Source organism: Domibacillus sp. 8LH, from assembly GCF_038806185.1.
Classification (GTDB): Bacteria; Bacillota; Bacilli; order Bacillales; family Domibacillaceae; genus Domibacillus; species Domibacillus indicus_A.
Genome location: NZ_JAVJNG010000001.1, coordinates 399,085 through 629,770, shown reverse-complemented (window position 1 = coordinate 629,770; position 230,686 = coordinate 399,085). Strand labels below are relative to the sequence as shown.

228 protein-coding genes, 1 tRNA gene, 1 other RNA gene, 1 pseudogene and 8 other annotated features (2 of these 239 running past the window's edge) are annotated in these 230,686 nt (G+C 45.5%); of the genes and pseudogenes, 201 read left to right on the top strand and 30 right to left on the bottom strand.

What is annotated here, in order from left to right:
* The 4 genes from RG959_RS03265 to murC form a co-directional block, all read left to right on the top strand.
* On the top strand, positions 1 to 841 hold the 3' portion of the coding sequence (locus RG959_RS03265) for a M42 family metallopeptidase (protein ID WP_342795922.1). It extends 230 nt beyond the left edge of the window; only the last 841 of its 1,071 coding nucleotides appear in the window; its start codon lies off the left edge, out of view; its stop codon occupies positions 839 to 841.
* 18 nt (positions 842 to 859) lie between these two features.
* Positions 860 to 1,660 carry a DUF1444 domain-containing protein gene (locus RG959_RS03260; protein ID WP_342795921.1) on the top strand — a complete coding sequence of 267 codons (801 nt, stop codon included), beginning with the start codon at positions 860 to 862 and terminating at the stop codon, positions 1,658 to 1,660.
* 121 nt (positions 1,661 to 1,781) lie between these two features.
* On the top strand, positions 1,782 to 4,061 hold the full coding sequence (locus RG959_RS03255; protein ID WP_342795920.1) for a DNA translocase FtsK: 2,280 nt from the start codon (positions 1,782 to 1,784) through the stop codon (positions 4,059 to 4,061).
* Positions 4,062 to 4,217: 156 nt separating this feature from the next.
* Positions 4,218 to 5,516 (top strand): UDP-N-acetylmuramate--L-alanine ligase, encoded by a 1,299-nt coding sequence (murC, locus tag RG959_RS03250; RefSeq protein WP_342795919.1) that lies wholly within the window; start codon positions 4,218 to 4,220, stop codon positions 5,514 to 5,516.
* A 62-nt stretch (positions 5,517 to 5,578) separates the two neighbouring features.
* Here the strand turns inward: murC and RG959_RS03245 are convergent, their stop codons facing one another.
* Positions 5,579 to 6,694, bottom strand: coding sequence for an aminopeptidase (locus tag RG959_RS03245; RefSeq protein ID WP_342795918.1), 1,116 nt, complete (start codon positions 6,692 to 6,694; stop codon positions 5,579 to 5,581).
* A gap of 158 nt (positions 6,695 to 6,852) precedes the next feature.
* On the opposite strand from RG959_RS03245, the gene RG959_RS03240 reads away from it, so the two are divergent.
* The 5 genes from RG959_RS03240 (at position 6,853) to ccpA (ending at position 11,095) form a co-directional block, all read left to right on the top strand.
* Positions 6,853 to 7,341 (top strand): DUF948 domain-containing protein, encoded by a 489-nt coding sequence (locus RG959_RS03240; RefSeq protein ID WP_251269681.1) that lies wholly within the window; start codon positions 6,853 to 6,855, stop codon positions 7,339 to 7,341.
* A gap of 51 nt (positions 7,342 to 7,392) precedes the next feature.
* Complete coding sequence (locus tag RG959_RS03235) at positions 7,393 to 8,196, top strand: YtxH domain-containing protein (protein ID WP_342795917.1); 804 nt, start codon at positions 7,393 to 7,395, stop codon at positions 8,194 to 8,196.
* A 221-nt stretch (positions 8,197 to 8,417) separates the two neighbouring features.
* On the top strand, positions 8,418 to 8,738 hold the full coding sequence (ytxJ, locus tag RG959_RS03230) for a bacillithiol system redox-active protein YtxJ (protein ID WP_342795916.1): 321 nt from the start codon (positions 8,418 to 8,420) through the stop codon (positions 8,736 to 8,738).
* A gap of 203 nt (positions 8,739 to 8,941) precedes the next feature.
* On the top strand, positions 8,942 to 10,018 hold the full coding sequence (locus RG959_RS03225) for a bifunctional 3-deoxy-7-phosphoheptulonate synthase/chorismate mutase (protein WP_342795915.1): 1,077 nt from the start codon (positions 8,942 to 8,944) through the stop codon (positions 10,016 to 10,018).
* A gap of 78 nt (positions 10,019 to 10,096) precedes the next feature.
* The gene (gene ccpA, locus RG959_RS03220) at positions 10,097 to 11,095 is read left to right on the top strand and encodes a catabolite control protein A (RefSeq protein WP_342795914.1); all 999 of its coding nucleotides are present in this window, start codon (positions 10,097 to 10,099) and stop codon (positions 11,093 to 11,095) included.
* Between the two features lie 62 nt (positions 11,096 to 11,157).
* Here the strand turns inward: ccpA and RG959_RS03215 are convergent, their stop codons facing one another.
* From RG959_RS03215 to RG959_RS03205, 3 genes are read right to left on the bottom strand one after another with little or no spacing between them, the layout of a single operon-like run.
* Positions 11,158 to 12,318, bottom strand: a complete 1,161-nt coding sequence (locus tag RG959_RS03215; RefSeq protein ID WP_342795913.1) for an acetoin utilization protein AcuC — start codon at positions 12,316 to 12,318, stop codon at positions 11,158 to 11,160.
* Complete coding sequence (locus RG959_RS03210) at positions 12,315 to 12,962, bottom strand: acetoin utilization AcuB family protein (protein WP_342795912.1); 648 nt, start codon at positions 12,960 to 12,962, stop codon at positions 12,315 to 12,317. The genes RG959_RS03215 and RG959_RS03210 overlap by 4 nt, the downstream gene beginning before the upstream one ends.
* Positions 12,963 to 12,979: 17 nt before the next feature.
* Positions 12,980 to 13,612, bottom strand: a complete 633-nt coding sequence (locus RG959_RS03205; protein ID WP_342795911.1) for a GNAT family N-acetyltransferase — start codon at positions 13,610 to 13,612, stop codon at positions 12,980 to 12,982.
* A gap of 186 nt (positions 13,613 to 13,798) precedes the next feature.
* On the opposite strand from RG959_RS03205, the gene acsA reads away from it, so the two are divergent.
* The 3 genes from acsA (at position 13,799) to RG959_RS03190 (ending at position 18,542) form a co-directional block, all read left to right on the top strand.
* Positions 13,799 to 15,517, top strand: coding sequence for an acetate--CoA ligase (gene acsA / locus RG959_RS03200; RefSeq protein WP_342795910.1), 1,719 nt, complete (start codon positions 13,799 to 13,801; stop codon positions 15,515 to 15,517).
* 131 nt (positions 15,518 to 15,648) lie between these two features.
* Positions 15,649 to 15,862 (top strand) — a binding site (T-box leader).
* Positions 15,863 to 15,905: 43 nt separating this feature from the next.
* Entirely contained in the window at positions 15,906 to 17,165 is a 1,260-nt protein-coding gene (tyrS, locus tag RG959_RS03195) for a tyrosine--tRNA ligase (protein ID WP_342795909.1), read from the top strand.
* 162 nt (positions 17,166 to 17,327) lie between these two features.
* Complete coding sequence (locus RG959_RS03190) at positions 17,328 to 18,542, top strand: ATP-binding protein (RefSeq protein ID WP_342795908.1); 1,215 nt, start codon at positions 17,328 to 17,330, stop codon at positions 18,540 to 18,542.
* Positions 18,543 to 18,620: 78 nt separating this feature from the next.
* Here the strand turns inward: RG959_RS03190 and rpsD are convergent, their stop codons facing one another.
* The 3 genes from rpsD to hisJ form a co-directional block, all read right to left on the bottom strand.
* Positions 18,621 to 19,223, bottom strand: a complete 603-nt coding sequence (rpsD, locus tag RG959_RS03185) for a 30S ribosomal protein S4 (protein WP_342795907.1) — start codon at positions 19,221 to 19,223, stop codon at positions 18,621 to 18,623.
* Positions 19,224 to 19,462: 239 nt separating this feature from the next.
* Complete coding sequence (locus RG959_RS03180) at positions 19,463 to 19,948, bottom strand: GAF domain-containing protein (protein ID WP_342795906.1); 486 nt, start codon at positions 19,946 to 19,948, stop codon at positions 19,463 to 19,465.
* A gap of 2 nt (positions 19,949 to 19,950) precedes the next feature.
* Positions 19,951 to 20,766, bottom strand: a complete 816-nt coding sequence (hisJ, locus tag RG959_RS03175; RefSeq protein WP_342795905.1) for a histidinol-phosphatase HisJ — start codon at positions 20,764 to 20,766, stop codon at positions 19,951 to 19,953.
* A gap of 207 nt (positions 20,767 to 20,973) precedes the next feature.
* On the opposite strand from hisJ, the gene ezrA reads away from it, so the two are divergent.
* The 7 genes from ezrA to RG959_RS03140 all read left to right on the top strand — a co-directional run bounded on the left by ezrA (position 20,974) and on the right by RG959_RS03140 (position 28,549).
* Positions 20,974 to 22,668 carry a septation ring formation regulator EzrA gene (gene ezrA / locus RG959_RS03170; RefSeq protein WP_342795904.1) on the top strand — a complete coding sequence of 565 codons (1,695 nt, stop codon included), beginning with the start codon at positions 20,974 to 20,976 and terminating at the stop codon, positions 22,666 to 22,668.
* Positions 22,669 to 22,757: 89 nt separating this feature from the next.
* The gene (locus RG959_RS03165; protein WP_342795903.1) at positions 22,758 to 23,900 is read left to right on the top strand and encodes a cysteine desulfurase family protein; all 1,143 of its coding nucleotides are present in this window, start codon (positions 22,758 to 22,760) and stop codon (positions 23,898 to 23,900) included.
* Complete coding sequence (thiI, locus tag RG959_RS03160) at positions 23,897 to 25,093, top strand: tRNA uracil 4-sulfurtransferase ThiI (RefSeq protein ID WP_342795902.1); 1,197 nt, start codon at positions 23,897 to 23,899, stop codon at positions 25,091 to 25,093. Before RG959_RS03165 ends, thiI begins: the two co-directional genes overlap by 4 nt.
* A 69-nt stretch (positions 25,094 to 25,162) precedes the next feature.
* Complete coding sequence (gene rarD / locus RG959_RS03155) at positions 25,163 to 26,068, top strand: EamA family transporter RarD (protein ID WP_342795901.1); 906 nt, start codon at positions 25,163 to 25,165, stop codon at positions 26,066 to 26,068.
* 74 nt (positions 26,069 to 26,142) lie between these two features.
* Positions 26,143 to 26,643 carry a thiol peroxidase gene (tpx, locus tag RG959_RS03150; RefSeq protein ID WP_342795900.1) on the top strand — a complete coding sequence of 167 codons (501 nt, stop codon included), beginning with the start codon at positions 26,143 to 26,145 and terminating at the stop codon, positions 26,641 to 26,643.
* Positions 26,644 to 26,726: 83 nt separating this feature from the next.
* Positions 26,727 to 27,719 carry a class I SAM-dependent methyltransferase gene (locus RG959_RS03145; protein WP_342795899.1) on the top strand — a complete coding sequence of 331 codons (993 nt, stop codon included), beginning with the start codon at positions 26,727 to 26,729 and terminating at the stop codon, positions 27,717 to 27,719.
* A 5-nt stretch (positions 27,720 to 27,724) separates the two neighbouring features.
* A complete protein-coding gene (locus RG959_RS03140; protein WP_342795898.1) occupies positions 27,725 to 28,549 on the top strand; it encodes an EcsC family protein in 825 nt (274 codons plus the stop codon).
* Here the strand turns inward: RG959_RS03140 and RG959_RS03135 are convergent.
* Positions 28,546 to 28,875, bottom strand: a complete 330-nt coding sequence (locus RG959_RS03135) for a hypothetical protein (RefSeq protein ID WP_342795897.1) — start codon at positions 28,873 to 28,875, stop codon at positions 28,546 to 28,548. The genes RG959_RS03140 and RG959_RS03135 overlap by 4 nt on opposite strands.
* Positions 28,876 to 29,108: 233 nt before the next feature.
* Here RG959_RS03135 and RG959_RS03130 point away from each other — a divergent pair, with 233 nt between their 5' ends.
* Positions 29,109 to 30,311 carry an argininosuccinate synthase gene (locus RG959_RS03130; protein ID WP_342795896.1) on the top strand — a complete coding sequence of 401 codons (1,203 nt, stop codon included), beginning with the start codon at positions 29,109 to 29,111 and terminating at the stop codon, positions 30,309 to 30,311.
* Positions 30,312 to 30,313: 2 nt separating this feature from the next.
* A complete protein-coding gene (argH, locus tag RG959_RS03125; protein ID WP_342795895.1) occupies positions 30,314 to 31,690 on the top strand; it encodes an argininosuccinate lyase in 1,377 nt (458 codons plus the stop codon).
* Between the two features lie 207 nt (positions 31,691 to 31,897).
* Here the strand turns inward: argH and RG959_RS03120 are convergent, their stop codons facing one another.
* Positions 31,898 to 32,347, bottom strand: a complete 450-nt coding sequence (locus RG959_RS03120; protein WP_483298840.1) for a universal stress protein — start codon at positions 32,345 to 32,347, stop codon at positions 31,898 to 31,900.
* Between the two features lie 156 nt (positions 32,348 to 32,503).
* Between RG959_RS03120 and RG959_RS03115 the strand changes: the two genes are divergently transcribed.
* Entirely contained in the window at positions 32,504 to 33,184 is a 681-nt protein-coding gene (locus RG959_RS03115) for a metal-dependent hydrolase (protein ID WP_342795894.1), read from the top strand.
* A gap of 98 nt (positions 33,185 to 33,282) precedes the next feature.
* Positions 33,283 to 34,596, top strand: a complete 1,314-nt coding sequence (locus RG959_RS03110; RefSeq protein WP_342795893.1) for a DRTGG domain-containing protein — start codon at positions 33,283 to 33,285, stop codon at positions 34,594 to 34,596.
* Between the two features lie 29 nt (positions 34,597 to 34,625).
* Here the strand turns inward: RG959_RS03110 and RG959_RS03105 are convergent, their stop codons facing one another.
* Positions 34,626 to 34,937 carry a YtpI family protein gene (locus tag RG959_RS03105; protein ID WP_342795892.1) on the bottom strand — a complete coding sequence of 104 codons (312 nt, stop codon included), beginning with the start codon at positions 34,935 to 34,937 and terminating at the stop codon, positions 34,626 to 34,628.
* Positions 34,938 to 35,033: 96 nt separating this feature from the next.
* Between RG959_RS03105 and RG959_RS03100 the strand changes: the two genes are divergently transcribed.
* The 8 genes from RG959_RS03100 (at position 35,034) to pyk (ending at position 45,928) form a co-directional block, all read left to right on the top strand.
* On the top strand, positions 35,034 to 35,969 hold the full coding sequence (locus tag RG959_RS03100) for a DHH family phosphoesterase (protein ID WP_342795891.1): 936 nt from the start codon (positions 35,034 to 35,036) through the stop codon (positions 35,967 to 35,969).
* Between the two features lie 74 nt (positions 35,970 to 36,043).
* Positions 36,044 to 39,310 (top strand): DNA polymerase III subunit alpha, encoded by a 3,267-nt coding sequence (gene dnaE / locus RG959_RS03095; protein WP_342795890.1) that lies wholly within the window; start codon positions 36,044 to 36,046, stop codon positions 39,308 to 39,310.
* Positions 39,311 to 39,397: 87 nt separating this feature from the next.
* Positions 39,398 to 40,636, top strand: a complete 1,239-nt coding sequence (gene ystJ / locus RG959_RS03090; RefSeq protein ID WP_342795889.1) for an NADP-dependent malic enzyme — start codon at positions 39,398 to 39,400, stop codon at positions 40,634 to 40,636.
* Positions 40,637 to 41,170, top strand: a complete 534-nt coding sequence (locus RG959_RS03085) for a FadR/GntR family transcriptional regulator (RefSeq protein ID WP_342795888.1) — start codon at positions 40,637 to 40,639, stop codon at positions 41,168 to 41,170.
* Between the two features lie 12 nt (positions 41,171 to 41,182).
* Positions 41,183 to 42,058, top strand: a complete 876-nt coding sequence (gene accD / locus RG959_RS03080; RefSeq protein ID WP_342795887.1) for an acetyl-CoA carboxylase, carboxyltransferase subunit beta — start codon at positions 41,183 to 41,185, stop codon at positions 42,056 to 42,058.
* Entirely contained in the window at positions 42,055 to 43,026 is a 972-nt protein-coding gene (gene accA, locus RG959_RS03075; protein WP_342795886.1) for an acetyl-CoA carboxylase carboxyl transferase subunit alpha, read from the top strand. Before accD ends, accA begins: the two co-directional genes overlap by 4 nt.
* Before the next feature lie 155 nt (positions 43,027 to 43,181).
* Complete coding sequence (gene pfkA / locus RG959_RS03070) at positions 43,182 to 44,141, top strand: 6-phosphofructokinase (protein ID WP_342795885.1); 960 nt, start codon at positions 43,182 to 43,184, stop codon at positions 44,139 to 44,141.
* A gap of 23 nt (positions 44,142 to 44,164) precedes the next feature.
* Complete coding sequence (pyk, locus tag RG959_RS03065; RefSeq protein WP_342795884.1) at positions 44,165 to 45,928, top strand: pyruvate kinase; 1,764 nt, start codon at positions 44,165 to 44,167, stop codon at positions 45,926 to 45,928.
* Here the strand turns inward: pyk and RG959_RS03060 are convergent.
* The gene (locus RG959_RS03060; RefSeq protein ID WP_342795883.1) at positions 45,915 to 46,934 is read right to left on the bottom strand and encodes an AI-2E family transporter; all 1,020 of its coding nucleotides are present in this window, start codon (positions 46,932 to 46,934) and stop codon (positions 45,915 to 45,917) included. The genes pyk and RG959_RS03060 overlap by 14 nt on opposite strands.
* A gap of 76 nt (positions 46,935 to 47,010) precedes the next feature.
* Here RG959_RS03060 and RG959_RS03055 point away from each other — a divergent pair, with 76 nt between their 5' ends.
* The 22 genes from RG959_RS03055 (at position 47,011) to RG959_RS02950 (ending at position 69,106) form a co-directional block, all read left to right on the top strand.
* Positions 47,011 to 47,463: a DUF441 domain-containing protein gene (locus RG959_RS03055; RefSeq protein ID WP_251269646.1), complete on the top strand. Its 453-nt coding sequence runs from the start codon at positions 47,011 to 47,013 to the stop codon at positions 47,461 to 47,463.
* 70 nt (positions 47,464 to 47,533) lie between these two features.
* Positions 47,534 to 47,767 (top strand): hypothetical protein, encoded by a 234-nt coding sequence (locus RG959_RS03050; RefSeq protein WP_242233265.1) that lies wholly within the window; start codon positions 47,534 to 47,536, stop codon positions 47,765 to 47,767.
* A gap of 295 nt (positions 47,768 to 48,062) precedes the next feature.
* Positions 48,063 to 49,181 carry a citrate synthase gene (gene citZ, locus RG959_RS03045; RefSeq protein ID WP_342795882.1) on the top strand — a complete coding sequence of 373 codons (1,119 nt, stop codon included), beginning with the start codon at positions 48,063 to 48,065 and terminating at the stop codon, positions 49,179 to 49,181.
* Positions 49,182 to 49,293: 112 nt separating this feature from the next.
* The gene (icd, locus tag RG959_RS03040) at positions 49,294 to 50,562 is read left to right on the top strand and encodes an NADP-dependent isocitrate dehydrogenase (RefSeq protein WP_342795881.1); all 1,269 of its coding nucleotides are present in this window, start codon (positions 49,294 to 49,296) and stop codon (positions 50,560 to 50,562) included.
* Positions 50,563 to 50,641: 79 nt separating this feature from the next.
* Positions 50,642 to 51,583, top strand: coding sequence for a malate dehydrogenase (gene mdh, locus RG959_RS03035; RefSeq protein ID WP_342795880.1), 942 nt, complete (start codon positions 50,642 to 50,644; stop codon positions 51,581 to 51,583).
* A 120-nt stretch (positions 51,584 to 51,703) separates the two neighbouring features.
* Positions 51,704 to 52,420, top strand: coding sequence for a response regulator transcription factor (locus RG959_RS03030; protein ID WP_342795879.1), 717 nt, complete (start codon positions 51,704 to 51,706; stop codon positions 52,418 to 52,420).
* Positions 52,417 to 54,192, top strand: a complete 1,776-nt coding sequence (gene pnpS, locus RG959_RS03025; RefSeq protein WP_342795878.1) for a two-component system histidine kinase PnpS — start codon at positions 52,417 to 52,419, stop codon at positions 54,190 to 54,192. Before RG959_RS03030 ends, pnpS begins: the two co-directional genes overlap by 4 nt.
* Positions 54,193 to 54,548: 356 nt before the next feature.
* Positions 54,549 to 57,173 (top strand): DNA polymerase I, encoded by a 2,625-nt coding sequence (polA, locus tag RG959_RS03020; RefSeq protein ID WP_342795877.1) that lies wholly within the window; start codon positions 54,549 to 54,551, stop codon positions 57,171 to 57,173.
* A 12-nt stretch (positions 57,174 to 57,185) separates the two neighbouring features.
* Positions 57,186 to 58,022 carry a DNA-formamidopyrimidine glycosylase gene (mutM, locus tag RG959_RS03015; RefSeq protein ID WP_309089566.1) on the top strand — a complete coding sequence of 279 codons (837 nt, stop codon included), beginning with the start codon at positions 57,186 to 57,188 and terminating at the stop codon, positions 58,020 to 58,022.
* Positions 58,019 to 58,615 carry a dephospho-CoA kinase gene (gene coaE, locus RG959_RS03010; protein ID WP_342795876.1) on the top strand — a complete coding sequence of 199 codons (597 nt, stop codon included), beginning with the start codon at positions 58,019 to 58,021 and terminating at the stop codon, positions 58,613 to 58,615. The genes mutM and coaE overlap by 4 nt, the downstream gene beginning before the upstream one ends.
* A gap of 136 nt (positions 58,616 to 58,751) precedes the next feature.
* Positions 58,752 to 59,783, top strand: a complete 1,032-nt coding sequence (locus RG959_RS03005; protein ID WP_342795875.1) for a glyceraldehyde-3-phosphate dehydrogenase — start codon at positions 58,752 to 58,754, stop codon at positions 59,781 to 59,783.
* Positions 59,784 to 59,993: 210 nt separating this feature from the next.
* Positions 59,994 to 60,374, top strand: a complete 381-nt coding sequence (gene speD, locus RG959_RS03000; protein ID WP_242233275.1) for an adenosylmethionine decarboxylase — start codon at positions 59,994 to 59,996, stop codon at positions 60,372 to 60,374.
* A gap of 131 nt (positions 60,375 to 60,505) precedes the next feature.
* Complete coding sequence (gene nrdR, locus RG959_RS02995; RefSeq protein ID WP_242233276.1) at positions 60,506 to 60,964, top strand: transcriptional regulator NrdR; 459 nt, start codon at positions 60,506 to 60,508, stop codon at positions 60,962 to 60,964.
* Positions 60,965 to 61,029: 65 nt separating this feature from the next.
* Complete coding sequence (locus RG959_RS02990) at positions 61,030 to 62,433, top strand: replication initiation and membrane attachment family protein (protein ID WP_309089572.1); 1,404 nt, start codon at positions 61,030 to 61,032, stop codon at positions 62,431 to 62,433.
* Positions 62,420 to 63,346: a primosomal protein DnaI gene (gene dnaI / locus RG959_RS02985; protein ID WP_342795874.1), complete on the top strand. Its 927-nt coding sequence runs from the start codon at positions 62,420 to 62,422 to the stop codon at positions 63,344 to 63,346. The genes RG959_RS02990 and dnaI overlap by 14 nt, the downstream gene beginning before the upstream one ends.
* A 47-nt stretch (positions 63,347 to 63,393) precedes the next feature.
* Positions 63,394 to 63,613, top strand: a binding site (T-box leader).
* Positions 63,614 to 63,664: 51 nt separating this feature from the next.
* Positions 63,665 to 65,596, top strand: coding sequence for a threonine--tRNA ligase (gene thrS, locus RG959_RS02980; protein ID WP_342795873.1), 1,932 nt, complete (start codon positions 63,665 to 63,667; stop codon positions 65,594 to 65,596).
* A gap of 124 nt (positions 65,597 to 65,720) precedes the next feature.
* Positions 65,721 to 65,859, top strand: a sequence feature (ribosomal protein L20 leader region).
* Between the two features lie 34 nt (positions 65,860 to 65,893).
* Positions 65,894 to 66,430 carry a translation initiation factor IF-3 gene (infC, locus tag RG959_RS02975; protein WP_342795872.1) on the top strand — a complete coding sequence of 179 codons (537 nt, stop codon included), beginning with the start codon at positions 65,894 to 65,896 and terminating at the stop codon, positions 66,428 to 66,430.
* A 23-nt stretch (positions 66,431 to 66,453) separates the two neighbouring features.
* The gene (gene rpmI / locus RG959_RS02970) at positions 66,454 to 66,651 is read left to right on the top strand and encodes a 50S ribosomal protein L35 (protein ID WP_242233281.1); all 198 of its coding nucleotides are present in this window, start codon (positions 66,454 to 66,456) and stop codon (positions 66,649 to 66,651) included.
* Between the two features lie 35 nt (positions 66,652 to 66,686).
* Entirely contained in the window at positions 66,687 to 67,043 is a 357-nt protein-coding gene (gene rplT / locus RG959_RS02965) for a 50S ribosomal protein L20 (RefSeq protein WP_242233282.1), read from the top strand.
* Between the two features lie 211 nt (positions 67,044 to 67,254).
* A complete protein-coding gene (locus tag RG959_RS02960) occupies positions 67,255 to 67,518 on the top strand; it encodes a DUF1294 domain-containing protein (RefSeq protein ID WP_342795970.1) in 264 nt (87 codons plus the stop codon).
* Positions 67,515 to 68,000, top strand: a complete 486-nt coding sequence (locus RG959_RS02955) for a dUTP diphosphatase (RefSeq protein ID WP_342795871.1) — start codon at positions 67,515 to 67,517, stop codon at positions 67,998 to 68,000. Before RG959_RS02960 ends, RG959_RS02955 begins: the two co-directional genes overlap by 4 nt.
* A gap of 20 nt (positions 68,001 to 68,020) precedes the next feature.
* Positions 68,021 to 69,106, top strand: coding sequence for a M42 family metallopeptidase (locus RG959_RS02950; protein ID WP_342795870.1), 1,086 nt, complete (start codon positions 68,021 to 68,023; stop codon positions 69,104 to 69,106).
* Between the two features lie 40 nt (positions 69,107 to 69,146).
* On the opposite strand, the gene sspI is transcribed toward RG959_RS02950, so the two are convergent.
* Positions 69,147 to 69,347 (bottom strand): small acid-soluble spore protein SspI, encoded by a 201-nt coding sequence (gene sspI, locus RG959_RS02945; protein WP_251269632.1) that lies wholly within the window; start codon positions 69,345 to 69,347, stop codon positions 69,147 to 69,149.
* 91 nt (positions 69,348 to 69,438) lie between these two features.
* On the opposite strand from sspI, the gene RG959_RS02940 reads away from it, so the two are divergent.
* The 3 genes from RG959_RS02940 to pheT all read left to right on the top strand — a co-directional run bounded on the left by RG959_RS02940 (position 69,439) and on the right by pheT (position 73,980).
* Positions 69,439 to 70,194, top strand: coding sequence for a TrmH family RNA methyltransferase (locus RG959_RS02940; protein ID WP_251269631.1), 756 nt, complete (start codon positions 69,439 to 69,441; stop codon positions 70,192 to 70,194).
* A gap of 48 nt (positions 70,195 to 70,242) precedes the next feature.
* Positions 70,243 to 70,474, top strand: a binding site (T-box leader).
* 42 nt (positions 70,475 to 70,516) lie between these two features.
* The gene (pheS, locus tag RG959_RS02935) at positions 70,517 to 71,551 is read left to right on the top strand and encodes a phenylalanine--tRNA ligase subunit alpha (protein WP_342795869.1); all 1,035 of its coding nucleotides are present in this window, start codon (positions 70,517 to 70,519) and stop codon (positions 71,549 to 71,551) included.
* Between the two features lie 14 nt (positions 71,552 to 71,565).
* A complete protein-coding gene (gene pheT, locus RG959_RS02930) occupies positions 71,566 to 73,980 on the top strand; it encodes a phenylalanine--tRNA ligase subunit beta (RefSeq protein ID WP_342795868.1) in 2,415 nt (804 codons plus the stop codon).
* A 164-nt stretch (positions 73,981 to 74,144) separates the two neighbouring features.
* Here the strand turns inward: pheT and rnhC are convergent, their stop codons facing one another.
* On the bottom strand, positions 74,145 to 75,068 hold the full coding sequence (gene rnhC, locus RG959_RS02925; RefSeq protein WP_342795867.1) for a ribonuclease HIII: 924 nt from the start codon (positions 75,066 to 75,068) through the stop codon (positions 74,145 to 74,147).
* A 92-nt stretch (positions 75,069 to 75,160) separates the two neighbouring features.
* On the opposite strand from rnhC, the gene zapA reads away from it, so the two are divergent.
* From zapA to uvrC, 10 genes are all read left to right on the top strand, one after another.
* Positions 75,161 to 75,439 carry a cell division protein ZapA gene (zapA, locus tag RG959_RS02920; protein WP_242233290.1) on the top strand — a complete coding sequence of 93 codons (279 nt, stop codon included), beginning with the start codon at positions 75,161 to 75,163 and terminating at the stop codon, positions 75,437 to 75,439.
* A gap of 67 nt (positions 75,440 to 75,506) precedes the next feature.
* Positions 75,507 to 77,213 (top strand): DNA polymerase/3'-5' exonuclease PolX, encoded by a 1,707-nt coding sequence (gene polX / locus RG959_RS02915; protein WP_342795866.1) that lies wholly within the window; start codon positions 75,507 to 75,509, stop codon positions 77,211 to 77,213.
* Positions 77,214 to 77,235: 22 nt separating this feature from the next.
* Positions 77,236 to 79,590 (top strand): endonuclease MutS2, encoded by a 2,355-nt coding sequence (locus tag RG959_RS02910; RefSeq protein ID WP_342795969.1) that lies wholly within the window; start codon positions 77,236 to 77,238, stop codon positions 79,588 to 79,590.
* Between the two features lie 14 nt (positions 79,591 to 79,604).
* On the top strand, positions 79,605 to 80,012 hold the full coding sequence (locus RG959_RS02905) for a DUF350 domain-containing protein (protein ID WP_251269626.1): 408 nt from the start codon (positions 79,605 to 79,607) through the stop codon (positions 80,010 to 80,012).
* Between the two features lie 239 nt (positions 80,013 to 80,251).
* Positions 80,252 to 81,931, top strand: coding sequence for a long-chain-fatty-acid--CoA ligase (locus RG959_RS02900; RefSeq protein ID WP_342795865.1), 1,680 nt, complete (start codon positions 80,252 to 80,254; stop codon positions 81,929 to 81,931).
* Positions 81,932 to 82,037: 106 nt separating this feature from the next.
* Positions 82,038 to 82,622, top strand: coding sequence for a fatty acid metabolism transcriptional regulator FadR (locus RG959_RS02895; RefSeq protein WP_251269624.1), 585 nt, complete (start codon positions 82,038 to 82,040; stop codon positions 82,620 to 82,622).
* Between the two features lie 26 nt (positions 82,623 to 82,648).
* Positions 82,649 to 83,422 carry an electron transfer flavoprotein subunit beta/FixA family protein gene (locus tag RG959_RS02890; RefSeq protein ID WP_342795864.1) on the top strand — a complete coding sequence of 258 codons (774 nt, stop codon included), beginning with the start codon at positions 82,649 to 82,651 and terminating at the stop codon, positions 83,420 to 83,422.
* 20 nt (positions 83,423 to 83,442) lie between these two features.
* Positions 83,443 to 84,423: an electron transfer flavoprotein subunit alpha/FixB family protein gene (locus tag RG959_RS02885; protein ID WP_342795863.1), complete on the top strand. Its 981-nt coding sequence runs from the start codon at positions 83,443 to 83,445 to the stop codon at positions 84,421 to 84,423.
* Positions 84,424 to 84,519: 96 nt separating this feature from the next.
* Positions 84,520 to 84,834, top strand: a complete 315-nt coding sequence (gene trxA, locus RG959_RS02880) for a thioredoxin (RefSeq protein WP_242233297.1) — start codon at positions 84,520 to 84,522, stop codon at positions 84,832 to 84,834.
* 152 nt (positions 84,835 to 84,986) lie between these two features.
* Entirely contained in the window at positions 84,987 to 86,762 is a 1,776-nt protein-coding gene (gene uvrC, locus RG959_RS02875) for an excinuclease ABC subunit UvrC (RefSeq protein ID WP_342795862.1), read from the top strand.
* A gap of 17 nt (positions 86,763 to 86,779) precedes the next feature.
* On the opposite strand, the gene RG959_RS02870 is transcribed toward uvrC, so the two are convergent.
* Positions 86,780 to 87,214, bottom strand: coding sequence for a YslB family protein (locus RG959_RS02870; protein WP_342795861.1), 435 nt, complete (start codon positions 87,212 to 87,214; stop codon positions 86,780 to 86,782).
* 220 nt (positions 87,215 to 87,434) lie between these two features.
* Here RG959_RS02870 and RG959_RS02865 point away from each other — a divergent pair, with 220 nt between their 5' ends.
* The 11 genes from RG959_RS02865 to RG959_RS02815 all read left to right on the top strand — a co-directional run bounded on the left by RG959_RS02865 (position 87,435) and on the right by RG959_RS02815 (position 95,920).
* Positions 87,435 to 88,043 (top strand): succinate dehydrogenase cytochrome b558 subunit, encoded by a 609-nt coding sequence (locus RG959_RS02865; RefSeq protein WP_309089606.1) that lies wholly within the window; start codon positions 87,435 to 87,437, stop codon positions 88,041 to 88,043.
* 68 nt (positions 88,044 to 88,111) lie between these two features.
* Complete coding sequence (gene sdhA, locus RG959_RS02860; protein WP_342795860.1) at positions 88,112 to 89,875, top strand: succinate dehydrogenase flavoprotein subunit; 1,764 nt, start codon at positions 88,112 to 88,114, stop codon at positions 89,873 to 89,875.
* Positions 89,875 to 90,642: a succinate dehydrogenase iron-sulfur subunit gene (gene sdhB / locus RG959_RS02855; RefSeq protein ID WP_251269617.1), complete on the top strand. Its 768-nt coding sequence runs from the start codon at positions 89,875 to 89,877 to the stop codon at positions 90,640 to 90,642. The genes sdhA and sdhB overlap by 1 nt, the downstream gene beginning before the upstream one ends.
* Before the next feature lie 488 nt (positions 90,643 to 91,130).
* On the top strand, positions 91,131 to 91,337 hold the full coding sequence (locus RG959_RS02850) for a helix-turn-helix domain-containing protein (protein ID WP_094031938.1): 207 nt from the start codon (positions 91,131 to 91,133) through the stop codon (positions 91,335 to 91,337).
* A gap of 115 nt (positions 91,338 to 91,452) precedes the next feature.
* Positions 91,453 to 91,902, top strand: a complete 450-nt coding sequence (locus RG959_RS02845) for a MarR family winged helix-turn-helix transcriptional regulator (RefSeq protein ID WP_342795859.1) — start codon at positions 91,453 to 91,455, stop codon at positions 91,900 to 91,902.
* A gap of 10 nt (positions 91,903 to 91,912) precedes the next feature.
* Entirely contained in the window at positions 91,913 to 92,707 is a 795-nt protein-coding gene (racE, locus tag RG959_RS02840) for a glutamate racemase (RefSeq protein WP_342795858.1), read from the top strand.
* Positions 92,708 to 92,771: 64 nt separating this feature from the next.
* On the top strand, positions 92,772 to 93,767 hold the full coding sequence (locus RG959_RS02835) for a GerMN domain-containing protein (protein ID WP_342795857.1): 996 nt from the start codon (positions 92,772 to 92,774) through the stop codon (positions 93,765 to 93,767).
* 68 nt (positions 93,768 to 93,835) lie between these two features.
* Positions 93,836 to 94,594, top strand: coding sequence for a ribonuclease PH (gene rph, locus RG959_RS02830; RefSeq protein ID WP_342795856.1), 759 nt, complete (start codon positions 93,836 to 93,838; stop codon positions 94,592 to 94,594).
* A complete protein-coding gene (locus RG959_RS02825) occupies positions 94,587 to 95,195 on the top strand; it encodes an XTP/dITP diphosphatase (RefSeq protein ID WP_342795855.1) in 609 nt (202 codons plus the stop codon). Before rph ends, RG959_RS02825 begins: the two co-directional genes overlap by 8 nt.
* Positions 95,192 to 95,701, top strand: a complete 510-nt coding sequence (locus RG959_RS02820) for a metallophosphoesterase (RefSeq protein ID WP_342795854.1) — start codon at positions 95,192 to 95,194, stop codon at positions 95,699 to 95,701. The genes RG959_RS02825 and RG959_RS02820 overlap by 4 nt, the downstream gene beginning before the upstream one ends.
* Positions 95,702 to 95,846: 145 nt before the next feature.
* A tRNA-Arg gene (locus RG959_RS02815) sits at positions 95,847 to 95,920 on the top strand.
* A 272-nt stretch (positions 95,921 to 96,192) separates the two neighbouring features.
* Here the strand turns inward: RG959_RS02815 and RG959_RS02810 are convergent.
* A complete protein-coding gene (locus RG959_RS02810; protein WP_242233308.1) occupies positions 96,193 to 96,582 on the bottom strand; it encodes an SET domain-containing protein in 390 nt (129 codons plus the stop codon).
* 133 nt (positions 96,583 to 96,715) lie between these two features.
* On the opposite strand from RG959_RS02810, the gene RG959_RS02805 reads away from it, so the two are divergent.
* From RG959_RS02805 to yihA, 5 genes are all read left to right on the top strand, one after another.
* A complete protein-coding gene (locus RG959_RS02805) occupies positions 96,716 to 97,663 on the top strand; it encodes a tetratricopeptide repeat protein (RefSeq protein ID WP_342795853.1) in 948 nt (315 codons plus the stop codon).
* A 120-nt stretch (positions 97,664 to 97,783) separates the two neighbouring features.
* Complete coding sequence (gene tig / locus RG959_RS02800) at positions 97,784 to 99,070, top strand: trigger factor (protein WP_342795852.1); 1,287 nt, start codon at positions 97,784 to 97,786, stop codon at positions 99,068 to 99,070.
* A 199-nt stretch (positions 99,071 to 99,269) separates the two neighbouring features.
* Positions 99,270 to 100,535 carry an ATP-dependent protease ATP-binding subunit ClpX gene (clpX, locus tag RG959_RS02795; RefSeq protein ID WP_342795851.1) on the top strand — a complete coding sequence of 422 codons (1,266 nt, stop codon included), beginning with the start codon at positions 99,270 to 99,272 and terminating at the stop codon, positions 100,533 to 100,535.
* A gap of 252 nt (positions 100,536 to 100,787) precedes the next feature.
* Positions 100,788 to 103,112 carry an endopeptidase La gene (gene lon, locus RG959_RS02790; RefSeq protein WP_342795850.1) on the top strand — a complete coding sequence of 775 codons (2,325 nt, stop codon included), beginning with the start codon at positions 100,788 to 100,790 and terminating at the stop codon, positions 103,110 to 103,112.
* Positions 103,109 to 103,747 (top strand): ribosome biogenesis GTP-binding protein YihA/YsxC, encoded by a 639-nt coding sequence (gene yihA / locus RG959_RS02785; RefSeq protein WP_342795849.1) that lies wholly within the window; start codon positions 103,109 to 103,111, stop codon positions 103,745 to 103,747. Before lon ends, yihA begins: the two co-directional genes overlap by 4 nt.
* A gap of 31 nt (positions 103,748 to 103,778) precedes the next feature.
* On the opposite strand, the gene RG959_RS02780 is transcribed toward yihA, so the two are convergent.
* A complete protein-coding gene (locus RG959_RS02780; protein ID WP_251269580.1) occupies positions 103,779 to 104,273 on the bottom strand; it encodes a hypothetical protein in 495 nt (164 codons plus the stop codon).
* A 438-nt stretch (positions 104,274 to 104,711) separates the two neighbouring features.
* On the opposite strand from RG959_RS02780, the gene hemA reads away from it, so the two are divergent.
* The 7 genes from hemA (at position 104,712) to RG959_RS02745 (ending at position 111,695) form a co-directional block, all read left to right on the top strand.
* Positions 104,712 to 106,055, top strand: coding sequence for a glutamyl-tRNA reductase (hemA, locus tag RG959_RS02775; RefSeq protein WP_342795848.1), 1,344 nt, complete (start codon positions 104,712 to 104,714; stop codon positions 106,053 to 106,055).
* Positions 106,056 to 106,068: 13 nt separating this feature from the next.
* On the top strand, positions 106,069 to 106,902 hold the full coding sequence (locus RG959_RS02770) for a cytochrome C assembly family protein (protein ID WP_251269578.1): 834 nt from the start codon (positions 106,069 to 106,071) through the stop codon (positions 106,900 to 106,902).
* Between the two features lie 34 nt (positions 106,903 to 106,936).
* Positions 106,937 to 107,863 (top strand): hydroxymethylbilane synthase, encoded by a 927-nt coding sequence (gene hemC / locus RG959_RS02765; RefSeq protein ID WP_342795847.1) that lies wholly within the window; start codon positions 106,937 to 106,939, stop codon positions 107,861 to 107,863.
* Positions 107,860 to 108,615 (top strand): uroporphyrinogen-III synthase, encoded by a 756-nt coding sequence (locus RG959_RS02760; RefSeq protein ID WP_342795846.1) that lies wholly within the window; start codon positions 107,860 to 107,862, stop codon positions 108,613 to 108,615. The genes hemC and RG959_RS02760 overlap by 4 nt, the downstream gene beginning before the upstream one ends.
* A gap of 5 nt (positions 108,616 to 108,620) precedes the next feature.
* Complete coding sequence (hemB, locus tag RG959_RS02755; RefSeq protein ID WP_342795845.1) at positions 108,621 to 109,598, top strand: porphobilinogen synthase; 978 nt, start codon at positions 108,621 to 108,623, stop codon at positions 109,596 to 109,598.
* 14 nt (positions 109,599 to 109,612) lie between these two features.
* Positions 109,613 to 110,902, top strand: coding sequence for a glutamate-1-semialdehyde 2,1-aminomutase (gene hemL, locus RG959_RS02750; RefSeq protein ID WP_342795844.1), 1,290 nt, complete (start codon positions 109,613 to 109,615; stop codon positions 110,900 to 110,902).
* Positions 110,903 to 111,008: 106 nt separating this feature from the next.
* Positions 111,009 to 111,695, top strand: a complete 687-nt coding sequence (locus RG959_RS02745) for a hypothetical protein (RefSeq protein WP_342795843.1) — start codon at positions 111,009 to 111,011, stop codon at positions 111,693 to 111,695.
* Here the strand turns inward: RG959_RS02745 and RG959_RS02740 are convergent.
* Entirely contained in the window at positions 111,637 to 111,822 is a 186-nt protein-coding gene (locus RG959_RS02740; protein WP_245629860.1) for a hypothetical protein, read from the bottom strand. The two genes, RG959_RS02745 and RG959_RS02740, sit on opposite strands and share 59 nt — an antisense overlap.
* A gap of 491 nt (positions 111,823 to 112,313) precedes the next feature.
* Between RG959_RS02740 and RG959_RS02735 the strand changes: the two genes are divergently transcribed.
* From RG959_RS02735 to pheA, 20 genes are all read left to right on the top strand, one after another.
* Positions 112,314 to 114,956, top strand: coding sequence for a valine--tRNA ligase (locus RG959_RS02735; protein WP_342795842.1), 2,643 nt, complete (start codon positions 112,314 to 112,316; stop codon positions 114,954 to 114,956).
* A gap of 62 nt (positions 114,957 to 115,018) precedes the next feature.
* Positions 115,019 to 116,308 carry a bifunctional folylpolyglutamate synthase/dihydrofolate synthase gene (locus RG959_RS02730; RefSeq protein WP_342795841.1) on the top strand — a complete coding sequence of 430 codons (1,290 nt, stop codon included), beginning with the start codon at positions 115,019 to 115,021 and terminating at the stop codon, positions 116,306 to 116,308.
* Positions 116,309 to 116,696: 388 nt separating this feature from the next.
* Positions 116,697 to 117,443 (top strand): prepilin peptidase, encoded by a 747-nt coding sequence (locus RG959_RS02725; RefSeq protein WP_342795840.1) that lies wholly within the window; start codon positions 116,697 to 116,699, stop codon positions 117,441 to 117,443.
* A 125-nt stretch (positions 117,444 to 117,568) separates the two neighbouring features.
* A complete protein-coding gene (locus tag RG959_RS02720; RefSeq protein WP_342795839.1) occupies positions 117,569 to 118,162 on the top strand; it encodes a hypothetical protein in 594 nt (197 codons plus the stop codon).
* A gap of 110 nt (positions 118,163 to 118,272) precedes the next feature.
* Positions 118,273 to 118,857, top strand: coding sequence for a Maf family protein (locus tag RG959_RS02715; RefSeq protein WP_342795838.1), 585 nt, complete (start codon positions 118,273 to 118,275; stop codon positions 118,855 to 118,857).
* An 18-nt stretch (positions 118,858 to 118,875) separates the two neighbouring features.
* Complete coding sequence (gene radC / locus RG959_RS02710) at positions 118,876 to 119,583, top strand: RadC family protein (RefSeq protein ID WP_342795837.1); 708 nt, start codon at positions 118,876 to 118,878, stop codon at positions 119,581 to 119,583.
* Between the two features lie 136 nt (positions 119,584 to 119,719).
* Positions 119,720 to 120,730, top strand: coding sequence for a rod shape-determining protein (locus RG959_RS02705; protein ID WP_315694900.1), 1,011 nt, complete (start codon positions 119,720 to 119,722; stop codon positions 120,728 to 120,730).
* 103 nt (positions 120,731 to 120,833) lie between these two features.
* Positions 120,834 to 121,727: a rod shape-determining protein MreC gene (gene mreC / locus RG959_RS02700; protein WP_342795836.1), complete on the top strand. Its 894-nt coding sequence runs from the start codon at positions 120,834 to 120,836 to the stop codon at positions 121,725 to 121,727.
* Positions 121,724 to 122,236 carry a rod shape-determining protein MreD gene (gene mreD / locus RG959_RS02695; RefSeq protein WP_251269564.1) on the top strand — a complete coding sequence of 171 codons (513 nt, stop codon included), beginning with the start codon at positions 121,724 to 121,726 and terminating at the stop codon, positions 122,234 to 122,236. The genes mreC and mreD overlap by 4 nt, the downstream gene beginning before the upstream one ends.
* Before the next feature lie 66 nt (positions 122,237 to 122,302).
* Complete coding sequence (minC, locus tag RG959_RS02690) at positions 122,303 to 122,980, top strand: septum site-determining protein MinC (RefSeq protein ID WP_315694906.1); 678 nt, start codon at positions 122,303 to 122,305, stop codon at positions 122,978 to 122,980.
* A complete protein-coding gene (gene minD, locus RG959_RS02685; protein ID WP_309089662.1) occupies positions 122,981 to 123,787 on the top strand; it encodes a septum site-determining protein MinD in 807 nt (268 codons plus the stop codon).
* A gap of 70 nt (positions 123,788 to 123,857) precedes the next feature.
* Entirely contained in the window at positions 123,858 to 124,295 is a 438-nt protein-coding gene (locus RG959_RS02680; RefSeq protein ID WP_342795835.1) for a hypothetical protein, read from the top strand.
* Complete coding sequence (locus RG959_RS02675) at positions 124,288 to 125,109, top strand: site-2 protease family protein (protein WP_342795834.1); 822 nt, start codon at positions 124,288 to 124,290, stop codon at positions 125,107 to 125,109. Before RG959_RS02680 ends, RG959_RS02675 begins: the two co-directional genes overlap by 8 nt.
* 47 nt (positions 125,110 to 125,156) lie before the next feature.
* Positions 125,157 to 125,231: a sequence feature (ribosomal protein L21 leader region), on the top strand.
* Between the two features lie 12 nt (positions 125,232 to 125,243).
* Complete coding sequence (rplU, locus tag RG959_RS02670) at positions 125,244 to 125,552, top strand: 50S ribosomal protein L21 (protein ID WP_251269559.1); 309 nt, start codon at positions 125,244 to 125,246, stop codon at positions 125,550 to 125,552.
* A gap of 12 nt (positions 125,553 to 125,564) precedes the next feature.
* The gene (locus RG959_RS02665; protein WP_342795833.1) at positions 125,565 to 125,897 is read left to right on the top strand and encodes a ribosomal-processing cysteine protease Prp; all 333 of its coding nucleotides are present in this window, start codon (positions 125,565 to 125,567) and stop codon (positions 125,895 to 125,897) included.
* Between the two features lie 16 nt (positions 125,898 to 125,913).
* On the top strand, positions 125,914 to 126,198 hold the full coding sequence (rpmA, locus tag RG959_RS02660) for a 50S ribosomal protein L27 (RefSeq protein ID WP_309089865.1): 285 nt from the start codon (positions 125,914 to 125,916) through the stop codon (positions 126,196 to 126,198).
* Between the two features lie 131 nt (positions 126,199 to 126,329).
* The gene (locus RG959_RS02655) at positions 126,330 to 126,896 is read left to right on the top strand and encodes a Spo0B C-terminal domain-containing protein (RefSeq protein WP_342795832.1); all 567 of its coding nucleotides are present in this window, start codon (positions 126,330 to 126,332) and stop codon (positions 126,894 to 126,896) included.
* A gap of 14 nt (positions 126,897 to 126,910) precedes the next feature.
* Positions 126,911 to 128,200 carry a GTPase ObgE gene (gene obgE, locus RG959_RS02650; protein ID WP_342795831.1) on the top strand — a complete coding sequence of 430 codons (1,290 nt, stop codon included), beginning with the start codon at positions 126,911 to 126,913 and terminating at the stop codon, positions 128,198 to 128,200.
* 33 nt (positions 128,201 to 128,233) lie between these two features.
* Positions 128,234 to 128,689 (top strand): ACT domain-containing protein, encoded by a 456-nt coding sequence (locus RG959_RS02645; protein WP_050181236.1) that lies wholly within the window; start codon positions 128,234 to 128,236, stop codon positions 128,687 to 128,689.
* Positions 128,690 to 128,721: 32 nt separating this feature from the next.
* Entirely contained in the window at positions 128,722 to 129,591 is an 870-nt protein-coding gene (pheA, locus tag RG959_RS02640) for a prephenate dehydratase (protein WP_342795830.1), read from the top strand.
* A 36-nt stretch (positions 129,592 to 129,627) separates the two neighbouring features.
* On the opposite strand, the gene RG959_RS02635 is transcribed toward pheA, so the two are convergent.
* Both RG959_RS02635 and RG959_RS02630 read right to left on the bottom strand, forming a co-directional pair.
* A complete protein-coding gene (locus RG959_RS02635) occupies positions 129,628 to 130,161 on the bottom strand; it encodes a transcription repressor NadR (protein WP_342795829.1) in 534 nt (177 codons plus the stop codon).
* 22 nt (positions 130,162 to 130,183) lie between these two features.
* Positions 130,184 to 131,287, bottom strand: coding sequence for an IscS subfamily cysteine desulfurase (locus RG959_RS02630; RefSeq protein ID WP_342795828.1), 1,104 nt, complete (start codon positions 131,285 to 131,287; stop codon positions 130,184 to 130,186).
* A 96-nt stretch (positions 131,288 to 131,383) separates the two neighbouring features.
* Between RG959_RS02630 and nadB the strand changes: the two genes are divergently transcribed.
* From nadB to yajC, 14 genes and pseudogenes are all read left to right on the top strand, one after another.
* Positions 131,384 to 132,970, top strand: a complete 1,587-nt coding sequence (gene nadB, locus RG959_RS02625; protein WP_342795827.1) for an L-aspartate oxidase — start codon at positions 131,384 to 131,386, stop codon at positions 132,968 to 132,970.
* On the top strand, positions 132,924 to 133,784 hold the full coding sequence (nadC, locus tag RG959_RS02620) for a carboxylating nicotinate-nucleotide diphosphorylase (RefSeq protein ID WP_342795826.1): 861 nt from the start codon (positions 132,924 to 132,926) through the stop codon (positions 133,782 to 133,784). The genes nadB and nadC overlap by 47 nt, the downstream gene beginning before the upstream one ends.
* Positions 133,771 to 134,871 carry a quinolinate synthase NadA gene (gene nadA, locus RG959_RS02615; protein ID WP_342795825.1) on the top strand — a complete coding sequence of 367 codons (1,101 nt, stop codon included), beginning with the start codon at positions 133,771 to 133,773 and terminating at the stop codon, positions 134,869 to 134,871. The genes nadC and nadA overlap by 14 nt, the downstream gene beginning before the upstream one ends.
* A 65-nt stretch (positions 134,872 to 134,936) precedes the next feature.
* Positions 134,937 to 135,074 (top strand): annotated as a pseudogene (locus tag RG959_RS25570) (LysM peptidoglycan-binding domain-containing protein); the annotation flags it as partial.
* A gap of 766 nt (positions 135,075 to 135,840) precedes the next feature.
* Positions 135,841 to 136,593, top strand: a complete 753-nt coding sequence (locus tag RG959_RS02605) for a DeoR/GlpR family DNA-binding transcription regulator (protein ID WP_342795823.1) — start codon at positions 135,841 to 135,843, stop codon at positions 136,591 to 136,593.
* Positions 136,590 to 137,519, top strand: coding sequence for a 1-phosphofructokinase (gene pfkB, locus RG959_RS02600; RefSeq protein ID WP_342795822.1), 930 nt, complete (start codon positions 136,590 to 136,592; stop codon positions 137,517 to 137,519). The genes RG959_RS02605 and pfkB overlap by 4 nt, the downstream gene beginning before the upstream one ends.
* Positions 137,516 to 139,390 carry a PTS fructose transporter subunit IIABC gene (locus RG959_RS02595; protein ID WP_342795821.1) on the top strand — a complete coding sequence of 625 codons (1,875 nt, stop codon included), beginning with the start codon at positions 137,516 to 137,518 and terminating at the stop codon, positions 139,388 to 139,390. The genes pfkB and RG959_RS02595 overlap by 4 nt, the downstream gene beginning before the upstream one ends.
* A gap of 99 nt (positions 139,391 to 139,489) precedes the next feature.
* A complete protein-coding gene (locus RG959_RS02590) occupies positions 139,490 to 140,296 on the top strand; it encodes a uroporphyrinogen-III synthase (RefSeq protein ID WP_342795820.1) in 807 nt (268 codons plus the stop codon).
* A gap of 80 nt (positions 140,297 to 140,376) precedes the next feature.
* Entirely contained in the window at positions 140,377 to 140,988 is a 612-nt protein-coding gene (gene ruvA / locus RG959_RS02585) for a Holliday junction branch migration protein RuvA (protein ID WP_251269545.1), read from the top strand.
* A 15-nt stretch (positions 140,989 to 141,003) separates the two neighbouring features.
* A complete protein-coding gene (gene ruvB / locus RG959_RS02580; RefSeq protein ID WP_342795819.1) occupies positions 141,004 to 142,008 on the top strand; it encodes a Holliday junction branch migration DNA helicase RuvB in 1,005 nt (334 codons plus the stop codon).
* Positions 142,005 to 142,211: a DUF2905 domain-containing protein gene (locus tag RG959_RS02575; protein WP_342795818.1), complete on the top strand. Its 207-nt coding sequence runs from the start codon at positions 142,005 to 142,007 to the stop codon at positions 142,209 to 142,211. Before ruvB ends, RG959_RS02575 begins: the two co-directional genes overlap by 4 nt.
* 16 nt (positions 142,212 to 142,227) lie before the next feature.
* Positions 142,228 to 143,286, top strand: a complete 1,059-nt coding sequence (queA, locus tag RG959_RS02570) for a tRNA preQ1(34) S-adenosylmethionine ribosyltransferase-isomerase QueA (protein WP_342795817.1) — start codon at positions 142,228 to 142,230, stop codon at positions 143,284 to 143,286.
* Positions 143,273 to 144,412 carry a tRNA guanosine(34) transglycosylase Tgt gene (gene tgt, locus RG959_RS02565; RefSeq protein ID WP_242233354.1) on the top strand — a complete coding sequence of 380 codons (1,140 nt, stop codon included), beginning with the start codon at positions 143,273 to 143,275 and terminating at the stop codon, positions 144,410 to 144,412. Before queA ends, tgt begins: the two co-directional genes overlap by 14 nt.
* A 35-nt stretch (positions 144,413 to 144,447) precedes the next feature.
* A complete protein-coding gene (yajC, locus tag RG959_RS02560) occupies positions 144,448 to 144,717 on the top strand; it encodes a preprotein translocase subunit YajC (protein WP_251269541.1) in 270 nt (89 codons plus the stop codon).
* Positions 144,718 to 144,749: 32 nt separating this feature from the next.
* Here yajC and spoVB read toward each other — a convergent pair whose 3' ends face one another.
* The gene (spoVB, locus tag RG959_RS02555; RefSeq protein WP_483298844.1) at positions 144,750 to 146,240 is read right to left on the bottom strand and encodes a stage V sporulation protein B; all 1,491 of its coding nucleotides are present in this window, start codon (positions 146,238 to 146,240) and stop codon (positions 144,750 to 144,752) included.
* A 121-nt stretch (positions 146,241 to 146,361) separates the two neighbouring features.
* On the opposite strand from spoVB, the gene RG959_RS02550 reads away from it, so the two are divergent.
* Together RG959_RS02550 and secDF are read left to right on the top strand one after the other, a co-directional pair.
* A complete protein-coding gene (locus RG959_RS02550; RefSeq protein WP_342795815.1) occupies positions 146,362 to 146,676 on the top strand; it encodes a post-transcriptional regulator in 315 nt (104 codons plus the stop codon).
* 116 nt (positions 146,677 to 146,792) lie between these two features.
* Positions 146,793 to 149,054 (top strand): protein translocase subunit SecDF, encoded by a 2,262-nt coding sequence (gene secDF, locus RG959_RS02545; protein WP_342795814.1) that lies wholly within the window; start codon positions 146,793 to 146,795, stop codon positions 149,052 to 149,054.
* Positions 149,055 to 149,097: 43 nt separating this feature from the next.
* On the opposite strand, the gene RG959_RS02540 is transcribed toward secDF, so the two are convergent.
* Both RG959_RS02540 and RG959_RS02535 read right to left on the bottom strand, forming a co-directional pair.
* Complete coding sequence (locus RG959_RS02540) at positions 149,098 to 150,030, bottom strand: response regulator (protein ID WP_342795813.1); 933 nt, start codon at positions 150,028 to 150,030, stop codon at positions 149,098 to 149,100.
* A gap of 6 nt (positions 150,031 to 150,036) precedes the next feature.
* Entirely contained in the window at positions 150,037 to 151,266 is a 1,230-nt protein-coding gene (locus RG959_RS02535) for an ATP-binding protein (RefSeq protein ID WP_342795812.1), read from the bottom strand.
* Between the two features lie 332 nt (positions 151,267 to 151,598).
* Here RG959_RS02535 and gltP point away from each other — a divergent pair, with 332 nt between their 5' ends.
* Entirely contained in the window at positions 151,599 to 152,879 is a 1,281-nt protein-coding gene (gltP, locus tag RG959_RS02530) for a glutamate/aspartate:proton symporter GltP (RefSeq protein ID WP_309089868.1), read from the top strand.
* A gap of 45 nt (positions 152,880 to 152,924) precedes the next feature.
* On the opposite strand, the gene RG959_RS02525 is transcribed toward gltP, so the two are convergent.
* Positions 152,925 to 153,968 carry a C45 family autoproteolytic acyltransferase/hydrolase gene (locus tag RG959_RS02525; protein ID WP_342795811.1) on the bottom strand — a complete coding sequence of 348 codons (1,044 nt, stop codon included), beginning with the start codon at positions 153,966 to 153,968 and terminating at the stop codon, positions 152,925 to 152,927.
* Positions 153,969 to 154,096: 128 nt separating this feature from the next.
* Here RG959_RS02525 and RG959_RS02520 point away from each other — a divergent pair, with 128 nt between their 5' ends.
* From RG959_RS02520 to RG959_RS02475, 10 genes are all read left to right on the top strand, one after another.
* Positions 154,097 to 154,432, top strand: a complete 336-nt coding sequence (locus RG959_RS02520) for a LapA family protein (protein ID WP_342795810.1) — start codon at positions 154,097 to 154,099, stop codon at positions 154,430 to 154,432.
* A 104-nt stretch (positions 154,433 to 154,536) separates the two neighbouring features.
* Positions 154,537 to 156,873 (top strand): single-stranded-DNA-specific exonuclease RecJ, encoded by a 2,337-nt coding sequence (gene recJ, locus RG959_RS02515; protein ID WP_342795809.1) that lies wholly within the window; start codon positions 154,537 to 154,539, stop codon positions 156,871 to 156,873.
* Positions 156,870 to 157,385 (top strand): adenine phosphoribosyltransferase, encoded by a 516-nt coding sequence (locus RG959_RS02510; protein WP_309089718.1) that lies wholly within the window; start codon positions 156,870 to 156,872, stop codon positions 157,383 to 157,385. Before recJ ends, RG959_RS02510 begins: the two co-directional genes overlap by 4 nt.
* A 118-nt stretch (positions 157,386 to 157,503) precedes the next feature.
* A complete protein-coding gene (locus RG959_RS02505) occupies positions 157,504 to 159,702 on the top strand; it encodes a RelA/SpoT family protein (protein ID WP_251269532.1) in 2,199 nt (732 codons plus the stop codon).
* 19 nt (positions 159,703 to 159,721) lie between these two features.
* Positions 159,722 to 160,165, top strand: coding sequence for a D-aminoacyl-tRNA deacylase (dtd, locus tag RG959_RS02500; protein WP_342795808.1), 444 nt, complete (start codon positions 159,722 to 159,724; stop codon positions 160,163 to 160,165).
* Between the two features lie 74 nt (positions 160,166 to 160,239).
* Positions 160,240 to 160,450, top strand: a binding site (T-box leader).
* Between the two features lie 57 nt (positions 160,451 to 160,507).
* The gene (gene hisS, locus RG959_RS02495) at positions 160,508 to 161,785 is read left to right on the top strand and encodes a histidine--tRNA ligase (RefSeq protein ID WP_342795807.1); all 1,278 of its coding nucleotides are present in this window, start codon (positions 160,508 to 160,510) and stop codon (positions 161,783 to 161,785) included.
* Positions 161,786 to 163,558 (top strand): aspartate--tRNA ligase, encoded by a 1,773-nt coding sequence (aspS, locus tag RG959_RS02490; protein ID WP_342795806.1) that lies wholly within the window; start codon positions 161,786 to 161,788, stop codon positions 163,556 to 163,558.
* 91 nt (positions 163,559 to 163,649) lie between these two features.
* A non-coding RNA gene (ssrS, locus tag RG959_RS02485) (6S RNA) lies at positions 163,650 to 163,836 on the top strand.
* Between the two features lie 39 nt (positions 163,837 to 163,875).
* Positions 163,876 to 164,637, top strand: coding sequence for a tRNA threonylcarbamoyladenosine dehydratase (locus tag RG959_RS02480; protein WP_342795805.1), 762 nt, complete (start codon positions 163,876 to 163,878; stop codon positions 164,635 to 164,637).
* Between the two features lie 103 nt (positions 164,638 to 164,740).
* Complete coding sequence (locus RG959_RS02475; protein WP_342795804.1) at positions 164,741 to 165,991, top strand: EAL and HDOD domain-containing protein; 1,251 nt, start codon at positions 164,741 to 164,743, stop codon at positions 165,989 to 165,991.
* Positions 165,992 to 166,059: 68 nt separating this feature from the next.
* On the opposite strand, the gene RG959_RS02470 is transcribed toward RG959_RS02475, so the two are convergent.
* Positions 166,060 to 167,334 (bottom strand): replication-associated recombination protein A, encoded by a 1,275-nt coding sequence (locus RG959_RS02470; RefSeq protein WP_342795968.1) that lies wholly within the window; start codon positions 167,332 to 167,334, stop codon positions 166,060 to 166,062.
* 122 nt (positions 167,335 to 167,456) lie between these two features.
* Here RG959_RS02470 and cymR point away from each other — a divergent pair, with 122 nt between their 5' ends.
* From cymR to mtnN, 18 genes are all read left to right on the top strand, one after another.
* Positions 167,457 to 167,876, top strand: a complete 420-nt coding sequence (gene cymR / locus RG959_RS02465) for a cysteine metabolism transcriptional regulator CymR (RefSeq protein WP_242233371.1) — start codon at positions 167,457 to 167,459, stop codon at positions 167,874 to 167,876.
* Positions 167,877 to 167,888: 12 nt separating this feature from the next.
* Positions 167,889 to 169,022, top strand: coding sequence for a cysteine desulfurase family protein (locus RG959_RS02460; RefSeq protein WP_342795803.1), 1,134 nt, complete (start codon positions 167,889 to 167,891; stop codon positions 169,020 to 169,022).
* 15 nt (positions 169,023 to 169,037) lie between these two features.
* Positions 169,038 to 170,150 carry a tRNA 2-thiouridine(34) synthase MnmA gene (gene mnmA / locus RG959_RS02455; protein ID WP_242233373.1) on the top strand — a complete coding sequence of 371 codons (1,113 nt, stop codon included), beginning with the start codon at positions 169,038 to 169,040 and terminating at the stop codon, positions 170,148 to 170,150.
* Between the two features lie 69 nt (positions 170,151 to 170,219).
* Positions 170,220 to 170,876 carry a tetratricopeptide repeat protein gene (locus RG959_RS02450; protein WP_342795802.1) on the top strand — a complete coding sequence of 219 codons (657 nt, stop codon included), beginning with the start codon at positions 170,220 to 170,222 and terminating at the stop codon, positions 170,874 to 170,876.
* An 18-nt stretch (positions 170,877 to 170,894) separates the two neighbouring features.
* Positions 170,895 to 173,261, top strand: coding sequence for an SF1B family DNA helicase RecD2 (gene recD2 / locus RG959_RS02445; protein WP_342795801.1), 2,367 nt, complete (start codon positions 170,895 to 170,897; stop codon positions 173,259 to 173,261).
* Positions 173,262 to 173,309: 48 nt separating this feature from the next.
* Positions 173,310 to 173,474 carry a hypothetical protein gene (locus tag RG959_RS02440; RefSeq protein WP_242233376.1) on the top strand — a complete coding sequence of 55 codons (165 nt, stop codon included), beginning with the start codon at positions 173,310 to 173,312 and terminating at the stop codon, positions 173,472 to 173,474.
* Between the two features lie 50 nt (positions 173,475 to 173,524).
* Positions 173,525 to 173,733, top strand: a binding site (T-box leader).
* 65 nt (positions 173,734 to 173,798) lie between these two features.
* The gene (alaS, locus tag RG959_RS02435) at positions 173,799 to 176,429 is read left to right on the top strand and encodes an alanine--tRNA ligase (RefSeq protein WP_342795800.1); all 2,631 of its coding nucleotides are present in this window, start codon (positions 173,799 to 173,801) and stop codon (positions 176,427 to 176,429) included.
* A gap of 80 nt (positions 176,430 to 176,509) precedes the next feature.
* Complete coding sequence (locus RG959_RS02430) at positions 176,510 to 176,785, top strand: IreB family regulatory phosphoprotein (RefSeq protein ID WP_342795799.1); 276 nt, start codon at positions 176,510 to 176,512, stop codon at positions 176,783 to 176,785.
* A complete protein-coding gene (ruvX, locus tag RG959_RS02425) occupies positions 176,782 to 177,198 on the top strand; it encodes a Holliday junction resolvase RuvX (protein ID WP_251271100.1) in 417 nt (138 codons plus the stop codon). The genes RG959_RS02430 and ruvX overlap by 4 nt, the downstream gene beginning before the upstream one ends.
* A 14-nt stretch (positions 177,199 to 177,212) precedes the next feature.
* A complete protein-coding gene (locus tag RG959_RS02420) occupies positions 177,213 to 177,500 on the top strand; it encodes a DUF1292 domain-containing protein (RefSeq protein WP_242233380.1) in 288 nt (95 codons plus the stop codon).
* Between the two features lie 98 nt (positions 177,501 to 177,598).
* Positions 177,599 to 178,696 carry an endolytic transglycosylase MltG gene (mltG, locus tag RG959_RS02415; RefSeq protein WP_342795798.1) on the top strand — a complete coding sequence of 366 codons (1,098 nt, stop codon included), beginning with the start codon at positions 177,599 to 177,601 and terminating at the stop codon, positions 178,694 to 178,696.
* 113 nt (positions 178,697 to 178,809) lie between these two features.
* Positions 178,810 to 179,457: an O-methyltransferase gene (locus RG959_RS02410; RefSeq protein WP_342795797.1), complete on the top strand. Its 648-nt coding sequence runs from the start codon at positions 178,810 to 178,812 to the stop codon at positions 179,455 to 179,457.
* The gene (locus tag RG959_RS02405) at positions 179,454 to 180,383 is read left to right on the top strand and encodes a peptidase U32 family protein (protein WP_342795796.1); all 930 of its coding nucleotides are present in this window, start codon (positions 179,454 to 179,456) and stop codon (positions 180,381 to 180,383) included. The genes RG959_RS02410 and RG959_RS02405 overlap by 4 nt, the downstream gene beginning before the upstream one ends.
* A 17-nt stretch (positions 180,384 to 180,400) precedes the next feature.
* Positions 180,401 to 181,672 carry a peptidase U32 family protein gene (locus RG959_RS02400; protein WP_242233384.1) on the top strand — a complete coding sequence of 424 codons (1,272 nt, stop codon included), beginning with the start codon at positions 180,401 to 180,403 and terminating at the stop codon, positions 181,670 to 181,672.
* 5 nt (positions 181,673 to 181,677) lie between these two features.
* Positions 181,678 to 182,313, top strand: coding sequence for a uridine kinase (gene udk, locus RG959_RS02395; protein WP_342795795.1), 636 nt, complete (start codon positions 181,678 to 181,680; stop codon positions 182,311 to 182,313).
* A gap of 114 nt (positions 182,314 to 182,427) precedes the next feature.
* The gene (gene greA, locus RG959_RS02390; protein WP_342795794.1) at positions 182,428 to 182,904 is read left to right on the top strand and encodes a transcription elongation factor GreA; all 477 of its coding nucleotides are present in this window, start codon (positions 182,428 to 182,430) and stop codon (positions 182,902 to 182,904) included.
* 107 nt (positions 182,905 to 183,011) lie between these two features.
* The gene (locus RG959_RS02385; RefSeq protein WP_342795793.1) at positions 183,012 to 183,686 is read left to right on the top strand and encodes a YrrS family protein; all 675 of its coding nucleotides are present in this window, start codon (positions 183,012 to 183,014) and stop codon (positions 183,684 to 183,686) included.
* Positions 183,687 to 183,739: 53 nt separating this feature from the next.
* Positions 183,740 to 184,444 carry a 5'-methylthioadenosine/S-adenosylhomocysteine nucleosidase gene (gene mtnN / locus RG959_RS02380; protein WP_309089756.1) on the top strand — a complete coding sequence of 235 codons (705 nt, stop codon included), beginning with the start codon at positions 183,740 to 183,742 and terminating at the stop codon, positions 184,442 to 184,444.
* A 136-nt stretch (positions 184,445 to 184,580) separates the two neighbouring features.
* On the opposite strand, the gene sigK is transcribed toward mtnN, so the two are convergent.
* On the bottom strand, positions 184,581 to 185,339 hold the full coding sequence (sigK, locus tag RG959_RS02375) for an RNA polymerase sporulation sigma factor SigK (RefSeq protein ID WP_309089758.1): 759 nt from the start codon (positions 185,337 to 185,339) through the stop codon (positions 184,581 to 184,583).
* A gap of 44 nt (positions 185,340 to 185,383) precedes the next feature.
* Positions 185,384 to 185,527 (bottom strand): sporulation histidine kinase inhibitor Sda, encoded by a 144-nt coding sequence (gene sda, locus RG959_RS02370; RefSeq protein ID WP_342795792.1) that lies wholly within the window; start codon positions 185,525 to 185,527, stop codon positions 185,384 to 185,386.
* 288 nt (positions 185,528 to 185,815) lie between these two features.
* Here sda and RG959_RS02365 point away from each other — a divergent pair, with 288 nt between their 5' ends.
* Genes RG959_RS02365 through RG959_RS02330 form a run of 8 tightly spaced genes read left to right on the top strand, consistent with a single transcriptional unit; the run spans position 185,816 to position 190,785 of the window.
* A complete protein-coding gene (locus RG959_RS02365; protein ID WP_315695011.1) occupies positions 185,816 to 186,340 on the top strand; it encodes a YqeG family HAD IIIA-type phosphatase in 525 nt (174 codons plus the stop codon).
* Positions 186,337 to 187,434 (top strand): ribosome biogenesis GTPase YqeH, encoded by a 1,098-nt coding sequence (gene yqeH / locus RG959_RS02360; protein WP_342795791.1) that lies wholly within the window; start codon positions 186,337 to 186,339, stop codon positions 187,432 to 187,434. The genes RG959_RS02365 and yqeH overlap by 4 nt, the downstream gene beginning before the upstream one ends.
* Before the next feature lie 17 nt (positions 187,435 to 187,451).
* Entirely contained in the window at positions 187,452 to 188,294 is an 843-nt protein-coding gene (aroE, locus tag RG959_RS02355) for a shikimate dehydrogenase (RefSeq protein ID WP_342795790.1), read from the top strand.
* Complete coding sequence (yhbY, locus tag RG959_RS02350) at positions 188,288 to 188,581, top strand: ribosome assembly RNA-binding protein YhbY (protein WP_242233394.1); 294 nt, start codon at positions 188,288 to 188,290, stop codon at positions 188,579 to 188,581. The genes aroE and yhbY overlap by 7 nt, the downstream gene beginning before the upstream one ends.
* Positions 188,578 to 189,147 (top strand): nicotinate-nucleotide adenylyltransferase, encoded by a 570-nt coding sequence (locus RG959_RS02345; protein WP_342795789.1) that lies wholly within the window; start codon positions 188,578 to 188,580, stop codon positions 189,145 to 189,147. Before yhbY ends, RG959_RS02345 begins: the two co-directional genes overlap by 4 nt.
* Entirely contained in the window at positions 189,137 to 189,706 is a 570-nt protein-coding gene (gene yqeK, locus RG959_RS02340) for a bis(5'-nucleosyl)-tetraphosphatase (symmetrical) YqeK (RefSeq protein WP_342795788.1), read from the top strand. The genes RG959_RS02345 and yqeK overlap by 11 nt, the downstream gene beginning before the upstream one ends.
* Positions 189,707 to 190,057 carry a ribosome silencing factor gene (gene rsfS, locus RG959_RS02335; protein WP_242233397.1) on the top strand — a complete coding sequence of 117 codons (351 nt, stop codon included), beginning with the start codon at positions 189,707 to 189,709 and terminating at the stop codon, positions 190,055 to 190,057.
* Positions 190,054 to 190,785, top strand: coding sequence for a class I SAM-dependent DNA methyltransferase (locus tag RG959_RS02330; protein WP_342795787.1), 732 nt, complete (start codon positions 190,054 to 190,056; stop codon positions 190,783 to 190,785). The genes rsfS and RG959_RS02330 overlap by 4 nt, the downstream gene beginning before the upstream one ends.
* 64 nt (positions 190,786 to 190,849) lie before the next feature.
* Here RG959_RS02330 and comER read toward each other — a convergent pair whose 3' ends face one another.
* The gene (gene comER / locus RG959_RS02325; RefSeq protein ID WP_342795786.1) at positions 190,850 to 191,677 is read right to left on the bottom strand and encodes a late competence protein ComER; all 828 of its coding nucleotides are present in this window, start codon (positions 191,675 to 191,677) and stop codon (positions 190,850 to 190,852) included.
* 86 nt (positions 191,678 to 191,763) lie between these two features.
* Between comER and RG959_RS02320 the strand changes: the two genes are divergently transcribed.
* The 3 genes from RG959_RS02320 (at position 191,764) to RG959_RS02310 (ending at position 195,202) form a co-directional block, all read left to right on the top strand.
* Positions 191,764 to 192,405, top strand: coding sequence for a helix-hairpin-helix domain-containing protein (locus tag RG959_RS02320; RefSeq protein WP_342795785.1), 642 nt, complete (start codon positions 191,764 to 191,766; stop codon positions 192,403 to 192,405).
* Positions 192,406 to 192,492: 87 nt separating this feature from the next.
* Positions 192,493 to 192,909: a deoxycytidylate deaminase gene (locus RG959_RS02315; RefSeq protein ID WP_242233401.1), complete on the top strand. Its 417-nt coding sequence runs from the start codon at positions 192,493 to 192,495 to the stop codon at positions 192,907 to 192,909.
* Positions 192,910 to 192,922: 13 nt separating this feature from the next.
* Positions 192,923 to 195,202, top strand: a complete 2,280-nt coding sequence (locus tag RG959_RS02310; protein WP_342795784.1) for a DNA internalization-related competence protein ComEC/Rec2 — start codon at positions 192,923 to 192,925, stop codon at positions 195,200 to 195,202.
* A gap of 37 nt (positions 195,203 to 195,239) precedes the next feature.
* On the opposite strand, the gene RG959_RS02305 is transcribed toward RG959_RS02310, so the two are convergent.
* Positions 195,240 to 195,371 (bottom strand): YqzM family protein, encoded by a 132-nt coding sequence (locus RG959_RS02305; protein ID WP_342795783.1) that lies wholly within the window; start codon positions 195,369 to 195,371, stop codon positions 195,240 to 195,242.
* Positions 195,372 to 195,546: 175 nt separating this feature from the next.
* On the opposite strand from RG959_RS02305, the gene holA reads away from it, so the two are divergent.
* Positions 195,547 to 196,566 carry a DNA polymerase III subunit delta gene (gene holA, locus RG959_RS02300; protein WP_342795782.1) on the top strand — a complete coding sequence of 340 codons (1,020 nt, stop codon included), beginning with the start codon at positions 195,547 to 195,549 and terminating at the stop codon, positions 196,564 to 196,566.
* Positions 196,567 to 196,596: 30 nt separating this feature from the next.
* Here holA and rpsT read toward each other — a convergent pair whose 3' ends face one another.
* Complete coding sequence (gene rpsT / locus RG959_RS02295) at positions 196,597 to 196,851, bottom strand: 30S ribosomal protein S20 (RefSeq protein ID WP_045851032.1); 255 nt, start codon at positions 196,849 to 196,851, stop codon at positions 196,597 to 196,599.
* Positions 196,852 to 197,031: 180 nt separating this feature from the next.
* On the opposite strand from rpsT, the gene gpr reads away from it, so the two are divergent.
* The 35 genes from gpr (at position 197,032) to RG959_RS02120 (ending at position 230,642) form a co-directional block, all read left to right on the top strand.
* On the top strand, positions 197,032 to 198,033 hold the full coding sequence (gene gpr, locus RG959_RS02290; protein WP_242233405.1) for a GPR endopeptidase: 1,002 nt from the start codon (positions 197,032 to 197,034) through the stop codon (positions 198,031 to 198,033).
* 59 nt (positions 198,034 to 198,092) lie between these two features.
* Complete coding sequence (spoIIP, locus tag RG959_RS02285) at positions 198,093 to 199,175, top strand: stage II sporulation protein P (protein ID WP_342795781.1); 1,083 nt, start codon at positions 198,093 to 198,095, stop codon at positions 199,173 to 199,175.
* Between the two features lie 91 nt (positions 199,176 to 199,266).
* Positions 199,267 to 201,096, top strand: a complete 1,830-nt coding sequence (gene lepA / locus RG959_RS02280; RefSeq protein ID WP_342795780.1) for a translation elongation factor 4 — start codon at positions 199,267 to 199,269, stop codon at positions 201,094 to 201,096.
* A 229-nt stretch (positions 201,097 to 201,325) separates the two neighbouring features.
* Positions 201,326 to 202,462, top strand: coding sequence for a radical SAM family heme chaperone HemW (gene hemW, locus RG959_RS02275; RefSeq protein ID WP_342795779.1), 1,137 nt, complete (start codon positions 201,326 to 201,328; stop codon positions 202,460 to 202,462).
* A gap of 89 nt (positions 202,463 to 202,551) precedes the next feature.
* Positions 202,552 to 203,586 (top strand): heat-inducible transcriptional repressor HrcA, encoded by a 1,035-nt coding sequence (gene hrcA / locus RG959_RS02270; RefSeq protein ID WP_342795778.1) that lies wholly within the window; start codon positions 202,552 to 202,554, stop codon positions 203,584 to 203,586.
* Positions 203,587 to 203,597: 11 nt separating this feature from the next.
* Entirely contained in the window at positions 203,598 to 204,188 is a 591-nt protein-coding gene (gene grpE / locus RG959_RS02265) for a nucleotide exchange factor GrpE (protein WP_396120260.1), read from the top strand.
* A 42-nt stretch (positions 204,189 to 204,230) separates the two neighbouring features.
* Positions 204,231 to 206,063: a molecular chaperone DnaK gene (dnaK, locus tag RG959_RS02260; protein ID WP_342795777.1), complete on the top strand. Its 1,833-nt coding sequence runs from the start codon at positions 204,231 to 204,233 to the stop codon at positions 206,061 to 206,063.
* Positions 206,064 to 206,196: 133 nt separating this feature from the next.
* Complete coding sequence (gene dnaJ / locus RG959_RS02255; protein ID WP_342795776.1) at positions 206,197 to 207,315, top strand: molecular chaperone DnaJ; 1,119 nt, start codon at positions 206,197 to 206,199, stop codon at positions 207,313 to 207,315.
* Positions 207,316 to 207,339: 24 nt separating this feature from the next.
* Positions 207,340 to 208,284 carry a 50S ribosomal protein L11 methyltransferase gene (gene prmA / locus RG959_RS02250; protein ID WP_342795775.1) on the top strand — a complete coding sequence of 315 codons (945 nt, stop codon included), beginning with the start codon at positions 207,340 to 207,342 and terminating at the stop codon, positions 208,282 to 208,284.
* A gap of 13 nt (positions 208,285 to 208,297) precedes the next feature.
* On the top strand, positions 208,298 to 209,047 hold the full coding sequence (locus RG959_RS02245; RefSeq protein ID WP_342795774.1) for a 16S rRNA (uracil(1498)-N(3))-methyltransferase: 750 nt from the start codon (positions 208,298 to 208,300) through the stop codon (positions 209,045 to 209,047).
* Positions 209,048 to 209,052: 5 nt separating this feature from the next.
* Positions 209,053 to 210,384 carry a tRNA (N(6)-L-threonylcarbamoyladenosine(37)-C(2))-methylthiotransferase MtaB gene (gene mtaB / locus RG959_RS02240; protein ID WP_342795773.1) on the top strand — a complete coding sequence of 444 codons (1,332 nt, stop codon included), beginning with the start codon at positions 209,053 to 209,055 and terminating at the stop codon, positions 210,382 to 210,384.
* Positions 210,385 to 210,494: 110 nt separating this feature from the next.
* Positions 210,495 to 211,178: a deoxyribose-phosphate aldolase gene (gene deoC / locus RG959_RS02235; RefSeq protein ID WP_242233416.1), complete on the top strand. Its 684-nt coding sequence runs from the start codon at positions 210,495 to 210,497 to the stop codon at positions 211,176 to 211,178.
* Positions 211,179 to 211,287: 109 nt separating this feature from the next.
* Positions 211,288 to 211,461, top strand: coding sequence for a 30S ribosomal protein S21 (gene rpsU, locus RG959_RS02230; RefSeq protein ID WP_018393973.1), 174 nt, complete (start codon positions 211,288 to 211,290; stop codon positions 211,459 to 211,461).
* Between the two features lie 13 nt (positions 211,462 to 211,474).
* Complete coding sequence (locus RG959_RS02225) at positions 211,475 to 211,921, top strand: GatB/YqeY domain-containing protein (RefSeq protein WP_242233417.1); 447 nt, start codon at positions 211,475 to 211,477, stop codon at positions 211,919 to 211,921.
* Positions 211,922 to 212,038: 117 nt separating this feature from the next.
* Complete coding sequence (locus RG959_RS02220; protein WP_342795772.1) at positions 212,039 to 212,743, top strand: NfeD family protein; 705 nt, start codon at positions 212,039 to 212,041, stop codon at positions 212,741 to 212,743.
* 15 nt (positions 212,744 to 212,758) lie between these two features.
* Positions 212,759 to 213,754 (top strand): flotillin-like protein FloA, encoded by a 996-nt coding sequence (gene floA / locus RG959_RS02215; protein WP_251271066.1) that lies wholly within the window; start codon positions 212,759 to 212,761, stop codon positions 213,752 to 213,754.
* A 67-nt stretch (positions 213,755 to 213,821) separates the two neighbouring features.
* On the top strand, positions 213,822 to 214,139 hold the full coding sequence (locus tag RG959_RS02210) for a hypothetical protein (RefSeq protein ID WP_342795771.1): 318 nt from the start codon (positions 213,822 to 213,824) through the stop codon (positions 214,137 to 214,139).
* A 51-nt stretch (positions 214,140 to 214,190) separates the two neighbouring features.
* Complete coding sequence (locus RG959_RS02205; RefSeq protein WP_251271064.1) at positions 214,191 to 214,457, top strand: YabP/YqfC family sporulation protein; 267 nt, start codon at positions 214,191 to 214,193, stop codon at positions 214,455 to 214,457.
* Positions 214,450 to 215,577 (top strand): sporulation protein YqfD, encoded by a 1,128-nt coding sequence (locus RG959_RS02200; RefSeq protein ID WP_342795770.1) that lies wholly within the window; start codon positions 214,450 to 214,452, stop codon positions 215,575 to 215,577. Before RG959_RS02205 ends, RG959_RS02200 begins: the two co-directional genes overlap by 8 nt.
* Before the next feature lie 25 nt (positions 215,578 to 215,602).
* Entirely contained in the window at positions 215,603 to 216,592 is a 990-nt protein-coding gene (locus tag RG959_RS02195) for a PhoH family protein (RefSeq protein WP_342795769.1), read from the top strand.
* Positions 216,576 to 217,046 carry an rRNA maturation RNase YbeY gene (gene ybeY, locus RG959_RS02190; protein ID WP_342795768.1) on the top strand — a complete coding sequence of 157 codons (471 nt, stop codon included), beginning with the start codon at positions 216,576 to 216,578 and terminating at the stop codon, positions 217,044 to 217,046. Before RG959_RS02195 ends, ybeY begins: the two co-directional genes overlap by 17 nt.
* Positions 217,030 to 217,401 carry a diacylglycerol kinase family protein gene (locus RG959_RS02185; RefSeq protein ID WP_342795967.1) on the top strand — a complete coding sequence of 124 codons (372 nt, stop codon included), beginning with the start codon at positions 217,030 to 217,032 and terminating at the stop codon, positions 217,399 to 217,401. Before ybeY ends, RG959_RS02185 begins: the two co-directional genes overlap by 17 nt.
* 14 nt (positions 217,402 to 217,415) lie before the next feature.
* Positions 217,416 to 217,817, top strand: a complete 402-nt coding sequence (locus RG959_RS02180; RefSeq protein ID WP_342795767.1) for a cytidine deaminase — start codon at positions 217,416 to 217,418, stop codon at positions 217,815 to 217,817.
* Positions 217,807 to 218,715 (top strand): GTPase Era, encoded by a 909-nt coding sequence (gene era / locus RG959_RS02175; RefSeq protein WP_342795766.1) that lies wholly within the window; start codon positions 217,807 to 217,809, stop codon positions 218,713 to 218,715. The genes RG959_RS02180 and era overlap by 11 nt, the downstream gene beginning before the upstream one ends.
* Positions 218,716 to 218,738: 23 nt before the next feature.
* On the top strand, positions 218,739 to 219,512 hold the full coding sequence (gene recO / locus RG959_RS02170; RefSeq protein ID WP_251271059.1) for a DNA repair protein RecO: 774 nt from the start codon (positions 218,739 to 218,741) through the stop codon (positions 219,510 to 219,512).
* Between the two features lie 46 nt (positions 219,513 to 219,558).
* Positions 219,559 to 219,726, top strand: a binding site (T-box leader).
* 134 nt (positions 219,727 to 219,860) lie between these two features.
* Positions 219,861 to 220,751 (top strand): glycine--tRNA ligase subunit alpha, encoded by an 891-nt coding sequence (glyQ, locus tag RG959_RS02165; protein WP_242233427.1) that lies wholly within the window; start codon positions 219,861 to 219,863, stop codon positions 220,749 to 220,751.
* Complete coding sequence (glyS, locus tag RG959_RS02160) at positions 220,744 to 222,810, top strand: glycine--tRNA ligase subunit beta (RefSeq protein WP_342795765.1); 2,067 nt, start codon at positions 220,744 to 220,746, stop codon at positions 222,808 to 222,810. Before glyQ ends, glyS begins: the two co-directional genes overlap by 8 nt.
* Before the next feature lie 91 nt (positions 222,811 to 222,901).
* Entirely contained in the window at positions 222,902 to 223,537 is a 636-nt protein-coding gene (ccpN, locus tag RG959_RS02155; protein ID WP_285879657.1) for a transcriptional regulator CcpN, read from the top strand.
* A gap of 20 nt (positions 223,538 to 223,557) precedes the next feature.
* Positions 223,558 to 224,370: a pyruvate, water dikinase regulatory protein gene (locus tag RG959_RS02150; RefSeq protein ID WP_251271057.1), complete on the top strand. Its 813-nt coding sequence runs from the start codon at positions 223,558 to 223,560 to the stop codon at positions 224,368 to 224,370.
* Between the two features lie 238 nt (positions 224,371 to 224,608).
* Positions 224,609 to 226,426: a DNA primase gene (gene dnaG / locus RG959_RS02145; protein WP_342795764.1), complete on the top strand. Its 1,818-nt coding sequence runs from the start codon at positions 224,609 to 224,611 to the stop codon at positions 226,424 to 226,426.
* A 32-nt stretch (positions 226,427 to 226,458) separates the two neighbouring features.
* Positions 226,459 to 227,586, top strand: coding sequence for an RNA polymerase sigma factor RpoD (gene rpoD / locus RG959_RS02140; RefSeq protein ID WP_242233431.1), 1,128 nt, complete (start codon positions 226,459 to 226,461; stop codon positions 227,584 to 227,586).
* A 100-nt stretch (positions 227,587 to 227,686) separates the two neighbouring features.
* On the top strand, positions 227,687 to 228,220 hold the full coding sequence (locus tag RG959_RS02135) for a hypothetical protein (RefSeq protein ID WP_342795763.1): 534 nt from the start codon (positions 227,687 to 227,689) through the stop codon (positions 228,218 to 228,220).
* 135 nt (positions 228,221 to 228,355) lie between these two features.
* A complete protein-coding gene (gene cccA, locus RG959_RS02130; RefSeq protein WP_342795762.1) occupies positions 228,356 to 228,730 on the top strand; it encodes a cytochrome c550 in 375 nt (124 codons plus the stop codon).
* A 96-nt stretch (positions 228,731 to 228,826) separates the two neighbouring features.
* Complete coding sequence (locus tag RG959_RS02125) at positions 228,827 to 229,534, top strand: tRNA (adenine(22)-N(1))-methyltransferase (protein ID WP_342795761.1); 708 nt, start codon at positions 228,827 to 228,829, stop codon at positions 229,532 to 229,534.
* Entirely contained in the window at positions 229,521 to 230,642 is a 1,122-nt protein-coding gene (locus RG959_RS02120) for a Nif3-like dinuclear metal center hexameric protein (protein WP_342795760.1), read from the top strand. The genes RG959_RS02125 and RG959_RS02120 overlap by 14 nt, the downstream gene beginning before the upstream one ends.
* Before the next feature lie 34 nt (positions 230,643 to 230,676).
* On the opposite strand, the gene RG959_RS02115 is transcribed toward RG959_RS02120, so the two are convergent.
* Positions 230,677 to 230,686, bottom strand: partial view of a 4-hydroxy-3-methylbut-2-enyl diphosphate reductase gene (locus RG959_RS02115; protein ID WP_342795759.1) — the 3' end only. The gene runs 947 nt beyond the window's last position; only the last 10 of its 957 coding nucleotides appear in the window; the start codon falls outside the window, past its right edge; the stop codon is at positions 230,677 to 230,679.

Here is a 230,686-nt window from a genome sequence, read left to right as displayed (position 1 = left end):
TACCGATAATGGAATGATTCGCTTTCAAACGCTTGGCGGCTGGTGGAATCAAACCATGCTGGCCCAGAGAGTCCGTATCTACACAAGGAATGGTCCGATAGAAGGAGTGATTTCTTCCACGCCGCCGCACCTGTTAACGGAAGATCAACGCAGTAAACCGATGCAGATTAAGCACATGCAGATCGATGTAGGAGCAGACGACAGAGCAGACGCGGAAGCGATTGGCATTAAGCCGGGTCAATCTATTTTGCCTGTCTCCCCATTCACACCAATGGCAAACCCGAAAAAAATCATGGCGAAAGCCTGGGATAATCGATATGGATGCGGATTGGCGCTTGAGCTGCTCAAAGAGCTTCATGGAAAAACAGTCCCGAACATGCTGTATTCAGGCGCAACCGTTCAAGAAGAAGTAGGTCTTCGCGGGGCACAAACCGCTGCCCATTTAATCAACCCGGATATCTTTTTTGCGCTGGATGCAAGCCCGGCCAACGACGCAACAGGGGATAAAAAGGAGTTCGGACAGCTTGGCAAGGGAGTTCTTTTGCGTATCTTTGACCGCTCTATGGTGACGCATGGCGGTATGCGTGAGTTTATACTTGATACGGCAGAATCAAACAGCATCCCTTATCAATATTTCGTATCGCCCGGTGGTACAGATGCGGGCCGTGTTCATACGACAGGAAGCGGCGTGCCAAGTGCCGTGATCGGTATTTGTTCCCGGTACATTCATACACATTCATCTATTATTCATACGGACGATTATGATGCGGCCAAAGAACTGCTCGTTCGATTGGTCACCAGTATGGATAAAGCGACGGTTGATACGATCAAGCAATACTAAAGATGGGGGGAGACGGATATGTCTACCATGAAATTAAAAAGAGAACTTGAACAAACGCTTAAACAGCCGAATCGAACCATCGTATACGACCGTGAAAAAGAAGAAATGCGGATTGAAAACAGTGAAACGAAAAAAGGCGTTACAGTGGCACTGGGCGGCATTTTGGCTAAATTTGAAGGCAATGTTCAAAAAGCAGCTGAGGAAACGATTTATTATGTAAATGAAGCGTTAAATGCATTCGATGGAGCCGGGCAAAAAGAAGAAAAAGAAAAGCAGATTTTTCCGGTAATCCGGGCCGCCTCCTTTCCAACAGAGGCGGAGGAAGGTGTGCCGCTTTTTTGGGATGAACATACAGCAGAAACCCGTATATACTACGCGGTTGATCTTGGTACCACTTACCGGCTGATCGATGAGAAGCTCATGAAAAAAGAAGGATGGACAGCAGAGCAAATACGGGAAATAGCCCGTTTTAACCTGCGCTCTCTGCCGCTTGAGATGAAACAGGATACAGTAGCGGGAAATATCTTTTATTTCTTGAATTCAAATGATGGCTATGATGCCACCCGTATTTTAAATGACCGGTTTTTAAAGGAAATGAGTGAGAAAATAGAAGGAGCGATGACGGTTTCTATTCCACATGGGGATGTACTCATTATTGGGGACATTCGGAATGAAACAGGCTATGACATATTGGCACAGATGGCGATGAGCTTTTTCGCGGCCGGCCGTGTTCCGATCACCGCTCTTTCTTTTGTGTATGAAGAAGGACACCTTGAACCAATCTTTATTTTAGCTAAAAACCGTCCGCGTAAAGAGTAACGTCTTTAGCGGACGGTTCTTTTTCATCCCCATCTATTTTCCCAAAATTTCGTTTTTCTGTTAACAAATCGTGTATAGTTGGTACAATGAAAAAGACTTTAAGGAGAAAGAGTGATTACAAATGAGTCTGTTTAAAAAAATTCTCTCCTATTTCAGAGAAGAAATTGAAATCATTGAAGTAGATGAAACGAAACCAGTCGATGCTGATACAGTTGAAGAGCCAAAACCAGAGCCGATGGAAGAGCCGCCGCCGCGCCAGGCTCCAGCCCCTGCTTCTTTTGAGCAGAAGCGCGCCATTCCTTCGCTTCCATCCGTGCAGCAGCTTTCTACGCGTGTAGCATACCGGTATCCGACTGTAAAGCGGAGCGGGCATGAGGAAAATCCACGCCGCTCACCGCGCCTCACCCGGCACGAGCCTGCTTCCGCTGCGCCGGTTGAATCATCGTGGAATGAGCAGGGACACAAGCCAGCGTATACTTCTGCATCAGGAGCATCACGTATTGCACCGCGTCCGTTTAAGCCGACAGAGATTCCGTCACCTATTTATGGATTTCGGTCCCGGCCGGTGAAAGAAGATATACGCAGTGTACGCAGCGAAGAGCGGGAAAAAAGGAATGAGCCGCTTCTGCTGTTTTCAAAAGAGCAAGCGAAGCGTCCGCTTGAACGGCAGAAGGAAGCACCTATACAAGAGGTGCCAAGACGGGAAGTACCAAAGCCGAAGGAGGAAGAGGAGGCGCCGGCACAAAAGCCGGCCGTTCTTTATCCAGAGAAAAGCATACCTTCCGAGCAAAAAGAAAAGCCGAGAGAACGGCGCCATTCCCCTTTTAATGTTGTCATGCTGAAGAAAGATCGCGAGAAAATTGCAAAGCCTAAGCCGGCATTGAAGCAGCAGCCCCAGTCCGCTTCTGCGCCATCCAACATGCCTGCCGCCAAAGCCAAAGAGGACAAGCCGCCTGTACAGGAACCGACGGTGATCCCTGAGAAAATAAATCGTCCGCCGCTCTCGTTTTTAACACCGCCGGCACAGGAATCAGCTAACGATACTTGGGTACAGGAGAAGTCAGCTCTGCTGAATGAAACATTGAAAAGCTTTAATATCAATGCACATGTGACTGGAGTAACCACTGGCCCGTCTATTACGCGCTTTGAAGTAACACCGGCGATCGGGGTTAAAGTGAGCAAGATTGTTAGTTTAACAGACGATATTAAACGCAGTCTTGCCGCGCGGACGATTCGAATTGAAGCACCAATTCCAGGCACCCAGGTGGTCGGCATTGAGCTCCCTAATGAAAAAAGCCGCCCGGTCTATATCAGTGAAATTATCGGCCACAGCCGTTTTCAATCACATTCCTCGCCGCTGGCTTCTGCGCTGGGCCTTGATATTGCCGGAAATCCGGTTGTGCTGGATTTGCAAAAAATGCCGCACGGGCTCATTGCCGGTGCGACTGGCTCAGGGAAAAGCGTCTGTATTAATTCCATTTTAGTTAGTCTTTTGTACAAAGCAGCGCCTCATGAACTCAAACTGCTTCTCATTGACCCGAAAATGGTTGAGTTAACGCCGTATAATGGCATTCCGCATTTAGCGAGCCCGGTGATCACGGATGTAAAGGCAGCGACTGCGGCATTGAAATGGGCTGTAGAAGAGATGGAACGGCGGTATCAGCTTTTTGTCCATGCAGGTGTAAGGGACATGGCTTCTTACAATGCAAAAGTGAAAGCATCGGAATTTAATGAACCGCATCTACCGTATTTGGTCATAGTGATTGATGAATTGGCAGATTTAATGATGATGGCTCCAGGGGATGTAGAGGAGTCGATTTGCCGGATTGCCCAAAAAGCCCGCGCCTGCGGTATTCATTTGATTGTGGCAACCCAGCGCCCGTCCGTAGATGTTATTACAGGGTTGATTAAAGCGAACATTCCAACGCGGATTGCCTTTTCGGTTTCTTCACAAATTGACTCGCGCACGATTTTAGATAAAGTAGGAGCGGAAAAACTGCTTGGAAAAGGGGACATGCTGTTCCTAAATAACGGCGCGAGCGAATCTGTCCGTCTGCAGGGAACGTTTGTAACCAATGAGGAAATTGATGAAGTGGTTCAATTTGCAAAAGCCCAGCAGCAGCCTGATTATTTGTTTAAGCAGGAAGAGCTGCTGCAAAAAGCAGCCGTTCATGATGAAGAAGATGAACTGTTTCAAGAAGCCTGTGAGCTGGTAGTCCGCCAGGGAGGCGCTTCGACTTCTATGCTGCAGCGGAATTTAAAGGTAGGCTATAATCGTGCTGCCCGCTTGATTGAAATAATGGAAGAAAAAGGTCTTGTTTCTGGCCAGCGGGCGGGACGGCCGCGGGAAGTGTTGATTTCGGAAGAAGAGCTGCTGACTTATTTCGAAGAATCAAATTAACCGGCCGGTGCATATGCACCGGTTTTTTGAAGAATAGTCACACTCTGAAAAAAATGCTATAATGGACAAATGCAATGATTGACTGCCTTCCGTTTCAAATGAGGCGGGAATACATATACTACATGTAAAAGGCTAGAGAATGCTGGAGGTTTAATGATGACAACCTATCATTTTGTTGGAATAAAAGGCTCTGGAATGAGCGCCCTCGCCCATATTCTTCACGATAAAGGGTATACCGTGCAGGGATCTGACGTAGAAAAAACATTTTTTACACAAAAAGCGCTTGAAGAAGCAGGCATTTTAATTTTGCCATTTAACGAAGATAATATTCAAGAAGGCATGACAGTTATTGCGGGAAATGCTTTCGGAGATGATCACGAAGAAATCAAACGCGCTCATGAAATGAACGTGCCGGTGATCCGCTATCATAAGTTTTTAGGAGATTTTATTCAAAACTTTACGAGCGTGGCGATTACAGGATCACATGGGAAGACGTCTACAACCGGCTTGATGGCACACGTTGTAAGCGGCTCGGCGCCAACGTCTTATTTGATTGGAGATGGAACAGGCCGCGGAGCAAAAGATGCAGCTTATTTCGTATTTGAGGCATGTGAATACCGCCGTCATTTCCTATCTTATTCGCCTGATTACGCCGTTATGACGAATATCGACTTCGATCATCCGGATTATTTTGCTGATGTGCAGGATGTTATTTCTGCTTTTCAACAAATGGCCATGCAGGTAAAAAAAGGTATTTTCGCATGCGGTGATGACGAGTATTTGCAGGGCATTCAAGCGAACGTACCGGTTGTTTTTTATGGCTTTGGCGATGAAAATGATTTCCAGGCACGCAATACGTCTTTTGACGAAAAAGGAACCACTTTTGATGTGTTTGTCCGGAATGAATTTTATGCGACGTTCCGAATTCCTGGATACGGCGATCATAACGTTTTAAATGCTCTGTCAGTCATTGGTTTATGCCACTATGAGGATATTGATACAGATATCGTAAAAGAGCGGCTGCTGACATTCTCGGGTGTAAAACGCCGATTTTCTGAGAAGCAGGCAGGCGGACAGGTGCTGATTGACGATTATGCGCACCATCCAACTGAAATTCGTGCAACGATTAATGCAGCACGCCAAAAATATCCAAACCGTGAAATTGTAGCTGTATTCCAGCCGCATACATTTTCTCGTACACAGGCTTTCCTCGATGCATTTGCAGACAGCTTAAATGGAGCAGATGCGGTTTACTTGTGTGATATTTTCGGATCAGCTCGTGAGAACCATGGCAAATTGACGATTGAAGATCTTCAGGAAAAAATTCCAGGTGCGCAGCTTATAAAAGAAGACGGCACGCCGGTTTTAAGAAAGCATGAAAACAGCGTTTTAATTTTTATGGGCGCTGGTGACATTCAAAAATTCCAGGCTGCTTATGAAGAACAGCTTGCTTAACGAAAAATGCCTGCTGCCGTTACCCGGCAGCAGGCATTTTTTTTGTGGAGCAAATTCACTTTTTACTTTAAGTTTTCTGGATTCAAGCCTTCAAGCTCCAGCAGAACAAACCGGCCATCCTTTCGGATCAATACATCATCAAACCATATTTCACCGCCGCCGTATTCCGGACGCTGAATATTGACCATATCCCAGTGAATATTCGACTGATTGCCGTTATAAGCATCTTCGTAACATTCACCGGGCGTGAAATGAAAGCTGCCGTCAATTTTTTCATCGAATAAAATATCCTGCATCGGATGAAGAATATAAGGATTGACACCGATGGCAAATTCACCAATAAACCGAGCCCCCTCATCAGTATCAAAAATGTCATTAATTCGTTTAACGTCGTTGGCATGTGCATCAATAATTTTCCCATTTTCAAACCGCAGTTTTATGTTTTCAAACGTAAAGCCATTATAAGGAGAAGGCGTATTAAAAGAAATAACGCCGTTCACAGAATCACGCACAGGCGCTGTGTATACTTCACCATCTGGAATATTCAGCTGGCCCGCGCATTTAACAGCAGGAATATCTTTAATGGAAAAAGTTAAATCTGTTCCAGGTCCTTTAAGCTGTACGCGGTCTGTGCGGTTCATGAGCGCTACAAGCGGCTCCATCGCTGCATCCATTTTGCTGTAGTCCAGGTTGCATACATCGAAATAAAAGTCTTCAAACGCCTCTGTGCTCATTTTGGCAAGCTGCGCCATAGAAGATGTCGGATAGCGAAGAACAACCCATTTTGTTTTCGGTACCCGAATGTCACGGTGTACCTTTTTGCCGATCGTATTGCCGTGGATTTTCATTTTTTCTGCCGGCACATCAGCATGCTCATTTATATTATCACCGGCCCGCAGACCAATATAAGCGTCCATTTCCCTCATTACATTCGCTTCGAAATCGGCCATAAGGTCAAACTGGCCTTCCTGCGCACCCATCAGAAGCGAGCGGTCTACTCTGTGGTCCTTTAACAGCACGTAGGGCCATCCTCCAGCTTTATATGCTTCTTCTACCAGCGCAGTGACCAATTCGCGCTGCAGGCCAAAGTTTTCAATCAATACTTTTTCACCGGGTTGTATTTGGCAAGAGTAGTTGATCAAATTGGCAGCTAATGTTTGAATGCGTGAATCTTTCATAAAATCATCCTCCTAATCCTTTTTATTGTACGATTTCCCGAAACTTTGTGCAAAAAGCAGGAAATTTAATTGTAAAAAAAGAAATAATAAAATTAGTGTTTATAATCATAGGCACAGGGTAATTTTATTACATAAACATACGTTGGAGGTGTCCCGGAGTGGAAATTATTCTTTATTTGAGTGCGGCAGTTGCGGCTATCGCGTTTTTAATTCTGGTCCTTAATTTGTCCAGAACATTAAAATCCGTCGATAACACGCTTGATACGCTGTCCCGTACAGTTGACCGCCTAGAAGGGCAATTAAAAAATGTGACAGCGGAAACGGCTGAACTGTTACATAAAACGAATGCGCTGGCTGAGGATGTTCAGCATAAAACGGAGCAGCTTAATACAGTTGTTTATGCTGTAAAGGATGTTGGTTCATCTGTTCATAACTTGAACCATTCATTGAAAAAGGTGACAACAACCGTTGCATCCCAAGTAGAAAAAAATCAATACAAAATTTCTCAAGCTGTGCAATGGGGAAATGTTATAAAGCAGCTGGTTGACAAATTTAAACAGGACGAAAAAACCACAGCAGGTTCCCCGTCCCCAGCAGGGCGCACGGAAGCTTTACCAGCCCCAGCTTACAAAAACAACGACATATAAATGACTAAAAAGTAAAGCATAACGACTAAATTTGAAGAGGAGCGTTTACCCATGAGAACTAAAAACACATATGATCAGTTTAATATTAAAAAGAATGGGGTTAATTCACCTCAATATCCAATTCAGGCTCAGCCTCAATATGACAGCTTTGATTTGAGTACAGACCGTTATGATTATGAAGAGTCAATGAATACGAAAGACTTTGTTACAGGCGCTATCTTTGGTGCAGTTGTTGGTGCTGCGGCCGCTTTGGTGCTTGCACCTAAATCAGGTACAGAACTGCGCAGCAGCTTAAATTCGCAGGCCGGCTCTTTAAAAGAGCGTGCCAGCGGCTTAACGGATACGGCAAAAGATAAAACATCTTCTTTAACAAGCGCAGTGCAGGAAAAATCTTCTGCTTTAATGGATAAAGTAAAGTCCATGAAGTCATCTGACAATGCTGACTCAGGAACTGGAACAATGAATTTGGATTCGGCATCGCTGGATGAGAAAAAAGAAGATGCAAAATCGGTTGTAGACAGCGTAGCAGAAGCGGTAAAAGATAAAGTAGATACAACAGCTGATACAGCTAAAACAAAGCTTGATGAAACAAAAAAGGCGTTTGACGAAGCAGAAAAAGCAAAAAATAATTCAAATCAAACAAGTAGCAATACATCAAGCAATACATCAACCTCAACAGCAACGGTTTCGAGCACAACAGCATCAACGAATGCTACTTCTGCCGGATGGGTGGACCCAGCTGACAAAGGTATTAATGAAAAAAAGAAAAACGGCGGTTTAAATAACAACAATAACAACAATAACAACAGCAACAGAAATAACAACAACTCAAATAAAAAGTTTAACAACAAATAAGAACAGGCCGGACTTGTTCCGGTTTGAGAGTGTAGACAAAGTAAGAAAGCAGGCTGATTGAAAACGTCTGGCTTTCCTGGAACGCTGTCGGCTGAGAAGAGGAGTGACCTTTCGGGATCATGAGCATTCACAGCTGGCAAGTGACGCCGAAAGCGGGCGTTTGTCAACAGCTTAAAGCCGGACTGGTTCCGGCTTTTCATTTTGAAAAAGGAGCTGTCAGGATGCAGAAGATTATGTATATTGCGGAGTTTGAAGAACTTTTGGAAAGAAACGAGCCTTTCTTTTTACTAAAGCATAGTACCACATGTCCCATCAGTGCTTCCGCATACGAAGCATACGAATCATTTATAAAAGACCCTGCTTCTGGTCAGCAGGGGGTCTACCTGGCGGTCCAGGAAGCGCGGGAATTATCCAATCATATTGCTCAGGTGACGGATATTCGACATGAATCTCCTCAGGTGATTTATTTTAAAAATGGAAAACCGGAGTGGAATGAATCTCATTGGAAAATCACAAAAGACCAGCTTGCTTCCGTTCTATAAGTCAAACCCAAACGAATTTCGTTTGGGTTTTTTTTTAGTTCTTTTACTTTAATGCTTAAAAGCGTTTTAGTGATAAAGTAAAATTATCGTGACTTTTCCAAACGGTTGATTTATAATAAATGTAATTAAGAATTGAATACGGCACTTGTTTGCTTTGAATTGAGGAAATATTTCGATTATATCAGTGTGGAAGGATGAGACATGTGAGCAATCAGGAACTAGAACAGTTAAGAAGCAGAGTGGATGAAATGAATGTCCAGCTGCTAAAGTTAATTAACGAACGGGCAGAACTTGTTCAAGAAATCGGGCGCATCAAAGAAAAACAAGGTGTTAACCGTTATGATCCAGTTCGTGAACGCTCGATGCTTAATAATTTACTAGATAAAAACGATGGACCGTTTGAACGTTCCACTATTGAACATATTTTCAAAGAAATTTTCAAAGCAGGTCTTGAACTTCAAGAAGATGATCACCGAAAAGCGCTTCTTGTTTCAAGAAAGAAAAAGCAGGAAGATACTGTTGTGACGGTGCGGGGCCATAAAGTAGGCGATGGCAATGTTACGTTTGTTTTTGGACCTTGCGCGGTTGAATCATACGAGCAGGTAGCAGAAGTGGCAAAATCGATCAAAGGCAAAGGATTGAAAATGATCCGTGGCGGTGCCTACAAGCCGCGTACGTCTCCATATGATTTCCAGGGACTTGGCTTAGAGGGGCTGAAAATTCTAAAGCGCGTAGCAGATGAATTTGACCTTGCTGTTGTCAGCGAAATTGTCAATCCGGCTGATATTGAAACAGCCTGTGAATATATCGATGTCATTCAGATCGGTGCCCGTAATATGCAGAATTTTGAGCTTTTAAAAGCAGCAGGGGCTGTGAAAAAGCCTATCTTGTTGAAACGCGGTTTAGCGGCTACCATTGATGAATTTATTAATGCAGCAGAATATATTCTTGCCCAAGGAAACGATCAAGTCATTCTTTGCGAGCGGGGCATTCGTACTTATGAACGTGCTACGCGAAACACGCTTGACATTACCGCGGTGCCAATTTTAAAACAAGAAACGCATCTTCCTGTTTTCGTAGATGTTACGCATTCAACTGGACGCCGTGATCTTCTTCTTCCAGCGGCAAAAGCAGGTATCGCAATCGGGGCAGACGGAATTATGGCAGAAGTGCATCCGGACCCGGCCGTTGCCCTGTCTGATGCAGCTCAGCAGATGAATTTGCAACAATTTGATGAATTTTATGATGAGATTTTAAAATCTGTAACAGTAAAAGCATAAAATTAGAGCTCCTGTGTTTGCACAGGAGCCTTTTTTCGTTAATATAGAGAGAAAGAAACGAAAAGGAGCTATTACCCGATGAATATTACGATTTATGATGTAGCAAGAGAGGCAAACGTGTCGATGGCAACAGTATCGCGCGTAGTAAATGGAAACCCGAATGTGAAACCGGCAACAAGAAAGAAAGTAAATGATGTAATCGAGCGTTTAGGCTATCGTCCGAATGCGGTTGCACGTGGGCTGGCGAGCAAAAAAACAACAACTGTCGGGTTAATCATTCCTGACATTTCAAATATTTTCTATGCAGAGCTTGCACGCGGAATTGAAGATATTGCGACTATGTATAAGTACAACATTATTTTAAGCAACTCGGATCAAAACGAAGAAAAAGAAATGCATTTAATTCAAACGATGCTTGGCAAACAAGTAGACGGCCTTATTTTTATGGGCAATCACATTACAGAAGAGCATGTAAAAGAATTTGACCGTTCACCAGTACCGATTGTGCTGGCGGGATCTGTTGAAACATCCGGAAAAACAGCTTCTGTTAATATCGATTACAAAGAGGCCGCTCGTGAGGTGATGCAGTCTTTAATTGAAAACGGTCATAAGCGTATTGCTTACGTAGCCAGCCCGTTCCATGATGTGATCAACACAGAGTATGCGCTTGCGGTATACAAAGAGGTGCTTGAAGAAGCGGGTCTTTACGATGAATCCCTTGTTGTAGAAGGCGATTACACATATGATTCTGGAATTGAAGCATGGGAGAAGCTAAGCGAAGCAGATGAAAAGCCAACGGCTGTATTTGTTTACAATGACGAGATGGCTCTTGGTGTTGTTCACACAGCTCAAGAAGCAGGTCTGTCTATTCCAGATGATCTTGAAGTAGTCAGCTTCGATTCAACAAAGCTGTCTTTAATGGTGCGTCCTCAACTGACAGCGGTTGCGCAGCCGCTATATGATATTGGTGCCGTTGCAATGCGTTTGTTAACAAAGCTGATGAACAAGGAAGAAGTAGAAAACCCAGTCGTGGTACTGCCGCACCGCATTGAAAAGCGCGGCTCAACGAAAGCATAAGAAAAACAGCATAAACAATAAAAACCGGGCAGGCACAGTGTAAAAAAACTGTGCCTGTCCGGTTATTTTTTTTGATCACGGAGCGGATAAAGAAGCTTGTCCACCGTCAGCTGGTTCTTTTCTGTAATTTCGCTTTTTCGTGGGATAGCAGGGTACATATCAGGCGGATCTGTCCAGGACGAGGGAAGGGGATGCGGTGCTTTCGGCTGCCACTTTGCCGTCCAGCCCTCTGGAAATGTTGCGGCAAGATGCTGCTGTCCGCTCATCTCGAGCCATAGTAGAGACCAAGCGCGCGGAACAACACGCCATATATCATAGCCGCCCCCGCCAACCGCAATCCAGCGGCCATCACAGTATTCGTGAGCGAGCTCATGGGCCAGTGCTGGAATATGCTTGTAAATGTTAATCGTAGCGGACAAGTGCGTTAGCGGGTCATAATAATGGGCGTCCGCACCGTTTTGCGTTAAAATCACATCCGGCTTGAAAAAGTGCGTCACTTCACGCAGCGTCGTTTCATAGGAAGCGAGCCAGGACTCATCTTCTGTAAATGCATCGAGCGGTACATTAAAAGAATAACCATAGCCTTGTCCATGTCCTCGCTCTGTTACACTGCCTGTTCCGGGGAAAAGGTAACGCCCTGTTTCATGAATCGAATACGTTGCCACATCCGGATCGTCATAAAAAGCCCACTGCACACCATCGCCGTGGTGGGCATCTGTATCTACATATAAAACCCGTGCTTTGTACTTTTTTTGCAAATACTTGATTGCAACGGCACTGTCGTTATAAATGCAAAACCCCGACGCTTTTCCGCGAAATCCATGATGAAGGCCGCCCCCTAGATGAATGGCATGATTGGCCCGGCCGGTCATCACCTGGTCAGCCGCGGTCAAAGCGCCGCCGACCAGAAAAGTACTTGCTTCGTGCATGTCTTTAAACATCGGTGTATCTTCTGTGCCAAGTCCGAATCCTTCACCGATTGATTCAGGCAATTCACCGCGTCCCGCTTTTTTTACTGCTTCTACATACTCACGGTCATGAATAAGCGTCAACTCTTCATCATCTGCCATACGAGGTTCAATGATCTGGCTGACGTCCAATGCATTCAGGTGACGAAGCAAATCAAGGGTCAGCGTAAGGCGAAACTGATTAAAGGGGTGATGTTCTGAAAACCGATATCGCAGTAATTGATCGGAATAAATAAAAACGGCATCATGGTTCATGAACGAATCCCCGGCATGTTTGGCCAAAGCACCTCATGGCCTTCTTTTTTCAAATCGTCGATGACGCCGACCGGATTCATCGTTCGAATATGTAAAACAATCACTTTATGTGTTGCAGCTGTGCGGTCCGGATAAACAAGAACACTTTGTACATTTACCCTCCGATGATGCATCACATGTAAAATCTCATATAAAACTCCTGCCCTATTCTCCACACGAACTTCGACGCGTGAACCAGGCTGGTTAACACCTGTGAGCTCTACAAAGGTATGAAGAACGTCGGTTTCTGTCACCAGCCCGATCACTTTGCCGTTTTGAACAACGGGCAGGCAGCTGATATGATGCTCATAAAAGGTTGCAGCGGCATCTTCAACAAAATCGAGCGGGTGTCCTGTAATCACATTTGTTTTCATAATAAGGCTGAGCGGCTTGTTTAATTGTTCAGAGCCGTTTTCTTGTTTTAAAATGGAGGGTGTCGCGTCTTTTATGTCTCGATCAGTCACCAGTCCGGCCAATGTATGATCTGCATCCAAAATAGGGATATGGCGGATTTTATGGTCACGGCAAAGCTGAAGAGCGGCCCCGATCGTATCGTCAGGGGTAAGTGTATGTATATGGACTTTCATAATTTCTTCAAGGACCACTGGTCAGCCCTCCTTTCTTAATACATAAAGCGGTTCATAAAACGTACCTGGTCAAATTTTCGAATTGATTCCTGATCTACTCTTGAACCAATTCGGACCATTAAACAATTCGCAGGATGAGAGCTGATTTCTGGATCGTCGGTTGCGTACCATACAAGTCCGCCGGCACCCATCATTTTCTCCATGATTTTACGATATTCCCACACATTTAAACCGGTTCCTTTTAAATCCCAATGCCAATAATATTCGGTTGTAATGGTAATATAGTCCTCCATTTGGTCATCCATCATAGCAACGTGCAGCAGCGTTTGGCCGACCCGTGCTCCCCGGTAATCCGGCGCTACTTCAATCGCGCCAAGCTCTATAAGATTATCAAGTTTTGCTTCTGACCACCGCTCTAGAGGGTCGGGATACAAAAAAGTAACATACCCAACGATCGTTTGATCATTTCTTGCAATAATAATCCGCCCTTCGGGGAGACCCGCAATTTCAATAAGAGCTTCAAGCTGCTGGTCAGGCTGGCGAAATGCTACCAGTCCTTCATGGAACTTGTACTCTGCAAGCTGTTCCGGCTCAATAGGACCTTCTACAATCAGTGTCCCGCTGGGTGTTTGTAATTCTTTTGAGTAATAGGTTTTGATATGTTCCATTAGGTCACCGCCTTCATAAATCTTCTATCCTAACCATATACATAAATAAACAATAAATAAAGCGTTTTCACTAAATTTTCATAGAATCCTTACAATCTTCATAATTTTAATTTTGTATAAATTGTGAAAAATATGGATGTGTTATATAATAAGGGAGCATTCATCATACAAAGGGGGAATCGGTTTATGAAATTGGAAGCGCTATCAGCTGTACAGGGAAATTATAATTTAGCAGATTATGATCAAACATATGCCTCTTTTGATTGGAAAGAAGCAGAGAAAGCTTTTTCCTGGTCCCAGACAGGTAAAGTAAATGCGGCATATGAAGCGATTGACCGTCATGCCGAGTCTGGCAAAGGGGAAAAAGTGGCGCTTTATTACCGGGATGCCAGCCGCAGTGAGCAATACACGTTCGCAGAGATGAAAGCAAATACAAACAAAGCAGCCAATGTACTAAAGCAATACGGAGATCTTCAAAAAGGAGATCGTGTCTTTATTTTTATGCCGCGTTCACCGGAGCTTTATTTCGCAGCATTAGGGGCAATTAAAGCAGGAGCTATTGTGGGGCCGTTGTTTGAAGCATTTATGGAAGGGGCTGTGCGGGACCGTCTGGAAGACAGCGAGGCACGCATGATTATTACGACGCCGGAGCTTGCAAGCCGTGTTCCAGTGGATGAGCTGCCGAAGCTGGAAAAAGTATTTATCGTGTCCGACAGCGTAGAAGAGGACGAAAAGCAAATAGATTTTATGCAAAAGTGGAAAGAAGCATCAGACCAGTTTGAGATTGAATGGGTAGATCGTCAAGATGGGATGCTGCTTCATTACACATCTGGTTCGACTGGAAAACCTAAAGGGGTTTTGCACGTACATAATGCAATGATTCAGCAATATCAGACAGCCAAGTGGGTGCTTGACCTGCAGGAAAGTGACGTTTACTGGTGTACAGCGGACCCGGGCTGGGTAACAGGTACAGCTTATGGCATTTTCGGCCCATGGCTGACAGGCTCTACAAACGTCATTGTTGGGGGACGCTTCAGTCCGGAGGCATGGTATGGAACGATTGAAGAGTATAAAGTAAGCGTTTGGTACAGTGCGCCAACAGCTTTCCGCATGCTGATGGGCGCTGGTGACGAAGTTGTGAAAAAATTTGATCTGTCGTCCCTGCGCCATATTTTAAGTGTTGGAGAGCCATTAAATCCGGAAGTTGTACGCTGGGGTAAAAAAGTTTTTGACCTTCGCATTCACGATACATGGTGGATGACAGAAACAGGGGCTCAAGTGATTTGTAACTATCCGTCAATGGATATTCGCCCGGGATCTATGGGTAAACCAATTCCTGGATTGAAAGCAGCGATTGTAGATGACCAGGGCAATGAGCTGCCGCCAAACCGAATGGGCAATCTGGCGATTAAAAAAGGCTGGCCGTCTATGATGGCGGCGATTTGGAACAATGAAGCCAAATACGAATCTTATTTTATGCCGGGTGACTGGTATGTATCCGGAGATTCCGCATACATGGACGAAGACGGTTATTTTTGGTTCCAAGGCCGCGTAGATGACGTCATTATGACAGCTGGTGAGCGTGTCGGCCCATTTGAAGTAGAGAGCAAGCTTGTCGAGCATCCAGCTATTGCCGAAGCAGGCGTGATTGGAAAACCAGACCCGGTCCGGGGCGAAGTGATCAAAGCATTTATTGCGCTTCGTGACGGATATGAACAATCGGACGACTTAAAAGAAGAAATCCGCCAATTTGTTAAAACAGGCCTTGCTGCTCACGCTGCTCCACGTGAAATTGAGTTTCGTGACAAGCTTCCGAAAACACGCTCGGGCAAAATTATGCGCCGTGTCTTGAAAGCATGGGAGCTTGATCTGCCAACGGGTGACTTATCGACGATGGAAGACTAACAAGTTTGAACGGCTGCTCCGCAAAAAAAGCGAAGCAGCTTTTTTAGTGAAGCAGGAGCATCACGTAACAATAGACAATTTCCGTTTGACAAACAAAGTGGTGCAGGCTACAATGTGTGTTATATTCAATAAACAAAGCGATGAACGGAATAAGTAGTCTGCTGTCCCTGTTACAAAGAGAGCTTTCGGCTGGTGGAAGAAAGCACAAACAGTGAGATGAATTACCTCCCGGAGCTTTCGCCGTGAACAATAAGTAGCGGCTGACGTCTGCCGTCGTTACCGGTATAGAGTGGAGAATGATTTTCTCAAGCCTGGGTGGTACCGCGCGTAAACAGCGTCCCTGCATTGATTGCAGGGGCGTTTTTTTGTTGAAAAAGGAGAGGATAATATGGAATTGTTAGAAGACTTAAAATGGCGGGGCATCGTCTACCAGCAGACAGACGAAGAAGGCATTGAAAAAATGCTGAAAGATGAAAAAATTGCTTTGTACTGTGGTGTCGATCCTACAGCAGACAGTATGCATATCGGTCATTTGCTGCCATTTTTAACACTGCGCCGCTTTCAGCAGCACGGCCATAAGCCTATTGTGCTGGTGGGTGGAGCAACGGGAACAATTGGCGACCCGAGCGGTAAAAAAGAAGAGCGTACGCTGCAGACGATGGAGCAGGTGCAAAAAAATGTGAACGGCCTTCGTGCTCAGCTGGAAAAAATCTTCTCAGTAGAAGGTGAAAATGGCGCTGTTCTTGTCAATAACTACGACTGGATCGGGTCTATGGATGTAGTGACATTCCTGCGTGACTTCGGAAAAAATATTGGTGTGAACTACATGCTGGCCAAGGATACAGTCGCATCACGGCTTGAGAGCGGCATTTCGTTCACAGAGTTTGCTTATACGATTTTACAGGCGATGGATTTCTACTATCTTCATAAAAATCACGGCTGCCGTATGCAAATTGGGGGCAGTGATCAATGGGGCAATATTACAACCGGCCTTGAAATGATCCGTAAACTAAACCCAGAAGGCGAGCAGGCATACGGCTTTACCATCCCGCTTGTAACGAAATCAGACGGAACAAAATTCGGAAAAACGGAAAGCGGCGCAGTATGGCTTGATCCGAAGAAAACATCTCCTTACGAGTTTTACCAGTTTTGGATTAACACAGCGGACGCTGATACAATCCGCTACTTGAAAATTTTCACGTTTCTTTCAAAAGAAGAAATCGAAGCACTTGAAGCATCAATGAAAGAAGAAGCGCACCTTCGTAAAGCACAAAAAGCGCTTGCAGAAGAAATGACGCGTCTCATTCATGGAGAAGAAGCGTTGGCTCAAGCGATCAATATTACAAAAGCGCTGTTCAGCGGGGACATTAAGTCATTATCTGCTGATGAAATCGAGCAGGGGCTTAAAGACGTTCCAAGCTACACGGCAGAAGGAGAGCTTCCAAACATTGTTGACCTGCTTGTCGACGCTAAAATTTCTCCATCAAAACGCCAGGCGCGTGAAGATGTGCAAAACGGCGCTGTATCGATCAACGGTGAAAAAATGACAGACACGGCTTATGTTTTATCGGAAGAAGACAAAATGGACGGCCGATTCACTGTCATCCGCCGCGGGAAAAAGAAGTACTTTTTAATTCAGTACAAGTAATTAATAAAGTGCATATGCATTCAAAAAACCGTCACGCAAAGGGGACGGTTTTTTTGCTTTTTCGATCGATAAATAGAGATTGCTGTTTTATGGTAAAATAAAGAGCAGAGAAAAACAGGAGTCAATCCATTTTGTGATGAAGTCAGGGAGTAATTATATCAGATGAACACATATTTTAATTTAAAAAGAATCTATTATATTGGAATGGGATTTGTGATAGCAGCCATGATTACAGGGTTGTTATGGGGAAATCCTCATTTTCATCAAATGGATTCAATCTTTATGATGCATGCACTTCTTGTAGCCGTGGTTTCTTTGTGCCTTTTCATGTATCCTGCTTTTCAAAACCGGATGATGAAAACTGTGCTTATTTTGGCAGCCATCGCGTATTTTTATACGATTTTCTTCCTTTATCCAGATACGTGGTCTACGTTTATTTACATTTGTTTGATTCCGGCTATCTCCATTTTATTCTTTGATCCAAAGCTTTTTTATTTAACGCTGTTTATGAATACGGCCGCTATTACAAGTATTATGAGTTATGTCATGATCACTCAAAAAGGCGGGCTGTATGTTTTAATGAAGCAGGATCTAATCGGAAATATGATTAACTTTTTCGGCAGCCAGATTATCTTGTGCCTTCTTTTTTATCTGACCTACTTACGAATTAAAAAACAGCGTCTTTATTATGAACAAATTCAGCAGGCGGAGCGAATTAAAACAGCCGGACAATTAGCGGCTGCGGTTGCACATGAAATAAGAAATCCGCTAACGGTTGTAAAAGGATTTTTGCAGCTGTATGAACAAGACTCTTCATACAATGAAGAAGCAAAAAAGCACTTTGCTTTAATGATAGATGAGCTCAATACCGCGGAGGAAGTAATTTCTCAATTTTTAACGCTTTCTGCGCCAAGCAAAGAAGTGAGTATGGAAAAAATAAAGATAAAAGAAAGTCTCTGCAGTGTAGTGGGCCTGCTCCATTCATATGGCCTGCTGCATGCAAACCGGATTGAGTTAGAAGCGGAGGAAGAGTGTACTATTGCGGCCAATCAAATGGAATTCAAGCAATTATGTATTAATCTCATTAAAAACGCGATAGAAGCGTCTGAAGATGGCCATTCTGTACTTGTTCGGGCAAAACGGGTTAAACAGAACGTGGAAATTAGCATTATCGATCATGGAAAGGGCATGTCAGAAACGGAAATTCAATCACTGGGCACTCCTTTTTATTCATTAAAAAGCAAAGGAACCGGTCTTGGTTTAATGGTTTGCTTCAATATCGTAAAAAAATATAAAGGAACCATACGTTTTCAAAGTGTAAAAGAAAAGGGAACAACGGTAACACTTCAATTTCCTTTGTATGAAGAGATGATGTAAATCTATTGAGCATAAAAAAACACCAGCTGTTATATACATAACAGCTGGTGTTTTGCGTAAATCCATAAAGCGATAAAATTAACGAGAGTAGAACTCTACGATAAGCGCTTCGTTGATTTCTGCTGGAAGTTCAGAACGCTCTGGAAGACGAGTGAACGTACCTTCAAGTTTATCAGCATCAAACGTCAAGTAGTCAGGTACGAAGTTGTTTACTTCTACTGCTTCTTTGATGATAGCAAAGTTGTTTGATTTTTCGCGAACGCCGATTGTTTGGCCGATTTTCACTTGGTATGATGGAATGTCAAGGCGTTTTCCATCAACTGTGATGTGACCATGGTTAACAAGCTGACGAGCTTGACGACGAGTGCGGGCAAGACCTAAACGGTATACAAGGTTATCAAGACGTGATTCAAGAAGAATCATGAAGTTTTCACCGTATACGCCTTTTAGTTTACCAGCGCGGTCAAACAAGTTACGGAATTGACGCTCAGTCACGCCGTACATGTGACGAAGTTTTTGTTTTTCTTGAAGTTGTTGTCCGTATTCAGACATCTTTTTACGCTGGTTCGGGCCGTGTGGACCTGGAGCGTAAGGGCGTTTTTCGATTTCTTTACCTGTACCGCTAAGAGAAATGCCTAGACGGCGGGAGATTTTCCAGCTTGGACCTGTGTAACGAGCCATTGAATGACTCCTCCTTCTGTGTTTTTATTTTGTTGTAAAATAAAAACCGGTGTGAATAACTGCCAGCACATTTTGTTTTCATGCACCATCGCCCTGCAGCAACGGGTTACACGATGCCCCTTTTCCAGATTGATACCGGATAAAGAAACAAAATGACATCTAAACAGCGAACACATAGGCTGCATTTATTTTACACAAAGAATAGTATATAACGTGCCTGTTATAGTGTCAACCTTTTCTTATAAAAAGCGGACGAGTGTTTCGGCAAACTGAACGAGTCCTTTTTCATCCTCTTCGTCAAAGCGGTTTGTTTCCGGGCTGTCAATATCGAGCACACCCAGCAGCTCGCCATCTTTAATAAGGGGAACGACAATTTCAGACCGTGATGCGGCGTCACAGGCGATGTGTCCCGGAAATGCATGTACATCTTCAATACGAAGTGTTTTTCGCTCAGCAGCAGCAGTTCCGCATACACCTTTGCCGAACGGAATACGGACGCAGGCAGGAAGTCCCTGGAAAGGCCCAAGTACGAGTCCGTTTTTGTTTTCATCAAGTACGTAAAACCCAACCCAGTTAATTCGGGGAAGAAATTGGCCAAGAAGAGCCGACGCATTGGCTAAATTGGCAATCGTATTCGTTTCTCCTGTCAGCAGTGCTTCTAACTGCTTATTTACAAGTGAATATTGTTCTGGTTTTGTTCCAGAGTAAGCGGCGGTTTGAAACATGTTTAAACACTTCCTTCTATTATAATAGTACGGTCAATTTGCTCTAAACCCTGACCAATACCGGCAGCCGCGTGAGCATCGGATCCGTAAACGAGCGGAATACCGAGCGAATGAGCGGTACGGGCAATATCAAGAGGAGGATATGTTTCACCGCAAAGCGGTTTAACAAAACCGGCCCCGTTATAATCAAGCGAATAATTGGCCTGTTTAATGGCCTGCAGCAAGCGGTTTATATGCGGCTCGAACGATGTTGTGCACGGATACAGGAGCTGAAATTTACGCGCAAGCGTAATATGTCCAATTCGGGTTGGCTTAAAAGGCCCGAGATTTGCTTGTACAGACTTCAATACGGTATCATAGTATAATTCATAGACAAATTCAATCGATCCGGCTTCTTTTATGATTCGTCCAAATTCTTCTTCACTGAAGTCGACGCAGACAAATCGTTCGTTCAACGGAAGAAAATGAACGGATAAAATCGCATCATCTAAAAAGGGACCGTATTCTGTTAGAAATTGAGTGGTTTCTTCTTCGAAACCTGTGATGAAATCTACTTCCAGACCGGTATGGATGGTAAGAGAAGAGGCATATTGCTTTTTCGCGTTTTCCACTTCTTTTAAATACTGTTCAAGGTCGCTTTTTCGCATAGAACTGTCCCGGTTTGGTGCAGGGTCTATAAAGTGGTCCGGCAGCGGTGCGTGTTCTGTAAACGTAATTTCTGAAAAGCCAAGCTCAAGTGCACGCTCAATATACTGATCTAATGAATCGGTTGAGCCGTGCGGGCAGTATCGTGTATGAATATGTCCATCTCTAAGCATGCGAAAAAACTCCTTTTTCTTTTAAAAAGCACTTATTTTGACATTTTTTTGTGAAAACCCGCTTAAAAAAACGTAAGTTCCCATTAAAAATGTGGACAATCATGCTATTATTAATGATAGTGAAATTATACGCAATTGACTGAAAGGACGCAATGAGGCGTTTTCTTTCTATACATACTATTTATCGTGGTTACGAGGGGGCTTATGATGGTGGAATTTGTCATTGGAGCGATCATTGTCGTACTTGTTTTTTTCATCTATACAATGATGAATAAGAAAAAAAACAGGGCTGAAATCGATCGGCTGGATATGAAGAAAACAGAACTGCTTCACCGGCCGGTTCATGAAGAGCTGGCTAAAGTAAAAAGACTTAATATGACAGGGCAGACAGAGGCTCTGTTTGATAGATGGCGCACCGAATGGGATGAGGTCGTAACCATCGATCTTCCAGCTGTGGATGAAAAGCTTTTTCTTTCAGAAGAGCAGACGGATAAATTTCGATTTGGCGCCGCCAAAAAAACAAATAATGAGATTGAAAACCGCCTCCATCAAATTGAAAAAAAAGTAAATAATATTTTATCGGAACTCGATCAGCTGGTTGGAAGTGAGGAAAAAAACCGGTCCGAAGGTGAAGACATGCACACACGCCAGCGTGAAGCGAAAAAAAGGCTGCTTGCTCATCGTCACACTTTTGGCAAAGCGGCATCCGTGCTTGAGGTGCAGCTTGAGGTGCTTGCAGGCCGTTTTGAAAAGTTCGCCGATTTAACAGAAGAAGGCAACTATCTTGAAGCGCGGGAGCTGTTAATGGAAATTCAAGCGGAAATGGATGCGATGGAGCATAAGATGTCGCGCATTCCTGTTTTAATGACAGAGGTAAACCATACGCTTCCGGCTCAATTATCGGAAATCGAGCATGGCTATAAGGAAATGAAGCAGGACGGCTATCTGCTCGATCATTTACAGATTGAAAAAGAAACAGCTGCTTTAAAAGAAGAGCTGAGCCGCGGACGCGATCTTCTTTTGAAAACAGAAGTAGGAGAAACAGAGCTTATTGTGTCCGATGCCAGAGACAGTATCGAATTTTTCTATGATCTGCTTGAGAAAGAAGTTATGGCGAAGCATCAAGTGTTAAAAGATGAAGGTGAAACGGGCACGGCTATTGCCGGGATCAGTGACCAGAACGAGGAGCTGCTCGAAGAAACCGATCTCGTGAAACAAAGCTATCAGCTCAGCGGAGAAGAATCCGATGTGCCGAAACGGCTAAAAGAGGAAATTTACCATCTTGAGAAACAATATGAAATTTTACACGGGCGTATTCAAGAAGAAAAAACGGCTTATTCGTTCCTTCATGATGAATTAAAAGAAATCCAGGCCCGTATCGCCGAAATGAAAAAAGAGCAGCAGGGCTTTGCTGCTTTCCTTCAAACGCTTCGAAAAGACGAGGTAGAGGCGGCAGAGGAACTGCACGGACTCAGAAACCAGCTTCAGCAGATTATGCGGAAAGTAAAGCAAAGCAATCTACCGGATATCCCAGATTATTACCGGGAAATGAGTGAAGATGCGCGTGTGCGTATTCAGCAGACGAATACACACTTGAATGAAAAACCGTTAAATATGAAAGCAGTGCGGGAACAGCTGGATACAGCAAGTGCCTCGATTGATCATCTTGCTAATAAAACAGACGAGCTGATTGACCAAGTGGCACTGGCAGAACGAATGATTCAGTTTGGCAACCGGTACCGCCGCACGCATCCTGCTGTGGGACCTAAACTGAATGAAGCCGAGCTCGCTTTTCGCCAGGCAGATTACAGTAAAGCATTGGAACTGTGCGCGACAGCGATTGACAAAGTGGATTCCAAAGGGCTCAAAAAGTTTGATGCCCAGTACAAACAAGAACAATGATAATGCAGAGCCGCCTCGAGAAAAAGAGGCGGCTTTTTTTGACTCAATATGCTAACATGGATAGGTAAAAAAAATGAGGAGCAGCGCCTATGATCTATTTTGACAACAGTGCGACAACGATGCCCGATGATTCGGTGCTCGAGACATTTATAAAAGCAAGCAAGCGTTTCTTCGCCAATCCGTCTTCCCTTCATCATGCAGGCATGGAGGCAGAACGATTTCTTCAAAAAGCGCGTACTCAAGTGGCTTCGCTATGTGGAGTGTCAGCGTCCGAAATTATTTTTACATCGGGCGGTACAGAATCCAATAACCTGGCGATCAAAGGTACGGCACAGTTCTACAAGGGCAGGGGACGGCACATCGTCACGACTCAAATTGAGCATCCTTCTGTTTTTGAGGCATGCCGCGATCTTGAACAGGATGGATTTCGAGTGACGTACGTAAAGCCGTCAGCAAACGGGGTTGTGACGCCGGCGGATATTGAGCAGGCGATAACAGATGAAACGATTTTGGTTTCTGTTATGCACGTGAACAATGAAACGGGTGCAGTGCAGCTCATCCAAGAGATCGGCCGTATCATCCAGCAGCATCCGCAAACACTATTTCATGTAGATGCTGTTCAGGGATTTGGCAAAGTGCCGCTTAATCTGGAGGATTGGGGTGTTCACCTGATGTCTGTATCCGGTCATAAGCTGCATGGATTAAATGGCACAGGCTTTTTATTTAAAAAGCACGGTATTCACCTTGCTCCTTTGCTTTCGGGCGGCGGGCAGGAAAGTGGCTTCCGAAGCGGCACAGAGCATACGGCTGGAGCGGCTTCACTGGCAAAAGCCGTTCGTATGGCGTTTGAGTCGGATATGGAACCGGTGCGGCACATCACCGAATGGCTGTATCATGAACTGGGAAAACGTCCATGGGTAAACATTCATACTCCGATTGCTCAGTCTGCTCCACATGTTTTAAGTTTATCTTTTCCTGATTTAAAGGGGGAAGTTCTTGTACATGCACTTGAACAGGAAGAAGTGATTGTTTCAACGACCAGCGCCTGTTCTTCGAAGCTCGCAAAGCCAAGCCGGGTGCTTCAGGCGATGGGCATCAGCAGCGAACTTGCGGCTTCGGCAATTCGCATCAGCTTGTCATCCCGCAATACGATGAAGGAAGCTGAACAATTTATCGAAGCGTTGGACCGGGTCGTTCCAACGCTCGCAAAAAAAAGGAATGAACGAACATGAATTATGACCGCGTATTGATCCGGTACGGTGAAATGTCCACAAAAGGGCGGAACCGGAGTAAATTTACAAATAAAATGAAAACCAACATTAAACGTTTGTTAAAAGATGATCGAATTGGTGTAGAAGCGCAGCGGGATCGGATGTTTCTTTATTTAAATGGAGCATCTTTTGACAAAGTAAAGGATGCGCTTGTCCATGTGTCGGGCATTCAATCCTTCAGCCCGGTAATGAAAACAGCGCAGAATATTGATGACATAAAAGAAGCAGCACTGGCGCTGGTTGAAAAAGCAATGGATGGCAAACCGGCTTCATTCAAAGTCAATACACGCCGGGCAGACAAACAGTTTCCGCTTGATACGCATGAGCTGAATCATGAAATTGGCAGCTTTGTTCTACGAAAAACGGAACAATTAACGGTAGATGTACGAAATCCGGATTTCATCTTAACGATCGAAGTAAGAGAAGAAGGGGTTTATTTATCTTCAGAAACGATTCCTGGAGCAGGCGGCATGCCAGCGGGCGCTTCAGGTAAAGCGGTTCTTCTTTTATCCGGCGGAATTGACAGTCCGGTTGCCGGTTACATGATGATGAAGCGCGGCGTCGAAATCGAAGCAGTTCATTTTTTCAGCCCTCCCTATACAAGCGACCGGGCTAAACAAAAAGTGATTGATTTGGCAAACGTACTGACAACATATGGCGGCAATGTCCGTCTGCATATCGTGCCGTTCACGAAGATTCAGGAAACGATTCACAAGCAGGTGCCGGAAAACTACACAATGACCTCAACACGGCGGATTATGATGCGCATTGCTGACCGCATTCGTGAACAGACCGGCGCCCTGGCCATTGTCACAGGAGAGAGCCTTGGACAGGTAGCCAGCCAGACGATGGAAAGCATGGCTGCGATCAATGATGTAACCAACACACCAGTTCTTCGGCCGCTCATTGCAGTAGACAAACTCGAAATCATGAATATTGCCCGCAAAATCGGTACGCATGACATTTCGATTCTTCCGTTTGAAGACTGCTGCACGATTTTTACGCCGGCTGCACCAAAAACAAAGCCGAAAACGGAAAAAGTCCAGTTTTTTGAAAGCTTTTTAGACTTTGAACCGCTGATTGAAGAAGCGATTCAATCAACCGAGACAATGTTGCTTCCAAACATTGAAGAAGAAATGGACGATCTTTTGTAAAACACCGCGCCTGTGAGCGCGGCTTCTTTTAACAAATATTTCGTGTGTAGAAATAAATGAGGTGAAAAAATGCAGGACGAACGAAAAGCCGGCATGATCTATACAGCCGGTTCGTATGTAATATGGGGCTTGATTCCGATTTACTGGAAGCTGGTCAGCGGTGTATCCGCTTATGAAATACTTGCTAACCGCGTGATATGGTCATTTATTTTTATGATTTTGCTGCTTGTTCTGATGAGAAAGCTTGCTCCGCTGGGACAAGTGTTAAAAGAAATTACCGCTCACCCTAAGAAAGCGGCGGCACTTGCAACGGCTTCTGTTTTAGTCAGCATTAACTGGTTTGTGTTTATTTGGGCAGTTAACAACAACCATATTATTGAAACAAGCATGGGCTATTATATCAATCCGCTTATGAGTGTGCTGCTTGGTATTCTTGTATTGAAAGAAGCTCTTTCAAAAGCACAAATCCTTTCTTTTATTCTGGCGGCATGCGGTGTGCTCATTATGACTTTTTCCTATGGCTCTTTTCCGTGGGTATCGATATCACTGGCGGTTTCGTTTGCGCTTTACGGACTGGCTAAGAAAATGATCAGAATGGATGCTGCAGTGGGATTGACGATCGAGACAGCTGTTGTGACGCCGATCGCTGTTTTATATTTGGTTTTTCTTTCATCGAACGGAACCCTTCAATTGTTTTCCGGCAGTGTACAAACGGATCTTCTGCTTATCGGAGGAGGCGTACTGACGGCCGTTCCCCTTCTTTTATTTGGTCACGGCGCCCAAAAAATACCGCTTTATTTAATTGGTTTTTTACAGTATATTGCTCCGACAATGACGCTGCTGCTCGGTGTGTTTTTATACCATGAGCCTTTTACACCATCCCAGCTGCTGTCGTTTTCTTTTATTTGGAGTGCGCTCGTTGTTTTTACATTTGCTCAATTAAAAACGGTTCAAAAGAAAAAAGCCGTTATTTAACTCTTTTTCATTGCATTGGCATTGGTCGATTCAGTATGATGTATGTATAATGCAGAATGTGGAGGGAATTATAGATGGCAAACGTAACATTTAAAGGCAATCCAATGACATTGATTGGCGATGAAGTAAAAGTAGGAGACAAAGCGCCGGACTTTACTGTTTTGGCGAATGACTTATCTCCAGTCACGCTTGCAGACACAGCAGGCAAAGTGCGTTTAATCAGTGTAGTGCCTTCGATCGATACAGGTGTTTGCGATGCGCAGACACGCCGTTTTAACGAAGAAGCAGCTAAATTGGACAACGTTGAAGTATTAACCATTTCAGCTGACCTTCCATTTGCTCAAAAACGCTGGTGTGCAGCAGCCGGTCTTGAAAATGTGAAAACATTATCAGATCACCGTGATTTTTCATTTGCACAAGCGTACGGTGTTGGAATGCAGGAACTTCGCCTTCTGGCTCGTTCTGTTTTTGTAATCGATTCAAGCGACACTGTTACATACGTGGAGTATGTTGGAGAAGGAACAGATCATCCAGACTACGCCGCAGCAATTGAAGCTGCAAAAGCAGCAAACTAATTTAGTACAGGCTCGGTTTGCAGCCGGCTTTGACATTTTGTCGGAGCCGGCTGTTTTTTTCGACAGGAAAGTGAGGTTTTTTTATGACACAGGAATTAACAGTAGAAAATTTATTTGGGGTATTCGATGAATCGGCCGCTCTTCTAAGCCGTCTTTTGTCTATTCCCTATTTAGAAGCGCTCGGTGAAACGGCAGAAAATCTTTTTCACGGGGATGTTATCCAGGAAGAATTAAATGAGATGGATGAAAAACGCCTGCAAAAGCTTTACAGCAGCGCACAGCTCGACCGCTATTCAAAAGAAGCGATCCGCAAAGCGTTTCAGCTCGCTATTTTAAAAGGCATGAAAGAGCATGTGCAGCCCAATCATCAAATGACACCGGACTCGATCGGTTTGTTTATCGCTTATTTATTAAGAAAAAGCATGGGAAAAAACACTTCTTTTACCCTTCTTGACCCAACTATTGGAACGGGAAACCTCGTGGCCACTGTGTTAAATGAGTTTGACGGCAAGGTGGAAGCGTACGGAGTTGACCTTGATGATGTGCTGCTTAAGCTGGCATATGCGGTAGCCAACCTCCTGCACCACCCTATTACGCTGTATAACCAGGACGCGCTGGAGCCGCTTTTAATCGATCCAGTTGATGTTGTTGTATGCGACCTGCCGGTTGGTTATTATCCAAATGATGCTCGGGCGTCTTCTTACAAGCTAAAAGCGGACAGCGGCCATTCATATGCACATCATTTGTTTATTGAACAGAGCTTACATCACACCAAGCCGGGCGGCCAGCTTTTCTTTATTATTCCAAATGGTCTTTTCGAATCGCCGGAAGCGAAAAAGCTGCAGGCTTTTTTAACGGAAGAAGCGTATATCGAAGGTGTGATCCAGCTGCCGCAAACCCTTTTTAAAAACAAAAATGCAGCAAAAAGTATTTTGATGATCCGGAAAAAAGCACCGGGTGTGAAAAAGCCGAAGGAAGTATTGCTCGCAGCAATGCCGTCTTTAACGGATAAAAGGGCAACAGCGTCTATTGTACAAAAAATTGATCGGTGGTTTGCAGATTATCAGAAGGGATGACCAATATGTGGACAAAACGGGATCAGGCTTACTGGGATGAGTTAATGGCGTGGGAACAGCAGCTTGCAGCTGATCAAAACAGCACAGTAGAAGAAGCGAATTCTTTTACGAGCCAGGCCGCAGCTGTCCTGCCGGAAGAGACGCAGACGTTCCTCGCTGAAAAAGCGGATGAAGGTTTAAAGAATATTTATGCGGTTATGCACAAAACACAGCTTCAAAACGAAGTACGCAGTCGAGTGCTGGCTGTAGCACGGGTTTTTGATGATGAAATCGAAACGCTAGCACATATGCGCCGCCTGCCCATTGATCAGCTTCATTACATAAGCAGCCAGCAAACAGCCCGCAGCCGCCTGCTTGCAGCTGCACAGGGGGCTCTTACGGGAACGGGAAAACTTTTGCCGCTGGCAGCCGATGTGGTTTCACTGCCCCTTATTCAGCTGCATGTTATTGAAGCAACTGCGATGTCCTATGGTTTTGATTTGAACGAATCGTTTGAGAAAGAAACTATCCTTCACGTACTGTATACAGCCATGCTCCCGAAGCATTTAAAAGTAGATGGATGGGCGCAGCTGATTACGGAGGTGGAAGAAGGAACATCTTATATAGACGGCCGCTGGTCCTTCAATGAGTCGATGCTGCGGGAGCCGCTGCAATATATCATCAAGCTGGCAGCTGTCAGGGGATTTCGCCGCCAGAAAATGTCCGGCCTTCCGCTCCTGTCAATGGCCATTGGCATTGGAGCAAGCTGGCGGACAGTAAACGAAACAGCAGTGTTGGCGGAACGATACTATCAATACCGTTATTTGCATGAAAAAAAGAACCGGAATTAAAAAACCGGTTCTTTTTTATGCATGTGTTTTTTTGCCTCATCTACGTCTGGAGATGTTCTAAACCAAAGCCATAAATCATTAATAATAGAAGCAAGCTCACTGATCTCTGTATTCAGCCGGCACGATTGGTCAAAGCTCTCTTCTTCATTTAAGGCGGCTTGTTTCCTATTAATTTGCCCTTCAAGTTCGCTGATGCGGTCTGGGATGGTTCCTCGGATCGTTTCCCATTCGAGAGTGATCTGCTGGCGTTCATTCACAGAATAAGAAAACCAGTCATGCTGAAGCGCAGGAAGAGGAATGCCCAGGCGTTTATCATATTGAAACATTTGGTCACCTGCTTTTAACGGGTTTCTTCCATAGTAAAAGAAAAAAGGTAAAATAGCAAAAGAGCTGAATATGCAGAATTTTTACATAAATACACAAAAAAATGTATTTTTTTTTGAGAAAACCACTTGAAAGGCCCCTCTGAACATGATATTCTTTATACATAATATAAGAATAAAAATAAGATTCGTTGAATAAATATACTTTTGTTCGCAGGAAAGAGGAGGAAATATAGATGGGTAAGAAAGTAGTTCTGGCATATTCGGGTGGCCTTGATACATCCGTTGCAATTCCGTGGCTGAAAGAAAAAGGATACGACGTTGTAGCGGTTTGCTTGGATGTCGGCGAAGGGAAAGATCTTGAATTTATTAAAAACAAAGCCCTGCAGGTTGGTGCAGTCGAAAGCTACATGATCGATGCGAAAAAAGAATTCGCGGAAGATTTTGCGCTTGTTGCTTTGCAGGGGCATACATGGTACGAAAACAAGTATCCAGTTGTATCTGCGCTGTCTCGTCCGCTTATTTCAAAAAAGCTGGTTGAAATCGCTGAACAAGAAAATGCAACAGCCGTTGCGCACGGATGCACAGGAAAAGGAAACGACCAGGTTCGTTTTGAAGTGGCGATCCGCGCTCTTAATCCAGACCTTGAAGTATTGGCGCCTGTTCGTGACTGGGCTTGGTCACGTGAAGAGGAAATCGAATATGCGAAACAGCATAACGTGCCGGTGCCAATCGGTAAAGAAAGCCCGTTCTCAATTGACCAAAACTTATGGGGACGTGCTAATGAGTGTGGCGCTCTTGAAGATCCTTGGGCAGCACCGCCGCTTGATGCATACGACTTAACTGCTCACTTAGAAGATACGCCGGACACGCCGGATATCATTGAAATTGATTTTGAAGAAGGGGTTCCAACATCTGTGAATGGTGAAAAAATGGAGCTGGCAGAACTCATTCTTCACTTAAATGAAGTGGCAGGCAAGCACGGTATCGGCCGTATTGACCATATTGAAAACCGCTTGATCGGCATTAAATCGCGTGAAGTATACGAGACTCCAGGTGCGACGACATTGATCACTGCGCATAAAGAGCTTGAAGATATTACACTTGTAAAAGAATTGGCTCACTTTAAACCAGTCATTGAAAAACGTTTAACGGAAATTATTTATGACGGTCTTTGGTTTAACCCAATTCGTGAATCGCTTGTTGCGTTTTTAAAAGATACACAGAAATATGTAACAGGCACAGTTCGTGTAAAATTGTTTAAAGGCCATGCAATTGTAGAAGGAAGAAAATCGCCGTATTCATTGTATGACGAAAGCCTTGCAACATACTCGAAAGACGATGCGTTTGACCATGCGTCTGCAGTTGGTTTCATCAACTTATATGGTCTTCCAACGGTTGTGAGCTCGCGGGTTCATAAAGAGAAGGGGCTTAAGTAATCATGACGAAAAAGTTATGGGGCGGCCGGTTCCAAAAATCAGCAGAAGAGTGGGTAGACGAATTCGGAGCGTCCATCTCATTTGACCAGGAGCTCGTTTTCGAGGATATCGAAGGCAGCATCGCCCACGTGACCATGCTTGGTGAAACAGGCATTTTAACAAGTGAAGAAATGGAACAAATCAAGTCAGGACTTGAGGCTTTAAAGAAGAAAGCCGAAGCCGGTGAAATCGAGTTTTCGGTTTCGCTTGAAGACATCCATTTAAATTTAGAAAAAGCTTTAATTGATTCGATTGGCCCTGTTGGCGGAAAGCTTCATACCGGAAGAAGCCGGAATGATCAAGTTGCTACAGATATGCATTTATACCTGAAGAAGCAGGTTAAAAACATTATCGGGCTAATCAGCCAATTTCAATCGGTTTTAGTGGAGAAAGCCGATCAGCACAAAGAAACCATTGCGCCAGGCTACACACATTTGCAGCGGGCGCAGCCGATTTCATTTGGCCATCATTTAATGACATATTTTTGGATGCTGCAGCGTGACAAAGGACGGTTCACAGAAGCGCTTAAACGGATCGATGTATCACCGCTCGGGGCGGGGGCACTTGCGGGAACAACATTCCCGATCGACCGTGAGCGTTCAGCAGAACTGCTTGGATTCGCCGGCGTCTATCAAAACAGCATGGATGCGGTAAGCGACCGGGATTTCATTCTTGAGTTTTTAAGCGCATCGTCAATTTTAATGATGCACTTATCCCGCTTTGCAGAAGAAATTATTTTATGGTCAAGCCAGGAGTTTCGTTTTGTCGAGATGGATGATACATTCTCAACAGGCTCGAGCATTATGCCGCAAAAGAAAAATCCGGATATGGCAGAGTTGATCCGCGGCAAAACGGGCCGTGTATATGGAAACTTGTTTAGTTTGCTGACGATTTTAAAAGGACTGCCGCTTGCATATAACAAAGATATGCAGGAAGACAAAGAGGGCATGTTTGACACTGTTCATACTGTTCTCGGTTCTTTGAAAATTTTCGCTGGCATGGTGGATACAATGACGGTAAACGAAGACCGCATGAAAGACGCCGTGCAAAATGACTTTTCTAATGCAACAGAGCTTGCGGATTACCTGGCTGCAAAAGGCATCCCATTCCGGGAAGCGCATGAAATCACAGGGAAACTTGTTTTTACGTGCATTCAAAAAGGATGCTTCCTGCTTGATCTTTCAATGGAAGAGCTGAAAGAAGCATCAAGTGTGATTGAAGAAGATATTTACGGCGTTCTATCTCCGTATGAAGCGGTTAAGAGAAGGAAGTCTCTTGGCGGCACTGGTTTTGACCAAGTAGAAAACCAGATTCAAGCGGCAAAAGAACTGCTTAAATAAAAAGCGTAAGGCCCCCGCTTATCAGCGACCAGCATAAGAACATTGAACAAAGGTTAAGAACGCAGCGTCCTGCTGCAACACCTTTGTGACTCACATCCTGTAAGCCTTCGAGCTGATGGGGCCTGGAGCTGGATCAAAAAAAGCGTAAGGCGCTGCTATCAGTAGCGCCCTCTATAAAAAACCGCCAAAGGAGTGGCGGTTTTTTTGTTATTCATCAGGATCATCCGTACGGACAATTAACACATCGCATCCGGCTGCCCGCGTGATATGCTCGGAAACGCTTCCAATCAAAAAGCGTTCCATTGCGTTAAGCCCGGTGGCCCCGCATATAATTAAATCGGCTTCTACATGCTTTGCTACGTTTTTTGGAATAACAGCTTTTGGAGACCCGTATTCCACAAATACATTTATGTTTGTAACACCGGCCGCTGCTGCTTCTTTTTTGTAATCATCTAAGAGTTCATTTCCGTACTTTGCTGCCCGGTCGGCAATGGAACGGTCATACGCTTCAATAGCGGCGAATGAGCGGGTATCAATGACATGGACCAGATTAAGCGAAGCGCCATTTCGTTTGGCGATTTGAATAGACTTTTTAAATGCCCATTCCGCTTCCTTTGATCCATCTACCGCTACTAAGATGTGCTTGTATTTTAGCATAATTCATTCCCCCTTATAGTTTTATTTTACCTCAAAAAAAGGAAATCAAAAGTGATAAGTCTAACATTTCTGTAAACTTTCTTAAAGAGGTTTGAAGATTTTAAAGACAGGGAAAAGCCATTTGATGTATTAAAGATTAAAGAAGGGAGTCTGCTCATGAAAGTATCGTATCATGGACATTCAGTTGTAAAAATCCGATCAAACGGAAAAACAGTTCTAATCGATCCGTTTATTAGTGGGAATGATTTAACAGATTTAAGAGCAGACGAACAAAATCCGGATTTTATTGTTCTTACACACGGACATGGGGACCACGTCGGAGATACGGTTGATATTGCCAAGCGAAGCGGCGCGCTCGTCATTGCAGTCAATGAACTCGCTCTTTACCTGCAGCACCAGGGGGTAGAAGCCCATCCGATGCATATTGGCGGAAGCCGGGAATTCGAATTTGGGAAAATCAAATTTACGCAGGCTTTCCATGGATCAGGGCTTCAGCAGGCAGATGGAACGTTTCTCTATATGGGTATGCCGGCGGGTGTACTGATTATGAATGAAGGAAAAACCGTTTATCATGCGGGTGATACCGCTTTATTTTCGGATATGAAACTAATTGCGGAGCGTCATCCAATCGATCTAGCCCTTCTTCCGATCGGGGACAATTTTACGATGGGGCCGGAAGACGCGGCGGTCGCAGCAGAATTTTTGCAGGCAAAAATAACTGTACCTATTCATTACGATACATTTCCGCCAATCCGCCAAAATCCCGCAGATTTTGTTTCCATGGTACAAAACGGAAGCGGCCGGGTAATGACAGTAGGAGAAATAATCGACTTATAAAAGCGGAGCCGTCTCAATTGAGGCGGCTTCTTTTTTTTCGCTTTGTTTTGTTCTATAATTGAAAAAGGAATGAGAGCGGAAAGGGACGGGTGGAGCCAGTGACAACAAAACACGAACAAATTCTTCAATATATTGAGGAATTACCGATCGGTGAAAAAATTTCCGTCCGCCAGATTGCCAAAGCGCTGTCGCTTAGTGAAGGGACTGCTTACCGGGCCATAAAGGATGCTGAGACAAGGGGCATGGTCAGTGCGATTGAGCGTGTCGGCACGATTCGGATCGAGCAAAAGAAAAAAGAGAATATTGAAAAGCTGACGTTTGCAGAGGTTGTGAATATTGTAGACGGACAAGTGCTTGGCGGGCGAAACGGGTTGTATAAAACATTAAATAAGTTTGTCATCGGAGCAATGCAGCTCGAAGCGATGATGCGCTACACAGGACCGGGCAACCTGCTGATCATTGGTAACCGTGTGAAAGCTCATGAGCTCGCTCTTCAAGCGGGCGCTGCTGTCCTCATTACAGGCGGATTTGAGGCAGGCGACGAAATAAAAAAACTGGCCGATGAGCTGGAGATGCCGGTCATCTCAACAAGCTATGATACATTTACTGTAGCAGCCATGATCAACCGGGCGATCTACGATCAGCTGATCAAAAAAGAAATTGTACTGGTCGGGGATATTTTAACACCAGTAGAAAGTAGTGTATTTCTTCAACTTGGAGATACAGTGGGTGACTGGCTGGATAAAAACAGAGAAACGTCACACAGCCGGTTTCCGGTTGTGGATGAGCACTTGAAGGTATTCGGTATTGTAACAGCGAAAGATATTATGGGAAGCGGCCGGGAAGTCGGTGTGGAAAAAGTGATGACGAAACACCCGCTTACCGTCACCTTGAAAACAAGTGTGGCCTCAGCCGCCCATATGATGATCTGGGAAGGAATTGAACTGCTGCCAGTCGTAGACGAACAAAATCGTCTGCAGGGTATTGTCAGCCGCCAGGATGTGCTTAAAGCGATGCAAACCGCGCAGCGTCAGCCACAGGCAGCCGAGACCCTCGATGATACGATTGCCAAGCAGCTGATTCTGTCTGAGGATCAAAGCGCAAGCGGCAGTTATCAGTTTGAGGTAACCCCGCAAATGACCAACCAGCTCGGCACGGTTTCTTACGGAGTGTTTACAACAATTGTAACCGAGGCCGCAAATCGCGTTTTGCGTGCACATAAACGCGGTGACCTCGTGGTAGAAAATATCACGATTTACTTTTTAAAACCGATTCAGATGGAGTCCATTCTTACAGTTGCCCCCAAAGTGCTGGAAATTGGCCGTAAGTTCGGGAAAGTAGATGTCGAGGTATATAATGCAGGGGTGCTTGCGGGCAAAGCGATGATGATGTGCCAGTTAATTGATCGATAAAAAAGCAGGCGGCCTGCCTGCTTCCTCGGTTACAGCTGATCCATTTTTTCTGCTTCCTGCCGGGCGAATGGCTGGTAATGCCTGTACAATTTAAAACCGGCCGCCATGCTGGCGAATCCGTACAAAATAAAAATAGCGGAAATAATATAGGCGGTTGTAGTCTGCTGAATAAGCAGCGTATTTACGCCAAACATGCCGACAAATAACCCCAGTACCATAGTGGATTTAGCGGACAGCCATTTTCTTTCCATTGGCCGTCTGCTTCTGACATATTGTACTTTATAAAACAAGTAAAACATAAACGATAAAACAATGATGACGACCAAAAAGAAATTAGGCATTCGATGTATTCCTCCGTTTTTTGGCTTCCGTTTTATTGTAACGGGAACAGCGGCGGATTTCCACCGGAAACAAGCCTGTAGAGAAGGGGAAAAAAGTTGAAACAACAGATTATTGATAAAATTAAAGAATACGATACGATCATTCTTCACCGTCACGTACGTCCGGACCCGGACGCATACGGATCACAAGGAGGACTCGCTGAAATAATCCGCGCTACGTTTCCGGAAAAAAACGTTTATACGGTTGGGGCAGAGGAGCAGACGCTTTATTTTATGCGGCGCCTCGATCAAATTGAAGACGGTGTTTATGAAAATGCGCTCGTCATTGTATGTGATACAGCCAACCAGGCGCGAATTTGTGATCAGCGTTTCAAACTTGGCAAAGAAGTGATTAAAATTGATCATCATCCAAATGAGGATCCATACGGCGATCTTCTTTGGGTAGAGGAAGATGCGGCAGCGTGCAGCCAGATGATTTATGAGCTGTTTAAAACATCTGGCGGACAGCTGAAGATCAATGACGAAGCAGCGCGACTTCTTTATGCAGGTATTGTCAGTGATACAGGGCGTTTTTTATACCCGTCTACGACGATTGAGACTATGCAGTGCGCTGGTGAATTGATGCAGTATGCGTTTGACCGGCAGGAGCTGTTTAACCATTTGTATGAAAAAGACGCACATGTCTTGAAGCTTGAAGGATATATCCTCCAGCATTTTGTGATGGATGAATCGGGTGTAGCGGAAGTGCGGCTGACGAAAGAATTGTTAAAGCAATTCGGCGCTACACAAGCTGAAACCTCTCTTCTTGTCAGCATTTTAAGCGGTGTAAAAGGCATTAAAGCGTGGGTCTTCTTTATTGAAGAAGAAGATCAAATCCGCGTGCGCTTCCGCTCTAAGGGACCTGTCATTAATGGGCTGGCGATGAAGCACGGAGGCGGCGGCCATGCGCTTGCGGCAGGGGCAAGTGTGTATTCATGGGAAGAAGCAGACCAAGTATTATCGGATTTAAAAAATCTGGTAACAGGACAATAAAGGAGAATTTTTTCTCCTTTCTTTTTATATTAAAAAGAGAACGTATATTCAGATTGTGAGAGGAGTGAAAAGAAGTGATCCAGCTGGAAACGGAAACGGCATACAGCTTTCGCGGCGCGACGCTCACGCCAGAGCAAATCGCTCAAAAAACGCAGGAAGCGGGCCAAAAGGCAGTCGCGCTGACAGATTGGAACAACCTGCATGCAGCTATTCCTTTTTATCTTGCCTGCCAAAAGCGCGGCATTAAGCCTATTATGGGATTAAAAGCGGAAGTGGAAGCCCAGCAGGAGAGTGATCGGGCATATCCGCTTCTTTTGTACGCGCAAAATGATAATGGTTTTTCAAACTTAATTAAAATTTCCAGTGCTCTGCAGACAAAAGCAGAAGGCGGTCTTCCGCTTCGCTGGCTGAACGGATATGCTAAAGATCTGATTGCCGTTCTGCCAGGCCTAGATGGTGATCCTTCCGGGGAAGCACTGGCTTTTTTTAAAGAGGTTTTTCAGCATTTTTATATCGGGCTTCGTGGAACGCGGGCTGAACGTTTTTTAATAGAAAAAGCAAGGGCTGACGGCATTCCGGTTGTAGCCATTGGCCATGTTCAGTATGCCGATCCAGCAGGCGCTTTTGCTTCAGCATGCCTCCAGGCCATCCGGGACAACCGGCTTATTGAACCGGAAGAAGAATTAACGGAAGCGGCGTATGCTTTTAAGTCCGAGGCTGAATGGAAGGAACTCTATCAAGATATTCCGGAAGCAATGGACAATACAGCGGTTATTGCCAAGCTCTGCGATGTAAACATAAAATTTGGCAGCCGCCTTCTTCCTGCATTTCCTCTGCCGGAGGGAGAAAGTGCCGATGAACGGCTGAAAAATTTATGTATGGAAGGGCTGAGGGACCGAAGTGCTTCAGCTTATATAGAGCGCCTTTCCTACGAGCTATCTGTAATCAGCAGAATGAATTTCAGTGATTACTTTTTAATTGTTCATGATTTTGTACACTTTGCCAAAAAACAAGGAATTCTGACAGGGCCGGGCCGGGGATCCGCTGCCGGATCTCTTGTAGCCTTTGCCCTTGGTATTACCGCAGTAGATCCTATCCGCCATAATCTCTTGTTTGAGCGGTTTTTAAATCCGGAGCGGATTACGATGCCGGATATTGATATTGATTTTCCAGATTATCGTCGTGATGAGGTGATCCGGTACATCGCTCAAAAATATGGTGCTGTTCACGCCGCGCAAATTGTAACGTTCGGTACATTATCAGCTAAAGCGGTGATGAGAGACACAGCCCGGGTCTTCGGTTTTGACAGCGGAGAATTATCACGGCTGTCAAAGCTTATTCCGTCGACACCAGGAACAAAGCTTTCACAGGTTAACTTAGAGGGCTGGCGGGCGGAGTCACCTGTTCATGAACGCATTTATCAAACAGCACTCCGCCTGGAAGGACTGCCGCGCCATACCTCTACACATGCAGCGGGTATCGTGATGACTGAAAAGCCGCTCACTGACCATGTGCCCATCATGAAGGGGCATGACGAGGTGTATTTAACGCAATATCCAATGGAGCCGCTCGAGCAGCTGGGGCTTTTAAAAATAGATTTGCTGGGCTTGCGCAATTTAACAACAATCGAACGAATCATCGCTTCTATTCGAAGAAAAACCGGTCGGAGGATAGACTTATTGTCGCTTTCGCTAGATGATCATGATGTTTTCAAGCTGCTTGGAGAAGGAAAAACAGCCGGTATTTTTCAATTTGAATCTGAAGGAATGAAAAATGTTCTCACGCAGCTGCAGCCAAACCGCTTTGAAGATATGGTAGCCGTTAATGCCTTATACCGCCCTGGCCCGATGGAACAGATTCCTACCTATATTAAACGGCGGCATGGACAGGAATCGCTTCAATATCCACATCCCGTTTTAAAAGAGATACTAGAGCCGACGTATGGCATTATTGTCTATCAGGAGCAGATTATTCAAATCGCTGTGCAGCTAGCCGGCTTCACACCCGGAGAAGCCGATTTGCTGCGCCGTGCTGTAAGCAAAAAGAAAAAAGAGACATTGGAGCAGGAGCGAAAACATTTTGTCAGCGGTGCTGTTCAAAACGGTGTGGATGAAAACATCGCTCTTTTCGTGTACGACTTGATTGTCCGGTTTGCTGACTACGGGTTTAACCGAAGCCATGCGGTTGCCTACAGTATGATCGCATACTGGCTTGCCTGGCTGAAGGTTCATTATCCGGCCCATTTTCTAGCAGCGCTTTTGCAATCTCAAACGGGAAATGAAGAAAAGATGCGGCAATACGCAGCGGAGGCAGCGGAGTATGATCTTTCTTTTCTTGCACCATCTGTTAATATGAGCGGATATTCATTTCAAGCCGAACAAGATGGGATTCGATTTGGTCTTGTGCCGATAAAAGGAGTGGGCCAGACGGTTGCCAAAACGATTATAGAGGAGCGCAAAGAGGGCCGTTTTCAAGATTTGTTTGATTTCTGCCAGCGGGTTCCGGCAAATATTGTGAATCGAAAAGCAATCGAATCACTGATTTATGCAGGAGCGATGGATGAGTTTGGCCAGGATCGTGCGGTGCTGCTGGCCAGTATTGATGCGGCCATAGAACACGCAGCTCTTATTCAGCCGGATGAAGGGAGTTTATTTGAAGGGCTGGGTGTATCGTTCCATCCTAAATATGCGGATGTAACTGGACTTCCCGTAGATATAAAACTGGAAAAAGAACGGGAAATGCTCGGTCTGTATGTTTCGGATCACCCGATAGCGCTTCATCGAAAGGTGCTTGCTCAAGCCGGTGCCGTTCCGGTGATAAAGGTTCAAGCCAGCCGAAAAGTCATCACAGCAGGAATGATCGGAAGCATTCGTGAGATCCGCACGAAAAAAGGCGATAAAATGGCTTTTTCCTCTCTTGCAGATGAAACAGGAGAGCGGGAAATGATCTTATTTCCGGAAGTGTACCGAAAACATGGCCCATTTATTGAAAAAGGGAAAGCTGTACTTGTAAAAGGAGCAGCAGAAGAACGAAACGGTAGTCTCCAGCTTATTGTTCAGTCTCTTGAACCGATTCAAGAAGGAATAAACAAAACGTTGGAGAAAAAACAAGTTCTTTTTATCCAGCTGCCGGAAGGAAAAGGAGAAAGTGAGCTGGCAGGCTGGGTAGTGGAAGAGCTTCAGCGTTATCCGGGCCAAGCCTCGGTGGTGATCCATTATGAACGGACGAAGGAAACAGTAAGGCTCGGGCCGAAGTATAAAGTATCACCGAAAGAAGAATTGATTGAGGGGCTGAAAAAAAGGTGTGGAACACGCAACGTTGTGCTTAAATCCTTTGACTAACCTTTACAATTCGAGATGAATCGTTTAAAGTATTATATTGAATTGTGTGGTCTGACCACTTAAAGGAGAAAAAGAGGAGCTGGCAGAATGTCGAATCGGGAAGAAGCGCTTCAAATGCATAAAGAAAATCACGGTAAATTGTCGACCGGTATTAAAACAGTTGTGAAAAATGCAAAAGACTTAAGTCTTGCTTATTCACCTGGTGTGGCAGAGCCGTGCAAAGAAATTTATGAAAAGCCAGAAACCGTGTATGATTATACAATGAAGGGCAATATGGTAGCGGTTGTCTCAGACGGCACTGCAGTGCTTGGACTGGGCAATATTGGCCCAGAAGCCTCTCTTCCGGTTATGGAAGGAAAAGCTGTGCTGTTTAAGAGCTTTGCAGGAGTAGATGCTTTTCCAGTCTGCTTAAACTCAACGGATCCAGAAAAAATCATTGAAACGGTTAAAATGATGGAGCCGACATTTGGCGGCGTAAACTTAGAAGATATTGCGGCTCCGAACTGCTTTGTGATTGAGGAGCGGCTGAAGAAAGAAACAAATATCCCTGTTTTCCACGATGATCAGCATGGTACTGCTATTGTGACAGTAGCCGGTTTAATTAATGCCCTTAAGCTGACAGGGAAAAAGATGACGGACATTAAAGTAGTGGCAAATGGTGCGGGTGCAGCAGGTATTGCTATTATTAAATTGTTAAAAGGATATGGCGTGCAAAATATCATTATGTGTGACTCGCGCGGATCCATTTACGAAGGGCGCCCAGAGGGCATGAACCCCGTAAAAGACGAAGTAGCGAAGTTTACGAACCGCGAGAAAAAAGCCGGCAGCCTTGCTGATGTTATTGAAGGAGCGGACGTATTTATCGGAGTATCGGTAGCGGGTGCCCTAACGAAAGAAATGATCCAAACGATGAACGAAGAACCTATTATTTTTGCGATGGCAAACCCAACACCGGAAATTATGCCGGAAGAAGCAAAAGCAGCCGGAGCAAAAGTAATCGGAACCGGCCGTTCTGATTTTCCGAACCAGGTAAACAATGTGCTGGCTTTTCCGGGTATTTTCCGCGGGGCATTAGATGTCCGTGCCACACATATAAATGAAAAAATGAAACAAGCTGCTGTAGAAGCGATTGCCAGTCTTGTAGCTGAAGAAGACCTTCATGCCGATTATGTAATTCCAGGTCCTTTTGACCCCCGGGTTGCGCCTGCCGTAGCAGCGGCTGTAGCAAAAGCCGGCATGGAAACAGGCGTGGCGCGCCGGAAAGTAGAACCGGAGGATGTTCGCCAAAAAACTATGCAGCTGTCATTGATTGGCAAAGGTGAATAAATGACTGGTTCTGTGCGCCCGCCATCAAAATTTTTGGCTGCCATTGCACAAATTCAGGAAATGATTAAAAGGGACCGCCTTCGGCCCGGAGATAAAATCCCTTCAGAGCGCGAGCTTTCAGACAAGCTTTCCATCGGGCGTTCATCAGTTCGTGAAGCATTGCGGGCGCTCGAGCTGCTGGGGCTTATTGAAACGCGGCGTGGCGAAGGGACCTTTCTGCGTGACTTCAAAGACCATCAGCTTGTCCCGCTCATCGGTACCTTTCTTTTTGATGGCGACCAAACAAGAGAAGATCTTCACGATGTAAAGGCGATCTTGGAGCTTGGCTGTCTCGCCGTTTTGGCGGGAAAAGCCGATTTAGATTCAATAGAGCTGACAGGTTCTTTTGAGGAGCTGACAGGTAAAACCGGCAATCGGCTCCTGCAAAACATATGGATGATTATTTCAAATTACGCAGGAAGCGATCCGGACCATGAACGGCTCCAAAAGCTGCTGGCATCAGCCAGACAAATTCAGTATTCAAAACGCCAGTAAAGGGGTGGGACAATGGCGATTAAAAATATGTTTACCAAACAAAAACCAAAAAAAATAAAATATGCAACCATTCCTTCGGAGGCAGCCAAGCAGGATGTCCCAGAAGGCATCATGCAAAAGTGTCCGAAGTGCAAAAAGATCATGTATACGAAAGAACTGGAAAAAAATCTTCATGTTTGCATGGGCTGCGGGTATCATTATCCGATGAAGGCCTTTGAACGGATCGAAAGCCTTCTCGATGAAGGATCTTTCCGTGAGCTTGATTCAGAGCTGTCAACAGCTAATCCGCTCGGGTTTCCTGATTATGAAGAAAAAATAGCGGCCGACCGAAAGAAAACCGGGCTGAATGAAGCGATTGTCACAGGCGTTGGAGCCATCGATGGCCATCAGGCCGCTTTTGCGTTCATGGACTCATCTTTCCGGATGGGCAGCATGGGTTCAGTGGTGGGTGAGAAAATTGCCCGTGCCGTTGAAGAAGCGATCCGCCTGCAGATTCCTTTTATTATCTTTACCGCATCCGGCGGAGCACGGATGCAGGAAGGCGTTTTATCACTGATGCAAATGGCGAAAACAGGGGCTGCTTTTAAGCGTCTCAGCGACCGGGGCGGGCTCATTATTTCTGTAATGACGCATCCGACAACTGGCGGTGTATCGGCGAGCTTTGCATCTCTTGGCGACTTTAACTTTGCAGAGCCGGGTGCGCTGATCGGATTTGCCGGGCGGCGGATTATTGAGCAAACCATTCGCGAAAAGCTGCCGGAAGATTTTCAAACAGCTGAATTTTTGCTTCAGTGCGGACAGCTTGATGCCGTTCTGCACAGAAAAGAAATGAAAGAAAAGCTTTCATTTTTACTCGATATCCATCAAACGGGCGGTGTAAAAAAATGACAGGACTTGAGTTTGAAAAGCCGGTCCGTGACCTGCAGGAAAAAATAGCGGAGCTTAAAAATTTCACCTCCAGCTCTGATGTAGACTTGTCAGATGAAATTGAAAAGCTTGAGCTGCGCTTAAAGAAGCTTGAAGATGACATTTACAACAGCATGACACCTTGGGATCGTGTTCAAATGGCACGCCATCCAAATCGTCCAACCACACTGGATTACATTCCTTTCTTGTTTGAAGGATTTTTCGAACTTCATGGAGACCGCGCATACGGCGATGATGCAGCCATCGTAGCGGGGGTGGCAAAGTACCATGGCCAGCCGGTAACGGTGATTGGACACCAGCGGGGACGCGATACAAAAGAGAATATTCAGCGTACGTTTGGCATGCCCCACCCGGAAGGCTACCGGAAAGCACTTCGTTTAATGAAACAGGCAGAAAAGTTTAACCGCCCGATCATTTGCTTAATTGATACAAAAGGTGCGTATCCGGGCAAAGCGGCGGAGGAGCGGGGACAAAGTGAAGCCATTGCCCGTAATATTTTTGAAATGGCCGGCTTAACCGTACCAATTATCTGCATCGTTATTGGTGAAGGAGGAAGTGGAGGAGCCTTAGCACTCGGTGTCGGTGACCGTCTGTTTATGCTTGAAAACTCTACGTACTCGGTTATCTCGCCCGAGGGAGCAGCCGCTTTATTATGGAAAGACGCGAGTCTCGCGAAGCGTGCAGCAGAAACGATGAAAATTACAGCTCGGGATTTGCGCTCACTCGGTATTGTGGATGAAATTATTCCAGAGGTGCGGGGCGGAGCACACCGTGATGCAAAAGAGCAGGCGCAGCTGATTGATCAAGTGTTGTATTCGGCCATGAAAGAGCTGCAGAGCATTGATCATGCAAACCTGGTTGACCAGCGTTATGAAAAATACAAACGAATCGGCGGCTATGCTGAACAAACAACCGGCCTGAATAATTAATATTCAGGACCGGTTTTTTCCATGCATAGACATTTTCTTGGTGGTAACGCTTACTTATTGAGTAAACATTGTGAACGGGAAAACGTTCTGTTATCTTAAAAGAGGGTAGGCATACAAAAGATGCAACTGACAAAAATTTTTAGAGGTGACAAGATATGAAACGAATTGGTGTGTTAACAAGTGGCGGGGATGCACCTGGAATGAATGCAGCCGTGCGTGCTGTTGTCCGGGAAGCGATTTACCACGACATGGAAGTATTCGGTGTTTATCAGGGATATCATGGCTTAATTAATGGGCATATTAAACAATTAGATCGTGGTTCGGTCGGCGATATTATTCACCGAGGCGGAACGATGCTGCGCTCAGCCCGCTGTTTGGAATTTAAAACGCTTGAAGGCCAAAAGCAAGGCATCGAGCAAATGGAGAAGTTTGGGATCGAAGGATTAGTGGTAATCGGTGGAGACGGTTCTTACATGGGTGCGAAAGCATTAACAGAACATGGTTTTCCGTGTGTCGGAGTGCCTGGAACAATCGATAACGACATTCCCGGAACAGAATTTACAATTGGCTTTGATACAGCTTTAAATACAGTCATCGACGCGATCGATAAAATTCGGGATACAGCCAGCTCCCATGAGCGCACATTCATTGTAGAAGTAATGGGCCGTCATGCCGGCGATCTAGCGCTTTGGTCAGGCCTTGCAGGTGGTGCGGAAACAATCCTTATTCCGGAAGCACCTTACGATATGAACAAAATTGCGGCCAAGCTGAAACGCAGCCAGGAGCGCGGTAAAAAACACAGTATTATCGTCGTAGCAGAAGGCGTCATGACAGGCAGCAAGTTTGGTGCTATTATTGAAGAGTTGACAGGATTCGACACGCGTGTTTCCGTTTTGGGCCATATGCAGCGCGGAGGCTCACCAAGCGCAGCAGACCGAGTGCTCGCCAGCCGTCTTGGTGCACATGCAGTGGAATTACTTCTAGAAGGAAAAGGCGGTCGTGCTGTCGGGATCGAACAAAACCAAATTGTTGATTACGACATTATTGAGGCGCTCTCAAAACCGCATAAAGTCGATCAGCGTATGTATGAATTATCGCAAGAACTGTCGATTTAATCACAAAAATGGAGGAACTATCAATGCAAAAAACGAAAATCGTCTGTACAATTGGACCAGCAAGCGAAAGCCTTGAAACGCTTCAATCATTAATGAACGCAGGCATGAATGTTGCACGCTTAAACTTTTCTCACGGAAGCCATGAAGAGCATGGAGCGCGCATTCAAAACATTCGCCAGGCAGCAAAAAACACAGGGAAAACTGTTGCGATTTTGCTCGATACAAAAGGTCCTGAAATTCGTACACATAACATGGAAAACGGAGCTATTGAGCTTGAAAGCGGCAAAGATGCTGTTATTTCCATGACAGAAGTATTGGGGACACCTGAAAAGTTTTCGATTACTTACTCAGGTTTGATTGATGATGTGGAGCCAGGTTCAAGTATTTTGCTTGATGACGGCTTGATTGGTCTTTTAGTTACAGGCATTGATCGTGAAAAAGGCGAAATCGGCGTTCGAATTTTAAACAGCGGTACATTAAAAAATAAAAAAGGTGTAAACGTACCAGGCGTTTCTGTTAAATTGCCAGGTATTACAGAAAAAGATGCGGACGATATCCGTTTTGGTATCGAGCAGGGTGTCGACTTTATCGCTGCTTCTTTTGTACGCCGTACATCTGACGTATTGGATATTCGTGAGCTGCTGGAAAAAAACAATGCTACTTACATTCAAATCATCCCGAAAATTGAAAACCAAGAAGGTGTTGATAACATCGATGACATTCTTGAAGTATCAGACGGGCTGATGGTTGCACGTGGTGATCTTGGTGTGGAAATTCCGGCTGAAGAAGTGCCGATTGTACAAAAGAAACTGATTAAGAAGTGTAATCTGCTTGGCAAACCAGTTATTACGGCTACACAAATGCTTGATTCTATGCAGCGTAATCCGCGTCCAACACGTGCGGAAGCAAGTGACGTAGCAAATGCGATTTTTGATGGAACAGATGCGATTATGCTGTCAGGTGAAACAGCAGCTGGTGCATATCCGCTTGAAGCAGTAAAAACGATGCACAACATCGCAGTCCGCGCAGAAGCAGAGCTGCAAATGAGAGATATTCCGCCTCGCCGCCGCAACAATACAGGCCGTATGACTATGACAGACGCTATTGGCCAGTCTGTAGCTAAAACGGCGGAAGCATTGGAAGTAAAAGCGATTATCGCGCCAACGTCAAGCGGACATACTGCACGGATGATTTCACGTTACCGTTCTAAAGCATCTATCTATGCTGTAACAGACAGCGAACGCGTAATGAGAAGCTTATCACTTGTCTGGGGCGTATTCCCGGTTATGGGGCTTAGTGTGTCTTCAACAGATGATATGCTGGATAACGCGATTGTCCACTGCCTCGATGAAGGGCTGATCAGCCACGGTGAGCTTGTTGTTATTACAGCGGGTGTGCCAGTAGGTGAATCCGGAACAACGAACTTAATGAAAATTCATGTTGTTGGTGACATTCTTGTGAAAGCACAAGGTATTGGCCGTCATTCAGCATATGGAAGAGTTGTTACAGCTAAAACAGCTTCTGAAGCCATTGAAAAAGTAAAGCCGGGCGATATTCTTGTCACATACGGAACAGATCGTGAAATGATGCCTGCCATTGAAAAATGCAGTGCCCTTATTACAGAAGAAGGCGGATTAACAAGCCATGCAGCTGTAGTTGGCATCAATCTTGGCATTCCGGTTATCGTGGATGTTGAGGGAGCTCTTAATACGTTGTCAGATGGTCAGGAAATTACAGTAGATGCGGCACGCGGTATTATTTACAACGGTCACGCTAACGTTTTGTAAAAAACAAACCAGCTTGATGGATAGACAAACCAAGAAGCAAAAATAAGGGTGCTGTGATGAGCCCGAAAACGCCGGTTAAATGGTAGCCTGCAAATGCTGCAAATAAAACGGCCAGGGGATGAAGGCCCGCTGAATCGGAAACAAGCTTCGGTTCAAGCAGCTGGCGTACAAGAACAAGGGTCGTATATAAAACAGCAGTGAAAATGGCTGCGTGGGTTTGTCCAGTAAGAAGGCAGAAGAAAATCCAGGGTACAAACAAAAGGATAGAGCCGACAATGGGAATAAACTCAAGAACGGCCGTTAAAAAAGCCAGCTCCAGTATATGAGGAGTACCCAGCAGAAAAAAGCCTGCGCATGCTGCTGTAAAAGTAACAGTAAACAGCTTTAATTGTGCGTATCCATAGGCGTACAAGGAAAAAGAAAAGGTATTGGCTGCACGGGCTGTTTTGGCACGGATGGATTCGGGCAAAAGAGAGAGGAAAAAAGAGCCGTCTTTTGCCATGAAAAAAGCAGCCAGCAGAGCAATCAGCAATTGGGTGGCTGTACCTGGAAGTGAGAGAAAGTAAAAAGTGCCTGCAAGAAGCCACTTTCCTGCGGATTCCTCAACGGTGTGAGCAGCCGCCGTTTCGACCGTGTGCAGATATTGCAGCAAAAGAGCAAGCTGGTCTTTTGTTAAAAAATTCATCATGCTTTGAAGCAGCTGCTCCAAATGCATAACGGCAATAGGAATATAATGAGGAATCACTGTATGCAGATGGGAAACGGTCCGGGCGCTAATCCAGGCGAACAGCAGGCACCCTGCTGACAGAAGCAGAAGAATCCAGACCGTTGATACACATACAGCCACAGTCCGGGAGGCATTCGTTTTTCTTTGAATAAAGTGGGCTGGTCTATGTAACACAGCGGCAAAAAATGCCCCAGCTAAAAATGGCTTGAAAATTGGCAGGAGCCAGTAAATAAGCAGAAAAATTGCACTGGCAATAAGATATTGAACAATGATCCGCATGGTACATGCCCCCGTTTCTATACTACTCGTATGAGAAAAAGGGCACGGCCATGCGTCTTTTTTTAGGAGTGAAGTTATGCAGGCGTTTTTATTTTTGCTTCTGCTGACAGCAATCAGCATTGTAGCCAAAAACCAATCATTGCTTATTGCTTCGGTATTCTTACTGGCCTTAAAAGCAATAGGCCTTGATCTGAAGTGGTTTGATATGATGCAGAAAAACGGAATAAATTGGGGGGTTACGGTAATCACAATTGCGGTACTCGTCCCCATTGCAACAGGGGCGATTGGCTTTAGGGAATTGGGCGCAGCTCTGAAATCACCGTATGCCTGGATCGCTCTTACAGCCGGCATTTTAGTAGCGCTCATTGCAAAAGGAGGAATCGTGCTTTTAGCCGATGATCCCCATATTACAACAGCGCTGGTGCTTGGCACCGTACTAGCAGTCGCTCTTTTTAACGGAGTTCCAGTCGGGCCGTTAATTGGTGCCGGCATCGCGTATTATGCAATGAAGATGTTTTCTGTACTTTAACAGAAAAAATGAAACTTTTTCAATACTTCTTCGTATGAATACACAATAAGATAAAAAGGAGCTGGATGTGTTGTTAAACAAAAATCCGGGTATTGCTGCTGTCTTAAGTGTATTCTGGACGGGTGTCGGGCAAATTTATAACGGCCAGATTATGAAAGGTTTAATTTTAATTGTTGTGCAGATGATTAATGCAGCCTTGATGTTTGTGTTGATTGGGTTTATCACTTATCCGCTTGTATGGATCTGGGGCATTTATGATGCTTACAAAACAGCGGACAGAATGAACAGACGGTCTGACTTTTAAACTAAAACTTATTATAATACCATAAATTCCGGGTATGTTACGCCCGGAATTTTACTGTTTTCAAAAAAAATTCGAACAATTTGGTACGTTTTGATTCACAAACTTGCTCACATTGTTTATAATAAGCAATGTAAGCGCACACCTTTTTGAACATTTAAGTAATTTTGTTTTAAAAGGAGCACGTAATTTACATATGCTTTTTTATTTATAAAATGGTACTGAGCAGTTGCTCGGCATACATATACAAATAAAAAAGCGGGTAACGGGGAAATAAACAAGCGAAGGAGAGATAATTATGACTACTGCACGCGGACTCGAGGGAGTAGTGGCTACAACATCATCTGTCAGCTCTATCATTGATGACACACTTACATACGCAGGATACAATATTGATGATCTGACAGAGAATGCAAGCTTTGAAGAAGTAATTTATTTACTTTGGCATCGCCGTCTTCCAACACAAGCGCAGCTGAATGAACTGAAAGAGCAGCTTTCGGAAAACTATACCATTCCAAAAGAAATTTTGGATCATTTTAAAATGTATCCAATTGAGAAAGTTCATCCAATGGCGGCGCTTCGTTCATCTGTGTCACTGCTTGGCCTTTACGATGAAGAAGCTGATGTTATGACAGATGAAGCCAACTACCGCAAAGCGATTCGCATCCAGGCGAAGATTCCGGCGCTTGTGACAGCATTCTCACGCATTCGTAAAGGGGAAGAGCCGATTGCACCGAAAAAGGAGTACGGTATTGCCGAAAACTTCTTATATATGCTTTCTGGTAATGAACCAACAGCCGTAGAAGTTGAAGCATTTGATAAAGCCCTTGTTCTTCACGCAGATCATGAGCTTAATGCGTCTACTTTTACAGCCCGTGTATGTGTCGCTACTTTGTCAGATATGTATTCAGGTATAACTGCAGCTCTTGGCGCTTTAAAAGGGCCTCTTCATGGCGGCGCAAACGAGCAGGTTATGAAAATGCTTACAGAAATCGGTTCAGCAGATAACGTAGAACCGTATATTCTTGAGAAGCTCAATAACAAAGAAAAGATCATGGGCTTCGGTCACCGCGTATACCGCCAGGGCGATCCACGGGCTAAACACCTTCGTGAAATGTCTAAGCGTTTAACAGAGCAAAACGGTGAAGCAGAGCTTTATAACATGTCTATCGAAATTGAAAGTCTTGTTACAGGAAGCAAGAACCTGCCGCCAAACGTAGACTTCTATTCGGCATCCGTTTATCACAGCCTTGGTATTGAGCATGATTTGTTCACGCCTATCTTTGCTGTAAGCCGTGCATCAGGCTGGATTGCACATATTCTTGAACAGTATGCCAACAACAGACTGATCCGTCCGAGAGCTGAATATACAGGTCCGGATATGCAAAAATACGTACCTATTAGTGAACGCGTATAATTAAGAAAGCATTTGCAAAAAAATAAATAACTAGTGTAATATAAAAGATGGTAAACACGGGTTAGAGAAATTTTCTCTAACCTTTGAACATGGAATTGGAGGGAAAGGCAAGATGACTCAAGGCGAAAAAATTTCAATGCAAGATGGCGTACTAAATGTACCAAACAATCCAATCGTTCCTTTTATTGAAGGCGATGGAATTGGTCCTGATATTTGGGCAGCTGCTTCACGCGTTTTAGATGCAGCGGTTGAAAAAGCGTACAATGGCGAAAAGAAAATCGTTTGGAAAGAAGTTCTTGCGGGTGAAAAAGCCTTTAACCAAACAGGCGAATGGCTTCCAAAAGAAACGCTTGAGCAAATTGACGAGTATTTGATCGCAATTAAAGGTCCACTTACAACGCCAGTTGGCGGCGGAATCCGTTCATTGAACGTAGCACTTCGCCAGGAATTGGATCTTTTCACATGCCTTCGTCCTGTTCGTTATTTCGATGGCGTACCTTCACCAGTAAAACGTCCTGAAGATACTGATATGGTCATCTTCCGTGAAAACACAGAAGATATTTACGCAGGTATTGAGTATGCTGAAGGCTCAGATGAAGTGAAAAAAGTAATCGAGTTCTTGAAAAACGAAATGGGTGTTAACAAAATCCGTTTCCCTGAAACATCTGGTATCGGTATTAAGCCTGTATCAAAAGAAGGAACACAGCGTCTGGTACGTGCGGCGATCAACTACGCAATCAAAGAAGGCCGCAAATCTTTAACGCTTGTTCACAAAGGCAACATCATGAAATTCACAGAAGGTGCATTTAAAAACTGGGGCTATGAGCTTGCTGAAAAAGAATTTGGCGATAAAGTGTTCACTTGGGCACAATACGACAAAATCAAAGAAGCTGAAGGCACAGAAGCCGCAAACAAAGCACAATCTGAAGCGGAAGCTGCAGGCAAAATTATCGTAAAAGATTCCATTGCCGATATCTTCTTACAACAAATTTTAACCCGTCCGAAAGAGTTTGATGTCGTAGCGACAATGAACTTGAACGGAGACTATATTTCTGATGCGCTTGCAGCTCAAGTAGGCGGAATTGGAATCGCACCAGGTGCCAATATCAACTATGAAACTGGCCATGCGATTTTCGAAGCAACACACGGTACTGCGCCGAAATATGCAGGTCTTGATAAAGTAAATCCATCATCTGTTTTGTTGTCAGGCGTTTTGCTTCTTGAGCACCTTGGCTGGAATGAAGCAGCAACTTCGATTACAAAATCAGTTGAAAAAACAATTTCTTCGAAAGTTGTTACATATGACTTTGCCCGCTTAATGGACGGGGCAACAGAAGTTAAATGTTCTGAGTTCGCAGACGAATTGATTAAAAACCTGTAATGTTGTTTGATGCTCTCCCCAAAAGGAGAGCATCTTGCATAATATTTGGTTCCACCATAAATAAAGGAGGAGTTTTATTATGACAGCATATAACCGTAAAAAGGTTTCTGTAATCGGCGGCGGCTTTACTGGTGCTACAACGGCATTTCTTCTGGCGCAAAAAGAGCTGGCAGACGTTGTTCTTGTCGATATCCCGCAGGCAGAAGGCCCAACAAAAGGCAAAGCACTTGATATGCTTGAAGCAAGCCCTGTCCAAGGATTTGATGCAAATATTACCGGCACGTCTGATTATGCTGAAACAGCAGATTCAGATATCGTCATTATTACAGCAGGTATTGCACGCAAACCAGGCATGAGCCGTGACGATCTTGTTCAAACAAACCAAAAGGTTATGAAATCTGTTACGTCTGAAATTGTAAAATATTCTCCAAACTGTACAATTATTGTTTTAACAAACCCGGTTGATGCGATGACATACACCGTTTTAAAAGAATCGGGCTTCCCGAAAAGCCGTGTAATCGGTCAATCAGGTGTCCTGGATACAGCTCGTTTCCGCACATTCGTTGCACAAGAGCTTAAGATTTCTGTAAAAGACATTACAGGATTCGTTCTTGGCGGGCACGGAGACGACATGGTTCCGCTCGTACGCTATTCTTACGCAGGCGGGATTCCGCTTGAAACGCTTATTCCAAAGGACCGCTTAGATGCCATTGTTGAGCGTACGCGTAAAGGCGGCGGTGAAATTGTCCAGCTTTTAGGCAACGGTTCAGCGTATTACGCACCGGCTGCGTCACTTGTTGAAATGACTGAAGCGATTTTAAAAGATCAGCGCCGCATTTTGCCGGCAATTGCGTATCTTGAAGGTGAATATGGCTACAATGATTTATATTTAGGCGTTCCGACCATTCTAGGCGGCAACGGCATTGAGAAAATCATTGAGCTTGAATTAACTGCAGAAGAGCAAGAAGGTCTTGACAGATCTGCTGAAGCTGTACGCAACGTGATGTCTGTTCTTTCTTAAATCAAGTATAAAAAAGAACCTGCCGTATTACGGCAGGTTCTTTTTTATGTAGAACAGCACTTTATCGGGTAGGATTTCTTCGCTATAATGAAAGATAGACATTTGAATCAGGAGGGTCATATGAAGAAAATTTTGGTTGTAGATGATGAACCATCTATTGTCACGTTAATTAAATATAATCTGGAGCAGGCAGGTTTTGAAGTGGACACCGCTTGTGATGGAGAGGAAGCTCTTCAAAAAGCGGAGTCTGTGTCTGCAGATTTAATTATTTTAGATTGGATGCTGCCAAAGTTCGATGGCATGGAAGTGTGCAAGGACTTGCGGCAAAGACGGGTTGCTACGCCTATTTTAATGCTGACAGCAAAAGACGAAGAATTTGATAAGGTGCTTGGTCTTGAACTTGGGGCAGATGACTATATGACAAAACCGTTCAGTCCAAGAGAACTGATTGCACGCGTAAAAGCGATTTTGCGCCGCGTACAGCTGCCGCCGGCAGAACCAGTTGTTGAGGAAGAAGAGGACAGCGCCTTAATTAAAGTGGCGGACTTAAAGCTTTATCCTGAAAAATATGAAGCGTATTACAAGGAAAATCTGCTGGATTTAACGCCAAAGGAATTTGAACTGCTGCTGTTTTTAGCAGAAAACAAAACGAGAGTGCTGACACGCGACCAGCTTCTTGCGGCAGTCTGGAAATATGACTTTGTCGGGGATACCCGTATTGTAGACGTCCACATCAGCCATTTAAGAGACAAGATGGAAGAAAACACGAAAAAACCGCAGTATATTAAAACAATCCGCGGACTTGGATATAAACTGGAAGAGCCGAAAGAAGCGTGATCAATTTCCGGGCAAAACTCATTCTGTCGCTTTTTATTTTGATTGCGGCTGTTTTGGCCGCTTTGGGAATCTGGCTTGGTCAAATGTTTAAATCTTATTATCTCGCTACCATTAATGACCGGCTTGAGCGGGAAACCTCCCTGCTTGCCAGTGCAGTGGAAGATTGGGGAGGAACAGAAGCAATTAATCCGGTGGTGCTTGACGAATGGAGCGAGCAGATGGATACGCGTTTGAGTGTGGCGGATAACAATGGAGATCTTCTTTATGACAGCGGCGGGACAGATGAAGAAGAAAACGCCGTGCACCGAGATATCGCCCACCGTATCTCAGAAACCTTAAATGAAAAAAACTACCAAACCTCCTTAATGCGTAAAATGGATGTTCAATACCACTGGACACCCATTTTAACAAAAACGGGTGAGCAGGAAGGCTACGTCATTGTGAGTATGCGGGTCGATGCGCTCGATGAAATATACGGCCAAATTTGGGCCATTTTGCTGACTTCGCTTGGACTGTCCCTGCTCTTGATTATTTTAATTGGGACCAAAATTACTACCCGGTATGTAAAGCCAATTGAATCGGCAGCTATGGTGGCCATTGAGCTGGCAAAGGGTAACTATAGGGCGAGAACATATGAAACGCCTCCTGATGAGATGGGAATGCTCAGTACGTCGATTAACATATTAGCAAGAAATCTTCAAGAAATGATGCAGGCGCAGGAAGTTCATCAAAATCGCCTGACAACCCTAATTGAAAACATTGAAAGCGGGCTTTTGCTTATTGATGACCGCGGCTATATTGTGATGGCGAACCGGTCTTTTAAAAAAATGTACAGCACCGGCCGCATCATTAAAAAACGGTATTATGAAGTCATTACCCAAGAAGACGTGATTAAAATTGTCGAGGACGTTTTTATGACAGAGAAAAATGTCCGCCGGCAAATTAAAATGACGTTTGATCTTGAAGAGAAGGACATTGAAGTATCAGGTGCCCCGATTATCGGCACAAACGACGAATGGAAAGGGATTCTCGTCGTGTATCACGACATTACGGAAATTAAGCATTTGGAGCAAATGCGTAAGGATTTTGTTGCCAATGTGTCCCATGAATTAAAAACACCGATCACCTCAATCAAAGGCTTTTCAGAAACACTGCTGGACGGTGCGCTGAATGACCCGGATGCCGCAAAGATGTTTCTGGAGATTATCTGGAAAGAAAGCGGCCGCATGGAAAGGCTTGTGGCTGATTTACTCGACCTTTCCAAAATTGAGCAGAAAGGACTTACGCTTAATTTAACAGCAGTGCCGTTGAAAAAACTGTTGAGTGAAGTGATTGTCACGCTTGAAAGCCGTCTGGAAGCAAAAGATATTGCTCTTCAAATGAACGTGTCTGATCATCTGGTTATTCAAGGAGATGAATACCGGCTCAAGCAGGTGTTTGTTAACCTCATTACAAATGCCATTTTATACACACCAAAAGGCGGGCAGATTTTCGTGGATGCAAGCGAGTCGGACCAGATGGTGAATGTAAAAGTTTCTGATACCGGTATTGGAATTGAAAAAGCGGAGCTGCCGCGTATTTTTGAACGGTTTTACCGTGTGGATAAAGCGCGGAGCCGGGATTCAGGCGGAACAGGGCTTGGCCTTGCCATTGTTAAACATATTATGGAAGCCCATCACGGGAAAATTAATGTGGAAAGCAAGCTGAACGAAGGAACGACATTTACTGTTTCGTTCATCAAGAATTTGCGGAATGATTTTACAAAAGATTAACGAACCGTTTACATTTATTTTATATTGAACTGGTATAGTATGAATATCAACCCCTTTATCCAGCTTTTGTTTGGCGGAGGCGCTTAGTTGATGGCTCTCCGCCGCTTTTTTTTCCGAAAAACAAACAAGCCGTTGTTTTCTTTTTTTCTGCCGTGCATGGTAGAATAAAAAAGAAAAACAACGGCTTTTTTACTGACAAATGTGTAGCGCCGGGTGCCTGAGGGCTTACAGAAGAAGGGGTCACAAGGTACTGCAGCCGGATGCTGTCAACTTCTGCTCCATTCTTACGCCTGCTGCTGATAAGGGGCGCCTGGCGCTTTTTGAGGTGCATGTACTATGAATGCCAAGGAGGATGTATGGAAAAAAAATTAGTGCTTATTGACGGAAACAGCATTGCGTATCGGGCTTTTTTTGCATTGCCGCTTTTAAGTAATTCAAAAGGTGTGCATACAAATGCCGTATATGGCTTTGCGATGATGCTTAATAAAATGGTGAAAGACGAACAGCCGACTCATATACTGGTTGCCTTCGATGCGGGTAAAACGACTTTTCGCCACAAAACATTTACAGAATATAAAGGGACGCGCCAAAAAACGCCGCCCGAGCTGTCTGAACAATTTTCTTATGTGCGCGAACTGCTGAAAGCGTACAGTATTCCTTACTTTGAATTGGAAAACTATGAAGCCGATGACATTATCGGGACATTGTCTCTTCAAGCAGAAAAAGAAGGATATACGGTTAAAGTATATTCGGGCGACAAAGATTTAACACAGCTCGCTACAGACAAAACGACTGTATGCATTACACGCAAAGGCATAACAGATATTGAAGAATATACACCTGAACATATTGAAGAAAAATATGGCCTGGCACCGATGCAGATTATAGACATGAAGGGGCTGATGGGAGATGCTTCCGACAATATCCCTGGGGTGCCGGGTATCGGTGAAAAAACAGCGATTAAACTGTTAAAGCAGTTTCACTCTGTTGAAGAATTGATCCAGTCTATTGATGAAGTTAGCGGTGCAAAGCTGAAGGAAAAGCTTGTTGAACATAAAGATAAAGCAGTCATGAGCAAGCAGCTTGCAACGATCTTACGGACGGTGCCTATGGAGCTCGGAGTCGAACGACTTGCTTATCAGGGGGCAGATCAGGATAAATTGTATGATTTATACCGGGATCTCGAATTTAAGTCATTGCTTGACGGTATTCAGCGTACGGAGAAAGCCGAACCAGCAGCAGACGTGGATTTTACCATTGTAAGGGAGCCGCAGGCGTCTCATTTTGAACAAGCGGACGCTGTATATGTAGAAATGCTCGATGTAAACTACCACCGGGCGCCAATTGCCGGTATTGCTGTGTCGGGAAGTGGGAAAACCATTTTTCTGCCTGGCGAAATGGCTGTGTCTTCTCCGGCATTTAAGCAGTGGGCGGAAAACCCGTCTGCCCGGAAAACCGTTTATGATGCAAAAAGAACGGTCATTGCGCTGCGGCGTTCGGGGATCGAGTTAGCCGGTATTGATTTTGATGTGTTTTTGGCGTCTTATTTAATTAACCCATCTGAATCACCGGAAGATTTCGCTGCTGTAGCGAAGCTGCATGGGGAAACAGGCATCGCATCGGACGAAACCGTTTATGGAAAAGGGGCAAAACTAGCTCTTCCGGACGAAGCTGTTTATGCGAAGCATATTAGTGCAAAAGCAGAAGCGTTAAGCCGGCTTGATGACACATGCCGGCAGGAGCTGACTGAAAACGACCAAAATGAATTGTTTGATGAATTGGAGCTTCCGCTTGCCCTCATTTTAGCCGACATGGAATCGGAAGGCGTGCGGGTTGATATGGACCGGTTAAATGAAATGGGAACCGAGCTGAAAAAACGGCTTGCACAAATGGAACAAACGATTCACCAGCTGGCTGGAACGGACTTTAATATAAATTCACCGAAGCAGCTTGGCGTTATTTTGTTTGAAAAGCTCGGTCTTCCGCCGGTTAAAAAAACAAAAACCGGGTACTCGACTTCGGCGGACGTTCTTGAAAAATTGGCGCCGTCACATGAAATTGTGCAGCATATTTTAGATTACCGACAAATCGGCAAATTGCAGTCTACGTATATTGAAGGACTGCTGAAAGTAGCGGACCCGGATACACATAAAATTCATACCCGCTTTAATCAGGCTTTGACCCAGACGGGACGGTTAAGCTCTACTGATCCTAACCTGCAAAACATTCCGATCCGGCTTGAAGAAGGACGGAAAATCCGACAGGCATTCGTGCCGGAAAAAAAGGATTCTGTTATGTTTGCTGCCGACTACTCTCAAATTGAGCTGCGGGTGCTGGCACATATAAGCGGCGATGAAAAACTGATTGAAGCTTTTCAGCAGGGACTTGATATTCATACGGCCACGGCTATGGAAGTTTTTCATGTAGATGAAGACGGAGTAACATCGAACATGCGGCGCCAGGCAAAGGCCGTTAACTTCGGCATTGTTTACGGCATAAGCGATTACGGCTTGTCTCAAAGTCTTGGCATTACACGAAAGGATGCAGCCGCTTTTATCGAACGGTATTTAAACACCTATCCAGGTGTAAAAGAATATATGGATACGGCCATTCGCCAGGCCAAAGAAAAAGGCTATGTGACGACATTGTTAAACCGCCGGCGTTACATTCCGGAAGTCACAAGCCGAAACTTTAACCTGCGTTCATTTGGGGAACGTACAGCGATGAACACACCGATTCAAGGAAGCGCAGCAGATATTATTAAAAAAGCGATGATTGACGTTGCTGAACGTCTTGAGAGAGAAGGCTTAACATCCAAGCTGCTGCTGCAGGTGCATGATGAATTGATTTTTGATGTGCCAAAGGAAGAAATCAAACAAATGGAACAAATTGTGCCGGATGTCATGGAGCATGCTTTTGAGCTCGATGTCCCGCTGAAGGTAGATTATTCATTTGGGCCAACATGGTATGATGCGAAGTAAGGAGAGAGAAACATGCCGGAATTACCAGAAGTAGAAACGGTCCGCCGTACGCTGAGCGAGCTGGCGGCGGGCAAAACAATTGCCGGCGTTGATGTGCGCTGGCCGAAAATGATCAAACAGCCCGAGGCAGACGCTTTTCGCGACGCATTGATTGGTGAAACCATTCAGTCAATCGATCGGAGGGGGAAATTTTTAATTTTTCAGCTCGATCATTATGCGCTTATTTCCCATTTGCGTATGGAAGGCAAGTTTAGTGTAAATGAAGCTGCGGAGCCTGAAGCCCCTCATACTCATGTTGTTTTTTCATTCACGGATGGTACGGAGCTTCGGTATCGGGACGTTCGTAAATTCGGTACGATGCATTTAACGGCGAAAGGTGCCGAACACGAGCTGGCTTCGCTGAAAGGGCTCGGTCCTGAGCCGTTTGATGAACACTTTACAGCCGATCATTTATATGAAAAGCTGCAAAAAACATCACGCCAGGTAAAAACAGCTCTTTTAGATCAAGTGATTGTAACAGGGCTTGGCAACATTTATGTGGACGAAGTGCTGTTTCGTTCCCGCGTGCATCCGCATCGGCTCGGCCAGACGATTACAAAGGAAGAAGCGGCAGAGATTCACCAGCATACGGTCGCCGTACTGGCAGAAGCGGTAGAGCGGGGCGGAAGTACGATTCGCACATATGTAAACAGCCAGGGACAAAAAGGGACCTTCCAGGAAGTATTAAATGTATATGGACGTGCCGGGGAAGCATGTGTGGAGTGCGGAGCGGAAATTGTAAAAACGAAAACAGGCGGGCGCGGCACGCATATATGCCTGAACTGCCAGCCGCTGGAGCGTCCGCTATGATTATTGGATTAACAGGCGGCATTGCGACTGGAAAAAGTACGGTCAGCAATATGTTAAAAGAAAAAGGCTTCCCTGTTATAGATGCTGATATTGCCGCCCGTGCCGTTGTAGAGCCGGGACAGCCAGCTTTGCAGGAAATTGTCGACACATTTGGCAGTGATGTGTTAAGCGCGGACGGATCATTAAACCGGCAAAAGCTCGGCTCGATTATTTTTCATGATGAAGCAAAGCGAAAGCAGCTGAATGAAATTGTACATCCTGCCGTGCGGGCCTGGATGATGGCTGAGAAGGATAAAGCTGTCCAGAAGGGGTACAAAACCATTGTGTTTGATATCCCGCTTCTTTTTGAAAGCAAGCTTACCTGGATGGCAGACCGCACGCTGCTTGTTTACACTGATCCTGCTGTTCAATTGCAGAGGCTGATGAACCGAAACGGGTACACGGAAGAAGAAGCATCTGCCCGCATTCAATCTCAAATGCCAATTAAAGAAAAAAAAGAGCTGGCTGATGATATCATTAATAACAGTGGTACAAAAGAAGAAACCGCAAAGCAGCTTGAGCAGTGGCTGACCCGACTAGGACTCGATTCTTAATCGGGTCTTTTTTTGTCCCTTAATAAATTTTTTAAAATTAGTGGGACATTTTGTGTTCCATTTTCCGTTTAATATGTTATACTAAATTCAGTTAATCAATATAAAGTATAACCTTATTAGCGGGAGGGCCTTATTTATGACAAAAGCAAAAGTAGCCATTAATGGATTTGGACGTATTGGCCGTATGGTATTTCGTAAAGCTATTTTAGAAGACAACCTTGATATTATTGCGGTAAACGCCAGCTATCCGGCGGAAACCCTTGCACATTTGCTTAAATACGACACGAATCACGGAAAGTTCGAAGGGGATATCGAAGTTGAAGAAAAAGCGCTTATTGTAAATGGAAAGCGCGTGCAGCTTCTGTCCAGCCGTGACCCGCTTGAGCTTCCATGGGACAAACTTGGAGTGGAAATTGTAATTGAAGCAACAGGTAAATTTAATGCCCGTGATAAAGCGGCCCTTCACCTGCAGGCAGGTGCAAAAAAAGTCATTTTAACGGCACCGGGCAAAGAAGAAGACGTCACTATTGTAATGGGGGTTAATGAAGAAGTACTTGATATTGAAAATCACCATATTATTTCCAATGCATCCTGCACAACAAATTGCCTTGCGCCGGTCGCAAAAGTATTGGATGATCAATTCGGTATTGAAAATGGATTGATGACAACCGTTCATGCGTACACAAATGATCAAAAAAATATTGATAACCCGCATAAAGATCTTCGCCGCGCCCGTGCCTGCGCTCAGTCTATTATTCCGACTTCAACAGGAGCAGCAAAAGCACTTTCTCTTGTGCTGCCGCAGTTAAAAGGAAAAGTGCATGGAATGGCCCTGCGTGTGCCAACATCTAATGTTTCACTGGTAGACTTGGTAGTCGATGTGAAAAAGCCAGTAACGGCAGAAGAAGTAAACGAAGCCTTTCAAAAAGCAGCGGCAGGTCCATTAAATGGTATTCTTGGCTTTACAGAAGAGCCGCTTGTATCGGTTGATTTTAATACAAACCCTCATTCTTCTACGATCGATGGCCTGACTACAATGGTCATGGGCGAAACAAAAGTAAAAGTGCTTGCCTGGTACGATAATGAATGGGGCTACTCATGCCGCGTTGTCGATCTTGTTCAGTTTGTGGCAGAACAAATGAAGAAAAAAGTTTATATTTCAGCTTAATTGTCTCATACATAAGCCCCGGTACCCGCCGAGGCTTTTTTCTATGAAAAAAATAAAGAAACTTGTTGCAAAATGTTTTGACAGGTCGTATACTCAACTTTGTGAAATAAATGCTTAAAGGGTTAGGACCTCTTCGGACTAACTTTCCCCCGTGGCAGTGATCACTTTTACAATTGATTCAAAAACTACTTTGTAAAAGGGGGAACGATCATGGAAACAATGGGTCGTCACGTCATTTCAGAATTATGGGGCTGCAATTTTGACAAATTAAACGATATGGAAGTCATCGAGAGAACATTTGTCGACGCCGCTCTTAAATCAGGTGCGGAAATTCGCGAAGTCGCGTTCCACAAGTTTGCTCCTCAAGGAGTAAGTGGAGTCGTCATTATCTCCGAGTCTCATTTAACGATTCACAGCTTCCCGGAACATGGATATGCAAGTATTGATGTTTATACATGTGGGGATCTTGATCCGAACATTGCTGCAAACTATATTGCAGATGCACTTGAAGCTGAAACACGCGAAACAATTGAGATGCCGCGTGGTATGGGTCCGGTACGCACGCAACTTAAAGAAACTGCAAATGTGTAAGCAAAACGAGGTGTATGAACTTTCATACGCCTCTTTTTTATTTTCATAAGGTCTCTTTTTTAGTATGATAATGAGTAAGAACGAAATCAGCACATTGCAGGATATAAATAAAATCGGAGTTGATTAAAGCCATGATTTGCCCTGACTGCCGTTTTAACGGGACGAAAGTTGTCGATTCGCGCCCGGCAGATGACGGGCATTCCATCCGCCGGCGCCGTGAATGTGAAAAATGCGGCTACCGGTTTACGACTTTTGAACGCGTAGAGCACATGCCGCTCATCGTTGTAAAAAAAGAAGGAATGCGCGAAGAATTTAACCGCGAGAAAATGCTTCGCGGATTGATAAAAGCATGCGAGAAGCGCCCGGTGCCGCTTGGGACGCTTGAAAAAATGACCGCTGATATCGAACAGGAACTGCGCTCAAAAGGTGTATCGGAAGTGCAGTCAGATGCAATCGGTGAAATGGTCATGGACCGCCTTGCAGAAATTGATGAAGTAGCGTATGTCCGTTTTGCGTCCGTGTACCGGCAATTCAAAGATATTAACGTATTTTTGGATGAATTAAAAGAAATTATTAACAAAGAAAAATAAACTCCCGGGAGAGATAGAGCTCCGGGCTTTTTTCTTCTTATTTAAGAAACTTTGAGGTGAAGAATATGAATCGGCACTGGAATGAAATGCAGCCCGCCGATGCTTACAGGGTGACAGTGTCCGGCTGTGTAGACAGCCTTGAACAAAAAGTGGTTGCGCTGTTGTACCAGCCGCTGATCGGTGCCCAGGCACTCAGCTTATACATGACTATGTATGCGGAAGTAGAGGACGGCAAGCTGTCGTCTGAGAGTGCTCTGCACTATCATTTAATGAATACACTCGGCTGCAGTCCGCAGCAGATATACGAAGACCGGCTTAAGCTGGAAGGGATTGGCTTACTGAAAACCTATGTGAAAAAAACAGGAGAAAACCGCGAATTTCTTTATGAGCTGCTGCCGCCTCTTGCCCCAGACCAATTTTTTACAGACGGTCTTTTAAACGTTTTTTTATACCGGAAAATTGGCCGTCCTCATTTTTTGCGGCTGAAGCGGATATTTTGCGACCGGGAGCCGAAGTCGCCTGATTATCAGGATGTGACCCATGCTTTTCCGGACGTTTTTTCAACAGGGTATACAGAAATGCAGGAAGCAGAAATAGACAGTGCGCCGGAGCCGGGTACCCGCCTCGCTTCAAAAGGAACCAAAACAGGACCTGTTTTAAATGAATCCTTTGACTTTTCAGCGCTTGAACGGGCTCTTAAAGACGCCTTGATTCCGGCATCTGCCCTCACACCCTTTATTAAAGAAACGATTAAAAAATTGTCTTTTTTATATGGCATTCAACCGCTTGATATGAAGAATCTGGTTTTGTCTTCGATAAACGAGCAGGATGAAATTGAGGTGGAGGAACTTCGGAAATCTGCGCGTAATGCCTATCAGTTTGAATCAGGCGGGCGCCTTCCAGACATGACACCGCGCATGGGAAGCCAGGAGCTTAAGGAAGCGGGTGAGCCGAAAACAAAAGAAGAAAAGCTGATCCTTCATTGTGAGTCGGTTACCCCCTATCAAATGATGATCGATATATCAGATAAAGCGCCCTCATCCGTAGATATGAAGCTTATTGAGCAGGTGATGCTGCAGTACGATTTTACGCCGGGTGTAATGAATGCGCTCATTCAATATGTTATGCTGAAATCAAATATGAAGCTGTCTAAAAGCTTTATGGACAAAATTGCCGCCCAGTGGGCACGCAAAAAAGTAAAAACGGCCAAAGAGGGTATTGAACTGGCAAAAACGGAACAAAAGCAGCCGAAGGAATGGACAAAGCCAAAGAACACCTCATCATCCTATGGAAACCGCAAAGCAGTTCGCCAGGAAAAACTGCCAGCCTGGTTTACGGAAAAGGAAAAAGAAAAAGACACAGAAAAAGAGCGGCCTAAACAAAGCGAAGACTTTGAAGCGAAGAAACGCAAACTGCAGGAAGAATTGAGAAAACGGAAAGAGGGGGCGTCGGCCGGTGAAAAAGATTAACGAAGCACTCGGGAATATCAAAACGTCGCCTGGGTTTGCAGAACAATATGAGCAGACAAAACGGGAAGTGCTGGCAGACAAAACGGTCCAGACATTTATTAAAGAACACAATCTTAGTGAACGGGAAGTAACACGCGCGATGGTCAAACTATATGAGTATGTATCCCAAAGCCGCGGCTGTGGGAAATGCCCATCTCTTGACGGGTGTGTGAACATGATGCCGGGCTTTGAGCCGGAGCTTTCCATGCGTTACCAGGCAGTTGAGCTGGATTACAAGCGCTGTTCTCGTAAAATTCGGGATGACGAAATGAAACATTTGCGCCGGCACGTGAAAAGCCTTTACATGCCGGGAGACGTTTTAAAAGCTACATTTGATCAAGTGGAGCTGGATGATGAAAGCAGAATAGATGCGGTTTCAATGGCAAAAGATTTTGTTGACAGCTACGCGCTTGGGCAGGCTTCTAAAGGTTTATATATACATGGGAAATTCGGCGTCGGTAAATCCTTTTTATTTGGTGCTATCGCCAATGAATTGGCCGAGAAGCATATTGCATCCATGATCGTTTATTTTCCGGAGTTTGTCCGTGAAATGAAACAGTCGCTTAACGACCATTCAACGGGAGAGAAAATTGAAGCGGTGAAATCTGCGCCTGTTTTAATGATTGACGATATTGGGGCAGAAACGATGTCGAGCTGGATTCGCGACGATATACTCGGTACGATTTTGCAGCACCGTATGCTTGAAGGGCTTCCGGTTTTGTTTACCTCTAACTTTAATTATAGTGAGCTGGAGCATCACTTGACGCATTCACAGCGCGGTGAATCCGAAGAGCTGAAAGCAGCACGCATTATGGAACGCATTAAGTTTTTGACCACGCCGGTGGAACTGACCGGTATGAACCGCCGGCATTAAAACTCACTCTTGATTTTGAGTGAGAGGGAGACTATAATAACGTCATATGAAAAGCGAAGACAGGGACATGTTTCATTTGAGACGTCTACAGAGAGGGAAAGCGATGAGCTGCAACTTTCCCGTCGAAACAAATGAATTCACCACCCTCGAGCTCTGCTTCTGAACCTGAAAGTAAGAAGCGGCGGCACCAGACCGTTATCTGACTGTAATTGAGCCGGGAATTTCCCGGAAAGTTGGGTGGAACCGCGATTAAACCTCGCCCCTTCGTTTATGAAGGAGCGGGGTTTTTTGTCGTTTAAAAAGAAGGAGGAAATACAAATGTCGATTCAATTAACATTCCCAGACGGCGCTGTAAAGGAATTTCCGTCTGGAACAACAATGGAAGAGGTTGCGCAGTCGATCAGCCCAGGCCTGCGTAAAAAAGCACTTGCCGGCAAAGTATCAGGACAGTTTATTGATTTAAAAACACCGATCGAGCAGGATGGCGCGATTGAAATTATTACACCTGAGCATGCTGACGCGCTTGAAGTGCTTCGCCACAGTACAGCACACTTGATGGCGCAGGCGATCAAACGTATTTACGGAGCCGACAAAGTCAAGCTTGGTGTGGGTCCGGTTATTGAAGGCGGCTTCTACTATGATATTGATCTGGACGAATCCATTACACCGGAAGATTTGCCGAAAATCGAAAAAGAAATGAAGAAAATCATTAACGAAAACGTGCCAGTTATCCGCAAAGAAGTATCACGCGCGGAAGCAGAGCAGTTTTTTAAAGAAATTGATGATGAATACAAGCTGGAGCTTCTTGAAGCAATTCCGGAGAACGAAACGGTTACACTGTATGAGCAGGGTGATTTCACCGATCTGTGCCGCGGTGTACACGTCCCGTCCACTGGAAAGTTAAAAGAATTTAAGCTGCTTAACATCGCCGGTGCATACTGGCGCGGTAATTCAGACAACAAAATGCTTCAGCGTATTTACGGAACGGCTTTCTTTAAAAAGGAAGATCTTGAGCATCACTTGAAAATGATTGAAGAAGCAAAAGAGCGCGATCATCGCAAAATTGGAAAAGAGCTTGATTTGTTTACAAATTCCCAGAAAGTCGGACAGGGTCTGCCGCTTTGGCTGCCAAAAGGTGCAACCATCCGCCGTATTATCGAGCGCTACATTGTCGATAAAGAAGTAAGCCTCGGCTATGACCATGTATACACACCGGTAATGGGAAGCGTTGAACTTTATAAAACAAGCGGCCACTGGGACCATTATCAGGATGGTATGTTCCCGGTCATGGAAATGGACAACGAGGATCTTGTTCTTCGCCCGATGAACTGCCCGCATCACATGATGATTTATAAAAATGACATCCACAGCTATCGCGAGCTGCCGATCCGTATTGCTGAACTTGGCACAATGCACCGCTATGAAATGTCAGGCGCCCTTGCCGGCCTGCAGCGCGTTCGCGGGATGACATTGAATGACGCCCACATCTTTGTTCGTCCAGACCAAATCAAAGATGAACTCAAACGTGTTGTCGAGCTAATCCTGTCTGTTTATAAAGATTTTGACTTAAATGATTACTCGTTCCGCTTGTCTTACCGCGATCCGGAAAACACAGAGAAATACTACGATGATGATGAAATGTGGGAAAAAGCACAAGCGATGCTGAAAGACGCAATGGATGAGCTTGGCATGGAGTACGTAGAAGCAGAAGATGAAGCGGCGTTCTACGGTCCGAAGCTTGACGTACAGGTAAAAACAGCGCTTGGCAAAGAAGAAACTTTGTCTACTGTACAGCTGGATTTCCTTCTTCCTGAACGCTTTGACTTAACATATGTGGGTGAAGACGGCAAGCAGCACCGTCCGGTTGTTATTCACCGCGGTGTTGTTTCCACAATGGAACGCTTTGTTGCATTTTTGATTGAAGAATACAAGGGAGCATTCCCGACATGGCTTGCACCGGTTCAGGTTCAAATCATTCCTGTTTCCAATGAAGTTCACTACGACTACGCAAGAAAATTACAGGATGAGCTGAAAGCAGCCGGTATCCGTGTCGAAATGGACAGCCGTGAAGAAAAGCTTGGGTATAAAATCCGTGAATCGCAAATGAAGAAAATTCCGTACATGCTCGTAGTGGGTGACAAAGAGCTTGAGAGCGGTACAGTGAATGTCCGCAAGTATGGTGAACAGCAGTCTGAGACGATGTCATTTGACGCTTTCCGCGACCTTGTTCAAAAAGAAGGCAAACGTTAAGAAAAAAACTATTGTTTTTTTTGAAAAGCAATGGTATTATTTAAAACGTTGGTTCTTTCAATTTGTCTTCTGGACATTTGAAAGAGGATATGATATAGTTACTTAGGTGAATGAAACACATAATAAAAGAAAGCAGAAGCACCCGCTTCTCACCTCGTCTGACAGAAAAGTTGGCAGGTTGACATGGTAAAACGACTAAGCTGTTTTGGGCAGCTTTTTACTAGCGGGGCATCTACTTTTAGATGCCTCGCTTTTTTCATGCAGCAGTGCGCTTCTCTTTTAAACAGTGTTTTTAAAATGACCCGGAGGTGGCTTGTTATTAGCAAAGATATGAATTTAAACGAAGGCATCCGTGCCCGTGAAGTACGCTTGATCGATCAAAACGGCGATCAGCTCGGCATTAAACAAAAACGCGAAGCGCTTGAAATTGCTGCCCGCGTAAATCTTGATCTTGTGCTTGTTGCTCCGAATGCGAAACCACCTGTAGCCCGCATCATGGACTATGGAAAGTTCAAGTTCGAACAGCAGAAGAAAGAGAAGGAAGCTCGCAAAAACCAGAAAATCATCCAATTAAAAGAAGTGCGCTTCAGTCCATCGATTGATGACCACGATTTTAATACCAAGCTTCGCAATGCGATTAAGTTCTTGGAAAAAGGTGACAAAGTAAAAGCATCGATCCGATTCAAAGGACGTGCGATTACGCATAAAGAAATCGGCCAGCGTGTACTTGACCGCTTTGCAGAAGCGTGCAAGGAAGTTGCGACTGTTGAGTCCAAGCCGAAAATGGACGGCCGTAGTATGTTCCTTATTATGGCGCCTAAAAACGAAAAGTAAACCAGTTTGAGGAGGAAGACGAAATGCCAAAAATGAAAACTCACCGTGGTTCTGCCAAACGTTTCAAGAAAACAGGTTCAGGTAAACTGAAACGTTCACACGGTTACACAAGCCACTTGTTCGCAAACAAATCTCAAAAACAAAAACGTAAATTGCGCAAAGGCGCTCTTGTATCAAAAGGCGATTTCAAACGTATTCGCCACATGCTTGACAATCTGTAAGAAAATTAACGTAACATCATTAGGAGGGAAATAGTATGCCACGCGTAAAAGGCGGTACTGTAACACGCAAACGTCGTAAAAAGGTTCTTAAATTAGCAAAAGGTTATTTCGGTTCGAAACATCGTTTATATAAAGTTGCCAACCAACAAGTTATGAAATCCCTGCAATATGCATACCGGGATCGCCGTAACAAAAAACGTGATTTCCGCAAATTGTGGATTACTCGTATTAACGCAGCTGCTCGTACAAACGGTCTTTCTTACAGCCGTTTAATGCACGGTTTGAAGCTTGCTGGTATCGAAGTAAACCGCAAAATGCTTGCTGATCTTGCTGTTAGCGATGCACAAGGGTTTGCACAGCTTGCAGACGCTGCAAAAAAACAACTAGGTTAATAACCTCAAAACCGTCCTGATCCATCAGGACGGTTTTTTTATGTTTATTGATTTTAATGGCCTGTAAAAGCAACGAGCCGAATGAACAGTTTTTTACATCATCAGCTTCAGGAAAGCAGCCGGCTGATAAAAGATTTGTTTCGCTTGTTCTCCAAATTAGGCTGTTTCGGGAAAAGTTTGTTAAAATAGGGAAGGAGGAGAGCAGATAGTGATGGTCTTCATTTATTTTATTTTTATTAATATGATTGCCTACATAACGATGGCAAATGATAAGAAAAAAGCGCAAAAACGGCTGTACCGAACCCGGGAAAGGACGCTCTGGCTGCTGGCTTTGCTTGGCGGTGCACCGGGCGGATGGGTAGCCATGCAGACGTACCGGCATAAAACAAAGCATGTATCCTTTAAATACGGAATGCCGGTTCTTGCTGTTATGGATTTAATGGTGTTAGCAATGATAGGAGGAACAGCCATTTGAATATGAATACATTGTTTGAAATGCAGCGCGGGCTCGATTCATACATAGAAAAGGAACACGATCTGGAAGGAACGGATTTGTTTGACCAAAAAGTGCTTGCTCTGCTTGTTGAAATTGGTGAACTGGCTAATGAAACGAGGTGCTTTAAATTTTGGAGTACAAAAGGGCCGTCAGAGCGGGGAATCATTTTAGAAGAATTTGTAGACGGCGTGCATTTTATTCTGTCACTCGGCATTTTAGCTGATCTGACAGATGCAGTGCCGGCGTCCCAGCAGCCTGTAAAAACGGCAACGGACCAGTTTTTGCTTGTCACAGAAGCCGTTCATACCTTCCACCGTGATAAAACAAAAGAAGCGTATCAATCTTTGCTTGACCGTTTCTTTACACTGGGAGATATGCTTGGATTTTCAGCAGAAGAAGTGGAACAGGCGTATATCGCCAAAAATGAAGTAAACTATAAGCGCCAGCAGTCGGGCTACTAAGAAAGGGGACTTTATTTATAATGAAGAAACTCGATGAAACGTTAACGATGTTAAAAGAGCTAACGGATGCAAAAGGGATTGCCGGGAATGAACGCGAAGCACGGGAAGTCATGCAAAAATACATTGAGCCATTTGCAGAAGAAGTGACAACAGACGGCCTTGGCAGCTTGATCGCCAAAAAAACCGGGGATGCAAACGGCCCGAAAATCATGGTGGCTGGGCACTTGGATGAAGTCGGCTTTATGGTTACACGCATTGATGACAAAGGGTTTATTCGTTTTCAAACCGTCGGCGGATGGTGGAGCCAGGTAATGCTCGCCCAGCGCGTTACGATCGTGACGCGCAAAGGAGATATTACAGGCGTGATCGGCTCAAAGCCGCCGCACATTTTGCCGGCTGAAGCACGCAAAAAGCCGGTTGATATTAAAGATATGTTTATCGATATCGGCGCATCAAGCCGCGAAGAAGCTTCAGAATGGGGCGTGCGTCCTGGCGACATGGTCGTTCCTTACTTTGAATTTACTGTTATGAACAATGAAAAAATGCTGCTGGCTAAAGCTTGGGACAACCGAATCGGCTGTGCGATCGCCATTGATGTGATGAAATATGTAAAAGATAAACAGCATGCGAATATCGTGTACGGTGTTGGAACGGTACAGGAAGAGGTCGGCCTGCGCGGTGCGAAAACATCCGCTCACCAAATTGGCCCGGATATCGCATTTGGCGTCGATGTTGGCATTGCCGGCGATACACCAGGGGTAACAGAAAAAGAGGCAATGGGCAAAATGGGCAAAGGCCCGCAGATTATTTTGTATGATGCATCAATGGTATCCCACAAAGGACTGCGTGACTTTGTAACGGATGTAGCCGATGAATTAAATATTCCTTACCAGTTTGACGCCATGGCAGGCGGCGGAACAGATTCAGGGGAAATTCATAAAACAGGCAATGGCGTTCCGGCGCTGTCTGTTACCATTGCTACACGCTACATCCATTCTCATGCGGCTATGCTTCACCGTGATGATTATGAAAACGCCGTGAAGCTGCTTGGAGAAGTAATCCTTCGCCTTGATCGCGATACGGTTAACACCATTACATTTGACTAAAAATAAAACCGCTCACAGTACTGTGAGCGGTTTTTTTGTGTTACTGAAGAGCAGATGCCATGCGTTCTAATACGACTTTTTGCTCTTCTGTTGTGCTTTTTTTCCAGAAAAGTTCAAGCATCACACCAAGACCTGGCAGCGTTTTTTCCTCGCCATTTGAAATCGCGTCTTGAATCACAGCCGATAATTCATTTGGATTTTGTCCGTTTAAATTTTGAATAATAGCGCCTCGTAAATCCATGTGTATCCCTCCTTGTTTTGATTATTTTTACCACTGTAGCGCCCATTATACAGAGAAATGCTATAATGAATACGGCGAAAGGAGAATCACATTGACGTACATTCAATCCGCAAATAACACACATATAAAACAGCTGAATAAACTATGGACAAAAAAAGAACGCGATAAAACAGGTCTTTATATGCTCGAAGGCTTTCATCTCGTTGAAGAAGCGCTTCGCTACAAAGAGCAAATAAAGGAACTTCTTTTATCAGAGGAAGCGGCAGTACCGGCATCGTGGAATATAGATGGCCTCGACGTGACCATGATTTCGGCCGAGGTGGCGAAAAAGCTTTCTGATACGGAAAACGGCCAGGGCGTTTTTGCGGTATGCCGGAAACAGGAAGCGGCGGAACTGCCGGCGGGCAAAAGCTTTTTGCTGCTGGATGCCGTGCAGGATCCGGGTAATATCGGCACGATGATCCGGACAGCCGATGCCGCCGGAATTGATGCGGTGCTGCTCAGCCATGGATCTGCTGATCTGTATAATCCAAAAGTGCTTCGTTCGGCACAGGGAAGCCATTTTCACCTGCCTGTTTTAAGCGTAGATTTAACCGAAGCGGTTGAAGAGCTGCAAAAACGAAATATTCCAGTGTACGGAACGGCTTTGGAAGGAGCATCTGATTACAGAAAGGAACAAGCAGGGCCGTTTGCACTGCTCGTGGGCAATGAAGGAAACGGCGTACGTCCAGAGCTTCTTGAGAAAACAACCAAAAATGTTTACATTCCGATTTTCGGCCAAAGCGAGTCGCTGAATGTCGCGGTTGCGGCCGGTATCCTTCTTTATCATTTTCGGGAAAACAATTGAATTTCAAAAATGGGTTGTCTATAATAAGAAAGTATAAAATTTGATAATTAAAAGGCAATGACGGAGAAAAGTACGCCATCCCTCTTTTTTTAGGAAGAAAATGCCCCGACTGAAAGCATTTTTAAAAAGAACTGGCCGAAGTTCACCTCCCGAGCCGGTGCTTGGACCACATTCGTGTAAAGGCATACCGGTTTTTACCGTTATCTGAATGAAGTGAACGCGTGTTTTTCTAGCGCGTTAAAAAGGGTGGTACCGCGATATCAGAAGCCTCGTCCCTTTCCGGGAACGGGGCTTTTTTTGTTGCCAAAAAGGAGGAAAAAACGTGGAAGAACAGTTAAAAGTGCTGCAGGAAGAAGCGATTAAGAAAGCGGCAGCTGCACAGGATTTAAAAGAACTGAATGATGTACGCGTTGCGTACCTTGGCAAAAAAGGACCTGTTACAGAAGTGCTAAAAGGCATGGGCAAGCTGTCTGCAGAAGAACGCCCGAAAATGGGGGCGCTTGTCAATGTTGTGCGTGAAGCCATCACAAAAGCGATTGAATCGAAGCAGGCCTCATTAGAGTCCGAAGCTATTCAAAAGCAGCTGGCAGAAGAATCCGTTGATGTAACCCTGCCGGGCCGCCCGGTCAAACTTGGCGGACATCATCCGCTTACACGTATTACAGAAGAAATTGAAGACTTATTTATCGGCATGGGCTATACAGTGGCTGAAGGACCGGAAGTGGAGCAGGACTACTATAACTTTGAAGCGCTCAACCTGCCAAAAGGCCATCCGGCGCGTGATATGCAGGATACATTTTACATTACACCGGAGCTTTTAATGCGTACACATACCTCACCCGTACAAGTACGAACGATGCTTCAGCATGAAGGCAGAGGGCCGGTTAAAATTATTTGCCCGGGTAAAGTATACCGCCGTGACAGTGATGACGCGACGCACTCCCACCAATTCAACCAAATCGAAGGGCTTGTGGTGGGTGAAAACATCCGCATGAGCGACTTAAAAGGCACGCTGGATGTATTTGCGAAGAAAATGTTTGGTGCAGAACGCGAAATCCGCCTTCGTCCAAGTTTCTTCCCATTCACTGAGCCGTCTGTTGAAGTAGATGTGAGCTGTATGTGCGGCGGCAAAGGCTGCTCGATTTGTAAAGGTACCGGCTGGATTGAAGTTCTGGGTGCCGGCATGGTGCATCCAAACGTGCTTGAAATGGCCGGATTTGATTCAAATGTTTATTCCGGCTTCGCATTCGGCATGGGGCAGGAGCGCATTGCCATGCTGAAGTACGGCATTGATGATATCCGCCATTTCTACACAAATGATCTTCGTTTCTTAAAGCAATTTTCTGTACACGAATAAGGAGGAATTAACCCATGTTTGTTTCATATAAATGGCTGTCTCAGTACGTGGACATTGCCGATCAAACCCCGAAAGAACTGGCCGAAAAAATTACACGCGCCGGTATTGAAGTGGAAGGCGTTGAAATGCCTGCTTCTGAGATGAAAGGCATCGTAGTCGGGTATGTGCAATCACGTGAACAGCACCCGAATGCTGACAAATTAAGCAAGTGCCTTGTGGATGTAGGCGAGGAAGAGCCGGTGCAAATTATTTGCGGCGCCAAAAATGTAGATGCAGGCCAATTTGTAGCTGTAGCTCGAACAGGTGCGGTTTTGCCGGGCAACTTTAAAATTAAGCGTGCCAAGCTGCGCGGCGAAGAATCAAACGGTATGATCTGCTCGCTGTCCGAACTTGGTATTGAAAGCCGCTTAAATCCGAAAGAATATGCGGAAGGTATTTTTAATTTTCCAAATGACGTTACACCAGGAGAGGATGCGCTCGCTGCCTTGAATCGTGACGACGCCATTTTAGAGTTGTCTTTGACACCGAACCGTTCAGATGCACTCAGCATGATTGGAGTAGCTTATGAAGTAGCGGCCATCCTGGGCCGTGACGTGAAACTGCCGGAGCCAAAGCCGGCTGAAGCGGATGAAAAAGCATCAGACGCTGTTCGCATTCAAATCGACGCGCCTGAAGATAATCCGCTTTATATTGCACGAGTAGTGAAAAACGTAAAAATTGGTCCGTCACCGCTATGGATGCAGACACTGCTTATGAATGCAGGAATCCGCCCGCACAATAACGTGGTTGATATTACGAACTATGTCCTGATGGAATACGGACAGCCGCTTCATGCCTTTGACCTTAACCGGGTTGAAACCGGAGAAATTGTGGTCCGCCATGCCGAGGAAGGTGAAACATTCACCACGCTTGATGACGTAGAACGGACATTATCGGCTGATCAGCTTGTGATTACAAACGGCCAGAAGCCAATCGCCCTTGCCGGCGTAATGGGCGGTGCAAATTCAGAAGTAACAGAGCAAACGGTAAATGTACTCATTGAGTCTGCTTATTTTAATGGCCAAACGGTCCGTGCAGCATCTAAAGCACATGGTCTTCGTTCAGAAGCGAGTGCCCGCTTTGAAAAAGGGGTAGATCCAGCCCGCGTGCAGGCCGCATGTGACCGCGCAGCAGAGCTGATGGCAGAATTGGCAGAAGGCACAGTTTTATCGGGATCGGTTGTGGCTGGCGAATATGCACCTGAGCCAAAACAAGTATCGATTACACTTGACCGTCTAAATACCCGCCTTGGCACAAGCTTAACGATGGAAAACGTGGAAGAAATCTTCAGCCGTTTGAAATTCCAAACAGAAACAAATGGAGACACGATTACTGTAACGGTTCCAACGCGCCGCGCGGATATTACCATTCCAGAAGATTTAACAGAAGAAGTGGCCCGTCTTTACGGTTATGATCACATACCGCTTACGCTGCCGGAAGGAGAAGCGCTGCCGGGTGCTTTATCACCATATCAGCTTGGCCGCCGTACGGTGCGCCGTTATTTGGAAGGAGCCGGATTTAACCAGGCTGTTACGTATTCTTTAACGTCCCAAAAGCGGGCTGCCCAGTTTGCGCTTGAAGTACGCGAGCCGGTTGCGCTTGCGATGCCGATGAGTGAAGAGCGTGCGTACTTGCGTGAAAGCATGCTGCCGCATTTAATCGAAGCGGCTGCTTACAACAACGCCCGTCAAATGGGTTCTGTCGCTCTTTATGAAACAGGCTCTGTTTACTTAAATGAAGGTGAAAACGTGCAGCCGAAAGAAGAAGAACGGCTTGCGGGTATCGTTACAGGCCTATGGCAGGAGCATCTGTGGCAGGGAGAAAAAACAGCCGTTGATTTCTTTGCCGTTAAAGGCGTAATCGAAGGAATCGCTGACCGTCTTGGCTTAACAGACCGTCTTTCTTTCCAAAAAGCTGCGCCGGAAGGCTTCCACCCGGGCCGGACAGCTGCTGTTTTACTTGATGAGCAGCCGGTCGGCGTCATCGGGCAGCTTCATCCATCGCTCGCAAAAGAAGTAGATATAAAAGAAGCGTATTTGTTTGAGTTGAAGCTTGATGTTCTATTGAATACAGAGCGTTCAGCACTTGCTTATACGCCAATTCCGCGCTTCCCATCGATCAGCCGTGATATTGCGCTGGTTGTAGATAGTGCAACGGAAGCGGCTTCGCTGGAGGCTGTCATTAAAGAAGCAGGCGGAGCGCTTTTAACGAATGTTCACGTGTTTGATGTGTATGAAGGAGACCGGATGGAAGCAGGCAAGAAATCTGTTGCTTTCGCCCTGACGTATATGAATCCTGAAAAAACGCTGACAGATGAAGAAGTCACAGCTGTACACGAAAAAGTACTTACGGCGTTGAAAGAAAAAGCAAACGCTGATTTGCGCGCATAAAAGAAAAGAAGCAGTCCCTCATATAGAGGGACTGCTTTTTGGTAAAAAAATGTGTTTTTTTGGACCGGAATCCATTTGTTTAAGCCGGATTTTTCAAGTAGCAGGCCAGATTTTAAAGGAATCCGGCCCTAAATTTTATATTCCGGCTCTGCAGGCATAAACCATTATAATCCCCGCACGATCCGTCTTGCTTTTTCTGTATTGGCAAAGTGAAGCTTGGTAAAATGGCGCAGCACGCTTTCATCATATGTTCGAATGAGGCGGGCGGCCGCTTCATCCACCTTTGGACCAGCGCCCTTGGGAATGGTAAAGCCCGCTTTTTCAGACAGTGTCTCCATTTCTTTCAGGAATGCATAACGCGCTAGAATCGAAGCGGCTGCAACCGCTAAATGAATACTTTCCCCTTTTGTACTGAAAAAGACATTTTCCTCTATAATCCGTTTTTGTCCTTTTAAATGCCGGTAATAAATGGATTTTTCGGCGAATTGGTCCACCAGCACCGCTTCTGGTTTTTCGGGTGCCATTTTATCCTGCAGCTTGCCAAGCGCCTGATTATGCAAGATGGCTTTTATTTTTCCCTGCGACATGCCGCTTTCCTGTAAATCATTGTATTTTTCATTGCGTAAAACGAGCAGGCTGTATGGAATCGTCCGGAGCAGTTTTTTGGCCACTGATACAATCTCAGGATCTTTCATATCTTTGGAGTCCCGTACACCAAGCGCGGCAAGCTCCGGGATCCGGTCCGCTTCAACGTAGGCGGCCACAACGGTAATCGGCCCAAAAAAATCACCTGTACCCACTTCATCGCTTCCAGCCACCGACATATTGGCAAACCCAGCGGGCAGCTGGCCGCTTGGCGGAGATGCCTTCTTCGGTTTTGAAGCCGCTGCCTGGCCCTCCCATTTGGCAGACTCTGTTTGGGCCTCCTTTCCTTGAAACAGCACTTTTCCGGACCGGTAGCCTGTCACAGAACAGCCGTCCACCTTTGCCGCAAAAACGGCGCCGGCGGGAAGTTTGGCTGGTACTCCGTAATGATCTTTCATTTTTTGCAGTGTAGCTTCGTTTACAATAAGGACAGTATGACTCAATTCGACACGCCTCCAGACTTTCTTCCTTTTCACGGTAAATGACTCATGGTATGATATATAACAGAATTGCAACAGAAATGGGGGCCTTGCATTTGTCAGATCGACAAAAGACTCGCCTAACAGTTGACATTTACGGTTATCAGTACACGATTATTGGAACTGAATCAGAATACCATATTCGCCGTGTAACGGAAATGGTTGATGATAAAATGCGTGAAATCGGCAGCCGCAATGCCTCGCTCGATACGCAGAAAATTGCGGTGCTGACGGCTGTTAATATGGTGAATGATTATTTAAAAATGGAAGAAGAATTGGAACAAATGAAAATGGAAATGAGCCGTATGAAAAGCCGCAATGCGGTGAATGGCTGAAAAACTTCTCTCCTATTTGGTAGAGAAGTTTTTTTCTGCTACTATAAAAGAAAAGCAGGTGACCTGTATGGTGAATAAAAAAGATATCATTCGATTGCTTGAAAAAATCGCTGTTTATATGGAGCTGAAAGGGGACAATCCCTTTAAAATATCCGCGTTTCGAAAAGCGGCTGCGGCACTTGAGCAGGATGACCGAAGCTTGTCGGAAATTGATGACGTAACGAAGCTGTCCGGCATCGGTAAAGGAACGGCTGCTGTCATTACCGAGTACATGGAAACAGGCAAATCTACTGTTCTGACCGAGCTCTCCAGCGAAGTGCCGGAAGGGCTTGTGGCACTGCTTGGACTGCCAGGACTCGGCGGCAAAAAAATTGCCAAGCTGTACAAGGAACTGGGTATTACCAATATGACTGAGCTGAAAGCAGCTTGTGAAGAACATCGTGTCCAGCAGCTTGCCGGGTTTGGCGCTAAAACAGAAGAAAAGATTTTGGCGGCGGTAGCAAAAGCGGGAACGCAGCCTGAACGGCTGCCGATTATGTATGTTATACCCGTTGCGGAAGGGATTGAAGCTTATCTCGACAGTTTTGAAGAAATCAGCCGCTTTTCACGTGCAGGCAGCTTGCGGCGCCTCCGTGAAACAGTCAAAGATCTTGACTTTATCGTTGCGACCGAAAAGCCGGAACGGGTAAAAGAACATCTCTTAGCCATGCCGGATATAAAAGAAGTGATTGCTGCCGGGCCGACAAAGGTGTCAGTGGTCATCGGAGGAGAATTTGATCTATCCATTGACTTCCGCATTGTCACACCGGACCAGTTTGCGAGTGCACTCCATCACTTTACCGGTTCTAAAGACCATAATGTGAAGATTCGTCAAATTGCAAAAGAACGCGATGAGAAAGTAAGCGAATACGGCATTGAGCAGCCGGACGGCAGCGTCAAAACATTCGACAGTGAAGCGTCGCTTTATCATCACCTTGGGCTGCCATACTTTCCGCCGGAAATCCGCGAGGACGGGACAGAAACGGATAAATATAAAGAAGGCACGTTAATTGAGCTGTCTGATATTAAAGGCGACCTGCATATGCACACAGCCTGGTCGGACGGAGCATTTTCCATTGAAGAAATGATTGAAGCATGCCGCGCACGCGGATATGAATACATGGCTATTACCGACCATTCCCAGTATTTAAAAGTAGCAAATGGCTTGTCTGTTGACAGGCTACTTCGACAAAACGAAGAAATTAAAGAGTGGAACGCTAAGTACAGCGATATCGAAATCCTCTCTGGCATTGAAATGGATATTTTGCCTGATGGAACACTTGACTACAAGGACGACGTATTAAAACAGCTTGATTTTGTGATCGCATCGATTCATTCAAGCTTTTCACAGACGCAGGAGCAGATTATGGAGCGGTTAAAAACAGCGCTGCACAATCCATACGTGAAACTGATTGCTCACCCGACCGGGCGGATTATCGGCCGGCGCGACGGCTATTCAGTCAACATGGAAGAATTAATCCGTCTTGCGGCCCAAACGAACACAGCGCTTGAATTAAATGCAAATCCGCATCGGCTCGATTTGTCTGCTGAGCACTTAAAGGCGGCTCAGGAAGCCGGCGTGAAAATTATAATCAATACAGATGCCCATGCCATCGAGCATCTGCAATTTATGGAAACTGGCGCGAGCGCTGGCCGAAAAGGATGGCTGCGGCCGGAAACGGTCGTGAATACATGGCCAAAAGCGGAACTGATGTCATTTATCCGCCGCTTGTAGCTTTTAAAGGAGTCGAAACGTGTTGAATAAAAAAGTGCTTGCCACACTTGAATTTGATAAAATTATTGCCAAACTGGCCGAACATGCTTCTTCCGAAGTCGGCCGTTCGTTTGCGGAAGAATTAAAGCCTTCACTGAATACGGAAGAGGTACAACGGTGGCTCGATGAAACAGAAGAAGCAGCCGCTGTGATTCGCATTAAAGGAAATGTTCCGCTTGACGGCATTTATGATATCCGTCCGCATGCCAAACGCGCGCAAATCGGCGGCGTACTCAGTGGTACAGAACTAGTGCGGATTGCCAGCACAATCGCTGCAAGCCGCCACATCCGTAATTTTATTGAAGATGTACGTTCAGAAGGACAGGTGACCCTGCGTATTTTACCGGAAAAAACAGCCGTGATTCCGGTTTTAACAGACCTTGAACATAAAATTAAACATACAGTCGATGAAAATGGCCGCGTGCTTGATTCAGCAAGTGACAGCCTGCGGCATATTCGTCACGGCATGCGTTCGGCGGAATCGCGTATCCGGGCCAAGCTTGAAAGCCTGACACGCGGGCAAAGTGCACAAAAAATGCTGTCGGATGCCATTGTGACTATTCGAAACGACCGCTATGTTATTCCGGTAAAGCAGGAATACCGTTCCCACTATGGCGGTATCGTACATGACCAGTCGTCTTCTGGACAAACCCTGTTTATTGAACCGGCATCGGTTGTCAGCTTAAACAATGAACTGCGAGAGCTGACCGTAAAAGAGCAGTATGAAGTGGAAAAGATTCTGCAGGAGCTGACCGCCCAAACGGCTGAGCACGCACCGGGTCTTTTCACCATGACAAAGATGCTGTCTGAAATTGATTTTATTTTTACAAAAGGAAAGTTTGCCCGCTCGATGAATGCCACAAAGCCTCTTTTAAACGAGGAAGGCTATATTCATTATATTGGCGCGCGGCATCCGCTTTTGCCTGCGGATGAAGCGGTAGCAAGTGACATTGAGATCGGCCGCGAATATACCGCGATCGTGATCACGGGTCCGAATACCGGTGGTAAAACCGTTACGCTAAAGACAACGGGTCTTTCTGTGCTGATGGCGCAGTCCGGGTTGTTTATCCCTGCTGAAGACGGATCCGAAACAGCGGTTTTCCAATCCGTGTTTGCCGATATCGGTGACGAGCAGTCGATTGAACAAAACTTAAGTACCTTTTCTTCTCATATGGTTAATATCGCCGCCATGCTAAAAGAAATTGACCATGAAAGCCTTGTCCTATTCGATGAGCTTGGATCAGGAACGGACCCGCAGGAAGGATCCGCTCTGGCGATTTCGATTTTAGATGAAGTGATCGGCCGAGGGGCACGGGTAATCGCAACAACGCATTATCCAGAGCTAAAAGCCTACGGATATAACCGTGATAGAGTCATTAACGCAAGTGTGGAATTTAATGTGGAAACGTTAAGCCCGACATACCGCTTGCTGATTGGCATTCCGGGACGAAGCAACGCATTTGAAATTTCGAAGCGGATTGGGCTTGATCCTGCGCTTATCGAAAATGCCCGGAATTTAATCAGCGCCGATTCGCATGAAGTGGATAATATGATTGCAGCGCTTGATGAGAGCCGCCGCAAAGCTGAACAGTATGAACAGGAAACGCGTGCTTATTTGCGTGACACAGAAAAACTTCATCGTGACCTGCAAAAAGAAGTGATTGCTTATCACGAGCAGAAAGAAAAAATGGAAGAAAAAGCGCGTGCGGAAGCAGCCGAGATTGTAGAAAAAGCACGTGCAGAAGCAGAAGAAGTGATGAAAGAGCTTCGCACAATTCGCCTGGCAGGCGGAGCGAATGTAAAAGAGCACGAGCTGATCGAAGCACGTAAAAGGCTGGAAGACGCGGTGCCGGAACGCAAAACGAAAAAGCCGGCTATTGAACCAGCGAAACGCCAGTGGAAACCAGGCGATGAAGTCAAAGTGATCAGCTTCGGTCAAAAAGGCAGCATCATTGAAAAAGCCGCCGGCGATGAATGGATCGTGCAGATGGGGATCATCAAAATGAAGGTAGCCGAATCGGATATGGAATTCATTAAATCCGAGAAAAAGAAAGAACCAAAACCAATTGCGACGATCCGGGGCAAAGATTTTCACGTTTCCTCTGAACTGGATTTACGCGGTGAGCGATATGAAGATGCACTGAAGCGAGTGGAAAAGTACCTGGATGACGCGCTTTTAGCGGGGTATCATCAAGTGTCGATTATCCACGGAAAAGGAACGGGTGCGCTTATGAAAGGGGTACGCAGTTACCTGACAAAACACCGGATGGTCAAAAATATACGATTTGGCGGAGCGGGCGAAGGCGGACTTGGTGTCACAATCGCTGAGCTGAAATAAGAGGGGGCCGGGTTATGACAGGTTTTTGGGAAAACCAATATGTGCAGATGGCGGGCTATTACAGCATTGCAACCATCTGTATTATTATCTGCCTGGCTATATTTGAACTGGTCACATCCTATCGGAATTGGGAAGAAATCAAAAAAGGCAATATGGCAGTAGCCATGGCAACTGGAGGCAAAATCTTCGGTATTGCCAACGTTTTTCACCACTCTATTTTGCATAATGATTCTGTTTTAACCATGGCGGGATGGGGCATTTTCGGCTTTATCCTGCTATTGGCCGGCTATTTTATGTTTGAGTTTCTGACGCCGAGCTTTAACGTAGACAAAGAAATCCAGCGTGATAACCGGGCTGTCGGCTTTATTTCATTTATCATTTCTGCAGGCCTCTCATACATGATTGGCGCTGCGCTTTTGTAAAGAAAAGAGGAGCACAAACATGGAAACATTAGCAAAGATCTTAATGGCCTGCTGTGCAGCTTTTTTGATTGTCGGCATCATTTATATGGTGATGAACTCATAAAATAAAAAAGAAATAAAACCGCTTATGGCGGAAAGAAAAAGCGGCTTAAGAGCTGCTTTTTCTTCTCTAGTAAAATGAATTTCTGTTCATTATACTGAAGGCAGCACCTATTCTTTTTGCAAAGGGGCAGATGAAGATGTCCGAAAAACCGTGGCTGATTCATTATCCGAAGGAAATTCCCGCTGCGCTCGATTACCCGAAGGAGCCGCTGTCATCGTTTCTAACGAAAGCCGCTGCGAAGTATCCCGACAAAACGGCTATTCATTTTCTCGGGAAAGAATTATCCTATAAAGAGCTTCATGAATCCGCACTAAAACTTGCCTCCTATTTAAAAAAACTTGGTATTCAAAAAGGCGATCGTATCGGTATTATGCTTCCCAATACGCCGCAGGCTGTGATCAGCTTTTACGCTATTTTGTACACAGGGGCAGTCGTTGTCCAGTTCAATCCGCTTTACAAAGAACGGGAAATTGAGTATCAGTTAAAAGATTGTGGTGCTAAAGTGATGATTGTCCTCGATCTTCTTTATCCACGCGTTCAAAAAATCATTCACCATACAAACGTGCAGCACTTGATTGTAACCGCTATCAAAGACTATCTGCCCTTTCCAAAAAACGTCCTTTATCCCTTCATTCAAAAAAAGCAAACTGGCATCTCGGTAAGTATAGAAAACCGTTATAACAATCACTTTTTCACATCTATTATGGAAGAGATCGAAGCAAAAGAAGAAGCCTTGGAAGTGGATATTGAAAGCGATCTGGCCGTTTTGCAATACACAGGAGGTACGACGGGCTTTCCAAAGGGTGTGGTCCTAACTCACCAAAATCTTGTGGCAAACGCTTCGATGTGCGGCGCATGGATGTACAAATACCGCCCTGGCGGGGAAGTGATTTTAGGCGTCATTCCTTTTTTCCATGTATACGGCATGACAACTGTGATGATTTTAGGCGTTATGCAAGGATATAAAATGGTACTGCTGCCGAAGTTTGATGTGAAAACAACCTTAAAAACGATTCATAAGCAAAAGCCGACTATTTTTCCGGGGGCGCCGACAATTTACATTGGTCTGCTTAACGCTCCACGCTTACAAAAGTACAATTTATCTTCTATTGATTCATGTATCAGCGGTTCAGCGCCGCTGCCGGTTGAGGTGCAGGAAAAGTTTGAGCGGGCCACAGGCGGAAAGCTTGTTGAAGGATATGGGTTAACAGAAACCTCTCCCGTTACCCACGCTAATTTTATTTGGGAAAAGCGTGTAAAAGGAAGTGTCGGCGTTCCATGGCCGGATACAGAAGCAGTGATTTTATCACTGCAAACCGGCAAGCCGGTGGATCAGCCGGGAGAACGTGGAGAAATTGCTGTCCGCGGCCCGCAGGTGATGAAAGGATATTGGAACCGGCCGGAAGAAACGGAACAGTGTTTTCAAGACGGCTGGCTGTTAACGGGAGACATTGGCTATATGGATGAAGACGGCTTCTTTTATGTAGTCGATCGAAAAAAAGACATGATTATCGCAGGAGGATTTAATATATATCCGCGCGAAGTAGAAGAAGTACTGTATGAGCACGAAAACGTCCAAGAGGCCGTGGTGGTGGGTGTTCCGGATCCATACCGCGGTGAAACAGTCAAAGCTTTTATCGTCTTGAAAGAAGGACGGCATACAGATGCAGAAGAGCTCGATAAATACTGCCGGGCACATTTAGCCGCTTTTAAAGTGCCCCGTATTTATGAATTCCGTGACGAGTTGCCGAAAACAGCTGTCGGTAAAATTTTACGCCGCGTGCTCATTGAAGAAGAAAAGCAAAAAACGGACTAAACAAGCTGAAGGGGCTGCCTGCTTGACGAAATCAAAGAATAAGAATAATATAAATTCATGAATGAATAGTCATTCATTATTGATTTCACAGGAGGCGGCTTGCTTCATGCAGCGAAACAAACCAAAATACCATCAAATCATCGATGCCGCCGTTGTCGCTATTGCCGAGAACGGCTACCATCAAGCACAAGTATCGAAAATAGCCCGGCAGGCCGGTGTCGCGGATGGAACCATCTATTTATACTTTAAAAACAAAGAAGATATTTTAATTTCATTGTTCCAGGAAAAAATGGGGACATTTATCCAAAAAACAAGTGAAATTATCGAAACGAAGCAAACAGCAGCTGAGCAGCTGGAGCTGCTTGTCCAAAACCACTTCGGGCTTCTTGCAGAAGATCCCCATCTGGCGGTTGTAACCCAGTTAGAACTGCGTCAGTCCAACAAGGAGCTGCGTTTGAAAATCAATGAAGTGTTAAAATCATACTTGCAGCTGATCGAACAAATTTTACAAAAGGGAGTCCAAAACGGCGAGTTCAACGCGGCCTTAAATATACGCCTGTCCCGGCAAATGGTATTCGGAACACTCGATGAAATGGTCACTACCTGGGTGATGAATGACCAAAAGTATAACCTGGCTGCTTCAGCGGAAGAGGTAACCAGGATGCTGTTAAATGGTTTTTCCGGCCGTTAATTGTCTGAACAGAAGGAGGAAATCAAATGAACTTATATGTTTTAATGAAAAGAACATTTGATACAGAAGAAAAAATCTTTATTTCAGACGGAAGTATTCAAGAAGACGGAGCCGAATTTATTATCAATCCATATGATGAATATGCAATTGAAGAAGCCATCAAAATCCGGGATGCGCACGGCGGAGAAGTAACCGTTATAACTGTCGGCACGGACGAAGCTGAAAAGCAGCTTCGAACAGCTCTCGCCATGGGTGCAGACAAAGCCGTGCTTATCAATATAGAAGAAGAGATCGAGGATGGGGATGCCTTTACCACAGCCCGAGTTTTGACCGAGTATTTAAAGAACAAAAAAGCAGATCTTATTTTGGCAGGAAACGTCACGATTGACGGAGGAAGCGGCCAGGTCGGACCACGTGTAGCAGAGAGTCTCGGCATAGTCTGCGTGTCGACCATTACAAAAATAGAAATAAACGGAAGAGAAGTTTTGATCACCCGGGATGTAGAAGGTGATACCGAAAAAGTAAAAACAACACTGCCGCTTCTTGTAACCTGTCAGCAGGGGTTAAACGACCCCCGTTATCCTTCTTTGCCTGGCATTATGAAAGCGAAAAAAAAGCCGCTTGAAGAATGCGAGCTCGACGACCTTCAACTGGAGGAAGACGATGCAGCGCCCAAAACAAAAACCGTTGAAGTATTTATGCCGCCCCAAAAAACAGCCGGACGCATGCTGCAGGGGGATTTAGCCGGACAGGTCAGTGAGCTGGTCACATTGCTCCGCTCTGAAGCACATGTCATTTGATTTCTAAGGGAGGGGTTATTATGCCAAAGAAAATCATGGCAGTAGGGGAAATAAGAGAAGGACAGCTCCGCCGTGTTGCTTTTGAAACCATTGCCGCTGCAAAAGCCGCTGCAGAGGGCGGGGAAGTGGTCGGTGTTCTGATTGGCAAAGAGGCCGGTGCTCTTGCTGAAGAAATGATTCAATATGGTGCAGACCGGGTGCGGACAGCAGAAGATGAAAAGCTCGGTCACTACACACCAGACGGATTTGCCAGCGCGATAATTGCGGCTGTTGAGCAGGAGCAGCCAGATGGCATTTTCTTCGGACATACAGCGCTCGGCAAGGATTTAGCTCCCAAAATCGCTGCACAGCTGGATGCAGGGCTCGTTTCGGATGTGACGGCTCTCGAAGTAAGGAGCGGGGAGATTGTATTTACAAGACCTATTTATGCGGGCAAGGCTTTTCAAAAAGTAACCGTTCCTGAAGGCCTTTTGCTGGCGGCCATCCGGCCGAATAACATTGAGCCATGCCCAAGAGATCGGACGCGTTCCGGAGATGTTTCCCCTCTTTCTTTTCCGGTTAAAGATATCCGCGTTGTGATCAAGGAGGTCGTTCGGAAATCAGCAGGAAGTGTGGATCTTTCAGAAGCAAAAGTGATTGTAGCCGGCGGACGAGGGGTAAAAAGCGCGGAAGGCTTCCGGCCGCTGCAGGAGCTGGCGGATGTTCTGGACGGAGCGGTTGGTGCTTCAAGGGGAGCCTGTGATGCCGGCTATTGTGACTATTCTCTGCAAATTGGACAGACGGGCAAGGTGGTAACCCCTGATTTATACATTGCCTGTGGCATTTCCGGAGCTATTCAGCATTTGGCCGGAATGTCCAATTCAAAAGTGATTGTAGCGGTCAATAAAGACCCGGATGCAGAGATTTTTAAGGTGGCGGATTACGGAATTGTCGGTGACTTATTTGAGGTAGTCCCGATGCTGACGGAAGAGCTGAAAAAAATAAAGGCGGTGAGCCCCTGAGTTTGGGGCTCTTTTACTTAGGGTAAGCAAAATAATAGCTAACCCCAAAAAACGGTGATATACTTTCCGTACAGAAACTTTAGGAGGTATTTATACATGGCAATTGTAAAAGCGACTGATGCAAACTTCTCGACTGAAACAGGAAGCGGACTTGTTCTCGCGGATTTCTGGGCACCTTGGTGCGGACCGTGCAAAATGATTGCGCCTGTTCTTGAAGAATTAGATTCTGAAATGAGCGACAAAGTAAAAATCGTCAAAATTGACGTTGATGAAAACCAACAAACTGCTGGCGAGTACGGCGTAATGAGTATCCCGACACTGATCTTGTTCAAAGACGGCCAGCCGGTCGATAAAGTGATTGGATTCCAGCCAAAAGAAGCGCTTGAAGAACTAATCAACCGCAACGCGTAATGAAAGAAAAAGCGTCCCGCATTGACGGGGCGTTTTTTTTACGTTATTTCCTTAAAAAGCTCCTTCGTTTTCCTGCCAGCCAGCCTTCCGGTAAAGAATGCTGCCTGGCTCGTCCGCCGTATGCTTTCTTATTATAAAAGGAGTGAAAAAAGATGAATGAACTGATCCAGCATAAACTGGCTCTCCTGCCGGATGAATCTGGATGCTATTTAATGAAGGACCGGCACGGGACAGTGATTTATGTGGGAAAAGCAAAAGTGCTGAAGAACCGGGTCCGTTCCTATTTTACCGGCTCGCATGATGCGAAAACAACGAGACTGGTCAGTGAAATTGTAGACTTTGAATATATTATTACTTCCTCGGATCTTGAAGCACTTATTTTAGAGCTGAACTTAATTAAAAAATACGATCCAAAGTATAATATCATGCTTAAGGACGACAAAAGTTATCCGTTTATTAAGCTGACTGCAGAGCGGCATCCACGCCTCATTATCACGAGGAAGGTAAAAAAAGACAAAGGGAAGTACTTTGGCCCGTACCCGAATGCGTATGCTGCATCGGAAACAAAAAAGCTTCTGGACCGCTTGTATCCGCTCCGCAAATGCTCAACGCTGCCTGACCGCGTTTGTCTGTATTACCATATGGGGCAGTGTCTCGCTCCTTGTGTAAAAGAAGTTCCAGCTGATACGTATAAAGAAATGGCAGCGGAAATTACCCGCTTTTTAAATGGCGGCCATCAAGAAGTGAAAAAAGCCTTAACCGCAAAAATGGAAGAAGCAGCGGAAAAGCTTGAATTTGAACGCGCAAAAGAATATCGTGATCAAATTTCTCATATCGACACCCTGATGGAAAAGCAAAAAATCAACATGGCCGACCTTACTGATCGTGATGTTTTTGGTTATACAGTCGATAAAGGCTGGATGTGTGTGCAGGTGTTTTTTGTGCGTCAGGGACGCTTAATTGAACGGGATGTGTCCACTTTTCCTATTTATAGTGAGCCTGAAGAAGAATTTTTAACATTTCTTGGCCGTTTTTATGAGGCGCCGGAGCATTTTAAGCCGAAGGAGATTCTTCTTCCAGACGCTGTTGATGCAGATCTTGCCGGCCAGCTGATCGGTGTGCCGGTTACAAAGCCGCAGCGGGGCAAGAAAAAGGAATTGGTGGAGCTTGCAGGCAATAACGCAAAAGCGGCTTTAAAAGAAAAATTTGCGTTAATTGACCGGGACGAAGAAAGAACAATCAAAGCGGCTGAGCAGCTTGGCGAAGTCATGAATATTCATGTTCCCCGTCGAATTGAAGCATTTGATAACTCAAACATCCAGGGAACAGCTCCGGTATCCGCGATGATTGTTTTTATTGATGGGAAGCCCGAAAAAAAAGAATATCGAAAATATAAAATTAAAACCGTAAAAGGGCCTGATGATTACGGCTCTATGCGGGAAGTAGTGCGGCGCCGTTACACGCGTGTGCTGCGAGAAGGCCTGCCGCTGCCTGATTTAATTATTATCGATGGCGGAAAAGGGCAGATAGAAGCAGCGCGCGATGTATTGCTAGATGAGCTCGGGCTTGATATCCCGGTCGCCGGCCTCGCAAAAGACGAGCGTCACCGCACCTCTCAGCTCCTTTATGGAAGCCCGCTGCAAATTGTGCCGCTTGCGCACAACAGCCAGGCATTTTATTTACTTCAGCGTATTCAGGATGAAGTACACCGGTTTGCGATTACCTTCCATCGACAAATCCGGGGCAAAGGTGCTTTCCAATCTATTTTAGATGACATAGAGGGCGTGGGGCCGCAGCGGAAAAAGCAGCTGTTAAAAGCATTTGGCTCTCTAAAAAAACTAAAAGAAGCATCAAAAGAAGAAATCATGGCGGCTGGGATTCCAGCCAAAACAGCCGAAGCCGTTATGGCAGCTCTAAATGAAAAATAGACCGCTCAACGAGCGGTCTATTCCCATTTTACCGTAATTTCGACATGCTTATTTTTCTTATGTAATTGACAAATTGCTTCAGCGTTCGATTCAAAACGGGCTGCTGCCTGTTCCGCAATAAAGCCGCTTTCAAGTGTAAAAGCAGGATCTGTCTGCACGGTAAACCGCCGTTCAACTAAACTTCCAGATAAGCGGTAGACCCATTCTTTTCTCGTTTCTTTTACAAGTTCAATTGTACCCCAGCCGGCTTCTTTGAAAAAAGCTGTCAATTCTTCTGTATTTGCACAAGGAAAGCGCCGCGCCAGCGTTTTTCCGCCCCAATATAAGATTTCAGCCGCGTCATTTCCGAGCAGATCGCCAAGTAAAACATCCCGTATCAGTTCATAGCCAAAGAGAGAAACGGACGCTTCCGTTGCTTCAACGGGTCCCTGTTCTTCGTTTTCAATAGTCAAAGTGAATTCCTCGCTTTCTCTCTCGTTATTATATACAATTGACCGTCCCAAAAAAAGCATATTCCGCATGAAAAGCCGGACAAAAATGTCCCCACCTTACCTTGACGCTCTTAATTTATGGGAGTAAAATGAATTTGTCACATCGTAAGATTACTAGATGAAGCAATGTGCGAATAAACAAAATATTTGTCGGATGCTTCAAATTCAAGGGGGGAAAATGGTGGCTGACAATCGAGAGTTTTTTTACCGCAGGCTGCACTCATTGCTCGGTGTCATTCCAGTCGGGCTTTTTATGACGCAGCATTTAGTCGTGAATCATTTTGCGACGAAAGGGGAAGAAGCGTTTAACCAGGCGGCAGGCTTTATGGGAAGTTTACCTTTTGTGCTTGTGCTTGAAACGTTAGTGATCTTCCTGCCACTTTTGTTCCACGCGATTTATGGGCTTTACATTGCGTTCACTGCGAAAAACAATCCTGGACGCTTTGGATACTTCCGCAACTGGATGTTTGTGCTGCAACGCTGGACAGGCGTGATTACACTGATCTTTGTTGCATGGCACGTATGGGAAACACGGGTTCAAGCTGCGCTTGGTGCAGAAGTGAATTTTCAGATGATGGAGAATATTTTAGATAATCCATTTATGCTCGTTTTTTACATAGTTGGAGTGCTTTCAGCAATTTTCCATTTTGCAAATGGTTTATGGTCGTTTTGTGTGAGCTGGGGAATCGCAGTATCGCCACGTTCACAACGTATTGTTACATACGCAACATTACTTGTATTTTTAGCTTTATCGTATGTCGGATTAAGCGCTATCTTTGCGTTTGTATAAAACCCGGCAATGAATGGAGTTTTGTCAGATAGATAGAAGGCAGGACTGAAAAGGGAGTGGACCTCACAATGAGTAAAGGTAAAGTTATCGTAGTCGGCGGCGGCTTGGCCGGTTTGATGGCTACGATTAAAGCAGCGGAGGCAGGTACGCCTGTCGAGTTATTTTCGCTCGTCCCGGTAAAGCGTTCTCATTCCGTTTGTGCGCAGGGCGGCATTAATGGAGCGGTTAATACAAAAGGGGAAGGCGATTCCCCGTGGGTACATTTTGATGACACGATTTATGGAGGCGATTTCTTAGCGAATCAGCCGCCGGTAAAAGCGATGGCAGAAGCGGCACCAGGCATTATTCATTTGCTTGACCGTATGGGCGTTATGTTTAACCGGACACCGGAAGGTCTTCTTGATTTCCGACGTTTCGGAGGCACACAGCATCACCGTACCGCTTTTGCAGGTGCCACTACAGGCCAGCAGCTGCTGTATGCGCTGGATGAGCAGGTGCGCCGCTTTGAAGTAGCGGGTCTTGTGACAAAATATGAAGGCTGGGAATTTCTCGGCGCCGTAATTGATGACGAAGGAATTTGCCGTGGAATTGTTGGACAAAACCTGGCAACGATGGAAATTCAATCGTTTCCAGCAGATGCGGTTATTATGGCAACAGGCGGCCCCGGTATTATCTTTGGTAAGTCTACAAACTCGATTATCAACACGGGCTCAGCTGCATCAATTGTGTATCAGCAGGGCGTTCATTACGCAAATGGCGAGTTCATTCAAATTCACCCAACAGCGATTCCAGGCGATGACAAACTTCGCCTAATGAGTGAATCGGCGCGTGGTGAGGGTGGACGCGTTTGGACATATAAAGATGGGAAGCCTTGGTACTTCCTGGAAGAGAAGTATCCAGCTTACGGAAACCTGGTACCGCGGGATATTGCAACACGTGAAATCTTTGACGTTTGCGTAAACCAAAAACTAGGTATCAATGGTGAAAACATGGTATACTTGGATCTTTCCCATAAAGACCCACACGAACTAGACATCAAGCTGGGTGGAATTATCGAAATCTATGAAAAGTTCATGGGTGATGATCCGCGTAAAGTACCGATGAAAATCTTCCCTGCTGTTCATTACTCTATGGGCGGACTATGGGTTGATTATGACCAGCAGACCAATATTCCAGGTCTTTTTGCAGCTGGTGAGTGTGACTATTCACAGCACGGTGCAAACCGTCTTGGGGCGAATTCTCTCCTTTCCGCTATTTATGGCGGTATGGTAGCAGGACCAAACGCAGTACGGTACATTAACGGACTAGAGAAAAGTGCCGAGGCCGTTTCTTCGTCTGTTTTCGACAATCATGTGAAGCAGGAACAGGCAAAATGGAACGATGTCATGTCCTTAAACAAAGGATCTGAAAATGCCTATGTTCTTCACAAGGAATTGGGCGAATGGATGACCGCTAATGTGACCGTTGTTCGATATAATGATAAGTTGCAGCAGACAGACGATAAAATTGTTGAGTTGATGGAACGCTATAAAAACATCGACATTAACGATACAGCCAAGTGGAGCAATCAGGGTGCGATGTTTACCCGCCAGTTGAAAAACATGCTTCATTTAGCACGCGTCATGACGATTGGTGCTTTGAACCGGAACGAAAGCCGCGGAGCACACTACAAGCCGGACTTCCCGGATCGTAATGACGAAGAATTTATGAAAACAACGATGGCCACGTTCACAGGTGAAAACACGGCGCCTTCTTTCCATTACGAAGACATCGATGTATCGCTCATTCCGCCTCGTAAACGGGACTACTCGAAGAAGAAGGAGGAGAAATAATGAGTGAGCAAAAAACAGTTCGATTTCTCATCACACGTCAAGATGCCGCTGATTCTACTCCGTATGAGGAAGAGTTCGAAATACCCTACCGTCCGAATATGAATGTGATTTCCGCCCTAATGGAAATTCGTCGTAATCCGGTAAATAAAAAAGGTGAAAAAACAACACCAATTACCTGGGACATGAACTGTCTTGAGGAAGTATGCGGCGCTTGCTCTATGAATATCAATGGCAAGCCGCGGCAGTCTTGTACAGCTCTGGTTGACCAATTGGAGCAGCCGATTCGCCTGGCTCCAATGAATACGTTCCCAGTTGTCCGTGACCTTCAGGTAGACCGCAGCCGTATGTTTGATTCATTGAAGCGTGTTAAAGCGTGGGTGCCAATTGATGGAACGTACGATTTAGGGCCTGGACCACGTATGCCGGAACGGAAGCGCCAATGGGCATATGAACTGTCCAAATGTATGACATGCGGTGTATGCTTGGAAGCTTGTCCGAATGTAAACAGCAAATCAAACTTTATCGGTCCGCAGCCATTATCGCAGGTTCGTTTGTTTAATGCACATCCAACAGGTGCCATGAACCGTGATGAGCGCCTCGAAACGATTATGGGAGACGGAGGACTTGCCAATTGCGGTAATTCACAAAACTGTGTTCAGTCCTGCCCGAAAGGCATTCCGTTAACGACATCGATCGCTGCGTTAAACCGTGAAGCTACATTCCAGTCGTTCCGTAATTTCTTCGGAAGCGACCACGCAGTAGATTAATAGAAAACCTCCAGCTTATGCTGGAGGTTTTTTTGTATGGAAAGATACCATGACCGTTGTCGGTGAATGAAAGCAGCTGCGTATGTGAGGCTCTGAAAGAATGGGCATGTCTCGGTCATACACCCGTCGTATTGATATGTTCTGGAAAAGGTCTCGTTTGCTTTTTGCAGGCGGGCGGATCCAAAAAAAACAATCGTGGACCTCATTACAGCTGTAACAGCTGATTTATAAGTGACTATAGGGAAAGGTGTTCTATCGTAATGAACTAAAATGTAAGTTTAAACAGCTTCCCTTGTCACTTTCCCGGTGGTTTTTATGGCGAAAAAGTAACGTGATGTTGCCCTTGATAAAACCTATGGCCGGTCTGTTTCTTTTACCGATAATACAAAAGAGCTTCTTATGTAAAACCAATTACGTATAGCGAGCATATGATAAGGGTAGTGGCGGCTAACCGACACAGGCTGCTCTTTGAAAGGGTGACGTTGTTTGTGGCAGCTCTGATTTTGACGAAGCGCGAAAAAGACGTATTCAAGAGACTGGTTGACGGAAAATCTACACACGACATTGCAGAAGAATTGGGAATCAGTGAAAAAACGGTCCGGAACCATATTTCAAATGGTATTCAAAAGCTGGGCGTCAAAGGACGGGCGCAAGCCATTGTAGAATTGCTTCGGATCGGGGAGCTTACGTTATAAAGCTAAAGCCGTGCCGGGAAGGGCGCGGCTTTTCCCTTGCTTGCATTTTGTTTGAAAAAAAGCGAAAATAAAAGAAGAATGGCATATTGTTTTACATATGAAAGGGTGCAAAAACATGTCTCTCACACGAAGCAGTTCGGGAGAAGCGGTCGCCGATATTGAACGGAACCTGCGTCATATTGACAGCATTATCAAGCAAAAAGGCCGTGAAATTTTAAATGATTATATGATCACGCCGCCACAATTTATTGCCTTGCATTCATTATATGAAAAAGGGGATACAACTATTGGCGATCTTTCTTCAAGAATGTTTTTGGCATGCAGCACGACAACGGATTTAATTAACCGAATGGAAAAAGCATCCCTTGTTGCGCGCGTCCGGGACACAAAGGACCGGCGCATTGTCCGGATTCATCTTCTAGAAGAAGGCGAAAAAATTATTAAAGAAGTTATTAAAAGGCGCCGCCAATATGTGGAGGATGTACTGAATAACTTTTCGGAGGAAGAAACAGCGCAATTAAATGCCCTTTTAAGTAAAATGCACATTGAAATGAAAGTGGAATGAGGCGTCGGTGTTGAACAGACCAATTGGAGTAATTGATTCAGGTGTCGGCGGGCTGACGGTTGCAAAAGAAATGATGCGCCAGCTGCCTAAAGAAACCATTTATTATATAGGGGATACAGCGCGCTGTCCGTACGGCCCGCGGCTGCCTGGAGAGGTACGGCAGTTTACTTGGGAAATGACCCGTTTTTTAGAGCGGTATGATATGAAAATGCTGGTGATTGCCTGCAACACGGCTACCGCCGTTGTGTTAGATGAAATCAAACGCCAGCTTCCTATTCCGGTTGTCGGTGTTATTCAGCCAGGCTCCCGCGCGGCTATTAAACAAACCAAGAACCGTCGCATTGCTGTGCTTGGAACCGCCGGCACGGTGAAAAGCAAAGCTTATGAAAAAGCTATTGCTGCCATTGATCCGGGAGCAGAAGTGTATGCTCTTGCTTGTCCGGGATTTGTCCCGCTTGTTGAAAGTGGAAAATATCGCAGTGAGCGAGCCAAGCAGGTGGTGGCCCATACACTTGAACCGCTAAAAGAAACGCCGTCTGATACGGTTATACTTGGCTGCACACACTATCCTCTCTTGGAACCGATTATTGCGGATTTTATGGGGGAAGAGGTGTCAGTCATTAGTTCTGGTGATGAAACCGCCCGTGAAGTCAGTGCGATTTTAGAGTTTAATGAGATGCTTTCAGATAGCGAACAGGCGGATCACCGTTTTTTTACAACCGGAAGTGTCCAGGCTTTTAACGCGATTGCAGCAGACTGGCTTGGGGATATTCCATTAAATACGAAAAAAATCCAGCTGGCATAAATGCCGGCTTTTTTTCATTTGTCTGCATATATTTGTATGAATGCAAATGAAAGGGGCGGTTTAAGTGCAGAAAAAATGTGGCTTGCTGTTGCTGCTTATACTGTCAGGCTGTTCAGCGGAACCAGAGGAAGGACTGCCGGTGAAAGTGGTGTATACCGAAGAAGGGGGAGACAAGCCGGTTGCAGCAGAAGAAAAAGTGATGGCAGAATTGTATGTGGTGGACGAAAATGGACTTCTTGTTCCTCAAATAGCGGCAGTCGAAGGGAACGGGCAGGAAGAGCAAGCTGCGCTTATCGCGCTGGCGGAAGGGAACATTCCAGCCGGCTTCCGTTCTCCATTGCCTGAAGGAACCGTTATTCAAGATGTCGAGCTCGATGGGAAAACAGCCATCGTAAGTGTGGGGGGCGCTTTTGCCAATTATCCGGCAGAGGAAGAGGAACTTGTCGCATCAGCCATTACGTGGACGGTTACCGGAATGGGCCAGGCAGATCGTGTGCAAATTAAATTTAACGGCGAAACACTGGAGTCCATGCCGAAAGCAGGACTGCCGATTGCAGCCGGAGGCATGAAGCGGGAAGATGGCATCAACTTAAAAGCGGGCTATACCGATCCTGGAGCAACAAAACCGATTACCGTGTATTTTACCGGACAAAATGAACAGGGACCTTATTTAGTGCCGGTTACCCGCCGCATTTCAGAGGATGAAACAGACCTTATTGCTGCTTCTGTAAAAGAGCTTGCGAAAGGACCTGCAGCAGGCAGCGGGCTTATGACAAGCTGGCCGGCTGATGCAAAGCTGACAAAAGAACCAGAAGTAGAAGATGGACGGGCTGTTCTTCAGTTTAACGAGGCCGTTTTGGAAAACAACGGAGAAGCTCTTGTTTCAAGCAGTCTGCTAAAGCCGTTATCACTGACGCTGGCTGCTACTGCCCAAATTGAAAGTATAGGGGTTGAAGTGGAAGGACACCCAGAGGTGAAAATGGAAACAGGGGCCCCACTGCCGGCTTCCTTGACGACTCCTTTATTTGTGAATGAAGAAAGTCTTCCATCTGCCGAATGAATATTTGACAGACGCGTATAATTTTTGGAAAATGGACAGCGGAAGCAGGAAAAAACGGAGGAATGTATATGCGCACAGATGGACGGACAGAAAAAGAACTTCGGCCGGTTGACATTCAAACCAGCTTTTTAACACATCCGGAAGGGTCCGTGCTGATTTCAGTTGGAAATACAAAAGTAATTTGCACCGCGACGATTGAAGACCGGGTTCCTCCTTTTATGAGAGGGAGCGGAAAAGGCTGGGTTACAGCAGAATACGCGATGATTCCGCGCGCGACCGGCCAGCGCAACATGAGGGAATCAACAAAAGGAAAAGTAACCGGACGGACGATGGAGATTCAGCGGCTGATCGGCCGGGCGCTGCGCGCAGTCGTAGACCTTGATGTCATTGGAGAGCGCACTGTCTGGATCGACTGCGATGTGATTCAGGCAGACGGCGGAACCCGGACTGCAGCCATTACAGGCGCGTTCGTAGCCATGACCCTGGCTCTGCATGATTTGGCGATCGAAAAGGAGTTTTCCGTTTATCCGATTACGGATTTTCTTGCGGCCACAAGTGTCGGCATTGTCAAGGAGCATGGAGTTGTTGTAGATTTAAATTATGAAGAAGACAGCACTGCAGAAGTAGATATGAATGTCGTCATGACAGGGACCGGACAATTTGTTGAAGTACAGGGAACAGGAGAGGAAGCCACTTTCTCTATGAACGAGCTTCAGGAAATGCTTCAAGCAGCACAAAGCGGCCTGGAAACGTTATTTGATATTCAAGCAGAGGCGCTTGGCGTTGCAGCAGAGTTGATCTACGAAAGGAAGTCAGTCAATGAATGAAGTCATCGTGGCTACACGTAATGCTGGTAAAGCAAAGGAATTTATTCGCATGTTTGAGCCTGTCGGCATCACAGTGAAAACACTGCTTGATTATCCCGATCTTCCGGATGTAGAGGAAACAGGCAAAACCTTTGCGGAAAATGCCTTTTTAAAAGCTGATTTTGCCGCCCGGTCAACAGGCCGGCCGGCGATTGCTGACGATTCAGGCTTGATCATTGATGCGCTTGATGGACGTCCGGGCGTGTATTCAGCACGGTATGCCGGAGAAGAAAAAAACGATCAGGCGAACAATGACAAAGTACTGGCCGAAATGAAAGACGTACCGGGAGAAGACCGGACTGGCCGTTTTATGTGTGTGCTCGCTGTAGCGTTTCCAGATGGGCGTGACCCGATTTATGCAGAAGGGCGCTGTGAAGGAATCATTGGTTTTGAAGAAGCGGGCCAGCATGGATTCGGGTATGATCCATTGTTTATTCCGGAAGGATACAATGTGACAATGGCACAGCTTGATCCGGAAGAAAAAAACCGAATCAGCCACCGTGCAAATGCCCTTCGGTCATTACGGGCACAGCTGCCGGAATTGGCAGGTGAACCGGAATGAAGATGCTTGTCGTAAGTGATAACCATGGATGGAACAGCATTTTGTCGGATTTAAAGCAGCGCTATGCAGGTAAAGTTTCGGTGATGATTCATTGCGGAGATTCCGAAATGAGGGCAACAGACTCGGAAGTCGTCGGCTATACGATTGTCCGCGGCAATTGCGATGATGAGGACAAGTTCCCAAACGACATCTTAGAAAGTGTAGAAGACTGCCGTGTATTTGTGACACATGGCCATCGCTACAATATCAAGATGACGTTAACGAACTTAGCTATGAAGGCAAAAGAAACCGGAGCCGATTTTGTTTTTTTCGGTCATTCTCATACCCCGGGTGCTGAAATGGAAGACGGTGTTTTGTATTTGAACCCGGGAAGCATTTCCCTGCCGAGAGGACGCCGTGAAAAAACATACGCTATTGTCGATATAAGCAAATCGGCGATTTCCGTTCAATTTTATGATGACACACATCAAGAAGTAAAAGAGCTGAGCTGCACATTCAGCCGTTGAGCGAACAGAACGTCCTGCTGTTCGCGCAGGGCGTTTTTGTTTCAAGTCAAAAAACGAGTGGTATAACAAATAATTTATTTTAAAATGAAATAAGTGTTGACAGGCGATATATGGATTGATATTATAGATATTGTCTTCAGAGGAAGTCTCAGTAGCTCAGCTGGATAGAGCAACGGCCTTCTAAGCCGTCGGTCGGGGGTTCGAATCCCTCCTGGGACGTAATAAAAAAAGCGCCGTACGGCGCTTTTTTTTGTATTTATAGAAATCTATCTCTATTTTTATTATATTAAGTAAAGCTGCAGATCAAAGCATGGACCAATGCTTTGATTTTTTTTATAGAGCGAAAAAAGAAATCTGGCAGTCCGATATATAAAACAAAGCAAAAGCCATACAGGGGATATATGGCTTTTTTGCAATGCATGATGCAGGACGAGAGGGCTTATTATAAACTGGACATAGAGAGCCGCCTTGAAAGTACGGCAGCTTTGCTCTTATTGCTCCAGGCTGTCATCATTAAACCAAAGCGGAGCGTTGTCATCCACATCTCCATTGTAATTAATTAAAATCTCTTCACCGGCCTGAATATCCCGATATGCATAAAATTTAAAAGAATGACTTTCAAAATGAATGTCATATGTAGCATTAGGGTCATAGGAATGATTAAACAGCATACCATAACCAAGCAGGATAGCTGAGTGATTGACGCCGTATTCAAAAGCATAATCGGCTAACAGGGTCTTTTCGATATGGATGTGCTGGTCGTTCGGGTAGGGAATAACAGGCGCCTCGTGAAGCATCTCTCCCTTTTTTATATCACGGACAGCGAAAACGCCGCGGTTCAATTCACCGTCGCTTAATGTAGATGTTTTAACTTCGATCATGATTGGATCTCCTTTTCATTGTATTCATACTAACAGCATGACAGTCGGAAGCGGCGAGAGCAACTGTTTTCTCTGTTCAACCGTCCGGTACCATGCTACACTCAACTATTATAAGAGCTGGCGGGTGAGAACGTTGAAGAAAAAAAGAAGAAAAAAATCAGGCAATGTCGTTCAATTTCCCGGCACCTCAGCCCGGCTCCAGCAGCAGGGACAGCAGGCGCTGGAGGAAAAGCGGTTTGATGAAGCCATTCGTCTATATACCGAAGCGCTCCGTTTTGACGAAGGGCACCAAGAAGAAATTAAAACAGCGCTCTTAATTGCTTATCACGAAAGCGGGAACCACGATGAAGGGATAGAGCTTTCACGTGCGATGCTGCATGCAGGAGAAGGGCATTATTTTGACGTGCTTGACCTGCATGTGTTGATGCTCATTCAAAAACGGCGGTATAAAGAAGTCGCAGATACATTATCCGTCCTGCTTGAAGAAGGGCTTCCGCCAGATCGTTACGAGCATTTTGCACACTTAAAAGCACTGGCAGACCGAATGAGTGTAAAAAAAGAAGAAACGCTGTTTAAAACGGACGATTCCTTTCAGGATAAAATGATGAAGCTGGCAGAACTGGCCAAAACGGATGCCGCTCCTTTTGAAAAAGAGCTGATAGACCGAGCGGGCGATCAAACCGAGCATCCTTTTATTCAAACGATGGCTCTTGGGCTGCTGCGGGATATAGGAACTGCCGAAAGGGTGTTGGTGCGCAAATTTCACTTTGAAAAAGAGGTCATTCCTGTGATGGAAGGGGAAGTGTTCAGCCATCCTTTTTTCAGAGGTGTAATACAATACTTAGAAGAAACCGCCGGCCAAAATGACCCCGCCCTGTGCGAGCAGGCTGTGGAGCTGGCCAGACAGTATCAGTTTTTGCTGTATCCTTTTGATCCCCCTGCATCTGTAGAGCAGTGGGCGGAGGCATTGGTGCTGAAAATAAGCCGCCTGTACGAGATGAGCAGTACAGAGGAAGGTACTTCAGAAGGCGAAGCAGCGCTTCAATTTATGAAAGAACTCGATGAAATTTCAGCCTTTTAGTTGAAACAAAGCGGCTGTATGGTATAATGTAAAAGTCGTATTGTGTCCTTTTTATATCAATTCAGAATATACATAGGACGAACGTTCATATTTATTAATAGATTGTTGGAGGGAATTTTTATGTCAGCAAAGTGGGAAAAACAAGAAGGCAACCAAGGCGTACTAACAGTTGAGGTTGACGCTGAAACCGTTGATAAAGGCCTTAACACAGCATTTCAAAAAGTAGTTAAAACAATTAACGTTCCAGGATTCCGTAAAGGGAAAATGCCGCGTCCGTTGTTTGAACAGCGTTTTGGCGTGGAAGCTCTTTACCAGGATGCGATTGATGCGATTCTGCCTGAAGCATACGGAAATGCGATCGACGAAACAGGCATTGAGCCGGTTGACCGTCCAGAAATCGATGTAGAGCAATTCGAAAAAGGCAAGCCGTTTATCTTCACTGCGAAAGTTACGGTAAAACCTGAAGTAACACTTGGCGACTACAAAGGCCTTGAAGTAGAAAAAGAAAACACAGAAGTAACAGAAGAAGATGTGCAAAATGAATTAAAAGATCTTCAAAAACGTCATGCTGAGCTTGTTGTAAAAGAAGACGGTACAGTTGAAAACGACGACACAGTTGTAATCGATTTTGAAGGCTTCGTGAATGGTGAAGCATTCGAAGGCGGCCAAGCTGACAACTATTCAATCGTAATTGGTTCTGGCACATTCATCCCAGGTTTTGAAGAGCAATTGATCGGCATGAAAACAGGCGAAGAAAAAGACGTTGAAGTAACATTCCCTGAAGAGTACCATGCAGAAGAGCTTGCGGGTAAACCAGCAACGTTCAAAGTAAAACTTCATGAAATCAAAGCGCAGGAGCTTCCTGAGCTGAACGATGAATTCGCAAAAGAAACAGACGAAGAAGTAGAAACATTAGAAGCATTAAAAACAAAAATCCAAGAGCGTCTTGCAGAGCAAAAGAAAAACGCTGCAGAGCAAAAGCTTCGTGACGATCTTGTTGAAAAAGCAGTTGCCAACGCACAAACAGATGTGCCTGAAGCAATGATCAACACAGAAATCGACCGTATGCTTCAAGAATTCACGCAAAACCTTTCTATGCAAGGTATGAATCTTGACTTGTACTATCAATTCTCTGGACAAACGGAAGAAGACCTTCGCAGCCAAATGAAAGAAAATGCTGAAACACGCGTACGTACAAGCTTAACGCTTGAAGCGATCGCAGAAGCAGAAAACCTTGAGCCAACAGACGAAGATGTAGATGCAGAAGTAACAAAAATGTCTGAGCAATTTGGTCTTTCTAAAGAAGACATTCAAAAAGCGCTTGGAAGTCTTGAAGGCATGAAAGCAGACTTGAAAATTCGTAAAGCAGTCGAATTTCTTGTCGAAAACAGCACAGTTGGTGCATAATAAATAAAGAACAAACTGACAGGGCGCGACGTGATCGTGCCTTGTTTTCTACCCAAAAAGAGCTGAGAAACGCTTTTTCGTTTTGGTTTTGTGGCAGATGTGCTACAATGCGATACATAACTTAGTTACGGCGCAGTTAAAAAGCGGACTATTAAAAAGGGGCTCCCAGCTGCACCAACATAGCATAAGGGGTGAACAGATGTTTAAGTTCAATGAAGAAAAAGGACAATTGAAATGCTCGTTTTGTGGAAAATCACAGGACCAGGTGAGAAAACTCGTCGCGGGACCTGGCGTTTATATTTGCGATGAGTGCATTGAACTATGCACAGAGATCGTGGAAGAAGAACTGGGCACAGAAGAAGAAGTAGAATTTAAAGATGTGCCAAAACCAACTGAAATTCGTGAAATTTTAGGTGAGTACGTTATTGGTCAGGAGCGTGCGAAAAAATCGCTTGCTGTGGCAGTGTATAACCACTATAAACGTATTAATTCAAACAGCAAAATTGATGATGTTGAATTGGCAAAATCAAATATTTGCTTGATTGGCCCGACAGGAAGCGGGAAAACGCTTCTTGCTCAAACGCTGGCGCGTATTTTAAATGTGCCATTTGCGATTGCAGATGCAACATCACTGACAGAAGCTGGTTATGTAGGGGAAGATGTTGAAAATATCCTTCTTAAGTTAATTCAAGCGGCTGATTATGATGTGGAAAAAGCTGAAAAAGGGATTATTTATATCGATGAAATTGATAAAGTAGCCCGCAAATCAGAAAATCCATCGATTACACGTGATGTATCCGGTGAAGGTGTTCAACAGGCGCTGTTGAAAATCCTGGAAGGAACAGTAGCGAGCGTACCGCCGCAAGGAGGACGTAAGCATCCGCATCAGGAATTTATTCAAATTGACACAACGAACATCCTATTTATCTGTGGCGGAGCGTTTGACGGCGTCGAACAAATTATTAAACGCCGCCTTGGCCAAAAAGTCATTGGATTTGGCTCCGAGCAGAAAAATGATCAAGGCGAGGAAAAATCCTACCTTTCTCAGCTTGTACCAGAAGACTTGCTTCGTTTTGGATTAATTCCGGAATTTATCGGACGTCTTCCAGTGATTGCAAGCCTGGAGCAGCTAGATGAAGACGCGTTGATTGAAATTTTAACAAAGCCGAAAAATGCGCTGATCAAGCAGTACCAAAAAATGCTAGAGCTTGACGATGTAGATCTTCAATTTGAAGATGCGGCTTTAAGTGAAATTGCGAAAAAAGCGATTGAGCGGAAAACAGGTGCCCGTGGTCTTCGTTCCATTATTGAAAGCATTATGCTCGATGTAATGTATGAATTGCCGACACGTGAAGATATTAAAACATGTGTGATCACGAAGGAAACCGTAACCGACCTTGCACCGCCGCGTCTTCTTGATGAAAATGGAAACGATGTCGGCTCTGCCGATAAAACGTCTGCATAAAGACGGGTCATTTTAGGAAGGGACAGTGCCTCTCGGGGTGCTGTCCCTTCTTTTCAATCGACAGTTTCTGTTCGTTTGCGTTAAGATAGGAAGAAAGGGAAGAAAAGAGATATTTTGGACGTTATCCAGCTTCAGGCGCTGCCGGAGATCCGCTTATGTAAAGCATAAAAGCGCCGCGGTATGATATCGTGGCTTTTGTTTGGATGGATAAACGGGCGCCTTGCGCTTTTCTTACTGGGAGGGAGATTTGTCATGAAGGCAGATACAATTTATACTGTGCCATTGCTTCCGCTGCGCGGAATGCATGTATATCCGACAATGGTTCTGCATTTGGATGTAGGCCGTGATCGGTCGATCGAAGCACTTGAAAAAGCCATGATGAACGATCAGCTTGTTTTTTTATCCGCTCAAAAAGACCCGGATTTAGATGATCCATCTGGGGATGATGTATACGAAGTCGGTACATTAACGAAAGTAAAGCAAATGCTGAAGCTGCCAAATGGAACGATTCGTGTGCTTGTTGAAGGGCTGGACCGGGCAAAGCTGATTTCTGTTGTAGACCAGGGAGCATTTTATGAAGCGGTCGTAGAAGTGCATAAAGAAGATGTGACTAAAGATGCAGAAACAGAAGCACTGATGCGGATGCTGTTAAAGCAGTTTGAGCAATATGTCAAGTTGTCCAAGAAAGGTTCGGCGGAAACGATCAGTTCAGTGGCTGATATTGAAGAACCGGGAAGACTGGCTGATATTGCCACATCTCACATGTCACTAAAAGTAAAAGAAAAGCAGGAGATTTTAGCGACATTCTCTATAAAAGAACGACTGGAACGATTAATTTCCCTTCTTCACAGTGAACGGGAAGTATTGAATTTAGAAAAGCAAATCGGACAGCGTGTGAAAACATCGATGGAAAAAACGCAGAAAGAATATTATTTGCGTGAGCAGATGAAAGCGATCCAGCTTGAACTTGGCGATAAAGAAGGAAAAACAGGTGAAGTTGAAGAACTAACCACACGCATTATGGCTGCAAATATGCCGGAGCATGTGGAAAAAACAGCGATGAAGGAGCTTGACCGTTACGAAAAAATTCCGCAAAGCGCCGCGGAAAGCGCGGTTATCCGCAACTATCTTGAATGGCTCGTTACACTGCCATGGTCCAAGGCGACCAAAGATGACCTGGATGTATTAAAAGCCGAGGACGTGTTAAACCGCGATCATTACGGTCTTGAAAAAGTAAAAGAGCGGGTGCTTGAATTTTTAGCTGTCCGTCAATTAACACAGTCACTGCGCGGGCCAATCCTTTGCCTTGGAGGTCCTCCGGGCGTGGGGAAAACAAGCCTGGTCCGTTCTATCGCGGAATCGCTTGGCCGGAATTTTGTACGCATCTCACTTGGCGGCGTCCGTGATGAATCGGAAATCCGCGGTCATCGCCGCACGTACGTAGGTGCTATGCCGGGCCGGATTATTCAAGGCATGAAAAAAGCAGGTACGATCAACCCCGTTTTCTTGCTTGATGAAATTGATAAAATGTCGAGTGATTTTCGTGGTGATCCATCTGCTGCGCTTTTAGAAGTGCTTGATCCGGAACAAAACCATAACTTCAGTGACCATTACATTGAAGAAACATACGACTTATCGAATGTCATGTTCATTGCAACAGCCAATGATCTGAGCGCTATTCCAGGACCGCTGCGTGACCGCATGGAAGTAATCTCTATCGCCGGCTACACAGAAGTGGAAAAAATCAATATTGCAAAAGACCATTTATTCCCGAAACAAGTAAAAGAAAATGGCCTTTCACGAAATCAGCTTCGTTTAAAAGAAGAAGCGATTCGGGATATCGTCCGCTATTATACTCGTGAAGCCGGCGTGCGGGGTCTTGAACGCCAAATGGCTGCCATCTGCCGCAAAGCCGCTAAAAAAATCGTATCAGGCGAGAAAAAGCGGATTACGGTTACAGACAAAAACTTGCAGGAGTTTCTTGGCAAGCGTATTTTCCGCTATGGGCAGGCTGATACCGAAGATCAGATCGGCGTAGCAAACGGTCTGGCTTATACCTCTGTCGGCGGCGATACGCTGCAAATCGAAGTGTCACTTTCTCCGGGGAAAGGCAAGCTTATTTTAACCGGAAAACTGGGAGACGTGATGAAAGAATCCGCGCAGGCTGCATTCAGCTATGTGCGTTCAAAAGCGGATGAGCTCGGCATTGAAGCAGATTTTCATGAACATCATGACATTCACATTCACGTTCCAGAAGGGGCGGTTCCGAAAGACGGGCCATCTGCAGGGATTACAATGGCGACGGCACTTATTTCGGCTCTTACGGGACGTCCAGTACGCCGGGATGTGGGCATGACGGGAGAAATTACACTGCGCGGCCGCGTGCTGCCTATCGGCGGTGTAAAGGAAAAATCACTCGGTGCGCACCGTGCCGGTTTAACAACGATCATTCTGCCTAAAGACAATGAAAAAGATATCGATGATGTTCCAGAAAGTATCCGTGAAGGCATGACGTTCCTGCCTGTTTCGACCATGGATGAAGTATTGGACATCGCGATCGGAGGAAGCAATTCATGAAAGTAAACAATGTGGAACTGGTGATCAGTGCCGCGAAACCGCACCAATACCCGACGGATGGACTGCCGGAATTTGCACTTGCCGGACGGTCGAACGTGGGAAAATCATCTTTTATTAACCGCATGATCGGCCGTAAAAGCCTGGCCCGTATTTCATCAAAACCCGGCAAAACGCAAACACTGAACTTCTATAAAATTGAAGACACCGTCTTTTTTGTCGATGTGCCGGGTTACGGCTATGCGAAAGTGGCTAAAACAGAGCGTGAAGCCTGGGGACGCATGATCGAAACGTATATGACGGACCGGGAGCCGCTTGCTGCCTGCATTCATATTGTCGATTTGCGTCATGCTCCATCTGCTGACGATGTAGCGATGTATGAGTTTCTAAAATATCACGACATTCCAGCTATTGTGATTGCGACAAAAGCAGACAAAATTCCAAGAGGAAAATGGCAAAAGCATTTAAAAGTGGTAAAAGAAACCCTTGATTTCGATCCGCTCGATGATATCATTGTCTTTTCATCGGAGACGGGCCTTGGAAAAGATGAAGTGTGGAAAGCTGTGAAAAAACGGACGCTCGATCAAAAAGAATATCAAACAGAGCTGCGTAAAGAAGAAGAATTCGGAGAAGAATAAAAACAGCCTCCCAATAAGGGAGGCTGTTTTTTTATGTTTTTTTGCGGGCCGGTCCGCTGTTTTTTTTTACAAACAGCAGGTATCCGCCCACCACAATTAAAATCAGCGGCCAAAACTGCCAAAAGGAACCCGCCGGTCCCAGCCATTGTTTCACAGTCCCATAAAAAAGCATGACGGCTGCTAAAGCCAAAAATAAAACACCGTTTAAAAGGCCGCGGCCGGTCTGCTGATGCTGCAGCAAAAAGCCTACGGCAATAATGAGAAGAAAAACACCGGTATCATTGGCCCACCAGCCGAGGTAGTCGACTACATAAAAATGAAAGCCAAATCCCGAAAGTACGACACCGGGAACCAGTCCGCTTCCATCACCTTTAAACCCTTGGGCAAGAAAAGCAAGACCTGTAATAAAGAGCAGAGCCGGCCAGCCAAGATAAGGCTTAACCCACGTAAAAGCTGATTGCTGAAGAAAAAAGTACAAACCAAAGCCAATTAATAAAACTCCTGGGAAGATACGCTGTTCATTCATATCGATTAAGCCTCGCTTTCCAACGCATTTAATAGAGCGCCCACAGGAAGTGGGTTATGAAGATGTTGTGACAAGACGCCACGTTCTTAGTCTTTATACAATGATTTCAACCTATTGCTAAAGTAATTTTTATTTGATAATATTTATAAATAAGAAACCAAACAAAAGGTCGTTTGAAAAAATACGGACCCGAACTTATGTCATTTTACCTGTTGTTCAGCGCATTAGCTCATGCGTTATAACGGTGATCGGTGACGCCGTAGTTTTAGCATTGAAGTTTCTGTCTATAGTACAAACGGAAACAGGAATACGTGTACATATGTTTTAAAAGCATGACTGTCTTTTATGTTAGCATATGTTCACAATTTATAAAAAATAAAAACGTTACATTATGGTATAATGAAACCTACAATGAATCGTTTTCGGGGGTGCAGTGACGTGCATATCATCACGGTGGGATTAAATTATAAAACAGCCCCGGTAGAAATTCGTGAGCGCCTTTCATTTAGAGAAGAAACGCTCGCGGCAGCGATGGCAGAGCTCCAAAAACAAAAAAGTGTGCTTGAAAATGTCATCGTATCGACGTGTAACCGTACAGAAATTTACGCGGTTGTTGATCAGCTGCATACCGGCCGTTACTATATAAAAGAATTTTTGTCGAAATGGTTCGATATTCCTCAGGCAGACTTTACGCCGTTTTTGTTTATTTATGAGCAAGAGGCCGCGGTTGAACATCTTTTTCGTGTGTCTGCCGGATTAAATTCAATGGTTCTGGGCGAAACACAAATTTTAGGACAGGTCCGCCAAAGCTTTTTGCAATCACAAGAAGTAAAAGCGGCAGGTACCGTTTTTAACCATTTATTTAAACAGGCGATTACATTGGCTAAACGGGCGCATGCCGAAACAGATATTGGCGCGAATGCAGTATCTGTCAGCTATGCAGCAGTGGAACTTGCCAAAAAGATTTTTGGCCGCTTGTCCGGCCGTCATGTTTTAGTTCTGGGTGCTGGTAAAATGGGCGAACTGGCCATCCAGAACCTGCATGGAAGCGGTGCGACAAAAGTGACTGTCGTAAACCGGACGTTCGAAAAAGCAGAAGCGCTTGCTGAGCGGTTCCAGGGCCGGGCTAAAACAATGGACGAGCTGCAAGGCGCATTGGTTGAAGCGGATATCTTAATCAGCTCAACCGGCTCAAAGGCTTACGTTATTACAAAAGAAATAATCGAGGGTGTTCAAAAGCTGCGCAAAGGGCGTCCTTTGTTTATGGTCGATATTGCAGTTCCTCGTGATATTGCTCCTGAAGTTGCAGATTTGGACAGCATTTTCTTATATGATATCGATGACTTGGAAGGCATTGTCGAAGCGAACCTGGCTGAACGAGAAAAAGCCGCCGCAAAAATAGGCCTTATGATTGAAGGGGAAATCGTCGCGTTTAATGAGTGGATTAATTTGCTTGGTGTTGTGCCGGTTATTTCGGCTTTGCGCCAGAAAGCACTTTCGATTCAAGCGGACACGATGGAGAGCCTCAACCGGAAGCTCCCGCATTTATCAGAGCGTGACCGGAAAGTATTAAGTAAACACACAAAAAGTATTGTCAATCAGATGCTGAAAGATCCGATCTTGCAGGCAAAAGAATTAGCCGGTGACAAGCGGGCGGCTGAAAAGCTTGAGCTTTTTATGCACATTTTCAATATTGAGGAAGACGTTCAAGAACTGAAGCGTGCACAGGAAGAGGAAGAGCGTGTTCAGAGGGTTCAAACAAAGCCTTTACTCCAGTTTTAAGTGAGGTTACGTGATGTTGGAGCAAGGAATGATCCGCCTTCATGAACTTATGATTATTTTGTACGCTGTGAGCGTATTGCTTTATTTTCTTGATTTTGTTCAAAAAAACCAGCGGGCGAATCGAATCGCCTTCTGGATTTTAACAGTGGTTTGGAGCCTTCAAACTATTTTTTTAGGCTTGTATATGTATAATACAGGCCGATTTCCTGTATTGACTCTTTTTGAGGGTCTTTATTTTTATGCATGGGTGCTAGTTACGTTTTCTCTTGTTTTAAATAAGCTGCTTCGGATGGATTTCACCGTTTTCTTTACGAATGTGATAGGATTTATGATCATGACGATCCATACCTTTGCGCCGGTTCAGGTAGAGTCGCAGGCGGCAGCGGAAAAACTGGTATCGGAACTTTTGCTTCTTCATATCACGACAGCGATTTTGTCGTATGGAGCGTTCTCGCTGTCGTTTATTTTTTCAGCCCTATACCTGCTTCAATACCGGCTTTTAAAAATGAAAAAGTGGAATGAACGCCTCTGGAGGCTTGGAGATCTTGGCCAGCTTGAAAAGCTGTCAGTCATCTGGAATGCAATGGGTGTTCCGCTTTTGCTGCTGAGCTTAATTTTAGGACTGGTTTGGAAAACGATTAAACTGCCTGATGTAAGCTGGTTTGATTTGAAAATTGTTACTTCTTTTGTTTTACTGTTTATATATAGTGCTTTTTTATATGTGAAAGTGCGAAAAGGAGTCTCGGGAAAAACCCTTGCATCAATCAATGCAGCGGCTTTTCTTATCATCTTAATGAACTTTTTCCTCGGAAGCCGGCTGTCCACATTCCATTTCTGGTATTCGTGACACCGGCTTTCGGGCGGTTATGGAGGGAATCATCTTGCGGAAAATTATTGTCGGATCGAGAAGAAGCCGCTTGGCGCTCACACAAACGAATCAAGTGATCGATCAGCTGAAGGCGCTGTCGCCGGGAACAGAATTTGAAGTAAAAGAAATCGTGACAAAAGGCGACCGTATTCTGGATGTGACGTTATCAAAAGTGGGCGGGAAAGGCTTGTTTGTAAAAGAAATCGAACAGGCACTGCTTGATGGCGAGATCGATATGGCTGTTCACAGCATGAAAGATATGCCGGCTGTCCTGCCGGAAGGTCTAGTGATTGGCGCCGTGCCGGAGCGGGAAGATCATCGCGACGCGCTTATTTCAAACGGGCATGTAAAGTTTCATGAATTGCCGGCCGGCTCCATTGTTGGTACGAGCAGTCTTCGCCGGAGCGCCCAGATTTTGGCGGCAAGACCGGATCTTGAGATCAAATGGATTCGGGGCAATATTGACACGCGGCTGACCAAGCTCCAGAACGAAGAATATGATGCGATTATTCTTGCTGCCGCAGGTCTGGCACGTATGGGCTGGTCTGCAGATACCGTAACAGAATTTTTGAGTGAAGAATTGTCCGTTTCTGCTGTCGGTCAGGGGGCTCTTGCGATTGAGTGCCGTGAAGATGACAAAGAATTACGGAATTTGCTGGACCAATTTACTTGTAACAACACGAAACGAGCGGTTACTGCAGAGCGTGCTTTTTTAGGAGCAGTAGAGGGCGGATGCCAGGTACCGGTGGCTGGTTTTGCCACAATAAAAGGTGAAGAGCTGTCTTTAACAGCACTTGTTGCTTCACCGGATGGAAAAACCATTTTAAAAGAAACGGTTTCAGGAAGTAACGCCGAAAAAGTGGGCTTAGAAGCGGCACATCTTTTAAAGGACCGGGGTGCTCTCGAATTAATCCAGGCAGCGAGGGCGGCAGCCGAATGAAGCCGCTCGCTGGTAAACGAATCGTTGTAACCCGTCCGAGGGGACAGGCAGCACCGTTTATTGGTAAAATAGAAGAAGCGGGCGGCACAGCATACGCAGTGCCGCTTATCGCATTCCGGGCGTTTGAAGACGGGCAGGAAGAGGCCATTTTGGCCAGCTTGCATACATATGATTGGATTTTGTTTACAAGCAAAAACGGTGTTGATTTTTTTATGCAAAAAGCCGGCCATCTTTTGCACAGAATAAGGGCAAAATGGGCGGCGATCGGCACACAGACGGCTAAAGCAGCGGCATCCTACGGACTTTCTGTTTCTTATATGCCCAGACGGTTTTCCGCAGAGGATGTTGCCGAAGACATACGAAAAGGATGTTTTCTGCCCGAAAAAGTGCTGATTCCAAAAGGCAGCATGGCGCGCAGCTTAGTAGCGGATACCGTTCGTGAGACAGGCAGACAGGCAGACGAATGGATTGTTTATGAAACGTACTTTCCAGCCGGTGAGCGGGCACACTTATTAAAGCTGATTCGGACGGAAAAAGTAGATATGATTACATTCACAAGTCCATCTGCTGTCCGGCATTTTATGCAGATTCTGAAGCAGGCACAAGAGCCGCTGCCAAGAACAGATTACGGAGTGATTGGCCGGGTAACAGAAAAAGAAGCAGCAGCATGCGGCATACCGGTTTCGGTCTGTCCATCCGTTTTTACCATTGATGCGCTTGTAAAGGAAATGAGCAGATTTTATAAGGAGTGATACAAATGGAATTGAATTTTGAACGTCACCGCCGTTTGCGTCAAACCGCAAATATGCGGGCGCTTGTGCGGGAAACACATCTTCATGTGAATGATTTTATTTACCCGCTTTTCGTAGCAGAAGGAGAGGGAATCCGCAACGAGGTTCCATCTATGCCGGGCGTTTTTCAATTGTCTATTGATCAATTAAACGAGGAAATCGAAGAAGTAGTCGGGCTTGGCATTAAATCGGTTATTTTATTCGGTCTGCCTGATGTAAAAGATGCAGTTGGAACAGGCGCTTATCATAATGATGGCATTGTCCAGAAAGCCACACGCCATATTAAGAACCATTATCCAGACCTTATTGTGATTGCGGATACATGTTTATGTGAATATACCGATCACGGTCATTGCGGCGTTATCGAAGGAAGCCGCATATTAAACGACCCATCTCTTGACCTTTTGGCCAAAGCGGCAATCAGCCAGGCAGAAGCAGGTGCCGACATCATCGCGCCATCAAACATGATGGACGGGTTTGTCGCAGCAATCCGCAAAGGGCTGGATGAAGCGGGCTTTACAGAAGTGCCAATCATGTCTTACGCTGTAAAATATTCTTCTGCTTATTATGGACCATTCCGTGATGCGGCGGATTCTACACCGCAATTTGGCGACCGGAAAACGTATCAAATGGACCCGGCAAACCGGCGTGAAGCGATTCGGGAAGCGCGGGCTGACATTGAACAGGGTGCGGACTTTTTAATCGTTAAGCCGGCTCTTTCCTATATGGACATTGTCCGGGACGTACGAAACGAATTTGATGCACCAGTTGTGGCATACAACGTAAGCGGTGAATATGCCATGGTGAAAGCTGCTGCTTTAAATAGCTGGGTTGATGAAAGGGCGATTGTTCTTGAAACATTAACTGGCATGAAGCGCGCAGGTGCAGATTTAATTATGACGTATCATGCAAAAGATGCGGCACGCTGGCTAAACGAACAATAAGAGGAGGCTTTTTCATGCGTTCATTCGAAAAATCAAAAGCTGCTTTTAAAGAAGCGGTTCAAATGATGCCGGGCGGCGTAAACAGTCCGGTTCGTGCGTTTAAATCGGTCAATATCGATCCTATTTTCATGGAGCGGGGCAAAGGGTCAAAAATTTACGATATTGATGGGAATGAGTACATTGATTATGTGCTGTCATGGGGTCCGCTTATTTTGGGCCATTCAAATGACCAGGTAGTTGAAGCATTGAAAAAAACGGCGGAAACAGGTACGAGCTTCGGCGCTTCTACGCTGCTTGAAAATGAAATGGCAAAGCTCGTCATTGAGCGCGTACCGTCGATCGAAGTCGTTCGAATGGTATCAAGCGGTACGGAAGCTACAATGAGTGCGCTTCGGCTGGCACGGGGATATACAGCACGCAACAAAATCCTTAAGTTTGAAGGGTGCTATCACGGACACGGAGATTCGCTGCTCATTAAAGCCGGTTCCGGTGTTGCAACGCTCGGACTGCCGGACAGCCCGGGTGTGCCGGAGAGTGTTGCCAAAAACACCATTACGGTTCCATACAATAATTTGGAAAGCGTTCGTTTTGCATTTGAACAATATGGTGAGGATATTGCCTGTGTAATTGTCGAGCCGGTTGCCGGCAACATGGGCGTTGTTCCTCCACTGCCGGGCTTTTTAGAAGGCCTGCGTGAAATTACGGAGCAAAATGGTTCCCTGCTTATTTTTGATGAAGTGATGACGGGTTTCCGTGTCGGCTACAACTGTGCACAGGGGCACTTCGGCGTTACGCCGGATCTTACCTGTCTTGGCAAGGTGATCGGCGGCGGTCTTCCGGTTGGTGCTTACGGCGGCAAAGCGGAAATTATGAATAATGTGGCGCCGGCGGGAACCATTTATCAGGCAGGCACGCTGTCCGGAAACCCGATGGCCATGACTGCCGGAATCGAAACACTTCGTCAATTGACGCCAGCATCCTACGAGGAGTTTGGGCGCAAAGCGGATATGCTTGAAAAAGGGCTGACGGATGCGGCACGTAAATATGGGATTCCAATCACGTTTAATCGTGCTGGCTCGATGATCGGCTGCTTCTTCCATGAAGGACCCGTTCAAAACTATGAAGATGCAAAAGGGTCGGACCTTGCTCTGTTCGCTGATTATTTCCGCGAAATGGCGCTTGAAGGTGTTTTCTTGCCTCCGTCTCAATTTGAAGGGCTGTTTTTATCAACAGCGCATTCAGATGAGGATATTAATCAAACCATTCAAGCAGCTGAAAAAGCGTTTAGCCGCTTGGCAAAATAAAACGACGTGGTGTCTATAACAAAGCATTTAAGGCTATGTTATAGACACCTTTTTTTCATGTTTCCGTTTCTGCGCGCATACACTAGCGCGAAAGGGAGGGGTGTGCATGGAAGAGTTATTTTTCGTTGCGCTTCAGGAGGATGTTGTATTTCCAGAAGGAGAAGAAGTGGATGAACTGCTGTCCATTTCTCTTGATCCGCAAGTTGTGATTCAAGGAGCAAGTGTGCAGGGCTCTATTGAGGTAACAGGCGAGTATCGTATACACGATTATTTTGGTCTGGAAGAAGATTCTATCCGCCAGTTTTTCCGTCATATTCCGGTGCAGGCCGTCTTGCCTCCGGACCAGCGTGCGGCGGAGGGGGCAGATATTGAAATTCACACCTTTGATTATACAGTAGAAAAGCCGGACCGGCTTATTTTAGAAGCGGAGCTTGCTATTGCAGTGTCCACTGTCAGAAAAATAGAGGAAGAACCAGCGCCAATCGTGGCAGCTGCGTACGAGTACGAGCCAGAAGGAAGCTTAGAAAGCGACGCAGAAGAGCTTGAGGAGAGTGAAGCAGAAGAAAGCGCAGAAGCCGAAGAAGAGCAGGAAACAGCCGAAATAGAATCAGAAGATGCCGCTGTTCAAGTTCAAAAACGGGCGGAAGACGATGCTTCCGTTTTTAGCTGGCTTGAAGAGCGGCCTGCACAAAAAGCAAAATGGCGGTTCCAGGTATCCTCCGGCAATGTGGAACTTATAACCACTCAAGATGAAGAGCAGCCGCAAGAAGAATCAAAAGAGACAACAGAATAACATCAAACGTCGTCGGCAAAAAAAGCGTGCGCAGCCCTTGAAAGCAGCAAAGCGGAATAATAATCCGGCAGCACATAAAGCGGCAGCGGCGCAGCCACGGCGGCCACCTATCGTAATGGCGCATCATGGAAAACACTCCTTTTCATATCACTGTCCAGCTTCAGGTGTCATCGGCACCCACACGATGTGGGTCACAAAAGCGTTACGGCACGATGCCGTGTTCTTAGCTTTTGTTCCATAAGGCAACCCCCTTCTGGAGGCACAAAACACCTCCGTCAGTGATTGCCTTATGCTTGTCGCCGATAAGCGGCACCTTGCGCTTTTCTTATCATATGAATTGCACGAAAAAAGGTGCGTAAGGTTGACGCACTGAAGCATTTTCGGCTAAGATAATGGTATTGAAAAGAAACGTGTGGACCGGGAAAAGGTGGTACCGCAAGCAGCCTCTTCGTCCTTTTCAGACGGCGGGGCTTTTTTTTATGATGTCCAAGCTCCAGGCGCCATCAGCAAGGGCATAAGCCGGTTCCTTCAGGAGGCCTAAAACGTCTCTGTGGGGGGTGTCTTAAGCTTGCCGCTGAAAAACGTGCGCCTTGCGCTTTTTTACAAGGAGGAAAAACAATGTCACAACAAGAAACAACGATGCCGACAAAATATGATCCACAGGCGATCGAGAAAGGCCGATACGACTGGTGGACAACCGGCAAATTTTTCGAAGCAAAAAACGATGAATCCAAAACCCCTTATACGATTGTTATTCCGCCCCCGAATGTTACAGGGAAGCTTCATCTTGGGCATGCATGGGATACAACACTGCAGGATATTTTAACGCGCATGAAGCGCATGCAGGGCTTTGACGTTCTATGGCTTCCAGGAATGGACCATGCCGGTATCGCGACACAGGCAAAGGTAGAACAGAAGTTAAAAGAAGAAGGCAAGACCCGCTATGACCTTGGCCGTGAGAAATTCCTTGAAGAATCATGGAAATGGAAAGAAGAATACGCCGGGCATATCCGTGCCCAGTGGGCAAAGCTTGGTCTTGGCCTTGATTACAGCCGGGAACGCTTTACGCTGGATGAAGGGTTGTCAAAAGCCGTTCGTGAAGTATTCGTAAAGCTGTATGAAAAAGGGCTCATCTACCGTGGTGAGTACATTATCAACTGGGATCCGTCTACTAAAACGGCGCTGTCAGATATTGAAGTTATCTATAAAGATGTACAAGGTGCTTTTTATCATATGAAATATCCGCTTGAGGACGGATCGGGCTCTATTGAAGTTGCCACAACACGCCCGGAGACGATGCTTGGTGATACGGCCGTAGCGGTTCATCCGGAAGATGAGCGTTACAAACATTTAATCGGCAAAAATGTTGTCCTGCCAATTGTCGGCCGGGTAATTCCAATTATCGCTGATGAGTATGTAGATCCAGAATTCGGAAGCGGTGTTGTGAAAATTACGCCAGCGCATGATCCGAACGATTTTGAAGTCGGAAACCGTCATGATCTTCCGCGTATCCTTGTGATGAATGAAGACGGAACAATGAACAAAGAAGCCGGTACATACAGCGGCATGGACCGTTTTGAATGCCGCAAGCAGATTGTCAAAGATCTTCAGGAACAAGGTGTCCTATTTAAGATTGAAGACCATTTACATTCAGTCGGCCATTCGGAAAGAAGCGGCGCTGTTGTCGAGCCGTATTTGTCTACCCAGTGGTTTGTTAAGATGGGTCCTTTGGCTGAACAAGCCGTTGAGCTTCAAAAAAACGAAAACAAAGTAAACTTTGTACCGGATCGTTTTGAAAAAACATACCTGCATTGGATGGAGAACATCCGTGACTGGTGTATTTCCCGTCAGCTTTGGTGGGGGCACCGCATTCCAGCCTGGTACCATAAAGAAACAGGTGAAGTTTATGTAGGGCAGGAAGCGCCTCAGGATGCAGAAAACTGGGAGCAGGATACCGACGTACTCGATACATGGTTCTCATCAGCTCTGTGGCCGTTTTCAACGCTGGGCTGGCCAGATGTAAATTCTACTGAATTCAAGCGCTATTACCCGACCGCAGCCCTTGTAACGGGGTATGATATTATTTTCTTCTGGGTATCCCGAATGATTTTCCAGGGGCTTGAATTTACAGGTGAACGTCCGTTTGAAGATGTTTTAATCCATGGTCTTGTACGCGACGCAGAAGGACGCAAAATGTCGAAGTCTCTTGGCAACGGTGTGGACCCGATGGAAGTCATTGACCAGTACGGTGCCGATTCACTTCGCTACTTCCTTGCAACGGGAAGCTCGCCTGGACAGGACTTGCGCTATACAACCGAGAAAGTAGAAGCAACATGGAACTTTGCCAATAAAATTTGGAATGCGTCTCGATTCGCCCTGATGAATATGGGCGGCATGACATATGATCAAATTGATTTGACGGGCAAAAAATCAGTTGCAGATGAATGGATTTTAACACGCTTAAATGAAACGATTGAAAGTGTGACACACTTATCGGATAAATACGAGTTCGGGGAAGTCGGCCGGACGCTGTATAACTTTATTTGGGACGATTTCTGTGACTGGTATATTGAAATGGCGAAACTGCCGCTTTACGGGGAAGATGAACAGGCGAAGCAAATGACCCGTTCGGTTCTTGCTTATGTGCTCGACAACACAATGCGTCTTCTGCATCCGTTTATGCCGTTTATTACCGAAGAAATTTGGCAGAACCTGCCGCACGAAGGAGAAACGATTGTCGAAGCATCATGGCCAACAGCAGATGATTCTTTAACAAACAAAGAAGCAGCAGCCAATATGAAGCTGCTCGTTGATATTATCCGTGCTGTCCGCAACATTCGTTCAGAAGTGAACACGCCGATGAGCAAGAAAGTACCGCTTGTTTTAAAAGCAAAAGACGAAGCAGTTCTTTCTACTTTAACAGAAAACCGCTACTACATTGAGCGATTCTGTAACCCGGATGAGCTTGTGATTGATGTAAACCCGGCAGTGCCTGAAAAAGCGATGACAGCTGTTGTAACGGGAGCCGAGCTCTTTATGCCGCTTGCAGGTCTATTAAATATTGATGAAGAAATTGCCCGTCTTGAAAAAGAAAAAGCAAAATGGCAGTCTGAAGTAGACCGCGTACTGAAAAAGCTGTCTAATGAGCGGTTTATCTCAAAAGCACCGCAAAAAGTCGTTGATGAAGAGCGTGGGAAAGAAGCGGATTACCGTGAAAAACTCGCTGCTGTTGAAGCACGCATCGAAGATTTAAAGAATTAATCGAGAAGACGAACCCGCCTCAAGGCGGTTCGTCTTTTTCGTACATAAGGAGAAGAAATGGCATGAATACGTACGAAGAAGCACTTGCCTGGATTCATGGACGTCTGCGCGTAGGCATTAAGCCGGGTCTGATGCGGATGGAATATATGATGGAACGGCTTGATCATCCCGAGCGCCGCCTGCGTGCAGTCCATATTGGCGGAACAAATGGAAAAGGCTCGACTACCGCTATGCTGCGGTCGATTTTAACGGAAGCCGGCTTTGAAACAGGGACGTTTACATCACCTTACATTGAACAATTCAATGAGCGGATCAGCGTTAATGGGACGCCTATTTTAGATGAAGAGATTACGGCTTTGGCAGTGAAAATTAAAACGATTGCAGATGAAATGGAAAAGCTGGAAATGGGCGGGCCGAGTGAATTTGAAATCATTACGGCTATGGCTTTTTATTATTTTGCTTATATGCATCCGGTTGACCTTGTTTTATTTGAAGTCGGTCTTGGCGGCCGCCTGGATTCAACAAACATTGTTCATCCGCTGCTATCGGTGATCACCACGGTTGGCATGGATCACCTTCAATTCCTTGGTGACACGCTGGAAGAAATTGCGCGGGAAAAAGCAGGCATTATTAAAAGCGGTGTGCCCGTTGTAACAGCGGTTCATCAGCCGGAAGCTCTTGTTGTGATTGCCGAGACGGCAAAGCAAAAACGTTCAGCACTCTACCAATACGGCCGGGATTTCACGGGCAGATGGACCGCTTCAACGGAAAAAGGAGAACAATTTGACTTCACGTCTCTTTACAGCAGCCGTCCTGCCCTTGAAACGGGACTTGCCGGTCTGCACCAGGTGCAAAACGCAGCGACAGCCGTGATGGCAGCTGACTTTTTACGCGTATTTTACTCTTTTTTAATCGAAGAGCACCATATTGAGCAAGGGCTCCAAAAAGCTGTATGGCCGGGCCGGTTTGAAACACTCTCAGACGATCCGCTGATTATTGCAGACGGCGCTCATAATGAAGAAGGGGTAGAAGCACTTGTGCGGACAGCCGGCCAGCGTTTTCCGAATAAAAATATAACGGTCCTGTTTGCAGCGATGAAGGATAAACCACTTGATGGAATGATTACACGTTTAGATCAAATGGCAGATCAGCTGTACCTGACTTCGTTTGACTTTCCAAGAGCCGCAGGCGCAAAAGAGTATGCACCATTTCAAAGCGCATCAGTTATATTTGATCCAGATTATGTGAGGGTTATTCGAGACTTCCAGCAAAATTCTGCGGTTCAAGATATTCTTATTGTCACGGGCTCTCTTTATTTTATTTCTATGATAAAACAAGAACTAACCATTTAAATGGTTAGTTCAAAGTGGAAAAAAGGAGCAAAAGGATTATTTGCTCACTAATTTACATCGTTTTAATGTCCTCCAAAAGATATTACTATTAGTGTTATTGTCTTCTTTTCTTTTTCTGGATTAAAGACCAAATGTATAAGTTCTTTAGATAGAGAGAGGGAAATGGTAAATATATGGGTGGAAATACGCCATTTCTACATTTCATAACCAGAAAAATTTAAAGTATAGTGAGCATAAAGTAAAAGAAGTGGAGGAAGAACATTAGAATGATTAGGTTAATCAAATACAAACAAGATAAGAATTTTATGTATCCGGTCACTTTTCAGAAGAAGGCCAACAGATCAAAAATTTACAATAAGTCTATGCATGTTTCTAATGATCAAGTTTAATGACGAATTCTTTGGCGATTTTTCTATATGGACTTGTTTTCAGTTCGTTTTATAATGTGATAGGGATGCGTGTTCCGGCCGGAAAGTCAATTCTTTACCCGCCAAGCACATGCACTCACTGTCAGTATCGCTTAACTTTTGCTGACTTATTGCCTCTTATATCCTATATCCTGTTAAGAGGCAGGTGTAGAAAGTGTAAAAAGAGTATTTCTCCTCTTTATTTTATAATGGAGCTTGTTACACCACTGCTTTTTGTATTTGCATATCAAACTTTTGGCTGGTCGTTATCTTTTTTATACGCCTTTCTGCTTATTTCGTTACTTAGTATTCTTATTGTTTCAGATCTTGTTTATATGCTTATTCCAAATAAACTCTTACTGGTTTTTGGAAGTATCATATTTCCTATATGGCTTATTAAGCCTCTAGAATCTTGGGGAAACTCTTTATTAGCCGCTTTCTTCACTTTTGGTGTATTAGCAGTATTTGCTATGTTATCAAAGGGAGGAATTGGCGGAGGAGATATTAAATTGTTTGCGCTGCTTGGATTTATATTAGGGTTTAAATTGATTCTACTAGCTTTTTTCCTTGCTTGTTTCTTTGGAGCCGTCATAAGTCTTATTCTTTTATTTTTTGGAATAATAAAAAGAAAAGAACCTGTCCCTTTCGCTCCATTTATTTCGATGGGTACATTGCTAGCTTATTTTAAAGGTAATATATTTATTGATTGGTACTTAAGTTTCTTTTGAAAAACAGGTGTAAAGAAACGTATCTAGTGATCATCTTGTCTATTAAAAATTATAAGGACAGAATAATATTTATTCTGTTCTTTTTGCTTTCTATAAGCCGTATGTTTAAGAGAGGAGGGATAAACATGGAAGAACCGGACTGGACACGCCGGGATGGAGAAGTATTAATTTGGCAGCTTCCCGGTGAAGAAACGGTGCTGCCGAAGCCGAAAAAAAAGCCTGCTTTAAAAGCAGGGACAGGAATTTTAATTATTTTTGCTGCTCTTTTAACAGGCAGTGTATTTGGGCTGTTAATGATGAGCGCGGTTCCGGATCAAAAATCAGCCAAACAAGTGCAGGCATCGGGTACGCCTTCTGAGCAAGCGGCGCCGTCAGCAGAGGAGCCGGCCGAAAAAGTAACAGCCGCTTCCGAAAAAAACATTTCGCTGTTTGTTCTTCAAGGAGGGCTTTATTCTACAAAATCGGCGGCAGACGAAGCAGCTGCTGCCTCAGAAGAGCGAGCTGCTGTTCTTTCATCAGAGAAGCAATACAGCATGATCTACGGTGTTTTTTTCTCCAAACCCGAAGCAGATCAAGCCGAGCAGCAATTAGAAGCGGGCGGAACAGCCGCTTATGTAAAAGAAACGAAAGTCACTGTTTCAAGCGAAGAAGAAAAAGTGTTGAAAAAAGCGGCAGAGGATCAGCAGCTAGAAGAAGCCGCCTCGATTCTGTCGCCCTAGCCTGCCTCCATCCGGCGGGTTTTTATTGTTTGCCGGTACGTTGTTTGATATGATAAACGCGTAACTCCCAATGACTCTTTATATCCGACCAAAAGGAAAGGTGATCCTCTTTGACCCACATTATTTTGGCTTCATCATCGCCCCGCAGAAAAGAATTGCTTGCTCAAGTAAACATTCCTTTTACCGTTCATGCGGCCAATACGGACGAAACCATCGCACCTGGAACGCATCCGGCTCAGGCAGTTGAGCAGCTTGCTCTTCGAAAAGCAGAAGCTGTTTTGGCTGAATATCCGGATAAAGTAGTGATCGGTGCGGATACCGTTGTGTCTGTTGACGATCGTATTCTTGGAAAGCCGGAAACCGAGCAGGAGGCGATGGACATGCTTTGTAGGCTTTCCGGCCGTCACCATGCCGTTTATACCGGTGTTGCCATTCTCTCGAGAAATGAAAGAGTGGTCTTTCATGAAAAAACCGACGTTGAATTTTGGGAACTGACAAAAGCGGAGATGGCGGCTTATATCAAGACAGGCGACCCGTTTGATAAAGCAGGCAGCTATGGAATTCAAACAGCCGGCGCGCTTTTTGTTAAAGCGATTCACGGTGATTATTTTAATGTAGTGGGACTGCCGGTTTCCTCACTTCACCGCCGCTTGAATCAATTGGGCCTTCTTGAGGACGGGCCGGTCCGCGATTGAAAGAAGGGAAGAATCCAAATGACCCATGATAAAACAATCCCGTCTCAGCCGCTGATGATACGGGATGTTCCGCCGCACGACCGCCCGCGTGAAAGAATGATTGCGAGCGGTCCTCACAGTTTATCCAACCATGAACTCCTCGCTATTTTACTTCGTACCGGTTCAAAAGAAGAATCGGTTCTGCAGCTGTCCAATCGCATTTTAATCTACTTTGAAGGCCTTCGCCTGCTCAAGGATGCCTCACTTGAAGAAATTACATCCATCAAAGGAATAGGAAGCGCCAAAGCGATTCAGCTGATGGCGGCCGTTGAAATAGGGCGGCGTATAGAACGCTTAAAGTATGATGAGCGTTTTACCATCCGCTCTCCGGAAGATGCCGCTAATTATATGATGGAAGAAATGCGCTTCTTAAGCCAGGAGCATTTTGTCGCACTTTACTTAAACACAAAAAACCAGGTGATGCACAAACAAACCCTGTTTATTGGCAGCTTAAATGCTTCGATTGTCCATCCGCGCGAGGTCTTTAAAGAAGCATTCCGCCGCTCCGCTGCGTCGATTGTCTGCCTGCATAATCATCCATCGGGCGACCCGTCCCCGAGCCGTGAAGACATCGATGTAACTAAACGGCTGGTGGAGTGCGGAAAAATATTAGGCATTGATATCCTCGACCATTTGATTATAGGTGAGAAGAAATATGTGAGTTTGAAAGAAAAAGGTTATTTATAACGCTATGCTTTTTTTTTTCGTTCCGCTATAATATAAGTTATGGTTTTTGAGAAGCTTTTCACACATTTTGAAACAGCCATATCTAGTGAAATGATCACGATAAAAAGGGTCTATTGAGGAAAGGGAGATACACTACATGTTTGGAATTGGGAGCCGTGACCTTGGCATCGACCTTGGAACAGCGAATACACTTGTTTATGCAAAAGGAAAAGGTGTTATTGTACGGGAGCCATCTGTTGTTGCATTGCAGACAGATACAAAACAGATCGTGGCAGTTGGAAATGATGCACGCAACATGATCGGCCGGACACCGGGTAATATCATTGCCACTCGCCCGATGAAAGACGGTGTTATTGCCGACTATGAAACAACAGCCACGATGATTAAGTACTACATTAAGCAGGCGACAAAAGGTGCAAGCGGCTTCCTATCAAGCAAGCCGTATGTAATGGTTTGTGTGCCATCTGGTATTACAGCCGTTGAACGCCGCGCGGTAATTGATGCGACACGCCAGGCGGGGGCACGTGATGCTTATCCGATTGAAGAGCCGTTTGCAGCAGCCATCGGGGCCAATCTTCCTGTATGGGAACCAACGGGAAGCATGGTAGTAGATATCGGCGGCGGTACGACAGAAGTCGCGATTATTTCGCTTGGCGGTATCGTGACAAGCGAATCACTTCGGATTGCCGGTGATGAAATGGATGATGCGATTATTGCGTATATCCGTAAGCAGTACAATTTGCTGATCGGAGACCGGACAGCAGAAATGATTAAAATGGAGGTCGGGTCAGCCGGCGATGCGGAAGGCATTCCAAACTTGGAAATCCGCGGCCGTGATTTGTTGACAGGATTGCCGAAAACGATTGAAATTACCGCACAAGAAATAGCAGATGCGCTAAAAGACACAGTTTACGCCATTGTAGAAACGGTAAAAGGCACCTTGGAAAAAACGCCTCCGGAATTAGCGGCCGATATTATGGACCGCGGTATTGTACTAACAGGCGGCGGTGCGCTGCTGCGCAATTTAGACAAGGTGATCAGCAAGGAAACCAATATGCCAGTTATTATTGCCGAAAATCCACTTGACTGTGTTGCAGTAGGAACGGGTCTTGCATTGGATCACATTCATCTGTTTAAAAACAAATAATCCTTGACGATGAGGCCGGTTCTCCGCGCGTCTTAACCGGTTTTCCGGTGCGCGTTGAACCAGCCTCACCGTTTTGAATGCTTAGAAAACTGAGGTGGAATTCATGCCGCACTTTTTAACAAACAAGCGGTTGATTATATTGCTCGGCAGTATTATTCTTCTTGTTGCTATGATTGGTTTTTCCATGCGGGAACGGGAGAACATCACTTGGCCGGAAAAATTTATTAAAGACGTAACAGGTTTCGGGCAGAATATTATGTCGAAGCCTGCGGGTGCTGTGGAGTCTTTTTTTGACGATGTAAGCAGGTTGCGCCATACATATGAAGAAAATGAAAAGCTTCGCACTCACTTGGAAGAGCTTGCCCAGCTGGAAAGTGACGTGGCGCGTCTTGAAAAAGATAATGCCGAACTCCGTAAAGTGCTTGAGAAAGAAGACAGCCTGGCTGATTACGAGCCCGTGCAGGCAACGGTCATTGCCCGCAATCCTGACCGCTGGTATGAGTTGATTACCATCGATCAAGGAGAATCAAATGGGATTGAGCCGGATATGGCAGTGATGACAGCGAGCGGCTTGGTTGGAAAAGTACAGAGTACGTCAAAGTTCACGTCTACTGTGCAGCTTTTGTCGGCTCACGATTCAAACAACCGCGTTTCGGCGCTTGTCCAAGGCGACAAAACCGTTTATGGGCTTATTGAAGGATATGATGAAGAAAAACAAATGCTTCAATTAACGAAGATTCCATCCGATGCGAAAGTAAAAAAAGGACAAGCTGTCACAACATCCGGCCTTGGCGGCGTTTTCCCGAAAGGCCTGGTGATTGGAAAGGTATCGGAGCTTGTTCCGGATGAATTTGGTTTAACGCAGACAGCACTTGTCAAACCGGCCGCAAGCTTTTACGATTTGGAACACGTTATGGTGTCCAAGCGTAAAATGACAAAAGTACTGCCTGAAGAAGAAGACCGCCAGCAGGTAGTGGTTGAGGAGGAAGGAATGTGAAAAAAGCGCTCCTTCCTCTTTTAATGACCGCCCTGTTTTATAGTGATAGTGTGTTTATGATCTTTTTTTCAGAACAGGCCTTTGACGGGGCTTACATGCCGGTTCCGCGTTTTTTTATCATTGGCCTTTTGTTTATGTCTGTTTTCTTTGACAGGAATACAGCTATAAAATATGGCTTTTTCTTCGGCTTTTTATTTGATATGTTTTATACAGGGCTTCTAGGCGCCTATTTCTTTTTCCTGCCGCTTATCGTTTACATAACATCCATGCTGACGAAATGGCTTCATGGTACACTGCCTGTTTTTCTCGTTATCGTGTTGTTTGATATTGCCCTGCTTGAATTGGTCATGTACGGATTAAATGTGCTCGTACAGCGGACAACCTTTTCATTTGAGCAATTCACCTATATGCGGCTTTTGGCAACGCTTGTGTTAAATGCTCTTTTTTACATTCTGTTTGCCATCCCGCTTCGAGGTGCTTTTTTGAAATTGAAAAAAGTGTTCGATTAAGAGAGAAAAAAGGAATATCGGATAGCGCTGTCGAATATTGAGACGTACAGAGGTGGGATACTTTCTATGAAACAAAGTCAAAATGTCGTCATTAAAGGGACGAAAGACGGCCTGACTCTTCAGTTAAGTGATAAATGTTCCTATAATGAATTAATAGAGGAATTAACCGAAAAATTAGATGCCGTTACAAAAGACGGCGAAAATGCACTCATTACAGTCACGGTTCAAACAGGGAACCGATATTTGACTGAAGAAGAAAAAGAAGAACTGCGTCAGCTGATCAGGCAGCGCCGTCATCTAGTTGTCGAAGACATCAAGTCCAACGTGCTGACAATTGACGAAGCTATACAATGGAAAGAAGAAAATGAAATTGTTTCATATACAGGCCGTATCCGTTCCGGTCAGGTGCTGGAAGTGCCAGGAGATTTACTGCTGATTGGGGATGTAAATCCTGGCGGTGCTGTGATGGCAGGAGGAAGCATTTTTATCATGGGGGCGCTGAAAGGCATGGCGCACGCGGGCTGCTATGGAAATGACAATGCGGTGATTGCCGCCGGAAAAATGATGCCGTCCCAGCTGCGGATCAGCAGTCATTTAACCCGTTCACCAGACCGATATGATGAAGAAGACATTACAGAATCGGAATGCGCGTTTATTAATGAAGCACAACAATTGGTGATTGATCGGCTGCAAGTATTGAAATATTTGCGTCCTGATTTATCGACGTTTAAAGGGGGCTTTTAAGTGGGGGAAGCAATTGTCATTACTTCTGGAAAAGGCGGAGTCGGCAAAACAACAACGACCGCCAATCTCGGCACAGCGCTTGCGCTGCAGGAGAAAAAAGTATGTCTCGTTGACACAGATATCGGTCTTCGTAACCTGGATGTAGTCATGGGACTTGAAAATCGGATTATTTATGACCTTGTTGACGTAGTGGAGGAGCGATGCAAAACGCATCAGGCTCTTGTAAAGGACAAGCGTTTTAATGATCTCCTCTATTTGCTGCCGGCTGCCCAAACGACCGATAAGTCTGCTGTTACGCCTGAGCAAATGAAAAAATTGGTCGATGAATTAAAACAAGATTACGATTATATTTTAATTGACTGCCCCGCTGGAATTGAGCAGGGATATAAAAACGCTGTAGCCGGTGCAGATCGCGCCATTGTCGTGACTACACCGGAAAAATCATCCGTCCGGGATGCAGACCGTGTAATCGGTCTTTTGGAAAAAGAAGAAGGCATGGCACCGCCAAAGCTTGTGGTAAACCGGATCCGCAATCATATGGTCAAAGAAGGTGACATGCTGGATGTGGATGAAGTAGCTGCTCATTTGTCGATTGAGCTGATCGGGATTGTAGCAGATGATGACGAGGTCATTAAATCGTCTCATAACGGAGAGCCGGTTGCACATAATCCGAACAACCGTGCTTCAATCGCATATCGGAACATCGCCCGCCGTATACTCGGCGAGTCGGTTCCGCTTCAGCCGCTTGAGCAGGAAAAGGATACGTTTTTCACGAAGTTCAAACGATTTATTGGCATGAGCCGATAAAAAAGCCGCTTTTTTAAAGCGGCTTTTTTTCTTTAGACGGCATATACATAAGCAGGCGGGAGGGATTCTGATGATCAAGAAAGTCCTCGTTTCTGTTTGCTTATTTGCGGCTGTGTATGTTAATCAGCATACCTCCTTTGTGCAAACCATCTTTACCCGTGACTTTTCGTTTGCCGTTTTTTCGACCGCATATGAGGAACAATTCGGTCCTTTATTGCCGGCTATGCATCAAACAAATAACAGGCAGACTTTCGTTGCCAGCACAAACAGCCTGCTCGCCGCGGAACAAAACGGCGTAGTAGTACGGGTTGGCGCTGAATATATCGTCATTCAGCAGGAAGATGGTTCAGAAATGGAGGTGAAGGGACTGCGTCCTCATTCGTATCGTCTTTTTGAACGCATTAAACAAGGAGAGCCGGTTGGAGCCGCTTCTGGAAAATCGGTTGAATTCATCGAACGAAAAAACGGCCAGATTCTTTCTTCCAGAAAAGTGAATGTAAATGAATAAGGTATCCATTCATCCGATCACCTGGCTGTTTGGGGCTGTTGCTGCTGCTACAGGTCTTTTTTTAGAGGGGCTTTGTGTCGCCCTCATTCTGTTTGTTCATGAAATGGGGCATGCCGCCGCCGCTAAAGCAGCAGGCTGGCGCATCACCAAAGTGGAATTCCTGCCCTTTGGCGGAAAGCTTGAAACGGATGAGCATGCGGGACGGCCGCTTGTCGAAGAATGGATCGTTGTTATCTCCGGTCCTTTTATGCATGTCCCTATGCTTGCGGCAAGCATGCTTATGCAAAAAGCCGGCTGGATCAGTACAGATGTATCGCAATTGCTGTTTCAATTAAATGCTTTTATTTTTTTATTTAATCTGCTTCCGGTCCTGCCGCTTGATGGTGGGAAAATGGTTCAGCTCCTTCTATGTACACTTCATCCTTACTACAAAGCGTACAAGCAGTCGATCTTTTTTTCATTTGCGTCGCTTGCTTTGCTGATGGGGGCAGCCGTTGTTCTGCTTCCCTTTTACGTCCAGCTCGTTTTAACGGCTTCCTACGTCGCAGTCCAGCTTCTTGTTATGTGGAAAGAAAAAGAAGTAATGTTTATCCGATTTTTAACGGCCCGCTATTATGAGCCGGTTTCATTGCGCCTGCTTGATCTGCCTGTATTGAAATCAGACCGCCTGCTTTACACGGTCAGAAGGTTTAAACGGAACCGGGCGCACACGCTTAAAGTGAAAGGCGGCAGGGATATGACAGAAGAACAATTGCTTCAATCCTTTTTTGCCGGAAAAAAATACATCCGGGAAGTTGATGAAAATATGGATTGACACTTCTTTTAAAAGATGATAGAATTCATATGTTATTGTTTGTAGCACCCGTGCTACAACCGCGCACAGCAGGTTTTAAGTATCGATCGATCACCTGTTAAGTGGCGAGTCTGAGTAAACAGGGAGGTGCAGAAATGTACGCAATTATTGAAACAGGCGGCAAGCAGGTTAAAGTTGAAGAAGGTCAAGCAATCTACATCGAAAAATTGAACGCACAAGATGGTGACACTGTCACTTTTGATAAAGTTCTTTTCGTTGGTGGCAACGACGTGAAAGTCGGCAGCCCAGTCGTAGAAGGCGCAACTGTAACGGCGAAGGTTGAAAAGCAAGGACGCGCGAAGAAAATCATCGTTTTCAAATTCAAAGCGAAGAAAAACTACCGCAAAAAGCAAGGACACCGTCAGCCTTACACGAAAGTAGTCATTGAAAAAATCAACGCATAAGGCGATGATGCAATGATCTATGTAGATGTGAACAAAAACGAGGCCGGGCTCATTCAGTCATTTACGATGAAGGGACATGCTGGCTTTGATGAAAGCGGCAAAGATCTTGTCTGCGCCGGTGCATCAGCTGTTTCGTTCGGCGCTATTAATGCAGTACAGGCATTGACCGGTATCACACCTCATATCGAACTGGGGGAAGATGGCGGCCTGCTTTACTGCAAGGTGCCGGACGAACTGCCTGAAGACAAGCGCAGCCAGATTCAGCTTCTGCTCGAAGGCATGGTCGTTTCACTGCAGACGATTGAAGAAGGGCACGGACAGTATATTAAGATAAATTTTCTATAGGAGGTGAAATCACATGTTGTTGAAATTGGATCTTCAATTTTTCGCATCCAAAAAAGGGGTAGGTTCTACAAAGAACGGACGTGACTCTGAAGCAAAACGCCTTGGCGCTAAACGTGCTGACGGTCAATTCGTTACAGGTGGTTCAATCCTTTACCGTCAACGCGGTACAAAAGTTCACCCAGGTGAAAACGTTGGCCGTGGCGGCGATGATACATTGTTTGCGAAAACAGACGGTATCGTTCGTTTCGAGCGCGTTGGACGCGATCGTAAAAAAGTAAGTGTTTATCCTGCTGCTCAATAATTGGATGAACGAATGGAGGCGTTCTGAAAGTCAACCTTTCGGAGCGCCTCTATTTTTTTGTGTGCAGGCTTTGAGGTTTTCCCGTTCAATTGGGACATTTTTCTGCTATACTAAAAAAGAATGTGTGAACGTTGGAACGAGCGGGGGGTGTGATCAGCCAAGTGGAAAATGAAAAATGGACGTTGTTAAAAACGCTTCGTCATGCGCGTCATGACTGGATGAATGATATACAAATTGTCAAAGGGTATCTTTCTCTTAATAACATTGATGCCGCAGCCCGAGCTGCAGATCATATCATTTTAAAGGCTGTACAGGAGTCGAGGCTGTGTAATCTTGGCATGCCGGGGATGGCGGAGCTGTTTATGACGTTTAACTGGTCGCAGCACTTATTCCGGCTTGAATATGAACTGGATGAATCCGTTGCAGCTGGCACGGCGGACGACCAAAAAGCGTGCCGTTTCTTTAATCGGTTATTTTCGCTGCTGGAGCAGCATGTAAAAGAATTTAACGAGCACGAGCTGTTTGTTCATTTATCTGAAAAACAAGGGTCTCTTGCTGCAGAGATGGAATGGATGGGAGAAGTGGCTAACCGGCCGCTGCTTCTGAAGAAAATAAAGGAATTTGCGCATAGTCTTGAGCTTAAAAGTGCTGTGTGGGAAACGGATTCCGGGGATATACTAATGGAAGTGACATTTTAGGAGGAACAGACAATATGTTTGTAGATCAGGTTAAAATATATGTTAAAGGCGGCGACGGAGGTAACGGGATGGTCGCATTCCGCCGTGAAAAATACGTACCGAACGGCGGGCCGGCCGGCGGCGATGGCGGAAACGGCGCGAATGTAGTATTTGAAGTGGAAGAAGGACTCCGCACATTAATGGACTTCCGTTACCAGCGCCATTTCAAAGCGCCGCGCGGCGAGCACGGTATGAGCAAAAACATGCACGGCCGTAATTCGAAAGATATGATTATCAAGGTTCCGCCGGGCACAGTCGTAACAGATGATGAAACCGGAGAAGTGATTGCGGATCTGGTAGAACACGGGCAGCAGGCCATTATTGCGCGCGGCGGCCGCGGCGGCCGTGGAAACAGCCGCTTTGCGACACCGGCTAATCCGGCACCGGAAATCTCTGAAAACGGGGAGCCGGGTATCGAGCGTAATGTTACGTTAGAATTAAAGCTTTTGGCAGATGTAGGACTTGTCGGTTTTCCAAGTGTGGGTAAATCCACTCTTCTTTCAGTCGTAACGGCGGCTAAGCCAAAAATCGCGGCCTATCACTTTACAACGCTCGTTCCAAATCTCGGCATGGTTGAGACCGAAGACGGCCGCAGTTTTGTTATGGCGGATCTGCCAGGATTAATTGAAGGCGCGCATGAAGGAACCGGACTTGGCCATCAATTCCTGCGTCATATCGAGCGGACGCGCGTCATTGTTCACGTACTTGACATGTCTGCGGTGGAAGGCCGTGATCCGTATGAGGATTACGTAACCATTAACAATGAGCTAAAAGAATATAATCTTCGGCTGACAGAGCGCCCGGAAATTATTGTAGCCAATAAAATGGATATGCCGGAAGCAGAAGAAAATTTAAAAGTGTTCAAGGAAAAAGTAGGAGAAGATGCGGTTATTTTCCCAATTTCTGCGCTGACACGCAGCGGGCTGCGCGACTTGCTGTTTGCAATTGCCGATAAAGTGGAAGAGACGCCTGAATTCCCGCTTGAGCACGAGGAAGAAGATTTGTCTGTAAACCGGGTGATGTACCGCCATGACAAGCAAGCCGCTGAGTTTGTCATTACACGCGGTCCAGATGGAGCGTTTGAGCTGACAGGCAGCAAAATTGAAAAATTGTTTAAAATGACGGACTTCTCGCGGGAACCATCTGTTCAACGCTTTGCCCGCCAGCTGCGCTCAATGGGGGTAGATGAAGCGCTGCGTGAACGGGGTGCTGAAAACGGCGACATCGTCCGTCTGCTTGATTACGAATTTGAATTTGTCGATTAAAAGCTGCAGCCGGCGGTTTTGAGGGGGAGCGACATGGGGAAGAAAGAACAGAATGAAAAATTTTATCTTGTCCGCGAAGATGTACTTCCGGAAGCGATGAAAAAAACGCTTGATGCAAAAGAATTAATCGAACGGAAACGAGCAGACTCTGTCTGGGACGCGGTTCAACAAGTGGATTTGAGCCGCAGTGCTTTTTATAAATACCGCGATACGGTGTTTCCGTTTCACACCGTTGTCAAAGAGCGGATCATTACTTTATTTTTTCACCTGGAAGACCGATCGGGTACCTTATCTGAACTGCTGGCCGTTGTCGCGAGCTGCGGCGGAAACGTGTTGACGATTCACCAGACGATTCCGCTGCAGGGACGCGCAAACGTGACGCTGTCCTTGAATGTGACCGGCATGATCACCGGGCTGGACGAGCTATTATCTCAATTAAAAAAATTGGAATTTGTTGATACAGTAGAAGTGCTCGGTTCGGGCGCATAAGTTGTTTGAAGAGAAGACTGGAGTGAACTGTTTTGAGGAAAATTGCTTTTTTAGGTCCCGCGGCTACATTCACTGATATTGCGGTATCAGAAGCATTCCCGAATGACGAGCGGATTCCATGTGTAACCATTCCGGAATGCATGGACTATGTTATTGAAGGAAAAGCAGATCTGGCTGTTGTACCGATTGAAAACGCCTTAGAAGGCACGGTCAATATGACTATCGATCATTTGTTTCATGAAGCGGATCTAACCATTGTCGGCGAACTAACGGCTCCGATTCAGCAGCACCTGCTTGTTCATCCGGACAATGCCGATAAATGGACAGAAGCTAAAAGAGTTTTGTCGCATCCGCATGCCATTGCGCAATGCCACAAATTTTTGCACCGTCATTTTTATGGCATTCCATCGCAGCAAATGACTTCGACGGCGGCCGCAGCGAAATATGTAAGTGAGCATCCGGAAGAATGTATTGCAGCCATAGCCAATTCACTTTCAGCAAAAGAATATGGCCTGTATACAGCAAAAGCAGATATTCATGATTTTGCGTTTAATCATACTCGTTTTCTTGTTTTATCTAAAACACACGAAGAGTTATCGTTTTCACTTCCTAAAACAGGCGGTAAAACAACCATTGTTGTTACGCTGCCGACAGACCGGCCGGGGACGCTTCATCAAGTACTAGCAACGTTCGCCTGGCGAAATCTGAACCTTGCGAAAATTGAGTCTCGCCCTCTTAAAACAGGTCTGGGCAATTATTTTTTCATTATTGATGTTGCGCAGCGCATTGACGATGTGTTAGTGCCGGGCGCTTTCGCTGAGATGGAAGCACTCGGATGCAAGGTGCAGGTGCTCGGAAGTTATTACGGCTATGAAGTAGGACAAGCCGCGGAAAAAGCATAAAAAGAAGCCTGTTTCAAAACGGGCTTCTTTTTTATTTTATTGAAGCAAAAATCCGGCTTCACGCAAAGCCTGCTCAGCTTCATCAAGTACCGCGGCTTCTTTGGCGGACAATGTATGCAAATGAACGCCTTCTGTCAGCTCAGACAAGTAAGCCGCACCTGTTTGATTGATTTTATCCAAAAACTGCATTGCTTCTTTTCGATTTGATACCATAATGGACGCGGTTAAATCACCATAAACCGGATGTTCAATTTTAACGTCTTTAACAAGAACACCAAGGTCTACGAGGAGAAGAAGCTCTTCTTTTGTTTGACCGGGCGGATGCGAGCAGGCAACGACCCGTTCCACTTGTCCGCTCTGAGGTGAATCCATATATACATACCCTTGGCTTGTCGCCACAATTGGAATGCCGCGGGCTTTAAGCAGCGTAATATCTCCGACTACAACCTGACGGCTCACTTGTGCCCGTTCCGCCAGCTCACTCCCGGTCAGCGGATTCTGGCTTGATTGAAGCCAGTGCAAAATCTGCTCACGCCGATTTTCGCCGATCAGTTTTCTTTTATCTATCATGATGCAATCCCTCCACCGGTAATCATAGCATAACCGCTTGTTTTGCAACATGAATAAGTGCCTGTCCGAGCTGCCGGACTTCGTCTTCTGTCGTCTCAGAACCAAATGAAACGCGGAAAAACTGCCGTGCTTCTTCCATGGACATTCCCATCGCAAGTGCTGCTTTCATGCCTGATGCAGAAGAAGCGTCACAAGCACTCCCGGTTGAGATATACATATTCCGGGCATTTAAAGCCAGCATCACCAGCTGTCCTTCCACGCCGGGAATACACATACCAATTACACCCGGGTACTGCTTGCTGTCTGGCCCTTCAATCCACCGAATCGAAGAGTCCTTCAGCTCCTGTTTCAGTAGACGACGCAGGGAGGAAAGTTTCTCAAGACATGAATTCGTTTGGGCAGCTTCTGCAAAAGCCGCAGCAGCCGGTGTATCCACTGTACCGCCGCGGACGCCTTTTTCATGCGTTAAACCGGGAAACACAGGCTTTAACGCATGAAACGGAGACAGATAAATTGCTCCGCAGCCTTTTGGGCCGCCGACTTTGTGGGCTGAAAAAGTCATGGCATCGGCGTGAATGGAATGAAGAGGCATTTTGCCAAACGATTGAACACAGTCTGTATGAAAAAAAATTCCTCGCTTCTTTGCCTCCACAGCCAGTTCTTCCACCGGCTGAATCGTACCGATTTCCGGGTTAATATGCTGAATAGAAATGAGCCCGGTTTGGGGGCTGATCGATGCTTTTACCGCTTCTGCAGCAACAATTCCTTCCCTGGTCATCGGCAGCTTCGTCACGGAGAATCCTTCTGATTGCAGAACGGACATCGCAGAATGCACGGATGTATGCTCTGCCATAGATGTAATGATATGTTTTTTTCCGCTGCTTCGCGCTAAAGAGAGAATCGCCAGCAAATTCCCTTCCGTTCCGCTGCCTGTAAAGTAAATCCCTTCTTTTTGCACACCAGCCCGCTCAGCAATAAGAGCCCGGCTTCGTTCAAGCAGGAGGGAAGCGCGTGTTCCTTCATCATGCGGACTGGAACTGTTTCCCCAAAAACGACTTGCTGCTTCTATATATATATCGAGTGCCTCTTTTTTCATTGGAGAGGTGGCTGCATAATCAAAATACATATTATCCCTGCTTTCTGAGCAAAAAATTAAAGCTTGTCTTTCTTTTTATTTTATGTAAAGATAGGTGTCAAGACAACTGTAAAGTGAGGGTGGGCAATGAAAAAAATGCCACAGGCGGTCATTATCGGCTCCGGGATTGCGGCGCTGCAGGCCGCTAGACATTTAGCGCTGCATATGAATGTGATTGTTATCACAAAGACGACGATTCGGCAAAGCAACTCTTACTATGCGCAAGGCGGTATTGCAGCCGTTTTGTCTTTATCTGATACAAATGAATCTCACATACAAGATACTCTCGCGGCGGGTGAATACCATCACAATAAAGAAGCTGTCAGAGAGCTGGTTGTAAAAGGAGCTCGTGAAGTAAACAGCTTATTAAGGGAAGGGTTCCCGGCCGATCGGCAAGCAGATGGAAGTCTCTCATTCGGTTTAGAAGGAGCACACAGCACAAGCCGGATTATTCATGCGGGCGGCGATGCAACCGGGAAGTGGACAATTGAGCATTTAATCGCACACCTGCCGGAGCAGGTCACGATCCGTGAAGAAGAAATGGCGATTGACCTCATCGTTCATGATGGTATCTGCACGGGTGTTAAAACAAAATCAAGTCAAGGGGATTTGTATCACTATGATGCAGACCATATTGTGCTGGCAACGGGCGGGGCCGGGGCTCTTTATTCGTTTACCTCTAACCAGGAGACGATTACGGGTGACGGAATTGCTTTGGCCTGCCGGGCTGGAGCCGCAGTAACCGATATGGAATTTATGCAATTTCACCCGACTCTTTTATTTATAAATGGCGAAACGAAAGGACTCGTTTCAGAAGCGGTCAGGGGAGCGGGGGCTGTACTGATCGATGAGCAGGGCCGCAAAATAATGAAGGATATACATCCGCTCGAAGATTTAGCACCCCGTCATGTGACAGCTTTTGAGATTTACAAAGCCCGGCAGCAGGGAAGAGATGTTTTTTTAGATATCTCGATGATCGAACAGTTTGACCGCCGCTTCCCGTCCATTGCCGCGTTATGCCGCCGGCACGGCGTAGACGTCACAAAAGGACGCATCCCTGTTGCACCGGGAAGCCACTTTTTAATGGGCGGCGTAAAAACAGACACATGCGGCCGTACAAGCGTAAAAGGGCTGTATGCAATTGGAGAAACAGCCTGTACAGGTGTGCATGGGGCAAATCGTTTGGCAAGCAATTCTCTTCTTGAAGGCCTTGCCTTCGGAAAACGTTTTGTTGAAGCGGTACTTTACGACGAAGAAGAGAAAAGAAGTGTTTATGGACCGGAGCCGGTGATGCCGGCTTCCCCTCCGCCGCTTTTACAAAAAGAAGAGCTTCAGGCGGCTATGATGGAGGGAGCCGGTATTATCCGGACAAAGAAAACGCTTCAAGAACTCGAAGACTGCTTAAAGCAGGCAGGAACACAAAAAGGGGACATCAGCGGCTGGCCGATCGAGAAAATTGAGCGTTTCTTTATGCATATAACTGCTTATTTGATTGTTTCCGCCGCGTTAAAACGTACTGAGTCACGCGGCGCTCATATTCGGGCTGATTACCCGGAAAAAAATGAGCAATGGGCAAAAACATGGATTACCTTTCAAAATAAATGGCTGTATACAAGGAGTGAAGAACATGAATGGCATGAAACTGGACGATATGCTGAAAGCTTTTTTTATTGAGGATATAGGAGATCGCGACCTGACAGGGGAGAGCATTTTTAGTGAACACGAAGCAGGGACGTTTTCTTTTTGGGCAAAAGAAGCCGGTATTTTTTGCGGAAGAGCTGTGATTGAACGGGGGTTCCGTCTCGTAGACGAAACCATTTCAACAAGTGTACTGAAACAAGACGGCGACCAGGTGAAAAAAGGAGAATGCCTTGCAAGAATTACAGGGCCGTATCGATCGCTTTTAGCAGGAGAGCGGGTCATTTTAAATTTGGTTCAGCGAATGAGCGGGATTGCTACAGCTGCGGCGGCCGCGGTAAAAGAAACAGAAGGAACAAGGGCGAGAATATGTGATACAAGAAAAACGGTTCCCGGCCTTCGTATGCTTGAAAAATATGCAGTTCGGACAGGCGGTGCATTCAATCACCGCAATGGGCTCTATGATGCCATTATGCTGAAAGATAACCATATTGCATTTGCAGGCGGGATTAAGCAGGCTGTTACAAAAGCGAAGCAGTCATGCGGACACACCATCAAAATTGAAGTGGAAATTGAATCGGAAGAACAGCTCAAAGAAGCTGTGCAGGCAGGCGCGGATATTATTATGTTTGATAACTGCACGCCGGCCCAGATCGAAGCGTGGCTGCCTATTGTACCGGCGCATATTGAAACAGAAGCATCAGGAGGCATTGAGCTTGAAACAATCCGTGACTACGCGTTAACGGGAATCGGATGGATTTCGCTTGGCGCATTAACACATTCCGTTCAAGCACTTGATATTAGCGCAAGAGTAGAAATGAAAGGAGAGGTTTTGCATGGCATTAACTGAACTGGTTAAAGGGATGCTGCCGGATCAGTATCGGCAAATGGCGCAGGAGGATATGGAAGCACGGGTGCGGGAAATTAAAAAGGAAATGGGCAAATCGTTATTTATTCCTGGCCACCATTATCAAAAAGATGAAGTCATTCAATTCGCAGATGCAGTAGGAGATTCTCTTCAACTTGCACAGGTCTCAGCAGCGAACCGTGAAGCAGAACATATTGTGTTTTGTGGCGTTCATTTTATGGCGGAAACAGCCGACATTTTAACAAGTGAAAAACAAACGGTTTACCTGCCAGATATGCGTGCAGGATGCTCCATGGCGGATATGGCTGATATTTATCAGACAGAGCGCGCGTGGACAGCCCTTCAGGCGTTGTTCGGTGACACGATGATTCCTCTGACTTATGTCAATTCAACCGCAGCGATAAAAGCTTTTACCGGACGCAATGGCGGGTCGTGTGTCACTTCATCAAATGCAAGGTCAATGGTAGAATGGGCGTTTACGGAAAAGCCGCGTATTTTGTTTTTGCCGGATCAGCACCTTGGGCGCAATACAGCCTTCGACATTGGTGTGCCGCTTGAAGAAATGGCGGTCTGGAACCCGATTACCGATACATTGGAATATGAAGGAGATATAGAAAAAGTCCGGGTTATTTTATGGAAGGGACACTGCTCGGTTCACGAAAATTTCACGGTCGCTAATATTGAAGAACTGCGCCGCACACGGCCGGACATGAAGATTATCGTTCATCCGGAATGCCGTAGAGAAGTAGTGGCGCTGGCAGATGATAACGGCTCCACAAAGTATATTATCGATGTGATTGAGCAGGCAGAGCCTGGTACAGCCTGGGCTATTGGAACAGAAATGAACCTTGTCAAACGGATTATGGCGCAGCATCCGGACAAAGAAATCGTCTCGTTAAATCCGAATATGTGTCCGTGCCTCACCATGAATCGGATTGATCTGCCACACCTGCTTTGGTCACTGGAAACCATTGCAGAAGGAAAGAGCGGAAACGTTATTCAAGTGGATGCACGCACGGCCCAAGAAGCCAAATGGTCGCTTGACCGTATGCTGGCACGAGCATACTGATTTTTTCGCACACCGGCCTACCGGGCGCATACAATATGGGTGAATGATCATTGAGGAGGGACACAATGAAGATCCATATTGTGCAGCGCGGTGATACGCTATGGTCGATTGCCGAGAAACATGGAGTGACGTTTGAAGAAGTACAAAAACTAAATGCCCATTTGGCCAATCCGGATATGATCGTTCCGGGTATGAAAATTAAATTACCCGACACGGCTGCGATAATGGAAAAAAGCCATCCATATGCAAACAACAAGCCATTTGCATACCCACCTTTAATGGAAGAAACAAAAGGAATGGAAGAAGCAAAGGGAATGGAAGAAACAAAAGGAATGGAAGAAGTAAAAGGAATGGAAGAAGACATGAAATCTGAACCTGAACTGACCATGCCGGAAGACTGGATGACAGAGCCGGTACCGGCACCAACGGCAGAACCAGTACCAACGCCAGCACCATCGATGCCGTCTGTGCCGCCGATACAGTCTATGCCATCGATGCCATCTGTACCGCAGGTGCCATCCATGCCATCCGCACCGCCACAGCTTGAACACGAGATGATGATGCCTTGTCCGCCAATACCATGTTACTTTGTGCCGGTGCCTTGCCCAGTGCCGTATATGCACCAGCCTTACGGGTTGATGCCAGAGATGGAAGATGAGGAAGAACAAGAGCATCATGATAACATGCATTATCCGGAAATGATGATGCCAAAATGCCCATACTGTCATCGTTGACTGAAAAGACGTGCGCTTTCGCACGTCTTTTTTTGTATGGATGGAAAATAGTATGCTTTTGTATATTCACATAATTTTCAGATAAAATAGTACGGAAATTGCCCGTTTTTTTCATGAATCAGTCACAAGTAATCAAAATATGAATGTTTTTGAGAAATAATGATTGAAAATGATTGTTTTTGTATGAAAGCGGTTATATAATGAAAGTAACAAAAATAAAGGAGGGATGCAGCCAGTGCTGACAGAAGAACGCCACGCGACGATTTTAAATCTTTTAAAAGAAAAAGAAGTGGTTAAGATTCAAGAACTAACGGAAGCAACAGGGGCGTCAGAATCTACCATCCGCCGCGATTTGACGGATCTGGAAGAATCAGGGCTCCTTAGGCGGGTTCACGGCGGCGCTGCAAAAGTATCCAGGAAACGTATTGAACCATCGATGGGTGAAAAAAGTAATCGTTTCTCAGAAGAAAAGCGTGCGGCCGGACGCCTGGCTGCATCCCTTATTGAAGACAATGACTGCGTGTTTATTGATGCGGGAACAACAACACTTGCTCTTATTCCATATATTCAAGCGAAAAATATTGTCGCCGTCACGAGCGGTTTTGATCATCTGCGTCTCTTAGCTGAACAGGGAATTGAAGCGTACGGAACCGGCGGCCGGTTAAAGAAGTCTACGGAAGCTTTAACGGGAACAGGAGCGGTACACGGCCTTCAGCAATATTGGTTTGACAAAGCATTTCTTGGTGTAAACGGGATTCATTTAAAAGCAGGGTATACTACACCGGATCCGGAAGAAGCAGCTGTGAAAACAGAGGCAATAAAGCGTGCACAGCAGCCGTTTATTTTAGCGGATGCGTCGAAGTTTCAGGAAAGCACGTTTGCTTATATTGCTAATCTTGAAGACGCAGTCATTATTACGGGCAAAATCCCGGAGAAAACAAGACGGATGTTCGAGAAAGTAACGGACATCAAGGAGGCACTATCATGATTTACACATGCACACTAAACCCGGCCATTGATTACGTGATACGGGTCGATCAATTTCAAGCAGGCGGATTAAACCGCTCTGAAAGCGCCGATATGTATGCCGGAGGAAAAGGAATTAACGTATCGCGTGTTCTGAAGCGCCTTGAAAGCGACACGTGCGCGATTGGTTTTGCAGGAGGATTTACAGGAGAGTTTATCAAAAGCGAACTGGATCGCGAAGGGGTATCTCACCGCTTTACACCTGTCGAAGGCGCCACGCGTATTAATGTAAAGCTGAAATCAAACAGCGAAACAGAAATCAATGGTCCATCACCCCTTATTTCAGACGAGAATGCGAAGCAGCTGGTTCAGCTAACGAGTGAATTAACGGATCGGGACTGGCTTCACATCGGCGGAAGCGTACCGTCTTCACTGCCAGCAGACTATGCAGGAACATTAATTGATGCGGCAAGAGCAAAAGGGGCGCGGGTTGTCGTTGATACAAGCGGCGCAGCTCTAAAAGCACTTCTTCCATACAAGCCGTTTTTCGTGAAACCGAACCATCATGAGCTCGGTGAATTGTTCGATACAAAAGTAGAAACAAAAGAACAAGCCGCTTCTATTGCGAAAAAACTCGTAGATGAAGGCGCTCAAAACGTGATCGTTTCTATGGGTGGCGATGGTGCTGTTCTTGTTCATAAAGAAGGCGTTTATTTCGCTTCTTCACCAAAAGGCACAGTGAAAAACACAGTCGGATCCGGTGACTCCATGGTAGCTGCATTCATGGCTAAAATCGATGCGGGTCTAGCGCCTCATGAAGCGTTCCGCTGGGCGGTTGCAGCAGGAAGCGCAACAGCGTTTTCCGATGATCTGTGCACAAAAGAAGAAGTAGAAGACGTGTACAGCCGTGTGACGATTGTAAAATCAGAGCAGGAGGGATTAGTATGAAAATCACAGACTTACTGAAAAAAGACACAGTCATCATGGACTTGTCTGCAACAGATAAAGCGTCTGTTATTGATGAATTGGTTGCGAAACTAGATCAAGCCGGCCGTTTAAACGACCGTGCTGCCTATAAAGAAGCCATTTTAGCCCGTGAAGCACAAAGCACAACAGGTGTTGGAGAAGGCATTGCAATTCCACATGCGAAAACAGCAGCTGTTAAAACACCGGCTGTAGCATTTGGCCGTGCGAAAAATGGAATTGATTATGAATCATTAGATGGACAGCCAGCTACACTTTTCTTCATGATTGCGGCTCCAGATGGCGCAAACGAAGCGCACTTAGAAACACTTTCAAGCTTATCCGGCTTTTTAATGGATCCTGGCTTCCGGGATGAGCTAATGAACGCTAAAAATGAAGACGAAATTATTCAAGCGTTTGACCTGCGTGAAAATGTAGAAGAAAAAGAAGAAACAACTGCTCCTGCTGAGGCGGATGCACCGCTTGTACTGGCGGTAACAGCCTGCCCGACAGGGATTGCGCATACGTATATGGCAGCAGACTCACTGAAAGCAAAAGCGAAAGAAAAAGGCTTAAACTTTAAAGTGGAAACAAACGGTTCAAGCGGCGTGAAAAACGCGCTTACAGCCGATGAAATTGCGAAAGCGTCAGCCATTATCGTCGCAGCGGACAAGCAGGTAGAAATGGAGCGCTTTAAAGGCAAGCATGTGATTCAAGTGCCAGTGGCACAAGGCATTCGCAACCCGGATGGACTGCTTGACCGTGCCGTAAAGCAGGATGCACCTGTATTCCAGGGCGGCGGTGGTGGTGCAGCGTCTTCATCGAAAAGCGATTCTTCAGCTGGCAACGCATTCTACAAGCACTTAATGAGCGGTGTATCCGCAATGCTTCCACTTGTAGTCGGCGGCGGTATTTTAATCGCGATTTCATTCTTCTTTGGTATTAATGCAGTAAATCCTGATGATCCAACATACAATCCGTTTGCAAAAGCATTAATGGATATCGGCGGCGGCAGTGCATTTGCTCTTATGATTCCGATTCTTGCTGGATTTATTGCGATGAGTATTGCGGATCGTCCTGGCCTTGCTCCTGGTTTAGTTGGTGGTATGCTGGCTGCAAATGGCGGCTCTGGTTTCCTTGGTGGTTTAATTGCCGGTTTCCTTGCTGGTTATGCAGTTGTATTGTTGAAAAAAATCTTTGCCGGCCTTCCTCAGGCATTGGATGGCATTAAGCCAGTTCTGTTGTACCCGCTATTCGGTATCTTTATTACCGGTATGGCAATGGTTTATGTGATTAATGGTCCTGTAAGTGCCTTGAACCAATGGCTTGTAGATGTCCTTGGCGGCATGGGAACAAGCAACCTTGTTCTTCTTGGTGTGATTCTTGGCGGTATGATGGCTGTTGATATGGGTGGCCCGATTAACAAAGCCGCTTTCACATTCGGTATTGCCATGATTGATGCCGGCAACTTTGCACCGCACGCAGCGGTTATGGCCGGCGGTATGGTTCCGCCGCTTGGTATCGCGCTTGCGACAACATTCTTTAAAAATCGTTTTACTGTACAAGAACGCGATGCGGGTAAAACAAACTACATTATGGGTCTTTCTTTTATCACAGAAGGCGCGATTCCGTTCGCTGCAAAAGATCCGGCACGCGTAATTCCAGCGGCAGTAGCCGGTTCAGCAGTAGCCGGTGCGCTGACAATGATTTTTGGTGTTAAATTGCCTGCACCACACGGTGGAATCTTCGTTTTCCCTGTTGTACAAGGCAACCCGCTTCTTTACCTGGTAGCAGTCCTGGTAGGCGCAGCTGTAACAGCTCTCCTTCTTGCTGTTTTGAAAAAGCCAGTTAAATAAGAAACTAAGGCGGCTCAACCGAGGTTGAGCCGCCTTTTTCTATGGAAAAAAGCCGGGGAAACGGATAGTATTAAAAGAAAAGAGAAACGGAGAGATAAAATGGGAAACTTGCATGAAAAAAGAATTGCCATTACTGGCTCACGGAAAATGGCAGAAATGAGCATGATGGTTCAAAAAAAAGGCGGTATGGCTTACGAACGGCCACTTCAGGAAACAATAAAATGTAAGCCGGAGGATATGCAGGAAATTCTTGAAGCGGTGATCGCAAGCGGAACAGATTGGAGTGTTTTTACAACAGGTGTCGGAACAGCGGCTCTTTTTGAAGCAGCTGCCTCGCTTGGCCTGAGTGAGCCGATTCAACAAGCGGTAGCGGCTTCCCGAATTGCAACGCGCGGCTACAAAACTGTGCAGGAGTTAAAAAAACATGGGTTAGCTCCGGAAATTATTGATGGTGACGGCACAAACGCCGGACTGCTTGGGGCGCTTGAAGAAGTGGATTTAGCTGGACAGCGCGTGTTCTTACAGCTTCATGGAGAGCGGGTGCCGGCTCTTGAACAGGGGTTTGCAGAAAAAGGAGCAGATTTAACATGCATTATGCCGTACGAAACGACGGTTCCATATCCTGAAGTAGTCACGAAACTGGTCCATGAAATCATTGACGGTGAAATCGATGCTGTTTTATTTACGGCGACACCACAAGTGCGTGTTTTATTTAAAGAAGCGGAAAAAAAAGGGCTGGCCGGGAAGCTGGCGCAGGCTTTTAATGAAAAAGCGGTTGCCGGCTCGATTGGCAGGGTTACAACTGGAACGCTAAGCGAATATGGCGTCACACGGGTGGTAGCACCGGAACATGAGCGAATGGGAGCACTTGTTGTGGCAGTTGATGAGTTTTTTAAAGGTGACTGAATATTCAGGGAACAAATGTTTCTTTTTTGGCGCTGATATGATATGATACAATGAACAAGCGTATAAAAGGAGACAGGAATTTGTACGAGTATATTAAAGGATTTATTACATTTGTAGGGCCGGAGTATATTGTTGTTGAAAACAATGGTATCGGCTACCGAGTGCTTACACCGAACCCATTTGCTTTTTCAAAACATGAGCAGGAAGAAAAAACGGTTTATTTGTATCAGCATGTTCGTGAAGATGCTCATGTTCTGTTTGGATTTGCAACGATGGAAGAAAAAAGGCTATTTGAAAAGCTGATTAGTGTGTCCGGCATCGGTCCAAAAGGAGCGCTGGCGGTTCTGGCTTCTGGAACACCATCACACGTTGTCAGTGCAATCGAGCGCGAAGACGAGCCCTATCTGGTGAAATTCCCGGGGATCGGCAAAAAAACGGCGCGCCAAATGATTTTAGATTTAAAGGGAAAACTGGATCACGTTGTATCGGATTCTTTGACCGGTTTATTTGCTCCAAAACAGCCGGAACCTGCTTCATCGGGGAATGCTGCGCTTGATGAAGCGCTGCTTGCGCTTGAGGCGCTGGGCTATTCAGCGCGGGAAATCAAGCGCATTACGGGCCGGCTCGAGAAAGAAGCAGCCATGTCTACTGATGAGTACATCCGAAAAGGACTGCAGCTGCTGCTTGGATAAGAAGGAGGGACTGGATTGGAAGATCAGCGGGTATTATCAGGAGGAGCCGGAGCAGAAGAACGATTTGAAGAGCAGTCGCTCCGGCCGCAAACGTTACGTCAATATATTGGACAGGAACAAGTTAAACAAAACTTGTCTATTTTTATTGAAGCAGCATTGAAACGGGAAGAAACACTGGATCACGTGCTTCTGTATGGGCCTCCCGGACTTGGCAAAACAACGATGGCAGCGGTCATTGCCAACGAAATGGGGTCCGGATTCCGGACAACATCCGGTCCGGCCATTGAACGTCCAGGAGATTTAGCCGCAGTATTAACAGCCCTTGCCCCAGGCGATGTGCTGTTTATTGATGAGATTCACCGGCTGCCACGCTCGATTGAAGAAGTCCTTTATCCGGCAATGGAAGACTTCTGTCTTGATATTGTGATTGGAAAAGGGCCGGAAGCAAGGTCAGTACGACTTGATCTGCCTCCGTTTACACTTATTGGCGCAACTACACGGGCCGGGGCACTTTCTGCGCCGCTTCGTGACCGGTTTGGCGTTCACTCCCGGTTAGAGTACTATACGCCTGATCAGCTCAAGGAAGTAGTCATGCGGACGGCAGATATACTTGGCACTTCAATTGATGCAGAAGGAGCCGGTGAGCTGGCGCGCCGCTCACGCGGTACACCTCGTATTGCCAATCGATTATTAAAACGGGTGCGCGATTATGCGGAAGTCCGTGGAGAAGGGCACATTACGATCGAAAAAGCGAACGAAGCGCTTGAGCTTCTGCAGGTCGACCGCCTTGGCCTTGATCATATTGACCATAAATTGCTTAACACGATATTAAGCCGTTTTAAAGGCGGTCCGGTGGGGCTTGATACGCTGGCTGCCAGCATTGGCGAAGAATCTGCTACAATAGAGGATGTATATGAACCTTATTTATTGCAAATTGGTTTTCTGCAGCGGACGCCACGTGGAAGAATCGCCCTGCCGGCTGCTTATGAGCATTTTGGAATGGAGCTGCCTGCATTATGACGAGTATGGGCAAAATGCTGATGGCAGCTGGGGCCGTTTTATTCCTCGTTGGGCTTCTTGTCCAATTTGGAAAGCTCGGCCGGCTGCCGGGCGATATTGTAATTAAAAAAGAAAACGCAACCTTTTATTTTCCGATTGTAACATCGATCGTGGCAAGCATTGTGCTGTCGCTTCTTTTTTATGTAATTGGAAAATGGAGATAAATTAGAGGTGTAAGAAATGAAAGTAGAAGATTTTGATTTTGAGCTTCCTGAAGAGTTAATTGCACAGACACCGCTGAAAGAGCGGGCTAAGAGTCGTTTGATGGTGCTGGATAAGGGCACGGGAAGCGTCACTCATGAAACGTTTCAAAATGTCACAAACTATTTGCAGCCGGGCGACTTACTTGTGTTAAATGACACAAAAGTGCTGCCGGCTCGTCTGCATGGCGTCAAAGAAGAAACAGGCGCTAATATTGAAGTGCTTCTTTTGAAGCAGGATGAAACGGATGTATGGGAAACATTGGTGAAGCCGGCCAAGCGTATTAAAGAAGGCAGTGTCATCTCATTCGGAGATGGTAAGCTGAAAGCGGTCTGTGTCGGAGAAAAAGAGCAGGGCGGACGGATGCTTCGCTTTGAATACGAAGGAATCTTTTATGAAGTGCTTGACGAGCTTGGTGAAATGCCGCTCCCTCCGTATATTAAAGAACAGCTTGAAGAACGGGACCGCTACCAGACTGTATATGCGAAAGAGCGCGGCTCTGCGGCTGCACCGACGGCGGGTCTTCATTTTACTGAGCCGCTTTTAGCCGAGTTAAAAGAAAAAGGCGTGCGAATCGAGTTTATTACGCTACATGTCGGTCTTGGGACATTCCGTCCGGTTTCGGTTGATTCAATCGAAGACCATGATATGCATGCGGAGTACTATACCATTTCTGCCGAAACGGAAGAAGCGATTCGGGAAACAAAACGAGCAGGCGGCCGGGTTATTGCGGTCGGAACAACTTCTGTTCGTACGCTTGAAACGGCTGCGCGCGAACACGGGGAAGTGAAACAATCAAGCGGCTGGACCGATATTTTTATTTATCCGGGATTTGAATTCCGGGCGATTGACGGTATGATTACGAATTTTCACTTGCCAAAGTCTACGCTCATTATGTTAATCAGTGCCCTGGCCGGACAGCAGCCTGTGCTCGCAGCTTATGAAGAAGCTGTAAAAGAGAAATACCGCTTTTTCAGTTTTGGAGACGCGATGCTTATTATCGATGTGAAAGGTGACAAAACGAATGACAGCCATTAAATACGAACACATTAAAACATGTAAACAAACAGGAGCGCGTCTTGGCCGTGTACATACACCGCATGGCAGCTTTGAGACGCCGGTTTTTATGCCGGTTGGAACGCTTGCCACGGTTAAAACGATGGCGCCAGAAGATATTAAGGCGATGGGCGCGAACATTTTGCTTAGCAACACGTATCACCTGTGGCTTCGCCCCGGGCACGATATTGTGAAGGAGGCAGGCGGCCTTCATAAATTTATGAATTGGGATGGCGCTATTTTAACGGATTCCGGCGGGTTCCAGGTGTTTTCGTTAAGTGAATTCCGGAAAATCGAGGAAGAAGGCGTTCATTTCCGTAATCATATTAATGGCGACAAACTGTTTTTATCTCCAGAAAAAGCAATGGAGATTCAAAATGCGCTTGGTTCTGATATTATGATGGCATTTGACGAGTGCCCGCCGTATCCGGCAGAGTATGAATATATGAAGAAATCTGTAGAGCGCACATCCCGCTGGGCAGAACGCTGCCTTACTGCACACCAACGGCCGCAGGATCAGGGGCTATTTGGTATTGTACAGGGCGGTGAATATGAAGATCTTCGTAAACAAAGCGCTCGTGACCTCGTGTCGCTTGACTTCCCGGGTTATGCCATTGGCGGCTTATCAGTCGGCGAGCCAAAAGATGTCATGAATCGTGTACTTGAGTTTACAACGCCTCATTTGCCGGCAGACAAGCCGCGCTATTTAATGGGGGTAGGATCACCCGATTCGTTAATTGATGGAGCGATACGCGGAATTGACATGTTCGACTGCGTACTGCCGACACGTATTGCCCGCAACGGCACCCTGATGACAAGTGAAGGAAGACTTGTCGTGAAAAACGCCAAGTATGCCCGTGATTTTGGGCCGCTTGATCCAAATTGCAGCTGCTATGCATGTAAAAATTATTCTCGTGCGTATGTCCGCCATTTGCTTCATTGTAATGAAACATTTGGAATTAGACTTACGACTTACCATAACCTACATTTTCTGATAAAATTAATGGAAAACGTACGTCAAGCGATCCGAGAGGACCGGCTTGGTGATTTCCGCGAGGAGTTCTTTGAGCAATACGGGTTCAATCGTCCGGATGCAAAAAACTTTTGACGTTGTTTGTTTTTGGAAAGGAGTGAAGAATACGAATGGAAGCATTAGCTCAGTTTCTCCCTTTAATTATCATGTTTGCACTGTTTTATTTCCTGTTGATCCGCCCGCAGCGAAAGCGTCAGCGCACGGTGATGGAAATGCAGACCAATTTGCAAAAAGGAGACAAAATCGTCACAATTGGCGGTCTTCACGGTATGATTGAATCAACCGATGAAACAACGATCACCATTGTAGTCGGCGATGGTACACGTTTAACATTTGACCGCTCTGCGGTACGTGATGTAGTAAACAAAACTACTGTCTAACATGCAAAAGCCCGGAAAATATTCCGGGCTTTTTATGTGCGCCAAAAAAGAAGCGTGGACAAGTCGTCTTTTTTAAAGATACCGAGTACAACAGCACCAGCCACATAAATGAGCAGGCAGCCGGCCATTCCACCTCCTACATAAAGGAAGGTACTCTCTTTAAGAAAGGGAAGAAACGCCTGGGCGCTGAAAAAGGTAAAGAGAAGCAGCAAACCGATTTTTGCGTATAAGCCATATTGAAGGGAAAACGGTACGGCTTTTAGCATAGACGCTGTGTGAAGAAGTGTAACAATCACGATGCCGGCTGCTATGGCAATGGCTGTGCCGCGAATACCAAACACAGGCTGGCTTGATAAAAGAAAGATGATGAGAAGCTTTACCACAGCGCCATAAAAGCTGTTCAGCATGGCAGCACGTGACAAGTTAAGTGCCTGAAGAACTGCCTGGAGCGGTCCCTGGCAATAATAAAGAAGGAAAAAGGGTGCCATAAGCTGAATTAAATCGGCTCCTTTTTGGGTATGATACATCACCAGCATAAAAGGCTCTGCAAACAAAAACAGAATAATCGTAGCGAATCCGCCTGAAAACAAGCAAAAGCGGATGGATTCATTTACCCGCCAGGCAACGTTGCTGAATCTTTTTTTACTGAAAGACTCGCTAATATCCGGAACGAGCGAAGAGGAAAGAGCAACCGTTAAAAAAGACGGCAGGAACATGAGCGGCAGCGCGTAGCCCGTCAACACTCCGTATTCTTTCATCGCTTCACTCGAAGCAAGTCCTGCAATGGCCAGGCTCTTCACGACGACAATCGGCTCTAAAAACCAGGCCCCAGACCCAATCAGCCGGCTTCCAACAGCAGGAAGGGCCGTTTCCGCCAATTCGCCAAAAAGAGGCCGGCTTGTCCGCCTGCCGGGATACTTCCTGACTTTCCGCCACTCCGAACGAAAGGAGCCGAGAAGATAAAGGAGGGAAATCAGCTCTCCAGCTGAGGCAGCTGCCATGGCACCTGCTGCAGCATACTCGATTCCATAAGGCAGAAGAAGCCTCCCCGATACGATAATCAAGCCGATTCGAACGATCTGCTCAATCAGCTGTGAAAGAGCAGCTGGCTTCATATTCATCTTTCCTTGAAAATAGCCGCGTACAATAGACGAAATGGCGATAATTGGAATCGACGGTGCTATTGCATAAAGCGGCAGGACTGCCCGTTTATCATGAAATAAGTTTTCAGCAAGATAAGGTGCGAGTAAACAAAATAAAGGTGTTAAAACGGCTGCCAGTGAAAGGGTAATAAAAAGCGATGTGCAGAAAATATGCTTTCGCTGTGCATCATTTTCTGCAGCGGCAACGCTTCGTGTAACAGCCACCGGCAGTCCCAACTGAACGGCTGTAATCGTTAATATAAAAGCTGGAAATACAGCCATATACAAGCCGACCCCTTCTTCGCCAATTAACCGGGCAATGACCATCCGATTGACGAAGCCAAGGATTTTCACAAGGAAAATAGCGCCTGCAAGCCACATCGTTCCTTTTATAAATGATGACAATCTGCCACCGCCTTTTCTAAGAAAGTAATTGTGAGAAAAGTATTGTATAATGAGATATATGTACAAAGATGGACGAGCATGACAGGGGGCATTCATGATGGGAAATCATCCGTACGATGTGTATTATAACAAGCTGCTGCCGGCACTGGTCAGCAAGGTGGAAGAGTTTCGGCTGCTTCACTATGAAACTGCAGAAACGGGTATCCTATGGCGGTTTCTGAAAGAAAAAAGGTGGAAATCAATGGACACAGAGCGTTCGCTTTCTCGTTTAGTAGGAGATATCCTGTCAGTGAAGCCGGGGGAATATATGAATTACACGCAGCTGACGGCCTTTAAAGCGCCGGAATGGAGTGAACCGCTGTCTGATAAGGAAATAGCTGCTTTGTTTGCTCCGCCTAAAGAAAGGGAGTAAATTGACAGCCTGTTTGTTCTCATTCATAATGTAGAGGGCTGAGGGATTCTGGTATTCGTTACCGGAATTTTTTTTATCAACTGGTTTTTATATATCATAAGGAGTGGGAATGTAGAATGGTAAAACGGAGCCGGATCGTTGCTTTTTTGCTCGTGGTCCTCGTTTTGTTAGGAGCGATGAGTACAACGGCAAAAAACATCGTCCAGGATATTAAGCTGGGCCTTGACTTGCAGGGTGGTTTTGAAGTGCTTTATGAAGTACAGCCTGCAAAAGAAGGCCAGAAAATAACGGAAAGTGTAGTAGCGGATACCGCTGAAGCGCTGGATAAGCGAATTAACGCTCTCGGTGTCAGCGAGCCAAGCATTCAAGTGGAGGAAGGCAATCGAATTCGTGTGCAGCTGGCTGGTATAGAGGATCAGGAGCAGGCACGAAGCATGCTGTCTACACAGGCAAATTTATCTTTTCGTGATGTAAACGACAAGTTGATGATGGATGGAAGCGATCTTGTCGAAGGTGGAGCTGAGCAGTCCTTTACGGAAACAGGGCAGCCCAACGTCGCTGTTAAGTTAAAAGATAAGGATAAATTCAAAGAAGTAACAGAAAAAATTGTTTCCATGGCACCAAATAATCAGCTGGTCATCTGGCTTGATTTTGAAGAAGGCAAAGATTCCTTTGCCAAGGAAGTTCAAAAAGAAAATCCAAAGTTTTTGTCGGCACCAAATGTTGACGAGGTATTCAATACAACAGAAGTTACCATTCAAGGGGATTTTACAGTAGAAGAAGCACAGGAACTTGCAGCACTGCTGGATGCAGGAGCTCTTCCGGTCAAACTGAAAGAAATATATTCAACGTCCGTTGGCGCACAGTTTGGTGAACAAGCACTCAATGAAACGATGCTTGCTGGTATTGTTGGTATCGGGATCATCTTCTTATTTATGATTCTATATTACCGCTTGCCGGGATTCGTAGCAGTCATTACACTGATAGCCTTTCTTTACTTAACACTGCTTATTTTTGATTTGCTTGGTGCAGTCATGACGCTGCCGGGTATCGCGGCCCTTATACTTGGGGTTGGGATGGCAGTAGATGCGAATATCATTACCGCAGAGCGGATCAAGGAAGAAATTAAGATCGGCCGGCCGATCAAAGCCGCTTTCAAGACAGGAAGCAGCAACGCCTTCCTGACCGTCGTTGACGCAAACTTAACGACACTGCTGGCAGGCGGCGTTTTATTTTACTTTGGGACAAGCTCTGTAAAGGGCTTTGCGACAACTTTGATTATCAGTATTCTTGTCAGCTTTATTACCGCTATTTGGGGTGCAAGGGTGCTGATGAGCATTCTTGTGAAAAGCAACTGGCTAAATAATAAACCGGGATGGTTTGGCGTGAAAAAAGCAGATATTCATCCGATCAGTGAAGGATATGATGCACTGGATCTGCCAACTAAATTTGATAAGCTGGATTTTGTTAAACCGCATAAAAAGCTGTTTGCATTGTCGGCTGTGGCGATTATTGCCGGCATGATTGTACTGGCTGTGTTCCGTTTAAACCTGGGTATTGATTTCTCCAGCGGTTCCCGGATGGAATTGCTGTCTGAGAAACCGTTAACCGAGGAGGCGGTTGAAGCAGAGCTCGACAAGCTTGGCTATGACGTAAATGTAACGCTTGGCGGGGACAATCAAACCATTGCGTCTGCCCGGTTTGATGAAGCGCTGACGCAGCAGGAAATTGCTAAAGTCAAAGCAGGCATGAATGAAAAATTTGGATCTGAGCCAAATATCAGCACCGTTTCGCCGGTCGTTGGAAAAGAGCTGGCGAAAAATGCAATGAAGGCACTTGCCATTGCCACAATAGGAATTATTTTGTATGTGGCGTTCCGCTTTGAATTTTATATGGGCCTTGCTGCCGTTTTAGCACTTTTGCATGACGTATTCTTCATCATTGCGTTTTTCAGTTTAACGCGCCTTGAAGTTGATATTACCTTTATCGCGGCTGTATTGACGATTGTCGGGTATTCGATTAACGATACGATCGTTACATTTGACCGGATTCGCGAAAATATGACGAAGGCAAAGAAAATCACGGCACCGGAGCAGTTGGACAATATTGTCAATAAAAGTATCCGGCAGACGCTGGCCCGTTCTATCAATACGGTTTTAACTGTCGTCATTGCTGTTATCGCGTTGATTGTGCTTGGAAGCCCGTCGATCTTAAACTTCTCTATTGCGCTTTTGGTCGGCTTGATTGGTGGAGCATACTCGTCTATCTTTATTGCTTCCCAGCTATGGCTGATTTGGAAAAAGAAAGAATTAAAGAAAAAAGGCAAGTTAATTACGTACAAAGAAAAAGCAGCAAACAAAGACGAATTACAAGTATAAATGCAAAAAACCTGCAGACGCATCAGTTTGCAGGTTTTTTCTGTTAGTATAGATGGCTTGTTTCAGTTCTTAAGCGTTTCGCTTCAAAAAAGAACATTTGGATAAATTTTTTCATATTCACTTTAACGGGAGCAGAAGCGGCGTTTGGATCTTTTTGCAGTTCCATCATTTTTTGACGGACGGTCATAAAGTCGAAAAACTTAGCCGCATAAAACTCAAATTTAGGATTGGCGTAATCAGTCAGCCCGAGTGAAGCAAAATGGACGATAGAGTGAATAATAGCCCGGCGGACCCGCTGCTCCGAAGCTTTTATTTCCCTGTTAACCGCCTGGGCGGAAGCGGATTCACCCAGTCTTTTTTGAATTGTCTTTTCAAAAATGGTTTTTAAAGAAGGGAAGTTTTGATCGAAAGCTGCTTCCTCGTCCGAAAATAAAAAAGAAAGAATATCAAGCAAATCCTTCGCGCCGTTATGGCCGACAATCCCCAGTTCAGCCAGCAGGTACTCTCCTGTATCGATTAAGCTCGTTTCGCTTTGTACAGTGCGTTTGTCCGCTTCTTCGGGCGGTAGCAGGCTGTTTAAGGATGTTTTAATCGTCTGGATTGACTTTTCAAGCTGAATCCGCTCTTTTACTTTTCGAATAACGGTAATGATTTCAATTCGGTTGATCGGTTTCATAACGTAGTATTCTACACCGAGGGCGTATGCTTCACCGATCAGTTCTTTCGTTTCCACTTGTGAAATCATAATCACTTTGCCGTTGTACCCTGCCAAGTCACGAATCGTTTCCAGGCCGTCTTTGATCGGCATCAGCAAATCAATAAAAAGGATATCAATTTTTTGCATGTTCAAAAACGCGCCGGTTAATCCATCGCCATCTGCTTGTTCTCCGGCTACCTCTCCCAAATCCTCATCTTCAATAATTTTCGTCAGCGTAAGACGAATCGCATCATCATCATCTATAAGAAAAAAACGCATATGTAATCAACCTTTCTGCATAAACGCCTGGACCGGAATGTTAATTTGAAATAAAACACTGCCTGGTTCATTTTTTAATTGAATGCTGCCATGAAAGCCATTCACGATCTCCTTTACATGGGCAAGCCCAATGCCTGTTGAAGGGTTTCCTTGTTCATCATACTTTGTTGTAAAGCCCGGCTCGAAAATTACCTTCTGATATTTATCGGAAATAGGAAGACCGCTATTGCGCACCTGAAGCTCAATGTGCTCCTGCTGCGATAAAAGCTTGATTTGGACAAACCCTTCCTTCGGTATGGCCTCGACAGCATTTGAAACCAAATTATTGAGAAGGGACAGGAATGTATAAGCATGATAGGGAGGATGCTTCCCCGATACTGCAGATAAAAAAGTCACCTTCTTTTTTAAGGCAACAGCATACTTTTCATTGATCTGGACTGTTAGTTGAAGAAGTTCCTCAGCACTCATAAAATCTTTCGGGCTTTCGTTTGTAATTACATTGGAAAGTCCGGCATAAATCCGCTGATTATCTTTTTTAATATCGTGAATTTTACCCGCCAGCTTCAATGCCTCCTGGCTTGCCGGATGATCTTCCTGTTTTAGGGAGCGATAGAGATGATAGGATTCTTTTGTCGCTTCTTCTGCATCAGTGAGTGTTTTTTTTAAATAAACAGTTTCTTCATACAAGCTGGAAACAAGCATGAGCATATACTCATTTCGCTCCGTGATATGCTTTTCTCTTGTATACGCTTCATTTAGTTTCAGCATGTTCAGCAAACTAACAACGATAAAACTGCGGGCAAGTGCAATAAAAACAATTTCTTTTATGTCGTTGAAAGAAAGAGAAATATCAAACAGCAGATAATCAATAAAAAGCTCGATAGAATTGGAAGCCAAATCAATTCCAAGCATGGCAAATCCAACGCCAAGCAGCTCATTTCGATGACTTTTTACGCAAAAAAGACGGAACAAACAAGCGTGTGAAAAATAATAAATAAAAGCTGGAACATGATGCGAAAAAGAAAGGATGAGATCTTGTTCATGAAAAGAAGCTGTCTCAAGACCAGTACGAAATAAAAAGACCGCTGCAGCGGTAAGCAGGCCGGCCCATATGATCCGTTCTTTCCTTAAATATAACAAAAAGAAAAACATAACCGGCGGACCTAGCCCAATCCTGAACACTTCTCCAAATGGATAAATCTTCAGTTCTCCTGCTGCTGGAACAGCCAAAATCATGATAAGTATCAGGAGCCGCTCATTTTTCAAAAAGGCGCGGGAAGGAAAAATAAAAAACCCTCCTTTTGTTTCAATTCATGAAGAATAGTATACAATTGGGCGATGCGTAATACAACATAACGTTTTTTTTTATAAAAAAAACGCTCCCTTTGTAGGTAATTGTATGATTCTGTAGGTGATGAAATATAGTTATACACATGGAAGTATACCTGTCATCTCGATGTAAACAAAAAAAGCACAACTGACAGCTGTTTTTGAGGGAATAACCAGCCGTATTTGGCGGACAGCTGAATGCAGCGATGGATGATGAATAAGGGGAAGGGATTGATGAAATGAAAAAAATAGGTTTAGCATGGCAGATTTTAATTGGTTTAATTCTTGGTATAGCAGTCGGAGCCATGTTTTATGGAAACCCGCATGTTGCTACGTATCTGCAGCCAATTGGCGACATTTTTCTGCGTCTCATTAAAATGATTGTTATTCCGATTGTCATTTCCAGCATTATTGTCGGGGTAGCCGGTGTCGGCGACACGAAAAAGCTTGGAAGACTGGGCGGTAAAACCATTCTTTACTTTGAAATTATTACAACAATCGCAATTCTGGTTGGTCTTGCTGCCGCCAATATTTTTCAGCCGGGTGCTGGAGTTGATATGTCCAATTTGGATAAAACCGATATCAGTAGCTACGTAGACACAACAGAAGAAACATCCAGCCATGGGTTTGCGGAAACGTTTGTTAATATTGTGCCGTCAAACTTATTCACGTCTCTTGCAGAGGGTGATATGCTGGCCATCATCTTTTTCTCTGTTGTATTTGGTCTTGGTATTGCCGCAATCGGTGAAAAAGGAAAGCCGGTTCTGCAATTTTTCCAGGGAACGGCAGAAGCGATGTTTTATATTACAAACCAAATCATGAAATTTGCGCCGTTTGGCGTATTTGCCTTGATCGGTGTCACCGTATCTAAATTCGGGGTTGAATCACTGATCCCGCTAAGCAAACTGGTTATTCTTGTATACGTGTCAATGATTTTCTTTATCCTTGTTGTCTTGGGAATTACAGCGAAAATCGCTGGAGTAAACATTTTTAACGTATTTAGAATTTTAAAAGACGAAATGATTCTTGCGTATACAACGTCAAGTTCGGAGACAGTGCTGCCGAAATTAATTGAAAAAATGGAGAAGTTCGGCTGCCCGAAAGCGATCGTTTCATTCGTTATTCCAACGGGTTATTCATTCAACCTTGATGGATCTACCCTTTACCAGGCGATTGCAGCTTTGTTTATCGCGCAAATGTATGGAATCGACTTGTCGATGGCAGAACAAATCTCACTTGTACTTGTGTTAATGGTTACTTCTAAAGGGATTGCAGGAGTTCCAGGCGTTTCCTTCGTCGTGCTTCTTGCTACACTTGGAAGCGTGGGAATCCCGGTTGAAGGCTTGGCATTCATCGCGGGAATCGACCGGATCATGGACATGGCCCGTACAGTGGTTAACGTTGTAGGTAACTCTCTTGCTGCTATTGTAATGTCTAAATGGGAAGGACAGTACAATGAAGTGAAAGGGAGACAATACCTCGAAGAAGTGCGTCAAATGCAGCAATCAAAATCTGCATAATAAAAAAAGACAGGCTGAAAAAGCCTGTCTTTTTTTGTACGCTCATTACATATGCAAAAACGACTCATTCGAATCAATTTTTCCAAACACACGGGTAATGGGAAGCCGCTCTCCAGCCAGCCAGCGGCCGAAGTCAATGGGAAGAGGATGGGCGCTTTCGCCGACGCCAAGAAGCATCCGGAGAGAAGCCGGTTCATATACGGTTGTGTGAAGTGTTCCCGCCCAGCTCGCGTATTTCTTTTTGAAAACCCCATAAGCAGGGTCGTTAAAAAGCATGTATCGTTCAATGGCGCTTTGTGAGGTTTCGGAAAAGTGCTGCAGTGTCTGCAGCCGTTCTTTAGACTCAGCTGTATGGTGGCGGTTTTCAGACGATAAGGTGTCCGAGAGAAAGTGATTCGCACAAGCTGCGGCTTGCTTGTGTACTTGTATTCCCCGTGGCGATGCTTCGACGACTGCACTATGCATGGAAGCATCGTAAAGAGAATAGTTAAATGCATGACGATGCGGAATAGAGCGAAGCAGGTCGATCGCCTGGTCTGTTGTCGCACACGAGTCCAGCACCATGCGAGCGATAACGCTGCACGTAAATCCGTCTTCGGCACGGCGCCGGTTTACAAAGTGAAAGCCAATCACAAGCCCTTTTTCATTCATGCCGTCAATCCGCCCAATCATCCGGCCGCTTATACCGACTGAAGCGTAGCCGTGATCAGGCTGCCACAATAAAAGCCTGCCTTCATAGGTTTTCGGGTGATAATCATAGTTTCTTGCGAAAACGCCATTGTTCATCAGGGCAGAACAGCCGCTGTTTACATCATCGGCTTGAAAACCGCTGTATTCGTGAACCGCATCATATAAAGACCAGCCAAGGGACTCTGCAAGGCCCTCAAGCTCTTCCCATATAAGAGGAAGGAAAGATTGAAAGTAGGCTTTTACCCTTTTAAAATCAATGTCATAAGAACGAAGAGACTTTTGGCGCCGTTTTTGATGAGCCGCGAAAAGCGGCGATTCCTTTAATCTTTCACCGGCAAGCAGCCCGAGCTCATAATAACTCCCTCTTCCTTGAAGAATGTCGATATAAAAACGCTGCATGCTACTCCTGCTTTCTTTTTCTCTTATCGTGCCTGTTTTGGAAAAAGAATTCAAGAGAGAAGCGGTCGAACGATGTTTGAAGTGAATTCAAAAAAGGAAAAGTAAGGGCATATAAGGAGGGAAGAAAAGTGAAAACACAAACAGCGCTTATTTTAGGATTGATTTTCGCAATTGTTACCGCTATTTTTGCTGTCATCAACGTAGACCCTGTGACGGTTAACTATGTGTTCGGCTCTGCACGGTGGCCGCTTATTCTTGTTATATTGTTTTCGGTGCTGCTTGGCGGGCTCGCTATCTTTATGTTTAGTTTGTTCCGTACGCTGGCGCTTAAACACCAGCGCAAAGAATTGGTCCGGCAAAATGAGCAGCTAAAAAAAGAATTGCATGAATTAAAGCTTGAGCACCGGGAGCAGAGAACACCCCCTGCTACGTCAACCCGGCTGGCGCCGGACGGTGATTCATAAAAGAAAAAGGAGAGCTGAGTGAAACCCACTCAGCTCTCTTCTTTTGAATCATATTGTCATTTGTTCAATTGACCCGTATAATGAGTACGTTATGGGGTGAAATTATGCTGAAACCAAAAATGCGCTGGTCCTTGAAAGAAGTGGACCGCAAAAGAAGTGAAGCGTTTGCGGAGGAAGTTGGAACAAGCCCTCTCGCTGCATCGCTTTTATTGGGACGGGGAATCACAGAAAAAGAAGAAGCACGTGCATTTTTGTTTGATGAAGGTGTCGCTTTTCACGATCCTTTTTTGTTAAAAGATATGAACAAAGCAATTGACCGCATTCGTCAGGCGAAAGAGCGGGAAGAAGCTGTTCTTGTTTTTGGTGACTATGACGCTGACGGTGTCAGCAGTACGTCGCTGCTTTTAACAGCGCTTCGCGATTATGGTGTTCTCGCTGATTATTATATTCCAAACCGGTTCACTGAAGGCTATGGTCCGAATGAGCCGGCTTTTCGTCATGCGAAAGAAAGTGGCTTTGGTTTAATTATTACGGTTGATACCGGAATTTCAGGCGTTCATGAAGCACAGGTGGCCAAGGAGATTGGCATTGACTTAATTATTACCGATCACCACGAACCCGGACCTGTACTGCCGGAAGCATTAGCGATTATCCACCCGAAGCATCCAGAGGGCACGTATCCATTTGGATATCTTGCTGGTGTAGGGGTAGCGCTGAAGGTGGCACATGCGTTATATGGGAAAGTACCGGAACATCTGCTTGATTTGGCTGCGATTGGCACCATTGCCGACCTAGTGCCGCTGTACGGAGAGAACCGGCTGATTGCCAAAAAAGGTCTGTCCGCCCTGCGCCAGACAGAGCGGCCGGGTATTGTCGCGCTTTGCAAACAGACCGGCACAGAGCAGTCATCTATTGATGAAGAAACGGTCGGATTTATGATCGGACCGCGTATTAATGCAGCCGGCCGCCTTGATGATGCGGGTCCTGCTGCAGAATTAATGTTAACGGAAGACTTAGAAGAAGCGATGATGCTTGCAGAAGAAATTGACGCGATGAATAAACAACGGCAGTCTATCGTCAACGAGATGGCAAAAGAAGCAATTGACATGGTGAACCAGGAGTTCCCATCGGATGAGTACCCGGTCATTGTGGTAGGTAAGGAAGGGTGGAATCCTGGTGTTGTCGGAATTGTTGCGTCCCGTTTAACTGATACATTTTATCGGCCGGCTATCGTGCTTGGTTTTGATTCTGAGAAAGGCATTGCAAAAGGCTCAGCCAGAAGTATTAAAGGCTTTGATTTGTTTCAAAACCTGTCAACCTGCCGGGATATTTTGCCGCATTTCGGCGGTCACCCGATGGCTGCCGGCATGACCCTGTCAATCCAGGATGTAGATGAGCTGCGCAGCCGTATGGTTCGTATCGCCAAGGATACACTTACGGAAGAGGATTTTACACCGATTGTTCAAGTCGATGCGCAGGCTGCGGTGTCTGATATTACAGTGCAGGGGATTGAGGAGCTGAATAAGCTGGCGCCGTTTGGCATGAACAACCCGAAACCGCTTTTTATGATCCAGGATGCTAAAATTTCTTCGATGAAAAAGATTGGCGCCAACCAAACGCACTTAAAAGCAGCGTTTGAACAAAACGGGCAGACCATTGACGGAGTCGGTTTTGGTATGGGAGAATACGTGGATCAAATAGCGAAAACATCGGACATTTCGGTGATTGGCGAACTGTCTATTAATGAATGGAATAATATGCGCCGCCCGCAGCTTATGCTTCGCGACCTTCGAGTGGACGAATGCCAGCTGTTTGATATGCGCGGCGGAAGAAATGTTTCAAGCTGGTACAAGAACATACCCGATGTAAAGGTCGCTGTATCCTTCAGCCGTGCATCAGGGGATCCTAATGTCGTATTTGTTCAAAACGAACAGGATGCCCAAGCCGTTGAAATGGATGGCAAAAATGTAGTGCTGTTAGATTTGCCGGAAAGGGAAGACGTGATCAAGTCACTCCTGGGTGGAAAGTCGCCGGCTCGTATTTATGCCCATTTCAGCACGCAGGAGAATCATTTCTTCAGTTCGATGCCAACACGGGATCATTTCAAATGGTATTACGCGTTTTTATTGAAAAGAGGAACATTTGACGTAAAACAGCATGGCGAGCTGCTGGCGAAAAAGCAGGGCTGGTCTTATGCTGCTGTTCGTTTTATGTCAAACGTGTTTTTAGAGCTTGGATTTGTTAAACTAGAGAATGGAAAGATTGAAGTGCAAAGAGAAGCGGACAAGCGTGATTTGAGCGAGTCGCCTGCCTACATACGAAAGCAGACGCAATTTAACCTTGAACAAAAGCTGCTGTACTCATCCTACCGTGAATTAAAAATGATTCTGGATGAATGGATGAAGCAGCCCGCTAGACACTGGGAGGAACGATTAACATGAATTTAAAAGAGTATATTAAAATTGTGCCGGATTGGCCAAAGCCGGGCATTCAGTTTAAAGATATCACACCACTTATGGACAATGGCGAGGCATTCCGTTATGCAACGGATCAAATTGTCACGTATGCAAAAGAGAAACAAGTAGATTTAATTGTAGGTCCGGAAGCGCGTGGCTTTATTGTAGGCTGCCCGGTTGCCTACTCTCTTGGTGTTGGCTTTGCGCCCGTCCGTAAAGAAGGCAAGCTGCCGCGTGAGACGATCAAAGTACAATATGGGCTTGAGTATGGAAAAGACGTGCTGACGATCCATAAAGACGCCGTTAAGCCGGGTCAGCGTGTTCTTATTACAGATGACTTGCTGGCAACAGGCGGTACGATTGAAGCGACAATCAAGCTTGTAGAGCAGCTTGGCGGTATTGTAGTAGGTATTGCATTTTTAATTGAATTAAATTACTTGAATGGGCGCGAAAAATTGGATGGATATGATATATTAACCATCATTCCGTACGACTGATTCGACAAAAATCGCCTAATTCACAAAAAAAGTGCAGGATGACTTTACATCCTGCGCTTTTTTTTCGATAATAAGAACAATCAGTTTTTTTCGGAAAGGGCGAAGGTGAACAAAACATATGGCGAAAGACCAGATATTAACCGCCGACCAGGTCATCGACCGGACCCGTGCCTACTTGAACGAAGAGCATGTCGGATTTGTCCGGCGTGCGTTTGAGTACGCAAAAGAAGCGCATAAGCACCAGTTTCGTAAATCGGGCGAACCGTACATCATTCATCCTATCCAGGTTGCGGGCATATTGGCTGATCTTGAAATGGACCCGGCAACGGTCGCATCCGGTTTTCTGCATGATGTGGTAGAAGACACGGATGTGACACTGCAGGATTTGGCGAATGAATTTAATGCGGAAGTAGCAATGCTGGTAGACGGTGTCACAAAGCTTGGGAAAATTAAATATAAGTCAAAAGAAGAACAGCAGGCGGAAAATCACCGGAAAATGTTTGTCGCAATGGCACAGGATATTCGTGTGATTTTAATCAAGCTGGCAGACCGTCTGCACAATATGAGAACGTTGAAACACCTGCCGCAGGAAAAGCAGCGCCGTATTTCCAATGAAACGCTGGAAATTTTTGCGCCTCTTGCCCATCGTCTTGGAATGTCGAAGATTAAATGGGAGCTGGAAGATACAGCACTTCGTTATTTGAATCCACAGCAGTATTACCGGATTGTCAACTTGATGAAACGCAAGCGCGAGGAGCGGGAGCAGTATTTAGATGATGTCATTGATTTAATGAGAACACGGCTCGATGAGATGGATATCAGCGCGGAAATTTCCGGCCGCCCTAAACATATTTACAGTATTTATCGGAAAATGGCCATGCAGCACAAACAGTTTAATGAAATTTACGACTTATTAGCGGTTCGTATTGTCGTAGACAGTATCAAAGACTGTTATGCAGCGCTCGGCATTATTCATACATGCTGGAAACCGATGCCAGGACGGTTTAAAGATTATATAGCGATGCCAAAAACGAACATGTACCAGTCTCTTCACACGACGGTCATCGGCCCGAAAGGTGATCCGCTTGAAGTGCAGATTCGCACAGAAGAGATGCACCGAATTGCCGAGTACGGGGTTGCGGCGCATTGGGCCTATAAAGAAGGACGAACGGTAGACGAAAATGCTTCGTTTGAAAAGAAAATGACGTGGTTCCGTGAAATTCTGGATTTCCAAAATGAATCGCAGGATGCAGAAGAGTTTATGGAATCATTAAAGCTCGATTTGTTTTCGGATATGGTGTTTGTGTTTACGCCAAAAGGCGATGTGCTGGAGCTGCCGGCCGGTTCTGTCCCGATTGATTTCGCCTACCGTATTCACTCGGAAATCGGCAATAAAACCATTGGCGCAAAAGTAAATGGGAAGATGGTTACGCTTGATTATAAATTAAAAACAGGCGATATTTTAGAAATTTTGACGTCAAAGCATTCATACGGCCCGAGTAAAGACTGGATCAAAATGGCGCAGACGTCGCAGGCGAAAAACAAAATCCGCCAATTCTTCAAAAAGCAAAATCGTGAAGAAAACGTGGAAAAAGGCCAGGAAATGGTCGAGAATGAAATTAAAAATATGGAATTCGATGTAAAAGAAGTGTTGACGCAGCAGAACTTAAAGCGCGTGGCGGAAAAGTTCAACTTCTTGAATGAGGAAGACATGTATGCAGCAGTCGGTTATAACGGAGTCACCGCTCTTCAAGTGGCCAACCGGCTGACTGAAAAGCTTCGCAAGCAGCGTGATCAGGAAGCGGCGCTGAGTGAAGTGGTGAAGGAAATTAAAACGCCGCCAAATCCAGCCGCTCAAAAGAAAAATGCCGGTGTTACGGTTAAAGGCATCGACAACTTGCTGATTCGGCTGTCCCGCTGCTGTAACCCTGTACCGGGTGACGATATCGTCGGCTATATTACAAAAGGGCGCGGTGTCTCTGTTCATCGGGAAGACTGTCCGAACGTGACGGCGGATGACGATGCGGAAAATCGCTTGATCCCGGTTGAGTGGGAGTCAGGCGGGGCAAATCAAAAAGAGTATTTGGTTGATATTGAGATTTCCGGCTACGACCGTCAAGGTCTCTTAAATGAAGTGCTGCATGTAGTCAGTGAAACAAAAACAAATATTTCCGCGGTATCTGGACGTTCAGACCGAAATAAAATGGCGAAAATCGATATGTCTATTTTTATTCGTAATGTGAATCACCTGCAAAAAGTGGTGGAACGGGTCAAACAAATTCCGGACATTTATGCAGTCCGCCGCATTATGAATTAACGTTGGCAGGTGTAGAAGAATGAGAGTGGTTTTACAAAGAAGCAAACAAGCAAGCGTGACGGTGGACGGAGCAATCAAAGGAGCCATTGACTCAGGCCTTGTCCTTCTAGTCGGTGTAACACATGAGGATACGGAGCAGGACGCAGCCTGGCTCGCCGAAAAAATTGTGCATCTGCGTATTTTCGAAGATGAGTCGGGAAAAATGAATGAATCACTGCTTGAGCGGGGCGGATCGATTTTATCGGTTTCCCAGTTTACCTTGTACGGTGACTGCAAAAAAGGGCGGCGTCCGAATTTCATGAAGGCAGCATCCGGTGTCCAGGCAGAGGGGCTATATGATGTCTTTAACCGCCTCATCCGCGAAAAAGGCGTACAGGTGGAAACAGGTGTGTTTGGCGCCATGATGGATGTGTCGCTTGTAAACGACGGTCCGGTTACCTTAATTCTTGATACAAAAGATTAAGGTTGAAATCAGGAGAAAAGTTTTTTATAATCTTTTCATCGGCTGGATATCCAGTCCATCATAAAAGAACATATGAAAAGCCATAGACGAAGAAAAGTAGTGAAGCCCATGCCCGGACAGAGAAAAATGCCGCGACTGAGAGCATTTACGGTGCACCTTCATGAACAGACACTTCTGAGGCGTTTTTCTGAAACAATAGTAGGAAAAACCGCGTATTGCGTTATCAAAAAAGGGAAAGCTTCGGCTTTAACGAGGGTGGTACCGCGGAAAACTTCCGTCCCTGCGCGCAGTGCAGGGATGGAAGTTTTTTTATGTGCTTTTACAAATAAAGGAGGAACGACCATGTCAGTGAATATTCCACGTGGTACGCAGGATATTTTGCCAGGACAGTCAGAAAAATGGCAGTACATAGAATCCATTGCTAAAGACGTCTGCCGCCGTTATCACTATAAAGAAATTCGCACACCGATTTTTGAGCATACCGAATTGTTCAAGCGCAGCGTCGGCGATACAACCGATATCGTTCAAAAAGAAATGTACACGTTCGAAGACAGAGGAGAGCGCAGTTTAACCCTTCGCCCAGAAGGAACAGCCGCGGTTGTCCGTTCATTTGTGGAAAACAAAATGTTTGGCCACCCGGATCAGCCGGTCAAGCTGTTTTACACAGGCCCGATGTTCCGGTATGAACGCCCTCAGGCGGGCCGCTACCGCCAGTTTGTCCAGTTTGGTGTAGAAGCGATTGGCAGCGAAGATCCGGCAATTGACGCGGAAGTGATTGCACTTGTAATGGATATTTACAAAGCAGCAGGGCTTCAACGGTTAAATCTCGTCATTAATTCTCTTGGCGATGCTGACAGCCGAAATGCACACCGGGAAGCGCTCATCGGTCATTTCGAGCCGCGTATTGAGGAATTCTGCAGCGACTGCCAGACGCGTTTGCAGCAAAATCCGCTTCGGATTTTAGATTGCAAAAAAGACCGGAATCATGAGCTGATGCAGACAGCACCTTCTATTCTGGACTACTTAAACGAAGAATCAAAAGCGTACTTTGAGAAAGTAACCGGCTATTTAGATGCAATCGGCATTTCATATACCGTAGATCCAAAGCTTGTCCGCGGGCTTGATTACTACAACCACACAGCTTTTGAAGTGATGAGCGAGGCAGAGGGCTTCGGGGCCATCACGACGCTGTGCGGAGGAGGACGCTACAACGGTCTTGTCCAGCAGCTTGGCGGTCCGGAATCACCGGGAATCGGCTTTGCTTTCAGTATTGAGCGGTTTATTGCCGCGATGGAGGCAGAAGGCGTAGAATGGCCGATCGATCAAGGAATTGACTGTTTTGTAGTAGCGCTTGGAGATGCAGCGAAAGACCGGTCCGTTTCGCTTGTTCATGAGCTGCGTACAGCGGGTCTTTCAGCAGACCGTGACTACCAGGACCGGAAAATGAAAGCTCAGCTTAAAGCATCTGACCGCCAGCACGCCCGCTTTACAGCAATTTTGGGCGAAGATGAACTGGCGGAAAACCAGATTACCGTCAAAGACATGGCGGCGGGTTCGCAGGACCAGGTGTCACTGGATGAGCTGGCTGGTTATATTAAAACAAAAATGGAGGCGAAGTAAATGTTTGGACGCACGTTTTATAACGGTGAAATGACCGAAGAGCATATTGGAAAAGAAGTATCATTAAAAGGATGGGTGCAGCGCCGCCGTGACCTTGGGAGCGTCATTTTTATTGATTTGCGTGACCGTACAGGCATCATGCAGATCGTGTTTAACCCGGAAATTTCAGCAGAAGCACTTGCTGTGGCAGAAAAAGTCCGCAATGAATATGTACTTGATGTCAAAGGGACAATTGTAAAGCGTGACGCGGAAACCGTAAATGAAAACATCCCGACTGGTACGATTGAAGTACATGTAACGGAAATCAACGTACTGAGCGAAGCGAAAACACCGCCGTTCATGATTGAAGACGGAACGGAAGTAAACGAAGACGTCCGCTTAAAATATCGTTACATGGATCTTCGCCGTCCAGTGATGTTTGAAACACTAAAAATGCGCAGTGATGTAACAAAAACGATTCGTGATTATTTAGACGAAAATCGTTTTCTTGATGTGGAAACACCGATTTTAACAAAATCAACACCGGAAGGCGCACGTGATTACCTGGTTCCAAGCCGTGTTCACCCAGGCGAGTTTTACGCGCTGCCGCAGTCACCGCAAATTTTCAAACAGCTGCTTATGGTGTCTGGTGTAGACCGTTACTATCAAATTGCCCGCTGCTTCCGTGATGAAGATTTGCGTGCAGACCGTCAGCCTGAATTCACACAAGTCGATATTGAAACAAGCTTTATGAGCCAGGAAGACATCATGCAAATGACAGAAGAAATGCTGAAAAAAGTGATGAAGCGCGTGAAAAACCTCGACATCAATGGATCTTTTGAACGCATGACATATGAAGACGCGATGAACCGTTTTGGTTCTGACAAGCCGGATACACGCTTTAGTCTTGAATTGATCGATATGGCCGATGTAGTTCGTGGATCTGGATTTAAAGTATTCGCGCAGGTTGTGGAGTCAGGTGGACAAGTAAAAGCGCTTTGTGTACCGGGCGGTGCTGAAAAGTATTCTCGTAAAGACATTGATCATCTAACAGAGTTTGCAGCGATTTACGGTGCGAAAGGCCTTGCTTGGCTGAAAGTCGAAGAAGATGGCATGAAAGGGCCGATTATTAAGTTCTTCACGGACGAAGAACAGGCGAAGATGCTGGAAACAGCCGGAGCAAATACAGGCGATTTAATCATGTTCGTCGCAGATAAAAAGCAGGTTGTAGCCGATGCATTGGGTGCTCTTCGCTTAAAACTTGGTAAAGAGCTTGGCATGATCGATGAATCTAAATACAATTTCCTTTGGGTAACAGACTGGCCGCTGCTTGAGTATGACGAAGAAGAAGGACGTTACTACGCAGCGCACCATCCATTTACAATGCCATTCCGTGAAGATATCGAGAAAATGGAATCAGCCCCGGGCGCGGTACGTGCGCAAGCCTATGACATTGTGTTAAACGGCTATGAACTCGGCGGCGGCTCGATTCGTATTTTTGAACGTGATGTGCAGGAAAAAATGTTCAAGCTGCTTGGTTTCACAGAAGAGCAGGCGAAAGAACAGTTCGGCTTCCTTATGGATGCATTTGAATATGGTACGCCTCCACACGGCGGTATTGCGCTTGGCTTAGACCGTTTGGTTATGCTTCTTGCCGGCCGTACAAATCTGCGTGATACTATTGCTTTCCCGAAAACAGCAAGTGCAGCAGACGTATTAACAGATGCGCCGGGCGAAGTGTCCAATGCACAGCTTGAAGAACTGCATCTACGTATCAGCCAAACAGCGAAATAAGAAAAAAGTTGTGTTTTTAATTTTCTGATAAATTCGCAGTGGTCATTAGTTGATTTTCAAAAAAACGTATGATAATATGATTCCAATGAGGCGGATCCTGATGTGTACGTTAGTTACACATTCTGTTTTGACCGAACACTATATGTTAGGGAGTCTGAGTTTTTGGACAGCGCACATGCCCTTTGCGGGGACTTGCAACGCCCAGAACAGGGCACCCACCTGCTGTAGAGCGGGTTCAAAACATATGTTATTACAACGACGGCACGATTGGGATTCGCCGTCTTTTTTTATGCTTAAAAACAGGAGTGATCGTTTAAATGCTTCACCAATTTTCCCGTAATGAACTTGCCTTCGGAAAAGAAGGGCTTGACCTATTAAAAAATGCAACCGTTGCCGTTTTGGGCATTGGCGGAGTGGGCTCATTTGCAGCGGAAGCACTTGCCCGTTCGGGAGTCGGCCGCTTAATTCTGGTCGATAAAGATGTGATCGATATTACAAATATTAATCGCCAGCTGCCGGCACTTTTATCAACAGTCGGACAGCCAAAAGCGGATTTAATGAAAGAACGAATTGTGGATATCAATCCTGAATGTGAAGTGATCGCACTGAAAATGTTTTATACAGAAGAAACATATGAGCAGTTTTTCAGCTACGGACTCGATTACGTTGTGGATGCGTCCGATACGATCTCTTACAAAATTCACTTAATGAAAGAATGTTTAAACCGAAGTATTCCGATCATCTCCAGCATGGGGGCGGCGAATAAGTTAGACCCGACACGGTTTACCATTGCTGATATTTCTAAAACCCATACGGATCCTATTGCAAAGGTGATTCGCACACGCCTGCGCAAAGAAGGCATTCGAAAAGGCATTCCCGTTATTTTCTCGGATGAAAGCCCAATTGTGATCCGGGAAGATGTACGTCAGGTCGTCGGCAACGATGAGGCGGAAATTCGCAAAGCGAAAATGCCTCCCGCTTCAAACGCTTTTGTTCCATCTGTTGCGGGCTTAATCGCAGCAAGCTATGTTGTTCGTGACATTTTAAAAGATGTGAAAATCACTCGTGTAAACGACTAAAAAGTCATCCTTTTCCAAGGATGACTTTTTTGCTTAAAAAAGGGACTTTTTATCTATATATTGGTATAATGTCATAGATTAATAACGATCGGAGCGCAAAAAGATGAATTTATTTATGGCACGACAGCCCATTTTCAACGTCAATGAGCACGTATTTGGTTATGAGCTGCTGTACCGAAACAGCGAAACCAATACTTTTCCGGATGTGTCCCCGGATCAGGCGACAATTGAAGTGTTAATTCATTCATTTTTGACGGTTGGAGTAGAAAAAATAGCCCATGGGCACCCTTGTTTTATTAACTTTACAGAAACGCTGTTAAAAGAAAAAGTGGCTGAAAACTTTCCACCGGAGCACGTTATTATTGAAGTGCTGGAGGATATTCCAATTACAGCTGAACTGATTGCCGTTCTTCAGAGACTGAAACAAAAAGGGTACTCAATTGCTTTAGATGATTTTATTCTGCGCGGGCAGACGGACCTGTATAATGAACTGTTTAACCTGACTACATACATAAAGGTAGATTTTTTACATACAACACCCGCTGAGCGGCTGGCCATCGAACAAAAAGTGAAAAACGATTTTCCGCATATTGTGCTTCTGGCAGAAAAGGTCGAAACACATGAAGAATTCGAGAGGGCAAAAAGGGCAGGTTACGAACTGTTTCAAGGCTACTTTTTTGCGAAACCGCAGCTGATTCAGTCAGCATACCTGCCGATCAATGCGGTCACTTATTTTCATTTGATCAAGCTTTTGCAGGAAGAGGAAATCGATATTGAAAACATTACCCGCTTGATTGAACGGGATGTGTCACTGTCGTATCATCTATTAAAGCTGGCCAATTCACCTGCACTGCGTACAAGAGCCAAGATTAAGTCTATTAAACAAGCGATTATGATGCTTGGATTTATTGAACTGACAAAATGGCTGTATATGCTGGCTCTGCGGGAAATTCAAAAGGACTTGCCGGCCAAAACAAAAGAATTAATGGAATCGGCGCTGTTTCGCGCAAAAGCATGCGAGGAACTGGCCAGGAACACACAAGCTGGGAATGCAGCCGAGTTTTTTCTTGCAGGTATGTTTTCACTCGTGGATGTACTGCTTAAGTGCAGCATGTCAGATGTATTAGCACAAATTCCATTATCTGATCAGGTAAATGAAACGTTAAGGGGAACTATCACGCCTATCACTCCTTTCTTAGAACTTGTGGTCGGTATGGATATTGTGGATTGGAAGATCATTGAAACAAAAGTGCAAGAGCTTGGGCTGAATGTGCAAACAGTGAAAATGATTTATGAAGAGGCCCGGCAGTGGGCGGGAGAAATGAGCCAGGTCAGTGAGGCAATGAACTACTAATGGCAAATGAAAAACACCAGCTCCTCTAGAGAGAGGCTGGTGTTTTTGTTTGCCTGTACACCGGCATATTATGTTTTGCTTCTTTCAATTTTTTCGTATATACCGGCCAATGTCTTTTCGAATTTTCCGGTTGCCTTCGGTTCAAAATAACGTTTATGCTTTAAGGTATCCGGCAGATAAGACTGTGCGATCCATCCGCCGTCAAAATCATGCGGGTACTGATAGCCGACCCCATGGCCCAGTTTAGCCGCACTTTTATAATGAGCGTCTTTTAAATGGTCAGGCACTGCACCTGACCGCCCGGCCCGCACATCGGCCAGTGCCGCATCAATCGCTCTATAAGCGGAATTGGATTTTGGCGATAAGCAAAGCTCTACTACTGCATTGGCAAGGGGGATACGTGCTTCCGGGAATCCGAGCCGTTCGGCCGCTTCGACAGCGGCCAGTGTACGTTCACCAGCCTGCGGGCTTGCAAGACCGATATCCTCGTACGCAATCACAACAAGACGCCGGGCGATGCTGACAAGGTCGCCGGCTTCAATCAAGCGGGCCAGATAATGAAGTGCAGCATTCACATCACTGCCGCGAATCGATTTTTGAAAAGCACTCAAAACATCATAATGAGCATCGCCATCCTTATCATGGGCAAAACTTTTTTGCCGAAGACATTCTTCGGCTGTTTCGAGCGAGATACGAATGATCCCGTCTGCATCCGGTTTAGTGGACGACACAGCCAGTTCAAGCGCGTTTAATGAGCTGCGTACATCACCGCCGGAACCTTGGGCAAAATGAGTAAGTGCTTCGTCCGTGATCTCCGTTTTGAACATGCCAAGCCCGCGCTCTTCGTCGCGCAGCGCTTCCGTTAACAGCCGCTTTATCGAATCGGGCCGGAGCGGCTTTACTTCGAAAATTTGGCAGCGGCTTCGGATCGCCGGATTTATCGCATGATATGGATTACTTGTTGTTGCGCCAATTAAAATAATCATGCCATTTTCAAGAAAAGGCAGCAAATAATCCTGCTTGGCTTTATCAAGGCGGTGAACCTCGTCTAAAAGCAAAATGACGGTCCCGGACATTTTAGCTTCGGCGGCAACAATTTCCATATCTTTTTTGTTGCTGGTAACAGCATTAAGCATGCGAAACGCATACCGTGTTGTGCCCGCAATAGCACTGGCGATCGACGTTTTACCCGTGCCGGGCGGGCCGTATAAAATCATAGAAGATAGTTTTTTGGCTTCTGTCATCCGCCTGATGATTTTGCCTTCACCTGTTAAGTGTTCCTGTCCGGCTACCTCATCAATGGTGCGCGGTCTCATTCGGTAGGCGAGCGGCTTCATATGAATCCCTCTTTCTCATTTGGTAGATTCACTGTATCATATCCCGAGTATTCCGGCATGTTTTTTGTACCTATAAAATGATATACTATAGGGATCATTGGATTAAAAAAGAAATGAGGCACAAATAAATGAGAATCTCAACTAAAGGAAGATATGGACTGACTATAATGATTGAACTGGCAAAACGCCACGGTGATGGACCAACTTCTCTTCGTGTAATTGCTGGAGCCCATGATTTGTCGGAACACTACCTTGAGCAGCTGATTGCGCCGCTCCGCAATGCCGGGTTTGTCCGCAGTATTCGTGGCGCCTATGGCGGCTATGTGCTTGGACACGAGCCGCAGGACATTACAGCAGGCGATATTATTCGGGTGCTCGAAGGTCCAATCACGCTTGTGGAGGGAATTGAAGACGAAGAGCCGGCGAAACGGGAGCTATGGATCCGGATTAGCGAAGCGATCAAGGGCGTTTTGGAAAATACAACACTCGATGACCTGGCGAATCACACCGTAACCGGTGAATCTGACGCATATATGTTTTATATTTAACGAGGTGTCAATATGGAACGAATTTATTTAGACCACGCAGCCACATCACCTGTTCATCCAGAAGCGGCCGTAGCGATGGCAGAAGTTTTAACCGAAACTTATGGAAACCCATCAAGCATTCATTCGTTTGGACGGGAATCGCGCCGGATTGTCGATGAAGCAAGAACCGTAATTGCTGCTACGATAAACGCCGGCTTTAACGATATCATTTTTACGGGGAGCGGTACAGAAGCAGACAATCTGGCCATTTTGGGTACCGCACGTTCACAAGGGTCGGGTCATATTATTACTACCACCATTGAACATCACGCGGTTTTGCATGCATGTGAAGCACTTGAGAGGGAAGGATTTGAAGTAACGTATCTGCCTGTCAATGAAGAAGGAATTGTATCCCTTTCAGCGGTAGAAGATGCGCTGCGGGAGGATACCATTCTTGTTTCTATCATGTATGGCAACAACGAAACAGGTGCTCTTCAGCCAATCGAGGCTATCGGACAGCTGCTTTCGGGCCATTCCGCTCTTTTTCACACGGATGCTGTCCAGGCATATGGTATCCTGCCAATTGATGTGAAAAAATTGAACGTCGACTTTCTTTCCGTCTCAGGACATAAAATTAACGGCCCAAAAGGTATCGGCGCTCTTTATGTTAAACCGGGAACGGCGCTTGCGCCGCTTTTATACGGAGGAGAACAGGAGCGTAAACGCCGTGCAGGAACGGAAAATACAGCGGCCATTGCCGGTATGGCGCAAGCCGCCAAAATCGCGGAACAAACACAGGAAGAACGAGCTGCCCGTTATATGGAAATGAAAAAGCTTTTTATCGATACACTTTCCGAGCAGGGCGCTTCGTTTTCAGTAAACGGCAAAGTTGAATATTCCCTGCCGCATGTGCTAAACTTGTTTTTTCCCGAAACAGATGTAGAAGCTTTTTTGGTGAACCTGGATATGGCTGGTATCGCCGCATCAAGCGGGTCGGCTTGTACAGCTGGTTCCATTCAGCCGTCGCATGTTTTAACGGCGATGTTTGGGGAGAATTCACCTAAACTTCGGTCGTCAATCCGCTTTAGCTTTGGGTTTAATAATACAACGAAACAAATTGAACAAGCCGCTCTTGAAACAGCGAAAATCGCGAAGCGGCTTCAATAGAAAGAGGATGAAGCAATGAAAGCACCGAAAGACACCCGTGTTGTCGTCGGTATGTCAGGAGGCGTTGATTCTTCGGTAGCGGCGCTTTTATTAAAAGAACAAGGGTATGATGTAGTCGGCATTTTTATGAAAAACTGGGATGATACAGACGAATTTGGTGTCTGCACGGCGACTGAAGACTATGAGGACGTTATTCGCGTCTGCAACCAAATTGGTATTCCGTATTACGCGGTTAACTTTGAAAAACAGTACTGGGATAAAGTATTTACTTACTTTTTAGATGAATATAAAGCGGGCCGGACCCCTAATCCGGACGTGATGTGTAACAAAGAAATAAAATTTAAAGCTTTTCTTGATCATGCGATGAAGCTGGGCGCTGATTACTTGGCAACTGGCCACTACGCGCGTATTGACCGTTCCGGCGGTGAAGTGAAAATGCTGCGCGGTGTGGATGATAACAAGGATCAGACCTACTTTTTAAACCAGTTGTCTCAAAGCCAGTTGGAAAAAGTAATGTTCCCTATCGGAGAGCTTGAGAAAAAACGGGTGCGGGAGCTGGCAGCAGAAGCCGGACTCGCGACTGCGACGAAAAAAGACTCGACTGGTATTTGTTTTATCGGCGAGCGCAATTTCAAAGAGTTTTTAGGTCAGTATTTGCCTGCTCAGCCGGGTGATATGGTTACATTCGATGGCCGTAAAATGGGCCGTCATGACGGACTCATGTACTATACAATCGGACAGCGGCACGGTCTTGGGATCGGCGGAAGCGGTGAGCCATGGTTTGTTGGCGGGAAAAATTTAAAAACAAACGAACTGTATGTTGTACAAGGCTTCCATCATGAATCACTGTACTCCGATTCGCTTGACGCTGTGCAAGTGGGCTTTACAACAAATGAACCAATGCCGGAGACGTTCCATTGTACAGCGAAATTCCGTTACCGCCAGGCAGATACCGGCGTGACGGTAACACAAACCGGAGACGGAACAGCGCGGGTCGTTTTTGATGAACCGGTTCGTGCGATTACCCCGGGTCAGGCGGTTGTACTGTATGATGGAGATGTTTGTCTTGGCGGCGGAACAATCGATAAAGTATATAAAGAAAACAAACAGCTCGATTATGTCGGCTGAATGCAGTCCGCTCCTCTCTACGTGGAGCGGTTTTCTTTGTTATAATAAAGAAAAACTGGGAGGCTTCACATGGATAAAAATCAGCAGGGTATTGAATTGTTACAAGAAGGAAAATGGGAAGAAGCACTTAAGCTTTTCACCGAGCAAATTGAAGAAAAGCCGGAAGAACCAGCTGCATATATTAATTTTGGCCACGTACTGGCTGAGATGAATGATGGGGAACGGGCATTAAGATTTTATCAAAAAGCGGTTGAGGTCGCTCCTGACTCGAGTTCAGCCCAATACGCGCTTGGCTCTTTTTATTTTACGAATGAGCGTTTTGAAGAAGCCGCGCAGCGCTTTGAAAAGGCCATCCGGAGCGGAATGGAAGAAGCGGATGCTTACTTTATGCTGGGGCTGTCTTTTTTATATTTGGATCAAACTGTGATGGCGCTGCCGTATTTAATGCGTGCGGTGGAATTGGATGAAGACGATGTGGAAGCGCGCTTTCAATATGCGCTTGCTCTGGCAAAAACAGAGCAGTATGAAGAAGCAGAGAAAAACATGCAAAAAGTCGTCGAGCAGGACTCGGAGCATGCCGATGCTTTTTATAACCTCGGTGTTTTATATGCCGGTCATTACGAACAAGCTGACAAAGCAGCTCAATTTTTTGATCGGGCGTTAGAGATTCAGCCGGACCATATGCTGGCAGGGTACGGCAAAAAAATGCTGGAAAAAGCAGAATAAAAAGAGGTGGTCAGCACCGTGCAGGAAAAACGGGATTTATTCACAGAAGGAGAGCAGTTTTTAAAAGGACGGCATATTGTCACGATTTTCCGGAACGATGAAAACTTTTATACCGTTCTGCGTGTCCGTGTGACCGAAACGGACGGAACGTATGATGAAAAAGAAGCGGTGGTAACCGGGTATTTCCCTGCTGTCCATGAGCATGAAATGTATGAGTTTCGCGGTCATTTCAAAGATCATCCAAGGTTTGGGCGGCAGTTTATTGCCCGCACGGCTCAAAAAGAAATGCCGCAGACGAAACAGGGGCTTGTGGCTTATTTATCCGGGGACTTATTTAAAGGCATCGGCAAAAAAACGGCTGAATCGATTGTAGAGATCCTCGGCGAGCAGGCGATCTCCAAAATTATTGCGGATAAAAGCTGCCTGCAAAACGTACCGCGCCTCCCGGCTGAAAAAGCGGATGTACTGTACGATACGCTGATGAAGCACCAAGGGCTTGAGCAGATTATGGTGGCTCTGAATGAATTTGGCTTCGGGCCGCAGCTGTCTATGAAAATTTATCAAATGTATTACGAAGAGTCATTGAACGTCATTCAAGAAAACCCATACCGGCTTGTGGAAAGCATCGAAGGAATCGGTTTTGTACGGGCTGATGAAATCGGTGCTCAAATTGGCATTAGCGGAGGGCATCCCGATCGCCTGAAAGCTGCGATTTTATATTCTCTTGAACAGCAGTGTCTTCAAGATGGCCACTGCTATATAGAAGCAGAAGAACTGCTGAAAAACGTAAAGGAGCTACTCGATAAAAGCGCGAATGGCACAGCGGAATTCGAGGCGATCGCCAAACGGCTGATTGAGCTGGAGGAAGAAGGGAAAGTAGCGGGAGAAGAGCAGCGGGTTTATATGCCGTCTCTGTATTTTTCGGAAAAAGGGCTCGTCACCAACGTGCAGCGTGTAATGGAGCAGGAGCCTCATTCGTTTCCGGAGTCGGAGTTTTTGCTTGCGCTCGGTGAGCTCGAAGACCGTACCGGCATTTCTTACGCGCCTTCCCAGAAGGAAGCCATTCAAACCGCGCTTACTTCACCGGTGATGATTTTAACGGGAGGGCCTGGAACGGGGAAAACAACTGTTATAAAAGGGATTGTTGAATTGTATGGTGAACTTCATGGCTTATCGCTCGACCCGAAAAAATATGACAAAGACGAGCCTTTTCCAATCAAGCTTTGCGCGCCGACGGGCCGCGCGGCAAAGCGGATGATGGAGTCAACCGGGCTTCCTGCTGTGACCATCCATCGGCTTCTTGGATTCAATGGACAGGAAGATCCGGAGGAAGAAGGCAATGCAGTTGGAGGACGGCTGTTGATTGTCGATGAAACGTCGATGGTAGATATATGGCTTGCCCATCAGCTGTTTAAAGCGATACCGGACGATATGCAGGTCATACTAGTGGGAGATGAAGACCAGCTTCCATCGGTTGGACCGGGGCAGGTATTAAAAGATATGCTTGCCTCAGGCGTCATTCCGTCCGTGCGGCTGACGGATATTTACCGCCAGGAAGAAGGCTCTTCCATCATCAGCCTGGCCCACAACATCAAAGACGGCGTGGTTCCGGAAACACTCACGGCTCCCCAGAAAGACCGTTCTTTTCTCCGGTGCGGAACCGGACAAATTGCGGATGTCATCGAAAAAGTCGTAAAAAATGCTGCGGGGAAAGGATATGAGCCGCGGGACATTCAGGTGCTCGCCCCCATGTACAAAGGACCGGCAGGCATCGATAAGCTCAACGAGGTGCTGCAGCAGGTGCTCAACCCAAACGAAGGCGGCCAGCGGAAAGAAATTGCGTTTGGCCCGGTTAAATATCGAATTGGCGACAAGGTGCTGCAGCTCGTAAATCAGCCGGAGCAAAATGTATTTAATGGAGATATCGGGGAGATTGTCGCCATTTTTTATGCAAAAGAAAACACAGAAAAAGAAGACATGGTCATTGTTTCATACGAAGGCAATGAAGTAACCTATACACGCAATGACTTAAACCAAATTACACATGCGTTTTGCTGCTCAATTCATAAGTCGCAGGGAAGTGAATTCCCGATCGTGATTTTGCCGGTCGTTAAAAGCTATTACCGCATGCTGAGGCGGAATCTTCTGTATACAGCCATTACGAGAAGCCGGCAGTTTTTAATCCTGTGCGGCGAAGAAGAAGCGTTTCGAATCGGCATTGCCCGCAACGATGACCTGGTGCGAAAAACAGGCCTTGCGGACCGGCTCTCCGGTCAAGAAGCCCCCGAAAAAGAAGCAGAAGCACTGACAGAAGAAACATGGATGTCGATCGATCCAATGATCGGCATGGAAGGTATGACGCCTTTCGATTTTATGGTGGTATAAGAGGGAGTCGTTTCGGACATACTGATGGCAAAAACAGGAGGGATCATCGTGCAATCATGTCCGAACTGTGGAAGCCGGGAAGTAGGTCGTATCGGCTCCGACCATTATTACTGTCATGACTGCTGTGTGGAAATGTCCGAGCTTGAAGGCGGCCTTGTGATTCACCAAGTAGAAGAAGACGGGACACTTGTTCAGATTGATGAGTGGTCTTGAGTCATTGACAAACGTCCCATTCCTTTTTATAATTCGGGTATATGAATTGTGACAAATCGAAGAAGGACAGGAGTACATCATAGCCCATTCAAAGAGAGAAATATTCATGGCTGAGAAATATTTCGGATGAAGAATGATGGAAAGCTGGGTCCTGAGTGCAGCAAACACTGCCGTCTGCCGCGTTAAGGCATTTGAGAGGCGAATTCCAGTGAAGGAATTGGCAATCAGGGTGGTACCGCGAACAAGCTTCGTCCCTGTTGGGGGATGGGGCTTTTTTTGTTGTCTTTTTTCGGTTGTGTACATACGATAAGGAGGATTTTGATCATGAAAACATTAACAGGTGCGGAGATCCGCCGCCTTTATCTAGACTTTTTCCAGGAAAAAGGACACCGTGTTGAACCGAGCGCGCCGCTTGTGCCGATTGACGATCCAAGTCTGCTCTGGATTAACAGCGGTGTGGCAACACTAAAAAAATATTTTGATGGGCGTATTATCCCGGACAATCCGCGTATCACAAATGCGCAAAAGTCGATCCGGACGAATGATATTGAAAATGTCGGTAAAACGGCGCGTCATCATACATTTTTTGAGATGCTTGGCAACTTTTCGATCGGTGAATATTTTAAAACGGAAGCGATTCACTGGGCATGGGAGTTTTTAACAGACGAAAAATGGATCGGTTTTGATCCGGAGAAACTGTCTGTTACGATTCATCCAGAAGATGAAGAAGCGTATCTTATTTGGAAAAACGAAGTGGGTGTGCCGGACGAACGGATTATCCGTTTAGAAGGAAACTTCTGGGATATTGGTGAAGGCCCATCCGGTCCGAACACGGAAATCTTTTATGACCGCGGCGCCGAATATGGAGACGACGAAAACGATCCCGAGTTATATCCCGGCGGCGAAAATGAACGTTATTTAGAAGTATGGAATCTTGTATTCTCTGAATTTAACCATAATCCAGACGGTACTTACACACCGCTTCCAAAGAAAAATATTGATACAGGTATGGGTCTTGAGCGCATGGCTTCTGTTGTGCAAAATGTGCCGACCAACTTCGATACCGATCTTTTTATGCCAATTATTCGTGAAACAGAGCGGGTTTCGGGTGAACAATACGGGGTGGATCCGGAGAAAGACACAGCATTTAAAGTGATTGCCGACCATATCCGTACGGTTGCATTTGCGATTGGCGATGGCGCGCTGCCATCAAACGAAGGCCGCGGCTACGTGCTTCGCCGTCTTCTTCGCCGTGCTGTACGTTATGCAAAGCAAATTGGCATTAACCGTCCATTTATGTATGAACTGGTACCGGTTGTCGGTGAAGTGATGAATGATTATTATCCGGAAGTATCAGAAAAATCGGCGTTCATTCAAAAAGTCATCAAAAATGAAGAAGAACGTTTCCATGAAACGCTTAACGAAGGGCTTGCCATTCTTTCAGCTGTCATCGAAAAAGCGAAAGCGGCCGGTTCGAATACCATTGAAGGCGCGGATGTTTTCCGTTTATACGATACGTATGGCTTCCCGGTTGAATTGACGGAAGAATATGCGGAAGAAGAAGGCATGAAAGCGGACCAAGCCGGTTTTGAGCGTGAGATGCAGCAGCAGCGTGAGCGTGCACGTGCCGCTCGTCAGGATACCGAGTCCATGCAGGTGCAGGGCGGTGTGCTGTCCTCTGTGAAAGAAGAAAGCACCTTTACGTATGACCGATTGACCGTCGATACAACTGTAGCGGTTTTAATCAAAGACGGTGTTCTTGTTGAGGAAGCGCACGAAGGAGAAGAAATTCAATTTATTCTAAAAGAAACGCCATTTTACGCAGAAAGCGGCGGTCAAATTGCCGATAAAGGAACTGTAGAATCGGAAACAGCCCGTGTTGTGGTAAAAGATGTGCAAAAAGCACCGAACGGCCAAAACGTTCACAGTGCGGTCGTGGAAAGCGGAACATTGTCAGCGGGAAGTGCGGTTACAGCAAAAGTGGATGTACTGTCGCGCGGCAAAATTATTAAAAACCACACAGCTACACACTTAATGCACCAAGCATTAAAAGATGTACTTGGCACGCACGTAAACCAAGCGGGATCTCTCGTTGAACCAGACCGCCTTCGTTTTGACTTTTCGCATTTCGGCCAAGTAACAGCAGATGAGGTTGCCCAGGTAGAAGCGATTGTCAACGAAAAGATCTGGCAAGGGATCGCGGTGGAAACAGCGTTTAAGCCAATCGCAGAAGCAAAAGCGATGGGAGCGATGGCCCTGTTCGGCGAGAAATACGGCGATATTGTCCGGGTCGTTTCAGTTGGCGATTACAGCCTTGAGCTTTGCGGTGGCTGCCACGTAGTGAATACAGCGGAAATCGGCTTGTTTAAGGTTTTGTCTGAAAGTGGCATTGGTGCAGGGACACGCCGGATCGAAGCGGTAACAGGCGAAGGCGCATTCCGCTATTTGAATGAGCAGGCAGCTGTATTAAAAGAAGCAGCGTCAAAACTAAAATCCAATCCGAAAGATATTTTAACGAAAGTGGACAGCCTGCAGACAGAAATGCGTGAACTGCAGCGTGAAAATGAATCACTTTCAAAGAAATTGTCAAACATAGAAGCAGGCAGCCTCACCGATAACATCGAAACAGTGAATGGCGTACAGCTTCTCGCGGCAAAAGTGCAGGCGGCTGATATGAATGCTCTTCGGACAATGGCGGATGAGTTAAAGCAAAAAGTCACACCAGGTGTCATTGTGCTGGTTGCTGAAGCAGATGGAAAAGTAAACGTCGTCACAGCGGTGACAGGCGATTTAACCGAAAAAGGCTTCCATGCTGGAAAACTAGTGAAGGAAGTGGCTGGATGCCTTGGCGGAGGCGGTGGAGGCCGTCCAGATATGGCACAGGCAGGTGGAAAAGACCCATCGAAAATTGACGAAGCACTGCAAATTGCCATTGAATGGGTGAAATCCATTTGAATATGTTGTCATTTGTTGTACAATGAAACATATCGTACAGAAGCGGGCATGTAAAATCCGCCTGAAGTGAGGTGCTGACAGTGAGTTCTTTTGACAAGACGATGCGGTTTAACTTTCCAGAAGAGCCGTATGAAGAAAATGTAAAAGAAGTGCTGCTAAAGGTTCATGGCGCACTGGAGGAAAAAGGGTACAATCCGATCAATCAAATTGTCGGCTATTTGCTTTCCGGAGATCCGGCTTACATTCCGCGTCACAATGACGCCCGGAATTTAATCCGCCGGCTTGAGCGGGATGAAATTATTGAGGAGCTTGTCAAAACGTACCTGATAGAACGGCAGGAGGAACCTACATCATGAGAACTATGGGCCTTGACGCCGGCACAAAAACAATCGGCATTGCCGTCAGCGACGCACTTGGCTGGACAGCACAAGGCATTGAAACGATAAAGATCGATGAGGCGGCAGGCGAATTTGGTCTTGATCGGATCGGCGAGCTTGTGCGGGAGCACGAAGTGAGCAAATTTGTTGTCGGCTTTCCGAAAAACATGAATAATACAGTAGGGCCGAGAGGAGAAGCTGCAAAGATGTTTGCAGGTCTTCTTGAGGAATCCTTTAACCTTCCGGCTGTACTGTGGGATGAGCGGCTGACAACAATGGCAGCAGAACGAATGCTTATTGACGCAGATGTAAGCCGGAAAAAACGAAAAAAAGTAATTGATAAAATGGCTGCGGTGATGATTCTGCAAGGATATCTCGACAGCCAAAAATGATGAGGTGACCATTGATGGAACATGGTGAAAAGCAAATCACAGTAATTGACGAAAACGGTAATGAACAGCTTTGTGAAGTTTTATTTACTTTCCACAACGATGAATTTGACAAGTCCTACGTGCTTTACTTCCCAGTAGGCGCAGAAGAAGATGATAACGAGGAAATTGAAATTCATGCTTCTTCTTTTACGCCGGGTGACGAAGGAGAAGACGGAGAGCTTCAGCCGATCGAGTCGGATGAAGAGTGGAACATGATCGAAGAAATGCTTAACACATTTCTTGATGATGAAGAACAAGAATAATCAGCAGGAACAGGCGCTAAAATAAGCGCCTGTTCTTTTTCTTTTGGGCATCATTCTTGTATACTATAAAAAGAAAATGGTGTCGAAAGGAGATTTTTATGTCGAATGATATTTTTCTGCCGCCTTCAGGGCGTAAAAGGCGGTTGAAAAGAGCAGTTTTAATCGTGTTTTTTTTACTACTTCTGCTGGCAGCAGCGCTTGCGGCGGGAGCTTATTACGTCTGGAAAAGCGCATCAGCCCCTGCGGATGCAGGAAATGATAAACAAGTGAATGTTTCCATTCCGCTTGGTTCAAGTCTGTCTTCCATTTCACAAACGCTTGAAGACAAAGGCATTGTAAAAAATGCAATGCTGTTTAAATATTACGTAAAGTATAAAGGCGAAGGTGATTTTCAGGCGGGAGAATATGTGTTGTCTCCTTCCATGACCCCTGATGCCATTATGGCTTCCTTAAAAGAAGGGAAAGTACTGGGAGACGGCAGCTTAGCCATTCCGGAAGGCTATCAGCTGGCTCAGATTGCGGAACTGATCGCTGCTCAAACGAACCGGGAAGCAGAAGACGTGCTGGCTGTGCTGAACAGCGAAGCATTTATTCAAAAAATGATGACAAACCACCCTGCGCTTGTCACAAACGCAGTGATGAATGAAAATATTCGCTATCCGCTCGAAGGCTATTTGTATCCGGCGACTTATGATATAGAAAATCCGGAAAAGCCGGTTGAAGAGATCGCAGAAGAAATGATTGCCAAAATGGATGAAGTCGTACAAGGCTATTCCGCTCAAATTAAAGCATCCGGCATGACCGTTCACGAATTTTTAACATTTGCTTCACTCGTCGAGGAGGAAGCAACCGGTAAAACGGACCGCAGGAAAATTGCCAGCGTCTTTTATAATCGAATGAAAGCAAACATGCCGCTGCAAACAGATCCGACAGTGCTGTACGCGAAAGGAGAGCATAAAGATCGAGTTCTATACGAAGACCTCGAGGTGGATTCTCCATATAATACGTACAAAGTCAAAGGCTTAACGCCAGGACCGATCGGCAACAGCGGCATTGATTCGATGGAAGCTGTGCTGTCACCTGAGCAAACAGATTTCCTTTACTTCCTTGCTTCACCGGCAGGAGATGTTTACTACTCAAAAACACTCGATGAACACAATAAATTAAAAGCAAAATATATCACAAACGCCGAGTGAAAAAGCGCACATAGATTTTCCGCGCTTTCTATGATAAAATAGTTCGGGCGCAAAAAGACACGGGAAAGCTTTCATAGCTTTCTCTTTTTCTTAGAAAAGAGGGTATTATTACCATGAACGACAATATACATGGCTACATTGAGTCATTGCTTCAGCCGCGGACGGGTTTGCTCGCAGAAATGGAGCAATATGCGGCTGAGCACCGCGTTCCGATTATGGAACCGGTCGGCATGGACACACTGCTGGCTGTCATGAAGCTTCAAAAGCCTGAGCGTCTGCTTGAGATTGGCACGGCGATCGGGTATTCGGCTCTTCGGATGGCAGAAGCGGTTCCGGGGCTGCACATTACAACGCTTGAGCGTGACGAGGAACGATTTAACAAAGCTACTCAATACATCAGCCAGTCAGGCGAGCAAAACCGGATCCGAATCCTGTTAGGCGATGCGCTTGAACTAGCGGAACAGGCAGCGGAAGACGGACCGTTTGACGCCATCTTTATTGATGCGGCAAAAGGACAATATCGCCGCTTTTTTGAATTATACGAACCGATGTTAAAGCCGGGCGGCGTTATTTATTCAGACAATGTGTTGTTTAAAGGGTACGCTGCTGGAACAGATGCACCGTCGAAACGTCTTGAGAAAATGGCACAAAAAATTATGGATTACAATCAATGGCTGATGACGCATCCCGGCTATGATACATCTATTATCCCAGCCGGTGATGGCATTGCCATCAGCACAAAACGGAGTGAAGAAAAATGAAAAAACCAGAATTGCTTGTGACACCGGGCAGTGTTGATGAACTGATCAAACAAATAAAAGCAGGTGCTGACGCTTTTCTTATTGGAGAGCAGCGGTATGGCCTGCGCCTTGCGGGTGAGTTTACCCGTGAAGAGGTGAAGGAAGCCATTCGCATTGCGCATGAGCATGGCAAAAAAGTATATGTGGCAGTTAATGCCCTTTTTCATAACAATATCGCGAACGAACTTGATGAATATGTAACGTTTGTTGAACAAGCAGGTGCTGATGCTATCGTATTCGGTGATCCGGCTGTTATTATGGCCGTTCGGGAAACAGGCACGGCCATTCCGCTGCATTGGAATCCGGAAACAACGGCGACCAATTACTACACAGCGAACTACTGGGGCAAACGCGGAGCTGTTCGTGCCGTACTTGCCCGGGAACTCAGCATGGATGCGGTTATTGAAACGAAAGAACAGGCGAATGTTCAAATTGAAGTGCAGGTTCATGGGATGACATGCATGTTCCAGTCAAAGCGTCCTCTTCTAGGTCATTACTTTGAATACATGGGCAAAAATATGGAAATCGAAAAGCGGCAGGGTGCGAAAAACATGCTGCTTCACGATCCAGAACGCAGCAACAAATACCCTGTTTATGAAGATGCAAATGGCACTCATATTATGAGCCCGAATGATATGTGCATTATTGATGAACTGCAGGAACTTGTGGAAGCAGGTATCGATTCATTTAAAATTGACGGTGTGCTGCAAACAGAAGAATATCGTCTTGAAACAACGAAATTGTATCGGAAAGCGATTGACCTTTGCGTAGATCAGCCGGATCAATATGAAGATGAAAAAGAGGACTTGCTTGAAGCTGCGGAAGCACTTCAGCCCGAGCACCGTCCGCTTGATTCAGGCTTTTTCTTTAAAGAAACGGTTTATTAATAAAGGAGGAAACGGAAATGAACGGATTGATAAACGATGCGATCTCCGAGATCGTTGACGGCAAACGGGTCATTGTGAAAAAGCCGGAGCTTTTGGCGCCGGCCGGAACACTTGAAAAGCTGAAAATCGCCGTCCGTTACGGAGCGGATGCGGTATATATTGGCGGTCAGGAGTATGGCCTCCGCTCAAATGCCGGCAACTTTACATTTGAAGAAATGAAAGAAGGCGTTGAGTTTGCTAAAGCCTACGGAGCAAAAGTGTATGTAACGACCAACATTTTTGCACATAATGAAAATATCGACGGCCTGGAAGACTACTTGCGTGGAGTGGGTGAAGCTGGTGTTACGGGTATTATCGTAGCGGATCCGCTTATTATTGAAACATGCCGCCGTGTAGCGCCGAACGTGGAAGTTCACTTGAGCACACAGCAGTCTCTTTCAAACTGGCGTGCAGTGAAATACTGGAAAGATGAGGGTCTTGACCGTGTTGTTCTTGCCCGTGAAACAACTGGGGAAGAAATGCGCTTAATGAAAGAAAAAGTCGATATTGAAATTGAAACGTTTATTCACGGAGCGATGTGTATTGCTTATTCAGGCCGCTGCGTACTGAGTAACCATATGACTGCGCGTGACTCCAACCGTGGCGGCTGCTGTCAATCATGCCGCTGGGATTATAACCTGGTAGAGATGGAGGACGGTGTTGAAACAGCAATCACGCAGGAAGGCGATTCACCGTTTGCGATGAGTCCAAAAGATTTGCGTCTGCTGCAGTCTATTCCGGGACTGATTGAACTGGGCATTGACAGCTTAAAAATTGAAGGCCGCATGAAATCGATTCACTATGTAGCAACAGTAGTCGGTGTATATCGGAAAGTAATTGACGCATACTGTGCAGACCCTGAAAACTTCACCATCAAAGATGAGTGGCTTGAAGAACTGGAGAAGTGTGCTAACCGGCCGGCAGCACCAGCATTCTTTGCAGGAACACCAGGAGCTGACGAACAGCTTTTCGGCGTTCATGGCAAAAAAGCGTCCCACGATTTTACAGGTCTTGTTGTAGATTACGATGAAGAAACACAAATCGTTACACTGCAGCAGCGTAATTTCTTCCGTCCAGGCGATACAGTGGAGTTTTTCGGGCCAAAGATGGAAACCTTCCAGCAAGTAATCGGCACGGTTGTGGACGAAGACGGAAATGAACTGGATGCAGCGCGCCACCCGCTTCAAATTGTCCGTTTCAAAGTAGACCGTCCTGTTTCAAAAGATGATATGATGCGGAAAGGGCTGTGACATTGATGAGTAAAAAGCCGATTGTCATCGGCGTCGCGGGCGGATCAGGCTCTGGTAAAACCAGCGTTGCCCGTGCGATACATGATTATTTTAAAGATGGCTCGATTATGATGATCGAGCAGGATTACTATTATAAAGACCAATCACATCTAACGTTTGAAGAGCGGTTACAAACAAATTACGACCATCCGCTTGCATTTGATAATGACCTGCTGATTGAACAGGTAAATGAGCTGATCAATGGCCGGCCTGTTCAAAAGCCGGTCTATGATTATGCACAGCACACGCGCTCTGAAGAAACAATTCCACTCGAGCCGAATGACGTGATTATTTTAGAAGGCATTCTAGTACTTGAGGATGAGCGCCTGCGTGATTTAATGGACATAAAACTGTTTGTAGACACGGACGCGGATTTGCGGTTTATCCGCCGTCTGACGCGCGATATAAAAGAGCGGGGTCGTTCGCTGGATTCCGTGATCGAACAGTATACAGAAGTTGTGCGGCCGATGCACAACCAGTTTATCGAGCCAACGAAGCGATATGCGGATGTGATTATCCCAATCGGCGGAGAAAACAAGGTAGCCATTGATTTATTAATTGCAAAAATACAAACAATTCTTGAACAAAAAGACATTTTATAGTATGTTTTTAGAAAACAGGCATACAATGGGAAAAACGCGCGCCTTCTCTAAAGCAGAAGGGGCGCGCTCATATTTAAGTGCTTTTTTTGGTGAACATTAAAGGAGTGGAAGAAGTTGTCGAACGAAAAAGTATACCCGATGACACGGGAAGGTAAAGAAAAACTGGAACAAGAGCTCGAACATTTAAAAACGGTTAAGCGTAAAGAAGTAGTGGAGCGCATTAAAATTGCCCGCAGCTTCGGCGACCTGTCAGAGAACTCTGAGTATGACTCAGCAAAAGAAGAGCAGGCGTTTGTAGAAGGCCGGATCGGCACAATTGAGACGATGATCCGCAATGCAAAAATTATTGAAGACAGTGAAATGAATGCAGACGAAGTATCGCTTGGCAGAACGGTTACATTCATTGAACTTCCTGATGGCGAAGAAGAAAGCTATACAATTGTTGGAAGCGCGGAAGCGGATCCATTTGAAGGGAAAATTTCAAATGACTCTCCTATTGCCAAAAGCATGATCGGCAAACGCGTGGGCGACAAAGTGATTGTTCAAACACCGGCTGGTGAAATGAACGTAAAAATCGTTTCCATTGATTAACATAAAAAAGCGCAAAAGGCGCAGGCCTTTTGCGCTTTTTTATGTAAAAACATTTATCCGTTAAACGAGACATGTTAAAATGAAAGCGGAATGAGGAGGAGAAGCAAATGGAACAATCGTCGCGTGCTGAGCGCAAAACGAAGCGGAGAAAAACAAACCGCATTTTAAATACAGCCATTGCGGTTGTGGTACTGCTTATTGTAATCGTTGGATTTACCATCTTTGCCGGTGGAAATGACGAAGAAACAGCAGCGCCGGAAAAAGCGCAGGAAACAAAGCAGGAACAAACCACTGCCGTATCTGATGAAGAAACAGAAAAAGAACAGGCTGCTGAAACGACAGAGGAACCAGCTGAAACAGACGAGCAGACTGAAGAAGAGAAAGCAGTAGAAAAGACGGAAGAGCAAACTGAAGACAAAACAGAAGATAAAGAAGAAGTAGTGGTTTCAGAAGGCACAGAACCGAATGTGGAACAAGATATCGTCAATCCAAACTGGGAAGGAATAGGTACGACTCAATCAGGAGAACATACCTCTTCATTCGAAACGGATTCAACTGACTGGCAGGAAAAGGAACAAGCCTTATCTTATGCAACAGGAATTCCACAAGAAAACATGACCGTTTGGTATATTAGCGGAAATGGACCTCAAGCAGCGATCGGAACTGTTTCTCCCAAGTCAAACCAGGATGAAGCATACCGCGTGTACATTGAATGGGTAGACGGCGAGGGATGGACGCCGACAAAAGTACAAAAGCTTGAAGAAAATGATAAAGGCCGCTAAAAACCCGCTTTGCCGGCGGGTTTTTTTGCGGAATTAAAAAAGGAGTGCAGCAAATGAAAGCAGCGATTATTGGTGCAATGGAAGAAGAAGTAACCATTTTACGTGGTGAAATGAAAAACAAGGAAGTGAAAATCATTGGCGGCAGCGAGTTTACAATCGGCGAGCTGCGCGGTGTTGAAACGGTTTTGCTACGCTCAGGGATCGGTAAAGTAAATGCGGCGATGACAACAGCTGTTTTAATTCATGAATTCAAGCCGGATGTGTTAATTAATACGGGTTCTGCCGGCGGATTGTCTCCCGAACTGCAGGTAGGAGATGTAGTCATTTCAACTGAAGTCCGCCACCATGATGTCGACGTAACAGCTTTTGGCTATGAATACGGACAGGTGCCGCAGCTTCCAGCCGCTTTTACAGCTGATGAGAAACTAGTTGATATCGCGTTTCAAGCATCCGAAGAGGATACAGAGCTGAAAACGGTAAAAGGACTGATTGCGACAGGGGATTCGTTTATGAATGATCCGGCACGTGTACAAGCGATTGCCGATATCTTCCCTGGCCTTCAGGCAGTTGAAATGGAAGCGGCCGCCATTGCACAGGTAGCTCACCAGTTTAGTGTGCCGTTTGTAGTCATCCGGGCACTTTCTGATATTGCAGGAAAAGAATCGAATATTTCGTTTGAACAATTTTTGCCGAAAGCCGGGCTTCACTCCGCTAACCTTGTGATGAAAATAGTCGAGCAGCTTCAAGAGGAGAAATAATCCAATACAAAAAGCATCTTTTATGATAAAGTATTCGTAAGAAACAAGGCGGATGAAAAGGGAGAGATGTCACAAAATGATTATGATGATTATGGGGCTTCTTTTAGCTACAGTGACAGGTGTTATGATCTCTGTTTCAATCGATTGAGGAAAAATGATTTGAAGGGTGCTCCAGATCTTTTGGAGCCCTTTTTTGTTTTGCTTGAAGCCGCTTAAATTCCTGCATCATTTTAGCAAGGGCTCTTTTTTCAATTCGGGAAACATAACTTCTAGAAATGTTCATTTTGGCCGCAATTTCACGCTGCGTTTTATCTTGATCATTCGTTAAGCCATAGCGGGCAGCGATTACGGACAGTTCTCGTTCATCAAGAACAGAGAGGCACTTTTTCATTTGTTCAATATCCATTTGAAGGGAGAGGCGGCCTGCGACGTCTTCGTCTTCCGTTTTAAGTAAATCAAGAAGACTGATTTCATTTCCTTCTTTGTCGCGGCCGACTGGATCATAAAGTGATACGTCCTTCTTCGTTTTCTTTAAGGAGCGGAAGTGCATCAGAATCTCATTTTCTATACATCTTGCCGCATAAGTGGCAAGCTTAGTTCCTTTTTTCCCGGAGTAGCTTTCGATGCCTTTGATCAGGCCGATGGTCCCGATAGAAATCAAGTCTTCTGTATCGTGATGGGTTTTCTCGAATTTTTTCACAATATGGGCTACTAAACGGAGATTATGCTCGATCAGCTTGGCACGGGCATTGCGGTCTCCCTGTTCATGAAGCGCCAGGTACTTTCGTTCATCTTCCGCACTCAGCGGCTGAGGAAACGCATTATGCTTTACATAAGAGACGAAAAAAACCGCTTCCTTCAACAAAAAAGAGAGAGCGGCTGCTAGTTCAATCATGATGATCCCTCCTTTATAGGCATCATATTCGGAGGGGGGGACGGCTATTCCTTTTTGGCTCTTTTTTGCGACTGGATTTCCCGCCGCTTCATTTCTTTTTCTATCAGAGCTAGAAAGTCATCATTTAATTTTAGTTTTGTCGCTTTTTTATAAGAAGAAAGAAGTAAGTGATCGGATAATGAGTGCATAGTCTGTCATCTCCAATGTCATTGATTAATTATTTTTTTCAGTTTAACAAAAAAAACCATTAAGAACAATTGTTCTTTTTTCCACAGGATACAGTGGATAAGTGAGGATAACAAATAGAATAACTAGATTAAACCCTTGAAACAGCTGTGTTAATTTGTGAATAAGGTTATCCACAGAGTAGGATAATGAGAAATATGTCGAAAAGTTTTTGTTCTTAATATTACTTTGTCACATATCGAAAAATCGGCTATGATAGGAGAAGCAAACGAATAGTAGAGGTGTACATTGTGCTGAAATTATTTTTGCCGAATGAGCAGGTAAGAAGTGTGCTTGAAATCCAGCCAGAGCGCTTGAAACAAAAAGGAATTAAAGCGATCATAACCGATCTTGATAATACACTCGTTGCCTGGGACAGACCAGATGCAACACCCGAGCTTTTAACTTGGTTTCAAAAAATGCGGGAAGCGGGCATTAAAGTACTGATTGTATCAAACAATAACCAAAAGCGGGTCAGCACGTTTTCAACGCCGCTTGATCTGCCGTTTATTTTTGAAGCGAGAAAGCCGATGGGGCGTGCTTTCAGAAAAGCCATCAAGCTTTTAAGCGTACGAAAAGAAGAAACCGTCGTAATCGGGGACCAGCTGCTGACAGATGTATTTGGCGGGAACCGAAGCGGGATTTATACAATTTTGGTCATTCCCATTGCAGCGACTGATGGATTTTGGACGCGCATTAATCGGAAAATAGAAAGAAGACTCATGACTTTTTTCCAGCGTAAAGGAATGATTCAATGGGAGGAACGAAATCAATGAACGAAGTAATTACGTGTGATGGCTGTGGGGTCGTCATTCAAACAGGAGACCCGGCTGCGCTTGGTTACGCACCGGCTGCTGCACTGGAGAAAGAAGCCGTTGTCTGCAAACGGTGCTTTCGCTTAAAGCATTATAATGAAGTACAGGACGTAGAACTGACCGACGATGACTTTTTAAAAATCTTAAACACAATCGGTGAGACAGATTCATTAATCGTTAAAATCGTGGATGTCTTCGATTTTAATGGAAGCTGGCTTCCGGGCTTGCATCGCTTTGCCGGTAAAAACCCCGTCCTGCTTATTGGGAATAAATCTGATTTGCTGCCGAAATCCGTGAAAAAGGAACGGGTTATTCATTGGATGCGCCACGAAGCAAGCCAGCTTGGGTTAAAGCCGATTGATGTGCTTTTAACAAGTGCTTCAGAAGGAAAAGCGATCCGCGATGCGGCGGATGCCATCGAGCATTATCGGAACGGAAAAGATGTATACGTAGTCGGCTGTACAAATGTCGGGAAGTCTACATTTATTAACCGAATCATTCAGGAAATTACAGGAGAAGGAGATATTATTACGACGTCTCATTTCCCGGGTACGACATTGGATATGATTGAAATTCCGCTTTCTGACGGTCATGCGCTTGTAGACACGCCGGGAATTATCAATCGTCATCAAATGGCGCACTTTGTTGATAAAGAAAACTTAAAGTTTTTACTGCCAAAAAAAGAAATTAAACCAAAAGCCTTTCAGTTGAATGAAGAGCAAACACTATTCTTTGGTGGATTAGCCCGCTTTGACTATCTTTCAGGCGGCCGGCGCTCTTTTATATGCCATCTTTCTAATGAAATCGACATTCACCGTACGAAGCTTGAAAAAGCAGATGCTTTGTACGAAAACCATGCCGGGGAGCTGCTGAAGCCAGCGGGGCATGGCGGAGCGCCGCTTGATCTTGTTCGTCAGGAATGGACAATTAAAGAAGCGAAAACAGATATTGTTTTCTCAGGGCTCGGCTGGATTACCGTTAACGAGCCAGGTGCAAAAGTAGCAGCTTACGTACCAAAAGGGGCTGCTGTAACACTGCGCAAGTCGTTAATTTAAAAAGTGGGGGTTGTCGCGTGAAAAAGCTATACGGGGTTATAGGCGATCCAATTGGCCATTCTATGTCGCCTGATATGCATAACGATGCGTTTGGGGCGCTTCATATGGAAGCATACTATCATCCTTTTCATATTAAAAGTGAAGAGCTGAAAACAGCGGTCGCAGGAATGAAGGCCATTGGCCTTTCAGGCTTTAACGTCACTGTACCTCATAAAACAGCCATTATGCCGCTATTAGATGAAATAGATCCGCTTGCTGAAGCGATCGGTGCAGTAAACACAGTTGTGCGAGATGAGAACCGCTTCATTGGGTATAATACAGATGGAGAAGGATTTGTACGCGGGCTGAATGAGGAATATGGAAGCTCCGTGCTCGATAAAAAGATCATGATTATTGGAGCGGGCGGCGCAGCAAGAGCGATTTACTATACGCTTAGCCAGCAGGGAGCCGAACGGGTAGACATTGCCAATCGAACACCGGCAAAAGCCGAAGAGCTGAAAAGCCGGTGTCCATATCCCGTTAAAACGGCTCTTTTATCTCTTGAGCAGGCGGAAGAGCAGCTCGGTGATTATGATATTATCATTCAAACAACATCCATTGGCATGTCGCCGAAAGTAAGTGAAACACCTATTCATGTAAAGAATATCCGTCCAGATGCGTTTGTATCGGATATCATTTACAATCCAGCGGAAACAATGATCATGAAAGAAGCTAAAAAGCAGGGCGCACGTGTGCAAAACGGTTTGAAAATGTTTGCTTATCAGGGTGCGCTTGCTTTTGAAAAATGGACAGGCGTCCTGCCTGACACGGAACGTATGCAAAAAATAGTACAGAATAAACTTGGAGGAACATCATGCTGACAGGAAAACAAAAACGATTTTTACGAGCAGAGGCTCATCACCTAGACCCAATTTTTCAAGTAGGTAAAGGCGGCGTTAATGAAAACATGACAACGCAAATTGCCGAAGCACTTGAAGTGCGCGAATTAATCAAGGTGAGTATTTTACAAAACAATGAAGATGATAAACATGAGGTGGCAGAAGCACTGGCCAAGGGTGCAAAAGCAGAGCTTGTTCAGTTGATCGGCCACACAGTGGTATTATATAAAGAATCAAAAGAAAACAAAAAAATTGTTCTGCCGCGATGAAAAAAGTGGGTATTTTAGGCGGAACTTTTAACCCGCCGCATGTTGGCCATTTAATTGCAGCCAATGAGGCCCTGCATGGGCTCGATCTAGATGAAGTCCGTTTTATGCCCAATTCACTTCCGCCGCATAAAAAGCTTGCTGGTCATGTGGAGGACGAACACCGTCTCCGTATGACAGAGCTTGCCATTGAAGGAAATGACTGCTTTCGGGTTGAAACGGTTGAAATCCAGCGTGCAGGGGTATCGTATACGATTGATACAATGCGGGAATTGATAAAGCGAGAACCTGAAACATCATTTTATTTTATAATTGGCGCGGACATGATTGAATATTTACCGAAATGGCGTGACATTGATGAATTAAGCCGGCTTGTTACCTTTGTCGGAGTCAAGCGGCCGGGCTATTCAACAGAAACGCCTTACCCGGTGTTATTAATTGATACGCCGGAAATTCATTTGTCATCAACGGTTCTCCGGGAAAAAGCAGCGTCAAACAAAACGCTTCATTATCTTATGCCGGAAACGGTCATTCGGTATATAAAGGAGAACGGCTTATATGGAGCGTAGCAGAGCACTGGAGATTGTTGAAAAACAATTAACGGAAAAGCGGTACACGCATACTCTAGGGGTATCAGAAGCAGCTGTCGAGCTGGCAGGCCGCTATGGAGCAGATGTCTACAAAGCGGAACTGGCCGCTATTTTCCACGATTATGCAAAGTTTCGTCCGAAAGAAGAAATGAAGCAGATTTTAATAGACGAGAGAGAAGACGAGCGGCTTCTTGCGTTTCACCACGAGCTTTGGCATGCGCCGGCGGGGGCTGTGCTGGTACGCAGAGAAGCAGGAATTGAAGATGAAGACATACTCTCTGCTATCCGCTGGCATACAACCGGGAAGCCTGGCATGACCTTGCTTGAAAAAATCATCTATCTGGCAGATTATATTGAGCCAGGCCGGGCATTTCCAGGTGTGGAGGAAGTACGGGCGATTGCAAAGCAGAATTTGAATGCGGCTGTTTTAGCGGCTGTAAAAAATTCAATTCTCTTTTTAATGAGTAAAAAACAGCCGGTTTTCCCGGTTACGATGGATACGTATAATGATCTTATTCAGAATGGAGACGATGTTTAATTGACAGAACAACAGCAATTACTGCAAGCAGTAACAAAAGCAGCAGATGATAAGCGGGCAGAAAATATTACAGCCCTTAATATGGAAGGTATTTCACCGGTCGCTGATTACTTCGTGATCTGCCATGGGAATTCAGATAAACAAGTACAGGCAATTGCCCGTGAAGTAAAAGAGAAAGCAGAAGAACTTGGCTTTGATATTCGCCGGATGGAAGGGTTTGACGAAGCACGCTGGGTATTGATTGATATCGGCGATGTAGTCGTTCACGTTTTTCATCGTGAGGAGCGGGTTTACTACAACCTTGAACGCCTATGGGGCGACGCGCCGCACGTTGATGTGCTGATGTCATGAGTTATAACCGGTTTGCTTCGGTGTACGATGCGCTTATGCAGGATGCACCGTACGATGAATGGGAAGCATATTTGCAAAGGGAAGTAAAAGGGGGATCCCTGCTTGATATCGGCTGCGGGACAGGAGAACTGGCCGTTCGTTTTGCCCGAGTCGGATTTCAAGTAACAGGGATTGACCTTTCCGATGATATGCTTGCCATTGCCCGCGAAAAAGCGGAAGCAAATGGAATGAACATCCCGCTTTTTCAGCAGGATATGCGTGAGCTTGATGGGATTGGTCAATTTGACACGGCTGTTATTTTTTGCGACTCGCTTAACTATTTACAGTCAGAAGAAGATGTGAAGCAAACGTTTCAATCGGTGTTCAGCTGCTTAAAAGAAGACGGTTTGTTTCTATTCGATGTCCATTCCTCCTTTAAAATGAATCATGTTTTTGTAGAGCAGACGTTTGCGGATGCCGCCGAAGATATTTCATTTATATGGAATGCATTTCCGGGAGAACATCCGGACAGTGTCGAACATGAATTAACGTTCTTCGTTCAAACAGAGAACGGCGAATATGAACGATTTGATGAATTGCATTATCAACGCACTTTTGAGCCTAAAGTATATGAACAGTGGCTTAAAGAAGCGGGCTTCTATGTTGAAGCGATCACGGCCGATTTCACAAATGGTGCCCCAGCACCAGAATCAGAACGGATCTTTTTCAAAGCAAGAAAGAGCAGCTGATCAGCTGCTCTTTTTTTGTTAAGATTTTGTAAAGAAGAAAGGAAAACGAAAAGGAGCGCCGAATTTAGTCAATAATGCCAAATGCGGCAGATGCCTCTTTTCTGTCTTCTGCAGCTTTTTGCTGTGTCATTCTGCAAAGCGATGCAAACAATTCGCCTGCCTCTGATTCAATAACCGTAAGACCTCTTCCTGTTACGCCGCCTTTTGCAGCGGTGCGTTCCGTCAGCATCTCCAATGTCCAATCCTTTTGTTTCAGCAATTCTCCCAGGCCAATCATCATATGGAACGCCAGTGTTTCTGCCTGGCTTTTTGTTAATCCATATGTGACAGCTTCATCTGCATACATGACTGCCATTTTGGAAAAGAAAGCGGGCCCGCATCCAGTTAAATCTGAGGCAGCCCGGATAATGTTATCATCTGTTTCGAGCGCGACGCTGGCAATTTGATTGAGCAGTCCTGTTACTTTTTGCTGCCAGTCGTTTTCGCAGGAATCCCCAAAAGAGTATAAAATACCGCCAGAAGCCACTGTGTTGGTGACAGAAGGGATTACTTTTCCGCAGGAGCAGGAAATAATCGATTCCATTTGCTTTGTTGACACCGCGCTTGCAGTAGCCAGCACACAGTGTTCCTGCGTTAAAAAAGGCTCGATCGATTCAAGAAGAGGCTTTAAATCGGGCTGCCGGACGCATACAAAAATCAACTGGGTTTTTTTAACAAGCTCTTTAGTAGTTTGGCATACATGTATCCCGGGAAATAAGGCTTTTAAATGCAAGGCTTTTTCCCGTGTGCGATTGTGCAGGACAATATTTTCCGGCTCAGCAGCAGCAGCAAACATGAGCGCTTCTGTTAAAACGGTGCCAATGCTTCCTGTACCAATTATCCCAATGTTCATGCTTGCATTCACCCTTTCCTATTCATCTAAACACTGTATGCATATTATTTGTAAATATGACCGTAAATGAAAGGAGAAGAGAAGAAATGAACAAACAAGAAATGCTTAAAAAATACAAAGTTCCAGCAGCTGCAGGAGCTGTTTTAGCTGCCGTCTGGCTGTACGGTTTAACAAAAGAAGAACCGCAAGCTTTGCCGCCGGAGCCTGCTCTTTTAGAAGCACCTAAAAGTGAACCGGCTGCCGAGGAAGCAGAACCGGCGCAAAATCAGCCTAGTGAAGTAGCCATTGATGTGAAAGGAGCCGTTTCAATGCCGGGCATTTACGTGCTGTCAAATGATCAGCGAGTGAATGATGCAATCCATAAAGCGGGCGGACTTACCGAAAAAGCAGATGCGGCTGCCATTAATTTAGCACAAAAAGTACAGGATGAAATGGTTATCTATGTGCCGGCAGAGGGAGAAGAAATGCCGGACGTAGAGCAAGCAACTGCATCATCTTCAGTTGCAGCCGGCAGTGATGAGGCTGCCGAATCTGCTTCGATCAATATCAATACAGCAGACTCGGCATTATTGCAGGAGCTTCCGGGTGTTGGTGAGTCGAAAGCCCAGGCGATTATTGATTTCAGAGAAACGGAAGGAGCTTTTACAGCAGTAGAGGATTTGAAAAACGTGGCAGGAATTGGTGATAAAGTATTTGAAAAGCTGGCTCCTCTCGTGACTATTCAATAAAGGGTTTGACGGATGGAAGAACCTCTCGATAAACTGAAAGAATAAACCGGCCGCAGACCGGAAGAAACAGAAAAGAGGTTTTTGAGAATGGAACGAAAAAGCTGGGATGATTATTTTTTAAATATTGCGGAGGTGGTGGCTACTCGTTCAACCTGCAATCGGCTTCATGTTGGCTGTGTGATTGTAAAAGACAAGCATATTGTGTCTACAGGCTATAACGGTTCTATTCATGGGCATGAACATTGCCAGGACGCAGGCTGCTTATTATCGGATCAAGGCCGTTGTATCCGGTGCCTGCATGCAGAATTAAATGCAGTGCTTCATGCAGAGCGTGATAAGTTAAAAGGGGCATCTGCTTACGTTACCCACGAGCCATGTGAAAACTGTGCAAAAACGCTTGCCCAGGCCGGTGTAGCGCGGATTATCTATCGTAATGCCTATCCAAACAAATGGAACAGCCACTTTTTAAAAGATATTGAGGTCATCCACGTTCCCGCTGAATAAAGGATGGTGATGTATGCCGCTTCTTCAAATGAGCATGGCGGCCCTTGCAGCCATTTTATTCGCAGTGCAGGCGCCATGGCAGGCTGCTTTGCTGGCTGCTGCGATAGGAGGATTATTATGTTGGAATGTGGACCGGCGTACACGCTTTTGGATGATCGGGACATTTATGCTGTTTTTGAGCGTGGTGCCAATTCAGGAAGCGCGCAGCCAGTCTGCTTTTACGGGAAAAGAAACAAAATGGATCGTTTCATTTACAGATGATATCCAAATCGAAGGGGACAGGTTAAGAGCAGGTGTAGAAGAAACACAATTTCATGAAAGACTCAGCTTGGTCTACCGAATGAACTCAAAAGAAGAAAAAGAGCTTTTACAAGAGGGGCTTACTCCAGGATTAACCTGCCGGATTCAAGGGAAAGCGTCTCTTCCGAACGAAGCCAGAAATCCAGGTGAATTCGATTACCGGTCCTATTTAGCCGCGAGCGGAACCTTCTTTGTTCTCACACCTGAACATATTTCTCTCGATCAGTGTGTGTTAAACCAGTCACTTCGTTATGCACCTGCTGCTTGGCGGATGGCCGCCATTAAGCGTATTCAAGAACGTTTTCCAGCACCCCTTGTCCATACAGCGGCTGCGCTTCTGGTTGGCGATCGGTCATCCGGTCCCGAAGAAACAGAAGAAGACTACGAGCGGCTTGGCATCGTGCATATTCTGTCGATCTCAGGATTGCATGTAACGCTCTTGACAGGACTTCTTTATTATCTGCTGCTCCGTGCAGGAATGACACGTGAGCGGGCACGTCTGCTTTTATTAGCAGCGCTGCCTCTTTATGCCTTGTTGGCGGGAGGGTCTCCGCCGGTTGTTCGCTCCTGTTTAATGACAGGTGCAATTTTGCTTGCTGCTTTTAACAGCAGAAAACTATCAGCTGCTGGAGCACTTGGAGCTGCTTTTTTAATCATGACTCTCTGGAACCCATTTTTGATTTTTCAAGCTGGTTTTCAGCTGTCCTTCCTCGTTACGTTCGCCCTCGTTTTATCAACCGGCGTAATTTTAAAAAAAGCGCAGCATGCAGTCGAGCTTTCTTTATTTGTTTCGGTTTTATCTCAGCTTGCCGCCCTGCCGGTATTGCTTTTCCATTTCGCAGAACTCTCCGTTATTTCACCGCTGGCCAACCTTCTGTTTGTCCCATTTTATTCATTTTTTATGATGCCGGCCGTTCTTCTTTTGTTTTGCTTGTCTTTTTTAATGCCTATTTCTTTTTTCGCTTCATTTGTCAATGAATGTTTGATCAAAATGGATCAATTGGCTGCGCTGCTGGCGAATCTGCCATTTGCGGTTCTTGTAACAGGGCAGCCAGGCATGGAAGCAGCTGCTCTTCTGACTGTCACTTCTCTCGCTTCTCTTTTATTGTGGGAATTGAGAAAAAACATGAAACTAAGCCTCGCGATATGCAGTTTTGCTCTGGCTGTTTTTGTCCTGGTCGGCCGCTTCTCCCCAGAAGGGAAAATCACCTTTCTAGATGTTGGGCAGGGAGACAGCATTCTGATTCAATTGCCCCGCAATGAAGGAAACTATTTAATTGATACAGGCGGGCAGGTGCCGTTTGAGCAGGAAGCCTGGAAGGAACGGAATGGCGGGTTTTCAGTAGGGAAAGATACAGTCGTTCCTTTTTTGAAAAGAGAAGGGATCACCAAGCTGGATAAGTTGATTATCACCCACGCAGATTTTGATCACGCCGGTGCAGCCGCAGAAGTGCTCCAATCTATTTCGGCAAAAGAAATCATTATGTCACCAGGATCAGGAGGAGAACCGGTCATAGCCGACATGATCAAAACCGGCCTGAAGATACGGGAAGGCGGAGAAGGGGAAAGCTGGAGGACAAAAAGCGCAGTTTTTCAGTTTTTAGCGCCGGATGACCGGGATTATGAAGGAAACAATGACTCGCTTGTGCTTTTTGCCAGAATCGGGGGGAAAACATGGCTGTTCACAGGTGATCTTGAAAAAGAGGGAGAAGCCGAATTGATCGAGAAGTACAGCTTCCATGCAGACTGGTTAAAAGTAGGCCATCACGGCAGCAAAACCTCTTCCTCGCCATCGTTTATTCAAGCCCTTCAGCCACAGTTTGCCGTGATATCTGCCGGACTTAACAATCGTTATGGGCATCCGCATAGAGAAGTGACCGATACGCTGGAAAAAGCAGGAGTCCGCATATACCGTACAGACAAACATGGTGCCATTACGTATACATTTAAAGGAGAGAATGGGAAAATCGAAACTGTACTTCCATCTCCATAAAAAACCCCGTCCTATTAAAGGGCGGGGTTTTGGTGCATCAACCGACCAGTTGAATCACCGTGGCAAGAACGAACATGGTAGCAAAGAAACCGAATGAAACGATAAAACCTACAGCGGAGTCTACAGCATCATTACGCTTAGATTGAACATTTTTTTCGAAATCGTTCACAGCCATCCCTCCCATTTTCTTTAAGTATAGACAATGAAAAAGGAAAAATCTATACGAGACAACTTCTTTTCATTTAAAAAGCGGATAAGTTTGTAGATGGAAAAGATGGAGTCTATCTTGCGTATCGGGATGGTTTTTCCTACAATGAAAACAGAAACAGAATGGAGTCGAGTAAATGGATGTATTAAAAGAGTTAAAGAGCGGCCGGTTTCGTTCCGTTTATTTGTTGTACGGGCCAGAGCAGTATTTTATAGAAGAAGCACGACAGCTGCTTTTAAAAGGAGCACTGGATGGGGAAGATACGGATTTAAACGTCACTTCCTTTGATATGACAGAAGTGCCGGTAGAAGCGGCCATTGAAGAAGCGGAAACCCTGCCGTTTCTTGGAGACAGGAAGCTTGTGTTTGTTCAGAACCCGATTTTTTTCACAGCTGAAAAATCAAAAATAGAGCATGATACAAAAAGGCTTGAACAATACCTGCAGGACCCCGCTCCATTTACAATTCTTGTTTTTCAAGGAAGGTTTGAAAAGCTTGATGAACGAAAAAAATTAACAAAGCTCATTAAAAAGCAGGCAGGCGTTTTGGAAGCAAAACGTCCAGCTGAACGGGAGCTGTCCGGCTGGATTAAGGGCAGAGCCGCAGAAGAAGGAGTGGTGATAGAAGATGCAGCCATCCATCAGCTCCTCGCCATTGCTGGATTTAACTTGTCTGTCCTGTCGATGGAGATTATGAAGCTTGCTCTTCATGCCGGGCAGGGAAACGAGATTACCGAAGAAAATGTAACAGCACTGACGGCGCGGACGCTCGAAAGTGATATTTTTCGACTGGTAGACCGCATCGTCACAGGGCATTTGTCTGAAGCACTACGCATTTATTATGATTTAATCCGCCTGAATGAAGAGCCGTTAAAAATTCTTGCCGTTATAGCGGGACAGTTCCGGCTGATCTATCAAGTAAAAGAGCTGTTGAAAAAAGGATACGGCCAGCAGCAAATAGCCGGACAGCTGAAAGTGCATCCGTTTCGTGTAAAAATAGCGGGGGGGCAGGCACGGGCTTTTTCGGAAGCACAGCTTGCCGCAGTGATTCATATGCTTGCAGAAAGCGATTATGAGATGAAAAGCAGTGCTATGGATAAAAAAATGATTATGGAGTTATTTTTCTTCCGGCTGCAGACGATGATGCAGACAAAATAAAAAAAGTGTCCAATTTGGACACTTTTTTTATTAGTTAGCCAACTTTTTCATAAGACGGCTTTTTTGACGGTTCGCAGCGTTTTTGTGGATAAGGCCTTTTGCTGCAGCTTTATCTAGTTTGCTAACTGCTTGTACAAGCAATTCTTTTGCGTTTTCGTCATTATTAGCAGCTGCTGTTTCGAACTTTTTCACCGCGCTGCGCATAGCTGATTTCGCTTGCGTGTTGCGTGCTGAACGAATTTGAGCAGTTTTTGTGCGTTTGATGGCAGATTTAATATTTGGCATTTACTGTCACCTCCTAAAATGGATCGAACTTTTATTCGTACCCGATTATCAATCATTATTGAATTAAACAACAAGAAGTATTTTAGCAAAGGAATAAAAGAAATGCAATAGGAATCCGGTGTAAAGGAATAAACTTTTACACACAGGGGCAAACTGTGAAAAAAATGGAGGGTGAATTGAATGGAAAAATGGTCTCCACGCACAGATTTAGCCTTGGAATCTGCTTTAATTGCCGAGCAGCAAACAGGAAGTAAAGTCCCTGGAATTGAAATGAAGGAAGAAGAAAAAGAAGGCACGAAGGTGACAACGGTCGAAATTACAAAGGAAGCTGAGCAGATAACCGGAAGAAAAGCTGGTCATTATGTGACCGTTGAATCAGCGGACTTGCGCCACTCCGATTCTGCCCGCCACGCTGCCATCAGCCGGGTTGTAGCAGAAGAAATTCGTTTATTTATAAAGGGAGCGGGTATTAAGCAAGACGCCTCTTGTTTAATTGCCGGTCTTGGAAATGAACTCGTTACGCCCGATTCTCTTGGGCCTCGTGTAACGGACCGTCTTATCGTGACCAATCATTTATTCAAGCTGCATCCTGAACACGTTCAGCCCGGCTATCGCCCGGTCAGCGCCATTTCTCCCGGTGTTATGGGCATGACGGGAATTGAAACAGGAGATATTCTGCTTGGTTTAATTGAGCGGGAGAAGCCGGATTTTTTAATTGTCATTGACGCGCTTGCTGCTCGTTCTATTGAAAGACTGAATGCAACGATTCAAATGACGGATACGGGTATTCAGCCGGGAGCCGGGATCGGGAACCGCCGAAAAGAAATCAGTCGTGAAACAGCAGGTATCCCGGTGATCGCCATTGGCATTCCGACTGTGATTGACGCTGCTACCGTCACGCGTGACGCAGTAGAAATGGTCATGGAAAATCTGCAAGAAAAAAGCGGACGCGGAGATGAAGAATGGAAGCGGTCGTTTTTAGGAAATATCGGTCTGCTGGATGAAAACGAAAAACATCAATTAATTCATGAAGTGCTGACCCCGGCAGGTTTAAATATGATTGTAACACCAAAAGAAGCGGACATGTTTATTCAAGGAGCGGCAGCGGTCGTTTCCAGTGCCTTGAATGAATCTCTTCATGACCGTCCACCGGAAGAAACACGATCTTTTTTTGCAGGCTGATTCATGGTCTGCTTTTTTTATTTGCTGCATAAGGTAAAGGGATAAGAGCTGAAAAGGGGATGGCGACAATCCTTTTGCACAAAAAAAAGCATATACCATACTGGCTTGTTCCCGTATACGCCTGCCTAGTGGTCATGCCGTTTTGGATGGCGGGGTTTTTAACGGTCATGCCGTTTTCGTACCATTTTACCTCCCAATCTATGAGCCGGGCGGCAGCAGAAATTCCGGCCGCTTCTTTTTATCAGCTTCTGCGTTTAGAAAATCATGCTTTCCAGTCAGATGAAAAAGTGGGACAAGGTACAATCGGGTGGGTGGACGCTGCTTTTCAATCGGCTGCCGGAATTAGTTTGCGCGATCCGCGGACCTTTCTGGGAAAAGAACTTCCGGGCTTTTCTATTTATGACAGCCAAATTTTAATTGCCGGGGAAGGAACGGATTATACGAATTTACCGGTTGAATCCAAAAAGCCGGATGATCTTCCGGTGCCGAAAGAGCCGGATGAGCCAAAAGAAAATACGCCTCCAGCCGGGGAAGAAAAAGTGCTTCTTTACTTTACGCATACGTCCGAATCATTCACTCCTAAAAATGGACAAGCCCCAATGAACATTACAGAAGTGGGAACAATGATTGGAAAAAGTTTGGAGGAAGAGGGAATCGGGGTATCTGTCAATAAAACGGATATAGGGGCGCTGTTAAAGAAAAAAGGGAAAAAATACAGTGCTTCCTATGAAGAATCACGGACTGTCGTTGCGGCTGTTCAAAAAAAAGAGCCATCGTTGTCTTATTTAATTGATATTCATCGCGATTCACAGGACAAATCGATCACAACAGCCCGCGTAAACGGGCAGGATATGGCAAAAACCGTATTTGTCGTTGGCGGAGAGCATCCAGGGTATGAAGAAAATGCCCGTTTTGCTTCATCACTTCATAAACTTTTCGAACAGTATTATCCCGGTCTTTCGCGCGGTGTAATCGTAAAGTCGGGCAGCCAGACAAACGGAAAATTCAACCAGGATCTTTCAAACCGGGCGATTTTGATTGAAATGGGCGGTGTCGATAACACCCGTGAAGAATTGGAAAGAAGTGCGGCTGCGGTCGCTGATATTTTGGCCCGTTTTATTAAAGCGGAACAAAATGAATAGCCCGTTCGTTTAATGTTCGTTGTCAATTGCATAACGCGCTGATATAATCACAATAGTATCTATGTGCCGATAAACAGGAGTGAACATTGAAATGAACAACAACGAACGACTAGAACGGCAGGAGCGTATTCGAAATTTCTCGATCATTGCCCATATTGACCATGGGAAATCAACGCTTGCTGACCGTATTTTAGAAAAAACAAAAGCGTTAACAGCGCGTGAAATGAAAAGCCAGCTTCTTGATTCAATGGATCTTGAACGGGAACGCGGTATTACGATTAAACTAAATGCAGTACAGCTGAACTATACGGCTAAAGACGGACAGGACTATATCTTTCACTTGATTGATACGCCGGGACACGTCGATTTTACGTACGAAGTATCAAGAAGTCTTGCAGCCTGCGAAGGCGCCATCCTTGTGGTGGATGCGGCGCAGGGCATTGAAGCACAAACGCTCGCTAACGTTTATTTAGCCCTGGACAATGACCTTGAAATTTTGCCGGTTATTAATAAAATTGACCTTCCGGCTGCAGAACCAGAGCGTGTGCGCCAGGAAGTAGAAGATGTGATCGGCCTGGATGCCTCAGAAGCGGTTCTAGCGTCAGCGAAAGCCGGCATTGGTATCGAGGAAATTTTAGAACAGGTGGTTGAAAAAGTGCCGGCGCCAACCGGGGATCCGGAAGCACCGCTTAAAGCCCTTATTTTTGACTCTCTTTACGATGCATACCGAGGGGTTATTGCTTATATCCGGGTTGTAGATGGCACGGTGAAGGTCGGCGACAAAATTAAAATGATGGCGACCGGAAAAGAGTTTGAAGTAACTGAAATCGGTGTTTTTACCCCAAAAACGACACAGCGAAAAGAGCTGACGGTTGGAGATGTTGGCTACCTTGCTGCCGCTATTAAAAATGTCGGAGATACGCAGGTCGGGGATACAATCACATCGGCGAAAAACAGTGCGACAGAACCGCTTGCCGGCTATCGAAAACTGAATCCAATGGTGTATTGCGGTCTTTACCCGATCGATTCGTCAAAATACAATGACTTGCGTGAAGCGCTTGAAAAGCTTGAGTTGAATGACTCCGCTCTTCAATATGAGCCGGAAACATCCCAGGCACTCGGCTTTGGTTTCCGCTGCGGCTTCCTTGGCCTGCTTCATATGGAGATTATTCAGGAACGGATTGAACGCGAGTTTAAAATTGACTTGATTACAACAGCACCAAGTGTTATTTACCAGGTAACGATGACAGATGGTGAAGAGGTTCGGATCGATAATCCATCGGATATGCCGGATCCACAAAAAATTGCCCACGTTGAAGAACCGTATGTAAAAGCATCGATCATCGTGCCGAATGACTATGTCGGAGCAGTGATGGAGCTTGCTCAGGGTAAACGCGGCAATTTTATTGATATGCAGTATCTTGATACAAACCGCGTCAGCGTTGTTTATGAAATGCCGCTGTCTGAAATTGTGTATGACTTCTTTGACCAGCTGAAGTCGAGTACGAAAGGCTATGCCTCATTCGACTACGAACTCATTGGCTACAAACAATCCAAGCTGGTGAAGATGGATATTCTTCTCAACGCAGAAACGGTCGATGCACTCAGCTTTATCGTTCACCGTGACTTTGCGTATGACCGCGGCAAGATTATCGTTGAAAAGCTGAAAGAACTCATTCCGCGCCAGCATTTTGAGGTGCCTATACAGGCGGCGATCGGCAACAAAGTTGTGGCCCGGTCCACCATCAAAGCGATGCGTAAAAACGTTCTGGCCAAGTGTTACGGCGGAGATATTTCCCGGAAACGGAAACTGCTTGAGAAGCAGAAGGAAGGGAAAAAGCGCATGAAACAGGTTGGATCGGTTGAAGTCCCGCAGGAAGCGTTTATGGCTGTCTTAAAAATGGATGATCCACAAAAATAACAAGAAGGTGCCTGGATTACGGGTATCTCAGAGCGTAGACACAGGAAGAGAGCAGGCTGATTCAAAACGTCTGCCTTTCCAGGAACGAAGCCGTTCGGGAAGCGGAGTGACCTTTTCGGGTCATGAGCATTCACACACGGCAAGTGACGCCGAAAGCGGGCGTTTGTCAGCAGCCTGAGGTGCCCTTATGATGGGCACCTTCCTTTATGTATAGAAGGGCGTGAACAAAATGACAAAAGCAGCTTATCTTCATATTCCGTTTTGCCATCATATTTGTCATTATTGTGATTTTAATAAAGTATTTATGAAAAACCAGCCAGTGGAAGAGTATTTAAATGCGCTTGGTAAAGAAATGGCGATGGCCGGCGTCAAGCAGGGACTACAGTCGATTTTTGTAGGAGGCGGAACACCGACCTCCCTAAATGAGGCACAGCTTCTTCAGCTGGTCGAGTCAATTGAACAGCGGCTTCCTTTGCAGCCGGGTGCCGAGTATACATTCGAAGCCAATCCGGGCGACTTAACACCTGAAAAACTGCGCATTTTAAAAGAAGGCGGCGTAAACCGGCTGAGCATTGGGGTTCAGTCCTTTAATGACGCTCATTTAAAACAGATCGGGCGCACGCATACGAAAGAAGATGTTCTGCGCACGGTCCGGGATGCTGAACGGGCAGGCTTTGATCATTTAAGCATTGATTTAATTTATGGACTGCCGGAGCAGACGGTTGATGATGCAGTGGATACAGTAAAGCAGGCACTGGCACTTGGCCTTCCGCATTACTCCGCTTATTCACTTATCATCGAACCGAAAACGGTTTTTTATAATTTAATGGCCAAAGGCCGCCTCCCGCTTCCAAAGGAAGAAGCGGAAGCGGATATGTACGAAGCCGTCATGAGAGAAATGGAAGCGCACGGGCTTCATCAATATGAAATCAGCAATTTTGCCCGTCCGGGATTTGAAAGTATTCATAACATTACGTATTGGAACAATGAAGAATATTATGGATTCGGGGCCGGTGCGCACGGGTATGTAGATGGAGAGCGATACGCAAATTTTGGCCCGCTTAAAAAATACATGCAGCCCATTGAGCGTAATGAACAGCCGCGTATGTCTTCCCAAAGGGTAACGAAGCCGGAACAAATGGAAGAAGAAATGTTTCTCGGATTGCGAAAAATGGAGGGTGTGTCTATCGCAGCGTTCGAAAAACAATACGGAGAAAGCCCTGTCCGGCTGTTCCAAAAAGCCATACAGGAAATGACGAGCCGTGGCCTGCTTGAGGTAGAAGAGGGCTTTATCCGCCTTACCCACCGTGGAAAATTTCTCGGAAATGAAGTGTTTCAATCTTTTTTAATTGGCGCACAAATGTGAGCGTACTCGTTGACAGACAAAAAGGATTTTGATAATTTAAATGTAGATTTAGCACTCGAATACAAAGAGTGCTAACAGAGGTGATATACGTGCTGACAGACCGCCAACTTTTCATCTTGCAGATTATCATTGACGACTTTATTCGTTCGGCGCAGCCAGTCGGTTCACGCAATCTTGCCAAGAAAGAGGAAATTTCCTTTAGTCCGGCCACTATTCGTAATGAAATGGCGGATTTGGAGGAAATGGGGTTTTTGGAAAAAACGCATACCTCATCCGGCCGTGTTCCGTCGGAAAAAGGGTACCGGTATTACGTAGATCACTTACTGTCACCGGGATCCTTGCGGCGCAGCGAACGGACAGCGATTCATTCTATTTTTGCCGACAGGCAGGAAGGGCTTGAAAAAGCCGTTCAAAATGCAGCGACGATTTTGTCAGAATTGACAAATTATACATCGATCGTTCTTGGGCCGAAATTTAACGACCACCGGGTTAAACGCCTGCAAATTATTCCTATTGATACCCAGTCTGCTGTTGCCATCATCGTAACTGACACGGGACATGTGGAAAATAGAATTTTCTCTCTGCCGGAAGGAATAGAGCCGTCAGATATTGAAAAAATGGTCAATATTTTAAATGATCGGCTGACCGGTGTGCCATTGGCAGAGCTTCGCCGAAAAATTTACAAAGAAACAGCGGAATTAATGAGACGGCATCTTCACAATTACGAAGCTGTGCTGCATATGTTTGCGGAAGCTTCCGGCGGCCCGCCAATCGGCAAGCTGTTTATCGGGGGCAAAACAAATATTTTCAATCAGCCGGAATTTCGTGATGTGGAAAAAGTCCGCCTTGTGATGGACATGATGGAGAAAGAACAAGATATGTATGAGTTAATCCGTCCGACAGAAACCGGTGTACAGGTGAGAATCGGAACGGAAAACGCGGAGCAGGCAATGGAGGAATGCAGTTTAATTACAGCGTCTTATTCCGTTGGGGATGAGCCGGTTGGCACCATTGCCATTCTTGGTCCGAAACGGATGGAGTATTCGCGTGTGATTACACTTGTGGATTTTTTAAGTCATGACATGACAAAGGTGCTGACGCGCCTTTACAATACGCGAACATAAATTGATGATAAATGTTGGAGGTGACATCAGTGGCAGAAGAACAAAAGCCATTGACGGAAGAAAAACCAGCCGATGAGGCGGTTTCTTCTACAGAAGAGCAAGGTACGGTTGAAGTAGAAGTGGATCAAACAATCATTGAAGAAGTAGAAGAAGAATCAAAAGAAGAGCAGCTTCAAAAACAGCTTGATGAAGCAGAGGAACGTTATCTGCGGCTGCGGGCAGATTTCGATAATTTCCGTCGCCGGGCAAACCTGGACCGGGAAGCACAGGAAAAATACCGCGCGCAAAAGCTTGTAACGGAGCTGCTGCCAGTGCTTGATAATTTCGAGCGGGCGCTGCAGATCACTCCAGAACATGAAGAAACAAAATCTGTTCTTCAAGGAATGGAAATGGTTTATAAAACATTTGTTACGGCGCTTGAGAGCGAAGGTGTCAAGCCAATCGAAACAGTCGGAAAGCCATTTGATCCGAATGTACATCAAGCAGTCATGACAGACAGCGATGAATCAGCAGAACCAAATTCAGTTTTAGCTGAGCTGCAAAAAGGCTATACATTAAAAGATCGGGTTATTCGCCCGTCAATGGTAAAAGTAAATCAATAAATTTATTTTGATAAGCAATGATTTCAGGAGGGAACTTTAAAAATGAGTAAAATTATCGGTATTGACCTTGGAACAACAAACTCTTGCGTAGCAGTCCTTGAAGGCGGCGAAGCAAAAGTAATCCCAAATCCAGAAGGCAATCGTACAACACCATCTGTTGTAGCGTTTAAAAATGACGAGCGCCAGGTAGGGGAAGTGGCAAAACGCCAGGCAATTACAAACCCGAATACCATTATTTCGATTAAGCGCCATATGGGTACAACCCATAAAGAAACGATTGATGGAAAAGAGTATTCACCACAAGAGATTTCCGCAATGATTTTACAACATTTAAAAGCTTATGCAGAAGATTACCTTGGTGAAAAAGTAGACAAAGCCGTTATTACGGTACCGGCTTACTTCAATGATGCTGAACGCCAGGCTACAAAAGATGCCGGTAAAATTGCTGGTCTTGAAGTAGAGCGTATTATCAATGAGCCGACAGCTGCTGCGCTTGCATACGGCATGGATAAAACAGACCAGGACCAAACGATTCTTGTATACGACCTTGGCGGCGGTACATTTGACGTTTCGATCCTTGAGCTTGGCGACGGTGTATTTGAAGTACTTTCAACTGCCGGCGACAACCGTCTGGGCGGCGACGACTTTGATGAAGTCATCATTGACTATCTTGTAAATGAATTCAAGAAAGAAAACGGCATTGATTTGTCAAAAGACAAAATGGCAATGCAGCGTTTAAAAGATGCTGCTGAAAAAGCGAAAAAAGATTTGTCTGGTGTTACATCTACACAAATCTCTCTTCCATTTATCACAGCAGGCGAAGCTGGACCGCTTCACCTTGAAACAACACTTACACGTGCGAAATTTGATGAGCTGTCATCAAACCTTGTAGAGCGTACGATGAGCCCTGTTCGTCAGGCACTTCAAGATGCAGGCAAAACAAATGCGGATATCGATAAAGTAATCCTTGTCGGTGGTTCAACTCGTATTCCAGCTGTACAGGAAGCGATCAAAAAGCAAACAGGCAAAGAGCCGCATAAAGGCGTTAACCCGGACGAAGTAGTTGCAATGGGTGCAGCGATCCAGGGCGGCGTACTTACAGGTGACGTAAAAGACGTTGTTCTTCTTGATGTTACACCGCTTTCGCTTGGTATTGAAACAATGGGCGGCGTATTTACAAAGCTGATCGATCGTAACACAACAATCCCAACATCAAAATCACAAGTATTCTCGACGGCAGCAGATAACCAGCCGGCTGTTGATATTCATGTGCTTCAAGGTGAGCGTCCAATGTCAGCTGACAACAAAACGCTTGGCCGCTTCCAGTTGACAGACATTCCGCCGGCACCGCGCGGTGTACCGCAAATTGAAGTAACATTTGATATCGATAAAAACGGTATCGTAAATGTAAAAGCAAAAGATCTTGGCACACAAAAAGAACAGGCGATTACGATTCAATCTTCATCCGGTCTTTCTGATGAAGAAATCGAACGTATGGTAAAAGAAGCGGAAGAAAACGCGGATGCTGACAAACAGCGTAAAGAAGAAGTAGAGCTTCGCAACGAAGCAGACCAGCTTGTGTTTACAACAGAAAAAACGGTAAAAGAGCTTGAAGGCAAAGTGGACGAAGCAGAACTTCAAAAAGCAACGGAAGCAAAAGATGCGCTGAAAGAAGCTATTGAAAAAGGCGATCTTGAAGAAATCCGCACAAAACGCGATGCATTAAATGAAATTGTGCAGGCATTGTCTATGAAGCTGTATGAAGAAGCAGCAAAAGCGGCTCAAGCACAGCAAGGGGCTGAAGGCGCCGCAAAAGATGACGGTGTCGTGGATGCCGAATTTGAAGAAGTAGACGATTCAAAAGATAAAAACTAAGCGAAGTCACACGAAAAAGTCAAAGTCAGCGGTTTTCCGGCTTTGGCTTTTTTCGTGAAGCAATTTAATTTACCAATGAAGAGCAGATATATGTTAAAATAGCGGTTATGTGAATAAAACGGGAGTGAAAACGGTGAGTAAACGGGATTATTATGACGTATTAGGCGTCGGTAAAACGGCTTCAAAAGACGAAATTAAAAAAGCATACCGAAAGCTGTCTAAAAAATATCATCCGGATATCAATAAAGAAGCGGGCGCGGATGAAAAGTTTAAAGAGATTTCGGAAGCTTATGAAGTGCTGAGCGATGAGTCAAAAAGAGCCCAGTACGACCAATTTGGCCACGCAGGCCCGCAGCAGGGGGGATTCGGCGGTGGTGGATTCTCCGGCTTTGGCGGCGGTTTTGATGATATTTTCAGTACCTTTTTCGGCGGTGGAGGCCGCAGACGCGACCCGAATGCGCCCCGTCAGGGAGACGACCTTCAATATACAATGACTTTGACATTTGAAGAAGCGGTTTTCGGTGTGGAAAAAGATATTATCATTCCGAAAGAAGAAGAGTGCGGAACGTGCCACGGAAGCGGTGCGAAGCCGGGCACATCTCCTGAAACGTGCTCACACTGTGGCGGAGCCGGCCAGGTAAATGTGGAGCAAAACACACCATTTGGCCGTGTAGCAACGCGCCGTACTTGTCATCATTGCAGCGGTACAGGCAAAATGATTAAAGATAAATGTTCTACATGTGGTGGAGACGGCCGCGTAACGAAAAACAAAAAAATCAATGTGAAAGTGCCTGCTGGTATTGATGAAGGCCAGCAAATCCGTTTATCTGGGCAGGGAGAAGCCGGCATTAACGGGGGACCTCCAGGCGATTTGTATGTTGTATTCCGGGTGCGCGAACATGAATTATTCGAACGGGACGGCGATGATATTTACTGTGAAATGCCGATCACATTCGTACAGGCTGCTCTTGGTGATGAAATTGAAGTGCCGACGGTTCACGGTAAAGTGAAGCTGAAGATTCCGGCTGGCACACAAAGCGGCACCAGATTCCGTCTGCGCGGCAAGGGTGTAGCCAACGTAAGAGGTTTTGGCACAGGCGATCAGCATGTTTTAGTAAAAGTAATTACACCGGTAAAACTAAATGAAAAGCAAAAGCAGCTGCTGCGGGAGTTTGCAGAGGTAAGCGGTGAGCAGCCGAGCGAAGAAGATGGCTTTTTTGATAAAGTAAAACGCGCACTCAAGCGTGATTAAATGGCATGATGGGAGCGGACATATATGAAGTGGTCAGAAATTTGCATTGAAACCGTAAACGATGCAGTTGAACCAATTTCGAATATTTTACATGAGGCAGGGGCGAGCGGTGTTGTCATTGAAGACCGTGCCGAGCTTGATAAGAAGCGGGAAGGCGGCCTTTTCGGTGAATTGTACGAGCTGAACCCGAACGACTACCCGGATGAGGGAGTGGCTGTAAAAGCGTACCTGCCGGTAAACAGTTTTCTGCAGGAAACGGTTGATGATATTACAGCTGCTGTTAAAAATTTGTCTGCTTATCAAATTGATACTGGAAAGCTGCGCGTATCTGTCAGCGAAGTACATGAAGAAGACTGGGCAACAGCATGGAAACAATACTATAATCCGGTGAAAATCTCTGAAAAATTTACGATTGTCCCTACATGGGAAGAGTATGAGCCATTTTCAACCGATGAACTCATCATTGAGCTGGACCCGGGCATGGCATTTGGTACAGGAACGCACCCAACAACCGTGATGTGCCTGCAGGCGCTGGAACGGTTTGTGAAACCAGACCACCATGTAGTGGATGTGGGAACAGGATCAGGGGTGCTGGCTATTGGGGCCGCTCTGCTGGGAGCTTCTCGTGTTACGGCGCTTGATTTAGATGAAGTAGCCGTATCAGCAGCACGCCAGAATGTGGCGCTGAACCATGCAGAACACATTGTTACAGTTTCTAAAAACAATTTAATTGATGGAATTGACGACCAGCCCGATGTAGTCGTCTCCAATATTTTAGCGGAAGTGATTATTTCCTTTACCGGTGACGTAGCGTCAATCCTGCGTCCGGGCGGATTCTTTATTGCATCCGGTATTATCGGGCAGAAAAAAGGCGAGGTTCGCAAAGCGATGACGGATGCTGGTTTATTTATTGAAGAAACCGTAGTCATGGAAGACTGGGTCTGCATCGTCGGCAAAAAAGCGGAATGATAGAGGTGCAAGTATGCAGCGATATTTTTTAACGAGCGGGCAGAATGCAGAAAACATTCACTTTTCAAAAGAAGATGCGCATCACATCCGCCGGGTTATGCGGATGGAAGAAGGAGACCGTGTTTATGCCGTCTTCCCGGAAGGCAAAGCAGGGGTGGCTGTCCTAACGTCTGTAACAGACACCTCTGTTGAAGCGAGAATAGAGGAATGGCTTGAGCAGTCAACGGAAATGCCGGCTGAGGTTGTGGTTGCCTGTGGTCTTGTGAAAGGCGATAAATTCGATTATATTATACAGAAAGGAACAGAACTCGGCGCTGCCGGGTTTGTTCCGTTTGAAGCGGAGCGCTCGATCGTAAAGTGGGATCCGAAAAAAGGAGCCAAAAAAACAGAGCGCTGGCAGAAAATTGCTAAAGAAGCGGCGGAACAGTCACACCGAAACCGAATTCCAGACGTAGCAGAACCTGCGTCTATGAAGCAGATGATTGAGCAGTCAAGCACGTTTGACGTGAAAATCTTTGCTTATGAAGAAACGGCTAAATCCGGGGAAATGACAGCATTTTATGAGGCTGTTCATTTATTGAAGCCAGGCGGGCGAATGCTGATCGTCACCGGTCCGGAAGGCGGGTTTTCTGAAAAAGAAGCGGCTCTGCTGCAGGATTCAGGCTTTATTCCCTGTGCCCTTGGCCCAAGAATTCTTCGGGCGGAAACGGCGCCTTTGTATGTGCTGTCGGCGGTTTCGTTTTATTTAGAATTGAAGAGGTGATCAACATGCCAACAGTGGCATTTCATACATTAGGCTGCAAAGTAAACCATTATGAAACAGAAGCAATCTGGCAGCTGTTTGAGCAGCAAGGCTATGAACGTACAGATTTTGAAAAAACGTCTGACGTTTATGTAATTAATACGTGTACCGTTACCAATACAGGTGACAAAAAAAGCCGGCAGGTGATCCGGCGCGCAGTGCGCAAAAATCCGGATGCGGTTATTTGTGTAACTGGCTGCTATGCGCAGACATCCCCGGCTGAAATTATGGCCATTCCGGGAGTAGATATTGTTGTAGGGACACAGGATCGTGTCAAGATGCTTGATTATATCGAGCAATTTAAAGCAGAGCGCCAGCCGATCAATGCGGTAGGCAATATTATGAAGAATCGCGTGTATGAAGAACTAGATGTGCCGGCATTTACGGACCGGACTCGTGCTTCTTTGAAAATTCAAGAAGGCTGCAATAACTTCTGCACGTTTTGTATTATCCCATGGGCACGCGGCTTAATGCGTTCGCGTGACCCGGAAGAAGTCATTCGTCAGGCAAAACAGCTTGTCGAGTCCGGCTATCAGGAAATCGTTTTAACGGGTATTCATACCGGTGGTTACGGGTCTGACTTTAAAGATTATAATCTGGCAATGCTTCTTCGTGATCTTGAAGCGAAGGTGCCTGGATTAAAACGAATCCGTATTTCTTCGATTGAAGCAAGTCAGTTAACCGATGAAGTGATCGATGTGATTGACCAGTCAAATATTGTGGTCCGTCACCTGCACATTCCGCTTCAGTCTGGTTCGGACACAGTATTAAAGCGGATGCGCCGCAAGTATACAATGGCCGCTTTTGCAGACCGCTTAAACCGGCTGAAAAAAGCACTTCCAGGACTTGCTGTAACGTCTGACGTTATTGTGGGCTTCCCGGGCGAAACAGAAGAAGAATTTATGGAGACGTACAACTTCATTCAAGAGCATGGCTTCTCCGAGCTGCACGTATTCCCGTATTCAAAACGGACGGGTACGCCGGCAGCCCGAATGGAAGATCAAGTAGATGAAGAAGTGAAAAATGAGCGTGTCCATAAATTGATCGCCCTGTCCGACCAGCTTGCGAAAGAATACGCAGCCCGTTTTGAAAACGAAGTGCTCGAAGTGATTCCGGAAGAACCGTTTGGAGAAGGCGGAGAAGGACTTTACAGCGGCTATACCGACAATTACTTAAAAGTGGTTTTCCCGGCTACAGAAGACATGGTAGGGAAAATTGTAAAAGTGAAGATTACAAAAGCTGGCTACCCATACAACGAAGGACAATTTGTACGCGTTCTTGAACCAGCTCATGCATAATCAAAAGCCGGCCGCTGCGCCGGCTTTTTTTGCTGCTGTTTCTCGCAAGCTGCCCAGAATAATGATAAACTAAAGAGGTACGGACAACTAACTGAAAGGGGATCATGAAGATGATTACCGATACATTTGGAAATATTGCTAAAACAATTGACCATACGCTGTTAAAAGCAGATGCCACACAGGAAGAAATTGCGAAGCTTTGTGAGGAAGCAAACCGGCACGGCTTTGCATCGGTCTGCGTGAATCCAGCGCGAGTCAAGCAGGCGGCCGAACTCCTGCGGGGATCAGAAGTAAAGGTTTGTACAGTGATCGGCTTTCCGCTCGGCGCTACGCTGACGGAAGTAAAAGCGTTTGAAACAAAAACAGCGATTGAGCACGGAGCGACAGAAGTCGATATGGTGATCAATATTGGCGCTTTAAAAGACGGCGACACCGAAACTGTTCAAAAAGATATCAAAGCGGTCGTGGCTTCTGCGCAGGGAAAAGCGCTTGTAAAAGTCATTATTGAAACAAGCCTGTTAACGCAAAAAGAAAAGAAAACAGCATGCGAGCTCGCAGTGGCTGCAGGAGCGGATTATGTTAAAACATCAACTGGCTTTTCAGCAGGCGGAGCAACGGAAGAAGATGTACGCTTAATGCGTGAAACCGTCGGGCCTAAAGTAGGCGTAAAGGCTTCAGGAGGCGTTCGTACCCAGCAGGATGCTATGACAATGGTGAAAGCAGGAGCGACACGAATCGGCGCAAGCTCAGGAATCGCCATTGTAACCGGAGTTGAAGGAGAAGCCGGATATTAATTATGAATCTTTTGTAAAGAAAGTTTCTTGACCGAATACTATGCATGTATTATAATAGTGCAGTACATGGAATTTCCATCGTAATGTGTTCGGAGGGAGGGAAAAAGAAATGTCAAAAACTGTTGTTCGCAAAAACGAATCGCTTGAAGATGCTCTTCGCCGTTTCAAGAAAACTGTTTCTAAAACTGGCACCCTGCAGGAGTACAGAAAGCGCGAATTTTATGAAAAACCAAGCGTGAAACGCAAAAAGAAATCAGAAGCAGCTCGTAAACGTAAGTTCTAAGAGGAGGTTTTATATGAGTCTTCTCGGACGTCTTAATGATGAGATGAAGCAAGCGATGAAGAACAAAGAGAAAGAAAAGCTGACAGTCATCCGCATGCTCAAAGCTGCATTGCAAAATGAAAGTATTAAAGCAGGCGGCCGCGACCTGACAGAAGAGGAAGAACTGACAGTCCTTTCTCGCGAAGTGAAACAGCGCAAAGACTCCCTCCACGAGTTTGAAAAAGCCGGCCGTGAGGATCTTGTGGCCAAAATTCAGACTGAACTGACTTACGTGAACGAATATATGCCGGAACAGCTTTCAGAAGAAGAAGTATCAGCCATTGTGGAAGAAACAATCGCTGAAACAGGCGCTTCTGCAAAATCAGACATGGGGAAAGTGATGGCTGCGCTTATGCCAAAAGTAAAAGGCAAAGCAGATGGATCACTTGTCAACCGTCTTGTTCAGCAAAAGCTTTCCTAAAAAGCTGCCGTCCTTAATTGGGCGGCAGTTTTTTTTATTTTATTTTATGAAACTTTTTTCCTGTTTATTCCGTATAAATAAGAAACAACCTACAGAAAGGTGGTGAAATCGAGTGACATGAGAAACTGGACAGGGCTGCTTGCAGGTTTTCCAGTTTTAACGGCCTTTAACTGGAGTGACCGGTTTATTGAGTTTGCTACACACCCCATTACGGTCATGATTTTGTTATCCGTTATGCTGGCAGGTTTTATTTTGGAATTGTTTACACCAGGCTTCGGACTGCCCGGGATGGCTGCCACCCTTGCATTAATCATCTTTATAGCAGGCCATATGATGTCAGGTGATGCCGGGATATCAACCGTTCTGCTTATCATTGTTGGTGTTCTTTTTATTCTGGCCGAAGTCATTTTACCAGGCGGGGTTATCGGTTTTTTAGGCTTTCTCCTCTTTGCCGCAGGAGTGCTTTTTGCCGGTGCAAGCATGCTATGGATGGCCGTTTCCCTATTGATCGCCTTTTTAGTAGCAACTGCAGTACTGATTTTGATGGTAAAGGTGTTGGGAAAAGAAATGAAATTTTTAAAAAAGTTTATTTTAAGTGATTCGACGGATACTGAACACGGCTATGTATCGAATGTGACGCGCACAGACTTAATCGGGAAAACAGGTAAAACGAAAACACCTCTGCGTCCATCAGGGACGGTTGTAATTGACGGAGAGCGTATTGATGCGGTGGCAGAAGGGGTTTTCATTCCCGCAGGCATAGAGGTAGCCGTCGTAAAAACAGAAGGTGTCCGGGTTGTTGTTAGAGAAATGGAGTCTTAAAGGAGGAAGGATCGTATGGTTGTAGGAAATACCGTTCTTTTAATTGCTGTTGTGATTGGAGTCATTATTTTACTCAGTATTTTGTTAACACTTGTGCCGGTCGCGCTTTGGATTTCTGCCCTGGCAGCCGGTGTGAAAATTAGTATCTTTACATTGGTTGGTATGCGGCTGCGCCGGGTTATACCAAGCCGTGTTGTGAATCCGCTTATTAAAGCATCCAAAGCGGGTCTTGGCTTAACCATTAATCAGCTTGAGAGCCATTATTTGGCCGGGGGCAACGTTGACCGTGTGGTAAATGCGCTGATTGCCGCTCATCGTGCCAATATCGACCTGACGTTTGAACGGGCGGCTGCAATTGACCTTGCTGGCCGTGACGTACTGGAAGCCGTTCAAATGAGTGTGAATCCGAAAGTGATTGAAACACCTTTTATTGCTGGGGTTGCCATGAATGGAATTGAAGTAAAGGCAAAAGCGCGTATTACAGTTCGGGCCAATATTGACCGCCTTGTCGGGGGAGCCGGGGAAGAAACCATTGTGGCCCGTGTGGGTGAAGGGATCGTTTCGACCATTGGTTCAAGCGATCATCATAAAAAAGTGCTGGAAAACCCGGATATGATTTCACAGACGGTTTTAAATAAAGGGCTGGATTCCGGCACTGCATTTGAAATTTTGTCTATTGATATCGCAGATGTGGATATCGGTAAAAATATCGGTGCCGAACTGCAGACAGAACAGGCAGAAGCGGATAAAAATATTGCTCAGGCAAAAGCAGAAGAACGTCGTGCAATGGCGGTAGCGAAAGAGCAGGAAATGAAAGCGCGCGTAGAAGAAATGCGGGCAAAAGTTGTAGAAGCAGAGGCAGATGTACCTCGTGCGATGGGAGAAGCATTGCGTGCCGGTAATATTGGCGTGATGGACTATTTAAATATCCAAAATCTTTCTGCGGACACAGACATGCGTGATGCAATCAGCGGTCTTGGGGAAAAGAAAAAAGATCATAATCAGGATTAATCCAATGTAAAAGGGGGTCATCGCAATAGAAGCACTCATTATTGCCGTTATTGCCGGTTTGATCTCAATGCTTTTTAATAAAAAAGAAAAGCAGGAAACGCCTAAATCTTATAAACAAAAAGCCGAACAGAAAGTAAAGGATTTAGCCGGCCGTCTAGAAGATCAGCGTGCAAACGTGAAGGCAGCAATGCCGGTCGAATTAAAACAGCCGAATACGCAGCCGGTACTAAAAGAGGAAAAAAGCGAGTCACGCCCTGCTCGGGTAAATCGAACAAAAAAACAAGAGCCGATCTCGGTCATTGATACATGGACGGGAGAAGACATGATAAAAGGGATTATCCTGTCTGAAGTTCTTGGCCCGCCAAAGTCGAAGCGTAAAAAGTGATGAGTGCCCCTTTTTTTTCATAGATATATGAAAAAGAAAGGGGCGCTTTTAATGAAATGGATGGGGAAAATGGCCGGGCTGCCTGAAGATGCTATCGGCCGCATTCCGAGAGTAGTGGTCATTGGCATGAATAAAGTAGCGGTTTACAATGCCGAAAAGCTTGAGCAATTTACTGACCGGACTGTGCGCATCCAGCTGTCGGATGCTGTGCTTGAAATACAGGGGAAATCACTTGAGGTCCTGGAACTCATGCCCTCTGAAGTGGTCATTGAAGGAACAATGACAAGCGTTTGCTTAAAGGAAAAACGATTTGGCTGACTTTTTTGTAAAAGGCGCTGTAACCGTGCTGGTCAGAGGAGAAGAGGCCCCTTTATTTCCTGGCAGACTGCACCAGCGCGGCGTCACCTTAAAAAACATTCAGTACAGCCGCCAAAATAAAGTTCAGTTCACCCTGTGCCTTGAAGACATAAGCAAGCTTCGGCAGGAAGCAAGACGCTTTTCAGGCACCGTTCGGTTCAAGGAACGGACTGGCCTTCCTTTTTTGAAAAAGCGGGTCATCCGCTATGCGCCATTCCTCATTGCCAGCCTTTGCTTTTTTCTGGTGATGGTTTTGCTGTCTGCGATGATTATTCGAATCGATATACAGGGGGCGAATGACGAACTGGAAAGAGACGTCCGGGCTTTTTTGAAAAAAGAAGGAATCCGTGAAGGAGCGATTCGCCTGAACGATGTAGATACCGAAGCGATATCCAGGCGTGCCGTGCAGGATATACCCGGTGTAGTGCGTTTTTTAATTCAAAAAAAAGGAGTCGTGTACGTAGTGGATGTTTCCTCGGAACATCCGCCTCCGCGCGATACGGCTAAAACACGGCATGTAAAGGCTGTAAAATCGGGTGTTATTCAGGATATGTTTATTAAGTACGGTGTGTCGGAAGTGCAGCGCGGTGATTTTGTAGAAGCAGGAGACCGGCTGATTAAGGGAACGAAAAAAAAGCCGGCTTCCGGGACCGTTACGGCAGAAACATGGTATAAAGCAACCGTTACGCTTGGAGGCGGCGCATTAAAAACGAGAAATGGGGAAAATAGAAAACATATCTTCTTTTCAATTGGTGAAAAAGAGTATGCCTTATGGAAGCCTTCGTCTTTGAAAGGGTCTGTTCAGAGGGAGGAAAACCGCTATTCTTTTCACTTTTTTTCTTATCAGCTTCCTTTTTCTGTGCGGACTGAAACAGAGTATGCATTAAAGCCGGCTGGAACAGTGGAAACGGAAGCGGAACAAGAAGAAAGAGCCGTTCAGGCAGCGAAGGCGACATTGATGGCTAAACTTCCTAAAGAAGCAGAAGTGGTAGGCGAAAACGTTTTACAGAAGCGGTCTGAAAGTGGTAAAGTAAAGGTGATTATACACTTCCAAGTACTTGAAAATATTGCAATTAACTAACGTGGCAGCTAAGGAGAATGATTGAATGCAGGAAGAATTGAAGTCAGCAGCCGTCGCTCTCGGCGACCAAAACGAAGCCGTCCTATTATTCGGCGTTTCTGATCGTCATTTAACGATCATGGAAGAAGAATTCCACGTATCAATGGTAACACGGGGAGAAGCGGTTCATTTATCTGGAACCGCGGAAAACGTTGAAAAAGCACGGATAGTGGTGGAGCAGCTGCTTGCTGTCATTCGCAAGCAAATCAATATAAGTGAACGCGATGTCATTAATGCTGTTCAAATGGCTAAAAATGGCACAATTGAATATTTAGATGAACTGTATGAAGAAGAAATCACAAAGAATGCGAAAGGAAAGTCTATTCGCATTAAAACGCTGGGCCAGCGGGATTACATCGAAGCCATCCGCAGCAGGGACATTGTTTTTGGCATCGGGCCCGCTGGAACTGGTAAAACATACCTTGCCGTTATAATGGCTGTGCGTGCATTGAAAAACGGCCAGGTGAAACGAATTATTTTAACACGCCCGGCCGTTGAGGCAGGCGAAAGCCTGGGCTTTCTGCCAGGAGACTTAAAGGAAAAAGTCGATCCGTACCTGCGTCCGTTATATGATGCGCTTCATGATGTTCTTGGTGCAGAACATACCGAGCGTATGATTGAACGGGGAACGATCGAAGTGGCGCCGCTTGCTTATATGCGGGGCCGTACGCTTGATGATGCTTTTGTTATTTTAGATGAAGCGCAAAATACAACGAATGCACAAATGAAGATGTTTTTAACGCGTCTCGGTTTCGGCTCTAAAATGGTCATCACAGGTGACCGCACACAAATTGACCTGCCAAAAGGCGCTGCTTCAGGTCTTGTGTCAGCAGAACAGGTACTTGGAAACACTTCTGGCATTTCGTTTATTCATTTAACAGGAGCGGATGTTGTGCGTCATCCACTTGTAGCAAAAGTCATTACAGCATATGAAAAAGCGGAAAAAGGAGATGGCCAGCATGGCACTCGTCGTTGATTTTTTGGACGAAACGAACAAGCTTGAAGAAGGAGTGGAAAAGCTTGCTGAAGAACTGCTTCAGCTGGCAGCTGAGAAAGAAGCTGTGCCAGACGGCAGTGAAGTTTCTGTCACGTTTGTAACGAACGAGCGGATTCAGGAAATTAACCGTGATTATCGGGACAAGGATGCCCCGACTGACGTGATTTCATTTGCTCTTGAAGAAATGGGCGAAGATGAAGTGACGATCACTGGAACAGATATGCCCCGTATATTAGGCGATATCATTATTTCCATTGACCGTTCAAAGGAGCAGGCAGAAGAATACGGCCACTCCTTTGAACGGGAGCTTGGCTTTTTAACGGTCCATGGCTTTTTGCACCTTCTTGGGTATGACCACATGAATGAACAAGATGAAAAAGAGATGATCAGCCGCCAAAAAGATATTTTGGATGCGTATGGACTTGAAAGATAAACGGTCTTTTCACATAAAAAGACTTTTTTCTTCGTTCCGCTTCGCTGGAAATGGGCTGAAGCTCGCTTTGTCTGAACCGAATATGCGTGTGCATATTGCTGCAGGTATATTGATATCTGCAGCCGGTTTTATTTTTAAGCTTACCCGAACAGAATGGTGTGTACTGCTTTTAACGATAGCAGGTGTTATGTCACTTGAAATGGTGAATACAGCCATTGAAAAAACAGTGGATCTTGTCACGGAAGAATACAGGCCGCTCGCAAAAATGGCGAAAGACCTGGCAGCGGGAGCCGTTCTGCTTTTTGCCATTGCAGCAGTGATCATTGGCTGCCTTTTATTTATTCCGAAAATTTAATGAGGTGAATGAACATGAATCAACAACAGCTTATGGAAGCGGCAAAGCAGGCGCGTGAACGAGCGTACGTTCCTTACTCGAATTTTAAAGTAGGCGCTGCACTGCTGACAAAAGATGGGCAGATATTTGGCGGGTGCAATATTGAAAATGCCGCATATGGCGTTGTGAACTGCGCTGAACGTACCGCTATTTTTAAAGCTTGGTCTGAAGGCGCAAGCGAGTATACAGCCATTGCTGTTGTAGCAGACACGAACCGGCCTGTGCCGCCGTGCGGAGCGTGCCGGCAGGTGATTGCGGAGCTTTGCCCGCCGGACATGCCGGTTATTTTAACAAATTTGAAAGGCGACGTGCAGACACTGACCGTAGCAGAGCTTTTGCCGGGCGCTTTTTCACCGGAGGATTTAAATGGAGAATAACACACACAAATCAGGATTTATTGCTATTATCGGCCGCCCGAATGTCGGTAAGTCAACTTTTTTAAATCGGGTAATCGGCCAGAAAATCGCCATTATGAGCGACAAGCCCCAGACAACCCGTAACAAAGTGCAGGGCGTTTTGACAACAGAGAACGCCCAAATGGTGTTTATCGATACGCCGGGGATTCATAAGCCGAAGCATAAGCTTGGGGATTTTATGATGAAAACCGCTGTCAATACGTTAAAGGAAGTCGATCTCATTCTTTTTATGATCAACGCAGAAGAAGGATTTGGCGGAGGCGATGAATTTATTATCGACAAGCTGAAAGACGTGAAAACACCTATTTTTCTTGTCATTAATAAAATTGACCGTATTCATCCGGACAAATTGATGGAGTTAATCGTGCAATACAAAGAATTTCTTCCGTTTGCTGAGATTGTGCCGATTTCAGCGCTTGAAGGAAATAATGTAGACCGTTTGCTTGAGCAAGTGGAGAAAATGCTGCCGGAAGGCCCGCAGTATTATCCGGCTGATCAAGTAACCGATCACCCTGAGCGCTTTATTGTTTCAGAATTAATTCGTGAAAAAGTGCTGCATTTAACTCGTGAAGAAGTGCCGCACTCGATTGCGGTTGTGATTGATAAAATCTCCAAGCGTGATGGCAAAGATATGATCGATGTGATGGCGACCATTATTGTGGAACGGGATTCACAAAAAGGAATTGTCATCGGCAAGCAAGGAGCGCTTTTAAAAGAAATCGGCAAGCGTTCACGCCGGGATATTGAGCATTTGCTCGGTTCAAAAGTATTTTTAGAACTCTGGGTAAAAGTACAAAAAGACTGGCGCAACAAAGCGACAAATTTACGCGACTTCGGTTTTAAAGAAGACGAATATTAAGGGCTTGAGAAGGAGTGGGCAGCATGCTTGAAAAGTGGGAAGGCATCGTGCTCCGGACCAATGATTATGGGGAAACGAATAAAATTGTCACCATGCTGACACGTGAAAAAGGAAAAAGAGGGGCAGTGGCGCGGGGAGCCAAAAAAACAAACAGCCGGCTTTCCGGTGTTACCCAGCCGTTTACACATGGATATTTTCTTGTGCAGGGCGGCCGCGGGCTGGGCACCATGCAGCAGGGAGAGACGCTTGATTCTATGCGCCATATTCGGGAAGACTTGGTAAAAACAGCTTATGCGGCCTACATTGTTGAGATGACCGACCGAACGACCGAGGATGGTGAAGGGGGCGCACCGCTGTTTGAGCTCGTTCGTAAAAGTCTGGTGTACATCAACGAAGGGATGGACCCGGCTATTGTGACCAATATTTTCGAAATGAAAATGCTGGCACACGTCGGGCTTCGGCCTGAGCTTTCTTCCTGTGCCGTATGCGGTGAAACAGAAGGGCGTTTTGGCTTCTCTATTCGGGAAAACGGCTTAATCTGCCACCGCTGTTTTGATAAAGATCCTTACTATCTTCCGCTTTCCCCAGCTGCGATCCGTCTGCTGAGGCTTTTTTACTTTTTCGACTTGGACCGCCTTGGCTCTATTGATGTGAAGGAATCAACGAAAAAAGAGCTGCGGTCGGCTATTTCCATGTATTATGACGAGTATGCCGGCTTGTTTTTAAAATCGCGCCGGTTCTTGGAACAAATGGAACGGTTTGAAAATGTCTTTAAAAAAGATGAGGCGGATGATTGACAAAAAGATCGTTATGCATTACCGTTTAATAGACAAAAGCAAATAATCAAGTGCAGTGAAGGAAACAAGTAAGCGTGATTTTTCTTTTCAAGCGAGCCTGGGGCGGTGCGAGCCAGGTAAAGAAACAGGCTGAAGGGGCACTCTGGAGCACGTTTTAAAGAAAGCGGCCATTTGGCAAATAGGGTGGAACCGCGGGCAAAAGCCCGTCCCTATGTACACAATTTTGTGCTACATAGGGACGGGCTTTTTGCTGTTAAAATAACTTTTTTCTTTAAATGATTTTCCAGCTTTCGATACGATCAGGTCGAGAGACGTCCTGCGCTTTATTAATAAAAAGGAGGAAGTAAAGTGAATATTCAAGAGATGATTTTAACGCTCCAGAAGCATTGGTCAGATCAAGGCTGCATTTTAATGCAGGCGTACGATGTGGAAAAAGGAGCAGGTACGATGAGCCCTTATACATTTTTGCGGGCTATTGGGCCGGAGCCGTGGAATGTAGCTTATGTGGAGCCTTCCCGCCGTCCGGCAGATGGGCGATATGGAGACAATCCAAACCGTTTGTATCAGCACCACCAGTTTCAAGTTATTATGAAGCCGTCTCCAGACAATATTCAGGAATTGTATTTGGATTCATTAAAAGCGCTTGGTATTGATCCGCTTGAACATGATATCCGTTTTGTAGAAGATAACTGGGAAAACCCGTCGCTTGGCTGCGCTGGCCTTGGCTGGGAAGTATGGCTTGATGGAATGGAAATTACTCAATTTACGTATTTCCAGCAGGTTGGAGGACTTGAGTGCAAGCCGGTATCTGTTGAAATTACGTATGGTATCGAACGTCTGGCTTCTTATATTCAAGACAAAGAAAATGTTTTTGAACTGGAATGGACAAACGGATTTACCGTGCATGACATTTTTTATCAGCCGGAATTTGAGCATTCAAAATATACATTTGAAACGTCTGATCCAGATATGCTGTTTAACTTGTTCAGCGTATACGAAAAAGAAGCAAAACGCCAAATGGACGAGGGGCTTGTTCATCCGGCATACGATTATGTGTTGAAATGTTCGCACGTTTTTAACGTACTGGATGCCCGAGGAGCCATTTCGGTTACGGAACGGACAGCTTACATTGGACGGATGCGGAATCTTGCCCGTCAAGTAGCGAAAACATTTTATGAAGAGCGGGAAAAATTAGGCTTCCCGATTTTAAACCGGAAAGGAGACGCGGCTCATGAGTAAAGATCTTTTATTGGAAATCGGCCTGGAGGAAATGCCAGCCCGTTTCGTAACGCAGTCCATGAAGCAGCTTGGCGATAAAACAGCCGCTTTTTTAACAGAGCTAAACATCAGCTTTGGAGATGTTCAAACATACTCGACGCCAAGACGTCTTGCTGTCCTTGTGAAAAATGTCTCGGAAGCACAGGAAGATATTAATGAAGAAGCAAAAGGCCCAGCTAAAAAAATTGCGCAGACAGAAGATGGCGAATGGTCAAAAGCGGCCATTGGCTTTGCAAAAGGCCAGGGTATGACAACCGATGATATTTACTTTAAAGAAATAAAGGGTGTTGAATACGCGCATGTGAAAAAGTTCGTCAAAGGGCAGGAAACAGCCGCGCTTCTTTCAGGCCTTGAAGATGTTGTGCTTTCTTTAACATTCGGCAAAAACATGCGGTGGGGTTCCAATGACATTCGCTACGTGCGTCCGATTAAATGGGTAGCAGCCCTGTTTGGACAGAACGTCATTTCATTCAAAGTAGCAAATGTTGAAGCCGGAAATCAAACGGTGGGACACCGGTTCCTGGGCACGTCAGCCCTTGTTTTAGAACCAGCAGCATATGTGGATACGTTAAAAGGCGAATTTGTCGTTGCAGATCCTGACGAACGCCGCAGCATGATCCTGGCCCAATTAAAAGAGCTGGAAAATCAAAATAACTGGTCCATTCCTGTAGATGAATCGCTTTTAGAGGAAGTGAATAACCTCGTCGAATATCCTACGGCGCTTTCCGGTTCATTCAATGAAGCGTTTCTGGATCTGCCGGAGGAAGTGCTGATTACGTCTATGAAAGAGCACCAGCGTTACTTCCCGGTTAAAGATGCAGACGGTACGTTGCTGCCTCATTTTATTACCGTCCGCAACGGCAACACTCATGCGATTGAGAAAGTCGCACGCGGCAACGAGAAAGTATTGCGTGCCCGTTTAGCAGATGCCGACTTCTTTTACAAAGAAGATCAGAAAACACCGATTGCAGATTCTCTTCAAAAGCTGGAAAGAATTGTGTATCACGAAAAAATTGGCACACTGTCAGAAAAAGTGTCCCGGATTCGCCGTATTACAGCAAGTCTCGCCCAGTTAATCGGTGTAACAGACGAGGTAAAAGCATTGGCAGACCGCGCAGCAGAAATTTGCAAGTTTGACCTTGTCACACAAATGGTGTATGAATTTCCAGAGCTGCAAGGCGTGATGGGTGAAAAATATGCCCGTCAAAAAGGTGAAAAAGAAGAAGTAGCTGTGGCGGTTAATGAGCACTATATGCCGCGTTCAGCAGATGATGCCGTTCCGACAACGAAAATAGGCGCCCTTGTCAGCATCGCAGATAAGCTTGATACAATTACGGCCTGCTTCGCAGTTGGAATTATCCCGACCGGCTCTCAAGATCCGTACGCCCTCCGCCGTCAGGCAGCAGGTATTGTACAGACAATGCTGGAGCAGAACTGGAATGTACCGCTTGAAGACGTGATTGCTGCTGCGATTAAAGAAGTGCTTGCAGACCATGTGGGCGATAAAACAGCCGAAACGCTTCAAGAGGAAATCAGCTCTTTCTTCTCGCTTCGTGTGAAGCATATTCTTCAGGAAAAAGGCATTCGATATGACATTATTGATGCTGTTTTAACAAAAGCAGGAACGCTGAAGAGCATGGAAGAAACAGCTGCGGTGTTAATGGCCCATAAAGAAGATGATGATTTCAAAGAAACGATGGAAGCGCTGAGCCGCATTGTGAATATTTCCAGAAAAGCAGCCGGCGAACACACGGTAAATCCATCATTGTTTGAAAACGACCAGGAAGCAGCATTGTATAAAGGATATGAGACGTTACAAAGTGAATGGAACCAGACGGCATCAGCGAAAGCCCGTTACAGCCTTCTTGCTTCCTTAAAGCCGGCTATTGAAGATTATTTTGATCATACAATGGTCATGGCAGAAGACGAGGCACTTAAACAAAACCGCTTAGCGATGATGACGCATCTGGCCCGCTTTATTCTTGACTTCGCAGAAGTGCCGGCTGTTCTTGTAAAATAAACCGGTCCATCCTGCGGTGCCCGCTGTTGAATCAGGAAAAATAAGTTATAATAAGAAGATGACATAAAACAACGGGATTTATATTGACGGGATGGTGAGGACGATGGAACTAAATAAACGGCAGGAAAAAATTCTTGAAATTGTAAAAGAAAACGGTCCGATTACAGGAGAAAGTATAGCGGACCAGCTTAACCTGACCCGTGCTACACTGCGTCCGGACCTGGCTATTTTAACAATGGCCGGGTTCTTGGATGCGCGTCCGCGTGTCGGTTATTTTTACACAGGAAAGTCCGGTCCGCAGCTTATGACAGAGAGTTTAATGAAACTGTATGTGCGCGACTTCCAAGCGGTGCCCATCGTGGTGAAGGAGCAGTCAACCGTCTATGATGCGATCGTTACCATGTTTCTTGAAGACGTCGGCACCTTGTTTGTGGTGGATGAATCTTTTTGCTTATCAGGTGTCCTGTCAAGAAAAGATTTGCTTCGAGCCAGTATCGGTAAGCAGGATTTAAACTCTCTTCCCGTCAATATTATTATGACGCGGATGCCTAATATTGCGGTTTGTAAGCGGGATGATTTGCTTCTGGATGTGGCAAAAACGCTGCTTGAGAAACAAATCGACTGCGTGCCTGTTGTGAAAAAAACTGACAAAGGGCAGGAAGTAACCGGCCGGGTCACCAAAACAACGATTACCCGGGCTCTTGTGTCCCTGACAGATGATCATTAAAAGAAAGGCGGCTACCATGCATGACTGATCCGATCATTTATATTGTATCCGATTCCGTCGGTGAAACAGCAGAACTTGTCACAAAAGCAGCTTTAAGCCAGTTCAGCGGCCCTCACGCCGTCATTAAACGATTTCCTTACGTAGAGGACCCATCCCATATTGATGAGGTCATTAACCTGGCCAGGGAAGATGGCGGGATTATTGTATACACGCTTGTAAAACCGGATATTCGTGCATACATGATTAAATCTGCGGATGTGAATAATATAGAGGTCATTGACTTAATCGGCCCGCTTATGGACCAGCTTGAATCAATGTACACCATGCAGCCATTATTTGAACCGGGGCTTGTACGGCGCCTGGATGAGGATTATTTCAAAAAGGTGGATGCGATTGAATTTGCGGTAAAGTACGATGATGGACGTGATCCACGCGGGTTGTTAAAAGCTGATATTATCTTAATCGGTGTATCGCGCACATCCAAAACACCGCTTTCACAATTTTTAGCCCATAAACGGGTAAAAGTAGCAAATGTACCGATTGTACCGGAAGTGGACCCGCCGCAGGAATTATTTACGATTCCAAAAGAAAAGTGCATCGGCTTGAAGATCAGTCCAGAAAAGCTGAATTCGATTCGTCGTGAGCGGCTGATTTCTTTAGGACTGGACGACAGCGCCAGCTATGCGGATGTAGAACGTATTAAAAAAGAATTAACGTATTTCGAGGAGATTACGGCGAGAATTGGCTGTGACGTCATCGATGTAACCAACAAAGCGGTGGAAGAAACAGCGAATATTATTATGAGCCTTTATCGAAGCCGAAAAAGTACATAATCAGTCGATTATGTACTTTTCATTTTCATGGAAATGTTCTATAATAAAAAATTGTGATAAAAATGTTCAAAAAGGTTTAGACCTGCCTTCAAAAGAATAAACTATCTATGTAACCCTTCAGGTGGCAGTCTTTACCCAGCAAGAAGTTCTTTTCGACGAACTTTTGTGCGAAAAGAAGGATTCTACTCACGTTTGTAGAATAAATAACAAAATACGATTTTACAGCTGGTGATGTCATTTGTCCAGAAGAATACCTGAAGAAACCATTCAGCAAATTAAACAGGGTGTTGAGATCGCTGATGTAATCGGAGAGTATGTTCAGTTGAAAAAGCAGGGCCGGAATTACTTCGGTTTATGCCCATTTCATGGTGAAAACTCACCGTCTTTCTCAGTATCGCCAGAGAAACAAATTTATCATTGTTTCGGCTGCGGCGCTGGAGGGAACGCGTTTACCTTTTTAATGGAAATCGACCATATTCCGTTTCAGGAAGCGGCGGCAAGACTTGCTGACCGTGCAGGGATCACACTGGATATTTCCCCATCAGAAAGCGAAGAAACGACAAAAACAGATGAGAATGCCGATCTGTATGAAGCGCATGAACTGATGGCGAAATTTTACCGGCACCTGCTTCTGAATACAGAAGAAGGAAGTGAGGCGCTTTTTTATTTGCGCAAGCGCGGATTTACAGACGAAGACATTGACCGCTTTCAAATCGGCTGGGCACTGCCGCAGCCTGAATTTGCGTTAAACATTCTTACAAAACGCGGTTTTTCTGTTGAACGAATGGAACAGGCTGGCCTGCTGGTTAAAAACGAAGAAACCGGCCGTTACTTTGATCGGTTTCGCGGCAGGATTATGTTTCCCCTTCATGATCAAAAGGGGCGTGTGTCCGGATTTTCCGGCCGCGACCTTGGAGAAGGGCAGCCAAAATATTTAAATTCACCCGAGACACCCATTTTTCATAAGAGCAGCCTTTTGTACCACTTTCATGCAGCAAGAACAGCAATCAAAAAGCAAAAACAATTTATCCTTTTTGAAGGTTTTGCCGATGTTATTGCAGCGGTGAGAGCCGGTTTTCATCAGTCGGTAGCCGTTATGGGTACCGCCCTTACGGAAGAGCACATCAGGCAGTTAAAGCGCATTTGTGATCAAGCGGTCATTTGTTATGACGGGGACAAAGCTGGCTTAAATGCTGCTTACAAAGCGGCCAATATGCTTGACAGTCACGATATCGGCGTAAAAGTCACGATTCTTCCCGAACAGCTTGATCCTGATGAATTTATCAGGCAAAAAGGTACAGATGCTTTTTCTGCTTATATAAAGGATTCTTCGCTTACACTGATGGCGTTTAAAATGGAGTTTTTAAAGCGCGGAAAAAATATGCGGGATGATGAACAAAAGTTCCGCTATATTGAAGAAGTGCTGACAGAAATCTCCGGATTAAAAAAAGCAGTAGAGCGGGATCATTACTTACGCCGGCTGGCTGATGAATTTTCACTGTCTCTGCAGGCACTGCAGGAACAGGAAAAAGCATTATTCTTAAAAAAACGTCCGGTGCGGCCGGCCCTGCCTCAAAAAGAGGAACTTCCCGCAAATGTTCCACAGCGGGAACGGGTGATCCGGCAGTATCCGCGTCATGAAACAGCTGAAAGAAGACTGCTGGCTCATATGCTGGCCAATCCTGAGCTCGCAGAACGAATCCGGATGATGCTTCAAGGAGATTCGTTTTCCATAGATGAGCACCAGGCACTGTTTACGTATTTACTTGGATATTATGAACAAACAACAGAACCGGATATGGCATCTTTTTTGTCTGTACTGCAGGACAGCCAGCTCAGGCGTCTCGCTGTTGACATCAGCTTAACAACAGTCAGCGGCGAGCCTGGCGAGGAAGAGCTTTCCGATTATGTAAAAGAAATTCAAAAACAGCATCGCCGTTTGGAAATCGAAGAGAAAAAAAGAGAGCGGATTGAGGCAGAAAAACGTCATGATTATGTAGGAGCTGCCCGAATTTTGCATGAAATCATTTCGCTTGAAAAACAACTCGCCCGCTAAGATTGTCCAGGAAGTTGGAAGGAGGGGGACTAATGGCTGAAAAGTCAACACGTTCCAAAGAAGCTGAATTAACACTTGAAAAAGCAAAAGAACTTATTATCGAGACAGGTAAACAAAGAGGAGAATTAACATACAATTACGTAGCGGACAAATTAGCCTCGTTTGAAGTGGATTCCGGTCAGATTGATGAGTTTTACGAATCCCTTACAGAGCAGGGAGTAGAACTCGTTGATGAAGAAGAAAGCAACGATGACGGCGATCCGAACATCCAGGAGCTTGAAAAAGAAAATGAGGAGTTTGATTTAAACGACTTAAGTGTTCCTCCTGGAGTGAAAATCAACGACCCCGTTCGTATGTACTTAAAAGAAATTGGCCGTGTTGATCTTTTGTCTGCCCAGGAAGAAATTGAACTGGCTCACCGGATTGAAGAGGGAGACGAAGAAGCAAAACGACGTTTAGCAGAAGCGAACCTGCGTCTTGTTGTCAGCATTGCCAAACGTTATGTAGGCCGTGGCATGCTATTCCTTGATTTGATTCAAGAAGGAAATATGGGCTTAATCAAAGCGGTTGAAAAGTTCGACTACCGTAAAGGGTTTAAATTCAGTACGTATGCCACATGGTGGATTCGCCAGGCGATTACCCGTGCCATTGCTGACCAGGCCCGCACCATTCGGATCCCGGTTCATATGGTTGAAACGATTAATAAATTAATTCGTGTACAGCGCCAGCTTCTTCAGGATCTCGGCCGCGAACCGGCACCGGAAGAAATTGCAGAAGAAATGGATTTAACACCTGAAAAAGTACGTGAAATTTTAAAGATCGCGCAAGAGCCTGTTTCACTTGAAACACCAATTGGGGAAGAAGATGATTCACATCTTGGCGACTTTATTGAAGATCAGGAAGCGACTTCTCCGTCTGAACACGCTGCTTATGAATTGTTGAAAGAGCAGCTTGAAGACGTGCTAGATACCTTAACGGACCGAGAAGAAAATGTTCTTCGCCTTCGTTTCGGCCTTGATGATGGACGGACACGGACACTTGAAGAAGTAGGTAAAGTATTTGGTGTAACGCGTGAGCGTATCCGCCAAATTGAAGCAAAAGCCCTTCGTAAGCTCCGCCATCCAAGCCGCAGCAAACGTTTGAAGGATTTCTTAGAATAAGTTAAATTCAAGGCCGGGTTTTCCCGGCTTTTTTCGTGCAAAAAAGCAGGATAATCCTTGCCGGTCACGAATAGTATTGTGTATTGGGGTGTGAAGCAGGGTGAAACAAACGAAAAAAGACATTATTATTCAGGAAATACTTCTCTGGAAAGACAACCAAATGCTGCCTCCACATTATTGTGATTATTTACTAGCGCTTTATACACAAGGAACAGAATTTACAGAATCAGGAAGATGCGCCCAATTGAAGCGAATTCACATGTCAACTGCACTGCTTGCACTGCTTTTATTGCCAGTTGCTGTATGTATTCTCTATTTTACGGAATTGTCTTTTCTTTTGCAAACAGTGATTTTGACAAGTTTTGTCGGAAGCCTGCTGCTGCTGGCCATTTATTTTTCACGCCAAAAAGTGCTGGCGCCTATGCTTTTTTTAGGTGCTGCTGTCCTGCTTTTGCTGCTCTCCTTGGAATTAAATACCCGGATTTTTCATGATCATCCTTATACTTTATATGGGCTTCTTGCTGTGAATTGTCTGCTTTGGATTTTTACCGGTGTAAAGCTCAAGCTGTTTTACTTTTCTATTTCCGGTGGATTGGGCCTTATCGTGCTTCTCTTTTTCTGGCTGCAATATTAAAAGGGCAGCTGAACTGTCTGCCGCAAGGGGAAAAACTTTAAAGTAAGCCTTTTCGTAACCTTTATTTTCAAGTAAAATAATAAGTGTTTGTACTTTTCAGTTTTCTTTTTACATAAAAAGAGAGGGGGAAACAGCATGAATCGTAATCCGTTAATTCCATTTTTATTAATTGCGGTATTTGGGCTCGGATTGATGTTCTTTTTGTCGTTGGATGGAATTGATAACGCAAAAGAAAGAGCCGAGGAAGGAAAGACAGCAGAAGAAGGCGGCGGCGAAACAGCGGCAGGGGGAGAATTTGATCCGGAGGCTCATTATAAGTCCTCTTGCATCAGCTGTCATGGCAGCAACTATGAAGGCGGTGCAGGCCCGTCGCTCGTTGGAGTAGGAGAAAAGCTTTCCCAGGAAGAAATTCAAGATATTGTGGTAAACGGTAAAGGCGGTATGCCGGCAGGTCTTGTTCCCCAGGAAAACGCCGAGGCGATGGCAGCCTGGGTGGCTGAAATTAAATAATAACATTCCACAAAGGCCTTTCTATATGCAAAGGCCTTTTTTCTTTTGAAATGTGATAAGATAGGAAAGAATTTTAATAAAAAGCGGTGAACATATATGAATAGCAATCAGTTATCAAAAAGACTCGAAACGGTTGTTTCGTTTATTGCACCAGCCAGAACAATCGCGGATATTGGCTCAGATCATGCTTATCTGCCCTGTTATGCGGTGAAAAAAAAACTGGTAGACCGGGCTGTGGCAGGAGAAGTGGTAGAAGGCCCTTTTCAGTCTGCGAGACGGCAGGTATTGTCAGAAGGGTTGTCAGAGAAAGTTGATGTGCGTAAAGGAAACGGACTCGCCGTGCTGGAAGCGGGAGAAGTGGAGTGCATCACAGTTGCAGGAATGGGAGGTCCACTGATCGCATCGATTTTAGAAGAAGGAAAGAGCAAGCTTGCCGGGGTTGCAAAGCTCGTTCTGCAGCCGAATATTGCCGGCCATGCAGTTCGGGAATGGCTTGATGCAAATGGCTGGACCATAGAACAAGAAGCCATTTTAGAAGAAGATGGCCAATTGTATGAGGTTATCAGCGCTACAGCCGGCTCGTCACGTGCTTTGTCGCCGAAGGAATTGCTCTTTGGACCGTTCTTGATCAAGCAGAAAAACAACGCATTCCGGCTGAAATGGCAGCGGGAACTTGACCAAATTAACCATGTTCTCAGCCGTTTAACAGATGCCCAGCATACAGAGGGCACCGAAAAGAAGAAAAGCGAGTTAAAACAAAAAAAACAGTGGATTGAGGAAGTGATCGCCGATGAAAACGCCTAACGGACATGAGGTTATTGGGCTGTTTGAACGATTTTCACCGAAATCTTATGCAATGGAAGGAGACAAAGTCGGATTGCAGATCGGCCGCTTAAACAAGCCGTGCAAAAAAGTTATGATTGCGCTGGATGTTCTTGAAAGCGTCGTGGATGAAGCGATCGAAGAAAACATTGATTTAATTATAGCCCATCACCCGCTTATTTACCGGCCGCTTGGTGCCATTCAAACGGACCAGACAGCAGGAAGAGTCATTGAAAAGCTGATTAAGCATGATATTGCGGTATACGCTGCTCATACGAATTTGGATGTAGCGAGAGGCGGAGTAAATGACCTGCTGGCTTCCGCTCTTCACTTAACGAATACAGAAGTGCTCGTGCCGACCATAGCTGAAGAGTTGAGAAAGCTGGCCGTTTTTGTGCCGCTCGATCAGGCAGAAGCCGTAAGAGAGGCGCTTGGCAAAGCAGGCGCTGGAGCTCTTGGAAATTATCAAAACTGTTCTTTTTCTCAACAAGGAGAAGGGCGTTTTCAGCCTGGTGAAGAAGCTGAGCCTTTTATCGGCCAAGCCGGCGGCCGCTTAGAAACAGTACAGGAAGAAAAAATCGAAGTGATTTATCCTGCTCACATAGAAAAGAAAGTGCTCAGTGCCATGCTTAAAGCCCATCCATATGAAGAGGCAGCTTATGATATTTATCCTCTTCAAAACAAAGGAGAACAGCTTGGACTTGGCCGTATCGGCCTGCTTCCGCAGGAAATGACACTGGAACAGTTTGCTATGCATGTGAAAGAGTCATTACAATCTGGAGGCGTAAGAGTAGTCGGTGATAAAGCACGTCTTGTCCGTAAAGTAGCCGTATTGGGCGGAGACGGCAACAAATACTGGCAGACGGCGCTGCGTAAAGGGGCAGACGTGTATGTAACAGGTGATTTTTATTATCACACTGCCCATGATGCAGATGCTGAAGGCCTCGCTGTTGTCGATCCGGGGCATAACGTAGAGAAAGTGATGAAAAAAGGCGTAGCAGCCATTCTTCACGAGCAGGCCTCCAAACAAAATTGGACTGTTGAATTTGTGGCTTCTGCCGTTGAAACAGACCCTTTTCAATTTATGTAAATGAAAAAGCAGCTCCAATAACGGAGCTGCTTTTTTAACGTGAG

Bases quoted from the DNA above. Each gene is read 5' to 3' on its own strand.
- minC (WP_315694906.1), top strand. From the start codon at position 122,303: ATGAAACAAAGTCAAAATGTCGTCATTAAAGGGACGAAAGACGGCCTG.
- polX (WP_342795866.1), top strand. From the start codon at position 75,507: ATGGTGAATAAAAAAGATATCATTCGATTGCTTGAAAAAATCGCTGTT.
- RG959_RS02740 (WP_245629860.1), bottom strand. From the start codon at position 111,822: ATGATGCGCCATTACGATAGGTGGCCGCCGTGGCTGCGCCGCTGCCGC.
- cccA (WP_342795762.1), top strand. From the start codon at position 228,356: ATGAATCGTAATCCGTTAATTCCATTTTTATTAATTGCGGTATTTGGG.
- RG959_RS03120 (WP_483298840.1), bottom strand. From the start codon at position 32,347: ATGCTAAAATACAAGCACATCTTAGTAGCGGTAGATGGATCAAAGGAA.
- udk (WP_342795795.1), top strand. From the start codon at position 181,678: ATGAGTAAAAAGCCGATTGTCATCGGCGTCGCGGGCGGATCAGGCTCT.
- nadB (WP_342795827.1), top strand. From the start codon at position 131,384: ATGAAAAAAATGCCACAGGCGGTCATTATCGGCTCCGGGATTGCGGCG.
- RG959_RS03030 (WP_342795879.1), top strand. From the start codon at position 51,704: ATGAAGAAAATTTTGGTTGTAGATGATGAACCATCTATTGTCACGTTA.
- RG959_RS02645 (WP_050181236.1), top strand. From the start codon at position 128,234: ATGGGGAAGAAAGAACAGAATGAAAAATTTTATCTTGTCCGCGAAGAT.
- sdhB (WP_251269617.1), top strand. From the start codon at position 89,875: ATGAGTGAGCAAAAAACAGTTCGATTTCTCATCACACGTCAAGATGCC.
- RG959_RS02990 (WP_309089572.1), top strand. From the start codon at position 61,030: ATGAATCGGCACTGGAATGAAATGCAGCCCGCCGATGCTTACAGGGTG.
- acsA (WP_342795910.1), top strand. From the start codon at position 13,799: ATGAAATTGGAAGCGCTATCAGCTGTACAGGGAAATTATAATTTAGCA.
- nadA (WP_342795825.1), top strand. From the start codon at position 133,771: ATGGCATTAACTGAACTGGTTAAAGGGATGCTGCCGGATCAGTATCGG.
- RG959_RS03115 (WP_342795894.1), top strand. From the start codon at position 32,504: ATGAAAGTATCGTATCATGGACATTCAGTTGTAAAAATCCGATCAAAC.
- queA (WP_342795817.1), top strand. From the start codon at position 142,228: ATGAAAGTAGAAGATTTTGATTTTGAGCTTCCTGAAGAGTTAATTGCA.
- gpr (WP_242233405.1), top strand. From the start codon at position 197,032: ATGGAAAAATGGTCTCCACGCACAGATTTAGCCTTGGAATCTGCTTTA.
- RG959_RS02680 (WP_342795835.1), top strand. From the start codon at position 123,858: ATGATCAAGAAAGTCCTCGTTTCTGTTTGCTTATTTGCGGCTGTGTAT.
- comER (WP_342795786.1), bottom strand. From the start codon at position 191,677: ATGAACATTGGGATAATTGGTACAGGAAGCATTGGCACCGTTTTAACA.
- RG959_RS02245 (WP_342795774.1), top strand. From the start codon at position 208,298: ATGCAGCGATATTTTTTAACGAGCGGGCAGAATGCAGAAAACATTCAC.
- uvrC (WP_342795862.1), top strand. From the start codon at position 84,987: ATGAATGAACTGATCCAGCATAAACTGGCTCTCCTGCCGGATGAATCT.
- RG959_RS02345 (WP_342795789.1), top strand. From the start codon at position 188,578: ATGAAAAAAGTGGGTATTTTAGGCGGAACTTTTAACCCGCCGCATGTT.
- thrS (WP_342795873.1), top strand. From the start codon at position 63,665: ATGTCGATTCAATTAACATTCCCAGACGGCGCTGTAAAGGAATTTCCG.
- hemL (WP_342795844.1), top strand. From the start codon at position 109,613: ATGCGTTCATTCGAAAAATCAAAAGCTGCTTTTAAAGAAGCGGTTCAA.
- rarD (WP_342795901.1), top strand. From the start codon at position 25,163: ATGCAGGACGAACGAAAAGCCGGCATGATCTATACAGCCGGTTCGTAT.
- RG959_RS02405 (WP_342795796.1), top strand. From the start codon at position 179,454: ATGAAAAAACCAGAATTGCTTGTGACACCGGGCAGTGTTGATGAACTG.
- mtaB (WP_342795773.1), top strand. From the start codon at position 209,053: ATGCCAACAGTGGCATTTCATACATTAGGCTGCAAAGTAAACCATTAT.
- RG959_RS02630 (WP_342795828.1), bottom strand. From the start codon at position 131,287: ATGTATTTTGATTATGCAGCCACCTCTCCAATGAAAAAAGAGGCACTC.
- RG959_RS02635 (WP_342795829.1), bottom strand. From the start codon at position 130,161: ATGATAGATAAAAGAAAACTGATCGGCGAAAATCGGCGTGAGCAGATT.
- RG959_RS02730 (WP_342795841.1), top strand. From the start codon at position 115,019: ATGAATACGTACGAAGAAGCACTTGCCTGGATTCATGGACGTCTGCGC.
- ybeY (WP_342795768.1), top strand. From the start codon at position 216,576: ATGGCACTCGTCGTTGATTTTTTGGACGAAACGAACAAGCTTGAAGAA.
- RG959_RS02675 (WP_342795834.1), top strand. From the start codon at position 124,288: ATGAATAAGGTATCCATTCATCCGATCACCTGGCTGTTTGGGGCTGTT.
- RG959_RS03060 (WP_342795883.1), bottom strand. From the start codon at position 46,934: ATGCGGATCATTGTTCAATATCTTATTGCCAGTGCAATTTTTCTGCTT.
- lepA (WP_342795780.1), top strand. From the start codon at position 199,267: ATGAACAACAACGAACGACTAGAACGGCAGGAGCGTATTCGAAATTTC.
- deoC (WP_242233416.1), top strand. From the start codon at position 210,495: ATGATTACCGATACATTTGGAAATATTGCTAAAACAATTGACCATACG.
- RG959_RS02825 (WP_342795855.1), top strand. From the start codon at position 94,587: ATGAATGAAGTCATCGTGGCTACACGTAATGCTGGTAAAGCAAAGGAA.
- sda (WP_342795792.1), bottom strand. From the start codon at position 185,527: ATGCACTCATTATCCGATCACTTACTTCTTTCTTCTTATAAAAAAGCG.
- RG959_RS02480 (WP_342795805.1), top strand. From the start codon at position 163,876: ATGCTTCACCAATTTTCCCGTAATGAACTTGCCTTCGGAAAAGAAGGG.
- yqeH (WP_342795791.1), top strand. From the start codon at position 186,337: ATGAACGAAGTAATTACGTGTGATGGCTGTGGGGTCGTCATTCAAACA.
- pyk (WP_342795884.1), top strand. From the start codon at position 44,165: ATGCAAAAAACGAAAATCGTCTGTACAATTGGACCAGCAAGCGAAAGC.
- RG959_RS02420 (WP_242233380.1), top strand. From the start codon at position 177,213: ATGGAACATGGTGAAAAGCAAATCACAGTAATTGACGAAAACGGTAAT.
- RG959_RS02330 (WP_342795787.1), top strand. From the start codon at position 190,054: ATGAGTTATAACCGGTTTGCTTCGGTGTACGATGCGCTTATGCAGGAT.
- RG959_RS02120 (WP_342795760.1), top strand. From the start codon at position 229,521: ATGAAAACGCCTAACGGACATGAGGTTATTGGGCTGTTTGAACGATTT.
- rpoD (WP_242233431.1), top strand. From the start codon at position 226,459: ATGGCTGAAAAGTCAACACGTTCCAAAGAAGCTGAATTAACACTTGAA.
- RG959_RS03245 (WP_342795918.1), bottom strand. From the start codon at position 6,694: ATGAAAGATTCACGCATTCAAACATTAGCTGCCAATTTGATCAACTAC.
- mdh (WP_342795880.1), top strand. From the start codon at position 50,642: ATGACAGCATATAACCGTAAAAAGGTTTCTGTAATCGGCGGCGGCTTT.
- hisS (WP_342795807.1), top strand. From the start codon at position 160,508: ATGTCAGTGAATATTCCACGTGGTACGCAGGATATTTTGCCAGGACAG.
- RG959_RS02180 (WP_342795767.1), top strand. From the start codon at position 217,416: ATGAATCAACAACAGCTTATGGAAGCGGCAAAGCAGGCGCGTGAACGA.
- RG959_RS03055 (WP_251269646.1), top strand. From the start codon at position 47,011: ATGCAGGCGTTTTTATTTTTGCTTCTGCTGACAGCAATCAGCATTGTA.
- pheT (WP_342795868.1), top strand. From the start codon at position 71,566: ATGTTTGTTTCATATAAATGGCTGTCTCAGTACGTGGACATTGCCGAT.
- thiI (WP_342795902.1), top strand. From the start codon at position 23,897: ATGAATTATGACCGCGTATTGATCCGGTACGGTGAAATGTCCACAAAA.
- RG959_RS02510 (WP_309089718.1), top strand. From the start codon at position 156,870: ATGAATTTAAAAGAGTATATTAAAATTGTGCCGGATTGGCCAAAGCCG.
- hisJ (WP_342795905.1), bottom strand. From the start codon at position 20,766: ATGCTTAGAGATGGACATATTCATACACGATACTGCCCGCACGGCTCA.
- dnaK (WP_342795777.1), top strand. From the start codon at position 204,231: ATGAGTAAAATTATCGGTATTGACCTTGGAACAACAAACTCTTGCGTA.
- sigK (WP_309089758.1), bottom strand. From the start codon at position 185,339: ATGATTGAACTAGCAGCCGCTCTCTCTTTTTTGTTGAAGGAAGCGGTT.
- RG959_RS03005 (WP_342795875.1), top strand. From the start codon at position 58,752: ATGACAAAAGCAAAAGTAGCCATTAATGGATTTGGACGTATTGGCCGT.
- RG959_RS02225 (WP_242233417.1), top strand. From the start codon at position 211,475: ATGAGTCTTCTCGGACGTCTTAATGATGAGATGAAGCAAGCGATGAAG.
- RG959_RS02665 (WP_342795833.1), top strand. From the start codon at position 125,565: ATGATCTATGTAGATGTGAACAAAAACGAGGCCGGGCTCATTCAGTCA.
- grpE (WP_396120260.1), top strand. From the start codon at position 203,598: ATGTTGGAGGTGACATCAGTGGCAGAAGAACAAAAGCCATTGACGGAA.
- RG959_RS02535 (WP_342795812.1), bottom strand. From the start codon at position 151,266: ATGATTTTGGCTGTTCCAGCAGCAGGAGAACTGAAGATTTATCCATTT.
- RG959_RS02210 (WP_342795771.1), top strand. From the start codon at position 213,822: ATGCTTTTTAATAAAAAAGAAAAGCAGGAAACGCCTAAATCTTATAAA.
- pfkB (WP_342795822.1), top strand. From the start codon at position 136,590: ATGATTTACACATGCACACTAAACCCGGCCATTGATTACGTGATACGG.
- tgt (WP_242233354.1), top strand. From the start codon at position 143,273: ATGACAGCCATTAAATACGAACACATTAAAACATGTAAACAAACAGGA.
- trxA (WP_242233297.1), top strand. From the start codon at position 84,520: ATGGCAATTGTAAAAGCGACTGATGCAAACTTCTCGACTGAAACAGGA.
- rpsD (WP_342795907.1), bottom strand. From the start codon at position 19,223: ATGGCTCGTTACACAGGTCCAAGCTGGAAAATCTCCCGCCGTCTAGGC.
- RG959_RS02220 (WP_342795772.1), top strand. From the start codon at position 212,039: ATGAGAAACTGGACAGGGCTGCTTGCAGGTTTTCCAGTTTTAACGGCC.
- RG959_RS02895 (WP_251269624.1), top strand. From the start codon at position 82,038: ATGCAGCGAAACAAACCAAAATACCATCAAATCATCGATGCCGCCGTT.
- rpsU (WP_018393973.1), top strand. From the start codon at position 211,288: ATGTCAAAAACTGTTGTTCGCAAAAACGAATCGCTTGAAGATGCTCTT.
- RG959_RS02845 (WP_342795859.1), top strand. From the start codon at position 91,453: ATGTCTCTCACACGAAGCAGTTCGGGAGAAGCGGTCGCCGATATTGAA.
- RG959_RS02820 (WP_342795854.1), top strand. From the start codon at position 95,192: ATGAAGATGCTTGTCGTAAGTGATAACCATGGATGGAACAGCATTTTG.
- ystJ (WP_342795889.1), top strand. From the start codon at position 39,398: ATGTCGAATCGGGAAGAAGCGCTTCAAATGCATAAAGAAAATCACGGT.
- RG959_RS03140 (WP_342795898.1), top strand. From the start codon at position 27,725: ATGTGGACAAAACGGGATCAGGCTTACTGGGATGAGTTAATGGCGTGG.
- yhbY (WP_242233394.1), top strand. From the start codon at position 188,288: ATGCTGACAGGAAAACAAAAACGATTTTTACGAGCAGAGGCTCATCAC.
- gltP (WP_309089868.1), top strand. From the start codon at position 151,599: ATGAAAAAAATAGGTTTAGCATGGCAGATTTTAATTGGTTTAATTCTT.
- RG959_RS03165 (WP_342795903.1), top strand. From the start codon at position 22,758: ATGATCTATTTTGACAACAGTGCGACAACGATGCCCGATGATTCGGTG.
- ruvX (WP_251271100.1), top strand. From the start codon at position 176,782: ATGAGAACTATGGGCCTTGACGCCGGCACAAAAACAATCGGCATTGCC.
- aspS (WP_342795806.1), top strand. From the start codon at position 161,786: ATGTTTGGACGCACGTTTTATAACGGTGAAATGACCGAAGAGCATATT.
- holA (WP_342795782.1), top strand. From the start codon at position 195,547: ATGGATGTATTAAAAGAGTTAAAGAGCGGCCGGTTTCGTTCCGTTTAT.
- RG959_RS02705 (WP_315694900.1), top strand. From the start codon at position 119,720: ATGTTTGGAATTGGGAGCCGTGACCTTGGCATCGACCTTGGAACAGCG.
- coaE (WP_342795876.1), top strand. From the start codon at position 58,019: ATGATTATTGGATTAACAGGCGGCATTGCGACTGGAAAAAGTACGGTC.
- clpX (WP_342795851.1), top strand. From the start codon at position 99,270: ATGTTTAAGTTCAATGAAGAAAAAGGACAATTGAAATGCTCGTTTTGT.
- speD (WP_242233275.1), top strand. From the start codon at position 59,994: ATGGAAACAATGGGTCGTCACGTCATTTCAGAATTATGGGGCTGCAAT.
- sspI (WP_251269632.1), bottom strand. From the start codon at position 69,347: ATGGATTTACGAGGCGCTATTATTCAAAATTTAAACGGACAAAATCCA.
- RG959_RS02185 (WP_342795967.1), top strand. From the start codon at position 217,030: ATGGACTTGAAAGATAAACGGTCTTTTCACATAAAAAGACTTTTTTCT.
- rplT (WP_242233282.1), top strand. From the start codon at position 66,687: ATGCCACGCGTAAAAGGCGGTACTGTAACACGCAAACGTCGTAAAAAG.
- secDF (WP_342795814.1), top strand. From the start codon at position 146,793: ATGGTAAAACGGAGCCGGATCGTTGCTTTTTTGCTCGTGGTCCTCGTT.
- radC (WP_342795837.1), top strand. From the start codon at position 118,876: ATGACCCATGATAAAACAATCCCGTCTCAGCCGCTGATGATACGGGAT.
- RG959_RS03180 (WP_342795906.1), bottom strand. From the start codon at position 19,948: ATGTTTCAAACCGCCGCTTACTCTGGAACAAAACCAGAACAATATTCA.
- RG959_RS02550 (WP_342795815.1), top strand. From the start codon at position 146,362: ATGGGAAATCATCCGTACGATGTGTATTATAACAAGCTGCTGCCGGCA.
- pfkA (WP_342795885.1), top strand. From the start codon at position 43,182: ATGAAACGAATTGGTGTGTTAACAAGTGGCGGGGATGCACCTGGAATG.
- dtd (WP_342795808.1), top strand. From the start codon at position 159,722: ATGAGAGTGGTTTTACAAAGAAGCAAACAAGCAAGCGTGACGGTGGAC.
- ytxJ (WP_342795916.1), top strand. From the start codon at position 8,418: ATGCAGAAGATTATGTATATTGCGGAGTTTGAAGAACTTTTGGAAAGA.
- rph (WP_342795856.1), top strand. From the start codon at position 93,836: ATGCGCACAGATGGACGGACAGAAAAAGAACTTCGGCCGGTTGACATT.
- citZ (WP_342795882.1), top strand. From the start codon at position 48,063: ATGACTACTGCACGCGGACTCGAGGGAGTAGTGGCTACAACATCATCT.
- ccpN (WP_285879657.1), top strand. From the start codon at position 222,902: ATGGTGAGGACGATGGAACTAAATAAACGGCAGGAAAAAATTCTTGAA.
- RG959_RS03130 (WP_342795896.1), top strand. From the start codon at position 29,109: ATGGGTAAGAAAGTAGTTCTGGCATATTCGGGTGGCCTTGATACATCC.
- RG959_RS03135 (WP_342795897.1), bottom strand. From the start codon at position 28,875: ATGTTTCAATATGATAAACGCCTGGGCATTCCTCTTCCTGCGCTTCAG.
- mutM (WP_309089566.1), top strand. From the start codon at position 57,186: ATGCCGGAATTACCAGAAGTAGAAACGGTCCGCCGTACGCTGAGCGAG.
- ccpA (WP_342795914.1), top strand. From the start codon at position 10,097: ATGAATATTACGATTTATGATGTAGCAAGAGAGGCAAACGTGTCGATG.
- RG959_RS03190 (WP_342795908.1), top strand. From the start codon at position 17,328: ATGAACACATATTTTAATTTAAAAAGAATCTATTATATTGGAATGGGA.
- RG959_RS02770 (WP_251269578.1), top strand. From the start codon at position 106,069: ATGTTGGAGCAAGGAATGATCCGCCTTCATGAACTTATGATTATTTTG.
- RG959_RS03215 (WP_342795913.1), bottom strand. From the start codon at position 12,318: ATGAACCATGATGCCGTTTTTATTTATTCCGATCAATTACTGCGATAT.
- RG959_RS02450 (WP_342795802.1), top strand. From the start codon at position 170,220: ATGGATAAAAATCAGCAGGGTATTGAATTGTTACAAGAAGGAAAATGG.
- RG959_RS02780 (WP_251269580.1), bottom strand. From the start codon at position 104,273: ATGAATGAACAGCGTATCTTCCCAGGAGTTTTATTAATTGGCTTTGGT.
- obgE (WP_342795831.1), top strand. From the start codon at position 126,911: ATGTTTGTAGATCAGGTTAAAATATATGTTAAAGGCGGCGACGGAGGT.
- RG959_RS02320 (WP_342795785.1), top strand. From the start codon at position 191,764: ATGAACAAACAAGAAATGCTTAAAAAATACAAAGTTCCAGCAGCTGCA.
- murC (WP_342795919.1), top strand. From the start codon at position 4,218: ATGACAACCTATCATTTTGTTGGAATAAAAGGCTCTGGAATGAGCGCC.
- alaS (WP_342795800.1), top strand. From the start codon at position 173,799: ATGAAAACATTAACAGGTGCGGAGATCCGCCGCCTTTATCTAGACTTT.
- RG959_RS02950 (WP_342795870.1), top strand. From the start codon at position 68,021: ATGAAGAAACTCGATGAAACGTTAACGATGTTAAAAGAGCTAACGGAT.
- spoIIP (WP_342795781.1), top strand. From the start codon at position 198,093: ATGGCGACAATCCTTTTGCACAAAAAAAAGCATATACCATACTGGCTT.
- mtnN (WP_309089756.1), top strand. From the start codon at position 183,740: ATGAAAGCAGCGATTATTGGTGCAATGGAAGAAGAAGTAACCATTTTA.
- RG959_RS02900 (WP_342795865.1), top strand. From the start codon at position 80,252: ATGTCCGAAAAACCGTGGCTGATTCATTATCCGAAGGAAATTCCCGCT.
- RG959_RS02720 (WP_342795839.1), top strand. From the start codon at position 117,569: ATGGAAGAACCGGACTGGACACGCCGGGATGGAGAAGTATTAATTTGG.
- yqeK (WP_342795788.1), top strand. From the start codon at position 189,137: ATGGAGCGTAGCAGAGCACTGGAGATTGTTGAAAAACAATTAACGGAA.
- RG959_RS02735 (WP_342795842.1), top strand. From the start codon at position 112,314: ATGTCACAACAAGAAACAACGATGCCGACAAAATATGATCCACAGGCG.
- recO (WP_251271059.1), top strand. From the start codon at position 218,739: ATGCTTGAAAAGTGGGAAGGCATCGTGCTCCGGACCAATGATTATGGG.
- RG959_RS02505 (WP_251269532.1), top strand. From the start codon at position 157,504: ATGGCGAAAGACCAGATATTAACCGCCGACCAGGTCATCGACCGGACC.
- lon (WP_342795850.1), top strand. From the start codon at position 100,788: ATGAAGGCAGATACAATTTATACTGTGCCATTGCTTCCGCTGCGCGGA.
- RG959_RS02725 (WP_342795840.1), top strand. From the start codon at position 116,697: ATGACGAATTCTTTGGCGATTTTTCTATATGGACTTGTTTTCAGTTCG.
- nrdR (WP_242233276.1), top strand. From the start codon at position 60,506: ATGATTTGCCCTGACTGCCGTTTTAACGGGACGAAAGTTGTCGATTCG.
- yihA (WP_342795849.1), top strand. From the start codon at position 103,109: ATGAAAGTAAACAATGTGGAACTGGTGATCAGTGCCGCGAAACCGCAC.
- RG959_RS02960 (WP_342795970.1), top strand. From the start codon at position 67,255: ATGGTCTTCATTTATTTTATTTTTATTAATATGATTGCCTACATAACG.
- RG959_RS03235 (WP_342795917.1), top strand. From the start codon at position 7,393: ATGAGAACTAAAAACACATATGATCAGTTTAATATTAAAAAGAATGGG.
- glyS (WP_342795765.1), top strand. From the start codon at position 220,744: ATGAGTAAAGATCTTTTATTGGAAATCGGCCTGGAGGAAATGCCAGCC.
- RG959_RS02205 (WP_251271064.1), top strand. From the start codon at position 214,191: ATGAAATGGATGGGGAAAATGGCCGGGCTGCCTGAAGATGCTATCGGC.
- ezrA (WP_342795904.1), top strand. From the start codon at position 20,974: ATGGTGGAATTTGTCATTGGAGCGATCATTGTCGTACTTGTTTTTTTC.
- RG959_RS03105 (WP_342795892.1), bottom strand. From the start codon at position 34,937: ATGCCTAATTTCTTTTTGGTCGTCATCATTGTTTTATCGTTTATGTTT.
- hemB (WP_342795845.1), top strand. From the start codon at position 108,621: ATGGAATTGAATTTTGAACGTCACCGCCGTTTGCGTCAAACCGCAAAT.
- RG959_RS02575 (WP_342795818.1), top strand. From the start codon at position 142,005: ATGACGAGTATGGGCAAAATGCTGATGGCAGCTGGGGCCGTTTTATTC.
- recJ (WP_342795809.1), top strand. From the start codon at position 154,537: ATGCTGAAACCAAAAATGCGCTGGTCCTTGAAAGAAGTGGACCGCAAA.
- RG959_RS02885 (WP_342795863.1), top strand. From the start codon at position 83,443: ATGCCAAAGAAAATCATGGCAGTAGGGGAAATAAGAGAAGGACAGCTC.
- RG959_RS02400 (WP_242233384.1), top strand. From the start codon at position 180,401: ATGAACGGATTGATAAACGATGCGATCTCCGAGATCGTTGACGGCAAA.
- tyrS (WP_342795909.1), top strand. From the start codon at position 15,906: ATGGAATTGTTAGAAGACTTAAAATGGCGGGGCATCGTCTACCAGCAG.
- RG959_RS02195 (WP_342795769.1), top strand. From the start codon at position 215,603: ATGCAGGAAGAATTGAAGTCAGCAGCCGTCGCTCTCGGCGACCAAAAC.
- floA (WP_251271066.1), top strand. From the start codon at position 212,759: ATGGTTGTAGGAAATACCGTTCTTTTAATTGCTGTTGTGATTGGAGTC.
- mreC (WP_342795836.1), top strand. From the start codon at position 120,834: ATGCCGCACTTTTTAACAAACAAGCGGTTGATTATATTGCTCGGCAGT.
- nadC (WP_342795826.1), top strand. From the start codon at position 132,924: ATGAATGGCATGAAACTGGACGATATGCTGAAAGCTTTTTTTATTGAG.
- RG959_RS02125 (WP_342795761.1), top strand. From the start codon at position 228,827: ATGAATAGCAATCAGTTATCAAAAAGACTCGAAACGGTTGTTTCGTTT.
- sdhA (WP_342795860.1), top strand. From the start codon at position 88,112: ATGAGTAAAGGTAAAGTTATCGTAGTCGGCGGCGGCTTGGCCGGTTTG.
- RG959_RS02525 (WP_342795811.1), bottom strand. From the start codon at position 153,968: ATGCAGCGTTTTTATATCGACATTCTTCAAGGAAGAGGGAGTTATTAT.
- accD (WP_342795887.1), top strand. From the start codon at position 41,183: ATGGCGATTAAAAATATGTTTACCAAACAAAAACCAAAAAAAATAAAA.
- RG959_RS02150 (WP_251271057.1), top strand. From the start codon at position 223,558: ATGACTGATCCGATCATTTATATTGTATCCGATTCCGTCGGTGAAACA.
- RG959_RS02540 (WP_342795813.1), bottom strand. From the start codon at position 150,030: ATGCGTTTTTTTCTTATAGATGATGATGATGCGATTCGTCTTACGCTG.
- mnmA (WP_242233373.1), top strand. From the start codon at position 169,038: ATGAAAGCACCGAAAGACACCCGTGTTGTCGTCGGTATGTCAGGAGGC.
- rpsT (WP_045851032.1), bottom strand. From the start codon at position 196,851: ATGCCAAATATTAAATCTGCCATCAAACGCACAAAAACTGCTCAAATT.
- RG959_RS03260 (WP_342795921.1), top strand. From the start codon at position 860: ATGTCTACCATGAAATTAAAAAGAGAACTTGAACAAACGCTTAAACAG.
- yajC (WP_251269541.1), top strand. From the start codon at position 144,448: ATGGAAGCATTAGCTCAGTTTCTCCCTTTAATTATCATGTTTGCACTG.
- RG959_RS02385 (WP_342795793.1), top strand. From the start codon at position 183,012: ATGGAACAATCGTCGCGTGCTGAGCGCAAAACGAAGCGGAGAAAAACA.
- era (WP_342795766.1), top strand. From the start codon at position 217,807: ATGGAGAATAACACACACAAATCAGGATTTATTGCTATTATCGGCCGC.
- RG959_RS02460 (WP_342795803.1), top strand. From the start codon at position 167,889: ATGGAACGAATTTATTTAGACCACGCAGCCACATCACCTGTTCATCCA.
- mltG (WP_342795798.1), top strand. From the start codon at position 177,599: ATGTCGAATGATATTTTTCTGCCGCCTTCAGGGCGTAAAAGGCGGTTG.
- RG959_RS02590 (WP_342795820.1), top strand. From the start codon at position 139,490: ATGGGAAACTTGCATGAAAAAAGAATTGCCATTACTGGCTCACGGAAA.
- accA (WP_342795886.1), top strand. From the start codon at position 42,055: ATGACAGGACTTGAGTTTGAAAAGCCGGTCCGTGACCTGCAGGAAAAA.
- infC (WP_342795872.1), top strand. From the start codon at position 65,894: ATGACCCGGAGGTGGCTTGTTATTAGCAAAGATATGAATTTAAACGAA.
- polA (WP_342795877.1), top strand. From the start codon at position 54,549: ATGGAAAAAAAATTAGTGCTTATTGACGGAAACAGCATTGCGTATCGG.
- rplU (WP_251269559.1), top strand. From the start codon at position 125,244: ATGTACGCAATTATTGAAACAGGCGGCAAGCAGGTTAAAGTTGAAGAA.
- RG959_RS03205 (WP_342795911.1), bottom strand. From the start codon at position 13,612: ATGGAACATATCAAAACCTATTACTCAAAAGAATTACAAACACCCAGC.
- RG959_RS02310 (WP_342795784.1), top strand. From the start codon at position 192,923: ATGCCGCTTCTTCAAATGAGCATGGCGGCCCTTGCAGCCATTTTATTC.
- icd (WP_342795881.1), top strand. From the start codon at position 49,294: ATGACTCAAGGCGAAAAAATTTCAATGCAAGATGGCGTACTAAATGTA.
- RG959_RS02890 (WP_342795864.1), top strand. From the start codon at position 82,649: ATGAACTTATATGTTTTAATGAAAAGAACATTTGATACAGAAGAAAAA.
- RG959_RS02810 (WP_242233308.1), bottom strand. From the start codon at position 96,582: ATGATCGAAGTTAAAACATCTACATTAAGCGACGGTGAATTGAACCGC.
- tpx (WP_342795900.1), top strand. From the start codon at position 26,143: ATGGCAAACGTAACATTTAAAGGCAATCCAATGACATTGATTGGCGAT.
- prmA (WP_342795775.1), top strand. From the start codon at position 207,340: ATGAAGTGGTCAGAAATTTGCATTGAAACCGTAAACGATGCAGTTGAA.
- cymR (WP_242233371.1), top strand. From the start codon at position 167,457: ATGAGAATCTCAACTAAAGGAAGATATGGACTGACTATAATGATTGAA.
- RG959_RS03085 (WP_342795888.1), top strand. From the start codon at position 40,637: ATGACTGGTTCTGTGCGCCCGCCATCAAAATTTTTGGCTGCCATTGCA.
- RG959_RS02475 (WP_342795804.1), top strand. From the start codon at position 164,741: ATGAATTTATTTATGGCACGACAGCCCATTTTCAACGTCAATGAGCAC.
- RG959_RS02595 (WP_342795821.1), top strand. From the start codon at position 137,516: ATGAAAATCACAGACTTACTGAAAAAAGACACAGTCATCATGGACTTG.
- RG959_RS02905 (WP_251269626.1), top strand. From the start codon at position 79,605: ATGACAGGTTTTTGGGAAAACCAATATGTGCAGATGGCGGGCTATTAC.
- RG959_RS03145 (WP_342795899.1), top strand. From the start codon at position 26,727: ATGACACAGGAATTAACAGTAGAAAATTTATTTGGGGTATTCGATGAA.
- argH (WP_342795895.1), top strand. From the start codon at position 30,314: ATGACGAAAAAGTTATGGGGCGGCCGGTTCCAAAAATCAGCAGAAGAG.
- spoVB (WP_483298844.1), bottom strand. From the start codon at position 146,240: ATGTGGCTTGCAGGCGCTATTTTCCTTGTGAAAATCCTTGGCTTCGTC.
- rpmI (WP_242233281.1), top strand. From the start codon at position 66,454: ATGCCAAAAATGAAAACTCACCGTGGTTCTGCCAAACGTTTCAAGAAA.
- RG959_RS02410 (WP_342795797.1), top strand. From the start codon at position 178,810: ATGAACGACAATATACATGGCTACATTGAGTCATTGCTTCAGCCGCGG.
- RG959_RS02745 (WP_342795843.1), top strand. From the start codon at position 111,009: ATGGAAGAGTTATTTTTCGTTGCGCTTCAGGAGGATGTTGTATTTCCA.
- tig (WP_342795852.1), top strand. From the start codon at position 97,784: ATGTCAGCAAAGTGGGAAAAACAAGAAGGCAACCAAGGCGTACTAACA.
- RG959_RS03255 (WP_342795920.1), top strand. From the start codon at position 1,782: ATGAGTCTGTTTAAAAAAATTCTCTCCTATTTCAGAGAAGAAATTGAA.
- RG959_RS02315 (WP_242233401.1), top strand. From the start codon at position 192,493: ATGGAACGAAAAAGCTGGGATGATTATTTTTTAAATATTGCGGAGGTG.
- RG959_RS02760 (WP_342795846.1), top strand. From the start codon at position 107,860: ATGAAGCCGCTCGCTGGTAAACGAATCGTTGTAACCCGTCCGAGGGGA.
- hemW (WP_342795779.1), top strand. From the start codon at position 201,326: ATGACAAAAGCAGCTTATCTTCATATTCCGTTTTGCCATCATATTTGT.